Source organism: Paenibacillus hodogayensis (assembly GCF_039536325.1).
Lineage (GTDB): Bacteria > Bacillota > Bacilli > Paenibacillales > NBRC-103111 > Paenibacillus_AB > Paenibacillus_AB hodogayensis.
On the sequence record NZ_BAAAYO010000001.1, the window covers coordinates 1 to 230686 of the forward strand.

169 protein-coding genes, 2 pseudogenes and 1 riboswitch (1 of these 172 cut by a window edge) are annotated in these 230686 nt (G+C 58.0%); of the genes and pseudogenes, 43 read left to right on the forward strand and 128 right to left on the reverse strand.

Annotation, left to right across the window (positions count from 1 at the left end; genetic code table 11):
• Positions 1–737: 737 nt before the first annotated feature.
• On the forward strand, positions 738–2876 hold the full coding sequence (locus ABD796_RS00005; RefSeq protein WP_344900894.1) for an AMP-binding protein: 2139 nt from the start codon (positions 738–740) through the stop codon (positions 2874–2876).
• Between the two features lie 37 nt (positions 2877–2913).
• Here the strand turns inward: ABD796_RS00005 and ABD796_RS00010 are convergent, their stop codons facing one another.
• The 7 genes from ABD796_RS00010 to ABD796_RS00040 form a co-directional block, all read right to left on the reverse strand.
• A complete protein-coding gene (locus ABD796_RS00010; RefSeq protein WP_344900897.1) occupies positions 2914–3909 on the reverse strand; it encodes a hydroxyacid dehydrogenase in 996 nt (331 codons plus the stop codon).
• Between the two features lie 410 nt (positions 3910–4319).
• Positions 4320–5723 (reverse strand): extracellular solute-binding protein, encoded by a 1404-nt coding sequence (locus tag ABD796_RS00015; protein WP_344900900.1) that lies wholly within the window; start codon positions 5721–5723, stop codon positions 4320–4322.
• The gene (gene lplT / locus ABD796_RS00020; RefSeq protein WP_344900903.1) at positions 5713–6903 is read right to left on the reverse strand and encodes a lysophospholipid transporter LplT; all 1191 of its coding nucleotides are present in this window, start codon (positions 6901–6903) and stop codon (positions 5713–5715) included. Before lplT ends, ABD796_RS00015 begins: the two co-directional genes overlap by 11 nt.
• 145 nt (positions 6904–7048) lie before the next feature.
• Positions 7049–9052, reverse strand: a complete 2004-nt coding sequence (locus tag ABD796_RS00025) for an ABC transporter ATP-binding protein (RefSeq protein WP_344900906.1) — start codon at positions 9050–9052, stop codon at positions 7049–7051.
• Positions 9053–9065: 13 nt separating this feature from the next.
• A complete protein-coding gene (locus ABD796_RS00030; protein ID WP_344900909.1) occupies positions 9066–11072 on the reverse strand; it encodes an ATP-binding cassette domain-containing protein in 2007 nt (668 codons plus the stop codon).
• A gap of 220 nt (positions 11073–11292) precedes the next feature.
• On the reverse strand, positions 11293–12264 hold the full coding sequence (locus ABD796_RS00035; protein WP_344900912.1) for a Gfo/Idh/MocA family protein: 972 nt from the start codon (positions 12262–12264) through the stop codon (positions 11293–11295).
• Between the two features lie 73 nt (positions 12265–12337).
• Entirely contained in the window at positions 12338–13357 is a 1020-nt protein-coding gene (locus ABD796_RS00040) for a Gfo/Idh/MocA family protein (RefSeq protein ID WP_344900915.1), read from the reverse strand.
• A gap of 302 nt (positions 13358–13659) precedes the next feature.
• Between ABD796_RS00040 and ABD796_RS00045 the strand changes: the two genes are divergently transcribed.
• Together ABD796_RS00045 and ABD796_RS00050 are read left to right on the forward strand one after the other, a co-directional pair.
• Positions 13660–14592 carry a helix-turn-helix domain-containing protein gene (locus ABD796_RS00045; protein WP_344900918.1) on the forward strand — a complete coding sequence of 311 codons (933 nt, stop codon included), beginning with the start codon at positions 13660–13662 and terminating at the stop codon, positions 14590–14592.
• A gap of 17 nt (positions 14593–14609) precedes the next feature.
• Positions 14610–15677, forward strand: a complete 1068-nt coding sequence (locus ABD796_RS00050) for a LacI family DNA-binding transcriptional regulator (protein ID WP_344900921.1) — start codon at positions 14610–14612, stop codon at positions 15675–15677.
• Between the two features lie 309 nt (positions 15678–15986).
• On the opposite strand, the gene ABD796_RS00055 is transcribed toward ABD796_RS00050, so the two are convergent.
• Positions 15987–16559, reverse strand: a complete 573-nt coding sequence (locus ABD796_RS00055; protein WP_344900924.1) for an NUDIX domain-containing protein — start codon at positions 16557–16559, stop codon at positions 15987–15989.
• Between the two features lie 484 nt (positions 16560–17043).
• Between ABD796_RS00055 and ABD796_RS00060 the strand changes: the two genes are divergently transcribed.
• Positions 17044–17928 (forward strand): helix-turn-helix domain-containing protein, encoded by an 885-nt coding sequence (locus ABD796_RS00060; protein ID WP_344900927.1) that lies wholly within the window; start codon positions 17044–17046, stop codon positions 17926–17928.
• 879 nt (positions 17929–18807) lie between these two features.
• Here ABD796_RS00060 and ABD796_RS00065 read toward each other — a convergent pair.
• From ABD796_RS00065 to ABD796_RS00080, 4 genes are all read right to left on the reverse strand, one after another.
• Positions 18808–19890 (reverse strand): glycoside hydrolase family 172 protein, encoded by a 1083-nt coding sequence (locus ABD796_RS00065; protein ID WP_344900930.1) that lies wholly within the window; start codon positions 19888–19890, stop codon positions 18808–18810.
• 423 nt (positions 19891–20313) lie between these two features.
• The gene (locus ABD796_RS00070; RefSeq protein ID WP_344900933.1) at positions 20314–21552 is read right to left on the reverse strand and encodes a Gfo/Idh/MocA family protein; all 1239 of its coding nucleotides are present in this window, start codon (positions 21550–21552) and stop codon (positions 20314–20316) included.
• 332 nt (positions 21553–21884) lie between these two features.
• A complete protein-coding gene (locus tag ABD796_RS00075) occupies positions 21885–22703 on the reverse strand; it encodes a dienelactone hydrolase family protein (RefSeq protein WP_344900936.1) in 819 nt (272 codons plus the stop codon).
• 300 nt (positions 22704–23003) lie between these two features.
• Positions 23004–23963: a D-2-hydroxyacid dehydrogenase gene (locus tag ABD796_RS00080; protein WP_344900939.1), complete on the reverse strand. Its 960-nt coding sequence runs from the start codon at positions 23961–23963 to the stop codon at positions 23004–23006.
• Positions 23964–24322: 359 nt separating this feature from the next.
• On the opposite strand from ABD796_RS00080, the gene ABD796_RS00085 reads away from it, so the two are divergent.
• The 3 genes and pseudogenes from ABD796_RS00085 to ABD796_RS00095 form a co-directional block, all read left to right on the forward strand.
• Positions 24323–26080, forward strand: a complete 1758-nt coding sequence (locus ABD796_RS00085; RefSeq protein ID WP_344900942.1) for an ABC transporter ATP-binding protein — start codon at positions 24323–24325, stop codon at positions 26078–26080.
• Positions 26061–27887 (forward strand): ABC transporter ATP-binding protein, encoded by a 1827-nt coding sequence (locus tag ABD796_RS00090; protein WP_344900945.1) that lies wholly within the window; start codon positions 26061–26063, stop codon positions 27885–27887. Before ABD796_RS00085 ends, ABD796_RS00090 begins: the two co-directional genes overlap by 20 nt.
• 26 nt (positions 27888–27913) lie before the next feature.
• Positions 27914–28216 (forward strand): annotated as a pseudogene (locus ABD796_RS00095) (Rpn family recombination-promoting nuclease/putative transposase); the annotation flags it as partial.
• Positions 28217–28280: 64 nt separating this feature from the next.
• On the opposite strand, the gene ABD796_RS00100 reads toward ABD796_RS00095, so the two are convergent.
• From ABD796_RS00100 to ABD796_RS00130, 7 genes are all read right to left on the reverse strand, one after another.
• Entirely contained in the window at positions 28281–29603 is a 1323-nt protein-coding gene (locus ABD796_RS00100) for an ABC transporter substrate-binding protein (RefSeq protein WP_344900951.1), read from the reverse strand.
• A 638-nt stretch (positions 29604–30241) separates the two neighbouring features.
• Positions 30242–31156, reverse strand: a complete 915-nt coding sequence (locus ABD796_RS00105) for a DinB family protein (RefSeq protein ID WP_344900954.1) — start codon at positions 31154–31156, stop codon at positions 30242–30244.
• A 630-nt stretch (positions 31157–31786) separates the two neighbouring features.
• Entirely contained in the window at positions 31787–34819 is a 3033-nt protein-coding gene (locus tag ABD796_RS00110; RefSeq protein ID WP_344900957.1) for an OmpL47-type beta-barrel domain-containing protein, read from the reverse strand.
• A gap of 34 nt (positions 34820–34853) precedes the next feature.
• Positions 34854–35930, reverse strand: a complete 1077-nt coding sequence (locus tag ABD796_RS00115; RefSeq protein ID WP_344900960.1) for a peptidyl-prolyl cis-trans isomerase — start codon at positions 35928–35930, stop codon at positions 34854–34856.
• Between the two features lie 692 nt (positions 35931–36622).
• Complete coding sequence (locus tag ABD796_RS00120; protein WP_344900963.1) at positions 36623–38152, reverse strand: extracellular solute-binding protein; 1530 nt, start codon at positions 38150–38152, stop codon at positions 36623–36625.
• Between the two features lie 71 nt (positions 38153–38223).
• Positions 38224–39090, reverse strand: coding sequence for a carbohydrate ABC transporter permease (locus tag ABD796_RS00125; protein WP_344900966.1), 867 nt, complete (start codon positions 39088–39090; stop codon positions 38224–38226).
• 16 nt (positions 39091–39106) lie between these two features.
• Complete coding sequence (locus tag ABD796_RS00130; protein ID WP_344904113.1) at positions 39107–40036, reverse strand: ABC transporter permease; 930 nt, start codon at positions 40034–40036, stop codon at positions 39107–39109.
• 237 nt (positions 40037–40273) lie between these two features.
• Here ABD796_RS00130 and ABD796_RS00135 point away from each other — a divergent pair, with 237 nt between their 5' ends.
• A complete protein-coding gene (locus ABD796_RS00135) occupies positions 40274–42592 on the forward strand; it encodes a helix-turn-helix domain-containing protein (RefSeq protein WP_344900969.1) in 2319 nt (772 codons plus the stop codon).
• Between the two features lie 611 nt (positions 42593–43203).
• Here the strand turns inward: ABD796_RS00135 and ABD796_RS00140 are convergent.
• The 7 genes from ABD796_RS00140 to ABD796_RS00170 all read right to left on the reverse strand — a co-directional run bounded on the left by ABD796_RS00140 (position 43204) and on the right by ABD796_RS00170 (position 53126).
• Positions 43204–44358 (reverse strand): serine hydrolase domain-containing protein, encoded by a 1155-nt coding sequence (locus ABD796_RS00140; RefSeq protein ID WP_344900972.1) that lies wholly within the window; start codon positions 44356–44358, stop codon positions 43204–43206.
• Positions 44359–44414: 56 nt separating this feature from the next.
• Positions 44415–45407 carry an ABC transporter ATP-binding protein gene (locus ABD796_RS00145; protein ID WP_344900975.1) on the reverse strand — a complete coding sequence of 331 codons (993 nt, stop codon included), beginning with the start codon at positions 45405–45407 and terminating at the stop codon, positions 44415–44417.
• Between the two features lie 5 nt (positions 45408–45412).
• Positions 45413–46198 (reverse strand): ABC transporter permease, encoded by a 786-nt coding sequence (locus ABD796_RS00150; protein ID WP_344900978.1) that lies wholly within the window; start codon positions 46196–46198, stop codon positions 45413–45415.
• Positions 46195–47010 carry an ABC transporter permease gene (locus ABD796_RS00155; protein ID WP_344900981.1) on the reverse strand — a complete coding sequence of 272 codons (816 nt, stop codon included), beginning with the start codon at positions 47008–47010 and terminating at the stop codon, positions 46195–46197. The genes ABD796_RS00150 and ABD796_RS00155 overlap by 4 nt, the downstream gene beginning before the upstream one ends.
• 13 nt (positions 47011–47023) lie before the next feature.
• Positions 47024–48190: a serine hydrolase domain-containing protein gene (locus tag ABD796_RS00160; protein WP_344900984.1), complete on the reverse strand. Its 1167-nt coding sequence runs from the start codon at positions 48188–48190 to the stop codon at positions 47024–47026.
• 466 nt (positions 48191–48656) lie between these two features.
• Positions 48657–51764: a CBM96 family carbohydrate-binding protein gene (locus tag ABD796_RS00165; RefSeq protein WP_344900987.1), complete on the reverse strand. Its 3108-nt coding sequence runs from the start codon at positions 51762–51764 to the stop codon at positions 48657–48659.
• Positions 51765–51788: 24 nt separating this feature from the next.
• The gene (locus ABD796_RS00170; protein ID WP_344900990.1) at positions 51789–53126 is read right to left on the reverse strand and encodes an ABC transporter substrate-binding protein; all 1338 of its coding nucleotides are present in this window, start codon (positions 53124–53126) and stop codon (positions 51789–51791) included.
• 152 nt (positions 53127–53278) lie between these two features.
• Here ABD796_RS00170 and ABD796_RS00175 point away from each other — a divergent pair, with 152 nt between their 5' ends.
• On the forward strand, positions 53279–54100 hold the full coding sequence (locus ABD796_RS00175) for a helix-turn-helix transcriptional regulator (protein ID WP_344900993.1): 822 nt from the start codon (positions 53279–53281) through the stop codon (positions 54098–54100).
• A gap of 11 nt (positions 54101–54111) precedes the next feature.
• Here ABD796_RS00175 and ABD796_RS00180 read toward each other — a convergent pair whose 3' ends face one another.
• From ABD796_RS00180 to ABD796_RS00190, 3 genes are read right to left on the reverse strand one after another with little or no spacing between them, the layout of a single operon-like run.
• Positions 54112–55431 carry an ABC transporter substrate-binding protein gene (locus tag ABD796_RS00180; RefSeq protein WP_344900996.1) on the reverse strand — a complete coding sequence of 440 codons (1320 nt, stop codon included), beginning with the start codon at positions 55429–55431 and terminating at the stop codon, positions 54112–54114.
• Between the two features lie 60 nt (positions 55432–55491).
• Positions 55492–56445, reverse strand: coding sequence for a carbon-nitrogen hydrolase family protein (locus ABD796_RS00185; protein WP_344900999.1), 954 nt, complete (start codon positions 56443–56445; stop codon positions 55492–55494).
• A 25-nt stretch (positions 56446–56470) separates the two neighbouring features.
• Positions 56471–58150, reverse strand: coding sequence for an extracellular solute-binding protein (locus ABD796_RS00190; RefSeq protein ID WP_344901002.1), 1680 nt, complete (start codon positions 58148–58150; stop codon positions 56471–56473).
• A gap of 291 nt (positions 58151–58441) precedes the next feature.
• On the opposite strand from ABD796_RS00190, the gene ABD796_RS00195 reads away from it, so the two are divergent.
• Complete coding sequence (locus tag ABD796_RS00195; protein ID WP_344901005.1) at positions 58442–60691, forward strand: helix-turn-helix domain-containing protein; 2250 nt, start codon at positions 58442–58444, stop codon at positions 60689–60691.
• A 944-nt stretch (positions 60692–61635) separates the two neighbouring features.
• Here ABD796_RS00195 and ABD796_RS00200 read toward each other — a convergent pair.
• The 4 genes from ABD796_RS00200 to ABD796_RS00215 are packed head-to-tail and all read right to left on the reverse strand — an operon-like array spanning position 61636 to position 64424.
• Entirely contained in the window at positions 61636–62754 is a 1119-nt protein-coding gene (locus ABD796_RS00200; protein ID WP_344901008.1) for a YeeE/YedE family protein, read from the reverse strand.
• Positions 62755–62786: 32 nt separating this feature from the next.
• Positions 62787–63047 carry a sulfurtransferase TusA family protein gene (locus ABD796_RS00205; RefSeq protein ID WP_344901011.1) on the reverse strand — a complete coding sequence of 87 codons (261 nt, stop codon included), beginning with the start codon at positions 63045–63047 and terminating at the stop codon, positions 62787–62789.
• Positions 63044–63439: a rhodanese-like domain-containing protein gene (locus tag ABD796_RS00210; RefSeq protein ID WP_344901014.1), complete on the reverse strand. Its 396-nt coding sequence runs from the start codon at positions 63437–63439 to the stop codon at positions 63044–63046. Before ABD796_RS00210 ends, ABD796_RS00205 begins: the two co-directional genes overlap by 4 nt.
• A gap of 19 nt (positions 63440–63458) precedes the next feature.
• Entirely contained in the window at positions 63459–64424 is a 966-nt protein-coding gene (locus tag ABD796_RS00215; protein ID WP_344901018.1) for a sulfurtransferase, read from the reverse strand.
• 129 nt (positions 64425–64553) lie between these two features.
• On the opposite strand from ABD796_RS00215, the gene ABD796_RS00220 reads away from it, so the two are divergent.
• On the forward strand, positions 64554–65627 hold the full coding sequence (locus ABD796_RS00220; protein WP_344901021.1) for a beta-propeller fold lactonase family protein: 1074 nt from the start codon (positions 64554–64556) through the stop codon (positions 65625–65627).
• A gap of 4 nt (positions 65628–65631) precedes the next feature.
• Here the strand turns inward: ABD796_RS00220 and ABD796_RS00225 are convergent, their stop codons facing one another.
• Complete coding sequence (locus ABD796_RS00225; protein WP_344901024.1) at positions 65632–66081, reverse strand: hypothetical protein; 450 nt, start codon at positions 66079–66081, stop codon at positions 65632–65634.
• Between ABD796_RS00225 and ABD796_RS00230 the strand changes: the two genes are divergently transcribed.
• Entirely contained in the window at positions 65989–66744 is a 756-nt protein-coding gene (locus tag ABD796_RS00230) for a helix-turn-helix domain-containing protein (protein WP_425566838.1), read from the forward strand. The two genes, ABD796_RS00225 and ABD796_RS00230, sit on opposite strands and share 93 nt — an antisense overlap.
• Before the next feature lie 117 nt (positions 66745–66861).
• On the opposite strand, the gene ABD796_RS00235 is transcribed toward ABD796_RS00230, so the two are convergent.
• Together ABD796_RS00235 and ABD796_RS00240 are read right to left on the reverse strand one after the other, a co-directional pair.
• A complete protein-coding gene (locus tag ABD796_RS00235) occupies positions 66862–69702 on the reverse strand; it encodes a stalk domain-containing protein (RefSeq protein ID WP_344901043.1) in 2841 nt (946 codons plus the stop codon).
• 85 nt (positions 69703–69787) lie between these two features.
• On the reverse strand, positions 69788–71119 hold the full coding sequence (locus tag ABD796_RS00240; protein ID WP_344901046.1) for an ABC transporter substrate-binding protein: 1332 nt from the start codon (positions 71117–71119) through the stop codon (positions 69788–69790).
• Between the two features lie 368 nt (positions 71120–71487).
• Between ABD796_RS00240 and ABD796_RS00245 the strand changes: the two genes are divergently transcribed.
• The 6 genes from ABD796_RS00245 to ABD796_RS00270 all read left to right on the forward strand — a co-directional run bounded on the left by ABD796_RS00245 (position 71488) and on the right by ABD796_RS00270 (position 77927).
• Positions 71488–72594 (forward strand): GerAB/ArcD/ProY family transporter, encoded by a 1107-nt coding sequence (locus ABD796_RS00245; RefSeq protein WP_344901049.1) that lies wholly within the window; start codon positions 71488–71490, stop codon positions 72592–72594.
• Entirely contained in the window at positions 72591–74081 is a 1491-nt protein-coding gene (locus ABD796_RS00250) for a spore germination protein (protein WP_344901052.1), read from the forward strand. Before ABD796_RS00245 ends, ABD796_RS00250 begins: the two co-directional genes overlap by 4 nt.
• Positions 74078–75274, forward strand: a complete 1197-nt coding sequence (locus ABD796_RS00255) for a Ger(x)C family spore germination protein (protein ID WP_344901055.1) — start codon at positions 74078–74080, stop codon at positions 75272–75274. Before ABD796_RS00250 ends, ABD796_RS00255 begins: the two co-directional genes overlap by 4 nt.
• Positions 75275–75346: 72 nt before the next feature.
• Positions 75347–76324 carry an HD domain-containing phosphohydrolase gene (locus ABD796_RS00260; RefSeq protein WP_344901058.1) on the forward strand — a complete coding sequence of 326 codons (978 nt, stop codon included), beginning with the start codon at positions 75347–75349 and terminating at the stop codon, positions 76322–76324.
• A 92-nt stretch (positions 76325–76416) separates the two neighbouring features.
• A complete protein-coding gene (locus ABD796_RS00265; protein WP_344901061.1) occupies positions 76417–77181 on the forward strand; it encodes an HNH endonuclease in 765 nt (254 codons plus the stop codon).
• 32 nt (positions 77182–77213) lie between these two features.
• On the forward strand, positions 77214–77927 hold the full coding sequence (locus tag ABD796_RS00270; protein WP_344901064.1) for a 4'-phosphopantetheinyl transferase family protein: 714 nt from the start codon (positions 77214–77216) through the stop codon (positions 77925–77927).
• A 101-nt stretch (positions 77928–78028) separates the two neighbouring features.
• Here the strand turns inward: ABD796_RS00270 and ABD796_RS00275 are convergent, their stop codons facing one another.
• The 19 genes from ABD796_RS00275 to ABD796_RS00365 all read right to left on the reverse strand — a co-directional run bounded on the left by ABD796_RS00275 (position 78029) and on the right by ABD796_RS00365 (position 107290).
• Positions 78029–79480, reverse strand: coding sequence for an MDR family MFS transporter (locus ABD796_RS00275; protein WP_344901067.1), 1452 nt, complete (start codon positions 79478–79480; stop codon positions 78029–78031).
• Positions 79464–79712: an MbtH family protein gene (locus ABD796_RS00280; RefSeq protein WP_344901070.1), complete on the reverse strand. Its 249-nt coding sequence runs from the start codon at positions 79710–79712 to the stop codon at positions 79464–79466. Before ABD796_RS00280 ends, ABD796_RS00275 begins: the two co-directional genes overlap by 17 nt.
• Positions 79696–86952 (reverse strand): amino acid adenylation domain-containing protein, encoded by a 7257-nt coding sequence (locus ABD796_RS00285; RefSeq protein WP_344901074.1) that lies wholly within the window; start codon positions 86950–86952, stop codon positions 79696–79698. The genes ABD796_RS00280 and ABD796_RS00285 overlap by 17 nt, the downstream gene beginning before the upstream one ends.
• A 5-nt stretch (positions 86953–86957) precedes the next feature.
• Positions 86958–88100, reverse strand: coding sequence for an isochorismatase family protein (locus tag ABD796_RS00290; protein ID WP_344901077.1), 1143 nt, complete (start codon positions 88098–88100; stop codon positions 86958–86960).
• 48 nt (positions 88101–88148) lie between these two features.
• Positions 88149–89777: a (2,3-dihydroxybenzoyl)adenylate synthase gene (locus ABD796_RS00295; protein WP_344901080.1), complete on the reverse strand. Its 1629-nt coding sequence runs from the start codon at positions 89775–89777 to the stop codon at positions 88149–88151.
• Between the two features lie 28 nt (positions 89778–89805).
• Entirely contained in the window at positions 89806–91044 is a 1239-nt protein-coding gene (gene dhbC / locus ABD796_RS00300; protein WP_344901083.1) for an isochorismate synthase DhbC, read from the reverse strand.
• Between the two features lie 34 nt (positions 91045–91078).
• Complete coding sequence (locus ABD796_RS00305) at positions 91079–91867, reverse strand: 2,3-dihydro-2,3-dihydroxybenzoate dehydrogenase (RefSeq protein ID WP_344901086.1); 789 nt, start codon at positions 91865–91867, stop codon at positions 91079–91081.
• 55 nt (positions 91868–91922) lie between these two features.
• Positions 91923–92756: an alpha/beta hydrolase gene (locus ABD796_RS00310; protein ID WP_344904116.1), complete on the reverse strand. Its 834-nt coding sequence runs from the start codon at positions 92754–92756 to the stop codon at positions 91923–91925.
• Positions 92757–93197: 441 nt separating this feature from the next.
• Positions 93198–94343 carry a response regulator gene (locus tag ABD796_RS00315; protein ID WP_344901089.1) on the reverse strand — a complete coding sequence of 382 codons (1146 nt, stop codon included), beginning with the start codon at positions 94341–94343 and terminating at the stop codon, positions 93198–93200.
• Positions 94318–96147, reverse strand: coding sequence for a sensor histidine kinase (locus tag ABD796_RS00320; protein ID WP_344901092.1), 1830 nt, complete (start codon positions 96145–96147; stop codon positions 94318–94320). Before ABD796_RS00320 ends, ABD796_RS00315 begins: the two co-directional genes overlap by 26 nt.
• A gap of 265 nt (positions 96148–96412) precedes the next feature.
• Entirely contained in the window at positions 96413–97384 is a 972-nt protein-coding gene (locus tag ABD796_RS00325; RefSeq protein ID WP_344904119.1) for a FecCD family ABC transporter permease, read from the reverse strand.
• Positions 97385–97472: 88 nt separating this feature from the next.
• Entirely contained in the window at positions 97473–98480 is a 1008-nt protein-coding gene (locus ABD796_RS00330; protein WP_344901095.1) for a FecCD family ABC transporter permease, read from the reverse strand.
• Positions 98481–98491: 11 nt separating this feature from the next.
• Positions 98492–99520 (reverse strand): ABC transporter substrate-binding protein, encoded by a 1029-nt coding sequence (locus ABD796_RS00335; protein ID WP_344901098.1) that lies wholly within the window; start codon positions 99518–99520, stop codon positions 98492–98494.
• The gene (locus ABD796_RS00340) at positions 99517–100296 is read right to left on the reverse strand and encodes an alpha/beta hydrolase (protein ID WP_344901101.1); all 780 of its coding nucleotides are present in this window, start codon (positions 100294–100296) and stop codon (positions 99517–99519) included. Before ABD796_RS00340 ends, ABD796_RS00335 begins: the two co-directional genes overlap by 4 nt.
• 146 nt (positions 100297–100442) lie before the next feature.
• Positions 100443–102053, reverse strand: a complete 1611-nt coding sequence (locus ABD796_RS00345; protein ID WP_344901104.1) for an ABC transporter substrate-binding protein — start codon at positions 102051–102053, stop codon at positions 100443–100445.
• A gap of 163 nt (positions 102054–102216) precedes the next feature.
• The gene (locus ABD796_RS00350) at positions 102217–103974 is read right to left on the reverse strand and encodes a methyl-accepting chemotaxis protein (protein ID WP_344901107.1); all 1758 of its coding nucleotides are present in this window, start codon (positions 103972–103974) and stop codon (positions 102217–102219) included.
• A gap of 276 nt (positions 103975–104250) precedes the next feature.
• Entirely contained in the window at positions 104251–105399 is a 1149-nt protein-coding gene (locus ABD796_RS00355) for a mandelate racemase/muconate lactonizing enzyme family protein (protein ID WP_344901110.1), read from the reverse strand.
• 239 nt (positions 105400–105638) lie between these two features.
• On the reverse strand, positions 105639–106478 hold the full coding sequence (locus tag ABD796_RS00360) for a sugar phosphate isomerase/epimerase family protein (protein WP_344901113.1): 840 nt from the start codon (positions 106476–106478) through the stop codon (positions 105639–105641).
• A gap of 170 nt (positions 106479–106648) precedes the next feature.
• Positions 106649–107290: a GntR family transcriptional regulator gene (locus ABD796_RS00365; protein WP_344901116.1), complete on the reverse strand. Its 642-nt coding sequence runs from the start codon at positions 107288–107290 to the stop codon at positions 106649–106651.
• 103 nt (positions 107291–107393) lie between these two features.
• On the opposite strand from ABD796_RS00365, the gene ABD796_RS00370 reads away from it, so the two are divergent.
• Complete coding sequence (locus tag ABD796_RS00370) at positions 107394–108035, forward strand: GntR family transcriptional regulator (protein ID WP_344901119.1); 642 nt, start codon at positions 107394–107396, stop codon at positions 108033–108035.
• Between the two features lie 136 nt (positions 108036–108171).
• On the opposite strand, the gene ABD796_RS00375 is transcribed toward ABD796_RS00370, so the two are convergent.
• Positions 108172–108900, reverse strand: a complete 729-nt coding sequence (locus ABD796_RS00375; RefSeq protein ID WP_344901122.1) for a DUF6081 family protein — start codon at positions 108898–108900, stop codon at positions 108172–108174.
• A 26-nt stretch (positions 108901–108926) separates the two neighbouring features.
• On the reverse strand, positions 108927–109847 hold the full coding sequence (locus tag ABD796_RS00380) for a prenyltransferase (protein WP_344901125.1): 921 nt from the start codon (positions 109845–109847) through the stop codon (positions 108927–108929).
• 213 nt (positions 109848–110060) lie between these two features.
• On the opposite strand from ABD796_RS00380, the gene ABD796_RS00385 reads away from it, so the two are divergent.
• The 3 genes from ABD796_RS00385 to ABD796_RS00395 all read left to right on the forward strand — a co-directional run bounded on the left by ABD796_RS00385 (position 110061) and on the right by ABD796_RS00395 (position 113460).
• On the forward strand, positions 110061–110876 hold the full coding sequence (locus ABD796_RS00385; protein ID WP_344901129.1) for a hypothetical protein: 816 nt from the start codon (positions 110061–110063) through the stop codon (positions 110874–110876).
• A gap of 255 nt (positions 110877–111131) precedes the next feature.
• Entirely contained in the window at positions 111132–113069 is a 1938-nt protein-coding gene (locus ABD796_RS00390; protein WP_344901132.1) for a hypothetical protein, read from the forward strand.
• A 160-nt stretch (positions 113070–113229) separates the two neighbouring features.
• Positions 113230–113460: a hypothetical protein gene (locus ABD796_RS00395; RefSeq protein WP_344901136.1), complete on the forward strand. Its 231-nt coding sequence runs from the start codon at positions 113230–113232 to the stop codon at positions 113458–113460.
• A 266-nt stretch (positions 113461–113726) separates the two neighbouring features.
• On the opposite strand, the gene ABD796_RS00400 is transcribed toward ABD796_RS00395, so the two are convergent.
• The 8 genes from ABD796_RS00400 to ABD796_RS00435 form a co-directional block, all read right to left on the reverse strand.
• Complete coding sequence (locus ABD796_RS00400) at positions 113727–115316, reverse strand: extracellular solute-binding protein (RefSeq protein ID WP_344901139.1); 1590 nt, start codon at positions 115314–115316, stop codon at positions 113727–113729.
• A gap of 123 nt (positions 115317–115439) precedes the next feature.
• On the reverse strand, positions 115440–116309 hold the full coding sequence (locus ABD796_RS00405; RefSeq protein WP_344901142.1) for a carbohydrate ABC transporter permease: 870 nt from the start codon (positions 116307–116309) through the stop codon (positions 115440–115442).
• Between the two features lie 24 nt (positions 116310–116333).
• Positions 116334–117314 carry an ABC transporter permease gene (locus ABD796_RS00410; RefSeq protein WP_344901145.1) on the reverse strand — a complete coding sequence of 327 codons (981 nt, stop codon included), beginning with the start codon at positions 117312–117314 and terminating at the stop codon, positions 116334–116336.
• Between the two features lie 316 nt (positions 117315–117630).
• Positions 117631–119973 carry a helix-turn-helix domain-containing protein gene (locus ABD796_RS00415; RefSeq protein ID WP_344901148.1) on the reverse strand — a complete coding sequence of 781 codons (2343 nt, stop codon included), beginning with the start codon at positions 119971–119973 and terminating at the stop codon, positions 117631–117633.
• Positions 119974–120127: 154 nt separating this feature from the next.
• Positions 120128–121288, reverse strand: a complete 1161-nt coding sequence (locus ABD796_RS00420; protein WP_344901151.1) for a Gfo/Idh/MocA family protein — start codon at positions 121286–121288, stop codon at positions 120128–120130.
• Positions 121289–121312: 24 nt separating this feature from the next.
• A complete protein-coding gene (locus tag ABD796_RS00425) occupies positions 121313–122146 on the reverse strand; it encodes an amidohydrolase family protein (protein ID WP_344901154.1) in 834 nt (277 codons plus the stop codon).
• A 119-nt stretch (positions 122147–122265) separates the two neighbouring features.
• Positions 122266–123075, reverse strand: coding sequence for an IclR family transcriptional regulator (locus ABD796_RS00430; protein ID WP_344901157.1), 810 nt, complete (start codon positions 123073–123075; stop codon positions 122266–122268).
• A 160-nt stretch (positions 123076–123235) separates the two neighbouring features.
• Positions 123236–124000 (reverse strand): SDR family NAD(P)-dependent oxidoreductase, encoded by a 765-nt coding sequence (locus tag ABD796_RS00435; RefSeq protein WP_344901160.1) that lies wholly within the window; start codon positions 123998–124000, stop codon positions 123236–123238.
• 224 nt (positions 124001–124224) lie between these two features.
• On the opposite strand from ABD796_RS00435, the gene ABD796_RS00440 reads away from it, so the two are divergent.
• Complete coding sequence (locus ABD796_RS00440) at positions 124225–125514, forward strand: aspartate aminotransferase family protein (RefSeq protein ID WP_344901163.1); 1290 nt, start codon at positions 124225–124227, stop codon at positions 125512–125514.
• 96 nt (positions 125515–125610) lie between these two features.
• Here the strand turns inward: ABD796_RS00440 and ABD796_RS00445 are convergent, their stop codons facing one another.
• The 7 genes from ABD796_RS00445 to ABD796_RS00475 form a co-directional block, all read right to left on the reverse strand.
• Positions 125611–125904 (reverse strand): hypothetical protein, encoded by a 294-nt coding sequence (locus tag ABD796_RS00445; RefSeq protein ID WP_344901165.1) that lies wholly within the window; start codon positions 125902–125904, stop codon positions 125611–125613.
• 311 nt (positions 125905–126215) lie between these two features.
• Complete coding sequence (locus ABD796_RS00450) at positions 126216–126434, reverse strand: helix-hairpin-helix domain-containing protein (RefSeq protein ID WP_344901168.1); 219 nt, start codon at positions 126432–126434, stop codon at positions 126216–126218.
• A 146-nt stretch (positions 126435–126580) separates the two neighbouring features.
• A complete protein-coding gene (locus tag ABD796_RS00455; RefSeq protein WP_344901171.1) occupies positions 126581–127147 on the reverse strand; it encodes a DNA-3-methyladenine glycosylase I in 567 nt (188 codons plus the stop codon).
• Between the two features lie 117 nt (positions 127148–127264).
• A complete protein-coding gene (locus ABD796_RS00460; RefSeq protein ID WP_344901174.1) occupies positions 127265–129469 on the reverse strand; it encodes a family 78 glycoside hydrolase catalytic domain in 2205 nt (734 codons plus the stop codon).
• A 20-nt stretch (positions 129470–129489) separates the two neighbouring features.
• Positions 129490–130965 carry a hypothetical protein gene (locus ABD796_RS00465; RefSeq protein ID WP_344901177.1) on the reverse strand — a complete coding sequence of 492 codons (1476 nt, stop codon included), beginning with the start codon at positions 130963–130965 and terminating at the stop codon, positions 129490–129492.
• A gap of 339 nt (positions 130966–131304) precedes the next feature.
• Positions 131305–132117, reverse strand: a complete 813-nt coding sequence (locus tag ABD796_RS00470; protein WP_344901180.1) for an SDR family oxidoreductase — start codon at positions 132115–132117, stop codon at positions 131305–131307.
• A gap of 169 nt (positions 132118–132286) precedes the next feature.
• Positions 132287–135187 (reverse strand): family 78 glycoside hydrolase catalytic domain, encoded by a 2901-nt coding sequence (locus ABD796_RS00475; protein WP_344901183.1) that lies wholly within the window; start codon positions 135185–135187, stop codon positions 132287–132289.
• 242 nt (positions 135188–135429) lie between these two features.
• Here ABD796_RS00475 and ABD796_RS00480 point away from each other — a divergent pair, with 242 nt between their 5' ends.
• Together ABD796_RS00480 and ABD796_RS00485 are read left to right on the forward strand one after the other, a co-directional pair.
• Complete coding sequence (locus tag ABD796_RS00480; RefSeq protein ID WP_344901186.1) at positions 135430–135837, forward strand: MerR family transcriptional regulator; 408 nt, start codon at positions 135430–135432, stop codon at positions 135835–135837.
• 107 nt (positions 135838–135944) lie between these two features.
• Positions 135945–136904 (forward strand): alpha/beta hydrolase, encoded by a 960-nt coding sequence (locus tag ABD796_RS00485; RefSeq protein ID WP_344901189.1) that lies wholly within the window; start codon positions 135945–135947, stop codon positions 136902–136904.
• Here ABD796_RS00485 and ABD796_RS00490 read toward each other — a convergent pair.
• From ABD796_RS00490 to ABD796_RS00505, 4 genes are read right to left on the reverse strand one after another with little or no spacing between them, the layout of a single operon-like run.
• Positions 136859–140590: a cobaltochelatase subunit CobN gene (locus tag ABD796_RS00490; protein WP_344901192.1), complete on the reverse strand. Its 3732-nt coding sequence runs from the start codon at positions 140588–140590 to the stop codon at positions 136859–136861. The two genes, ABD796_RS00485 and ABD796_RS00490, sit on opposite strands and share 46 nt — an antisense overlap.
• Positions 140587–141396, reverse strand: a complete 810-nt coding sequence (locus ABD796_RS00495; RefSeq protein ID WP_344901195.1) for an ABC transporter ATP-binding protein — start codon at positions 141394–141396, stop codon at positions 140587–140589. Before ABD796_RS00495 ends, ABD796_RS00490 begins: the two co-directional genes overlap by 4 nt.
• Positions 141393–142397 carry a FecCD family ABC transporter permease gene (locus ABD796_RS00500; protein ID WP_344901198.1) on the reverse strand — a complete coding sequence of 335 codons (1005 nt, stop codon included), beginning with the start codon at positions 142395–142397 and terminating at the stop codon, positions 141393–141395. Before ABD796_RS00500 ends, ABD796_RS00495 begins: the two co-directional genes overlap by 4 nt.
• Complete coding sequence (locus ABD796_RS00505; RefSeq protein WP_344901201.1) at positions 142384–143670, reverse strand: ABC transporter substrate-binding protein; 1287 nt, start codon at positions 143668–143670, stop codon at positions 142384–142386. Before ABD796_RS00505 ends, ABD796_RS00500 begins: the two co-directional genes overlap by 14 nt.
• Before the next feature lie 307 nt (positions 143671–143977).
• On the opposite strand from ABD796_RS00505, the gene ABD796_RS00510 reads away from it, so the two are divergent.
• Entirely contained in the window at positions 143978–144499 is a 522-nt protein-coding gene (locus ABD796_RS00510; protein WP_344901204.1) for a DnaJ family domain-containing protein, read from the forward strand.
• Between the two features lie 616 nt (positions 144500–145115).
• On the opposite strand, the gene ABD796_RS00515 is transcribed toward ABD796_RS00510, so the two are convergent.
• Both ABD796_RS00515 and ABD796_RS00520 read right to left on the reverse strand, forming a co-directional pair.
• The gene (locus ABD796_RS00515) at positions 145116–146522 is read right to left on the reverse strand and encodes an MFS transporter (RefSeq protein ID WP_344901207.1); all 1407 of its coding nucleotides are present in this window, start codon (positions 146520–146522) and stop codon (positions 145116–145118) included.
• 182 nt (positions 146523–146704) lie between these two features.
• Positions 146705–148336 (reverse strand): glycoside hydrolase family 26 protein, encoded by a 1632-nt coding sequence (locus ABD796_RS00520; RefSeq protein ID WP_344901210.1) that lies wholly within the window; start codon positions 148334–148336, stop codon positions 146705–146707.
• A 253-nt stretch (positions 148337–148589) separates the two neighbouring features.
• Here ABD796_RS00520 and ABD796_RS00525 point away from each other — a divergent pair, with 253 nt between their 5' ends.
• Positions 148590–150080: an MHYT domain-containing protein gene (locus ABD796_RS00525; RefSeq protein WP_344901213.1), complete on the forward strand. Its 1491-nt coding sequence runs from the start codon at positions 148590–148592 to the stop codon at positions 150078–150080.
• Positions 150081–150427: 347 nt separating this feature from the next.
• Here ABD796_RS00525 and ABD796_RS00530 read toward each other — a convergent pair whose 3' ends face one another.
• The 9 genes from ABD796_RS00530 to ABD796_RS00570 form a co-directional block, all read right to left on the reverse strand.
• Positions 150428–151852: a right-handed parallel beta-helix repeat-containing protein gene (locus ABD796_RS00530; protein ID WP_344901216.1), complete on the reverse strand. Its 1425-nt coding sequence runs from the start codon at positions 151850–151852 to the stop codon at positions 150428–150430.
• A gap of 46 nt (positions 151853–151898) precedes the next feature.
• A complete protein-coding gene (locus ABD796_RS00535) occupies positions 151899–152975 on the reverse strand; it encodes a sialidase family protein (RefSeq protein WP_344901219.1) in 1077 nt (358 codons plus the stop codon).
• Between the two features lie 23 nt (positions 152976–152998).
• Entirely contained in the window at positions 152999–154669 is a 1671-nt protein-coding gene (locus ABD796_RS00540; RefSeq protein ID WP_344901222.1) for an extracellular solute-binding protein, read from the reverse strand.
• Positions 154670–154725: 56 nt separating this feature from the next.
• A complete protein-coding gene (locus tag ABD796_RS00545; RefSeq protein ID WP_344901225.1) occupies positions 154726–156039 on the reverse strand; it encodes an ABC transporter substrate-binding protein in 1314 nt (437 codons plus the stop codon).
• A gap of 101 nt (positions 156040–156140) precedes the next feature.
• On the reverse strand, positions 156141–157808 hold the full coding sequence (locus tag ABD796_RS00550; protein ID WP_344901228.1) for a response regulator: 1668 nt from the start codon (positions 157806–157808) through the stop codon (positions 156141–156143).
• The gene (locus ABD796_RS00555; RefSeq protein WP_344901231.1) at positions 157809–159548 is read right to left on the reverse strand and encodes a sensor histidine kinase; all 1740 of its coding nucleotides are present in this window, start codon (positions 159546–159548) and stop codon (positions 157809–157811) included.
• Between the two features lie 54 nt (positions 159549–159602).
• Positions 159603–159845: a hypothetical protein gene (locus ABD796_RS00560; RefSeq protein WP_344901234.1), complete on the reverse strand. Its 243-nt coding sequence runs from the start codon at positions 159843–159845 to the stop codon at positions 159603–159605.
• Positions 159846–159911: 66 nt separating this feature from the next.
• Positions 159912–160142 (reverse strand): hypothetical protein, encoded by a 231-nt coding sequence (locus ABD796_RS00565; RefSeq protein WP_344901237.1) that lies wholly within the window; start codon positions 160140–160142, stop codon positions 159912–159914.
• A gap of 57 nt (positions 160143–160199) precedes the next feature.
• Positions 160200–160394: an SDR family oxidoreductase gene (locus ABD796_RS00570; protein ID WP_344901240.1), complete on the reverse strand. Its 195-nt coding sequence runs from the start codon at positions 160392–160394 to the stop codon at positions 160200–160202.
• 880 nt (positions 160395–161274) lie between these two features.
• On the opposite strand from ABD796_RS00570, the gene ABD796_RS00575 reads away from it, so the two are divergent.
• Positions 161275–161787 (forward strand): EAL domain-containing protein, encoded by a 513-nt coding sequence (locus ABD796_RS00575; RefSeq protein WP_344901243.1) that lies wholly within the window; start codon positions 161275–161277, stop codon positions 161785–161787.
• 152 nt (positions 161788–161939) lie between these two features.
• On the forward strand, positions 161940–162848 hold the full coding sequence (gene gltC / locus ABD796_RS00580) for a glutamate biosynthesis transcriptional regulator GltC (protein WP_344901246.1): 909 nt from the start codon (positions 161940–161942) through the stop codon (positions 162846–162848).
• A gap of 48 nt (positions 162849–162896) precedes the next feature.
• Here gltC and gdhA read toward each other — a convergent pair whose 3' ends face one another.
• The 4 genes from gdhA to ABD796_RS00600 form a co-directional block, all read right to left on the reverse strand.
• On the reverse strand, positions 162897–164273 hold the full coding sequence (gene gdhA, locus ABD796_RS00585; protein WP_344901249.1) for an NADP-specific glutamate dehydrogenase: 1377 nt from the start codon (positions 164271–164273) through the stop codon (positions 162897–162899).
• Positions 164274–164438: 165 nt separating this feature from the next.
• Positions 164439–164621 (reverse strand): hypothetical protein, encoded by a 183-nt coding sequence (locus ABD796_RS00590; protein WP_344901252.1) that lies wholly within the window; start codon positions 164619–164621, stop codon positions 164439–164441.
• Positions 164622–164773: 152 nt separating this feature from the next.
• A riboswitch (cyclic di-AMP (ydaO/yuaA leader) is annotated at positions 164774–164948 on the reverse strand.
• A 168-nt stretch (positions 164949–165116) separates the two neighbouring features.
• Entirely contained in the window at positions 165117–166256 is a 1140-nt protein-coding gene (locus ABD796_RS00595) for a response regulator (RefSeq protein WP_344901256.1), read from the reverse strand.
• Positions 166253–169375 carry a hybrid sensor histidine kinase/response regulator gene (locus ABD796_RS00600; RefSeq protein WP_344901259.1) on the reverse strand — a complete coding sequence of 1041 codons (3123 nt, stop codon included), beginning with the start codon at positions 169373–169375 and terminating at the stop codon, positions 166253–166255. Before ABD796_RS00600 ends, ABD796_RS00595 begins: the two co-directional genes overlap by 4 nt.
• A gap of 287 nt (positions 169376–169662) precedes the next feature.
• Here ABD796_RS00600 and ABD796_RS00605 point away from each other — a divergent pair, with 287 nt between their 5' ends.
• A complete protein-coding gene (locus tag ABD796_RS00605; RefSeq protein WP_344901262.1) occupies positions 169663–170409 on the forward strand; it encodes a DsbA family oxidoreductase in 747 nt (248 codons plus the stop codon).
• 137 nt (positions 170410–170546) lie between these two features.
• Here ABD796_RS00605 and ABD796_RS00610 read toward each other — a convergent pair whose 3' ends face one another.
• Positions 170547–171332 (reverse strand): hypothetical protein, encoded by a 786-nt coding sequence (locus ABD796_RS00610; protein ID WP_344901265.1) that lies wholly within the window; start codon positions 171330–171332, stop codon positions 170547–170549.
• A 152-nt stretch (positions 171333–171484) separates the two neighbouring features.
• Between ABD796_RS00610 and ABD796_RS00615 the strand changes: the two genes are divergently transcribed.
• From ABD796_RS00615 to ABD796_RS00625, 3 genes are all read left to right on the forward strand, one after another.
• Positions 171485–172120: a histidine phosphatase family protein gene (locus ABD796_RS00615; protein ID WP_344901268.1), complete on the forward strand. Its 636-nt coding sequence runs from the start codon at positions 171485–171487 to the stop codon at positions 172118–172120.
• A 117-nt stretch (positions 172121–172237) separates the two neighbouring features.
• Positions 172238–172687, forward strand: coding sequence for a MarR family winged helix-turn-helix transcriptional regulator (locus tag ABD796_RS00620; protein WP_344901271.1), 450 nt, complete (start codon positions 172238–172240; stop codon positions 172685–172687).
• A gap of 3 nt (positions 172688–172690) precedes the next feature.
• Positions 172691–173230 carry a glutathione peroxidase gene (locus ABD796_RS00625; RefSeq protein WP_344901274.1) on the forward strand — a complete coding sequence of 180 codons (540 nt, stop codon included), beginning with the start codon at positions 172691–172693 and terminating at the stop codon, positions 173228–173230.
• Positions 173231–173331: 101 nt separating this feature from the next.
• Here the strand turns inward: ABD796_RS00625 and ABD796_RS00630 are convergent, their stop codons facing one another.
• From ABD796_RS00630 to ilvD, 6 genes are all read right to left on the reverse strand, one after another.
• Positions 173332–173880, reverse strand: coding sequence for an SGNH/GDSL hydrolase family protein (locus tag ABD796_RS00630; RefSeq protein WP_344901277.1), 549 nt, complete (start codon positions 173878–173880; stop codon positions 173332–173334).
• 52 nt (positions 173881–173932) lie between these two features.
• Positions 173933–174679: a type I methionyl aminopeptidase gene (map, locus tag ABD796_RS00635; RefSeq protein WP_344901280.1), complete on the reverse strand. Its 747-nt coding sequence runs from the start codon at positions 174677–174679 to the stop codon at positions 173933–173935.
• A 224-nt stretch (positions 174680–174903) separates the two neighbouring features.
• Positions 174904–177102: a PAS domain S-box protein gene (locus ABD796_RS00640; RefSeq protein WP_344901283.1), complete on the reverse strand. Its 2199-nt coding sequence runs from the start codon at positions 177100–177102 to the stop codon at positions 174904–174906.
• A 177-nt stretch (positions 177103–177279) separates the two neighbouring features.
• Positions 177280–178044: an SDR family NAD(P)-dependent oxidoreductase gene (locus tag ABD796_RS00645; protein WP_344901286.1), complete on the reverse strand. Its 765-nt coding sequence runs from the start codon at positions 178042–178044 to the stop codon at positions 177280–177282.
• A 36-nt stretch (positions 178045–178080) separates the two neighbouring features.
• Complete coding sequence (locus tag ABD796_RS00650) at positions 178081–179574, reverse strand: M81 family metallopeptidase (RefSeq protein ID WP_344901289.1); 1494 nt, start codon at positions 179572–179574, stop codon at positions 178081–178083.
• Positions 179575–179587: 13 nt separating this feature from the next.
• The gene (ilvD, locus tag ABD796_RS00655; RefSeq protein ID WP_344901292.1) at positions 179588–181324 is read right to left on the reverse strand and encodes a dihydroxy-acid dehydratase; all 1737 of its coding nucleotides are present in this window, start codon (positions 181322–181324) and stop codon (positions 179588–179590) included.
• 235 nt (positions 181325–181559) lie between these two features.
• Here ilvD and ABD796_RS00660 point away from each other — a divergent pair, with 235 nt between their 5' ends.
• Together ABD796_RS00660 and ABD796_RS00665 are read left to right on the forward strand one after the other, a co-directional pair.
• Complete coding sequence (locus tag ABD796_RS00660) at positions 181560–182219, forward strand: GntR family transcriptional regulator (protein WP_344901295.1); 660 nt, start codon at positions 181560–181562, stop codon at positions 182217–182219.
• An 88-nt stretch (positions 182220–182307) separates the two neighbouring features.
• Complete coding sequence (locus tag ABD796_RS00665; protein ID WP_344901298.1) at positions 182308–183480, forward strand: MalY/PatB family protein; 1173 nt, start codon at positions 182308–182310, stop codon at positions 183478–183480.
• 109 nt (positions 183481–183589) lie between these two features.
• On the opposite strand, the gene ABD796_RS00670 is transcribed toward ABD796_RS00665, so the two are convergent.
• Positions 183590–184414: a DUF6597 domain-containing transcriptional factor gene (locus tag ABD796_RS00670; protein ID WP_344901301.1), complete on the reverse strand. Its 825-nt coding sequence runs from the start codon at positions 184412–184414 to the stop codon at positions 183590–183592.
• Between the two features lie 185 nt (positions 184415–184599).
• Here ABD796_RS00670 and ABD796_RS00675 point away from each other — a divergent pair, with 185 nt between their 5' ends.
• A complete protein-coding gene (locus tag ABD796_RS00675; protein WP_344901304.1) occupies positions 184600–185013 on the forward strand; it encodes a VOC family protein in 414 nt (137 codons plus the stop codon).
• 226 nt (positions 185014–185239) lie between these two features.
• Here the strand turns inward: ABD796_RS00675 and ABD796_RS00680 are convergent, their stop codons facing one another.
• Positions 185240–186568: an FAD-dependent oxidoreductase gene (locus ABD796_RS00680; protein ID WP_344901306.1), complete on the reverse strand. Its 1329-nt coding sequence runs from the start codon at positions 186566–186568 to the stop codon at positions 185240–185242.
• 115 nt (positions 186569–186683) lie between these two features.
• Here ABD796_RS00680 and ABD796_RS00685 point away from each other — a divergent pair, with 115 nt between their 5' ends.
• Positions 186684–187568 (forward strand): helix-turn-helix domain-containing protein, encoded by an 885-nt coding sequence (locus ABD796_RS00685; protein ID WP_344901309.1) that lies wholly within the window; start codon positions 186684–186686, stop codon positions 187566–187568.
• Here the strand turns inward: ABD796_RS00685 and ABD796_RS00690 are convergent.
• The 4 genes from ABD796_RS00690 to ABD796_RS00705 all read right to left on the reverse strand — a co-directional run bounded on the left by ABD796_RS00690 (position 187525) and on the right by ABD796_RS00705 (position 193944).
• Positions 187525–189270: an amylo-alpha-1,6-glucosidase gene (locus tag ABD796_RS00690; protein WP_344901312.1), complete on the reverse strand. Its 1746-nt coding sequence runs from the start codon at positions 189268–189270 to the stop codon at positions 187525–187527. The two genes, ABD796_RS00685 and ABD796_RS00690, sit on opposite strands and share 44 nt — an antisense overlap.
• Before the next feature lie 283 nt (positions 189271–189553).
• On the reverse strand, positions 189554–191215 hold the full coding sequence (locus ABD796_RS00695) for a putative ABC transporter permease subunit (protein WP_344901315.1): 1662 nt from the start codon (positions 191213–191215) through the stop codon (positions 189554–189556).
• Complete coding sequence (locus ABD796_RS00700) at positions 191208–191933, reverse strand: ABC transporter ATP-binding protein (protein ID WP_344901318.1); 726 nt, start codon at positions 191931–191933, stop codon at positions 191208–191210. Before ABD796_RS00700 ends, ABD796_RS00695 begins: the two co-directional genes overlap by 8 nt.
• Before the next feature lie 409 nt (positions 191934–192342).
• Complete coding sequence (locus ABD796_RS00705; RefSeq protein ID WP_344901321.1) at positions 192343–193944, reverse strand: extracellular solute-binding protein; 1602 nt, start codon at positions 193942–193944, stop codon at positions 192343–192345.
• Between the two features lie 146 nt (positions 193945–194090).
• On the opposite strand from ABD796_RS00705, the gene ABD796_RS00710 reads away from it, so the two are divergent.
• A complete protein-coding gene (locus ABD796_RS00710; RefSeq protein WP_344901324.1) occupies positions 194091–194969 on the forward strand; it encodes a helix-turn-helix domain-containing protein in 879 nt (292 codons plus the stop codon).
• Positions 194970–195055: 86 nt separating this feature from the next.
• Here the strand turns inward: ABD796_RS00710 and ABD796_RS00715 are convergent.
• From ABD796_RS00715 to ABD796_RS00755, 9 genes and pseudogenes are all read right to left on the reverse strand, one after another.
• Positions 195056–196939: pseudogene (locus tag ABD796_RS00715) on the reverse strand (ABC transporter ATP-binding protein).
• Complete coding sequence (locus tag ABD796_RS00720) at positions 196923–198671, reverse strand: ABC transporter ATP-binding protein (protein ID WP_344901327.1); 1749 nt, start codon at positions 198669–198671, stop codon at positions 196923–196925. Before ABD796_RS00720 ends, ABD796_RS00715 begins: the two are co-directional and overlap by 17 nt.
• Positions 198672–198922: 251 nt before the next feature.
• Positions 198923–199909 carry a siderophore ABC transporter substrate-binding protein gene (locus ABD796_RS00725; protein ID WP_344901330.1) on the reverse strand — a complete coding sequence of 329 codons (987 nt, stop codon included), beginning with the start codon at positions 199907–199909 and terminating at the stop codon, positions 198923–198925.
• 48 nt (positions 199910–199957) lie between these two features.
• A complete protein-coding gene (locus ABD796_RS00730; protein WP_344901333.1) occupies positions 199958–200716 on the reverse strand; it encodes an iron ABC transporter ATP-binding protein in 759 nt (252 codons plus the stop codon).
• The gene (locus ABD796_RS00735) at positions 200710–201660 is read right to left on the reverse strand and encodes an iron chelate uptake ABC transporter family permease subunit (protein ID WP_344901335.1); all 951 of its coding nucleotides are present in this window, start codon (positions 201658–201660) and stop codon (positions 200710–200712) included. The genes ABD796_RS00730 and ABD796_RS00735 overlap by 7 nt, the downstream gene beginning before the upstream one ends.
• Positions 201650–202603: an ABC transporter permease gene (locus tag ABD796_RS00740; RefSeq protein WP_344901337.1), complete on the reverse strand. Its 954-nt coding sequence runs from the start codon at positions 202601–202603 to the stop codon at positions 201650–201652. The genes ABD796_RS00735 and ABD796_RS00740 overlap by 11 nt, the downstream gene beginning before the upstream one ends.
• Before the next feature lie 150 nt (positions 202604–202753).
• Positions 202754–204304, reverse strand: coding sequence for a helix-turn-helix domain-containing protein (locus ABD796_RS00745; RefSeq protein ID WP_344901339.1), 1551 nt, complete (start codon positions 204302–204304; stop codon positions 202754–202756).
• A gap of 155 nt (positions 204305–204459) precedes the next feature.
• Complete coding sequence (locus tag ABD796_RS00750; RefSeq protein WP_344901341.1) at positions 204460–205503, reverse strand: zinc-binding dehydrogenase; 1044 nt, start codon at positions 205501–205503, stop codon at positions 204460–204462.
• Complete coding sequence (locus ABD796_RS00755) at positions 205482–206453, reverse strand: zinc-dependent alcohol dehydrogenase (RefSeq protein ID WP_344901344.1); 972 nt, start codon at positions 206451–206453, stop codon at positions 205482–205484. Before ABD796_RS00755 ends, ABD796_RS00750 begins: the two co-directional genes overlap by 22 nt.
• Positions 206454–206962: 509 nt before the next feature.
• Between ABD796_RS00755 and ABD796_RS00760 the strand changes: the two genes are divergently transcribed.
• Positions 206963–207688, forward strand: a complete 726-nt coding sequence (locus ABD796_RS00760) for an SGNH/GDSL hydrolase family protein (RefSeq protein WP_344901347.1) — start codon at positions 206963–206965, stop codon at positions 207686–207688.
• A 160-nt stretch (positions 207689–207848) separates the two neighbouring features.
• Here ABD796_RS00760 and ABD796_RS00765 read toward each other — a convergent pair whose 3' ends face one another.
• The 10 genes from ABD796_RS00765 to ABD796_RS00810 all read right to left on the reverse strand — a co-directional run bounded on the left by ABD796_RS00765 (position 207849) and on the right by ABD796_RS00810 (position 219857).
• Positions 207849–209606 carry a hypothetical protein gene (locus ABD796_RS00765; protein WP_344901351.1) on the reverse strand — a complete coding sequence of 586 codons (1758 nt, stop codon included), beginning with the start codon at positions 209604–209606 and terminating at the stop codon, positions 207849–207851.
• A gap of 49 nt (positions 209607–209655) precedes the next feature.
• Positions 209656–210945 (reverse strand): ABC transporter substrate-binding protein, encoded by a 1290-nt coding sequence (locus tag ABD796_RS00770; RefSeq protein WP_344901354.1) that lies wholly within the window; start codon positions 210943–210945, stop codon positions 209656–209658.
• Between the two features lie 296 nt (positions 210946–211241).
• Positions 211242–212063, reverse strand: a complete 822-nt coding sequence (locus tag ABD796_RS00775) for a helix-turn-helix domain-containing protein (RefSeq protein ID WP_344901357.1) — start codon at positions 212061–212063, stop codon at positions 211242–211244.
• Positions 212064–212218: 155 nt separating this feature from the next.
• Positions 212219–214237 (reverse strand): methyl-accepting chemotaxis protein, encoded by a 2019-nt coding sequence (locus ABD796_RS00780; protein WP_344901360.1) that lies wholly within the window; start codon positions 214235–214237, stop codon positions 212219–212221.
• Positions 214238–214542: 305 nt separating this feature from the next.
• A complete protein-coding gene (locus ABD796_RS00785) occupies positions 214543–214812 on the reverse strand; it encodes a DUF1294 domain-containing protein (RefSeq protein WP_344901363.1) in 270 nt (89 codons plus the stop codon).
• 1 nt (position 214813) lies between these two features.
• Positions 214814–215287 (reverse strand): RidA family protein, encoded by a 474-nt coding sequence (locus tag ABD796_RS00790; RefSeq protein WP_344901366.1) that lies wholly within the window; start codon positions 215285–215287, stop codon positions 214814–214816.
• Positions 215288–215319: 32 nt separating this feature from the next.
• Positions 215320–216912 carry an N-acyl-D-amino-acid deacylase family protein gene (locus ABD796_RS00795; protein WP_344901369.1) on the reverse strand — a complete coding sequence of 531 codons (1593 nt, stop codon included), beginning with the start codon at positions 216910–216912 and terminating at the stop codon, positions 215320–215322.
• A 26-nt stretch (positions 216913–216938) separates the two neighbouring features.
• A complete protein-coding gene (locus ABD796_RS00800; protein ID WP_344901372.1) occupies positions 216939–218036 on the reverse strand; it encodes an alanine racemase in 1098 nt (365 codons plus the stop codon).
• 33 nt (positions 218037–218069) lie between these two features.
• A complete protein-coding gene (locus tag ABD796_RS00805) occupies positions 218070–218825 on the reverse strand; it encodes an SDR family NAD(P)-dependent oxidoreductase (RefSeq protein ID WP_344901375.1) in 756 nt (251 codons plus the stop codon).
• Between the two features lie 33 nt (positions 218826–218858).
• Complete coding sequence (locus ABD796_RS00810; protein ID WP_344901378.1) at positions 218859–219857, reverse strand: helix-turn-helix domain-containing protein; 999 nt, start codon at positions 219855–219857, stop codon at positions 218859–218861.
• 345 nt (positions 219858–220202) lie between these two features.
• Between ABD796_RS00810 and ABD796_RS00815 the strand changes: the two genes are divergently transcribed.
• Positions 220203–221333: a Gfo/Idh/MocA family protein gene (locus ABD796_RS00815; RefSeq protein ID WP_344901381.1), complete on the forward strand. Its 1131-nt coding sequence runs from the start codon at positions 220203–220205 to the stop codon at positions 221331–221333.
• 7 nt (positions 221334–221340) lie between these two features.
• Here ABD796_RS00815 and ABD796_RS00820 read toward each other — a convergent pair whose 3' ends face one another.
• Together ABD796_RS00820 and ABD796_RS00825 are read right to left on the reverse strand one after the other, a co-directional pair.
• Positions 221341–222180 carry an SDR family oxidoreductase gene (locus tag ABD796_RS00820; protein ID WP_344901384.1) on the reverse strand — a complete coding sequence of 280 codons (840 nt, stop codon included), beginning with the start codon at positions 222178–222180 and terminating at the stop codon, positions 221341–221343.
• A 148-nt stretch (positions 222181–222328) separates the two neighbouring features.
• On the reverse strand, positions 222329–223204 hold the full coding sequence (locus tag ABD796_RS00825; protein ID WP_344901387.1) for an AraC family transcriptional regulator: 876 nt from the start codon (positions 223202–223204) through the stop codon (positions 222329–222331).
• A 208-nt stretch (positions 223205–223412) separates the two neighbouring features.
• On the opposite strand from ABD796_RS00825, the gene ABD796_RS00830 reads away from it, so the two are divergent.
• Positions 223413–225389, forward strand: a complete 1977-nt coding sequence (locus tag ABD796_RS00830) for a beta-galactosidase trimerization domain-containing protein (RefSeq protein ID WP_344901390.1) — start codon at positions 223413–223415, stop codon at positions 225387–225389.
• Between the two features lie 240 nt (positions 225390–225629).
• On the opposite strand, the gene ABD796_RS00835 is transcribed toward ABD796_RS00830, so the two are convergent.
• Together ABD796_RS00835 and ABD796_RS00840 are read right to left on the reverse strand one after the other, a co-directional pair.
• The gene (locus ABD796_RS00835) at positions 225630–226559 is read right to left on the reverse strand and encodes an SPFH domain-containing protein (RefSeq protein WP_344901393.1); all 930 of its coding nucleotides are present in this window, start codon (positions 226557–226559) and stop codon (positions 225630–225632) included.
• On the reverse strand, positions 226560–226994 hold the full coding sequence (locus tag ABD796_RS00840) for an NfeD family protein (protein WP_344904121.1): 435 nt from the start codon (positions 226992–226994) through the stop codon (positions 226560–226562).
• Between the two features lie 397 nt (positions 226995–227391).
• Between ABD796_RS00840 and ABD796_RS00845 the strand changes: the two genes are divergently transcribed.
• Entirely contained in the window at positions 227392–228396 is a 1005-nt protein-coding gene (locus ABD796_RS00845; protein WP_344901396.1) for an ABC transporter substrate-binding protein, read from the forward strand.
• A gap of 188 nt (positions 228397–228584) precedes the next feature.
• Positions 228585–230252: an AraC family transcriptional regulator gene (locus ABD796_RS00850; RefSeq protein ID WP_344901399.1), complete on the forward strand. Its 1668-nt coding sequence runs from the start codon at positions 228585–228587 to the stop codon at positions 230250–230252.
• 177 nt (positions 230253–230429) lie between these two features.
• Here the strand turns inward: ABD796_RS00850 and ABD796_RS00855 are convergent, their stop codons facing one another.
• Positions 230430–230686, reverse strand: partial view of an ABC transporter ATP-binding protein gene (locus tag ABD796_RS00855; RefSeq protein WP_344901402.1) — the 3' portion only. The gene runs 1459 nt beyond the window's last position; 257 of the gene's 1716 nt are visible here — the last part of the coding sequence; its start codon lies off the right edge, out of view; its stop codon occupies positions 230430–230432.

Consider the following 230686-nt stretch of genomic DNA (forward strand, 5'->3'; position numbering starts at 1 on the left):
CTTCGTTACGTTAATTATCTAACGTTCCTTATTCGGTGTCCACTTTCTATGCTAACCGCATTCTGGCACTATCTCACTCTCAACCTGCTAATCTGGTCGGTTTCCGACTCGTGACGCGTCCTTAATGCTCGAAGTAGCACTATCTCGTCAAAAGTGCTGGTTTTCTGCGCGGATAATGCTCTTTTTAGCACTACCGGCACTCCTTCCCCCGCCCGACTCCCGAATCCGGGCCGGTTTTCGGCATTGCTCCGATTGAGCCGCGTTATTTCTCGGTTAAATTCCATGTAGAGTACACATGGACACCCTAGCAAAAAAAGCAAGCTGGTCTCCCACACACTCCTTCACTGCCTCCTTCATAATTACTCAACCCCGCATCTTCACTAGCACATCCTTCACCTCCACTGCCTTCTTTACTGCCTTCTTTACTGCCTTCTTTACTGCCTTCTTTACTGCCTTCTTTACTGCCACCCTCACAGTTACCTCCACCCCGCATCTTCAACGTTACTTCTGGCCTGCCTCCTGCCCCGTTCCTGCCTATCATACCGCCAGATGGCCACCGACACCGTATCCGGAGCCGATCCGCTGCGTCAAGAAACATCCTTACCCAAATGTATGTTCCGGTACTAGAGAAAGATAGCACTGGCCGCACGCGGCTTTTTACATACAATAAGAATTAAGACCTGGTCTCAAAAGAAGAAGGCCGGTCACGCTGCTTTCACCCCAAGGAGATGAACGCCATGAAGGTGATGTTGGTTGTGCTAAGGTGGATAATCTTTCGGTTGTTCCGCACGCGAATTAGCGGTCTGGAGCGCGTCGACGTCTCGAAGCCGGCACTGCTGCTGCCCAATCACGTTTCGCTGCTGGACGGCTTGTTCCTGATGCTGGCGCTGCCCCGCGAAGTCGTCTTCGTCGTCAATACGGATATCGCCAAACGTTACGGCTTGTTCTTACGGTTCTGCAACATGGTTACGGTCGATCCCTTGAACCCGTATTCCGTTCGCCATATGATCAAAATCGTCCGCTCCGGCGCACCTCTCGTCATCTTCCCCGAAGGGCGGGTTACGACTACCGGAGGTTTGATGAAGATGTATGGTGGAGTCGGCTACATTGCGCTGAAAACCGGGGTTCCGATCCATCCGGTCGCGATCAACGGCCTGGAGCGCTCGACACTGTCCTACCTGCGCGATCTGCCCGACAGACGCTTCTTCCCGCAAGTCGATATCGCGATCGGCAAATCGTCCCGGCTCAGCTTCGATCCGGCTCTTCCGGTCAAAATTCAAAAAGACCAAGCCGCCGAGCAGATCGGCAAGCTGCTGCGCGAAGCTTTGCTGGCCAGCCGGTTAAAACCATCTGTCAACCTGTTCGCGGAATTGACGCTCGCCGCCAAACGGTATAGCCGCGGCCCCGTCTGCGAGGACATCGGCCAGCAAGCGACCCGCAAGCAGCTGTTGCTGGCCGCTCACGTCCTCGGACGCAAGTTGGCCGACCCGCTGCGGGAAGAGACGAACGTCGCGCTGCTTATGCCGAACTCGGTCGCTCATGTGATCGCCCTGTTCGCCCTGATCCGTATTGGCAAAACGCCGGCGATCCTGAACTTTTCTAGCGGAGAACAGCAGCAGATCGATGCCTGCGAGACCGCCTCGGTCCAAACTGTCGTCACGTCGCATCAATTCGTGGAGAAAGCGAAGCTGCACAAGCTCGTGGAGCGGATCGCGGAACGTTGTACGGTGCTCTATCTGGAGGACGTGAAAGCTTCTGTCAGCCTGTCCGACAAGCTGCGCGGGCTGCTCGACTGCCGCATCGGTCGCGCGCCTTTGCCCGGTGCGGACGAAGTAATCCTGTTTACCTCCGGCAGCGAAAGCAAACCGAAGGGCGTCGTGCTAAGCCACCGCAACGTGATGGCCAATATTCAACAGGCGCGGACGGTTATCGACTTTACGCCGCACGACAAAGTATTCAACGCCATGCCGATGTTTCACTCGTTCGGCCTGACCGCCGGGACTCTGCTGCCGCTGCTGAGCGGGATGAAGCTGTATTTGTACCCTTCCCCGCTTCATTACAAAGCGATACCAGAGCTGGTCTACGCGAGAAATGCGACCATTCTGTTCGGCACCTCGACGTTTCTTGCCGCTTACGGCCGGGTAGCCCATGCTTACGATTTTTACTCGCTGCGTTATGCGGTCGCCGGTGCAGAGAAGTTGAAGGAAGACGTGCGCCAGCTGTGGCACGACAAATTCGGCATTCGCATTCTGGAAGGCTATGGCACGACCGAGACGGCTCCCGTGCTCGCGCTTAACACGCCTCTGGCGTACAAAAAGGGAACCGTCGGCAGACTACTGCCCGGCATTGAATGCGTACTGGAGCAAATTCCCGGGATTGACGGCGGCAGTCTGTACGTCCGCGGGCCGAATGTTATGAAGGGGTATTTGCTGCACGGTCAAGGCTTCGTTCCTTGTCCCGACTGGTACGATTGCGGGGATATCGTCAGCATTGATGCGGACGGCTTCGTCACGGTGCTGTCGCGCCGCAAGCGTTTTGCCAAAATTGCCGGGGAGATGGTATCGCTGAATGCCGTCGAGGAAACGGTCGAGCGCTGCATTCCCGGCATGCTGGCCGCCGCGGTCAATGTGCCCGATGCCCGCAAAGGGGAACGGATTGTGCTTTTCCACACGTCACCCGAACTGACCGCCGTCCAGTTAAAAGATAGCGTCCGCTCGTTCGGCGTCTCGCCCCTGCTTGTCCCCTCGCAGCTTTATTATGTAGAAAAGCTGCCCGTGCTGGGCAGCGGCAAAACCGATTACGTGACTCTGAAGCAATGGGCTGACCGCGACCCGGGCACGGAAAAAGCGCCGCTTACTCCACAACCTGTCCGCTAACCCGCGGTTGCTCCATAATAAAATCTCATTGCGATCGTTACGCGAGTACGCTCAGCTGCTCTCGCTTGACCTCGCCCTCGAACGGTTGATCGGCCAGCAAACGCTTGATTTCGTCGATCGTAAACTGTCCGATGCGCTTGATGCCATTGCTGACCGCCCCGGCAATATGCGGGGTAAGGACGCAGTTGGGCAAGCTGCGCAGCGGGTGATCCGGTGCGGGCGGCTCCGGATCGGTGACGTCCAGACAGGCGAACAGCCGCCCCCGTTTCAACTCGTCGACCAAAGCCGCCTCGTCGATAAGCGCGCCCCGCGCCGTGTTGATCAGAATGGCGTCGTCTTTCATCAGTGCGAGCCGTTCCCGATTAAACATCTTATGGGTAGCCGGCAGCGAAGGCGCGTGGATCGATACCACGTCGCTTGCGGCGAGCAGTTCTTCGAGCGAAGCTTTTCGCGCGCCCAGAGCAGCCGCTTCTTCGGCCGTCAGCACCGGGTCGAAGACGAGCAGGTCCACCTGAAACTGACGCAGCAGACGAATATAATGGCTGCCGGCCTTGCCGGCCCCGACAACCCCGACCGTAATGCCGTACAGCTCGCGAACGGCGTTACGCCCTGCTCCCCATTCCCCGTCGCGGGTCGTCTGCGTCAGGCGCCACATGTTTTTGAGCGAGGCGATCGTCATGCCGAGCGCCGTCTCCGCCACGCCTATACCGAGCGGCCCGTTCCCGCTGGAAACGCGGATGCCGCGCTCCCATACGTCTGGCGTAACAATTCCTTTTACCGTGCCGGCCGCATGAATCACGCCGCGCAAATTCGGAGCGGCCTCCAGCAGCTCGGCGGTCAAAGCGGCGCAACCCCAGGACGTAACGACGACATCCGCCCCGCGTATAACCGGTATGACGACCTCCGGCTGCAGCGGCCCTTCCACGGTATTGCGCACGACCGTGCCGATCGCTTCCAACTGCTCCCAATGCGCAGGCCCGAAAATCCGCTTCTGCGTACTCGGCTTCGGCAAAACCGCTATTTGAACACCCATCTTCTAACTCCAGCTCCTTCTCCCGATGTATCTAACCCTATACTGACCCCAAATTGAACATAATGCTTTTTTCAAACTCAGTCAATACGCAATCGGACCAGCATCCAGTCTATAAAATGTCTTTATTTCCAATGAGAGGGGGCTCTATCGGCACTGGAATGGCGTCCATGGAAAAAAAGCCGGCTCGGGACCGTATGTCCCAAACCGGCTCTGACGCTCATCTTTCCCGCTGTTCCATCCTTCGTTCTTTCGTTCTTCCTATCCGTTTCGCACCGCGCGCAGTCCACGGTACACGGTGCTGCCGCTGCATGACGGCAGCAAGGCGGCCGCAACTTTTGCGCCAGCAGCCTCCGGAACCGTTTCTTCAGTGCCGTTATGCGTAATGTGCTGTGCTCCATCTCTTTCTTCCATCAATTGGGCTTGGCATTCGCTTCTTGAAGCGCCTGCTCGATCCGCCTGCACGTCGTCTCCCCGTCCTGTAAGCCCGTCCAGTACAGCTCCACTTCTTTTTGCATGGCCTGCAAGTCGCGGTTGCTGGCCGGCAAATGCTCCAGCAGCCGGTAGGACGGAATCAACTCGCGATAGACGTCGAACCGCGACGGACGCCGAAACGTCTCTTCACCCTCCCACGGCGCTTCGGCGGCGGCCCGGTTCGCCGGGATGCTGAGCGTATGGCGCCGGATGAGCGACTGGGCTTCCCGCGAGCCGAGGAAATCGACCAGCAGCCGGGCTGACTCCTTCACCTCGGACTGTCGGCTTACGACCGCCCCGATCATCGTCAGCAGCGTGCGGTCCTCCTTGACGGTAGGCAGCGGTGCGAGATCATAGGTGAAGTCCGCGTGCTTCAGCCGGTTCAGGGCGAAATAGGTCGTCATAATCATCGATACTTTGCCGTCGAGAAACCATTCCACCGTCGTTCCGTCGCGGCCTGACAGCATCGTCGGAAATACGTCCGGCCGGTTGATCAGCGTGCGGCATACGTCCAGGCATTCGATCAGACGGTCTTCGGGAAGCCTGTACACCCCGTCTCCGTCCGGAAGGAACCGGATTCCGCTCTGCAGCAGGAAGACGGGCCAGCGGTTACGCGACAGCAGATGAAAGCAGAAGCCGAACCGGCTGTTCTCCACCGCCAGCTTCGAAGCCACCTCCAGCAGCTTGTCCCACGACCAGCCCGCCGCAGGCTCGGGCAAGCCGAGCTCCTGCAGATGGTCCTTGTTATAGCACAGCACAAGCGGCGAGAACATGAGCGGGCGCACGAGCAGGCTGTCGTTATGGACGAACGGCCCGGATGCGAACGGGTAGCAGTCCTCCGACGGCTCCAGCGGCTCCAGCAGCCTTTCCTTCAGCTCGGCGGACAGGCCTCGGAACGTATTGTAGTTGATCGTCGCCGCGTCGAGCATGCCCGCGTCCATCTGCTCGCGAACGAAGCTGGCGTATTCGCTGGTCGGGATGAGCACCGTCTGCACACGGATCGCCGGATAGCGGCGGTGGAACAGCTCCAGCAGCGCCGACAGCTCCGTTTCGCTGTCCGTGGTCGTATAGACGCCAAGACGGACAGTCACGCATTCTTCGGCTGCGGAGCCGGTCACCTTATTGCCGACTTTGGGAATTTTCGTTATAAGCCCCTCCTCGACGAGCACCTCCAGCCCTTTGCGAACAGAGCCATTACCGAGGCGGAACCGTTTTTCCAGATCGCTTTCGGACGGCAAAAACTGCTCCAGCGCATAATGGCCGGATACGATCTCGCCGCGCAGCGTCCGCACCATTTCTTCGATGCGGGCCCGCGAATGTTTACGGACGATTTTATCGGACATCGGTCGCTTCGCCTCCTCCCGTTTTGCTCGCGCGTATTTTCCCGAGCTGGGTGGCCAGAAACATGATGAACATCAGCAAAACAAGCCCGATCCCGATCACCGAACCGTTAACCGATACGTGCAGCTCGGTCAGCGTCATATAGATTGCAAGCCCCGTGACCGTCAGTGCGTTCTCCACAAAGTTCTGGACGGCGATCGTCTTGCCGGAGCCGATCATCCGCTTCCCTTCCTCCTGCAGCATCGTGTTGAGCGGAATGACAAAGATGCCGCCGAACAGGCCGGTGAAAAATAGCAGCGTCACCGTCAGCCAAAGCGAGTGGATCAACGTCGCCACCATAACGGTAAGCACCATCGCGAGGCCGAAATAAAACGCGCGATGCAGCCGCCCCGCAGGCACCCATCTTGGCGTCACGAAAGAGCTGGCAACCACGCCGAGCGCCGTTACGCCGATGATCATCGACTGCTGATCGGTATCGGTAATGCCCAGATTGACCGGCAGCCAGGCAATAAGGGCGATGCGCAGCACCGAGGCCGTCAACCAGAACGAGCCGGTGCCGATCAACGAGAACCGGCTGCGCGGGTTGCGAAACAATCGCCCGCAGTCGCGGAAGAAGGCGCGAGCCTCGCTTCCGTAGCGCAAGCTGGCATTGCCGGCGCGCGACGGTACGAGCAATGTCATGAACAGAGAGACGAGATAAACGCCGAGACACGTCAGAATGGCCGGCAGATCGGAATTTTGCGCCAGAAAGCCGCCAGCCACGGTGCCGAGCAGAATGGCCAAAATCGTCGAGCCCTCCACCTTGGCGTTGGCTCGCAGCAATTCATCCTCCGTGCGGGTCAGCTCCGACAAAATCCCGTATTTGCCGGGCGAATATACGACCGCTCCCACGCCGACGAACAAGTAGCACAGCACCGGCGGCAGTCCGAACAGCAGCAGCGCGATGCCGATGGCTTTCAAAATATTGCCCAGCAGCAGAACGCGCGACTTCGCGTTCCGGTCGGCGAAAGCGCCGACGATTGGGGCGAGAAAGACGTATGCGCACAAAAACGCCATTTGGATAAAAGCGACCGTGCCGTCGGGATTGCTCACACCCTGGCGCTTGACGATGCCGACGATCAGGAAAAAATTCAAATTATCCGCGAATGCGCTCAAAAACTGCGTAAGCACGACTGCATTCAACGGCGACAGCCTCCCAGAACGAGCCGTCAATAGGACCCCATCCCTTCTGCGGGAACCGCACCCGGCCGGCGGCTCCCCTATCCATGCTTTCTATTGTAGCAGGAACTGGCCGAAGGGCCAAAGGCGAAAATAGTCCCGCCGGAAATCAGCCGCGATACCATTCGGCTTGCGTTCGAAACATGGCCGCATACTCCCCTCCGGCTTGCATCAGGGTATCGTGAGTTCCTTCTTCGACGATCCGGCCGTCCCGCAGCACGACGATCCGATCGGCAAAGCGGGCCCAGCCGAGCCGGTGGGAAACGAAAAGCACGGTCCGGCCGGAAGCCAGACGGCGGAACGAATGATAGAGCTCCGATTCGTGCTGCGGGTCGAGCGCGGCCGTCGGCTCGTCGAGCACGAGCAGCCGCGCTTCGCGTACCGCCGCGCGGGCCAGCGCCAACCGCTGCCATTGCCCGCCGCTCCAGCCGCGTCCGCCGGCCGCCACGAGCCCGACCCGGCCATCCAGCCCGCCTGCGTCAAGCAGCTCCCGCTCCAACTCTTCGGCACCGGCAGTCTGCAGCGCACGGCAGACCGCTTCATCTCGAAGCGTCTCCCCCGGAACTCCAAAGGCGACGTTATCGCGCAGTGTCGTTTCGAACCGCACGAAGTCCTGGAATACCGCTGAGGTCGACCGGCGGAACCGCGTGCGGTCGATCGTCCCGCAGTCCTCGCCGTCCCACGTCATGCGTCCTCCTGTCGGCTGGTATAATCCGAGCAGCAGCTTGGCGAGCGTGCTTTTCCCCGCCCCGTTCTCCCCGACGAGCGCCACCGTCTCGCCTAGCTTGACGGTCAAGCTGACGCCGTGCAGCGTGAGCTCGTCTGCGCCGGCGTACCGATAGGAAACGTCCTCCAACTCGACCCGGACGCCGGCGAACGAAGACCTGGCCTCGGCCCCATATGGGACGCTAAGCGTTTGGGTCCCGCCATACTCCGCCTGCCCATATTGGACGCCCAGTGCTTTGGGCCCGCCGTATTCCGCTCCCCAATACGGGACGCTAAGCGTTTTGGGCCCGCCATACTCCGCTTCCCCATCCGGGACGTCCAGCGCTTTAGTCCCGCCGCACTCCGTTCCCCCGAGGCGACGCCCCTCGTTCCCTTCCAAGTGCGCCGGCTCGCCGAGAAATGCCGCAAGATCGGCGATTTTGGCGCTTTGTATGTAGATTTTACCGACCGGAAACGCCGCTGTCCCGGATAGATGATAGGTCTGACGCATGGCTTGAAGCACGATCACGAGCATTCCCGCCGTCATGCCGCCGGACTTTAATTGGAGGATCAGCAGCAGTATAGTGCCAAACAGTCCGGCGATCTGCACGGTCGAGACGACGATCCCGCGCCGGATCTCCCTCCGATTCGCATTGCCGCGCTGCACCAGCGAATGATCCAGCAGGCCGGCCCAGCGGTCGATCAAATACTTCATCGACCCGCCGATCCGCATATCGCGAATCGTCTCCGGCTTAGCGATCGCCTCGCGCAAATCGTCGGCGTGCCTCCCCGACGCCGTCAAGTCCCGGTTCAAACGTCTCTTCACGACGTCAGACTCCAGCCGAATCCAGAACGATACAATAAATACGGCGGTAAGGGCGAGCGCCGCGTAAGGGCCGGCCATAGCGGTAACGGCCAGCAGTCCGCACAACTCGCAGACCAGCCGCAGCAGCGAAAAGACGTTCTGAAGTACGCCGAGCAGTTCCTCTCCGGCGACGCTTTCCGCTCGCCGCAGCCGGTCGTAGTAGCCGGAATCGTCCATCCGCTCCAGCGGAACGCCGACCGCCCGTTGAAACACCTCCAACCGGATCAGCCGTACGGCCCGGCTGCGGTAGGAGACATCCGCGGCTCGCTGGCAGGACGTCACCACGACGCGCAGCAGCTCCGCGACCGTGAACAAAATGAGCGGCGGCAGCGCAGTCACGAGCAGATCCCGCCAATTCCCGCCGATTCCACCGAGAAATAAGTCGATCAGCCGCTTCTGCGCGGCATACGACGGCACGACCAGCGCCCCGAGCAGCAGCGGCAGCGCCAGCCAGACGGCCGCCAGCACGGTCATCTCGCGCCCTATACGGACCAGCAGCGGCACGACGCCGCGCCTGATCGCCGCATACGAGTTTACGTTCAAACAACCGCTCCTTTCATTCATACCAGGAAGCCTGCATCCGGAACAATCGGTCGTATTCGCCGCCCTGGCTCATCAATTCGTCGTGGCTCCCCTGCTCGACAAGCCGGCCTTCCTTCAGCACGAAGATGGTGTCGGCGAGCTTCGCCGCCCCGAGCCGGTGCGTCACGAGCAGCGCAGACCGCCCTTCGGTCACGCGCATAAACAGCTCGAATGCATCTCTTTCGGCCTGTGGATCGAGCGCCGCCGTCGGTTCGTCGAAAAATACAAAATCCGCTTGACGCAGCAGCGCCCGCGCGGTGACGATCTTCTGCCATTCTCCTCCTGACGGCTCGAGCCCCCCGAACGGCGCGCCGATTTGCCGATCGAGCTCGCGCTGCCTGCTTCCCGCAGCGTTTAGGGCGGCCAGCAGGACCGGATCGTCGTCGATGGCCGACAGCCGGCCGAGCGCAACAAGCTCCCGCAGCGTCAGGTGCAGCTTGGCGAAGTCCTGGAATACGGCCGCGAGACTGCCTTCGGCGGGAACAACGCCCCCGTCCTCCGCGTCCGCATCGGTTCCGGGGAGACAATTGTCTGCGCTGCCGTCATACAGTCGCCCGCCTTCCCGCAACGCCTCTCCGCTGCCTCCATACTGCTCCTCAACTTCCCGCGACACCTTGCGGCTGCGCGCCTCCTTGCGTCGCCAGACGATCTCGCCCGACGACGGCGCGTACAGGCCGGCCAGCAGCTTGACGAGCGTCGACTTGCCCGAGCCGTTCTCGCCAACCAGCGCCACCCGACAGCCGGGCGGTATCGTCAGATCGATACCGCGAATCGTCTCGCTGCCCGCTTCGGCGTAACGGTAACGCAGCCCGCGCACCTCGAGCTGCAAGCCGCCGATTCCGTCTGCTGCGGCAGCCGCAAGTTCCTTTCCTACGGAAACGGTGTGCGGATCGCTTGTTGCTCCGGCACTCCGGACGATGCCATCCGCCCCGCAAGCCGTATGCCGCTCGCCGCCCGCCCCCCACGTCTGCGTCGCCTCCGTCCGCCTCTCATCTGTCCCGAAGCGGCCGTCCTCGTCCAGTTCGAGGTAAGCGCGAAAATCTTGCCAGCGCCGTCCTAGCCGGCGCAGCGCAATCAGACTGGCGTTCAGCCTAGGCAGCAGCGATACAAGCATCGTAACCGCCATGAACAGGATGGAAAAATCTCCGGCGGATAAGCCGCGCGAGACGGGCAGCAGCACGAGGAAAGCTGCCAGTAGACCGCCGACCAGAGCCGCAAGCAATTCCGGTCCGATACTGCGCAGCTCGGACGAGCGGATCGCCTTCGCGGTTTGCGCGGCCTGGGCATCGTACAGAACCCGCCACCTGTCTGCCAGCAAGCCGCCCAGTCCGAACAAGCGGATTTCTTTGGCTGCCTCGCGTCCGGTCATCAAGGAGGCGTAGTACGCAAGCAGTCTGCGTTCCGCCGCTTGGGCTTGACCAACTGCCTCCACGCGGTCTGCCGAGCGGCCGGATACGACAGCGAGCAGCAAGGCGGACATGATGACGGTCGCTGACGCAAGCCACTGGCCGTATGCAAGTAGAAGGCCGAATAGCATAATGGCGCGTAACCCCGTTTGCACCATTTCTACGCCGGTATTGAACGTGTCGTATACCGATGCCTGCATCGCCCGTTCGCGTCGGTCTTTGATGGCCGGGGATTCGGCTGCGGCAAGCGGGAGACGGGAGGTCTTGCGGAGGAGAAGCCGCTGACCTTCCAGCGTACCTAGCTCGTTCAAACGCGTCTGTGCCATCGGGATCGGCACGCCGAGCGCAATATTGCCGACGACGAGCAAGAAGGCAAACGATGCGGCGGCAGCGATGATCGGGGTGATCGGTTCACCCGGGCTCCACCGCTGGATGCGGTCGACGAGCATTTTCACGAGCCACAGCTCCGCAGGCAGAACAGGTACGGCAAGCAGCAGCGCCAGCGCCAGCACGAGAACCGGCTTCCGTTCCGCACGATACAGGACGGCGGCAGCCTCACGAAAACTTCGTATCATTTCGGTGATACGCATTCATCCTTTCTTTAACGGTTCTCCGTCCGGTTCCGGAACGCGTCGCGCTCCGAATTTGAAAACCTTTTCATTGTACAACGCGCCAAGCCACGAAGCCACGGAAAAAACGATTGAAACCGTTCTTTATCCGCGCATGCGAAAGAAGCCGGACATACAGCCCGACTCCTTGTTTGATCTTGGCGCGAACACATCCAAGCTCCGCTTTTTATATGGTAACCGTATCGCGCTCTTCGGCCGCCTTGTACGCCGCCAGCGTAAAAGCCAGCGTCCGCATGCCGTCGGCATAGCCGCACAAGATCGCCTCGCCCGAGCCTGCCGCTACCGCCTCGACGAACGCTTTGTCCTGCTCGTATACGGGGTCCTGCTTGGACGTTATCGTGATATTCTGCTGATCGTCGATAATCGTCAGCGTTTTGCCGTTGCCGGTCAATTGAAGGAAAAAGTTCGGGCCGATAATCTTGATTTCCGAGCCGCTGTGGTAAGTCGAGATGCACGATTCCGTAATCGTGCCGACCGCGCCCGATTCCATCGAGAACGTCACAGCGCCGGCGTCGGGGATCGTCGCTTCCGGATTTTGCGTCTTGATCGTATTGCGGCCGAATTGGGCCGTCACTTCCTTGTACTCTCCGACGAGGTAGCGGATCATATCGACCTGATGCGTCACCGCGTCGCCCAGGTTGCCGTTGGACATATGCTGCTGCTTCCACCAAGGCGCCGGATGCGAGCCGCCGATGCGGAACGCCTGAATCAGATGCACCGTCTTGTCCTGCAAATATTGCTTCGCCTGCTGCACCGTGTCATAGTAACGCAGCACGTAGCCGACCGAAGTCAGTATGCCTCCTTCGCGGATTGCCTGTTCCTTGCGCCCTACCGATTCCAGCTCCAGCCCGAGCGGCTTCTCGACAAATACGTGGATGCCCCGCTTGGCCGCGATTTCCTCAAGGTCGCCACGTGCGAACTGCGGCACGCAGATGAAGACCGCATCGATTTCTTCCGGATTCAGCAGCGCGTCGGCGCTTTCCGTTACGCGTGCTCCCAGTGCGGCTGCCGTCTTTTGGGCGCCCTCCGTATTCAAGTCGAACACGGTTACGATTTTCGCTTGCTCCACCTTTTTAAGAGCATTAATGTGGCTTTGGGCGATTCCGCCAGCGCCTATCAGTCCGATTTTTACCGTCATGTCCCTGTTTCATCCTCCCGGATTGTCTTTGCCTCGGTCAAGCCGAAGCTTGACGTTTTTGCCCGTTTTTATCTTATCGGTCAAGCGGAAGCTTGACGCTTTTGCCGGTTGCGATAGACTCGTCGATCGCAAAGCTGACTTCCATCGACTTGTACGCGTCAGAGAACTCGCAGCGGGTCGGCGTATTGTTCCGCACCGAGGCGATAAAGTCGTTGATCTCCTCGACGAACGGATGGTGGGATACGTCGCCGCTATCCGGCAGAATGGTAGGAATTGTAGCATAATCTTTCTGTCCCGGCAACTTATGGCTGAACAATTGGTTGTTCATGATCGCGCCCTTCTCGCCGAGCAGATGGATATTGAACTTGTACGGCGTCTTGCATTCGAGCGATGACGATACTTTGCCGATGCCCCCGTTCTTCAGCTTGAAGATAGCGACCGCGTTCGGATCGAACTCGTATTCCGAATCCGCCCACGTCCGACAGCTGTATGCGCTGACCTCGGTAATGTCCCCGGCAAAAAACCGGACCGCGTCCACCGCATGGCAGCCTGCGGACAGCATGCTGCTGCCGCCCAGCGCCTTGGTCCTGCTCCAGCGGTACTGTCCGTATTGCGGACCGACGTGATGCCAGTAATCGATCTGTGCCATGTAGACGCGCCCGATCGCGTCATCGTCGATAAGTGCTTTCGTATTGGAAAAGGACGGATTCCAGCGAAGGACGAAGCTGGCCACGGTTCGCACCGGATTCTTCTCCAGCGCGTCGGCCATCGCCCATAAGCCGGCGCGGTCCATGGACAGCGGCTTCTCGATGACAAGATGCTTGCCGTTTTGCGCCGCCAGCACCGTCTGCTCGGGCCGCAAGTCCGGCGTCGAGCACAATACGATGGCGTCCACATCCGGCGCCTGAACCGTCTCCTCATAGCTCGGGGAGATGCGTGCTTCGATGCCGAGCTCGGCCAGCCTGGCCTTCGCATTCTCCGTATGCTTGCTCACGATGGCGACAACCTCAGCGTCCGTCCTGGCCGAAATCGCTTTCAAATATTCCCCTGCTACCCATCCCGTGCCTACCACGGCAAAACGCAATGCTCCCATATAAACTCCTCCTCGAAAGTGGCTGTTGCGATCTAAACCCGGTGCGATCCTTGTCAAGCAGCTTTCTTCCATCTCCATTATAATCAGGAAGTTGTGAAGATGAAATGAATATTTGTTGTTAACTAACATAAATTTGTTTGTTTTAAACATTTTATCACGAAACCGCACCGTTCACCACAAAAATTCGGCCGTTGTGATCCGTTACCGTTCGGGCTATGATAGTGGTATCGCTTACGGCGGTTCGACGAGAACGGAATGCGCAATCGTTTCGGATCGCCCTGTCCCAAAGGAGTGGATTCGTGGTGAGCTACGAGAAATTCGAACTGCGTGAAGAGCTGGCGATTCGGAGAATGGTTACGTTTTTTTACAGGGAAATGCCGAAGGACTACTTCTTCGACGGGGAACGGCACGACTTCTGGGAAATCGTCTATGTGGACAAAGGCGAATGGGACGTGACGGTGGACGGCGATCCTTTCCATTTGGAGCAGGGCGACCTGGTCTTCTACGGGCCGAACGAGTTTCACCGCGGGGGCGCAGCGCAGAAATCGTCGCCCAACGTCATTATTCTTACCTTTGAATGCGATTCGCCGGCGATGGACTATTTCGGCGTTCATCGGGTATTCCGTCTGGACGAGAAGGAGCGCGCCGTTTTCGCCAGTCTGGTGAAGGCCGGCTTCGAGGCGTTCGATCCGCCCATCGACTCGCCGAAAATGCGCAGCCTGCACCGCCGGGAGGATGCGCCCTTCGGCAGCGAGCAGTTGATCCGCAACCATCTGGAAAACCTGCTGATTCACCTGATCCGGCGCAAAGCCATAACGACCGCTGCCGAGAAGCCCGCGGAAAAACCGGCCTCGGCGGTCAAGGAGAATATTGCGACGGGCATCGCCACGGAAGCAATCGAGTATTTGAAAGCGAACATCGCCGAGGATTTGACCGTGGACGAGCTATGCCGTCGCTTCCAGGTCAGCCGCACGCAGTTGAAGGCGGCCATCCGCCAGCAGACGGGCCTGGGCGTTATGGAAGCATTTAACCATATGAAAATCGAACGAGCCAAGCTGCTCATTCGAGAGGAAATGCTCAATTATACGGAAATCGCCGAATTGCTCGGCTACAGCAGCATCCATTATTTTTCCAGACAATTCAAGAAGCTGACGAACATGACCCCGACCGAATACGCGCGCTCCGTCAAGCTGCGGGCGATCGACGATCAGAGCGGATGCTGGGGCTTGTTCTGAGGATAGGGGGGATTGTCATGCCGCGAAAAAAAGCGGTGACGCTGAGCGACCTGTCCAGACAGCTCGGCTTGTCGGTGTATACCGTCTCGAAGGCGCTGCGCGGCCTTCCCGGCATGTCCGAGGAAACCCGCGCCGCCGTCGTCAAGGCCGCCGCCAAGCTCGGTTACCGTACCAAGGACCAGGAGCGCAGCCTCGCTGTGGAACGAATACCGATCATCCCTCACCAGCAGCGCCACTTCAAGTTTATCATTTCCGGACAAACCGGCAATTCGCGCATGTATCAGCTGCTGCTGGAAGGGCTTCAGGAGAAATTAAGCGAATACGGCCACTTGATCGAGACGCTGGTCCTGCCGTCCGGGCTGAATGCCCCGGCTTCGTTCGCGGCCTGGACCGAGAGGCATCATCTGCAGTTCGTCGACGGCGTCTTCCTCCCCCCGATGCTGCCTCCCCCGTATGAGAAGCTGCTGCTCGGGCTGGACATTCCGCGCGTGCTGCTCAACTTCCCTCCGCCGTCCGCGGAGACAGACAGCCTCGCCTGGGACGTCGGGACGGCGATTCACCAGTCCGTCCGCCACCTGCTGGACAACGGCCACAGGCGCATTCTGTACGTCGGCAGCATCCACGATCACCGCGGCCTCGCCCTGCGCTGGCACAGCTTCGTGAACGCGATGCGCGAGACGGGTCAGGAGCCTGTGGCCGCCGAGCACGTGACCGGGAGGTTCGCTCTGCGCGACTTGTGGCTGCGCGAGATAGCGGAGAAGCTGCCGGCTATGGGCGCCACCGCCATCCTGTGCGCGGTCGGGGATAATCTGGCGTGGATTTACCATGCCTGCAGCTCGCTTGGCCTGCGCATACCCGACGATTGCTCGCTGATCAGTCTGGAGCACGAAGCGCTCGAGACTATGCCGGAGCTGTCGCGCCCGATTCTGCTGATCCGCGAAACCGGCGTGAGGGCGGCGGAGCGCATGCTGTGGCGGCTCGCCAACCCGGGCTTGCCGTTCGAGCATATTTTGCTGCAGGGCGGCTTCTTCAAGGGCAAGACCGTCCTTCCGCGAAAGGAAGACGAAGCCCGCAGGCGGCGATAGCGACCGGACGAAGCAGCAACAAAAAATCCCCGGTTCGTCCGCTAATGGACGAGCCGGGGCAAGCGGTATTGGACGTCGGGAGCACCGGGCCAGCGATGGACCCGTTTTGCCCCAACTGGGCGGAACGGGTCATGCGCAGAGCATCGGGTTTGCGATGAGGGCGTTTGACCCGAGCTGGGCCGAACGGCTCTAGCGCAAAGCATCGGGTCTGCGATGGGTCCGTTTGACCAGAGCTGGGTGGAACGGTTTGTACGCAAGCATCGGGTTTGCGATGGCCCGTTTTGACGAGGACCGTTAGCGTCTTGCTTCTCAGGAACCGGTGGAGACTTTGAACAGGCCGGCCTGCTTCAAGGAAGGGACGTCGCTCTCGACTTGCTGCAAGCCCTCGCCTTGGCCGTTAAAGGCGATGTCGACCAGCCATCGGGTAAACGGAGCCACGTTCATCCCCTCCATCTCCTCCTGATCGAAAAATCCGGCCGCATCGACCTCGTAATTATCCGGAGTCGGCTCCCCGCTTACATATTCCATTTCGAAAGCCACATATACGTTATGGATATCCCGGGGCTGGTCGCGCAGCGCCAGAATGCCTACCGCTTTGCTGACAATGCCCGCTTCCTCGGACACTTCCCGCTCGATCGTCCGATGGATTTGCTCATGCTGCTCGATATAGCCGCCGGGGTTCGTCCAGTAGCCTTTGCCCGGCTCCTGGGCCCGCCGTACGAGGAGCACCTTGCCGTCCTTTTTCAACAACGCTCCTACGCCGATGCTGTAGGACCCCCAATGCACGAACGGGCAAGCCGGGCAAGCCAGACGATCGTGGTCGTCGATCTTGCGTATTTCGAGCTTCGTTCCGCAGCTTGAACAAAATTGTATGGTGGACATCGCCATTCTCCTCTACTCGTTTCGGATGCGATCCCATGGTCGCAAGCCGATCTGTCGCATCGCCGCGCCGTCTCGACCGTAGCAGTCCCGGCTCGCGACCGCGTATGCGATATCGAGTACTATTGTAAAAGATGCGGGCCGCTCGTGTAAACAACGATCTGCTTCAACCGATTGTGGCTTATGACGGTAGGTACGCACGCATCCAAAACCGGACACTCGAACCATAGTGCCCAGATACAATCCCGACTGGAGATGGGGATGGGGTTTGAGACCGAACCCGCCTGAATGACCGCCAACGAATGCGTTCGTCGCTGGAACTAATGAACGTTACGCGTCTCCGATTGGATAACCGCAGTATGCAGGAGTTTGCAACAGTATGCAGGAGTATGCAGCGGTATGCAACAGTACACAGCAGTATGCAGCGGCATGCAGGTCCCTGCCGGAAATTGGAACTGGATACGAGTTCCCACTGGAGTTGATGCGCATGAAGCCGGAATCGAACGGCATGGATCTTGACCGCCTGTCGCCCTACATCAGGGTTGCGCTCGATCATTACCTCTCTCCGGGATGGGTCATTCGCGAACGCGCCCTGCTCGATTACGAGCTGCTTTATGTGATGGAGGGCCGCCTGAACGTATCGCTTGCCGATGGCGAGCATGTAGGGAAGCCAGGCGATCTGTTTCTGTTCAAGCCGGGGCAGCACCATACTTTGACTGTCGTCGGCTCCGAGCCGGTCCGGCAGCCGCACGTCCATTTCGACCTTCATTTCAGGCCGGATAGCCCGTCCGTGAACGTCTCGTTCAAGCCGCTGGCGGAGATGACCGCCGAGGAACGGTCGCTGATCCGCGAGGACGTCTGCTCCGGACCGCCGTTCGATTTACCGACCCGTTTTCCGCTGCGCAACCCGACCGTATTCGAGCATATGCTGCTCGATCTCATTCGCGAATACCGGCTCGGCCTGCCTTTCGGCCAAACGGCGGCCAAGGGCGCTTTTTTGCGTCTATGGGTTTACTTGCTGCGCGAGCATACGTGGAGCCGCAACTCCCGCCTTCATGCGAATTGGGAGCGGCTTATGCGCGTGAAACAGTACATCGATCACAAGCCGGAGCAGGATATGTCCCTCGCCGCGCTCGCCGATATCGCCGACCTGAGTCCTTCCTATTTCCTGCGCGCGTTCTCGCAAGCATTCGGCTTGTCTCCGATCAAGTACCACCAAACGGTAAGGATCAGAAAGGCACGGGATATGATCCGTTTTACGTCGCTGCCTCTAACCGAAATTGCCGAGCAGGTCGGCTTTCGCAGCATTCACGCCTTCAGCCGGGCATTCAAACGGATCGATGGCATATCGCCTTCACAGCACCGGACCTAGCGCACTATAGATGAGCCATATCATATATGCCGCCCGATGATCGAGCCACCGGGTGCCAGGGTCAATGTCAGTGTCAACTCCAGTGCCAGATCTAGTTCCGGTGTCAGATCTAGTGCCGGCACCCGCAATCAACTAGCAGTCGGCAAATCGGGCTCCCCTGGCTCCACCAGCATCCGTTAGTGTGCGAAAGAACCTTATCTACTCCAAAGTCGGGCCTTTTCGCGGGGTTAATGTTCTTTGGAGCACTATGCCCCCTCCAAACTCCGCCAAATCGGGCTTCCCCTGGCTCCACCGGCATCCGTTAGTGTGCGAAAGAACCTTATCTACTCAAAAAGGCGGCCTTTTCGCGGGGTTAATGTTCTTTTGAGCACTATGCCCCCTCCTAACGCCGCCAAATCGGGCTTCCCCTGCTCCACCAGCATCCGTTAGTGTGCGAAAGAACCTTATCTACTACAAAGCCGGGCCTTTTCGCGGGGTTAATGTTCTTTGGAGCACTATGCCCCCTCCAAACTCCGCCAAATGGGGCTCCCCCGGCTCCACCGGCATCCGTTAGTGTGCGAAAGAACCTTATCTACTCAAAAAGGCGGCCTTTTCGCGGGGTTAATGTTCTTTGGAACACTATACCCCTCCAAACTCCGCCAAGTCGGGCTCCCCCAGCTCCACCGGCATCCGATAGTGTGCGAAAGATACGCGAAAGAGCCTTATCTACTCCAAAACCGGGCTTTTTCGCGAGCGTATTGCTCTTTTGAACACTATGCCCCTTCTAGCGCTGCCAACTCTGGGGTCTCCCCCAAAAACCGGCTTTCTCCCCTACAGCGCCAAGAGCCCCGGATCGGCCTTCCCCGATAGAGGCGGCGCTCACTGAGCGCGCTCCCCAGCTCAATTCACCTCCAGGTCGTCCTTACCGGGCAGCGGCGCAAAAGGCGCATGCGGCTCCGCCTGATACCAGAACGCCGTCGAGGCGATATCGTCCTGCAGCGGCAAATACCGTCCCCCGGAACGCCAGCCGAGTGCCTGAATCGTCACGCGCAGCTCGCTTTCAAAACGAATCGGGTCCATCACATGCCAGCGGTACATACCAAACCGCTGCTGACTGCGGTAAAGCCCGTCCGGCTTCAATACTTGATGCATGCCCAAATACGCCGTGGAGTAGGTTCCGTATTCGCCCTTAGGCTGCTCCCAATTCCACGCCCCGCCGAAGTAGTCCTCCGTCCCCGTACCGCAAATCGTCGGAAATTCCTCGTCCCCGTCCAAATAAAACTTGATCTCGCCTTCCCCAAACCAGCCGGAACTATTCGACTGCCATGCCAAATACGTCCCGACATAATGCCCGTGACCGCTCACCCCGTCCAGCACCGTATGCACCTGATTGTACGCAAGCGGATGGCTGCGGCGCCAGGATGCATGGAAATAAGCCGCGTCGTCCGGCACCTCGGTCAGCGTGTAATCGATTTGGTAATAAAGTACGGCATCTTTTTCATCGATATTTTCTATCGTTATTTTGGCCGATCGGCGAAACGGCATTTCCCAGTAGCAGTTCATCCCTCCCGCCGGATTAACGGCGACGGGCAACGACTGAACGTTGCTGCGCTCGCACCAGCCGTTGCAAAAAAAGTCGCCGATCGGCGCTTCGACGGACGGCTGCTCCTCCCCGTCCCAGTACATACGGATGATCAGCGTACGCCATGTCGTCGGAAAACAGGTCAGCCATATATGCTGAATCGCGCCAGGCTCCGTCACTTCCGCCAGCGTAAACGTCGATTTGGCCGGAACCAGCACGGAAGGAGACACCTTCCAGCCTTGCCCCAGATCGCGGGACGCCGTCAGTCCGGTCCCTTCCGTAGCCATCCCGCCTTGGCCTTTCTCGCCCTTCCAATTTTCCGGGCTGATCGACCGGGTCTTGGCCCGCGAAAGGCGCGACAATGTCCCCAGTCCCATTCCCAATCCGTTAAAAAGCTGCATCCCGATTCCTCCTGTAAGCGGCCGCCCGCAGCGGGCCGGCTTGAAGTATTGATCCGCTTTCATTGTACCGGGTTTGAAACGTCGCGGCTTTAGCGGAGATGGGTAACTTGTTAACCCGTATTGCTCTTTTTGTCGTGCCGCCTTTTATCCGATCAGGGGGTCGAGGCCGCGCCGCACCTTCACTACGCAGCAACAAAAGGCCAACCCGTACCTTGACCGGGCAAATCGGATATTTACCAGCTAGACAGGAATCGCACAGCTACCCATTTTCTACAGAGTCCGAGATTAACATTTTCATCGCTCAAGGTACCAGAACATGCTGGCTGACCTAATCATACGAAAGACGCCCCCTTTCCACCTGAAAACGGCAGTCGGGAAGCGTCTATTTTGAATTCCGCTATTCAAGCTATCGTCTGTTCAAGCTTATAACCGGTACAACGACTCGTCGATCGTGTCCAGCGAATATTTGCCTGCCGGAACCGGTTGACGGCTGATCCATTTACCCTTCGTAAAGTCCGGAATGGCGACGGGAGCGCTGCCGAGCGCCACCGATTCCTCGGACAATACGGTGATAGCCATCCAGACAGCGGTGTCGTAGACGTCGATCGGAGTCGGGGTGTTGTCTCTGACGCTTTCGGCAAACGCCCGCAGCACCAGATGATCCATACCGCCATGCCCGCTGCGGATGCCTTCCTTGATATATTCCTTCCACAACGGATGATCGTATTCGCCCAAGTAATTGTCGAACGATTCCCACTGATGCTCCGGACTTCTGCCTTCGATATGAATGGAGTTGTTGTCCTCCATCCACAGCCCTTTCGTTCCCTGCACCCGTCCGGCGCGCGAATACGGACGCGGCAGCGTCGTGTCGTGGACGAGCAGGATCGTTTCGCCGTGCGCGCATTTGATCATCGTCGTCACGATATCGCCTTGGGCGAATTCGGTTTTGGCCAAATCGCTCGTTTCGCCGAACTTGTCTGTCGCCCATTGGCGGATGCCGCGCGCCTTCGAAGACATCGAAGTGAGCGTGAGCATCCGGTTGCCGTTGTTAATATTCAAAATTTTCGAAATCGGTCCGAGTCCGTGAATCGGATACAGCTCCCCGTTGCGGTTCAAATAATTGCGATAGCGGTTGTGGCGGTTTTGCTCGCCCATCGCCACCTCATGGCGCAAATCGTGCTCATAGCCGCACTGGCAATGAATCAGCTCGCCCAGCAGCCCTTGCTTCACGATGTTCAGCACGGCCAGCTCGTTGCGGCCGTAGCAGCAGTTTTCGAGCAGCATACAGGGCATTCCGGTCTGCTCGGAGACGCGTACCAGCTCCCAGCACTCTTCCAGGGAGGCGGCTCCGCCGACTTCGATCGCCGCGTACTTGCCGGCGCGCATGGCTGCGATCGCGATCTCGGCATGCGTAATCCATGTCGTGGCGACGACGACGCCCTGCACGTCTTCCCGTTTGAGCAGTTCGTGGTAGTTCGCATAGCCTTCGGCTTGCGGCCGCCCCGCTTCCGTCACCATATTCAACCCCAGTTGGAGACGATCCTCGAACGCATCGCACACTGCGGAAATTTCCACATCCTCCATAGCAAGCAGGTTACCGAGCAGGCCTCTTCCCCGGCCGCCCAATCCGATAACGGCCAGCTTCACTTTGGAATTCCCCATGGTCCCATTCCTTCCTTCCGCCGCCTTGATCGCGGCACTTCTGGTTCGACAAGCATCGGCTTGTCAACGCTTCCACTTTTGTTCCGACAAGCTATCGCTTCCCGAGACGTTGGCAGTCTGTGCGTTCCCGGATGTTAAACTGACAAAAGAGTACATAATCAATCATACCCGAAACAATACGATCTATCAACGCACAAAAACAAACAAAACCGTTGTTTTTTTATTTCAGTAATCGATTGCTTCAAGTAACAAAAAACCTTCTCGGTCGCTTCATGACCGAAAAGGTTTTTGATGCTCGTCGCTTTTTTACGGCACCGCTTGAGGGTAGGCAGTCACTCCAACACGCTTTGCAGAAACGAGAGCGTCCGCACGAAAGCATCGCGCGCCGACCGGACGTGATACGCCGGACGGGAATCGTTAAAAAACGCATGGGGCGCCTCGGGGTAGACGTGGTACTCGAACGACTTTCCGGCCGCGGCCAGCTTCTGCGCGAATTCGGGTACGGCTTCCGTAATCCGTTTGTCCTGCTCGCCGTAGAAGCCGAGCAGCTTGGCGCGGATCGGTTCGACCGGAATAGTCGGCGGCAAGCTTCCGTAGAAAATGACCGCTCCGCGCAGCTGATCGTCTTTAGCCGCCAGTGCTGCCGACAAGCCCCCGCCGAGGCAGAAGCCGACGGAAGCGACTCCTTGCCCGCGCGAAGGAGCGTACGTATCGCGCAAAAACGCAGCGGCAGCGACGATCTGCTCGACGAAGGCGTCGTAGCTTCCGCCCAGGTTAAACAGCCGCTCCAACGTCTCCCCGATCTTTCTCCCGTCGTCTCCGGGCAGAAGCGCCAGCGCTGCGCCGCGCTCCTCCGGATTGCGCCAGGAAGACTGAGGAATCGTATTGAGAAACGACTTCGCCGCATCGACCCGGTCAAAATCAAGCTCCTCCGGGCGGGAACCGGCATGCGCGAACAAGTCGGGGGCAAACGCCGCATAACCGGCTTGGGCAATTCTACGGGTTACATCCTGAATGTGCCGGTCCACTCCCCATATTTCCTGCAATACGATTACGGCAGGCAAGGAAGACGTCACGTTTGCGGGACGAGCCGCGAAACCCGAATAACGCAAACGGTCCCCGTAAGGAATCCACTCTTCATATAAGCTCATGATGTACCTCCGTTTCTCTATGAATCGAAAGAGGCGGCACGCCGGCGGGAATGGTATCTCCGAACCGACGGATGCCGCCTCCGGTTAACCGGTGAGCCCGACCATTATTACCGACTATTCTTATCGGTTTATAATAGATCATAACATCCAATCGGGGCACCGTCAATAATTTCCCAACCTTCTGCTTAGGGCTATCGCATTTAGAAAAATCGGCGGCAAATCGAGGCTGCGGTGACCCTTGCTCCCCAATTCGCGCCTGAAATCGCATTCCCTATTCGGCTATATCGGGTGGAACAAGCTTCAATACATCCGTTCGGGCGGGATCAGGTTAATCGGCAACATGCGGCCGAGCCGGTACGCCTCCAGATTGGCGATGAACAGGTCGACGGCGCGCCGGTTATAGTGGCTCGTCCCGCCGGTATGGTGCGGCGTGATGATGACATTGTCGAAGCCCCACAGCGGGTGCTCCGCAGGCAGCGGCTCCTCTTCGAACACGTCAAGGCCCGCTCCGGCGATCCAGCCTTCCCGCAGCGCCTCCAGGAGAGCGCCGGTATCGGTCGTGCCCCCTCGGCCTATATTCATGTAGAACGCGTCCGGCTTCATCAGACGGAAGCGGTCGCGATCCATAATCCCTTTCGTCTCCGCGGTCAGCGGCAGGCAATTGACGATATAATCGCTCTCGGCAAGCACGTCCGACAAACCGGCAAAGGTCGTCATCCGATCCACAAACGGTTCCGCCTCCCCGGATCGCCGCACCCCGAGCACTTGCATCCGGAACGCTTTGGCCAGCCGCGCGACTTCGCGGCCGATCTCCCCGACTCCGAGAATTCCGATCGTCTGACCGTGCGCCTCTCCCTGGTCCCGCTGCGGCTCCCATCGACGCTCCGCCTGATTGCGGACGGCGCGGTGCAGCCGTCTTGTAAAAGCCAGCAGCATCGCAAACACCGACTCCGAGATCGGATAGGCGTGAACGCCGCTCGCGTTCGTGAGCCATATGCCCCGCTCCTTGATCGCGTCCAAAGGCAGCTTCTCGATGCCCGCCCCCCAGCCTTGCAGCCAGCGGAGCGCAGAGTCCGGGGCCAGCGACAGCTGCTTCGCCCTCGCATTCCAACCGCAGATGATTTCCGCCTCCCGGTAATGCCTATCCTCGAGCGGCTGCTCCGCGGTCCACACCTCCGACTCCGGGGCCGCCTGCCGAATCCGCTCCAGCTGCTCCGGCTCCAGCTTGGCCAATACCAAAATACTTGACGCTTTTGTCATCACTCATGCCCTCCCGTCAGGTTCATTCTCCCTTCTATCATACAGGATCGGAACGGGCAATGCCCGCTTATTCCGCTGCAACGAGGCAAGTTCGCCGCGACTAGCGGGTCCCCTCGTGTCGTACGTGCGCTCGCCCGGCCATTGTGCAGTAGAACGACTTGGTCGCCCGATCATTAGCCGACAAATCATTTAATGGCGTTATTCGGCAAATTAAGAAGAATGGTCCGCGCTATGTTCCCATACAGCGGAAATACGAGTGAATACGCCCCCAATCCCGGATTTCTCGCGGGTGAAAGTTTACGGAGGCCCACGTATAATGAACATTTGAGATGAAATTTGATAACGGGAAGTGGTGAACGTTGCAACCTCCGCGTCTGCTGCTCGGTTATTTGCGGTCCAACTGGTATAAATACGCCGCGGCCATCCTCGCCATAACCGTAGCAAACGTAGTTCAATCGATTTACCCGCGAGTGCTGGGAGACTTCACGGATACGCTGCACGCGGGCGGCATTACCCGCGAGGCGATCGTCGATTCCAGTCTGAAGCTGCTCGCCATCGGCCTGACGTTCGGCCTGCTCACCGCCGTCGGCCAATTCGTCATTATGAAACTCGGACGCCGCTTCGAGTTCGTGACGCGCCAGAAGCTGTTCGTTCATTTCACGAGACTCAGCGAAACCTACTACTCCAAACACGGCGTCGGACAGCTCCTCAGCTACGTCATGAACGACGTCACCTCCGTGCGCGAGTCCATCTCGATGGGCATCAACCAGACGACCAATGCGGTCATTCTGATCCTATCGGTCATGTTCATGATGTCGATCAGCTCGATTCCGTTGTACCTCATCGTCACGTGCATGGTGCCGCTGCTGGCCATACCGTTCGTTGTCGTCCTCTTCGGACGGCCGATCCGCCAACGCTCGTTGAAAGTGCAGGAGTCGCTGGCCAAAATGACGGAAACCGCCGAAGAGCAGTTCGGGGGCATCCGCGTCACGAAAAAGTTTGCCGTGGAACCGGTCATGCGGGAGCGGTTCGGGCGGACGGTCGACCGGGTTGCCGACAACCAGCTCCGGCTCGTACGCATGTCTTCGCTGTTTCAGGCGCTGCTGCCGTTTCTCGGCGGGCTGTCGCTGATCGTCGCTATCGCCTTCGGTGGCTTTCTGACGATTCAAGGCTCCATTACGATCGGACATTTCGTCTCGCTGACGCTGTATTTGCGCATGATCGTCAACCCCTTGCAGCAAATTGGCAACGTTATCAACACTATGCAGCGGTCTCGCGCCTCCCTGACGCGGCTTAGCGACCTGCTCGCCGTACAGCCGGACATCCGCGAAAGCGAACGGGCCGCTCCGCTCAAGCGGGGGGCCTCCGACATCCGCATCAGCGGCTTGTCGTTCACCTATCCGGGCAGCGCGCAGAAGGCGCTCGACAACATCGAGCTGACCGTTCCCGCCGGCAGGACGCTCGGGATCATCGGCAAGACCGGCAGCGGCAAAACAACACTCGTCAAGCTGCTGCTGCGCGTCTACGAGCCCCCCGAAGGAACGATCCGCATCGGCGGGCAAGATATCCGCCATGCCACGCTGGAAAGCTTGCGCACCCAGATCGGCTATGTGCCCCAGGACGGGTTTCTGTTCAGTACGACGATCCGCGACAATATCGCCTTCTCGAACAGAAGCTCCGCAGCGGAGCCGGCGTACAAAGCCGCCAAACAAGCGCAAATTTACGATAACATCATGCAGTTTCCCGAGCAGTTCGAGACGAAGCTCGGCGAGCGGGGCATTACGCTATCCGGCGGCCAGCGCCAGCGTACGAGCCTGGCGCGTGGCTTTCTGAAGGAAGCGCCGATTCTCGTGCTCGACGACAGCGTCAGTGCCGTCGACGCCGTTACCGAAACGGATATTATCGACAGTCTGCGCGCCGAGCGGAGCGACAAAACAACGATCATTATCGCCCACCGCATCAGCGCGATCAAGCATGCCGACGAGATCGTCGTGCTGGACAAGGGAGCGGTCGTGCAGCGGGGAACGCATGAGCAGCTGATCGCCCAGCAAGGGATTTACGCCTCCCTTTACGCCATTCAAGAGGAGGGGACGCGCCATGCCGCCGGAGAAGCCTGAACGCGCCAAAACGGACAGCAGCGAGATCAGCAGTTCGTATAACGTGAGCAAGGAGGAGCGCAGCGCCGCCTTCCGCTTTATTACCGCCTATGCCCGGCCGTTCCGCGGCCGATTTGCACTCATTTTCCTGTTCACGCTGCTGGCCATCGCCGCGGATCTGCTGCAGCCTTATTTGGTCAAGATCGCCATCGACGACAATCTGCTGGCCGGGCGCAACGATTACCGCATGCTGCTGGGCATTTGCGCGGTCTATCTGATCTTTGTCGTCCTTGGCCTCGTCTTCACTTATTTTCAAAACAACATGCTGCAATACGTCGGACAGCATATCGTCGCGCGCATCCGCAAAGATTTGTTCCGGCATATATCGAAGCTGTCGATGTCGTTTTTCGACCGCTTTCCGAACGGCAGCCTCGTCACGCACGTGTCGAGCGATACGGAGACGCTGAACCAGTTTTTCACCCAAGTGCTGCTCAGCTTGATGCGCGACGGCATGACGCTGCTGTTCATCGTCGCCCTGATGTTCCATCTGGACCCGGTGCTGGCCGGCTACAGCATGATTCTGCTGCCGATCATCGCCGGCATCGCCATCGGCTTCCGCTCGTATATGCGCAGAATTTACCAAATCACCCGGACGCAGCTGTCCCGGCTGATCGCCTTCACGGCGGAAAACCTAGCCGGCATGAACCTGATTCAAGCGTTCCATCAGCAAAAAGAGCAGCAGCGCTCGTTCGACGAGCAGAACCGGCGCTACTTCGGCGCCAACGTCCGCGAAGTCCGGACCAATGTGCTGTTCAACCGTTCGTTCGATATGCTCGGCAACCTGTCCATCGCATTTATCGTCTGGGTCGGCGGAATGGCCGTATTCGAACGGACGATGGAGTTCGGCGTGCTGTATGCGTTCATTACGTACATCCGGCAATTTTTCCAGCCGATCAACTCCATTACGCAGCAGTGGAACACGCTCCAATCCACGACCGTCTCGATGGACCGGCTGTGGCGGCTGTTCATGATCCCGGCGGAGGTACGCGACGCCGAGCCTCCCAAAGCGCTGCCAGCCGTTTCCGTGCAGGGCCGGGTCGACTACGACCACGTCCGCTTCAGCTATCAGGAAGGCATCCCGGTTCTGCACGATCTCGATCTGCACATCGCCGCAGGCGAAATGATCGGCATCGTCGGCGCGACCGGAGCGGGCAAAAGCTCGCTGATGAGCCTACTCTGCCGTTTCTACGACGTGCAGGAGGGCAGCGTCCGCATCGACGGCACGGACGTGCGCGACATCCCGCAGGCGAAGCTTCACCGGATCGTCGGACTCGTGCAGCAGGAGCCCTTCCTGTACTCGGGCAGCATTATCGACAACGTGCGGCTGTTCGACGAATCGATCTCGCGCGAGGACGTCATCAAGGCTTGCCGGTTCGTAGGAGCGGACAGCCTCATTACCCGGCTTCAGGACGGGTACGACACCCGGCTGTCCGAGCGGGGCAGCGGCTTGTCCGCCGGGGAGCGGCAGCTGATCTCGTTTGCACGGATCGTCGTCTTCCGCCCGAAAATTCTCATACTGGACGAGGCTACCGCCAATCTCGACTCGTACACCGAGCAGCTCGTCCAGTCGGCGCTGCAGATCGTCTCCAAAGGCCGCACGACACTCGTCATCGCGCATCGGCTGTCGACGATTATGCAGGCCGATCGCATCATCGTCATGAAGCGCGGCGAGATCGTCGAGCAGGGCACGCACCGCCAGCTGCTGGATCGCAAAGGCTACTACGAGCAGCTGTACAGCCATTCGCAAGGCACCCATGCGGTCGGTTAAAAGCCTTGGAGCTTCCAGCTTAGGATAGCAGCCAATCAAGTTGGGAGGCGTTAACGTTGAACGAGCCGATGTTGAAAAAAGCGATGGATACGTTGGAATTTTTAAGTCAGGATGCGGAAACACGGCTTGGGTACGAATCTCGCTTGAAATTTCTACGTGATGAAGCGTCGCGTATTCAAGGGGCTAAGGAAGAAGGAAAAACAGAAGGAGAAAAGCGGAAGGCGGAACAAATTGCGCTCAACATGCTTTCCATGGGATATTCCGTCTCCGACATCGCCAAAATCACGGAGCTATCCGAGGCGGACATTCAAGCTTTGAAAAAGCAGTAAAACGGACTGAAGAGCCGGGAAGCGAACAATTCGCTTCCTGGCTCTTTTTCATTTGACCATCCATTTATTTCTTCGACTTCAGCTCGGCAATCTTCTTGTTGAACTCCTCTTCCGCCTCTTTAAGAAGCGTATTCACATCGGACTTTCCGTTCATATAGTCCAGCAGCTTCGGGCCGGCCACTCCCAGCCCCGTAGAGTTGTAAGGCGAGGACAAGATCGGATCGGGGTATTTTTGCGTGAACACGGCTTTCAGATTTTTGCCTTTGGCGGCCGGATTGTTCTCGAAAGCATGCTCCAGTATCTTGGCGTTGTCCTTCAACGCGGTAATCCGTCCGTTTTTGGTGGCCTCCATCTGAACGTCCGGATCGGCGCTCAAATACGCCATAATCTGGAAAGACAAGTCGGCATGCTTGCTTCCTTTCGGAATGACGAAGCCGTCGGAGAATACGCCGACCCCGACTCCGGGCTTATCCTTGAATTCCGGGAACGTGACGATATCCCATTTCAATCCTGCTTTCTCCGCTGCGGCCATATCGTAGTTTTGCAGCTGTAAAATTTCCGGCATCATCGCTACCGTCCGGTTGCTCAGAAAATTGTTGCGCACGTCGCCAAACGATTTCATTTGAGGAGCGTTGGGATAATCGTTTATGCTTTTCATCGTCTCGAACATCCGCTTCCACCCTTCGGTCGCCAGAAGGGCTTTCTGTCCGGTACTGTCCACGTAGGAAAGACTCAATTGGCTCTGTACGCGGTTAAGACCCGTCGGCGGAAGGAGACCGATATATTGCGTATCCCCGTCTTTGCGCGAAATTCGTTTGCCGAGCTCGATGACTTCTTCCCAGGTCATATTGTCCTTCGGGTATGCGACGCCGAATTTGTCGAAAATATCCTTGTTGTAATGCAGGGCGAACACAAGAACATTGTACGGCAGGTACAGTATTTCCCCTTTCGGGGAATAGGACTTGATGCTGTCTAACATCTTCGCATCGTACTTATTGAAATCGAACCCGTGCTTTTTGGCGAGCGCCGTCAAATCCATCGGCACGTCATAATCGGCGAGCGGTCCTCCCATATTCGTGAGGCCTTGCCAGATGATGTCGGGAGTGTCATTCGTGGCGATCAAATCCTGGATTTCGCTTCCCTTTTTGTTCTCGACAACCTGGAGCGTTACGTACGGGAACTTTTTCTTCACGAACTGGTTGATATATTTTTCGAAATCGTCGATAGGCGTCATGGTGTAAAATTTTAATGTGACCGGGTCTTGCTTTTCAGGCGGCTTCACGGCATCTGCGCCGGTATTGGTTTGGGTAGTGCCTTGCGAGCTGCAGCCGGATAAAATAGCGAATACTATCGCCGCGCTCATAACCGCTTTTGCTTGTTTGAACATCGTATCACCCCATAGCAGAATAATGGACCCTTTTTCATCGCGCACGTATGATTACAAGCTTCGTTCCGGTTAACCTGATTCGGCGCCGATCTCCAATTGACACCGATTGGCGGGTCACCCCCTCATTCGACCTCTTTTTTGTAAGCGATTGCAGTTTGCCGTATTTGAACACATGCGGGTAAGTTTTTGTTTAAGCGTCATAACTAAAGATCTCGTTCCTCATAGAAGAACATCGTTCCTATAATATTGCAAAAATAAAACGAGACCAGCAAGTTTGGATTTAACCTCCATTCTATCGGATCCTCTTCAATCGGAGGGAGGAGGAAGAAAGCGCTTTTTCATTGCTATTCAGTTCCGCATTAAAGAACGATATTCTTTATTTAATAGTACCATGAGCTACTTTTCGTTTCAATACCATTTTTGTCATTTCGCTTGCGGGATCTATATTTTTTATTCCGGCGTCTTTCTGCCCCGTTTTTGTTTTTTTGACGACGGCCTATTCAGGAAGGCAGCTGCACAGCTAGCTTGTTATCGATTCCTGGTACAAAGTCAGAGCTAATCCTGTGTATTCGGGAAGACTCGATCCCTTGAGGTGCAAGGGATTCGTCCATTCCACGAATACGGTTTAAGGTATTCGTCTACCGAGAGTCGACTGCCTGCTCCCGAATCTCCCCGATCCGCCGAATATGTCCGTTCGCGTGACCGGCCATCGCTTTCATCAGCTTGCCGGCCGTCTCCGTCTGGCCGCTCGCCAGCGTTACGCTGCGCGCCAGCCCGTCCGGAATGTGCCGGCAGACGGTGCGTACATGCTCCCGCAGCAGCCGGAACAAGGCGACCTCGGTCGCGATCGGGCGCTCCGCATAGCGCATGCCCTCCGCCCAAGCATCCTGTTCGAACCGGCTGGAGGTATAGAGCCGCCCAGGCTCGGCGCTGGCGAGGATGAACTTCAGCTTGTGCGCCGCAGCCAGCTCCAGATCGACCAGATGCAGCGTCTGCTGGCGGATCGTCCATTTGCCGGGCGCGATCGCCCGGTCCAGGTCCGGCTCCGTCAGACCGGCTAGCGCCGCCTCCAGCTTGTCCGGTCCGGAGGCGTATAAAGCCAAGATGTGCTCGTCGGTCGCCGCAAATTCCTGCCAATAGACGGCAAGCTGTCCGTCCGGCAGCCGTATAGTCAGCGAACGCCAGCACAGCGGCTCCAGCTCGTCCTTCACGACGGCACCGGCGGCGGACGCCCGCTCCTTGATCGGGTCCAACGAACCGAACGTTTCGGCTATGCGGATATAGAATCGCTCCCCCGAAGCAGGCCGCTTCGCATCCGGGTCCGCCAGTTGCCGCTCCGTCTCTCCCTCCAGATCGCCTTCTCCTCCGACAAGCAGTGCCAACTCTCCACCCGGCAACCCAAACAAACGGCCCACGTTCTCTCCGTAGGCGTCTCCGCCGAGCGGCTCCCAGCCGAGCACGCTTGCGCAGAAAGCGGCGGCCGCGGCCGGCTCCTCCGCGCGCAAGACCAGCTTCGCCTTACACGGAACCCCGTTATCATTTGTATCGCTCATTCTGCCCCTCGCTTTCCTTTTATTGTATTACCCGATCGGAACGTTCCGATAGGCGCTAGACGCGGAACCGGTCATTTTTTTTAACAGCCTATCTATTCGGCAGTAGAGAATTATAATTGCACACAAAGCCTATCAACAGTGACTTCGGGTATTTTTTTGATCTCATGGATGATGCATGTAATTAAATATAATCAAGAAAAGCTGCCAATAAAGGCATATGTCTTTTCATAATCATACAACTCCTAACTAATTTAATACAACTATACTTCCTTCTAACCATTTTATGGTTATATTATCTGCATTTACACTATAATCAACTAAAGGCCATTTGGCGTGGCCTTTTTACGTTGCCCTGCACCGGATCGTACCGAAGCAGCCGTCACGATTCCCGGGGACTACTTAATTGGCTTGTCCCAACAGGGCTTCCCGGTCAAGGAGATAGCTGAACGGCAGTTTTATTTCTCGATGACGCTTGCGCTTTGTTCACGAAGCTTTCGGTTGATTCCACAACGGTTGTGTCCGTGCGGAATTCCTTCTTCACTTGTTCGTCGGCTAAAAAGACGAAAGACGTGACCGGATTGATCGTTCGTAACGATCAACCCGATCCCGATAGCAAGCATCGTTAAGCTGTTATCTTTTATTTTGAGATAGCAAGAAACGGGCATCTCGCAACAAATAGTTTGCCGCTTCGCTTGAAATGTGCTTCCCGCTCTGCGCTTGCAATTCATTTACAAAACTAGTTAAGTCGTTTGCCGCCAATTTGGACCGCAAACTGTTCGCAATTCCGGCATTGTCGATCCAATTGTGTTCGGTAAATCGTATCACCAGTGCCTGTAATGAACCGATGCTGGACACCGTCTGGAAATGAATGGTACTGCTTACCTGATTGCCGGCCTTATCGCTGGAAGTCACCATGAATGTATGCGAACCAAGCGACAATGTATAGAGCGGGATCGTCGTTCCGACCGTGTAGGAATAGGTATCTAGCGTTACCGACGTCTTGTTGTTGTCAACACCAGATAAGTTATCGGTTACAATGAAACTCGGCAGCAATTCTCCGGAAGCTTCATAAGTGCCGTCTTCCTCCGGTACGGACACTGCGATCACCGGCGCAGTCGAATCCAGGCTGAAGCTGACCGATTTTACCGCTTCTGCATTCCCGGCATTGTCCGTTGATCGGTAACTCAACGTATACTGGCCATCCTGAAAAATGGTCAGAGCACCTGTATATGTTTGCCACGTGGTCCCGCTGTCCAGACTGAATTCCGTTTTCGCCACACCTGACATCGTATCGGCGGCATCCATCGTAATCGTTACCGGATGTACGTACCAGCCATTCTGTCCATCCGGTTGCGAAGGCGCCAAGGCTATGGTTGTAGTCGGCGGAGTCTCATCTGCCGTTTTTATGATAGCCGTCAAACGTTTTGCGCTCCAATTTCCGGCGTTATCCTCTGCAATCACTTTAAATGCATAATTCGTAAATTCCTCGAGTCCCGTTACATTGTATTGATATACGCTGCCTGATACTGTATCGAGCAAGCGCCCCTCCTTATAGATACGATACTGTGCCACGCCCACATTATCCGCTGCTGGCGGCCATGCTAGCATAAGCGATCCCGCTTGGACATTCGTTGCCGAAAGCGTACTTCCATCAGGCCATGTCGGAGCTGTAGAATCCGAAGGAGCTGCGCTGAAGTCATCAAAGTAACCGGAGATTCCTCCGTCCTGCAATATAATCCTTAACGTCGTCAGGCTGCCGCTGTTCACATGGATGGTGAACTGATTCCAGTCGATAGTGTTGCCGATAATCGTTTGCCCGATCGTTCTCTCCGACGTATCCAGTACTTTGAAAAGGGCTATTTTGCTGGAATCCCCGTTATTATCGGTTTTAGCATAAAGCGAGAAAACATAATCCGTATTGGGCTTGACTCTGACGTCCTGCCTCAATCCTCTATAGTCTCTCTTGCCTGTCATTTTCATAGATCGGGTGCCGCCGTCGGTATGGTTTTGCTCTGTCGTAAAAGCGAACGGTGAGGCTGGATCTCCATAATAGTAAGACCATGGCTCCGACCCTGTAGTCACAATTTCAAAGTCGGGATCCAGCACTAGGTTTACCGGTCTCTGATTGTAGTCTGAGCTTGGCGGTTTATTATCGATGGCCTGATACTCGAAGGCGCCTATATCCGGATTTCCAAAGTATAACGGATTGCCCCAGTAGTCTTTCCCGCCGTTACCCGAGATGACCTTCCCGGCATTTAGCGCCGGCGATTCCGGTTCTAATCGATAGCCGTCGATTCCGGTCTTAAAGTCTCCGCCATTGCCCGGGTCGACAAATAACGGATCGGCCGTGATTTGATTGGGATCGTCAGGAATAGCGCCGTTGCCCGTATATACATTGGAATCATACAAGAAATCCTGCTGGTAAATGCCGCCTGCGGCATAAAAAATATTATTCCAGATTTTCGCCCCTTCGCTGTAGCCTGAATATCCGTCGCTGCTTACTTTCACGATGCAATTCGGACAGTAAATATTGTTGTTGTATATGTACGTTTTATCTGTATACCTTATTTTCATTTCGCCGCTCGCATCGTTCTGGCTAATATTGTACCTTATGATAATGTTTTCGAGCGGCCTATTGTCACGGTATGGCGTCTGATCCTCCATCACCAGTAAAAATCCGCCCTGATTGTCGTGGCTGTAGTTGTACTGAAAAATAATAGTGCCGCCATTGAAAAGATCCGCGTCAAGGCCTTGCCCGTCCGAAATTTCTTTCATAGTTCTGGCCACTTCGTTATACTGAAAGGTCGCATTTTCCACGCGATGTGGAAACATGCCCGCAATCCATCTGAACCCTTGACCATTGATTCCCGCATCCAACACAGTGTTGTATTCAACCAGCACATTTTTGGCTTGCGCTACGATGATCCCGTCTCGTCCCGTTTTGTTGACGATATTGTTGCTGATGACAATTCCGTCGGAATTTCCTGGGGAGAAATGGAATATGCCCCCGTTGGTCACGTCATGCACATTGTTTCCGGATACCAGCACATCGTTGAAATTTCCATGTAATTGTATGGCGGCTGAACGCCAAACATCGCCATCTGTGCTCTTATGAATGCCTTTTACGTTGTGGACGTCCATATTCAAGATTCGAATCCCATGCAGAGGCGGGGCGGTCGAGCTCGACTCATTACCACGGATAAAGATGCCGTTTCTCATAGCGACCTGTAAAGCATCGTTGGTAATCTCCAGGTTCTGTATTGTCCAATATTCCTGCATGTGTAGCTCTATGGCCGCACGTGCGCCATTGCCCATAATCAGCGGTTTGTTGCCGCTCCCGTAGCCGTCGATCGTAATAGGAGCGCCCGCTGAACCGGAACCAAGCGGATGAAGCGTACCGGTCCACGCTCCGCCTGCTTTGAACAAAATCCGGTCTCCTGGCATAAATGTGGTACTGTTCACTTTGTCTAATGTTTGCCATGCAGCACCCGCGCTTGTTCCAGCATTGCTATCGCTGCCACTTGACGCATCCACATAATAGGACGTTCCCGTAGTCAATGGTTGATCGGCCGACGCGGAAGCGGGAACAATTGCCGGAATCGTTATGCTCAACATCAAGAAGATAAGGAAATTCGTAATCATCGCCTTCATTTTTTTTACCATATGAACACTCCTCCTTCTTACAATTCCTACCCATTTACAAGTTGATGCTATTATAGACACTGTTGTTGATGTGAATGACCGCGTCCTTCATCAATTGTGCGACTAGCTCGTTATATTGTTGATCGATCACGTCCGATTTTACCTGATCTTTTACTTCAAGAAACGGACGATACCCTTGTGGAGTTTTCTCCAGGCATACTATCATCGTGAAGGCGCCGTTTTCTTCAAAAACTTGGCTTATGCCGCCGACGGACAACTGTTCCGCAGTATCCGTAAGAATGGGGCTGTTCCTGGCGTTGTCTTTGATCGATGCATCATCCAAGATTTGTTCTTCCTTTGCGATAAGTCTTGAATTTTTTGGTTCATAAGCCTCCAACAGCTTGTCCAAATCCTCCCCGGCTGCCCATCTGTCATGAATGTCGTCGATTAGCGCACGGGCATCTCCTTTTTGCAATGATCCATGATCGGCTAAAGCAACGCTCAGTTTTTTGATACGAATCGTATCGGATTTGACAAACAAAACATCCTTGTTTAGCTCATAATACCGCTGAAGCGCTTGATCCGACACCGCAGATTCCTGCCCAATCTTCTTCTTTAGTTCCGCAGCCAGATTACCGTTTACAATTCCATAATAGGCCTTCTCATCGAAGCTTACAGGTCCGTAAATCGCCTGTTTCTTTCTTACAGCTTCTTTTCTCCTTTCATTCTCGGCTTGAAGCTGTTGCACAAAAGCCGGATAACTGATATCTTTCACGATGCCTTTCTGTTTGGCTAATAGCTGCTGGATTTTAATGATAGCGCCTTCATTTAACGATTCATTTCTGAGCTTTTCTATTGGCACCTCCCCTCCATAGTTGTCGTCCCAGAATCGGGGGCTGTCGTCAACATTGTATTTACCTTTAAAATAGGTGTAAGTCGAAGCCCTGTTTTTGGCGAGCAGCAATTTGAATTCTTCCGTTGTCAGAGGTTCGCCGTTAATGGTCGCAACGACTGAATTGCTTTCGGCTCTGCTTAAAGTCTCTTTTATGAAAAGCATGCAAGCGGTACCCGCTAAAGCCGAAGCAAGGAATAACGTTATAATCATCAATGCTTTTCTGCTGATTCTCAACATCTCCTCACTCCCGCCGATGAGTCTGGGCGTTATGAACTTCCAAAGGATCCGTCAGAAACTTCTATGTTACGCCTCCGTCAGCCGAACGGAAAATCATGCTCAGATTTTGTTCGGCTTCCGTCCTGAACACATCGTGAGATAGGACGAGCCGTCCGCTTCTTCCTTCACATTCGAACGCCAGCTGATCTGTGCCTCTCTATCTCCCGGCGCTATCCGGTCGGTATGTAACTCGACCGCGGGTCCGTCGTCCGGTCACCGCTATTCCTTGCCCGCAATGTCAAATTGCCGTTCACCCTCTCTCTCCCTTCTTCGTTGATCGCTTCCATGTTTTAATCATAGCAATCCGTGCAAGGCGGGTCTTTAGAGAAAATCTCTTAATATGCGTGCCGTCTTCCGCGGAGAAACCGCTTTCTTACGCTTCCTTCCCGTTCCACGTTTGCACATTATCGTTATGCTCTACATAAGAAAACAAGCCTCCATCCCACTCCCTATATATGGATTTGGAGAGCCCGTGAGGTACGACAAGTGAAACGGCTACAACTTGTCTAAGAAGATCGAAAATGGATTGAGCGAGACTTTCTGTTTCCAGTCGCAGCAACTTTCGCAAACAGAAACGCTCACGTCCTTGACGGTGATTTTTCCACCGGCAACGTTCGTGAGCGTTAACAATTCCGTGCAATCGATTTCGCGCCCTATTTCGCCTGAAGCTGGCGGTCGTACGCTTCCTTGTACACCTTCACCAGTTGGTCCAGACCGAGCTTCTTCACGTCAGCGACATAAGCGTCCCATTGATCCATCCCCTTCTCGCCGAGAATGAACCGGGTGATGTTCTCCTCGCGGTGCTTCTGGATCGCCTGCCCGACGGTGGTAAGCACGTCGTTCTCCTTCTCGTTGAACGCCGGCTTCGGCTGCAGCTTGGAGTCGTATTGGCCGACGACGGCATAGGCGTCTCTGGTCTCTTTGCTCGTCGTGGTCAGCAGGGCGTTGTAATCGATCCACGTATAGGTGCCGTAGTTTAACAGTCCGGGCTTCTCGCGCAGGTCGGACAGCGTTTTGAATTCGTCGAGATATTTTTTTGTGCCGTTCGTTTCCTCGTACGTCACTCCCTTGATCCCCCAGCTCGACAGTTCCTTGCCGGCCTCGCTATAGAAGAAATCTATATATTTCATCGCGTCCTTGATCTTCGACGAGGTGGACGCCACGGTCATGCCCGAATCGACCGTATTGATATTGAGATTTTGCCGCTTCGCTCCGGCAAATCCGACGGGCGGCGGCATGAACAGCATCGCGAATTGCGGATTGTCCTTGCGCAGCGGCACGTTGTAGTAGTCCATGACCATATAATCCAGGAACACGAACGCCTTGTTGTTGGCGATGAAGTCGTCGAACTGCTTGCCCTTGACCGTCAGCCAGTCGGGCGGCATCAGCCCTTCCTTGTACAGTTTGTTCAGAAACAGCACGAGCTTTTTGTAGTTGTCCTCGGCAGGACCGTACCGCCATTCCTTTTTATCGAAATCGTAATAAACGTCGTTGTACGTATCGAATTGCGGAGCCATGCGGGTAATCGTCCCGAACGCTCCGCGGGTGACGAACGGATAGCTGTCCGGATACTGCTGCTTCAGCTTCTTGAGCGTCTCGTACAGCTCGTCGTAAGTCGTCGGCAGCGGCAAATTGTGTTTCTTGAACACATCGTCCCGGTACATCCAGCCGATCCGCTCCCCTTGACCGAACCCTTCGTTCGGGAACATGTACATTTTGCCCTCGGCGGATGTGTAACGCTGCTTCAGCTCCGGATATTTTGCCAGCCAGCTGCGAAAATTCGGCATCAGATCGAGGTAATCCAAAATGTTGGCGAGTGCGCCCTGCTGCCCGTATTTGTTGGCGACGGTAAAGCTGCTCATATACATCAGGTCCGGCATATTGCCTGTCGCCACCGTCAGGTTGACCGCCTCGACGTAGTTGTCCCCCGGCGGCACCTGTCCGACGATATCGACGTTCGTCTTCTCCTTGATCGTCTTCCAGATCGGCTTATCCTTGTTATACGTCCAGTTCCCTTGGGCGCCCACTAACATCGTCAGCGTCGTCGGCCCCCCCTGCTTGCCCGCCGGCGCCGTCTCCTTGCCCGGGTCCGTTCCCGTGCTGCTCCCGCTTCCGCCTCCGCTGCATCCGGCCGACACGCCGGCCAGCAATACCGCCATTGCCGCTGCAATCCCCTTTTTCATCGTTGCGCGGCGTCCTCCCGCTCCTTGTAGCGGACTGTCGGAAGAACGCCTTCCTCCCCTCGTTATGGTGTTTATCCTTTCAGCGAGCCGACCGTGACGCCCTTGATGAAATATTTTTGCAAAAACGGATACGCCACCAGAATCGGCAGCGTGCCGACGAGAATCGTCGCGTATTTCAGCGACTCCTCGACGATTTGCTGGTCTTTGCCGAGCGTAAAAGAGCCGTCCAGATTCGTCTGCCCGGCCAGCACGAGATTGCGCAGAATGACCTGCAGCGGCACCAGCTCCGGGTTGCGCAAATAAAGCAGCGCCGAATAAAAGTTGTTCCAGATGCCGACCGCGTAGAACAGCCCGATGGTGGCGAGCACCGCTTGGGACAAGGGCAGCGCGATGCGCACGAACAAGCCGATATCGTTCAGCCCGTCCATCTTCCCAGCCTCCTCCAGCTCCGGAGGCAAACCGGCGAAAAACGTTCGCATCATGATCAGATACCACGCGCTGATCGCCCCCGGGATCATCATCGCCCCGATCGTATCGACGAGCCCGAGGCTTTTGACGACCAGGAACGTCGGAATCATTCCGCCGCTGAAAAACATCGTCACCACGACCAGGATCGTGATCGGCTTATGGAACAGCATTCTCGGCTTGGACAGCGCATAGGCCGCCATCGACGTCAGCACGAGCGACAGCGCCGTGCCGCCTACGGTGTACAGCACCGTATTGCGGTAGCCGCTCCAGATGCGCGGATCGGTCAGCACGATCCGGTACATGTCGGTATTGAATCCTTTTGGCCAAAGGAATACGCTTCCTTTCATGACCGACACGCTGTCGCTGAAGGAGACGGCAATCATGTACACGAACGGGTATACGGTGACGACAAGCAGCAGCAGCATAATGACAATATTGACGATGTCGAACAGGCCTGCCTTTTTGGCCATGCGTAGCCAGCCTCCTTTACCATAAACTGTTCTCGCCGAGCTTGCGGCTGATCGTATTGGCGCCTAGCAGAAAAGCCAGATTGACGACACCGGTGAACAGATCGATCGCCGCCGCGTAGCTGTAATTGCCCTGTACGAGCCCGACGCGGTAGACGTAGGTGCTAATAATATCCGCCGTCTCGTAAATCGCCGGGTTGTACAGCAGGAACACCTTCTCGAAGCCGACCCCCAGCACATGTCCGATTTCCAAAATAAGCAGCACCACGACGGTTTGCATGATGCCGGGCAGCGAGACGTACGCCATTTTGCGGAACCTCCCAGCCCCGTCCATCTCGGCCGCCTCGTACAGATGCGGATCGATGGCAGTAAGCGCTGCCAAATAAATGATCGACGACCAGCCGATCCCTTGCCATATTCCCGAAGCGACATAAATGGAACGGAACCATTCCGGCAGCATCAGCCAGTTGACCGGATCGAAGCCGACCGCCGCTATGAGCCGGTTGACGAGGCCGCCGGACGGAGACAGGAAGACGACGATCATGCCGGCCACAACGACGTTGGAGATGAAGTGCGGCAAGTAGCTGACCGATTGTACCACCCGCTTGAAGACGGCGCTGCGCAGCTCGTTGAACAGCAGGGCGAGCGCGATCGGCGCAGGAAAGCCGAACACGATCTGGTAAGCTCCGAGCAGGAACGTGTTGCGCAGCAGCTTGAAAAAATCCGGGTTGCCAAAAAACATCCGGTAATAGTGGAAACCGACCCACTCGCTGTGCCAAATGCCTTTGAACAAATTGTACTTCTGGAACGAGATCGCGATACCAAACATCGGCACATAATGGAACACGAGAAAATAAACGACGCAGGGCAATACGAGCAGCAACAGATAGCGGCTGTCGCGAAATCGTTTGCCGAACGAACGGCGCGCTTGCGCCTCCGGGCGCTCCATGCGGCGCGGAAGACTCTCCGTAATCCGGTTCGCCTCCAAAGGCCCCCCCTCCTTCTTGGTCGCCCGTTTTTTTTGTGCTTGCCGAATAAACATCGGCGTTCTACAATGGGCATAGATTGAGCATAGCCGAGGCCGGCCTTTACCGCCATCGACAATGCGTCCGTTTGTAAGCGCTCTTACGACACCTGACAAAAAGTGTATGATCGGAAGAAATGCATACCGGAAAGGGGAGAACCGATGAATACGATCAGACATCCGGCATCTTCAAGACGAAATTCGTTGTTCGTCCGGCTGCTTGGCGGCTTTATGCTCGTCATCGCGCTGCTGCTTTCCTTCAATATGTTGTCGTTCGCCTTCTTCCAGACGAATATCGAGCGGGAAATTATCGACCACAATACGCTCAATATGAACAATACGGTCAACGGCTACGAGCAGCAGCTTCAGCTCGTGGAGAGCGACCTGCTGCGCTTTTATTTCAACGAACGGTTCAGCGCGCTCGTCGCGGCCAACGGTCAGCCGAACTACACGGCGGTCAATGCGGTAAAGCCCGAGCTGAACTCGCTTCTTTCCAATAAAATGCTCTTTCTGGAAAACGTCTTTATTTTGTTTCGCGACAATCCGCTCGTTATCGAGCGGGATACGACGACGAATGCGGTTAATATGTTCACCAAATTTTACGTCAGCGAGCCGTACGGTCCCGTCTTCTGGCAAAATCAGTTTGCCGAAGGCTATACGTTCCGCGTCTTCCCCGCGGCGGACTTCCGCCAGTACAAATACGACCGTACTGTGGAGGATAAAGGCGGGCTGCTGCCTGTCGTCATCAAAAACAAGTTCAGCAGCCAATACCTGGTCGCCGCCTTGCTCGATGCGGACAGTATGTTCCGCTCGCTGCACTATAACGGCGCGGATCATTTTTACATTCTCGACGCGGGCGGTGCCGTCCTGTTTCATTCGGACCCCGGCGCGAAGGACGCGAGCGCAATGGCCGGCATCGGCTCCGCCCTCCCGGCCGACCTGCCGGCTGCGGGTGACGGCTACTTCATCCGCGACGACCGCTACTACTTTTACAAAAACGGGCCAACTTCCGGGCTGCGATACGTCAATGTGATCCCGAACGACCGGATCGCCTCCCAGGTGGAGCGGCTCGGCATGCTGCTGCTCGGCATGCTGGCCGTCGCCGTGGCGGCGAGCCTGCTCATCTCCGTCTGGCTGAGCATCCGGTTTAACAGCCCGGTGCAGGGGATGATTCGTCTGCTCCAGCGCCCGGGACAGCCCGGCCGGATGACGAGCGGCATCCGCGAGTTCGATTGGCTTGGACGCAGCATCTCGGATATGCTGCACGCCAACCGCGGCTTCGATCAGGATCTGCGGCGCAAAAATAAGCTGCTGCAAAACTACGGCTATATGAGCAAGCTGAAAAGTATTCGCCACTGGAACGAGCTGCACGATCTGATCGAAACGAGCAAGCCGTTCTTTCTGGTCGCCTTCCAGCTGTCGTTCACTGCCCGCTTCGGACAGCTGGCGCAGGACGATCAGGAAAAAACCGCCTATTACATTCAAGAATATATCAACCTGCAAATGAGCGGGCGCTTTCCCGGGGCGGTCACGCTGCAGATGGAGAAGGAGCAAATCTTGTCGCTGCTGTTCACCGACGAGGACGCCTCCGCGGTGATCGACACGCTGGAACGGCTGAAGCAGGTGCTCGACCGCGACAAGGAGTACGGGTTCGCCACGATGGCGTTCCTGCCGGTGAAACGGAGCCCGAACGAGCTATCCCGCGCCTACGAGGAGGCGCAGGCGATGCTCGGCTCCCGGCTGCTGAACCGCGATACGCAGACGATCACCCGGCTGCCCGCCGTGGAGCTCCCGGCTCTCCCGCCGATGTCCACGGCGCAGGAGCAGGAGCTGCTGGCCGCTCTGCTGGCGGGCCAGGACGAACGGGCGGCAGAACTCGTCGACGCGCTGCTGCGGCATATGGAGCTAAGCGGAGCGAACGCCCGCCAATTCGCCGAGCTCGGCAAGGAGCTCGTCTCGCACATATGGAAGCTGCTGCTCGAGCATCATTACGATATCAGCCGGCTGTTGGACGGCGAATCGCCGTTTCTGCTGCTCAAGGATTGCTGGAGCGTCGACGAATACGGGCGATTTTTCCGCCGTTTTGCGGGCGAAGCCGCGGCGCTCGTCCGCGAGCGCAAAGCCGAGCAGGACCCGATCCGCGATTTTGCGCTGGACTATGTCGCCAAGCATTACGGCGAGGACATCTCGCTCGAGCTGGTGGCCGAGAAGCTCGGCTTGTCGCGCGGCTATTTGTCCACCTACTTTCACGAGAAGACGGGCCAGACGTTCAGCGAATACGTCAACGGGCTGCGCATGCAGCGGGCCAAGGAAATGCTGAGCGGTACGGACAGCCGTATTCAGGACATCGCCGCCGAGGTCGGCTACCAGAACGTCAACTCGTTCATCCGCATGTTCAAACGGATTTGCGGCCTGACGCCGGGCGAATTCCGGCGCGTCGCGCTGCAGCAGAGCGGTTCGGAGACGGTTGTGGAGGGGTGACATGGCTCTGCCGTTTTCCCTGATGGCATAGTGCGCGAAAGAGCGTTAATTTCGCAAAAGGAGCCAGTTTGGCGCGCCATAATGCTAAAAGGAGCATTAACTCCCGGCCACGAGCCCCAAAACTCCCCGTTTCGGCCGGTTTGCCGGATACGTAGTGTGCGAAAGAGCGCTATTTTCGTAAAAAATGCCAGTTTGGCGCTCTATAATGCTAAAAGGAGCACTAACTCCGCGCCACGAGCCCCAAAAATTACTTTAGTTCTTTTATTGTTGGACAAGAGGTGTTTCGTCAGTCCGTAAATTTTTGCTCAACTTCACACTTGTTCAATCCTGTGTCCAATATTACCTTCACCTGCAAATAAGGTCATGTAAGCTCTAAAGCTTCTAAATTAATGATCAACATAACATCTAACATAGCCAAAAATAAAAGAGTCTCTCCCCCACTTTGATAGTGGAGACAGAGACTCTTTGTTTGCATTCGGGGGTTCGCGCCGCCCTCGGGACAGCCTCCCTAGGAAGCCGCGTTCCTTCAAGCCGTCACGTCCGGGCGGCGGGCGCGGAATCAGCGGTCCGCGGAGGCATGCGTTCTTCCGTCTGGGCGGAGCGCCCTACCGTCACTCTTCAATCCCGCTCATTACCATGTTATGAAACAAATTGCGCGTGTACAGCTTATCCGTCACGATCGGAAAGTACGCCCACAGCACATCGTAATCCGGTTCGATCAGCAGCCTGACGCCTCCTGCACCGCCGTGATCAAATGCGCGCTGCGAACGCAAAGAGCCGCTGTCGTCCTGCTTCATGCTGCGCACATTCCAGCCATAGCCCCAAGACCCTTCCCGAAACGTGAGGTCGTTGGAGGTGGCGGGGACGCCGGGGATCTGGTTTTTGGTCATTTCGCGCACCGTAATCGGACTTAAGATCCGCGTCTGACCGTAGCGGCCGCCGTTCATAAACATTTGCCCGAATATCGCCATATCCCGCACGGTCGAGTAAGCCCCGCCCGAAGGCGACGGATAACGCAGCGCGTCCGGCGTCCCGAACCACCCGCCGCCAGCCAGGCTCTCCGAGCGTCTGACCGCTCTGTCGAACAGCGCGTCCGGCACAACATAAAACGTATCGTTCATGCCGAGAGGCGCAAAAATCCGCTCCGTGGCAAACTGATGCAGCGAGTGGCCGCTGACGCGTTGGACAATCTCGCCCAGCAGCCGGTAACCGTAATCCAGGTAGCGCATTTCCGTTCCCGGCGGCTTCCATAGCGGCGTTCCGCAGCCGAGAAGCAAATATTTATGGATATGCGGGTGCGCCGTCGGTTCCGGCTCCGGCACAGTGATGCCCGCCGCCTCCTGGCGGGTCGTATGATCGCGCACATCGTCCGGGCGCAGGCCCGACGTATGCGTCAGCAGATGGTGAAGGTTGACCGCTTCCTTCCCCTCCCCGACAAATTCCGGGATAAACCGGCTGACGGGATCGAACAGATCCAGCTTCCCATCCTCGACCAAAATCAGGATACAAGTCGCGGTAAGCGGCTTCGTCAAGGACGCTAGCGGAAACAACGAATCTTTTGCGAGCGACGGCGCCCCTTCCATCGGCGTCAGCGGACCGTAGGCCTTGTGGGACACGATCACCCCTTTTCGCGCTACCAGCATGGCGGCCGCGGGCGTCACTCCCGCTCCTACCCACTGCTGTACGCTGTTCTCCAGATAATGGATACGATCCGCCCTCATCCCCGCTTGTTCCGGCGCTCCCTCGCGCAAAATCCAATTATTCATCAGACAACCGCCTCTCCCCCGTATTTCAGCCAATGGCTCCTGTCGTTTGCCCAGCGTTATGTCCCGCCGCCTCCAGCCTGCGCTACATATAACTCTTTGATAACATGCTCGATGGCCGGGTCCTCGAGCGACATGTCTTTAATGCCGAACGATTCGCTCAACTGTTGAATGACTTGGCCTAGCTCAACAGTGGCCGTGTCGACTGCAAGCTCCGCCTCATAATCGGATAGCCGCTTGACAAGCCGCGTACCCGCTGGAAACGATTGCCCGAACGGACGCTTGGCGGTAAGACGCAACATTTTACTGCTGCCCGTCATCGTACGCAGCCGCTGAATCGCGTCGTCAAATACGATCGCGCCGTGGTTGATCACGATAACGCGCTGCGCCAACTGTTCGACGTCGTCCAGGTCATGGGTCGTCAAAATAAAGGTGACGCCCTGCTTGTTCATTTCTGCGATAAACCCACGAATCTTCTCCTTCGCAATCACGTCGAGCCCGATCGTCGGTTCATCGAGAAACACAATTTGCGGCCGGTGCAGCATTGCCATCGCGAACTCGCACTTCATCCGCTCCCCGAGCGACAGCTGCCGCGTCGGCTTCCGCACAACGTCAGCCACATCGAGCAGCGCGATCATCCGGCCCAACGTTTCTTCGAATTCCGCATCCGGAATATCGTAAATCGCCTTATTCATATAGAACGCGTCGATCGGGGGGATGTCCCACAGCAGCTGAGACTTTTGCCCGAACACAACGCCGATATGCCTCACATAGTGCTTGCGCTGCCGCCACGGCGTATACCCCATCACGCTGACCGCCCCCGATGTCGGATGGAGCACGCCGGTCAATATTTTCAGCGTGGTCGATTTGCCCGCGCCGTTCGGACCGAGAAAACCGACGATTTCCCCCGCTTCGATTCCGAAGGAGATTCCAGTGACAGCCGGAATTTGTTTCTGTTTGCGCACAAAGAGGCTGGCGACCGTTTCCTTGAACGTATGGCCGCGTTCGTACGTGACATACGTTTTGCGCAAATTCTCCACTTGAATTAACATCGCCTTCAACCACCTGCACTTGTATAGGATCTCAGCATCCGATGCCAGAACAGCCATCCTGCCGCGCAAAACAACAGGCAGACGACCGAGGAAAGGGCGACGCCGTCGAGCGGCCTCCCGAGCAAGGCTTCGGCCGGCATGCTGCCGATCATCAGCACCGGGATGACGAACGTCACGACCGGCAGAAACGATTTGGAAAAAATCGAACGCGGGTACATACCGAACGAAGTGACCGCATCAAAAATTTCAAACACCCGGCTGCTGCCGACCCACACGAACACAATGCCCGACAAAAACAAGGCAAACCCAAATAACACGACAAGCCCCATGCCGAACAGCCACACAAAGGCTTCCCAATGAAGACTGGCCGCACCCAATTGTGTGCAGGCAAAGATAAGCAACACGATCCCGCCGAACAATCGGCCGATGTTATCGGTCTGAAAGCTGGTCACGACCGTCATATACAGGGCGGAACGCGGCTTCAGCAGCAAAATATCGAAAGTGCCGTCACGGACGCGCCCGAGCGTATTGGACACGATGCCAAAAAAACACGGAAACGCAATCCCTTTGGCCAGCATGAACGTCGCCTGAATGAGCAGCGCCTCGTACAGGCTCCAGCCGGGAAACGAGGCCCCCGATCGGTACAGGATCAACGTGACGAGCGGCACGATCAGATCGCCGATCACGATCATCAGGGCGCTGATAAAAAAATCTCCGCGATAAGTCATCCGCGCTGCAAAGGTCGTTTGGAGAATAGACAAATACGTGCGGATTTCACACCACACCCTCATGCCCCCACCCCCGTAAACTTGCGGATGCCCAGACACCAAAGGAAGCTCGACACCAGCCACATGACCATAACGACCACGCCTTGCAGCATAACGATTTGCGGAATGGACAGCGAACGGCCCGCCAGCTCATACGAGCCGATAAAGACGCGCGCCGGAACGTAAACGATATACTGGAACGGCAGAAAAAACATCAGCTTTTGCAGCGCTTCCGGGAAAAAGCCGAGCGGGATAAATACGCCGGCGCACACATCGCGCACGATCATAAACATGCGCCGAATGCCGTCCGTGTTGGTCAGCCAGAAGGCTGTCATCCCGATGCAATAATTGATCAAGAACAGGAGCAGAAAGCTGAAGACGACGGAAAGAGCGGCCCATAACGGATATGCCGGCGCCAGATCGATCCGGAACACGAATATAAAAAGGATCAGGACAGGTGTCAGCTCCAGCCACAGCCCCAGCGTGCGGTGCCCTATTTTTTGCGACAAGGCAAAATAGCGGTGAGAAACCGGTCGCAGCAAAAACGTCAGCAGCTTTCCGGTTCGAATCAGCATTTGCAAATTCCAGTCGGCGAAATCGAAAATGAAGTAATTGATGACTGCCACAATCGCGTAATATGCGATCAACTGCTCGAGCGTAAATCCGTTTACCATTTCCCGAACGGAAAATACCGCTTGCCAAATAAACAACTGCACCAAAAACAGCACCGGGCCGACAAACAAGGACACTACCATATGCGAACGATAAGCCGCCCATTCCTTATAGGTGACATAGGCTATGGCGTGCAGCGTCCTCCAGGCGGATCGTAGTATCATGCTCGCAGTCCCCTCAGTCTTCATCCTCAATTGCCGCAATCCCGGCGTTGTGGAACAAATTCATCGTGGGGCACCAGACGCCGTAGCCGTCATTCCGACGGTTGTCGATGGAGAAATAAATATGTACCGTTTCGTAATGCGGATCGATCGTAATGTTGACTCCGCCCGCGCCGCCGCAGACGAGCGCCTTGGCCGAAAACAAGTCGCCGCTGTCCTTTTTGTTGCCGTTTACCGGCCAGCAGTAGCCGTAGGAAGCATGGACAAAAAACTGCGCGCCATACGTAGCGGATACATGAGGAACCTGATCGCGGGTCATTTCGCCGACTGCGGCGGCGCTCAAAATGCGGTGTTCGCCATAAGTGCCGCGGTTCAGAAACATTTGGCCGAACTTGGCCATATCGAGCGCGGTTGAATAAGCGCCTCCGGCAGCGGAGGGTCTGGACAGCGCCTCAGGGGAGTGGTACCAGCCGCCTCCAGGGACATCGGAAGATCGGCGAATGACGCGGCCATACTCCGTTTCCGGCACGGTAAAATACGTATCGTGCATGCCGATCGGTTCGAAAATATGCTTACGACAAAACTGCTCCAGCGATTGCCCGCTCACACGGCGGACAATTTCACCCAGCAGCTCCACCCCGTAGCCGCAATACGACATCTCGGTGCCGGGCGGCTTCCAGAGCGGCGCGTCGTAGCCGAGATACAATCGTCTGTGCAGCTCCGGGTCCTGGTTGGGTTCAGGCGGCGGCACCTGTACCGTCCCTTCCATTTTGCGGATATGTTCGCTGACATCGCTGTTCCGCAAGCCCGACGTATGGGTCATCAGCTGGTGCACAAGCACCCTTTCCTTTCCCTCGCCCACGAATTCAGGAATGTAATAGGACACCGGGAAGCTCACGCACAATAAGCCGCGATCGGCCAAAATCATTGCCGCCGTCGCTGTAATCGGTTTCGTAATCGAAGCCAACGGAAACAACGTATTCTTCGACACCGTGGGAGCGTCCGGTCCCGGCCCCGCCCTTCCTAACGCCTGATAACTGACGATACAGCCCCGTCGCACCAATACCGTGACGAATGCCTGAGATACACCGTCGCTTGCCCAACCTTCGACAAGCCGCTCCAAGTGCTGAACGCGGCTTGCCGACATATCAACCTCTTCCGGCGTTCCTTCGCGTAATATCACGGAAATCCCCCTATACCTTTCAAGATCAAATGTATGACCAGCCCTAGATTAGAAAATCTATCCGAGTCGCAGGGACATTGTACCATTCCTTGATTTGGGTAATAAAGGATTATTTTGTTATACAAAAACAAGCCCCAAAACCACAAAGAAACGGTCACAAAAATACCGATCCTGCCTCATCGCGCGGGCTGCTTGTCGTAAGTCTCCCGTCGTGAGCGAGAAACTCGGCATTCTCCGTTCGATCCAAACCGAACTTCCTTCGGGTATTCCGGTTCGAGTCGTGTTTGTTCATCATCGCTCGTTCCTGGTTTTCGTCAATCAATTCAATTATCAACATTCATAGCCAAAAACAATAGAGTCTCTCCCCCACTTCGCTAGTGGAGAAAGAGACTCTTTGTCTGCATGCGGGGAACACGCGTCCCTCGGGACAGCCTACTTGGAGGCTGCCCACCCTCAAAGCCGACCTTTACGGCGCCGGGTCGGAGTTAACGGTTAGCGAAACCGTCGGATTGTTGGCGCCGTTGGACGGATTGACGATCAAGTACGGCTCGAAGCCGGCGTACGTCCTGCCCCGGATGGTCACTAGCGTATTTTTCGTATTCGGATCCATGATCCGAAACGTTGCCGTCCTGTCTCCGCCGAAGCGCGACTGGATGAAGCCCGTCACGTCAACCGAATACCAGCCGGCGCTGCTCACCGTCACGGTTCCGAGCGGCACGTAGCCCGCTTTAGGCCGGTTGTTCCAGTTTACGGTCGATTCGCTCCAAGCGGCCTGTGCGTAGCCGTCGACGGAGAGCGCCACGGATTTGGCCGTATTCGCATCGACATAAAAATTCAGCTTCGCTTCGCTCACTGACGGGTCCGCCGACCCGGAGAAATCCGCCTTCATGTAGATGATCCGGTCGCCACCTACGGCTGCGGACGGAACATCGATCACCTCCAGTATCGGGAGGCTGCCGATGGCCTCCTGCGGCCGATTCTCGTGGACGTAAGCGGTGTCCGTCATCGGGAATACGTTAGTTACCGCGCCGGGGCGAACGACCGTAACGGTGTAGGACGCAATCGCCCCGTTGCGCTCCTGCACTTCAACCTCAATCGAGTTGCGTCCGACGGCAAGGGAGATTTCGCTTGACGCCACTCCGCTCGGGACCGGGTGGCCATTCACCCGGATCGTCGCATCAGCCGCGGCCGCAGTCGGGGTGACGAATATTGCGGACGTTTCGTTACCCACGTTTACCGTATAGGACAACCGAAGCGGAGCAAAGCCGGGGCTCAGCGTCCCTTCGCTCACGGCAAGCGCGGCCAGACCGGCTCCCGCTTGCGGATACAAGGCCCCCTCCGAAGGCTTGTCGTACGCTTTCGCCCAATAATAGCCCGGGACGTCGATCGTGCGCACCATAAACCCGATCTGCCGATCGGCCGGCACCGCTTCCGAGCTTGCCGTCATCGTTCCGTCCGGTGCTGTCGCCGCCGTTACATAGCTGCCGCCCGAATAAGTGAAGCGGCCACCCACGCTGCCGGCGACCGGTAGGCCGGTAGCATAATCCGCCACTCGCAGCGTAACGACGGCGGCGCTGCCGTTATACGTTACCCTCATGCCGTCTACGATAAGCGGCTTTAGCGAGGACGCTGCCGTCTTGGCCGAACCTTCCGCCGAAGCCGGTCCGACATTGCCTCTGACGTCCACGGCCGCGACTTTGTAATAATACGTCGTGTCCGGCAGCAGGCCGGCGTCCTGGAACGTCAGGCTTCGCGACGTCCCTGCCAGATTAGCGGGACCGGGCGTAAAGCCGCTGGTCGTGCTTCGAAAAATCCGGTATTGGTCCACTTCCGTGTTGTCGTACGCCCTGCCGTAGCTCACTGTAATTTGCTTGTAGTTAACTGCGGTCGCAGTCGGGCTCGCGCTTACGGCGGTAGGCGGCTCCGTATCCGGAGGAGGACTCCAATACGTTTCTCCCGGTCCCCAGTAGGAAGGAAGCGCCCGCAGCGAATCGTACTGGTGAACCGCGACTCCCCCGAAGCCCGGCTCGCCGCCGAAAGCCGCATACACTTTGTTCAGTTCCTTTTCCATGGCCGTACGCCCTTTTTGCCGGAAGGTGACGGTGTACGGATCAGAGGTGTTCGCCACATCGATCGTCTCTACGCCGACGACGACGGAATTCGGTTTGCCGATAGCCGCCGCGTACGCGATCTCGCCTTGAACGCTGGCAATCAGGCCGTTGGAGCCGTCCGCCGAATCCCTGTAGTCCATAATCGAGATATAGTCGGCGATGTCCTGAACATGCTCGGATAACCATTTCACGGAGCCGTTCCAGTCGATGGCGCTTGCGGTCGGCGAGCTGTCGTACCATCTCGGTATCGCCGGTCCGATGGCGAGGCCGACTCCCGAGACGTTTCTTCTTTCGATTATTTTGCGTAAACCGTCCAAATACTGCTTTTGCAAAAAGCGATCCGGGCTTTTGAAGTCCGGGGAAATGTAGGGCTCGATATCGACGTTGACGCCGTCGAACCGGGCTGCGGCCGGCGAGGCCAGATTGTAGTTGATCACTTTCTCTACCTGCCGCGTCGCTTTGTCATGGTATTTGGCATACGCCCCGAAGAAAGGAGGGGACGTTCCTCCGGCAACCAAAGCGTGGACCTGATATCCGCGATCATGGGCCCATGCGATGAAGTTCCGCATTTTGTCCGGCTGGTCTTCCAGGATATCGACACCGCTGAAGCCCCCCGACGCCACATACAAGGTAGTAATCGGATTGGAGCCAAAGGTGGCGGTGTCTTTGGCAAACGCGTCCAAAACGTCTCTCGAACCGGGGTTCAAAAACAGATTGTACGCCGCAGGCTCCCATATCCACATCGCCCGGTCCTGGTTTCGGAGCGAAACCGGCTCGTGCGTGCCGGCTCCCGTTCTGGCATACGTCGTCATGCTGAAGCCGGTTTTTCCCGTCGTATCGGTCGCTTTCGCTTCGATGGCGGTCGTCTTGTCGCCAAGTCCGCCGGTGTCCCACGGCAGCTCGTAGTAGGAACCATTCTGCACAGCCGTCTGCCACGGTCCTCCTCCGATCCGCACCAGAACTTCGGCGAGCGGATGGCTTCCGTATACTTCCACCTGGTTGGTAACCGTACCGCTCACGACTGTCCCGTCAACCGGACTTGCAATGACGACCTTCGGGGGCAGTACCGGATTTGGTTGAACCCGGGCCGTAACGGAAGCCGACCAGACGCTTGATCGGTCCGCGACATCCGCCCCTTTTGCCCACAGCTCGATCTCGTCGCCATATTCGGCGGCATTCAGGTCATAGTACCACGTGCCCGTATGGCCGCCGTTCGGAGCGACGGTCACCACGTCCGCCTGCCTCGCTGCATTGATGATCAGTTTGATGTCCGTGACGCCGGCAAACGTTCCGGATATCCGGACAGTATCGGCGGGTACGCTGCCGCCGTCGGCAGGGGAGTCGATCGTAAGGGCGGATGCGGCATGAACCGGTGCCGGCGCGAACCATAGGCCCGACACAGCAAGCAGCGCGAACAACAATCCATGCACGGTGCGGGCAAATAAGCTCCGAGCTTTTCGCATGAGCGATCTCTCCTTTCCCTGCCTCTATTTGGCCAACTGAGCTTCGATATCTTTGTTCGTCTTCTCCTCCTGCTCCCGCAGCGCCGTATTGACGTCCTTCTCCTTCAATAGCACGGCGTTATACGCATTGTTCAAATTGTTGAATGCGATGCTTTGGTATTTGCTGACCGGCGCGGCCGGCGCGAACTGCTTGGGCAAGAACGACTGCGTATTTTTATTTTTCATGAACGGGAGCTCCTGCCCGTACGCCTTCATGGCGTCGCGGTTTTTCAGGACCGGGAACATGCCGTTCATGGCCAGATGCTTCTGGAACTCGTCGGTAGTCAAATACGAGATAACCTCGAACGCGGCATCTTTGTTTTTGCTCGCATTGTTGATATAGAAATAGGTCGGATAGGACTGCGGCCCGACGTTCGGCTGATCCTTATCCACCGGATACGAGACGACGTCCCAATTCAGCCCTTCCTTGAACCGAACCGCGCCGAGCGTGCTGAGCGCAAGAAACATCGCGGTCGTCTGGTCCTTATCGAACGACTGGATCTGCTTCGTATAGCTGACCGTGTCTTTCGTAACGCCATTGTTCTGGATATTGTAAATGTTCGTAAGCGTCTCAAACACGTTTTTGAAGCTGTCGTTCGCGAAAGCCGCCTTGTTCGTCTTCACGTCCACGTAAGGGACCGATTTGGAATTGAGCAGCGATGTATGCGAGAACGAAACCGACAGCCCTTTGTATTGCACAGATCCGTCCATCCGCGACATTTTGCGCGCCAGCTCGTACGTATCTTCCCACGTCATGCCGTCCTTCGGATAGGCTACGCCAAATTTGTCGAATAAGTCCTTGTTGTAATATAATGCCAGTGTCGTCGTAAATACCGGAAGCCCGTAAATGCCCCCGTTGGCGATTTGTTTCTGAATATCCACCGTTACCGGCTCCAGGCGGGACAAATCGTAATTATTTTTTTTGATCAGGTCCGAGATATCGGCTTCCATCTTGTAATTCAACAGTGTCTCCGACGTTTGACCGATCGAATTGAACAGGATATCGATCGGCTGGCCGACCGTAATGAGCTTCTCGAGTGCCGTGTCTTTGGTCAAGGCAATGAACTTGGGCGTTACATGCGGGAATTTTTCTTTTATTTTGTCGCCAAACGTTTTAACGAAACCGCTTTCATCAAAGTCGCCAGAAGTTGAGTAAAAGACCAGTTCGACCGGGTCGCGCTTCTTCTCCGCCTGCACGGCCCCGGTTCCCGGCGCCGCTCCCGCAGAATCGCCGCCTGCGTTCTGCTGCGGCTTGCTTCCGCACCCGGTTGCCACAGCCCCCGCCAGCATGACGGCAACGAGTACCGCGTTCTTCTTGTTCATGTCGATTCTCCCCTTTAATGTAAGTTGCATGCTTTCTCAGCAATGAATTCCTTCGTTATCGTATCAAAATTGTTTTATACTGGGGATGAACCACATGCTGACCAAGATGAACAATCTGATGATGGAAGCGGAAGTGAGCGGAAGTGAGCGGAATGATGCCAAACAAGCCCCATACGACGTCGGCGGAAGTCCTTCATGCGGACTACGCCTATCATTACAAGCCATATCAGACGGCTAAACGGGTACTGAACTATTACTACTTCCGGCTGCAGGTGGAAGGCCAATGCACGGCGCTGATCGGCGACCGGACCGTTCCGATCGGGCCCGGGGACGTTCTGCTGTACCGGCCGGGAGACGTCGCCTTTTTTCAATTTATCCGGCCAGCGGAGCAGCCCGTCCATAAATCGCTGATCAGCGGCAATTATTACATGTCCTGCCGCGGAGAATGGCTCGATCAATGGTGTGTCCGCTCCGATATTCCCAGACACATCAAAGTTCCGCTGGGCGATAGCATGATGACGATATTTAAAGAAATCGTGCAGGAGCACCGCAGAGCGAAGCCTCATAAATCGGACATTTCCGACTACTTGCTGCGCGTCCTCTGCTTGATGATCGAGAGAACGATCCCGGAGGCAGATCGGAACGTGAATAATCCGTCACAATTGGTTGGACGGATGAAGCAATATATTATGGAAAACGCCACGTCCTCCTTCCGGCTCGAGGACGTGGCGAGAGACGCGGGCATCAGCGTTCCGCATGCGGTGGCGCTGTTCAAATCGGCTTTCGGTCAGACAATCATGCAATACGCTATGGAAGTTCGGCTGTCCATCGCCTGCAACCGGATCAAATTTACGATGACCAACCTGGATCGAATCGCGGAATCGACCGGCTTCGGCAGCTACACGTATTTTCACCGCGTATTTCGCGCCAAATTCGGCATTTCGCCGAAGCAATACCGCGAACAGCATATATAACGCAAATCGTCTTATCGGCTCAGCACCTTCTGGATTTCCTGGTTCATCTTCTCGTCGGCTTCCCGCAAAGCGGTGTTGACATCTTTGCCGTCATAAAGCATCGACTCGAACGCTTGGATGGCGATCGTGGCGGCCGGCAAGTTTTTGAACGTCTGCAGGACCGCCAGCTTCGGCTTCGTGAAAGCGATTACGTTTTTGGATTGGAATCCGGTTACATTTTGACCGAACTCGTTCTGTATTTTCGTATCCTTCAGTACCGACAAGCGCGCGTTGCGCGACATGAGCGACTGCACCTCGTCGGACAGCACGACGGAAATCACCTGGAACGCCGCTTCCTTCTGCTTGCTTTGGGACGTCACCGCCAGCACGAACGAATCGACCCGCTGGCCGACGCCGGGCGCTTTCGGATTTTGCGGATACGTCACGACGTCCCAATTCAGGTCTTTGACGTCCAGCATGTTTTTCAGCGTAGAGGTCGAGCCGCTCATCATCGCGAGCCTGCCTTCGTTGAATTCCTTCGTGTAGTTCGTGCCTTTGGGCGCATAACCCGGGATTTTGTACAGGTCATACCACATTGTAAATAAGTCTTTCCAGCTGTCGCTCTGAAAAACGGCTTTGTTTGCCTTGAAGTCCGCCCAAGGCAGGCCGATCTGATAGGCGCCGCGGTAAACGCCGTCCGGCCACAGACCCCAATACTGCACGCCGCCCTCGCTGCGCGTCAGTTTGACGGCCAGATCGCGCGTCTGCTCCCAGGTCATACCGTCCTTCGGAAACGGCACGGCTAGCTTGCCGAACAAATCCTTATTGTAAAACAAGGCAAAGGACTGATTGAACATCGGCAAGCCGGCCAAATAATCGAGACTGCTGCCGATCTTGATCGACTCGATGAACTCCGGCTGAATCCGGTTCAGGTCGAATTTGTACGTTTTGATCAATTCCTCCATATTAAAGGCCAGCTTCAGGTCGACCAGCTCGTTCATATTGAGCGGGAAATTGGCGTAAATGTCCGGAATGTCTTTGGCGGCCACAAGGTCGGTCAGCGTCTTGCCTTTCTCTGCGGTATCGATCATTTCGATGCGAATGTGCGGATACAGCTTGGCGACCGGATCAGCGATGTACATCTTGATCTCCTCCGGGGTCAAGGCCGCCTTGTTCGCGGCAATGCGCACCGTAACCGGATCCGGCTTGGCCGAAGCGTTCGGTGCCGTGCTCTCCTGCTTCGCAGCCGGCACGTCCGCCGGCTTCGCTGCGCCGCCTCCCGTGCAGCCGGCGGTAAGGGCGGCGAGCATCAACATAATGGTAGCGCTTTCATAATTAATGAAATTCCGCACATGCATTCCCCCTATGGTTTTGTTGCTGAAATGGTTCTTTGTACGACGTTTTCCGACGCCCTACTCCTCCAGATTGCCGGAGGCGCAGCGGTGCTCTAGCGCCCTTTGCCAATAATCGTCGAGCTGCTCGAGGCCGAATTCGCGGATCAGCTCGTTAACGGTGAACTCGTCGGTTTCGCTGGAAAGCAGAACGGAACCGAGCAGTCCGGGATCGTGTATGCGGATTTTGTCCCCGTACTTGTTCTTCATGCGCCGGAAGTGGGCGCCGTTGTAATCGATATGAATGACCGCGCAATCCAGATTGACCGTGGACGTGACATAGTGATAGTAATTCGTGCTTGTAGCGATAATCTCGCCCACCGGCGACAGGATCGAGCTCGGCGCATGGGTATACACCGAGCCGGCGAAATGGGCGCGGCAGCTGTACGCCCAATATTGCTGCATCAGCCCTCCGTGATACGCGGACGAGAACAGAATCAGATCGGGCCGCTGCCGCACGTATTGTTCCCGCAGCCGGTCGAAGTTCAAGTCGAAGCAGATGGCACAGGCGACCGTGCCGAAGTCGGTTTGAAAGACGGACGCGTCTTTGCCATAAAGCATATCCGCCTTCGTCCTTTCGCTTTCGACCAGATGGTTCTTGTTATACACCCCGGCTACGTTGCCTTGACGGTCCAGAAGCTGCGTCGAGTTGCGAAACGAGCCGTCCGGCAGCTCCCGTATGGCGGAATAAGCGATATAGCAGCTATGGCTGGCGGCCACTCCGGCGAAATAATCGCGAATCCGGTCGCCCCGGTGCCGGTAATAGGCCGTTCTTCGCTCCAGCGGGTAGCCGGAGCTCTCCGGCCGGTCGCAGCATTCCGGCAAGACGATGAGATCGGGCTGGTCCGGCAGTACCTGCTCCAGCTGCGTCTCCCAGTAGCGAATCATGCGCTCGACCGTCTCTTCCAAATCGGTTTGCGGATCGACTCTCAATTGCGGAGCCGACAAACAACTGATTTTCACATATCGGGCCATCCTATTCTTCCTCCTATCGCCATCCTCAACCTCCGGCGTTATTCGTATTCGCCCACTCGTTGACTTCCTTCGTTATCTCGTCGCCGCCGAGACGTTTCCAGTCTTCGACGAACCGGTCGAAGTCGTCCAAGGGGGCGCCCATAATGATTTTCGTGAATGCGTCTTCTTCCAGCTTGGACAAGTTGATCTGCCTCTGCGCCATCGTTTTGGTGGGCGAACCGTAGAAGCGGTTCGGCAGCATTTGTCCGTTCCGGACATAGTCCATGATGACGGTACCTCCGCCGGCAAGGCCGTTGCGGGCGATGACGGTCCAGTCCGTCGACCTGCCGGTCAAATAATCTTGGATTTGCCCGTATTTTTCCCGCTCCTCGGGCGTCAGAGCGGCTCGTTCCGTCTCCGTGGGCGGGGTGCCGCGAGTCAGGAACGGCTCGAGATGGGCGGAAATCTCGGCGTTTTTATACGATTTGTACAGCTTCACTGGCGCCTGCATCCATACCGACGTCCGTGTGTCGATATCGTAGTTGAACCGTTTGTACACTTCGTCCTTCGTATTCGTATAAAACTTGTCGACGAATTCGTCCGCCATGCGCAAAATCGCCTCAGGATGCGGGTTGCCCTTTTTTACGACCCAAAATCCCGTAACGACGTTCAGTCCGTGCTGAACCATCGTCTTCTCCGAGCCGTAGGACGGCACCGCGTAGGCGAACCAGCGGCTGTCCGGCGTCTGCTGGTAGAAGCTCGTCGCCGAAATCGTGCCGAAAGCCATTCCGAGCCGGCCGCTCCCCATCGTGTCGTATACTTTGGCCGTTTCCTTGATTCCGAACTCTTCGTCGATCTGACCGGCGAGATACATGTCCCGCAGCCGGCCGAGGGCGAATTTCATTTCCGGCTGGATGCTGCCGTAGGCTAACCGGCCGGCCGCCCGGCTGATCCAAGTGCCTTTGTACGCATGAAAGCCGTTGAAAAAGCCTATAGCCATGCCCAAGTTTTTGTCCAGACCGAGTCCGTAGGTGTCCCGCCGACCGTTTCCGTCCGGATCTCCGGCGGCGAACCTTTCGGCGATCCGCAGCAGGTCGTCCATCGTCTCCGGCTTCGGCAGCCCCAGCTTCAGCCGCCAATCCTCGCGCAGCCACAGGACGGGAACCGACTCTTTGGCTACGCCGGTGAACGGAATGCCCATCAGTTCGCCATGGATGCGGGCCGCCTCCAACACCTCCGGGCCGGCCTGTTCGATCACGGCGCGCACGGCTGGCGAGGCGTGTTGCGCATACACGGCGGTCAACGGCTCGATCAGGTCCGCACGCTGCAGCTGCGCAAGCTGAGTCAGGTTCACAATGAAGAAGTCCGGGATGTCGCCGGAGGCGATCATCTGGTTCGTCTTCTGCTCCACTTGATCTCCGGGTGCTTCCCACCGTTTTCGAACGATAATGCCCAGATTGTCGCGCAAATACCGCGTCCACTCATTGTCGTTCATATCGTCGCCTTCTCCATATACCGGCACCCCCTGCGACGTCCCGACCGTCGTCAGCTCGATTGGCGGGTTGTACTTCGCTTGTCCGTGCGGCCCGGCGCGATCGACAATAGGCGCTTCCGGCTTGATCCCGGCTTCGTCCGCGCAGCCAGCAAGCCCCAAGCAGACAATCGCCGCCATCGCCCCGTGCGCCAGAAGACGCCTTCCCGATCCGCAACCTTTCGCTCCTCTCATGACCCTCTCTCCTTTTCCCACGCCCGGAAAACGGCACCCGCAGACCGAACACGTTGAAGGCGGCGGCTTCCCGGCATAATCCCGGGAAGCCCTGCCTCCACCATAAATCGCCGCGGGATGTCGCGCCAGTAACGTATTTTGTATTCCTTAGCTATTGTTGTCGCAAGTGAAAAATGGTGAACTTGTGCATCAAATGTAAATCGGGAATGACTTGACGCCGTATCTCCCGCGTAATACGATTGTTTAGATGGGCAGTAAACGTTTTCAAAAATAGCGCAAGGAGGAACGGCTTTGAGAGCGAATTCGCTGTTTACGAAGCTGCTGGCCGGTTTTCTGGCCGTTATCGTTCTGTTGCTTTCCTTCAATGTGCTATCGTACACCTTTTTTTATCGCAACCTCCGTCAAGAAATCACGACCAACAGCACTCAAAACCTGAACCATATCGTCGAACAATACGAGAAGCAGTTCCAGACGGTGCAGTTGATGCTAGTCGGGCTTTTTTTTCACAACCAGCTGACGTATTGGCAGGACCCCGACCGTTCCTTGGCGAACGATGCGGTCAACCAGCTTGTCAGGCGTATTAGAGATATTCGCGAGAACGAGATGCTGTACCTTCAAGATTTGATCATTCAATACAAACAGGGCCATTTTCTGATCCATCAGGGAGGTCCCGACCGGCTCGATTCGCTTTATGTCCAATCGTATCGCAGCGAGGCGTACGGTCCGGAGTTTTGGCGGAAGCAGTTCGATCTGCGCTACCAGATGCGGGTATATGCCGCAGCCGACTTCTACAATTCGCAGAACAGCCCGATCGGCCGCTTGATCCCGTTTGTCCTCAAATCGACGACCAACGAAGATATTTATATTACCGCGCTGCTCGATGCGGATAAAATGTTCGGAGCGTTCAGCAGCATCGGCCAAGCGCAGCTCCATCTCATCGGTTCCGACAGGAGTCCAGTATTCCGCTCCGCCGCCGCTTCGGCTCTGCCCGCGACGCTGCCCGCCGGACTAGACGGAACCCGCGACTACGTCAAGGCCGACCAGTCTTATTATTTTTACCGCAAAGGTGCCGTCACCGGCTTGTCGTATATCCTTGTCATCCCGAACGCCGATATATCCGGCCAGATGTCCCGGATCAATGTCATGCTGTCTGTGCTGCTCGTGTTGGCGCTCGTTGTCAGCATCACGCTGTCCGTCTTCGTCAGCATCCGCTTCTATACGCCGATCCAGAACATCATCCAGACGATTCAGCGGGCCAGTCCCGAGCCGCTGCTGCCGGCCCGCGGTAAAGGCGACGAACTGCATTTCATCGACCAGAATATCAAGCAGTTTCTGCGCGCCAACCGGACTTCCGGCCGTGATCCGCAGCTGCCGCCCGCAGAAGGATACATACGTAAGCTGAACAGCGTTTACGCGCAGCCGAACGATTTATCCGCCGAGCATCCTTACTATATGATCGTATTCCGTCTGTCGATGACGCGGCAGTTCCGCGAGCTGCATGCCGCCGAGCAGGACAAAGCGGCGCGCTTCATTAAGGAGTTCATCAGCGTGTCCATGGCCGAGACGTTTCCCGAATCGGTTACGCTCTTGGTGGAGAAAGACCGGCTGTTGTCCCTCCTGTTCACGGACAAGGACGTGCAGGACGTATGGAAAGTGTTGGAGAGACTGAGGCTAACGTTCGACCGGGACAAGGAATACTGCTACCTGACGCTGGCATTCCGTCCGCAACTGCACAGTGCGGGACCGATCGGAGATACTTACGGGGAAATGGCGGAAATGGTCGGACGCCGCAAGCTGCTTGGCGAGACGCAGATCTTGACGTCGCTCGGGCCGGAGCCGCTGCATGCCGGATTTCCCCCGGCGCAGGAGCAGGAGCTGTATGCCAACCTGCAAGCCGGGCAAGGCGAGCGGGCCACGATGCTGCTGAATCGCATGCTGCAGCGAATGAGCAAGGAAGGGGCAACCGGCGAGCAGATGCTTGCCTGCGCCAAGGAGGTCGTGGCCAAGACGGTCAAGCTGATGGCCGCCGCCAACGTGGAAATCGGCGCCGTCCTCGACCGGCTCTCTCCGTACCCGGAGCTGAAGGAATGCGCCACCCTCGAAGAGCTTCAGCAGCTCCTCGACCGTTTCGTCCGTTACGCCGCGGGCAAGCTGGCCGACAAGAAGGAAGAGAAGGACACGATCGTGGAGTTCGTCACAGACACGATCCGGCAGCGGTACAACGAGGACTTGTCGCTGGATAGGATCGCCGACCGGCTCGGGCTTACCCCCAGCTACGTATCGCGTTACATCAAGGAAAAAACCGGCAGCAATTTCTCCGACCTTCTGAACGAGGTGCGCATCAAAAAGGCCAAGGAGCTGCTGGGCAGATCGAACGTTCAGGTGCGCGATATTGCGACGCGGGTCGGGTACGTCAATGTCACCTCGTTCATCCGCATGTTCAAAAAAGTGACCGGTTTGACGCCTAGCGATTACCGCAAGGCGGAAATTGCCGCAGAGCCGGAGAGCGGCGGACAGCCGGGCGGCCGTACGCACGCCTAAAGCTGCAAAAGCAACCCCCGTAGCACGTAATAGGCCCGCTTTACGTAACAGGCCCGTGTTTCGTAGCAGGTCCGTGCGTTAGCCAAAGCAAAAGCTGCTGCGCCGAGGGTCATCCATACGCCAAGCGGCCTCTCCCGGGGCGCCGAATGCGTAGTGTGCGAAAGAGCGTTATTCCCCCTAAAAATGCCAGTTTGCCGCGTCCTAATGCTCAAAAGAGCACTAACTCCGGGCCACGGGCCCCCATACCCCCCGTTTCGGCCGGGGTCCTGACTCCGTAGTGTGCGAAAGAGCGTTATTCCCGCTAAAAATGCCAGTTTGCCGCGTCCTAATGCTCAAAAGAGCACTAACTCCGGGCCACGGGCCCCCATACCCCCCGTTTCGGCCGGGGTCCCGACTCCGTAGTGTTCGAAAGAGAGTTATTCCCGCTAAAAATGCCAGTTTGCCGCGTCCTAATGCTCAAAAGAGCACTAACTCCGGGCCACGGGCCCCCATACCCCCCGTTTCGGCCGTGGTCCCGACTCCGTAGTGTTCGAAAGAGAGTTATTTCCGTAAAACATGCCAGTTTGCCGCTCCCTAATGCTCAAAAGAGCACTAACTCCGGCCCACCGGCCTCCAACCCCCCGGTTTCGGGCGGGGTGCCGACTCCTATTCCCCCGGTTTCGGCCGGGTTGCCGCCCCCCAAACCTACCGGCCGGCCCTTATGGTTTGTTCCTGGATTTCGGCAGTAGCACGAATAGGAGTGCCGCCATCGTTCACGCGAGACTGCAACGCAGAACGTAATCCATCATTAGCATTCATAACAAAAAATAAAAAAGTCTCTCCCCCGCTTCACTAGCAGAGACAGAGACTCTTTGTAACAAAAAAAACGCCTCCAGGAGCCGGCCGGCGCAAGAGGGTTGCTGCGGGCCGTGTCTCCGTCAGAAGCGGGAATTGCCGCCGCGTTATCAAGCTCCGAAGGAATCGTCCTTCCGGAACAGCATAAGCGGCATTTTGAACACATAAGCCACGACGATAAAAATACCGATGATCATACCGACCAGCACGAGCACGCTGCTGATCGAAAGCGCGCCGATGCCGGTAATGACGTTCGCGATGTTGCAGCCCGGCGCGATCCGCGACGAGACGCCCATCAGCAAACCGCCGAAAATGGCGGCAGGCAGACGCGACTTGCGCGGCAGACGCAGCTTGAAGCTGCCGCTCAGCAGCGCGGCGCTCATCGAGCCGATGACGAGAAAAATAACGAGCGTTTCTTCCGGCCCGAGGCCTACCTTCGGAAAATCGGCGAACAACGCGTTCAGGTACGTATTGTTGAAGACGAAATCGTCGCCGAATACTTGAGCCACCGCTACCGCGCCAATGCGCGTCTCCGGTCCGGTAATGCCGACATTGGACATGACCGCGAACTGAACCGTCGCCACGACGCCGATCAGAAAGGCGACCAGACGAATATCCCAATGCGATTGCTTGAACGGATTGCCTTCCCAATCCGTCAAAGCGCTCTTGATCCCCTGTCCGAAGCCGCGAATGCCGAAACGGGCGATCGAGATGGCAACCATGACCAGTACGATCAACACCGGTATCGCGTACACCGGCAGCGGCAGGTTATACAGCGTATAGCCGGAATCTGCGATGGTCAGCGGATTGAGCACGTTCCGTCCCCACGGATCGTAGACGAGAGCGAACAGCAGATTGCCGGCGATCGCGCACAGAAGCACGATCCAGAACTGCACGTAGCCCATGCCGCACCGGTACAGCGTGCCGGATCCGCAGCCGCCGGCCACCGTCATGCCGATGCCGAACAGGATGCCGCCTAGCAGGTTCCCTCCGCTGACCGGAACGGTCCACAAGTCGGCGATGCCTTTCGCGCCGGTCGTCAGCACGAGCGCCCAGCCAAGGAGCGCCGTGCCGATGAGCACGAGCACGCCGTTCAGAATGCGCGTGTCGCGGACGCTGATCCAGTCGCGAATTGAAGCGACGAAGCAGAAGTCCGCCTTTTGCAGCAAGAAGCCGTATGCAAAGCCGAAGAAGGCGGCAAGCAGGAAGACGTCCCACGTATAAGCCATGAATGCCAACCACCCTTAATTGTTTATGTGCGTTATGCCTTCTTGACGAAAATGTGGTATTGGCCTTTTTTCTTGGCGACCCCTAAAAATTCGCCGATTTTGTTCATCTTGACGGCAGCCGGTATCGTCTTCGTGGCGATGCTGTGATCGGTAATCTCAACCACGATCTCCCCGGACTTCGCTTTCTTCAAGCCTTCCAGCGCCAAATTCAGCGTATGCGGGCATACCTCGCCCACCGCATCCACGATATGATCCGGTTTCAGTTCCAGCAGTTCTTGTTCGCTCAAGCTCATTTCCCGCTCTCCCCCTTCTTGTCCTCCAAGCCGAAGCTGTCGATATCCTCCGCAGGTCCGGTCGCGATCGTGTTGCCTTCCGCAGCCCAGCTCAGCATGCCTCCGGCGAAATTGTGCACGCGGCCGAAGCCGTTGTTCTGGAAATATTTCGCCACTTCAAGACTGCGGCGTCCGCTGCGGCATACGAAGACGTATTCCCGCTCGGGATCGAGCTTCTCGGTCCAATCGATAATATCGCCCATCGGAATAAGCGGAAGGCCGCCGATGTGCGCCTCCTCGTACTCCTCCGGCTCACGGACGTCGATTACGATCGCTGCCCGCTCTCCATCCTCCAATACATCCTTCAGCTCCCGCCAATCCAGGTGGGATACATTTTCAATACGTTCAGCCATGTACGGGGTTGACCTCCTTTTACTTGACTAACGGCGCGTCGTCGGCATTGGCCCATTCAGCCATCGAGCCTTCATACGGACGAACGTCTTTGAATCCGAGCAGTCTTAGTGTAAAATAAGTGTGCGCTCCGCGAATGTTCGTCTGGCAGTAAGGAATGACGGTCTTGTCCTTGTCCGTAATCCCCGCTGCAGTGTACAACGCGGTTAAATCCTTGTAGTTCTTGAATTTCGGGATGCCGTCCGTCGGCGTAGCATCGACCGCTTGGCTCCACTCGGTATTGATCGCGCCGTTCACGTGGCCGCCGTTCTTGTTGCCGCGCAAATCTTCGCCGGTGAATTCCTTGGACGAACGCGTATCCACGACGGTGCACTGGGCCAGGTTGGCGTTCAGAAGCTGTTCCTTCGTCGTAATGAGCTTATCGTTAGGCTGGGCCGTAAAGCTCCCCTTTGCCACCGTAGGCGCTTCGGTCGATATTTCCTTGCTGGCTGTCGTCCAGGCCAGATAGCCGCCGTTCAGCACTTTCACCTTGTCCTTCAGGCCGTAATATTCCAGACCGTAGAAGATCCGGGTCGCGGAATTCCCGGCGCCGCCCTCGTCATAGACGAGAATGGTAGAGTCGCTGTTGACGCCCGCCTTCTGGAACAACTCGGTAACGGCTTCCTTCGAGGCGATCGTCGGGTTCTTGGCATCCTTCAGCAGTCCAGCGTTAACCGACACGGCCCCCGGAATATGTCCTTGCTCGTAGCCCTTGGAACGGGCGTCGATAATTTTCACGTTGGCGTCTTTCAGATGCTCCTCGACCCACTTGACGTCCGCCAGCAATTGCGCGTTCGGATACGTGTCCGAAGCCTTGGCTTCCTGCACCGCCGGCTTGGTTCCGGACGGCGTCCCGGCATTTACAGGGCTGCTCTCGGGCTTGCTGCTGCAAGCGGCCGCGATTCCCGTCAATACGATTAATGATAACAGTGCCAGCTTACTTTTCATAGAAGTTTCTCCCCTTTATCCTCTGCTTCTTGCCACAAATGGTAGTTCCCCTGTATAATACATCTATCCCTAGCGTTTTACAAGGTTTAATTTACTGGACAATCCAACAGAGTGGGGTAGAGAAATCCGATGAGAAACCGAAAGAACATCGTGGCGGCAGTCAGCTTGGCTATTGCTTTGCTGGTCGGCGGCTGCGCGATGGAGACGAAAGAACAGGCCCGAGCTCGCCTGCAGGCCGGAGGCGGCCAGACGGGCGGCGACACTTCCACCGTTCAGACGGAGGCGGGCAAGCTGACTGCCGTGCAATTTTATGTGCCTAGCGAGAAAGAAAATAATTTGTCGGTTATCGATGTACCGACAGGGAAAGTGGTCGGCTCCGTCAAGCTGTCCGAATCGCCGACGACCGTCGTCTTCTCCAGCACGATGCGGGAGGCGTACGCGGCCAATATGAACAGCAGCACCGTCTCGATTATCAATACGCAGACGCTGAAGGTGGAGAAAGAAGTTCCGGTCGGGCCGATGCCGCACGGCATGGTGCTGTCGCCGGACAACAAGACGCTGTATGTGGCCGCGGTGGCCGATCAATTCGTCTACCTCGTCGATACGAAGGAGCGCAAGGAAGCCGGAACGATCGATCTCGGAACAGGAGCGAAGACCAACTATATGAGCCTGTTCGGCGACAAGCTGTATGTGAGCGATCATGAGAACAATAAAGTGTATGTCGTGAATGTGAAAACGAAGCAGACGACGCTCACGATCCCGACCGGCAAAACGCCGCGCGCCGTCAAAGTCAGCGACGACGGCAAGAAGCTGTTCGTGCCGGCCGCCGGAGACGGCACGCTGGAAATCTACAGCACGGACACCGGCAAGCTGGAGTCGAAAATCGCCGTCGCTCCGGGCGCGACCGATGTGGTCGTCGCGGAGGACGGGCAAAGCGCGATCGTGACTTCCATGGAAGGAAATGCCGTAACGTTCGTCGATCTGGCGGGCGGCAAGCCGCTGCAAACGTTAACCGATCTGCCCGGAGCGCGGCACATCGCGTACAACCGCCAGCAGACCAAGGCTTATGTCACCTTGAGCGGCTCGAACGAGGTGGCCGTCATCGATACGCAAGCCCGCAAGCCTTTGGAACGCATCAAGGTCGGCGGAACGCCGCACGGCATCACGATCAAGGCGCTGCCCGGCATCGGCGGAAGCTGCTAAACCGTTAATCAGCCCCAAGACGCCGCCGGCGGACGGCAGACGCTCTCCATCCATTCGATTTACAAGCTGCATGAGCCGAATGCCAGTCCCGTCCATACGTCGTAGCGTGACGGCGCAAAACCTTCGAACCCGCTTCTCGGCGGTTTCGAAGGTTTTTTAATACGGCTGAAGCGGTTCGTGATATAATCAGAGAATGCTGCCCGTTTTTCACAAGTGCGAGGAGGTCTTGCCCATGCTTGTTGCGGCAAACAAGAAAATCGAAACGTTTGAAGGAAAGCGCTTTCCATTTAAAATGAGCATCCAGCGGGATCGCAATGTTCTTGTGGCTTCCCATTGGCATGAGCATTTTGAGCTTATCAAAATTGTACATGGTCCGGTTCAGATTCAAATCGATCAACATAACTTTACCGCCGAAACCGGCGAAATTTATTTTATCAACAGCTGCCAAATTCATTCCGTCACTTGTGCTCCGGGAGTCAACGGGATTATTCAAGGGATGGTGTTCGATAAAGCGCTGTTGAATTTCTTGGAAAACTCGGAAAACTTGGAAACGAGACACTTGCTCTCCCTCTTTCTTCGTTCGAACACCGTCGCCAACCGGTATGCGCACACCCATCCGCTGTGGGCGGAACTGAATACCGAGATGGAGAACGCCTACCAGGAATTCACAACGGCGCAAGTGGGGCATGAATACACCATTCTCTCCTGTCTGTTCCGAATTATTGTTCCTATGCTGCGGTTATATCAGCAAGATTTCAACAGTAACCCTCCCCGTCAGTATGCCAACCAATACATGCGGCTGAAGCCGGCCATCGACTATATGGAAGAACATCTTGCCGACAAAGTGTATATGGAATCGGTTTGCCAAAAAGTGAACATGAGTCTTTACTATTTTTCGAGCCTGTTCAAAAAAGTATTCGGCTTGCCGCCCGTTCAATATTTGATTCAGCTGCGGATCGACCGCGCCAAGCGCCTGCTGCTCGACGAGGAAAGGTCCATTTCCGAGATTGCCGAGCTTTGCGGGTTTTGCAACATTAATTATTTTGACAAAATGTTTAAGGAAAAGAGCGGGTTTACGCCCAGAGATTTTCGCAAGCGTTATGTCCGTCAGGAGTAGCTCCGGGGAATACGGTTGACCGACCTCCGTCATACAGCGCAAAAAAACGCGCGCCGGAAACGGCGCGCGGTGCGAAAAATAGCGTCCTGCCCTTCCGGGCAGGCGTGCCAAGCGATACTACTCGACGAACGTTGTCACGCTTTTCGGCGGAAGCGTGTAGGCGAAGCTGCCGCCGCCTGTCGCGTAAAGGCCGATAGGCGCAATATTTTCCGTGTCGCTCGTCCGGTATACCGAGACGGCCGATCCGGTCATCCCGTTAATCGTCACCGTTACCGGTTCGGAAGAGCTATTGGCCGCGACGAGCACCGATTTGCCGGTTGTCGTGTTTTTGGCCGCCGTCACGGTGACCTGACTATTGCCGCTTTCCGCCTTCACCTTGCGGTCCCCCGGACGAATGAAACGACTGAACTGCCCCATCGTATACAGCCTCTTGTTCACGACATAGCTGCCGTCGAACGTCAGATTGACCAGCGCTTCCCGGCGGGTGGATGACGTCTCCGCCGTCGGCTTCGTAACGAACAACCAATACAGGTACGAGCTGTACCCCTGCTCCAGCGCGGCGCTGATTTGATCGGCGACCTCGAGCGCCCCGTTCATCAAGGGATCGTTCGGAGGCGACACACTGTATTCCATCATAAACAACGGCTTGCCGAATGAGCGCAAATCGTAATTATAAACATCGTACGAATTCCACGTATAGAAGTGGGTTCCGATATAATCAAGCTTCTGGATTGCCGCCGGGTCCATCTGATTCAATAATTTCAACGTCGAGCCCAGATGACCGCCTTCGGGGGCGCCCAACCCCACGTCGATGCCATCCGTCTGGAAGGCGTCGTATACGGCCGACACTACACCGCTCATTTCCTGACCCGTATAAATCGCCGAGGCGTAGTCCATCTGCGCTTCGGGCTCGTTTTGGATACTGAGCCAACGTACATCGTATCCGTAATCTTCCTTGTAGGTTTTGGCCCAGGTCAATAAGTACTCGGCAAAATCGTCGTAATACTCCGGTTTCAGATGTCCTCCACGAATCTCGGAACCGTTGTCCTTCATCCAAGCAGGCGGGCTCCATACCGAACCCGCGAACCGCATGGCCGGATTGCGGCTAACGGCCTGATCGGCGAACCATCTCTGATGGATATCCGTATCAAAGTCCCATACTCCGGGCTCGGGCAGTATCGTAGACTGCACCGCATTTCCCGGATCGGGATCGTCCTTCCTGAACGGGTTCACCTCCAGTCTGACGATCGAGAGACCGGCTTGATCCTCCTCCATACCGAACAACCGGTCAAGGATCTGCTGTCGGGGTGTCGTGCCGATTTTCATTAAATCGTCGACCGGGCCATTGGCCGTTGCGCCGAATCCCCATATTTCTTGCTCAACCTCGCTCGTGTCCACCTCGATGACATTGACCTTCTTGGATCCGATCGTCACGATTTTGTCTTCGGCATTCCAGGAGACCGTCGCTTCCAGCGCATCCGCGACATAGGACGCCGGAATCATCGGCACCCCGTCTTTCATATATGCCGGAGCAGCTAGGGCAACATTCGCACCGTTGACTTGGGCAAAGGATTCGCCGACGGCAATCGCGCTCGTTCTTCCATTTTTCACTGCGGTCGCCGTTTGCGTCAACTCATCCCAGGTCACATCGGCTCTCAAAGCAGCGAACGTTTTGGGCAGTTGCAGGAACGGGACGCCGTTCTGGACTTCGGGCTTGGCGTTCAAGTATACGACCGGCTTGCCGTCCAAGACGATCTGCATTCCTTTGGGAGGCAGTCTCGATGGCGGGATGTCCGTCGTAACTCCGGTTTTCACGAGCTCTACATCATCGAAGTACAGATCGCCGACAACGTCGTTATATCCGGGAAGCGGCATCTGCTCGACGGTAATGCCGTAGAGGGGGTCCACCCCGACCGTATAAGGCAGCGTAATTTTTACCCAGTCCTGATCGGTGACCAAAGTCCGGTAGTTGGCTCTGTCGTTGTAGTAGGCCAGATTGCCGGTTACCGCGCCGTCGATATCGATGACGGAAATAAAGAAATATCCAGCTTTCACGGTACTCGCGGCGTTTACTTTGGCGTAGACGGATACGTCGTATTGGGTTCCCGGGGTAACATCGAGCCCTGTGAACGCATCGTTGATTTTGATCCGGTTGAAGTGCTCGGTACGCTTGCCCACTTGAAGGCTCTTGCCCCCATACACGCCGTGTACGACCGTATTGCTCAAAGACAAGCCCCACGCGGGCTGTCCGCCTCCGATCCCGATATTCGCCTGCTGCACGCTGGCGGCGTTGTCGAAGGTAATCCGCTTCGATGTCGGCGGCGGAACCTCCGCCACCTCCACATCATCGATGTTAAAGACCGGCACCGTCGCGGTCCAGCTTCCGGAGCCGATCTGCTCGACGGCAATTCCGTACAGCGTACTTCCGGTAGCCATGTACGGGAGCGTAAGCTTCGTCCATCCGTCCTGGCCGACCAAAAATTTATAATTGGCCGGATCGGAATAATAAGGCGGGTCCGAAGGCCCTCTCGTGCCCGGATACGTGACGACGGACAGGTAGAAATATCCGTTCGTCACGCTGCTGCTCGCGCCAACCTTGGCCCACATGGAGATGTTGTAATGCTTGCCTGCCTGCATATCCAGGCCGTCGAAGGCTTGCGGTATTTTCAAGCGGTTATACGGCTGCGTTCGTCCGCTGATTTTAACGCTTTTCCCGGAATCGCCCCGGTAAACGTCGGAATCCAGACTGATCGTGGACGCTCCCCCGCCGATAGCCAGGTTTGCTTCGGAAATATTCGAGTAGACGTCGAAGGAGATGCTGACGGCCGGTGGAGAAACACCCGAACCGCCCTCCTCCGCCCCCGCCGCAGAGACGAAACCGAACGTTTGCAGCAGCAGACTGAATACCAAGCTTATACGCAAATAGTGTGCATATTGCTTCTTCCATGCCTGATTCATTCGCGGAAACCCCTTTCTCTCGCCCCGAGAGATCGCTTTCAATAATGGTAGATTCAGCTTGAACATGCATACTGCGCAATTGCGTTTACTTCATCTTATTGGTTTCGATCCATTGATTGATTTTTTCTTCCGCTTCTCTCAATGCTGTGTTCAGATCTTTGCCTTTCATATAATCCTCAAAGCTCTTGAACGAGATCGTTCGTACATCCGTCGAATCATAGGGCGAGAACGGGGGTGCGGCCGGTGCGGTGCTTTTGAAAATCGACTTCAAGTTTTTCCCTTTCAGAAACGCCATATCCGCCCCAAGCGCTTCCCTCATCGCCGGGTTTTTCAACGAGGAGAACCGCGCCGTCGTGCGCGCGCTCTTCAGCTGCACCTCGTCCGAGGTCACCACGCTCAGCAATTGCGCCGCCTGTTCCTTATACTTGCTCGTCTGGGAAATCGTAAATATTTGCGCATCGACGAACGCGTAAAGGTTCGGCTTGTCCTTGTAGCTCGGGTACTGAACCAGGTCCCAATTCAATCCGTTTTTAGTCGCTTCCTCCAGACCGATATTCAGCAAATTGTTGTAAGGCAGCATCGCGATGTTCTGATCCTTCATGAACCAGTTTCGGGCCTGAAAACTGTTCAGCTTTTCCGGCATATTGTTCGGAAGGGTCCATATTTCTTTGGCTAGCGTAAAGACGGTCCGCCAGCCGTCCGTGTTGACCGACGCCCGGTTCGTCTTGGCATCGACGAGCGTAATCGCCAGCGGCATCGCCAGTCGAGCGATCGTATCCGGATCAAGCCCTTTGTAAGTGACTCCGCTTTCCACGCGAGACACTTTCTTGGCCAGGTCGATAACATCTTCCCACGTCATGCCGTCCTGCGGATAAGGAACGCCGAATTTGTCGAAAATCCCTTTATTGTAATAGTTGGCATTGAAGTGCGCAAAAAAAGGCAGCCCGTATACTTCTCCTTGCTCCGAAGAGGAGCCGGCCAGCATCTGCGGATCGAATCGGCTGAAGTCGACCCCGTACGTTTTCAGCAGTGGGGTGATGTCGCCCAGCAAGCCCAGTCTCTTGTACTTGCCGAGATCGGCGATGTTCGTGTAGAAAATATCCGGTGTCTGGCCCGAAGCGAGCAGTTCTTCGATCGTCGCCCCTTTCGCGTTTTTGACCGTCTCGATGCTGATATGGGGATACAGCTTTTTGACCGGCTCCTCGATCAGGTTGATTACGTCCTGATCGCTCAGCGAGCTGTTGGACAGGTACAGCTTCAGCGTCGCCGGAGTCGTATTGACGACCGGTTTTTTGGGAGCATCCGCAGATGCGCCATTTTTTTCGCCGCCGGCTCCCGTCGGGTTCCCCCCGCATCCGCTCACTACCGCAATTGCAGCCAGCATGGACAATGCCATTAACGACTTATTCATTCTCATCCGACTCTCCTCCTGGAAGTACATGGTTGTGATCTTCCCCTAATTAAGCGCTTTCTTTTTAAAAATCAAGATCTGCGGGCATAAGGCATTTCCGGAAGCAGCGGGCCCGCATTTAAGTAAATCCGCTACACTTTCAACATGGACGCCCTCCTTACAATAACTTACAAACCGTATTCACATTTACACTATAACAGATAGGACATTTTCGACTCTACGTAACTTTATTGAAATTATTTATGTTTTTTTGTGATCATACGAATATGGGAGTGTGCGGACTTTCCATGCATATCCCTGCATAATAAAGGAAATCATACAAAATGATGCTTGTCGTGCCGCCATTACTTTATTGCTGCAGATGGGAAACCAACATGGGACAATCGAACGGGAATTCTATAGGCAAGATCAGCTTTCTCCAAGTGTTTATGGTCATGATGCTCGTCAACGGCCTGACCAGTCACGTCATCGTCAATCCGCTGCTGCTCGACGCCTCCGGCAGGGACGCCTGGATCTCCGTGATTATGACCGGCTTCGTTTATGTACCTTGGTGCGGATTACTCGTGTATATCATGAAAAAATCCGGCAGACGGAAGCTGCAGGAATGGCTGGCCGAGCGGACGAGCCCGCTCGTCTCGTGGCTTTTTATGATTCCCGTCTTCCTCCAGCTGTATTTGATCGGCTCGATGACGGTAACCCATACGGCGATTTGGACGGTGACCAACTATTTGCCGGCTACCCCGCAATATGTGCTGATTATCATGCTCGTGCTGGTGTGCCATTATGCGGCGATGAACGGTTTGCGCACGATTGCCATCGGCGCCGGCATCTTGCTGCCGACCGTCGTCGGCCTTGGCATCTTCGTGGCGATTTCCAACACCTCCGAGAAAGATTACAACCTGCTGCGCCCCTTTTTGGAAAACGGCTTGCAGCCGCCTGTTCACGGCATGATTTTCGCCGGCGGGGCTTTCGTGGAAATCATCCTTTTGCTATTCGTCCAGCATAGGCTGAAAAACCGGGTGCGGGCTTGGCAGATTATGCTGCTCGGCGTCGTGCTCGTCTATATTACGCTCGGTCCGATTATTGGCGCGATTACCGAATTCGGACCAAAGGAAGCGGCCAAGCAAATGGTATCGCCGTATGAGCAATGGCGGCTCGTCAAGCTTGGCAACTACATCGAGCATGTCGATTTCTTGTCCGTCTACCAATGGCTGGCGGGCGCATCCCTGCGAATCAGCTTTGCCTTGTTCCTGATCTCCGACATGCTGCCGATCCGCAAGGAAAAGGCGCGGCGATGGGTCGTGCTGGGGATTTCGGTCAGCCTGATCGTCGTGGCGCTCTTGACCAGCGACCAGAGCACCTTTTACTTATGGCTGTTCAAAATTTATTTTCCGCTTTCCCTGCTAAACGCGCTAGTGTTGACCGCGGCCTGGGCGATCATCGCCTTGTTCGACAAAACCGCCAAGGAGCAACCGACATGAATACAAACGATCTGGAACGCGCTACATCATGGTCGGAGCAGCAGCTGGAGCAATTGTTCGCCGGATCAGCCGACGTGCAGATTCAGACGTACCGGTTCGGAGAGCGCGATTCCTCCTCCGGAACGATGCTGATCTACTCCGAGGGGCTTTGCGACAGTGGGGAAATCGTCAAAACGGTCCTCCCCGCGCTGAACCGTGCTTATCATGAGAACGGCTTGCAGCATTTGCAGAACGGACGCTCCTTCAGCTCCCTGCCGCTGATCGCCTTGTCCGAGAACGGCCAAGCCAATGCGAAGGATCTGATGGATGCCGTCTACCAAGGAGATCTCGTGATCTCCTTTCTGGAAACCGGCATGCTGTACAAGCTCAATATTTGCCATCGTCCGGAACGGAGTCCTGGGGAATCGAGCACGGAAATTTCCATCAAAGGCCCCAAGGACGGTTTCGTGGAAGATGCGACGATTAATATCGCCCTCATCCGCAAACGGATCCGCAGCAATACGCTTTGCACCGAGACGACTATTCTCGGCCGAAGAACGAGAACGAAGATCGGGCTGCTTTACATAAGCGACATTATTTCCTCCGACATCCTGAAGGAAGTACGCAAACGGTTAAAAAAAATCGATGTGGACGGCATTTACAGCATCAGTCAGCTCGAAGACGCGCTCTCCGACGTCAAATATTCGCTGTTTCCGCTGCTGGACTTTACCGGCCGGCCCGATTATGCAGTAGCCAGCCTGCTGGCGGGCCGCTTCATTATTGTGATCGACGGGAACCCGATGGTACTGATCGGGCCGGCCACGTTCGATCTTCTGCTGAAATCGCCGGAGGACATGCATTTCAATTTCTGGTACGTATCGTTGACCCGGCTCATCCGGGTAATCAGCTTCTGGCTCGCCGTGCTGCTGCCCGGCTTCTGGGTCGCGCTGTCGGCGTTCCACCAGGACCAGTTCCCGTTCCGGTTCATGGCGACCATATCGGTAGCGCGCATCGGCCTGCCCTTGTCGGCGCAGATGGAAATGTTCCTGCTGCTCATGCTGCTGGAAATATTCCGCGAGGCGGGCGTCCGTCTGCCGAGCTCGATCGGCCAGACGCTGACCGTCGTCGGCGGCTTTATTGTAGGCGATGCGGCCATCCGGGCCGGGCTCGTCTCCCCTGCGGTCGTCGTCGTCGGCTCGATTACCGCCGTATCCGGGGCAACGTTGGTGAATCAGTCGCTCGGCACCGTCGTCAGTGTCATGCGGCTCGCCGTGTTTCTCGTCTCCTGCGTGGTCGGCATGTTCGGTTTCATCCTAAGCCTCATCCTGCTTCTGTTCTATATGTCCAAGCTCAGGTCGTTCGGTATTCCGTATCTGGCTCCGATATCCCCGCCGGTATTCAAAGATTTTCTCAAGGCAAACTTTCGTCTTCCCTGGAGCAAAATGACCAGCCGTCCGCAAACGCTCCACACATCCGATCCGGATCACCAGGGAGACGATTCGCCATGAGCGCGGCCGGACACGGGGCAGACGCCCGGGCGGCTTGCGGGACCGCTCGCTTCGTCAAGCTCGTCTGCGCCCTCATGCTGCTCCCTTTGCTAGGCGGCTGCTGGAACTCCAAAGATATTCAGACAATCGCCTACGTCACCGCCATCGGACTCGATTACGCCGACGGCAAATACATCGCGTATGTCCAGGTGCTCAACTTTTCCAATTTAGCGAAAAGCGAAACAACCGAGCTCGGCAAAAACATACCGGTCTGGATCGGCAAAGGAGAAGGGGTCACGGTAACCGAATCGTTCAACAAAATATACTCCACCTCTCAGCTGAGGCTGTTCTGGGGGCATGTGAAGGCGATCGTCTGCAGCGAGAACTACTTGAAGCAAGGCGCTCTCGTCAAAGAAGCGTACGACATGCTCAACCGGTATCGCGAAATCCGCTACAACATTTTGATGTACGGGACGCGCGAGCCGATCCGCGATATTTTCGTGCAAAAATCGCTGTTGAACTTGTCGCCTCTCGATACCCTAATGGATACGCCGACGCAAGCTTATTCGCAGCGTTCGTTCATTTTGCCGGAATACGGATTTAAAGTCATTGCCGAATATAACGAGCCGGCGGAAGCCGCCATGCTCCCCTCTCTCTCGCTCGACCACAATGGATGGACCGAGGACTATAAAGCAAAGCAGATGTTCCGGATCGACGGGGCTTACTTCTTCAGGGGCCAATCGATGAACGGCTGGCTGTCCGAGAAAGACCTTCAGGGCACCCGCTGGCTCCAAAAGAAGCTGCAGCGCTCGCCGATCAACGTTCCGGACGACAAAAATCCCGCTGCGGCGCTTGTCATGATCAAGCCCAAACCGGTCATCACCACCGAATTTAGCAACAACAAGACTTACTACAATATCAGCGTCAGTATTGAATCTTATCTGGACGAGATGGCGCGCAACGTATCGAAAGAGGAACTGGAGCGGATGGCCGCCGAAGTGATCGAAAAACAAATTCGCGACACGTATGCCAAAGGTCTGGAAATCAAAATCGACGTATACAAGCTCGGCGAACAGTTGTACCGGAAAGACCCGGCCAAATGGAAGGAACAACACGGGGACGGCGAGTTCACGCTTACGGAGGATTCCTTGAAGGATGTCCGGGTGAACGTCCGCATGCTGCATTCCGGCAAGTATAAAACAAGATTCGACTGATCCCGGGAAAAGTATGGTAAACTATGGGGGTGGAGGTTTACCTTATACGATACTGCGGGAGAGAGAGAAAAGATGACCGAGTCGCTCAGTTTGTTTCTTAGTTTATCGGATGCCGTCATCATAACGGACGATCGGCATCATATTGTGGACGTAAACCCCGCTTATGAAGCCGTCACCGGCTTCAAAAGGGATACGATCCTTGGGGCGAAGGCGAGCATCGTCAAAAGCCAGTATACGAGCAGGACCACCTATGTCAGCATGTACGATGCGCTGGAGCGGGGCGAAAGCTGGTCCGGCATATTCATTAACAAAAAACGCAATGGCAAACTGTGGCATTCGTCCATCTCGATCAATCCGTACCGGATTGACGATCAAAACTATTACGTCGGCATATTCCGCGAGCTGGAGCATCTGGAGGAAGGCGTCTACATCGGCGAGGAGCGGAGAAGCAGCATTCAAGGCGTTCTGTTGAAGGTGCTGGCCATTTCCTGCGAAATCCGCGACCCCGCGATCGAAGATCATCTGCTCCGCGTGCAGCGCTACACCGAAAGCTTGATAAACCGCCACAACGAAAGGCAATCGCTCTCCAGGTCGGAAGACTACGTGCAAAGCGTTATCCATTCGAGTATTTTGCACGATATCGGCAAGTCGGGCATTCCGGAGGGCATTTTGTACAAGCCCGGCCCGTTGACCGGCTATGAAAGACTGATCGTCGAGATGCATCCGCTGATCGGCGTCGATATTTTGGAGAAGATCGACCGGGAGCTGAGCGACAGCTTCTTCAAAACGCGGCTTTCCGTCGCCCGCAACATCATTCTCCATCATCACGAGAAATGGGACGGCTCCGGATATCCGTCCAAGCTTGCGGGTACGGATATTCCGTTGGAGGCGAGGATCGTCAGCGTCGTCGACGTGTTCGACGCGCTGACCTCCAGAAGACCTTACAAAGATACATGGACGAAAGAGCAGGCTATCGCTTATTTGCTGCAAAACCGCGGCATCGCGTTCGACCCGGACGTAGTCGACTCATTCGTCTCCGTCCATGGCTGACGCGGCTTGCGGGACATGCCACGGATCCGTGCATGCTATTTACTACCGCCCCTACGCGGGCCGATGATGTTAACAGTTCGAGGTGCTGCCTGATGAGTACGGACGCGCGCAATATCGTGCAAGACCGAACAGACGAAGAGCAACAAGACCCCTCCGGTACGAAGCTTTGCACGCATTGCGGCCAGCTTCGGCCGGTGACCGATTTTTTGCGGCGAACGGGCAAACGCTCCGGAAAAGCGTCCCGCCGCGGGACATGCAAGCATTGCCGCAAAAAGCAAAACAACGGCGCGTCCGGCGATCCCGCAGCAGCTCCGCGACAGGAAACGAAGGCGGGCCGGAACGAAGCCGCCTCATTGCAACCGCTGCCGGCATACGCCGCCGACCCGCTTGCCGAAGCGCTTACGCCCGATGCTGCGGAGCCGCCGAAGCGGAGAACGAAACGGCCGCTTCCGGAGCTGCCGCCGCGCCCCGAAGGACCCGACGCCTCCGTGCTGCGGCCTACGCGCGAAGGGATTGTCCGGATGCGCGGTAAAACCGACAAAGGGCGGCGCTGGCATCAGGAAACCGATCTGGACACGGCGGTGACGCTCGTCCGCGAGCATGCGGCAGTCGTCGTCAACCGTCATACGATACGGCGCATTTACAACAACAAATCCTTTCGGCGCTTCATTCTGGCGCGGGACCGGAATATTTGCCATTTCTGCGGAGAGTATGGCGATACGATCGATCATCTGCTACCGCGCGCAAAAGGCGGGCATACGACGCCGGCCAACTGCGTGTGCGCCTGCAATCTGTGCAATCAGACGAAGGCCGCTCTCAGCCTGGACGAGTTTATGGAAAGCTTCGAGGACGATTGAGCGGTCCGAACCGCACAAGCCGGGAGGTGAACATGCTGATTACGATAGACGCCGTCTACGTTCCGGAATCGCTTCCCGAGGCATCCATACGCGAATGGACAAGCCGGATTGCGCCGGACAAGCGGCGTAAAATCGCCAAATTCGTGCGCCAGGAAGACCGGTACCGCGCCCTGCTCGGAGAGCTGCTTATCCGCTCGACCGTAATCGGCCATACGCCGCTTAGAAATGCGGATATCCGCTATGCGTATAACGAGTACGGCAAGCCGTCTCTCGAGAACGGAACGAATTTTTCGTTCAATCTGTCCCACTCCGGACGCTGGGTCGTCCTGGCCTGGAGCGCAAGCCGACTGCCGCTCGGCGTCGATGTCGAACAGATCGCGCCCGTCGACTTCCGTATCGCGGAAAGCTTCTTTTCGCCGAAGGAGAGTGCGGCCTTGTTCGCCCGGCCAGACGAGGAGCGGCTGCATTACTTTTACCGGCTGTGGACGTTGAAGGAAAGCTACATCAAAGCATTGGGCAAAGGACTTTCGATGCCTCTCGACCGGTTTACAGTCATGCCGACGGGCTCGGACGGGTGGCATTCTCCGGAAGCTCCGGACTATCGCTTCGTCAGCTTCCCGCTCGACGCCGGTCATCTGGCGGCAGCCTGCTCCTCGTCGGATGCGCTGCCCGGCGAAGCGCGCATCCTTTCGTGGGACGAGCTGCAGGAGCGATTGTTGCGGGAGCCGCCTCTCGCGGAAAGCTGATTTCATTCCTTAACCGACAAAACCTCCGGGTACCGTGGCGCAATTGCGCCATTGGGTACCCGGAGGTTTTGTGTTTTGTACTCCGTAACGTAAAAACCGCGCTACTTTCCTGCCGCCGGCACGGCGTCATCAGCCGGCCGGGACGGTGCGCGCTTGCGCATCGTGGCGGCGGCATCCGCATCGCGGATCGTCAGCGCGAACGACAGCCCGATCAGCAGGAAGGCCGCGGCGCCGAAGAGGGCGATCCGGTAAGCGGTCAGATCGGCCGGTCCTGCTTCGGCCGCACCACTTGCTGCCGGGCCGAGCGCGCTCAGCACGGCGGCCAGAACGGCTACGCCGAGAGCGGAGCCGAGCCGGTTTTGAACGGTAAACAAGGTCGACGCCCGTCCCATCGAAGGCGGGGGAACATTCGCGAACGAGGCGACCTGCACCGCCCCGACGGCATGGCCGAGCGTAACGCCGATGCCGAACATCAGCGCGCGCAGCCCCCATGGATTGCTATCCTGACCGCTCAGCGCGAGCGCCGCGAAGACGACGATAGCCCCAAGCAGCGCCGCGCACACCAGCCGACGCGGACCGAACCGCTGGTAAGACCAAGGAACGAGCTGGGAGGCCAGCATCAAGCCGAGCGCCTCTGGGAACGTCGTCAGGCCGGTTTCGAGCGCAGACGCCTGACGCGCTTCCTGGTACATGAGCGGAAAGACGTACAGCATGCCGAGCAGACCCGCGGCCGAGCAGACCGATACGAGACCCATCGTCCGGAACAATCGATCGCCAAGCAGCCGCAGGTTGAGCATCGGCTGGGCGACGCGCAGCTCGACGAAGACGAGCGCCGCGAGCAGAAGCAGTCCCGCGGCGACTGCGCCGACAATGACGGGCGAGCCCCACCCGTGCGCCGCGCCTTCGCTCAAGGCGTAGACGGCCAGAGCGAAGCCTGGGGCGGACAGCAGGAAGCCGGCCCAATCGAGCCTCCCCGCGCCGGGCTCGGCATGCTCGCGCAAGTAAAGCAGCCCAAACAGCAGAGCGAATGCGCCAATCGGCAGATTGATGTAAAAGATCCACCGCCATGACAAAGCGTCCACGAGCAGGCCGCTGACGATCGGCCCCAGCGCCGGGGCGACGGCAATCGGCAGCACGAGCGTTCGCGATACCTTCGCCCGCTCCTGCGGCGGGAACGTCCGGAACAGCATAGCCATTCCGACCGGCGTGAGCAGCCCGCCGCCGGCGCCCTGAAGCACGCGGTACAAAGTCAGCTCGCTGATGCTCCCCGCCGTTCCGCAGAGCGCGGAAGCCGCCGTAAACGCGCCGAGCGCGAGCAGGAATACCCGCTTCGTCCCCCAACGGTCGCCCAGCCATCCGGCAACGGGAATGACGACCGCCAGACTGACCAAGTACCCGATATTGATCGAGCCGGCCGCCGCCGGGGCGACCCCGAGATCGCCCGAGATCGTCCGCAGCGCCACGTTGACGATCGTCGCATCCATGGCGGCCATGAACATCGCGGCCACGTACACGATGCTGACGACGGCTTTCGGATCAAGCCTCCGGCTCATCGCCGTTCACCCCGTCCGCGCCCGGCAGCGCGGCCGCTTGCCGCAGGCTGAGCGGACGCATGTCGGTCCATTGCGCCCCGATATAGTCGAGGCAGGCGTGCCGGCTTTGCCGCTCATAGACGACCTGCCAACCGCTCGGCACGTCCACGAAGGCCGGCCACAGCGAATATTGGCCTTCCTCGTTGATCAGCACCTGATAGACGCCGTCGGCTTGCTCAAACGGATTGTTCATGGATCATTTCCCTCCCCTTCGTTCCCATTGCTTCGCCGTTCAAGGCGTTCAGCTTCGCCGCAAGCACCCGCCCGATCTCGGCAAGCGGTCCCGGCTGACATAGATCCTTATGCCGGCATGCGATATCCAACTGCTCGATGCGGCCGGCGATATACGGCGCCCACGTTTCCGGAGCGATCGGTTCGAACCAGTCCGGTATGATAGTGGAGCGGAAAAACAGCAGATCGCCTTCATATTTGCGGGGGACATAGGTGCCCAGCAGCCGCACCGAGTTGACGTACGTTTCCTTCAAATTCACGATCGTCTGCTCTTCCAAGCTGGCCAGCGCGCTTCCGTCGCGGCGGAGAATGTCCATTGCGGCGGCCTGCGTCAACGGCTCGTTCCCCATGGTGTCCGGATCGTAGCCGCCCAGCGCAAGCAGAGCGATCAGCGCTTCCTCCTCGTCCGGTCCCCCTTTGAGCGGCAAATAATGGCTCGGGTAGGCGTCGAGCATCGCCAGCAGCTCGACACGCTCGCCTTCGTCCTGAAGCCGGGCGGCAATCGCTTGAACGACGTTGCCTCCGAGCGACCAGCCGAGCAGTCGGTACGGTCCGGCAGGCTGTACGGAACGGATATGGGCGATATAATCCGCGGCCATCTCCTCCAGCGTGCCGGGCAGCTCCTCCCGTCTGCCGATGCCCCTCGCCTGCAGGCCGTAGATCGGAACGTCCGAGCCGAGCGCTTTGATCAAGCCGGCATAGCACCAGCTCAAACCTCCGGCCGGGTGGACGCAGAACAGAGGCAGGCTCGCCCCGTTCGTCCGAAGCGGCAGCAGCACGCCCAGAGCCCCTTCGCTGCCCCCGGTTTCCAGCCGTTCGGCCAGCCCCGCCACCGTCGGCGCCTCGAACAACAGGCCGATGCCCGGCTCGACGCCAAGCGCTTCGCGGATTCCGCTCATGAGACGGACCGCCAGCAGCGAATGCCCGCCAAGATCGAAGAAACCGTCGTCGATGCCGACCTTGGGCAAGCCGAGCACCTCGGCGAACAAATCGCACAATACTTCCTCGCGCGGCGTGCGGGGTCCTCGGCCGGCGGCAGGCGCCCCCGTCTCCGGCGCGGGCAGCGCCTTGCGGTCCAGCTTGCCGTTGGACGTCAACGGCAGAGCCGCCATCATGGAGAACGAGGACGGCACCATATAGTCCGGCAAGCTGACTGCGGCATGCCGGCGCAATTGTGCCGGCTCCGGCACCATCCCCGGAGAAGGCACGATATAAGCGGTCAGCCGTTTATCGCCGGGGTTGTCCTCGCGCACGACGACCGCAGTCTGGGCGACCGCCGGATGACGGGACAGCACGGCCTCGATCTCGCCCAGCTCGATGCGGAAGCCGCGGATTTTCACCTGATGATCGGCGCGGCCGATATAGTCGAGCGAGCCGTCCGCCAGCCGGCGGGCCAGATCGCCCGTCCGATACATCCGGGAGCCCGGAGGCCCGAACGGATCGGCTACGAAGCGCTCGGCCGTCAAGCCGGGGCGTCCCGCATAACCGCGCGCCAGACCTTCCCCGGCCACGTACATCTCTCCGGCCACGCCAGGTGGCAGCGGCTGCAAGCGGCCGTCCAGCACATAGACGCGCAGATCGGGGATCGGCACTCCGATCAGACTGCTTGCTCCGCCACCGGCGGTTTGCCGGTCCAGCGCCTTGTAGCTGACGTGCACCGTCGTCTCCGTAATGCCGTACATGTTCACAAGCGTCGGCGCGTCGTCCGCATGCCGCGAATACCAATCCTCCAGACGGCCGAGTTCCAACGCTTCCCCGCCGAAGATGACATACCGCAGCGCCAGCTCCCGGCCAACATCGGGATGCTCGGCATCGGCCTGCATCAGCTGATAAAACGCCGAGGGCGTCTGGTTCAGCACCGTAACGCGCTCATCCGCCAGCAGCCGCAAAAATTCCGCCGGCGAGCGGCTCACCGTATGCGGCACGACGACGAGACGGCCCCCGTACAGCAGAGCTCCCCACAGCTCCCACACGGAAAAATCGAACGCATACGAATGGAACAGCGTCCATGCGTCATCGGAGCCGAAGCCGTACCAATGCTCCGTTGCGGCGAACAGCCGGACGACGTTGGCATGCGGGATGACGACGCCCTTCGGGACGCCCGTCGAGCCCGACGTATAGATGATGTAAGCCGGACTGAACGGCGACAGCGGTTCCGTGCGATCGTCGTCCGCGGGGTCGCGGTCCGGGCAGCGGCCGAGCGCGGCCTTCGTCTCCGGCTTGTCCAGCGTCAACAGCGGCGTCGTCATGCCGGCGGGCAGCTTGGCGGCGGACTGCGCATCGGCGATCGCGAACGCCGGCTTCGCATCCTCGAGCATGAAGGCCAGCCGGTCCTGCGGATAATCCGGGTCGAGCGGCAAATATGCCGCCCCGGCCTTCAGCACGGCCAACAGTCCGACGACCAGATCCGCCTTTCTCGGCAAAGCCAGCGCGACGACCTGCTCCGGACCTACGCCCTGTCCGATCAGCCAATGGGCCAACCGGTTGGCGCTGCGATTCAGCTCGCCGTAGGTGAGAGCCTCGTCCCCGCACACGACGGCGACCGCGTCGGGACGAAGCGCCGCCTGTTTCCCGAACAGCTCCGGCAAGCACGCTTCGGGGCGGATTGCGGCGCTCCCGCTCCATTCGTCAAGCAGATGCGCGCGTTCCTCGGGCGCCAAAATGTCCAGGCCTCCGATCCGCTGATCAGGGGCGGCCGCGGCAGCCTCCAGCAGACGGACGAGCCGTTCGGCCATCGACCGGACGGATGCCGGCTCGAACAGATCGGCGCTGTACTCGACCAGGCCGTCCAGGCCGTCCGCGGAGCCGTCCGCCGCTCGCCGCTCGCAAAGCTCCACCGTCAAATCGAATTTGGCCGAGCCAACGCCGCTAATGTACAGATCGGCTTGCACGTCCGGCAGCTCCAGGACGGCATCCGGCGTATTTTGCAGCACGAGCATGATCTGGAACAGCGGGTGTCGGGAACGGGAACGGGCCGGATTCAGCACCTCTACCAGACGCTCGAACGGCACGTCCTGATGCTCGTATGCGGCCAGATCGGCTTCGCGCACTTTGGTGAGCAGTTCGCGAAAGCTCGGATCGCCGGATGTGTCCGTCCGCAGCACGAGCGTATTGACGAACAGTCCGACCAGCTCGTCCAACGCGTCGTCGCTGCGCCCGGCGACCGGGCTGCCGATCGGAATATCCGTACCGGCGCCAAGCCGGGTAAGCAGCGCGGCCAAGCCCGCTTGCAGCACCATGAACAGGCTGGCCCGCCCTTCCCGGGCAAGCCCGAGCAGACGCCCGTGCAGCTCGCGTTCGATGCGGAAAGCGACCGTCCCGCCGAGATAGCTGGCCTCGGCCGGACGCGAACGGTCGGCCGGCAGCTCCAATTGGTCCGGCAAATCGCGCAGCGCGCCTTTCCAATACGCCAGCTGCGAAGCGATCAGACTGCCGGGGTCGCTCTCGCTGCCAAGCAGCCGCTGCTGCCAGAGGGCGTAGTCGGCGTACTGGACGGGCAGCGGAAGCCATACAGGGGGCTCGCCTTGACGGCGAGCCGCATAGGCGGCCGCCAGATCGCGGGCAAGCGGGGTCAACGACCAGCCGTCTCCGACGATATGATGCACCAGCAGCAGCAGCACGTGCTCCTGCGGGGACATTGCAAACAACTCCGCGCGGAAGGCAGGCTCCCGGGACAGCTCGAAGCTGTACCGTACCGCGGCTTCAATCGACCCGACGAGCTCCTCATCACCGAGCTCCGTCACGTGAAGCGGCGGCCGCGCCTCATCGGCAGGCAGCACCAGTTGACGAGCCGTTCCGCCTGTTTGCGGAAAGATCGTGCGCAGCGGCTCATGCCGTCCGGCGACGTCGCCGAGCGCCGCTGTGAGCGCTTCGCGGTCCAGCGATCCGTTCAGACGAATGACTAGCGGAATATTGTAGGTCGGACTCGGTCCTTCCATACAATACAGAAACCACAGTCGCCGTTGAGCGAATGAAAGCGGGATTTGCTCCGGCCTGGCGGCAGGCCGTACCGCCGGACGCGCCGATTGCGCCTGGTCGAGCCGCTTCGCTACGCCGCTCACGGTCGGCGCGTCGAACAGCTGGCCGATCCCGAGCTCCACGCCGAAAGCGTCGCGAATGCGCGCCGTCAGCCGTCCGGCCAGCAGCGAATGGCCGCCGAGATCGAAAAAACCGTCGTCGATGCCGACCTTCGGCAAGCCGAGCACCTCGGCAAACAAGCCGCACAGCATCTCCTCTTGCGGCGTTCGCGGCGCCCGACCGGCGGACGCTGCGGACAGATCGGGCGCCGGCAGCGCCTTGCGGTCGATTTTGCCGTTGGGCGTCAAGGGAAGTTCGTCCATCGTCACGAATGCGGAAGGCACCATGTAGTCCGGCAGGCTTGCGGTTGCATGACGGCGCAGCTCGGCCGGATCGGCCGCCGTCCCTGCTGCGGGAACGATGTACGCGACGAGACGCTTGTCGCCAGGCTGGTCCTCGCGCGCCACGACCGTCGTCTGGGCGACCGCCGGATGCCGCGCCAGCAGCGCCTCGATCTCGCCGAGCTCGATGCGGAAGCCGCGGATTTTGACCTGATGGTCCGCCCGGCCGGCGTAATCCAACGAGCCGTCCGGCAGCCAGCGGGCCAAGTCGCCCGTCCGGTACATCCGCGAGCCCGGTGGGCCGAACGGGTCGGCCACGAACCGTTCGGCGGTCAAGTCCGGACGCCCCAGATAGCCGCGGGCCAAGCCGGAGCCGGCTATGTACAGATCGCCGACCACGCCCTGCGGAAGCGGCTGCAGCCCGACGTCGAGCACATACACTCGCGTATTGAGTATCGGGCGGCCGATCGGCGGCGTCCCCGCCCGCTCCTCATGCAGCGGAGCGGCTGTCGACCATACGGTCGTCTCGGTCGGCCCGTACAGGTTCGTCACCCGGCAATCGACCGCCTGCAGCGCCAGCTTCAGCCCGACCGGCAGCGCTTCTCCTCCGACGAGCACGCGCAGGCCGCGAACGCATTCAGGGTCGTGCGCGACGAGCGCGTGCCAAAGCGTCGGCGTCGCCTGCATGATCGTCGCTCCGCTGGCGGCGATCCGCTCCGCCAAGGCGGGCGTATCCTGGATCGTCTCCTTGCGGATTAGCACAATGCGAGCGCCGCGAACGAGCGGCAGCAGCAGCTCGAGAACGGCGATATCGAACGCGATCGTCGTTACCGCCAGCAGCCGGTCGGCGGCATCGAGATAAAACTGCCGCTGCATCGCTTCCATGAAGTTGAGCAGGTTGCCGAACGTCACGACGACTCCCTTCGGCCTGCCGGTGGAGCCCGACGTATAGATGACGTAGGCCGGGTCGTGCGGCGAAGGCGTCCGTTCCGGCAGAGCGGCCTCCAGATCGGCCGCCGGATACGTTTCCAGCTCGGCGGCCGTGACCGGGTCGTCCAGCACGATACGCACGGCCGGTGCGACGAGAGCGTCGCACGCTGCCGAAGCCGCGGCTTCGGCAAGACGCCCGCCGGTTTGCGCGGTCGTCAGGAGACAGGCCGCACGCGCGTCGGCCAGCACATAAGCGATCCGATCGGCCGGATAGTCGGGGTCGAGCGGCACATACGCCGCGCCCGTCTTCTGGACGGCCAGCAGCGCCGCGACCATATCCGCGGAACGCGGCAGCGCCAGGGCGACGATCCGCTCCGGCCCGATTCCCCGGGCGAGCAGCAGCCGGGCGAGCCGGTTAGCCCGGCCGTTCAGCTCCGCATACGTAAGCGACGATCCGTCGCATTCGAGGGCAATCGCGTGCGGCGTTTTGGCCGCCTGCGCCTCGAACAGCTGCGCCGGGTACGGGGAACGAAGCGGATGCGCCGTCGCGTTCCAAGCCGTCACGACGTCGCGTCTCTCCTCAGGCAGCAGCAAACCGAAGCTCCCTACGGGCTGGGCCGGATTGCTTGCCGCAACGGTCGTCACACTTTCGAGCAGCAGGAGCAGCCGCTTTCGGTGCGCCTCCGCTTCGTCCCGGCTGTACGCCGCCGGATTGGCATCCACGTCGATCCGCAAGCCCCCGCCGTCGCCGCGGTCGTATACGTTAATGGACAAGTCGTCGACGGGTCCGGCCGACACGTTGTGAGTCGTTCCCTTGCATTCGGCAAAGCGGAGCGCGTAGTCGAATGGCATGACGTTAATCAGCGGGCCGAACAGCCGCCGGTTGTCGCCGAGCAGCTTCAGATCGCGGCGCAGCTGCTCGTGACGGTAGCCCTGGCGAGTGCGAATCGCGCGGATTTCCCCGGCGACCTGGCGCACCAGCTCCGACAGCGCCATATCCGGACGCACCGTAAGCCGCAGCGGGAGCAGGTTGACGACCATGCCAGGAATGCGCAGCGACACCGAGCCGAGCCGCCCCATCATTGGCAGCCCCAAAATCACGTCGGGCGCCCCAGTCAGCCGGTGCACGTAAAGCGCCGTGGCGGCGATGACCAGCTCGGACCAGCTTGCCGAAATCCGCGCAGCTGCTTGGCGAAGCCGTTCCGCCGTATCCGGGGGAAGCGCCGCGGTCGACCGCAGGAAGCTTCGGGACGTGCGCGGCGCCCGATCGGCCAGGCTGACCGCTGCCGGCTCGTCGGCGAACCGGTCCAGCCAGAAGCGCCGGTCCTCCTCCAGCTTCCCGGAGTCGCGGTACGCCGCGTCCTCCTCAACGATTTGCCGGAGATGACCGAAGCTTCGCCCGCCGTCGGGCTTCACGCCGAGGAAAGCCGTGTACAGCTCGGCCACCCTGCGGGCGATCAGGGAGAAGCCGAAGCCGTCAAGCGCGATATGATGCGCGCGCTGATACCATAGATGACGGTCGGGGGCCAGCCTCAGCAGCGCCTCTGCGAACAGCGGGCCGCAGCCCAAGTCGACGGGGCGGGCCAAATCCGCCTTCATCCAAGCCTCCGCCGCTTGCAGTGGTTCGGGCTCTCCGCTAAAGTCGGCGAAATGAAGCGTCCAGTCGTCGGCGGCTTCCTCTGCGAGCGCCTGCCACGGACCGTCCTCGTTTTCCCCATAGCGGACATGCAGCGTATCCGCCTCGGCTACCGTTTGCCGCAGCGCTTCTTCGAACCGTTTCGCATCGAGCGGGCCTTCGATCTCTACGTACTCCGCGGTATTGAATATCGGGCTCTCCGGATCGAGCCGCTGGGCGAACCAGATGCCGGCTTGGGCGCCGGTTAAAGGCCAGCGGGCCTCATGACGTTCCGACACAAGCGCTACCTCCTTCCTATCGCAAAATAGTCGCCATTCGGCAAAACCGCCTGCGCCCGCGACGACAGCAGCCCCCACCAGGCGTCAAGCGTTGGCCGCTCGGCCAGCTCGACGAAGGAGATTTCCGCGCCGGCACGGCGCCAGCGCTCCACGAGACTCATCATGCGAACCGAATCGAGTCCCAAGTCGATCAGGTTATCCGCCTCTCCGATCGTCGACGGCGCCTCGCCGACAAGCTCGGCCACCTGCTCGCGGACGAGCCGGAGCGACAGCGCCTGCCCCGGCGAACCCTCGACCGCCGAAGAAAGCCCAGACTCTGCCGCAGCCTCGATGTCGGACGCCGACTCCGCGACGACGGGTACACCGCCCGATGCCGCCCGAGACGATTCGCGGCCGAACGCCGCCGCTTCGCTTATTGCCGTGACCGTACCGTGCGATGGCTTATGGGCGGCAAGTCGTTCCGCAACCCCCGCCGGAGCCGACGCTTCCGCCCTATGCGAGCCATCCCCGTCCGGCTGCAGCTCGTCCAACAGCCGCTGCGCGGACAGCACGACGGCGCAGCGCTCGGCGGCATACGTAAGCGCCATGCGATGGTGATCGGCGCTGAAGTCCGCCACGGCGTCGGCGACGAAGAAAGGCTGAACGTCCTGCATGAAGGCGTCGCACGCCGTCATCAGGCAGCCGATGTGCGCGTAGATGCCGCAGACGATCAACTGGTCGCGACCGGCCTTGTGCAGCAGCTCCAGCAAATTCGTTTTGCAGAAGGCGCTGTACCGCCATTTGGTCAGCACGGTATCTCCTTCTACCGGCGCCAGCTCCTCGACAATCCGCTTCTGGTAAGGGCCGTCGTCGATGCCCGGACCCCAAAAGTCGAGCAGCAGAGCCCGCTGCTCGGGCGTCTGCCCGCCGGGCTGCGCCGTGTAAATGACTGGAATGCCCAGGCCGGAGCATACGCTGCGCAGCCGTTTAATGTTCGCCAGCAGCTCCGAAGCCGGAGATTGGCCGGCCGTAAACGCATCTAGGAAATATTGCTGCATGTCATGGATCAGCAAAACCGAACGTCCGGCTTCCGGCTTCCAAGACACTTTATTGTTCGGCAAATCGGATGCCGTCGGCATCGTATATGGCAATATGGCAGGAAGCGCCACGATGATCCCTCATTTCTTCGTATGGTTTCCGTTCCGTATTCCGTCCGCTCACGCTTCGATTCCCGACAACGGCCGCAGCTTGGCCGTTATCGTCTCGCGCAGCGCCTTCTTGCTTACTTTGCCGACCGGCGTTTGCGGAAATGCGTCCGTAATCTCCACCCGGTCCGGCAGCTTGTAGCCGGCCAGCCCCCGCTCGCGCAAAAACGCGCGCAGCTCGCCCGCGGAAGGGGCGGCGCCGCGGGGAATGATGAACGCGCACGTCCGCTCGCCGAGAAAATCGTCGGGCATCGCCACGACAGCGGCGTCGTGAACGGCCGGATGGGCGAGCAGATGGTTCTCGACTTCTTCCGCCGCGACCTTTTCCCCGCCGCGGTTGATCTGGTCCTTGGCCCGCCCCTCGACGACCAGATTGCCTTCCGGCGTCAGCCGTACGAGATCGCCGGTCCGGTAAAACCCGTCGCTCGTAAACGCCTTGGCGTTATGCTCGGCAGCGTTATAGTAGCCCCGTATCGTATAAGGGCCCCGGGTTAGCAGCTGCCCGGTTCCGCCCGCTTCGACCTCCCGGTCCTCCTCGTCCACGATGCGGATTTCGTCGTAGGGAGACATCGGCCGGCCCTGGGTATGAACGATGACGTCCTCCGGGTCGTCGAGACGGGTGTAGTTGACCAATCCTTCGGCCATGCCATACACCTGCTGCAAGGTGCAGCCGAGCACGGAGCGCACGCGGCGCGCGGCCTCGGGGCTGAATTTGGCGCCGCCGACCTGCAGCACCCGCAGGCTGGACAAGTCGCAGCGGCGGCCCGCAGCCGCCTCGAGCCAGATCAGGGCGAGCGGCGGGACAAGCGCCGTCATGGTCACGCCCTCGCGGGCGATAAGCGGGAACGCTACGTCCGGACTCGGCGAAGAGGCGAGCACGATTTTGCCGCCGGCGTACAGCGTCCCCAGAATGCCCGGCGAGCTGAGCGGAAAGTTGTGGGCCGCCGGAAGAGCCGCCATATATACGGTAGAGTCGTCCAATCGGCATACGTCGGCGCTCGCCCGCAGGCTGTATATATAATCGTCGTGCGTGCGCGGAATCAGCTTCGGCAGCCCGGTGCTTCCCCCGGACAGCTGCATAAAGGCGACATCGGCCGAACCCGGTTCAGGCAGATCGACCGGATCGGCGTACAAGCCGGCAAGCGCCGTAAACTCCCCGGGGTCGCCGGCCACGATAATATGGCGCAGCGCTGCCGGGTTCCGGTCCCGCACCTGACGCGCCAGACTACGGTAATCGAAGCCGTCGTGAACGTCCGGGACGATGTAGGCCACGGCTTCGGCAAATTCGCAGAAATAACCGATCTCGCTGCTCCGGTGCGTCGGCAGCGCAAACACGGGCAAGGCTCCGAGCCGGAACAGCGCGAAGCAGACCTCGACAAACGCGGCGCTGTTGGGCAGCTGCAGCACGACCCTGTCGCCCGTCCGGATGCCGAGCGCGTGCAGGCCGGCGGCCAAACGGTCGGCTCTGACGTCAAGCTCCGCATACGTCAGTCGGATGTCCCCGGCGACGACAGCCGGACGGTCTCCATGCGCGCTCGCCCGTTCCCGCAGCATGGCTCCGAACGTTTCTCCTCTCCAGCAGCCCGTCTCGCGGTACAGGTCGGCAAAAGCTTTCGGCCACGCGGGGCATGTCGGCATCATTAATATCCCTCCTGAATGATCATCTCGGTTATTCCCCGGCAAAGCCCATGGCGGACAGCATCGTGCGGAACTTGGCGGATGTCTCCGCCAGCTCGGCCGCGGCGCTCGACTCGGCGACGACGCCCGCTCCCGCGAACAAGCGAAGCGAACGGTCCGCAACCTCCGCGCAGCGGATCGTGACGATCCATTCGCCGTCCCCCGCCGCATCGCACCAGCCGACCATGCCCGTATAATAACCGCGGTCGAACGGCTCGATCTCGCGGATGGCCTCCCTCGCCCGATCAGTCGGCGCGCCGCATACGGCAGGCGTCGGATGAAGCGCGATGGCCAGCGCCAACGAAGAGGTCGCGGCATCGGCGAGCTCGCCGCGTATTTCGCTCGACAAGTGCCACATCGCAGCGGTCCGGGTCAGCGAAGGCTTAGCTGGAACGTCCAGCTGCCGGCAATAGGGGCGCAGCGCCGCCGCTACGGCATCCACGACGACGGCGTGCTCGTGCAGGTCTTTGGGCGACTCGAGCAAAGCGGCGGCCCTGCGGCGATCCTCGGCCGGATCTTCGCTGCGCGGCGCGGACCCGGCCAGCGGATTGGCCGTCACCTGCAGGCCGACTCGCGAGACGAGCAGCTCCGGGCTCGCTCCGATCAGCGTACGGCTCCCCGCCAGCCGGTTCAACCGATCCGCACGGGCTTGGCCCTGCTCCGTTTCCCGGTCGGGCAAATGGACGGCGAACGTATAACCGGAAGCATTGTTCCCGGCTAGCCGGCGCAGCAGCTGTCCGATATTCACCGATGTCGGCGAAGTCAGATGCAGCGAGCGAGACAGCACGATTTTATCTAGCTCGCCGGAACGGAGCCTCTCCAGTCCCCGTTCGACCCCGCGCTCGTACAGCTCAGGTTCCGGAACCGGAAGTACCGTGTAAGCCGCTGCCGGCGGCTGCCCGGCCTGATCGGCCAAGCCCGTTCCAAGCGGTCCGGCGCGGCGCAGCGATGCCGGTACGACCAGCTGCGCGGGGGCCGTATGGTCGAACGGAATGGCGCCGACGACGACCGGCATGCCGTAACCCGGCGGGCGGATCGCGCTGAGCAGCGCGGTTACGCGGCCCGGCAGCCTTTCCAGCGCCCCCGGGCCGCTCTCTTCCGGCACGGCCGCTATCGCGCCCTCGGCCAGCAGCGTATAGCGCGAAGTAGACAAGAAGAACGGCGAGCCCGCCCGATAGTCGTCGAGCAGTCGGATGGCAAGCTCTTCTGTAGCAACAGCTTGTTCAATCATTTCCGCAATCCCCTTTCAAATCGGAATGGTATATTCAAAGGGTGGCGCCGCCGTCGACGCGCAAGTTTTGCAGCGTAATATGCTTGGCCCGATCCGAAACCAAAAATACGACGGCGTCGGCGATATCCGCAGGCGTCGCGATTTTGCCGAGCGGAATGCCCAGCTTGTACGTCTCCGGCGAGCCGGCCACGGCAGCCTGCTCCCCGGTCGCCTCGTCCTGCCAGAGCGCCCGCTGCATCGCCGTATCCGTCGAGCCGGGTGACACCACATTGCAGCGGATGCGCGATTCGGCGTATTCGAGCCCCAAGCATTTCGTAAACATCGTCGCCGCCGCCTTTGATGCCGCATAAGCGGCCATATGCATGCGCGGCACGTCGGAGGCGTTGGAGCCGACCGTGACGATCGCGCCGCTCCGGCGCGCCGCCATGCGGCGGACGACGGAACGGGACACGCAGAACACGCCGGTCGCATTGACAGCGAACGTGGCCGCCCAATCTTCGTCGCTCGTCGACGCGATCGGACCGGGACGAAGAATGCCCGCCACATTGACCAGGATGCCGATCGGTCCGAGCTCCTCCTCGATCCGCCCGACAGTCTGCTCCACGACGGCACTGTCGGCCACGTCCGCCGGATAAGCCCGCGCGGACAATCCGTCCGCACTGCCGCGCCAATCGGCAACAGCCGCCTCCAGCTTCGCCGCGTCGCGGTCCATCGCTGCCACCCGGGCGCCGTATTCGGCAAGTGCGCGCGCCACCGCTGCCCCGATGCCTTGCGCAGCCCCCGTGACGAGGGCCGTCTTGCCTTTGATTCCCCAATCGTCCATCTGCCCGGCTCCTTTCTTCGAGTTATAGCATCTTGTTGCGCGTCCAAAGGGGCTTTTAACCGAACCGGATCGCCCGACTGACGAGAACGGGCAGCACGGAGATGTGCCCCTCTCCTTCGAACTCCTTGTATTCCACGCGCAGCCCGCGGCCGTTCCAGGCCGAAAGCCGCTCAGTCAGCTCCTTGGCGTTATGGTTCATGCCGCTCTTGTGGCCTTGCTCCAGCTCGCCGACCGCAATCAACAGCGCGGCATCCGGAGACTCCCGCTCCAGACGGGAAACGAAATGCGCCTCCTGCTCCTGCAGAAGCCGATTGCCCCAATGGATGGACGGGCTTCCCGCGATATAAGTGCGGAACGCCGTGGGCTTCGTGAACAGCGTGTGGAGCACGAACAGCCCCCCGAGCGAATGGCCGAACAGCGTGCGGCGGCGGCTGTCGATCGGATATTCGCTCTCGATCGCCGGCTTCAAGTCGTCTTCGATAAACGAAAAAAACGACTCCGCCCCTCCATGCTCAGGCCAAGGACCGCCTCCGCCCGGCCGGACCGGAAGCTCGGAGGCCGGCACGGGAAGCGTAAAATCGTAATAGCGCGAAGGCGCGAACGGCGCCTCCGTGCGGTATCCGATGCCGACGATAACGGCCGGAGCGACTCCGGTTTTCTCCGGCCGCCCTCCCTGCACGCGAATCGCTTCTACCATCGTCCCGAATACCGAATTCGCATCAAGCAAATAAATGACTGGAAACCCCTCGGGCGGAGGGCCGGCAGCGGGCATCGCCACCGTTATGCGGTATTCCCGTCCGCTTGCGCTAGCGCGCATATGGCGCTGCTCCGTCCTCGGCAGAACAACCTCCCCTTCGCTTGGCGGAAGCTTGCTTGCGGTCTGCTGCATTGGATTGTCCGTCAATCTGTCCCTTCCTTTCCGCATCAAATGATTGAATGGCTTATTGTCAATCAAATGATAATGATTATCGTTAACAATTATAAAGCAGCGGTTATTTCCAGACCATGGACAATATCCGGAACTGCTGTTTCACAATTTCCGGAAATCCCCAGTTATCCTTTTTCACCCCATGCCAAATAAGCGGAAACGAAAGATCAGTAAGTCCGTTACATTCCGAAAGGGATAGCCTTGCCGCTCAGACATCTTGTTTTCAACTCCCGGATTGAAAAGGATTCAGCGGAATGGAGTCGAAAGCCAAAACTCGCTGCGCCCGTTCCATGAAGTGATCGTTCAACTCAACTATCCGTTGAATGAAGGGTTTCAACGTCCTTTAACAATAGAAAAAACCGCGCAGCATCAAGGCTTCGCGGTTCGTTCAAGGTTCGGCTATTATTTTTTATCGGAAAACCGGCTGAGCAGCATGTCGTATTGACGGATCAGTTCCCCTGGCGGACGAATGCCGAGTTCCCGGCTGAGCAGCCGCACATAATCGGTATACAGGGCGGTCAACCCTTTTTTGTCCCCGGTCATCTCGCGGATCGTCAGCAGATGGCGCAACACCGTCTCATCCAGCGGATTTCGCTCGTTCAGCTTGAGCAGCAGCTTCGACGCGGTGGCCGTATCGTTCAGCGCGATCAGCACCGCAGCCAGACGCTTGACGAACGAGGCGTACAAGTCCGCATAACGTTCCGTTTCGTAAATCGCCCATACATACGCTTTGTCCCCGAACAGATCGCCCGTATACAGCCGTTCGATATGCAGCGCCCGCTCCACATTCCCGGCGTCGATGACTTGCAGCTGCTCCGCTCGCCTTTCGAATTCCGCATAGTCGATAACGGGATCTATCAATTCGAGCGCGTAGCCGTCGTTCTCCGAGCGTACGACCTCGCGCAAGCCGAGCGGCTCCAGCGACTTGCGCAATTGATACACCGTCGTATTCAGGTAGCCCTCCGCATTGGTCTGCATGCCTCCGAAAATATCCGTGACGAGCCTGGATCGGGGAATCCGCTTGCCGAGGTGAAGAAGCAAATAAGCGAACAGCTCCGCGCACTTTCGCGAAATCCACTTGACCCGTCCTATCGCATTGCTCACCGCAACGTCGCCAAGCATCGTCAGGACCGTCGGTCCGGCAAGGGCGGGAGTCGGAGCCGACTGAGAAGGCGCGTGAACGGTCCGCTGGTTCGCTAGCGCGCGATTGACCGTACGCTGCAGCCGTTCCTGGGAAACGGGCTTCACCAAATAATCCAGCACGGAAAGCTCGTAAGCTTTCAAGGCGAACTCCTTGTGCGAGGTGACGAAGACGATCTGCACCGGAGAACCCGCGTCCTCCATTTTAGCGGCAAACTCCATCCCGCTCTCTCCCGGCATCGAGAGGTCTACGAAAGCCAGACCGATATCGGCGTTTTCCCGCAAAAAAGCGGATGCCGACCGCGTATCGGTAAAAGCGCCCGCCACGTCAATGTCGGGCAGCTTGACCAGCATTTTGCGCAGGATCAAATGCATCGTCGGCTCATCGTCCACCAAAATTACTTTCATAATCATCCTCCTTCCTACCGCCGTTGTCGAACGCATCCCGCGCGCCTGCCGAGCCCGGCAAGGTGAAGGAGAAGGTTGTTCCCACTCCCCGCTCGCTCTCGAACCACAGGCTGCCGCCATGAATGCGGACGAATTCGCGAGTCAGCGCCAGTCCGAACCGCGTATCCCCCGAATCTTCCCCTGCCGCGAACACCTTGAGAAAAGGCTCCTCCCGGCGCAGCAGCTCCGCCGTCTGGTCGTCGATGCCCGCCCCGTTGTCGCGCACAGACACGACGATCATGTCGCCGTCCAGAACGGCTCCGACCTCGATCTCCCCGCCGATTTCGGTAAATTTGATGGCATTGGACAACAAATTCCGCAGAATGAGATCCAGCATCTCTTTATCCGCACGGACCGTCAGCTTCTCGTCGATCCGCTCCGCCAACAGGATCTGCTTCATACCCGCCTTCGGCCCGGCCAGCAGCAATGCTTGCCGGACGACCTGCTGCACATTCCAGCCCAACGGGCGAAACACGACCTTCCCTTTCTGGCTGCGGTACCAGTCCAACAAATTGTCGACGAGGTGAAACGTGCTCTGCACCTGGCCCTTCAGTTCCCGCACCAGTTCGGCATGCTCGAAGTCGGCGGCGGTCAGTTCGTCGTTCAGCAGCTCGGTCAAGCTGACAAGCAGCGCGATCGGGTCGCGGATGTCATGCATGACGACCGTAAACAACTTGTCCTTGAAGGCGTTCAGCTCGGACAGCTGCCGGGCGTTCTCGCGCAGTCGGGCCTCGCTCTCCTTCAGCTCGGTAATATCGCTGAACACCAAAATTTTGCCGATCGGGATGCGGCCGGAATCGTAAATGGGCGACAAGCTGCACTTGTAGTGCATAGTCCGGTCCGCGTGAAGCCGCTGAAAGGGAAAGCGCTCGTCGCCGTCGCTTGCGGCTTGGATACGTTCAAGCAAAACCGGGCTATCTGCCAGCACCTTCCCCATCTCGGCGGGATACCGTTTGGTCCATCCGAGCTCGGGCAGCACCTCCTGGGCGGCGCTGTTGTAGCTGACGATCCGGTCCTCGTAGTCGAACAGAACGACCCCGTCGCGGATCGTTTCGAACACTTTGGCCATTGCGAGCGGCGTTAAGCGCAGCAAATTAAAGCGCAAAATTCCCCATACGTACGCGATCCCCGATACGGCAAAGCCGAACGGCGTCAAATCGACCGTCACACCGAACCAGAAAAACATATTGAAAACCATCGGCACGACTGCGCCCATCAGAAGGACGAGAATTTGCTTGCGCACGATCGGCAAAGCCCGCCAATACATCGGGATAATCAACAGAAACCCGCACAAGAGCACGGAGTAGTTATAGACGGAGTGTACTGTATACCACGGTCCTTTAACCGTCATATACAAAGGAATGAAACCATCTTCATTCGGGATATAGCGCTCATAGACCAGATGGTGCCAGTCGTTGGTCAGATGGAGGAAAAAAACCGCAAATGGGATAAGGAACAGCATCAGCGCAAGACGCTTGCGGTAACGCGCCGCCGTCCCGGTAAACTGGATGACTTGAAACAGCCAAAGCGTGGTAACGAACGGAATGCCCAAATATTCGATCTGAAGCGACAGCTTCATCTCGTTCAAGTCGCGGCTTAGCACCTCAAATGCGTAGCCGAGCGCATAAAACGCCGCGGACAGCATGATGAGAATCATCGTCTTGGCGACGGGCAGATGCCGTTTAAGGTAGGACAAGTACGCGACAAGCAGCATGAGCGCCGTTGCGAGAAAAAGCGTTACCGCCATCCATAATTTTAGGTCCACGGCCGCATCTCCCCCTGTATCCCAGTACCTGCCTAAAATAGGATATCAGCTTCTTTACCCGGTGTCCACGGCTTGTATCGTTCTGAATCCCGGAAGCGCCGGTCCGGATGAGTCATTCACCGGCAGGCGGCAGTCCGAGCTCGGCAGCTTTGTGCGAACCGCCGGTCAGCCGACAGCGGATGACGGATAGCCGGGGAAAACGAAAAAAAACGCCAAGACGGCCGGGCCCCGAACGAGGAGGAACCGGATCTTGGCGGGCTTTGCTTCACCCGCGCATTCGGCTGCGGTAAAGCAGGAAGATGAAATAAGGTACGCCGATAATCGCAATCACGATGCCGACCGGCAGCTCGGCCGGAGCGAACAGCATCCTTCCGATATAATCGGATACCATGACCATCAGCGCCCCGATCACCCCGCATACCGGCACGACGCGCCGATGCGCGCCTCCGACCAGACGTTTGGCGATGTGGGGGGCCATGAGGCCGATAAAGCCGATGCCTCCGGATACGGACACGCATGCGCTGACAATGCCGATGCCGGCGAGCAGCAGAACCGCTTTTTCTTTCTCCGACGCCACCCCCACGCTGCGCAGACTGTCCTCGTCAAGCTGGAACAGGTCGAGAATATACGTCTTGCGCATAATGACCGGAAGGAGCAGCGCCAGCCACGGCACGATGGAGAGGATATATTTCCAATTGGCGTTATAGATGCTGCCCGATGTCCATACCGCGACCATTTCGAAGTCTTTGGCGTTCATCTTTAAGGTCAGGAACAGCGAGATCGCTCCCATGCCCGAGGCGATGGCGATCCCGGTCAGGAGCAGCCGCTGCGGTTCGAGCCTGCCGTTTTTCCACGAGAAGGCATAGATGAGCAGAGCCGCTGCGAGCCCCCCGACCAGCCCGAACAGCGGCATCGCCATAATGGCGCCCAAGCCGGTCCCTTTGATTTTGCCCTGGTAAAAAAACAAAAAAAGAACGATCGCCGTTCCGGCTCCGGCGTTAATGCCCAGGATGCCGGGATCGGCAAGCCCATTGCGCGTAATGCCCTGTATGACCGCCCCGGCAATGCCGAGCCCCGTCCCGACGAGAGCGGCGATGACGATGCGCGGCAGCCGGAATTCGAAGATAACCAGATCGTAATCCGGCTTCGGATGAATGCGCAGCAACGTACTGATCACGTCTTTGACCGTAATGTCGAACGCCCCGTTGGTCAGACCGGCATACAACGTAACGAGCATAAGGCCGATACCCGCGATCAGCACGATCGGCAAGCGGCTGCGTTCCGCAAGCCCCGTCCGTCCGCGCGCGTGCGCCTGCTTATTGAGGTTACGCATGTTTGCCGTCCCCCCTCGTCCGTGTCAAATAGAGGAAGAACGGAACGCCGAGCATCGCGGTCACGACGCCGATCGGCATCTCGAACGGGTAGTTGAGAAACCGGCTCAACACGTCGCACAGCGCCAAAAATACCCCGCCCAGCACGGCGGCGCACGGAATAATCCGTTTGTAATCGAGACCGACGAGGAAACGCGCGACATGCGGAACGATCAAGCCGACGAAGCCGATTTTCCCGGCCAGCGCTACCGATATGCCGGTCAGGATAACGACGCACAGCGTCGCGGCCAGCTTGATCCAGATCGTCTTCTGTCCCAGACCGACCGCAACGTCCTCCCCGAGCGCGAGCACGGAGATCGACTTGGACAGCCAAACCGCGCCGACGATGCCGACGATTGCGAACGGAATCGCCAGCTTGATCAGCGTCGGGTCCATCTGATGCAGACGCGCGTTGTACCAGAAGCTGATGTTTTGCGACACTTGAAAATAAGTGGAGAGCGCCGCCGAGACGCTGCTCAGAAACGTGCCGATAATCGTGCCCAGTATCGCCATCCGCACCGGCGACAATCCCCCCGGCAGCAGGGAGGCGAGCCCGAAGACAAGCACGATGCTGAACGCCGAGCCGATAAACGAATAGACGATCATCTCCATCGAGCCGCTGTTCGGCATGAACACCATGCACAGCGTAATCGCAAAAGCCGAGCCGTCGGTCACGCCCATAATGGAAGGGGATGCAAGATAATTCCTTGTCATCCCCTGCATAAGCGCCCCGGATACGGCCAGGAACGCCCCGACCAGCAGCGCCCCGATGACCCGCGGCAGCCGGGAGTGCATAATAATCTGATGATTCACATTGCCCTCGTCGAAGCGGAACAGCGCGTCGCGGATCGTGCCGAGGTCGATATGCTTCGCTCCGTACAGGATCGACAGCACCATCGTCAGCGCGATCAGCACCGGAGCGCTCCACAAGATAAGGGCGGTGGCCGGAAGCTTGGGTCGCATATCGCCGGTTCTCACTTAAACAGCTTGCTCTTCTTGACCGCGTCCAGGAAAGCGATCTTGCTGTAGGCCGTGCCGCCTTGGGCGACCGGGTCGACGAGATTGACGAACACGTTCTCGTTTTTCACCGCATTGATGCTTTTCCAGATCGGATTTTTTTGCAAGTCCTCCAGCGCCTTCGGCGTATCCGAATTCTCTTCCTCGGCAAATTGCACGAATACGTAATCCGGATTCAGCTCGGATAGCTTCTCCAGCGACAGCTGCTGCTGCGCTTTCGCCTGTTTCACTTCCTCCGGGACGCTCGCCCCCAGTTCTGCGTAAATCGACGGATTGAAGAACACATCCTGCGGATAAATGAAAATATTTCCGGTCCGTATGCGAACCGCGATCACTTTCTTATCCTTGAATACCGGAGCGAGCTTCTCCTTCGCCGCCTTTACGTCGTCCTTATACGTTTGCAGCGCCTTCTTCGCCTCCGCCTGCTTGCCGGACAGCTCGGCCAGCAGATTCAGGTTCGCTTCCCAATCGGTCGAGATGTGCGATACCGGGATCGTCGTGCCCACCTTGCCCAGCTTTTCCAGCGTCTCGGCCGGGAACTTCGTGCTGGCCAAGATGACGTCGGGCTTCAGTTTGAGAATCGTCTCCAGATTCGGCTGCGTCTTTTCGCCGATGCCGGGGACGCCTTCGGTTACTTTGGCGAACAACGGCGGGTATTTGCCCCCGACCGTCAAAGAACCGATCGGCTTGACGCCCAGCACCAGCGCATCCTCGAGCGATTCTACCGCGCCGGTAATGACGATTTTGTCCGTCTTCGTCGGAACGGTGTATTCCTTGCCCCCGTAGGTCAGCTTGCGCGGCGCAGCCGGATCGGCTGCCGCGGCTGGAGCTGTCGTATTCGTGCCGGAACCGCCGCCTCCCGCATTCGTCGTCGAGGACGCCGCAGGCGGCGTCGCGCCGGCCGGTTTCGCTTCCTCTTTGGCCCCGCAAGCGGTCAAGCCCAACATCATGACGGCTAACCCCGTTATCCATACGCTCTTCTTCATGGTCTGCTGTTCTCCTCTACATCGTCTTTGTGCGCAAACATCCATCGCAGCGCTTCCGGAAACCGCTTGATAAAACAGCTCCATTCATGCCCTGCGCCGTCCTCGATCGTCAGCGGCGCCAACCGGCGACCCAGCCCTTGCTCCAGAAGCAGCCCGTGCGCTTCCTTCGTTCTTGCAATCATGTCCTTTTGCAGCGTAGTCTTGTTCGCGCCTTCCGCTCCCCCAACATACATGTAAATCCGCAAATCCTGCCGTCCCAAGGGATTATGCCGCATATAACCGACAAAGCCTTCATACCAGTAGGAGCCGGACAACGAGCCGATCCCGCCGAACAGATCCGGACGCGTGTACGCGGCGTACATCGAAACCAGTCCGCCGAGCGACGCCCCGATGATCCCCGTGTCGGCCCGGCAAGGCTTCGTACGGTAATGCTTGTCGACGAACGGCTTCAGTTCGTCCTCCAGAAAGTCGATATACCCGGCGCCTTGACCGCCAAAGTCGGCGAATTCCTCCACAAGCGCCCGGGCCGGCCAAGGCGTGTACTCATTCAGCCTCTCCTTCGGCTCCACGCCTACGAGCAGCAAAGGTTCCAGCTCCCCGCTGCCGAACATCGCTTCCAGCACAGTCAGGCTGTCGCCTTTTCCCGGAGCGAACAGTTCGTCCCCGTCCTGAACGTAGGCAACCGGGTACGTGTCGGAACCGGCATCGTAATCCGGCGGAACATAGATCGAGACAGCTCTGTCGCGAACCCTATGTACGTGAATGGTCCCGTCCATGGTGATCCCCCCTGCTGACAATTGCTTCGGACAATAACGCTGCAAACGCCTGTCTGCTATTGAGAATGTTTATCATTTTATTGAAAACAATTCTCATTCAGATTATAAACGACATTGCATACTCGGAACATGGACAATTTCCTGAATCAATCTGGACGATCTCCATATAGCAGCCTTACGGCATCGTTCAGCATCCGCTCGATCGCGGAGGCCGAATATTCCCGCCACGGATCGCTTCTGATGGTATACACGCGGTGGCGGCGGACGGCCTTCAGATCGAGCCACAACGGCGAAGATTGCAGCGATTGCCAGTGAGCCAGCGATTCCGGCTCCTGGCATACGTTGACCAGAATCCGGTCGGCGTCAAACTCCGCCAGCTGCTCCTGCGTAATCCGGCGATTGCAGTGGGCGGGGTCGAAGCCGCGTGCCGGATGGAGCTGCAAATCGCCATACAGCACGTCGCGCATCCCCCGCACCGGGCATACGTAATAGTTTTGCTTGAACACGCTTATGGCCAGCACGGTCTCGTCCTTCAGCTCGCGGTGCAGCAGCTCGCGGGCCGCCGCCGCTTTGCGCTCGTAACCGTCCAGCCAGCAGTCGGCCTCCTGCGAAGCCTCCAGCAGCTGAGCGGTCAGTTGAAGCTGCTCGCGCCAGTTGTGTTCCTGCAGCGGGATGCAGTATACCGGCGCAATCTTCTCCAACTGCTCGCGTTCGTCGGGGTGCAGGTTGTCCGAATGACTGATAATCATGTCGGGATGCGCCTGCCGGAGCGCTTCGATATTGGCTTCCCAGTCTTCGTTGAACCGGTAGGCGCTCAGATGAACGGGGATGTCTGTCCGGTACATTTTATGGTAATAAGCCGTCCACTTCGGATGAAGCGGGGCGGCGTACGGAATCATCTTGAGCGCCAGCAGCTGACCGAGAATCGGGGACGTGTAGGCGACGATTTTGCGGCGGCGCTTCTTCATGTAGGCGGTCGGGGACATGCCGACGGCTTGCTTGAATTTGCGGCTGAAATAAAACTCGTCGCTGTAGCCGACCTGGTGAGCGATATCGCGCAGCCGGGCATCGGAATGCATCATCAATTGCTTGGCGCCGTTGACCCTTGCTTCGGTTACGTAGTCGATGGCGCTTTTGCCGTACGTTTTTTTGAACAGATCGACGTAATATTTCGGACTGATCTCGGCCATGCGGGCCAATTGCTCGATGGTCAAACTTTCGTGATAATGACTTTCGATATAAGCGCGGGTTCTTTCCAGAGCGGTCTTCGAGTCGCTGTCCGGCAGCAGCCTGATCCGTTTCATCGTCCAATACAGCAGCTCCTGGAACGCAGACTGCCCGCGAAACCGCTCCAGCGCATCGTCGCTGCGGCTGCAATGATACAGAAGCTCGCTAAGGACGCCGGTTTGGGTCTCCGGGTAGACCGGGATTTCCCCTTGGAACGGAAACGGTTCGTCCGGCTCCCCTTCCCGGCGCGCATCGAATGGAAAAACGTAAAAATCAAGCCCCTCCTGAACGGCGGTCACGCCGATCGTCTGTCCGGGCCGGGCGATATATACCGTATCCGGCCTCAGCCGATGCTCATCCAGATCGACGGTCAATCGGCCTTCGCCGCTGCGGGCGATCAGCAGCACGTACGATCGGATCAGCTGCAGCTCCATTCCCCGACCATGGTGCCAGGAGACGCTGCGAAGCTTTATCCATAAACCGTCAAGTGCAGCAGGTATCGACTCGTCATGAAGAAGTGTATGCGACAACTGGGATACTCCCCTCCTTTATGAAAATGAGAATCATTATCACATACAAACGTAGCATAGGGGCGTTTCGCGGTCAAGTCGAAAAATGGACACCGGAACCGAACAAAAAAAAGGAGCGCCCCTCCTTTTGGATAGGCACTCGGATGATGATCGATCCCAATTTTTACACGTTCACCTGCTTGATCGCCTTACGCATCTCCTGCGTACGGTCGCTCATGACGGCGGACGCATGGCTCACCTGCTTCATCAGCTCGAGCTGGCTGCCGCTGAGCGTGCGGATTTGGCGGCTTTGCTCGGAGACGCGGCTGGCGATGTCGGCAATACTCCCCACTGTCGCGGCGACTTGCTCGGAACCGGCCGAAAGCTGCTCTGTCGTAGCGGAGATGTCGATAATCTGCTCGCTGACAAGTCGGAAAGCCGACACCGTATGCCCGAACGATTCCAGCGCCACGCCGGAAAGCCGGACGCCCTCGGCGATATCGCGCGCCGTCTCCTCCATCTCGAAGCTAATGGCCCCCGACTCCTTGCCGATATTGCCGAGCAGAGCCGTAATGCGCTGAACAGCCGAGGCGGACGCGTCGGCGAGCTTGCGTACTTCTTTGGCCACTACGGTGAACCCTTGCCCATGCTCGCCGGCTCGGGCCGCCTCGATCGAGGCGTTCAGCGCAAGCAGCTTCGTCTGTTCGGCGAATTCGCGGACCGAGTGGAGCACTTCGTCGATCTCGTCCGTATAAGCCTTCAGCCTTTTGGCATTGCCGAGCGTCTGCGAGGCGGTCGAGGCGATCTCGCGAATTTGGATGTTCATCGAGCCCATCGCTTGTTTGCCGTCGTGCGCAATGTCCAGCGCGCGGACAGCCGCATCCGATACGGTTGAGGACGACTCCGCTATGCGGACGATGCCTTGGGCGATCTCTTCCATCGCAAGCGCGCTGTCGTCGGCGCTTTGCTTCTGGGACGCGGCGCCCGCATCGATATGGCGCACGGACTCGTTCATCGTCTCGCCCAGCGCCAGCATCCGGTCGGCGTGGTCGGCGAACGTTTCGGAGGACGCGACGAGTTGGTCCGACGTTTGATCCATATTGACCACAAGGCCGCGTACCCGCTCGTGCAAATTGCCGGACATCGCCAGCATCGACCGGTAGGCCGTTCCGATCTCGTCCTCCGAACGGTGCGGCGTGGCGCGCAGAACCGCGCTCGCTTGGGCGAGATCGCCCCCGGCCATCAGCTCCGCGCTGGCCGTAAGCGTGTGCAGCGGCTTGAGCGCGCGCCGGACGAACCAGATCACGATCGCGATGCCTGCTAGCGTTACCGCCGCAATGAGCGCATACAACGGCAAGCTGTTCTTAATAATATTCGCGGAAAGCCGGTCGAACACGGCGGCGTCGGTATCGATGCCGAGCGCTCCGACCAGCGTGCCGTCCGCCAGCCTGACGGGAGCGTATGCCGACAAATACGTCCCGTACTCCGGGTTCGCGATGATCGGGGTGCTGGCCGATCTGCCGGCTTTTACCGCCTGAACCGCAGCCGGGGGCATGTCGGAAAGCTCGTTGATCGGAGACGCGCTGCTGTTTCCCTGTGGAAGGCCGTCTATCATAATCCGCGGCGTCTCGCTATCGTCGAGCCTGACGAAATATACGTAGAGCGCTCCGATCTGCTTGCGGAACCGGTCTAGCTCCTGGCGCAACGACCAATACAGGTCTCCCTCAACCGGATTGCGCAAAAACTCGGCGTACCGTTCCGGCTGCAGCTGGCCGGCGTAGCTCTCGGCGATTCGCATATTGTAGCTGTTGACCGCCTCTTCGACGGCGGACTTGGTTTGCGCGGTTTGCGTGACGACGTTCCCTGCAGCGATCGCGACCATAACCGCCGTGACGACGACGAGGATACGAACAACCAGATGCTTCTTTATGAACTGTACCATGACCCCATACCCCTCCATGCCGTTTCTCTATGCGTTCCCGCACGGGCCGAACCCGGATGCAATTAGTCCTATTCTTCTTTAGTTCAATGGGCCTATATTCGACTTTCTCTATTATATCAGATCAGTTTAAATATTTTTCAAAAATGTGCGAATACGATCTGGGTTTCATGCGATAAAAACAAAACCCTCCGTACGGAGGGCATGTCCATTTTCTATGTAAAAAAATATGCGGTCCCAATAGACCGGAGCGTTCCTTGCACTCTGCGCGCTCCCGCGCTACTTGCTCGACTCTCGCTTCTCCCAGCCCTGCTTGAAAAGCGGCAGCCAGTTTCCTACATGGTAAGGATGCTTCCCGACTTCTTCCAAATTCAACTCGACGCCAAGCCCCGGGCCTTCCGGCGGCTGCAAATAGCCGTTGTGCACCTTTAGGGCAGGCATCAGAACTTGCTCCTCCCAAGGCTCGTTGAACTCGTCAAAAATTTCATGCAAATAGAAATTCGGCGTCGCCATGTTCAAATGGCTGCACACGACCGAGCAGACCGGCCCTTGCGCGCTATGCGGCGCCGTTACGCCATTATGGGCGTGGACCATGCCGCAAATTTGCTTCGAGGCGGAAATACCGAGAAACTGCGGCTCCAGCTGTACGATGTGCACCGCATCATGCTTCAGCAATTCGGCGAATTGCTCGCGTGCATAATAGTCCTCTCCGCAGGCAACGGGAACCGGGCTGCGTCTCGCCACCTCGACCATGGCGGCAATCGGCTGGGGAGGAACCGGGGCTTCGAACCAGGTCGGCTGGTACGGAAGCATGGCATCGGCAAATTGCAAAGCGGTGTGGACCGAAAACCGGTTATGTCCTTCGATCAGTATATCGACATCGGGACCGACGGCTTCTCGGACTGCAGCGATATTTTCCAGCGCCAACGAAAAATCGCTCCTCTCCACCGTCCGCCAGGCGGCGCCGAACGGATCGAACTTCAAAGCCGTATACCCTTTGGCCGCGACAGCCTGCGCCTTTTCGTAGAAATGTTCCGGCGTGCGCGGACCGCGGTACCAGCCGTTTGCGTAGCATCTGAGCCGGTCATGGCATCTCCCGCCCAGCAGCTTATAGAGCGGCTGATTCGCCGCCTTCCCCATAATGTCCCAGCAAGCGGTTTCAATGGCAGCCAGCGCCGATCCTTGGATTTGTCCGCCGTTCGAGTAGACGTCGCGAAACAGCCTCAGCCCGATCGCCTCCACGTCAAACGGGCTCATGCCGACGACCAGATGCTTCAGCTCGTGAATCGCCGCCTCCACGGTTTTGGCGAAGCCGTTCAGGGTGCCTTCCCCGAGACCGGTAATCCCTTCATCCGTATCCACCTGGACGAACAACCAATTTTTCCACGGGTTGCCGAGAATATAAGTCCGTATGTTCGTAATCTGCATGCTGTTCCTTCATCCTTTCCAAATTTTTATAATTGTACCGTAGCACGCCTCTAATAGATGCACAAGATGTCTAACTTGTATACATCAAACACCATAAATTGTAAAATAGTGAGACATGGCGCGCTCCGAGTCGGATCATAGCAGAGGCCCTAACCTTTACTGAAGGTTAGGGCCTCTGAAAAACTGCGATTGAATTGGAGTGCGTGTCGATTGCCTGAATGATTCGATGGTTGAGAGATTCAATCTTTCATCTTGATAAAGGGTTGAACCACTTCCCGAACCCGCTCGATCCCCTCCCACATATCTCCCGGCCCGTCGTAGATCATGACGATAGGTCCCTCATAACCCGCTTCTTGAACAAGACGAAGACAGCGCTCCAATTCCGTCCGGTCCAGGTTCCCGTCGGCATCATACTGGGCTTTGGCATGAACGGATACGCTGAAGGGCAATATCATCGATAAAAAGTCGCTCTTATGCGGCTCCTTAAAATTCCCGAAATCGGCAATGATGTTGATGCGGCGGCCCGTCTGTTCCAGAAGCTGCAAACAGCTTGTTCCCGTGGAGGTTAACGACTTAAAGTTCTCGGTTATGAGTTCCACACCCGAATCGGCTGCAAATCTCTCTAATTCCAACAGCCGTGATGCGGATAGCCGGATCGCCTCTTCATCCGTCGGCGCCGCTTCCCCCGCAATGACCCTTATTCGTCTGGCGCCGCATGCAGACGCAATCGATATCCACTGTCGGATAAACAGCATATCCGACTCCGCTCTTGTCGCGGAGGGATTTGTGAGATCGCCGTAATCCAGAAGCAACGTATCCAAGGCGATTTTGGAGGCCGAGAAAGCCTGCTTCAGCGCAAGCAGATAGTCCGGAGCCGTCGACGGAAAATGAAAATGACAAATTTCTACCGCTTGAAACCCTCTTCTTGCCGCTTCCGCAGGCAGGTCAAGCAAGTCAAGAAGATGCGGCTGCGGCTGTTCGACGGTTTTCTGCTTCTGTTCCTCCTCGTCCCAGACCGTCCAATACATCGTTCCCAGTAAACGGTGCAGACTCCATGTACTCAAAGATAAATAAGGCATCCATCCCACGCTCCTCATCCGCCTGTTGAAAGACTGTATTTATCGTAACAGACGTCTCGCCGGGCCGATATCCGCAATGTAGCGAAAAGCTGCCGAATCTTGCTGTCTTTTCCTATTGTCCGTCAGTCCCTTCGCCCCCAAGGGGACTTGCAGCTCACGGATGGACTTCATTAAAGCATGATTGTTTTGACGAATTCGATATGTTTCGCGAGCAGCTCCTCGGTCAGCCCGCCGTCCTGCCCCGCAAGGGCATGACGAATGCGCAGATGCTCCTCGTAGCTTCCCCACAGCCTCTGCTTATTTTTGACGAACGTCGTCCGCACGGCGATCAGAAACTTGTCCTGGAGGCGCGACATCGCTTCCGTATATTCTTCATTGTCCAGGCCGGCGACGATCCTTTCATGAAACTGGCGATCCAGCTCCACGTAATCGGCGATGTTCTCTTCCTCGATGGCCCCCGCCTGCCGCTGCAAAATATCATCCAGCCGTTCGAAAAAAGCCGCATCCAGCCGTCCGGTCAGCTGCCTGGCCGCGAACGTTTCCAAAGCAAGACGCAGCTCGTAGATTTCCAATATTTTTTTCAAAGAGATTTCCTGCACGATGACGCCTTGATTCGGAGACAGCTTGACCAGTCCCATCATCTCCAGACGATCCAGCGCGGACCGGATCGGCGTCTTGCTCATATGCAGCAGATCGCTCAACGATTTCTCGGTAAGAAACGTTCCTCCCGACCAGACGCCGTTCACAATATTCGCTTTGATAACCTCGTACGCTTGTTCCTTCATCGTCTTCGATACCGGCAAATTGAGCATGCTGCCTCCTTCAAATTCGTTGTATGTAACGCAGCACCATCCTTCGGAGCAACTGTGCTATAATACACGCATGTCCATAATTAGGGAAATCGGGTGAACCGGATTGGAACACAAATCGCTGCGACAGCAAGCCTATGAAGCGATCCGCGAATGGTTGTCCACCAGCCGGCTGCCGCGGGGCTTCGTCACATCCGAACTGCAATTGTGCCGAATGCTCGATATGAGCCGAACCCCGGTACGCTCAGCCTTGCAGCAGTTGGAGACGGAAGGCTTCGTGACCATCGCGCCCAAGCACGGCGTACTTATCCTCGATTCCTCGGCGCAGCGCGTCGGCGATCTGCTGGACGTCGTCGCTTCGCTGGCGCTGTTCGCTTTCGAACGGCAAAAAAGCGCGGATGCCGGGGCACTGACTCCTTTCGCCGACGCCCATTGCACCAAACTGCAATCGCTTGTTGGAAATACGGACGACCCCCGCGATATCGACGCAGGAGCCGTATGCGAATGGGAATTCGAGCTGCTCCGTCATCTCATCCGACTGAACCGCAACGCCGAGATGGACCATTTGTTCCGCATAACGTCCGAACGATTGTACTGGCCGCTTAACGCTCGCAGATGGAGCTCTCCCTTTTACCCGGAAACGAAGGCGGTCCTGGAGAGCTTGCTTCGGGACTTACGCGCTGCCAAGGAGACGTTTCCGCAGCGGTTGTTTGCGTATGTCCAGCTTTTGAAGAAAACGTGGACTTGACAGTGAAAAAAGGCCCGCGACCTGCCGTTCCCGCATGGAACAAGCAAAGTCGCAGGCCAAGTCCCGAGTCAGACCGCCCCAAGGATTCACTATGACTTGGGACAATCTGATTTGCCGGTGTCGTCCGCTGTTCGGACTACTCCTTGATCGTCACCGTGACCGGCGACCATTCCCCGATTACCGTCTGACCGTGTACGGACACGCTGCCTTCCGGCGTCAAATCCTTCTCCGTCATGATGCCGAGCGCGATCGTGAAGCGGTTAAACTTGAGCGGCACGCCGCTTTCCCGCCGTACTTCCTCGCCGTTAACATGGAAGACGACTTCATCGTTGGCCCGGTTGTACGTAATGCGGTACGTGTTGAACTCGCGCGGCTTGAAATTCGTCTCCTCTTTGAAAATGCAAAAATAGCGCGTCTTGTCCGATTCGGGCACCTGCACGCCGGGAAACGGCAGGACGGCATACACGCTGGCGTACTTATCGTTTCCCGCGAAGAAATCGAGCGCCGCGCCGGTCGAGAAGTCCAGCAGGTTGAGCGACACGTAGCCGTCGTACAGATCGCCGGGCTCGGTATTCTGCGAACGGGCGCGAATTTGCAGCTCGAAGCTGACTTCCCCCGCCTCGGGCACTTCGACCTGCTCGGCGGAATAATACATATGCTTGGCATTGTCGAGAATTTGCACTTTATCGTGCTTCCGGCTGAGCGGCGCTCTTACGTAAAGAATACCGTTGCGAACAATGACGACGGCGTCGGGTTCGCGGTACGACCAGAATGTGCCGTCCGGCAGCGGAAAGCCGCCGATTTTCCACGGCCCCGTCTCTGCCAGTATCGTATGAAACTCTCCGAACGTTTTTTGCGTTTCCATAGTATGCACCTCTTCGGTCTGGTTGTTTAATTGAGCAAGCCTTGCACCAGCAAAGCGAGTGCGATCAGCCCGCCGGAGCGGACGGACGCTTGGAGTGACGCGCCCATTAACGGCAAGTACGCGCGAGAATCATTCTCATCCTTTAGCGTGCCGTATACGCGAAACAGCTTGGGCGCCGTAATCAAAGCCAGCAGGGCGTACCAGTGCAGCGCCTGGACGGCGATGCAGGCTATCAGCGACGCATAAGCGAGCAAGGCGAGAAAGCGCGAGAAGGCGATCGCTTTCTTCTCGCCCCATACGACGACAAGCGTCCGTTTGCCGGCTTGAAGATCCGCGCGCCAATGGAGGAAGTGGTGATTGAACAAAATCAGCGTCGTCCACAGTCCGACCGGCAGCGACAGCAGCAGCGGCTTGTAGTCGAACTGTTGAAGCTGTACATAATAAGTGCCCATAACCGGCAAAATACCGAAGGAGAGCAGTATCGCTATTTCGCTGTACCCTTTGCCCCGGTAACCGAATTTGAGCGGAGGCGCTACATAAAAATACGCGATCAGCCCGCCGAGAGCTCCGATCGCGAGCGGCCACCAGCCGCTATACAGACTGACCGTTATCCCGCAGGCGACGGCTATGGCGAACAAAGACCAGGTCGCCGCGCCGAACTTCCTCTCCGTCATGACCCCATTGGCCAAAAAGCCCGAGTTCGTCGAGATCGCGGCCGCCGTTTCCTTCGCGGCGACGTCCACCCCGTTGCGGTAGTCCCATAGATCGTTGATCATATTGGAAAACAGGTGGGTGCAAGCCGCCCCGAGCAGCGTGACGAGAAACAACACGGGATGAAACACGCCTTCCCAGGCGTAAGCGCCCAAGCCGCCCAGAATAACCGGAATGACCATAACCGGCAGCACGCGGGCTCGCGTTGCCTTCATCCATAACTTGAGCTTGTCCATATGCGCGACCCTTTCCGATTCTATGATAGATAAATGAAGCTTGAGTCCCAGACTCTATTATAAAACATATCGGCATCGGCCAGCATCTTTTTTTGCTGGCGCGGCTGCCAGCGGATCGGCGGCCCTCTTGCGCAAGCCTATCCGTCATATTTTCTGAAATTGCTAGTATAATAGATTATGGACAATATTCCCATCGGCAAAGGAGAATCCCGTGTGCGCGTAATCGTCGTTCGTCTCCGTTCCCTCCCCCGCCCGGGCAAGCCCGCGACCATCGCACTGCTGCTGTCGGGACTGCTGCTCGGCCTGCTTCTGACGTTCGCGCTCGCCTATCCGCGGAGCGCCACGGATATTTCCGGCGAATACCGCTACGATCGCCGCACCGCTCCGAACGGCATCGTGCTGCATACGATCGAGACGACCCCGGAGCATATCCGGCTGCAAGCGATCGACACGAATGTGACGGGTACTCCGTATTACGGCATCAATGGAGGCTTTTTCTGGGAAGGCTCTCTCCTCAGCATTGCGGTCGTCAACGACAAGCCGTTGAAAGGACTAGCCGGCGATTACGGGTCGGGCTGGTACAATACAGGGGTAAACGGGCATTTGAGGCGGGGAACGCTCGTCTGGGACGAAGCGGCCGGACGTTTCTCGGTCCAGATCGTTCAGGAGGCGGACGAGCTGGTCGTGACCGACAAAGCCCGCTACTGGGCGCAGGGCGGCGTCAGCATGAAACTGGACAACGAAGCGATGCGGCAGCCGACGATGATCGCCGAGGAGATGCCGGCCTATGACGAGGCGCGCATGCGCAGCGGACTCGTCTACGATCGCGCGAATCGGCTGTATATGGTCGTGACGCCGACGCGCTGCACAGTGGAGCAGTTCCGCTCGGCCATTGTCGCGCTGCTCGGCGACCGCCAACTGGTGGACGGCATTCTGCTCGACGGGGACGGCTCGTCCCAGCTGCAGACGAAGCGGGCCCATCTGGCCGGGGACAACCGGCAAGTATACCAGATGCTGACGATCCGTTGACGCCCCGATTCGGTTAAAACTCAACCTTTCGTCGATAGCTTACCGGGGTCTTTTTACCATCGCTTCTGCAATTAACCGAAACTTTCCAGCCAGCAGCTGCGTATGTACAGAATAGCCTAGTACAAAGTCAGAGCTCATTCTCTGTATTCGGAAAGGCCCTACCCCTTGCCTAGCAAGGGGATTGGGTCATTTCACGTTTACGGTTGAGGTCTGACTTTGTGCCAGATCATTCTCAACCCGCCAAGGAGGACCTGAATGTATCCGCAGCTCATGGTTATAGCGATGCTGGCCGACGTAGCGCTGACCGCGTTGATCGGGATCGGCGTCTACTTCGGCTATTCCGTCTACCCCGCGTCACTGCTGGCCGCAGGCGCGCAAATCCCGGCTCCCCCAGGCTTTCACGCTTCCATTCCGCTGTGGATGCCGTCCATTCAGGATATCAAATCCCCCTTGTCGTTTCTGCCCGCGGCGGTTAACCCTTCAGTGCCGTTGACGCTGCTCCTGTCGGTTCTGGTTTTGATCGGACAAAGCTATATGCGCGCGATTTACCTGGGAGGCTTGGGGGCCGTCGTCCGGCGCCAAAGACCCGAGCCTTTGCTCCAGTACGGACGGCGCTATTTTAAACGCATGCTCGGCTGGTCGGCAATCCATACGGCCGTCATGCTCGGGACGATGGGCTTGGGACTGCTGCTCGCGCCTATCGGGGTTCTCGCCATGCTGCTCTGGTTTTTTTACAGTCTAACGCCTTATCTGATCGTGCTTGGCGACCGGTCTTTGTCCGCTGCATTCAGTATGTCTCCTTCGACCATGCGCCGCTATTTTTGGGTATTTTTCCCTTTTTCGTTATTAGCGCTTATGACGTCCGGTTTCATCAGTTTGTTTAACCAGGCTTCCCCGCCGTACGGCTATTATGGAGCTATGCTCGTCTACGCGGTCGTCGGCACGCTGCTGATCGGCGAGTTTATGCGTCGGCTCCAGTTGGCGCTTCACCCGACTGACGGCGAGGAGCCATTCGCAGGTCTGGCGGAGCTTATCCCAGCGGTCCAGCCGGTCAAGCGCTCGCGGTCGTTGCTTGCAACGGCGTTGCTGTTTGTCGTTCCGGCTTGCGGCGCATGGCTCGCAGCCGGCTACCACGTCGAGGGAATCGGCCGGCTGTTATCCAAGCCCGCGCAGGAGAAGAGCGGCATCTCTTACTCGGCCGGCTTTTCCGAGGCGCTGTACGCCTCCAAGCAATTGTATGACACCTACGATTGGAACGACGGCCCTTACCGGCTGCAGATCTCGCTGCCCGATCTGTCCGGCGGACGCATCCACAACGAGCTGCGCGGGATCGCCACCGTCATCTGGGCGATCAAACGAGAGCATATCGACAGGACAGGAAGCGGCCGGATAGTCCGGTTCGAGGAAGAAATGACCGAGCAGAAGATCGCGTATCGTCTTGTGCGGACGGTCGCCCGGGACGGGACAGCCTATTATTCCAGCGCGGGCGGATATGTTTCCCTATTGGGGCTGGACAACGAAAGCCAGGAGCCGCAAGCGCTGCTGATGAACATAAGCGGCGACGGGAGCAGCGTGTTTATCGAACGCCATCCTTCCCGTTTCGGGCAGCCGTCATATCGCACTTCGGACGATGGCCGCTTTTTCATTCCGAAAACGAGCCGGGTCAATCCCGACGACTTCCGCACGTATTGGTTCGCCAAGGAGCTGCGTCAGGAGGATGTCCTCGACTTGCTGGCCGCCAAAAACAAACAATCCGGCATCGGACCGGACCGGCAGCCGCTGCAGCTTGCGGTCGCTCTCCAAGAGGCGGACGGTCATATGGTCAAGGCCGCGTTGGCGGCGATCGCGGCTACAGGAGCCAAGGTCACGGCTCCGGACTGGAGCGAGGGGCAATGGTCGGCCTATTTGCGGGACAGCTATAAGCAAGCCGATCTGCCGACCACCTTGTCTTATTTGGCCAAAACCGGGGTGAAGTACTCGTATGAGCAGCAGGAACTGACTGTTCCGACCGACGCCTCTCTACCGGCACCCGGCGATTCCCGCCAAGACGGAGCGCCGTCGGGTGACATCGAACAGCAGCCGAAGCGTTATAGGCTGCAAGTCCCATTTCCCGGGAAATTAGTCGCAATCGAATACACGATGAAACCGGACGGCCAAGTGACCGATTTGGAGCTGTTTCCGGAAGAAAAGTAGTAAGCGTTTTGGAAACAAGCGGGAAGTATATTTAAGCGAGCGACGATGTCTTCAATAAGGCCGGTCCGATTCATGCAGCAGCTGCAATTTACATTGGACGCGCCCGCCCTCACAATCTACTACGGTTTGCATAAGGTAGTAGACGGGGAGGTGTTTCGCTATGATGGTCCTTTACTCTACCGCTCGCAACATGTTGAACCGCCGGGTGAAGATCCACACGAAGTCGGGCAAAACGCACATCGGCAAAATCGTCAAAGTGACCAAAACCCACGTCTATCTGCAAAAAACGCGCCGCAAAACCAAAGGCAAGGCGAGCACGAAGTTTTTCTTCGCGCCGTTCATCCTGCCGCTCGTGCTGTTCGATCTGCTTGCGATCGTCCTGCTTATCTGACAGCTCTTCAAGTGATAAAAGAACCTTCAATTCCTGCTCTCACAGCGGGAGTTGAAGGTTCTTTTTTATGATTCCAGACTGAACAGTCTACTTGCAGGCACTTGCAAATCCGGAAAGACGACAGACCGGATCGTTTCCTGCTCGGCGTAGAGACTCCGTATCTGATAAGCGCCATCCTGCAGCGAGTAGACATGGACCGTCCGGTTCCCCGGATCCGGCAGACCCCGGATTACCGAGGTCGCCGAACCAACATGAGGAGACGCCGCTTACTTTTTCAGGTTGGAGAACCAGTCGTTCGCTTCCTTCGCCATTTGCTCGCCGCCGCCGCTTCTCCATTTTTTCACGAACTCGTCGAATTCGCCGATCGACTTGTCGCCGGTAATGATGGAGATAAATGTTTGATCCTGAAGCTTTTGCAGCTCGGCTTGGTATTTCGCCTGCGCCGGAAGCGCTGTCAGCAGCTGGTTGCGGATGCCGCCCTTCTCGTAGCCGTTATCCGACGCCCACTTGTTGCGCTTGGCCATCGAGATCGAGGAAAACTCCGGCAGCTCGAGCGATTCCATTACGTTATTGGCGCCCATTTTCTCTAAATCTTGGGTCGATGCATTGTTCTTGAGCAGCGGAACCTTATCCGCATCGAACGTCCAGTCCTCGCCTTGGACGCCGAACATGGCCGTCACATAGTTTTCATAGGAGGAGGCGCTGATCGTATCAATCATTTGCAGCACTTTGGCCAGCTTGTCCGGATCTTTTTGCAGCTGCTTGCCGAAGGAGATAAAATTGCCGTTCAACAAGCTTCCTTGAGGGGCGCCCATCTTCCCGGTCGGCCCTACCGGAGGGAGTCCTTGCATCAAGGCGTCCGCCGCGGCCGGATTGACTTTCTTCATCTCCACATAGTCGTGGGATGCGGTGTCGCCCTCGAACAGCAGCGGCTTCCAGTGATAGAAGGAGCCGAGGCTGGACAAGCCGATCCGTCCGTTAATGAAGGCGTGCGACAGCGCCCAATACCCGCCGGTGTTCTCGCCGGTAATGAATTCCGGATCGATGACGCCGTCCTTGTACCATTTGTTCAGCAATTGAAGCGCTTGCTTGATTTCCGGCTGGACCGCCCCGTACACGAGCTTGCCGTCTTTCTCGCTCCAACGGTCGGGCAGGTAGCCGAATGCGCCGTAGATAAGCGGAAGCGATGACGCGGACAAGCCGTACGTATCCTTTTTGCCGTTTTTATCCGGGTCTTCGTTGGCGATCTTGTAGACGGCTTTCTCGAATTCGTCCAGCGTTTCCGGCGGCTTGGACAAGCCGATGTTTTTCAGCCAGTCGCCTCTCCAGACGATCGGGGCGCGGAAGCGGTCGTACATGATCAGCTTCGGAATCCCGTATATTTTGCCGTTCACCTTGGCGTATTCGAAGGCGTTTGGCATTTCCTTCTCGGTTTTTGCGTATACGTTCGGCGCGTATTTCTTCAGCATATCGAGCGGAATTTCCGCCAGCAGATCCTGATTGACATACTGCTGCAGCGTGGCGAAGCCGTTGACGACCATCCGGTCGGGAATTTCGCCGGAGGCGAATTTGAGGTTCATCATTTCGGTAAAATTTTTCGATTCGACATTCCAAATGTCCAGCTTCACGCCGAGCTTCTCATTCCAGTATTTGATCATTTTGGCGTTGGCATCGACCGGAGTCGATTGACCGGATACCCACGATACCGTATAGATTTTGTCGGCCGGCTTCGCGGCGTCCCCGTCTGCCGCGTTTCCCTGCTCTTTGTCCTTCGCGCCGCAGCCTACCGCCACCAAGGCAAGCAGCAAGGAAGCGGACATGGTGACCGCGAACCGTTGGTTGAATGGTTTGTTCATTCGGTTGACCTCCCGTATACATAAGTTCTGGTTGAATCTATGGCTTGCTCGCGGAAGCCGGCCGGAGCCGGGCTTCGCACGCTTACGCCCGCATTTGCGGCCAAAAACGGCGCCGTGCCGCCCTCAGCCTTTCAGGGAGCCGACGAGAACGCCTTTGACGAAATACTTTTGCAGGAACGGATAGAACATGACGATCGGGATAATGGTTACCATCAGCGTTGCCGCCTTGATCGTCTCCGGATTGACAGCGAGATTCGGATCCTCATAGGAGTTCAGATCCATCATATCCTTCGTGCCGAGCAGCACGATTCTTCGCATGACGACCTGCAGCACCTGCTTGTGCGAATCGGTCATGTAGATCAGGCTGTCGAACCAGGCGTTCCAATGGGAGACGGCCGTCCACAGCGCCAGCGTGGCGATGATCGGCATCGAAATCGGCACGACGATGCGGAACAGGATGACGATGTCGTTCGCCCCGTCGATTTTGGCCGACTCCTCCAGACTTTCCGGGATCGCCATGAAGAAGTTGCGGGCGATAACGAGCGAGAAGGCGCTGACGAGCGACGGGAGCACAAGCGCCCATACGCTGTTCATCAGACCGAGGTTTTTGATCAGCAAATAGTTCGGAATGAGCCCGCCGCTGAAAAACATCGTGAACACGATGAATCCGGTCCAGAACGTCCGGTGCGGAAAAAATCGTTTCGCCAGCGGATAAGCCGCGAATATCGTAGCCGCCAGCGACAGCGCCGTGCCGAGCACCGTGCGCAGCAGCGTGTTCATAAACCCGCTCAGCACGAACTCGTTGGTGAACACTTTTTTATAGTTGGCCAGCGTCATTTCCGGCGGAATGAGATGAATCGTCGTCAGCGGCACGTTGCCGGTGCTGAGCGACAGCGACAGCAGATGCACGAACGGAAACAACGTGGTGGCGCAAAACGCGATCATAAACGCCGCATTGACGACATCGAACAGATGCCCCTTGTGCAGTTTCATCGCGGAATCCCCCTTTGCAACAGGCTACCATAGGCCGTATTCGTTATATTTTTTGGCTGCCGCATTGGCGGTCAGCACGAGCGCGAAGGCGATCAGGTTTTTGAACAAGCCGACCGCGGTGGAGAAGCTGTACTGCATATTGACGAGCCCCATCCTGTACGTGTACGTGCTGAGCACGTCGCCGACTTCCATAACGGCGCTGTTGTACAGGTTGAACACCTGATCGAAGTCGTCGTTGACGAGCCGGCCTACGGCGAAGATAAGCATGATCGTAATGACCGGAGCCATCGCGGGAAGCGTAATGTACCGCATCCGGTGAAACCGGTTCGCCCCGTCCACCGTGGCCGCCTCGTGCAGCTCCGGATTGACGCCGGCTATGGCCGCCAAATAGACGATCGTTCCCCAGCCGAGCTCCTTCCATATATCCGTGGCGACCAGTACGGAACGGAACCATTCGGTGCTCCCGAGGAAATAGATCGGCTTCATCCCGAACGCCTGCATAATGAGATTGACCGGGCCAATCGAAGGCGACAAAAACTGGATCGCCAAACCGCCGAGTACGACCCAGGACAGGAAATGCGGGAAGTAGCTGATCGTCTGCACGAATTTTTTGAACACCGACAAGCGGATTTCATTAAGCAGCAGCGCGAACGCAATCGGCGCGGGGAAGCCGAACATCAGCTTGTAGCAGCTGATCAGGATCGTATTGCGGAACACTTGCCAGAAGCTGCCGAGACCGAACAGCTCGCGGAAGTGCTCGAAGCCGACCCACGGGCTGCCCATTATGCCCAGACTGAATTTGTAATCCTTGAATGCAATCAGAACACCGTATATCGGGACGTAATGAAAGATGAAGTAATAAACCGCAGCCGGTATAAACAGCATCGTCAAATATTTGTATTTCCAGTAGTCGCGGAACGGCTTCGCGAAACGGGCGGTTCGTCCTCCAGCTTCGGCGGCTTTGCGGCCGGCGGCCGGCGCTTTTGGATCGAGGGTGTGCTGCATGTGCCGGTAGCTCCTTTCTGTCTGATGGGGTATGACTTGCCATGCCCCTACCATAGCCGAAGCGCCCAGAAAGCCTCAATACCAAATAGCGCAGATCATGGAACAGGTTCAAGATTTGCCGGTATTTGGCCCGAAACGATATGCAGAACATACAACAAGCTGCTTGCGGAGCCTGGGGACAATAGAGGCATGGCGAAAAACCCCTTCCGCCAATGCAAAAAAACGTGCCGGCAGCACGCTTCGCTGCTGGGCGATCGGCATGCCGGACACGTTATCGTTTCTCCCGCCGGAGCCTCGGCGATGTCGCTTTCGCTTCCTACGGCTGGCTGGACGTGTAATTGACCTTGTAGGTTTTCGGTGTGACCCCGTACGCTTCCTTGAACTTCTTGATAAAGTAAGCGGGCGTGTTGAAGCCAACGCTTGCGGCAATCCGCTCGACGGTCAAATCGGTCGTCTTGATCAGCTGCGCGGCCGCCTCCAGTCTCCGTTTGTTGACGTAATCGACGAAGTTGATCCCCGTCTCTTCCTTGAACAGCTGGCTGAAATAGCGCGGATGCAGATGAACCCGCTCGGAGACGATCTGAAGGCTCAGATCGTGAGCCAGATTGGCCTCCACGAACGTCTTCACCCGCTCGACCGACTCGCTGCCCCGATTCTTTCCGCGCTCCTCCACGAAAAGGAACGTCTGCTCGACCGCGTCCAGCAGCCATACGCGGAATTGCCGGATATCGGCGATGCGCTGAAACCGTTCCAACGATTCGCCCGCGATCACATCCGACGACTTGAGATTCATCTCCTTCACGTACATACGGTACGCGTTCATCCACTGCTTCCACACTTCGTGGCAATACTCGGCGGACAAGCCGTCCTTTTCCATGCGTCCGACGAGCTCGGACACCGAGGCAGCGACGGCGTCAGCGTTGCGCGCGCGCAGCGCTTCGGCGAACGATTCGGTCAGCTGCTCAGGCAGCTCCTCGCGGCTTCGTTCCCTCGCCGAGCTGAGCGAGAACGGAAAAAAACGGCGCTCCGGCATGAAATACCGGTACTTCAAGCCCGCCTGCGCTTCGGCGTACGATTCGTGAAGCCGCAGCGGATCTTCCACCCAGTCCCCCCACGCCGCCTCGAGGCTGATGCGAAAATGTCCGGCGGCATAGGCGAATAGCTTCTCCACGAGAGTGCCAAGCAAACGCTCGTCGCGGTCGTCGGCGTGCGCGATCGCAGTGATTTCCCGCGAGGAGGACGTAACGGCCGTGCATTGCAGCGGAATATTGCCGGTCTGCTCCAGCTCGCGCACCAGATTGTACAAAATAATCTGCTCGTCCTCGACGCTCAGCCCTTCCATGCCGGTCTCGTCGAGACGGACGATCACTGCGCACGCCCAGCGCTCGGGCCAGCTCATGCCGAGCAGGCGCAGTCGCTCTTCCAGCTCGCCGGCGCTGGCGATATTGCGGTTCAACAGCCCGGATACGAGATGATGGCGGATGATCGGCACGTTTTCCTGCACCGTCATCTCCAGCTCGCCCATCTTCAACGAGACGCCCGCGACGATCCGGTCCAGCAGCTTGTACTCGTTCTCGTGGCGGCTGCTCTGCTGATCGTTCGTCTCCGCCGGCTCGAACATCCCTCTCACCTTGCGGAGCAGCGTCTTGAGCGGGCTGTACATGTTGAAGGTAAGCACCTGGGACAGCAGCAGGCCAATCACGACGGCCGCCAGGCATATGAGCAGCAGCGTCCGCTGAATCGCCGTCGCATTTTTGTTGTATTCGTTGACCGGGGTCGCCTGGATCAGCCGCCAGCCGTTATCCGGCAGCGTCGTGTACGTCAGCAAATACTCCGTTCCGCCGAGCATCCGGTTCAAGCTTCCCCGGCCCGGCCCGGCTGCGCCGATCTCCTGCAGCAGAGCGACGTCCCCGCCCCCCGCTATACCGTCCGTCCGCTCGTTACCGTAGGCGATGACTTGCCCGGCGCCGTCGATAATCCACTGCCGTCCCCGGTCCGTCTCGTCGTTCGAACGGATGGTGCCGCTGAATGCCTCCGCCTTCAGATTGACGGCGAAGTATCCTTTGGCCGTATCGGCCGTCGAATTGTACGGGTAAGTCCCGACGAACGTAACGAGCCGCGTTCCCCCGTCTGTCGAACGGACGTTGACCGGGACGCTGCGCGTCTCGATCCAGAGCGCCGGAGAACCGGCCCGGTCCATTCGCTCGATCCAGTCGGTGCTGGCCGCGATTTTGTCCGGAACGCTGTTCAGAAACGCTACGCCCTGTAGCGAAGAGAGGATCGTCTTGTCGTCGCGGAAGTAGACCGCTACCGAATCGACGGTATCCGGATACATCGCCACGATGCCTTTCAGATCGTCGGCGATGGTTTTCATTTTGGCGTAATTGCCGGCGATCGGATTGTTGTAGAAATACAAAATGTCCGGTCTCGTCGCCATTTCCAAATATATTTTTTGCGCCCGCCCAAGCAGATTGCCCGATAGCTGGTCGGCCGTATGGCTCAGCATACGGGCGTGCACCTTCTCGACCTCGGCGTTCAGGCTCGACGTAAAGAAGACGTAAGAGGTCGCTCCTATAACGATCGTGGTGACAAGCAGCAGAACGGCGTAGGACAAAAACAGCCGGTAAAACACGCTATTCATCTTGGTCAACAGCTTCACAGGCTTCACTCCCCGGCCGTCGGAGCAACCGACGATAGTTATGGGCACTTCTCGAATGTAAGCGATTTCCACAACGCCGAAAGACGCGAAGGCACATGGAGCCCATGTGCCTCTGGCAAAAGCCGCTTGACGATTCGGGTGTTGCGCTTACCGGCTACAGGCGGATAAACTGCTCCTTGTACGTGCTGGAGCGGCGGAAATCCGGCACATCCATCGCCCTGCCGCCGTTCGTGACGGAAAGCTCGGACAAGAGACCGACCGCCGTCCATTCACAAGCATCATAAACGTCGATCGGCGGCTTCGTTCCGTTGCGGATGGAGTCGACGAAATCCTGCACGATAAAATAGTCTCCGCCCCAATGGCCGGCGCTGCGCTGCTCTTCGGTCACGTTGCGGTACCTTTCCGGCAGCAGGTCGTAAAAGTCCGACAAAGGACGCCACTCTGCCTTACTCGGATCTTCGCCTTCGGTTTGGAAATAAATTTTATGATCGTCGCCAAGACCCCGAGGCGCTTCGTAGCAGCCCTTCGTCCCTTGCAGCGTGTAGTAGGCGCCGTTATGCGGACGGTTGGATACGCAGTCCACGCGGATTCTAATCAGCTTGCCGCTTTCCAGCTGGCACATCGTGACCGACGTATCCTCCTGGCGGAATTGCGGAGCGGTGTGCCAGCCGGTGGCAAAGGTCGAGATCGACTTGATACGGTCGCCCTTGAACCATTGCATGACCGGACCGAGACTGTGCGTCGGATAAAACGTGCCGCGTTTGCCGAACTGCCAGTAGTTGCGCCACGACGTTTTGCCGCCGGTCGGCTGTTCTCCGGGCATGCGGCGGTTATAACCGTAAGCCAAATGTTTAATATCGTGCAAATATTCGCCCTCGCCGAAGTACACGTCGCCGAGAAGCCCCTGCCCCACCATGTTGGCGATGAGCTGATTGGTCGGAATGTAGCAGTAGTTCTCGGCAAACATATAGACTTTGTCGCTGTGCTTCTCGACCGCTTCCTTCAGCCACCACAGCTCCTCCATCGTGACGCCTGCGGTGACCTCGCTCAGCACATGCTTGCCCGCCTCGAGCGCCTGAATCGTCTGCTGCACATGCAGCTGCATCGGCGTGGAAATGACGACCGCATCGATATCCGATTCCAGCATATCTTCATATACGCGGTACGTATGCGGAATACCGTACAAAGCCGCCTGTTCCTGCAGCAGTCCTTCATGCAGGTCGCACAGGGCGGTTACTTCGACGTCGGGGACAGCCCGGAAGCCGAGCAGGTTGCTCAGCCCCCTGGCTCCGACGATCCCAATTTTCAGCGTCATCGGGTTCAGCTCCTATTTTATAAATTACACGAGTCCGAGAATATCCGGCGTATTGCGATGAATGATCTCCTCGATCAACCGGTCGGGAATTTGCGGCAGCATCGTGCCTTGTGCAAACTGATTCACATTGCGCAGCAGCTCGATCGTCTTCTGTGTCGAGAAGAAAGGAAAATCCGAGCCGAACAAAATTTTATGCGTTACGCCGTATTCCATCGCGGAGACAAGGGCATTGTAAAACTGCCACGGACGCGAGCCGAGCGCCGACATATCCATATACACATTCGGATTTTTGCGCACCACGGAGATGCACTCGTCGATCCACGGGTGGCCCATATGCGCAATAATCATTTTGAGCTGTGGAAACGCTCTCGCAATCGGGTCCAGTTCGACCGGACGGGAGGCGTCCAAATAGCCTTCGGGAATGAAGGACGTCCCCTGATGCCACAAAATCGGCAGCTTCAGTTCATTTGCCTTGGCGTACAAAGCGTAATGTCTCGAATCGTTCGGGTAAAAGTTTTGGTAGATCGGTGCGATCTTCAGACCGCTCAGCTTGTATTCGGCGATCGCCTCGTGCAGCAGCCGGGGGGCGTCCGGACGGTTCGGATCGATGCTGGCGAAGCCGAACAGCCTGCCAGGATCGGTGGCGACGTAGCGCGCGACATCCTCGTTCGGCACGATGCAGCCTGTAGCCGGCGCGTCGAAGGCAAGCACGATCGCTCCGTCGAAGCCGCGAACGTTATCCCGGTGCTCCTCCTCGGTCGCGACAATCTCGATGTCCCAAGCCCGCTTGGCCGCGGCGGCGAAAGCCCCGCCGACTTGGCCGGGAAGAAACAGATGCGTATGACAATCGAATATCATAGACATGACCCGCCTTTATTCGGCTCTGGGCGAGGCCGGCGAAAGCATGTAACGAGCTTGCGCCGGTAACCGCCGCGGGCCGTAATTTGGTACGATAGCGGCCCCGGGCTTCTATACCCTTAGTGGCCGCTCTCTTGGCGGGGCAAAGCTCCGCCTTCATTGTCCTGCTGCAAGTACCCGAGTTCGGCCGAGATCCGGTCCGCCGTAGCCTTGACCGCTTCGCCGATTTGCTGGAACTTCGTGGCAGGCAAATCCTTGTTCAGCGAAGTGAGGCTGATCGAAGCAAACACGTGGCCGGTTTCGTTGCGGATTGGAGCGCCGATGCAGCGGATGCCTTCCTCGAATTCCTCGTCCTCGATCGAATAGCCATACTTTCGCACATAGCGGACATCGTCCATCAGTTTTTCCAGCGTACGGGCTTTTTTATCCGACGATCCTTCCAGTTCGGCTTCCATCAGCTCGGCAATGTACGCGTCGGTCATGCCGGAAGCGATCGCCTTGCCGACCCCGGACATATGCAAAGGCTGAACTTGCCCGATGTTGGTAGCGAAACGGACGAACCCGCCGCCCTCGATCTTGTCGACGTAGACCGGCTTATCTTTCTCCACGACAGCCAGATGAACCGTATACGGCGTGTCGGCGACGAGCTTCTCCAGATGCGGACGGGCTACGGTTACCAGATCCATCGACTTCATATAGCCGATTCCCCAACGCAGCACGCCGTGTCCGAGCCGGTATTTGCCTTCGGCGTTTTTCTGGATCAGCGAGTATTGCTCCAGCGTGTTCAGAATGACGAAGGCGGTCGATTTGGGCACATTCAGCGAGCTATGGATTTCCTGGATTGTCAATTGTCGGTCGGACAACGCATTCAGGATAGCTACCGTTTTATCGATCGCCGGAACGGAATATTCTTTCGGCTGCTTTTTCAAGTGCGGTTCCTCCTTTCCTTCATGCGTTTCATGCCATAAACGGTGAAACGACCCATACGGCCGCGCTTTCGGTAACCAGCGGCGGGAGGGCCGGCTGGCATATTCCATGACAAACGGAGCGACACGATTCCGCGGGATAGTCCGATACGGGCAGCGTGGCTTACAGCTCGCCCGCGTTGGCCAGATGTCCCCCGTCTACCGGCAGCGTGACGCCGGTAATATAGGAAGCGTCTTCGGAAGCCAGGAACAGGAACGCATTGGCCACTTCTTCGACTGTGCCGGTACGGCCCATCGGCGTACGGGCGGTCAAATTCAACGAGCTGTCCTGCTGCTTCAGCTTCCGGTCGAGCGGCGTATCGATGAAGCCCGGAGCGACCGCATTGACGCGAATGCCGTGCGGCGCCAGCTCCACGGCCATCGATTGCGTAAGCAGTACGACCGCGCCCTTGGAGGCGTTGTAATGCGCCAGCATCGAGCTACCCGCCAGCCCATTCTTGGAGGTCATGTTGACGATCGATCCGCCCTGGCCGCGTTCCGTCATCCGGTTCACAATCGCTTGGCTGAGCACGAACATCGCATTAACATTGACATCCATCACCTTCGTCCAGCGGTCCAGCGATATGCCCGAGAACGGCTCGCGGAATGCGATGCCTGCATTGTTGATGAGCACGTCGATCGCCCCCATCGTCGACCAGGCCTGCTCGGCCGCGGCAAGAGCGGCGTCCAGATCGCTCAGGTCGCATACCGCATGCTCGACGCGCGCAGCGCCCCGGTCGAGCAGCGCTTCCGCGGTTTCCTGCAGCTCGGCGGCGCGTACGTCGAGCAGGTAAAGCTCGGCGCCCTCGGCGGCGAACTTCTCGGCGATACCTTGACCGATCCCCTGCGCGGCGCCCGTAATCAGTACCTTTTTCCCGTGAAGCTTCATCAGATATGGCTCCTTTGTAGGCGAACATCTCGAAATTGACAACTCAATATAATGAACAATAATCAATATAATAATAGTAGAATCCTTTTTTCATTGTCAATCGGTTGTTTCATCCGGTGAAAAAGTTTTTGGACCGATAAATATTCGGTTGACTTCCGGATTGTCGTCACCATATAATCAACTTATTGAATTTAATTTAATATACTGAATTTCGGAGGAACGACATGACCAACAACGCCAGACTTCGCGAGGAATCCAATAAGTACGCCCCTGGCGGCGTTCATTCGGCAACCAGAAACGTAGAGCCGTTCCACGTTTTTACGAAAGGCGAGGGCGCGTACATTTACGACGCCGACGGCAATAAATTTATCGATTATCAGGCCGCTTTCGGGCCTTACATTCTTGGGCATAATTATCCGTACGTCAACAATAAAGTCATTCAGGCGCTTTCCACCACCGATATGTTCGGGGTAGGAACAACCGATCTCGAAATCGAAGCGTCGCGCAAAATCGTCACGCACGTTCCGTCCGCCGAGCAGGTGCTGTTCTGCAACTCCGGCTCCGAGGCAACGTACCACGCCATCCGTCTTTCCCGCGGCATTACCGGCCGCTCGAAGCTGATCAAGTTCCAGGGCTGCTATCACGGCTGGCACGATTACGTCGCCCGCAACATGCTGAGCGCCTGGGACAAGATCGGCACACGCGATCCGGGTTCGGCCGGCATGCTGGACGAAGCGATCGACAATACGCTCGTCTGCACGTACAACGATCTCGACGATGTCGAGCGCACCTTTAACGAAAACAAAGGCGAGATCGCCGCGATCATCCTGGAGCCGATCCCGCACAACATCGGCATTATCATGCCGCAGCCGGGCTTCCTGGAAGGCTTGCGCGAGCTGTGTACGGCCAACGGCGCTCTGCTGATCTTCGACGAAGTCATCACCGGCTTCCGCCACGACATCGGCGGCTATCAGAAAGTTGCCGGCGTGACGCCTGACTTGACGACGATGGGCAAAGCGATGGCCAACGGCTTCCCGATCGCCGCCGTCGCCGGCAAGAAGGAATACATGCAGCGCTTCAACACCCAGCCGGGCGGGGACGTATGGTTCGCCGGCACGTACAACGGACATGCCGTCGGTACGGCCGCATGTATCGCCACGCTGGAAATGATGGAGAACGAGCCGGTGCACGAGCATATTTTCCGCCTCGGCGAGCGGATGCGTTCGGAAATCCGTGGCATCGTCGACCGTCTCGGCATCAAGGCATACGTCGCCGGCTTCGGTTCGACATGGACGACCTACTTCATGGACTTCGAGCCGAAAAACTATACCGACCTGCAGCATAACGATGCGGAGTTCTATGTCACCTACCGCAAAAAAATGATCGAAAAAGGCATCTATAAAATGCCGATGAACCTGAAGCGCAACCATCTGAGCTACAGCCATACCGACAAGGAAGTGGACATTACGCTCGAGGCGATCGAAAGCGTGCTGAAGGAAATGACCGGCAAGTAAGCGGCATAATAAAGACGGGCTATTCGACCGTGAAGGTTGAACAGCCCGTTTTTTCATGTTTCGACAACCTCATGGAAAGCCCGGTCCGCCGCACCGTCAGACGCCAAACAGGACGTAGCCAAGCGACATGTAGAGAAAGACAAAAACGATCAGCGCAAGGTGCCCCGTCAGCGCAGCCATCCGGACCCCGGACGATTTCCCCGCCCGCTTGCCGAATAAAGCCATCAGGATGCCGAACGGGCTGACGAGCAAAATCAGACCGAACCATCCCCCTTGCAGCCAGTCGCCGGCCTCGAAAGGAAATACGAAGCTGTATACCGTAAATAGCCCGATCAGCACAAACAACAGCAAAGAAAACGCGGCTATCGCTTGCTTCAACGTCAATTTCATCCCCTCTCCCGGAATCGTTGCGACGAATCGACTACTCTTTCGTGTATACCTCCCTTTTACCGACGCCATGGCTCACCCTCATTCCGTATGCTTACCGATGCCTGCTGTTCCACGATTCCTCGACTCCGGCTATACGAATGTTAGCTTACGCGGGCCACTGCGTACTAGTACTATCTTTTTGTAATCCCTTCCCGACATGCCTTCGCTTTGGGCGGAAAACGCCGGGCGGTCAGGTGATCCGGCTCGTCCGCTTGGGCTTGGGCTTGGGCTCGCGCTCTCGGCACAAACGCCGCATCGCGGACCGCGCTTGGTCACTCAGGGCCGCCGGCGAAAGCCATCCCTTTTTCGGCAAGCGCGCGGCGAAGCGCATCCATCGCCTTCGGCCCCATACCGTGAAGCCGCAAAAGGTCGGCCTCGGCGACGCCGTTCAACTGCTCGAGCAAACGATAGCCGGCACCGGCCAGCGCCCGGCGCGCCGGCTGGCTGACTCCGCGCGGGAAATCCGATTCGGTTCGATTCTCTCCCGTCATGGATCACACTCCTCTTGTCCTTTCCGTTCTTATCGTCAGTTTACCGCATGTCGCACCAAACATCCATCGGACAACAATGCCGGACAACAAAAAAAAGCGGCCGACAAAAACCGACCGCCGTTCCTTGGCAATATCCCGTCTGCACGCTACTGCAGTCTGCGCTGACGGCAAAAACAGCTCTCCACGTGATCGTCGACCATCCCGGTCGCCTGCATATAGGCGTAGCATATCGTGCTGCCGACGAATTTGAAGCCGCGCTTCAGCAAATCCTTGCTCATCGCATCCGAAATGTCGGTGCGCGCCGGCACCTCGAAGAGCTCTCGCCATGCATTGACGATCGGTTCGCCGCCCGTAAAGCTCCATATGTAACGGTCGAAGCTGCCGAATTCCTCCCGGACGCGAATGAACGCTTGGGCGTTGCCGATCGTCGAGGCGATCTTCAACCGGTTGCGGATAATGCCTTCGTTCTGGAGCAGCTCCGCCGTCTTCGCTTCGCCGTATGCCGCAATCTTCTCGAAGTCGAAGCCGTCGAACGCCTGTCTGTACGACTCGCGCTTCTTCAGCACGGTGTACCAGCTCAAGCCCGCCTGCGCCCCTTCCAGCGTCAGCATCTCGAACAGCTTCCGGTCGTCGTGAACGGGCACCCCCCATTCGCGATCGTGGTAGTCCATATATAACGGATCTTCATTGACCCAGCCGCATCGTTCCGTCATGTGCCCCGCTCCTGTCTTTCCGTGAATAGATCATAGGAACATACGTTCCGTATTTACTATATCATGAAAGGAGCTTGTTTGCCAGTCAGTACGAAGCAGGGCGGCCAGAGACTTCGGTTACAAAGACGAAACGACGGACACGCCGTCGGGAACCGTGAGCCTCGTCTCCCCGTCGCGCCGTTCGAAGACGATCGTTCCGGTCGGAACGCGGAACGATAGGCGAACCTCCCGCAGCGAATCCGGGATATGCGGGGCAAACGATACCTTTGTCCAGCCCGGCTCCGCCGGCTTCAAGCCGACGATATGCTCGATCAGCACCGGGATCGGCGAGCTGCCCCACGGATGACAAAGACTGGCGTTCGGCTTCAGCTCCTTGGACCACGTTTCGAAGCAGGCGGTCGCCCCCTCCCTCGCCATCGTCGCCCAGGAGTGCAGGTCGTCGGAGACGATCAGCTCGTAAACGAGCTCTTGCTCCCCCGCCTCGGCCAGCGCCTGCAGGACGAAATACGCCATATATACCCCGCAGCTCAGCCGTTTCACGCGCATCAAGGCAACCACCGAAGCCCGTGCCTCCTGCGGAACGAGGCCGAACAGAAGCGGCAGCGCATTGGCATGAAGGGAGGAATGCTTCGATCGTTCGGCGTCGACGAACAGCCCGGTTTCCGGGTTATAAAACGCCGAGACGTACGCCGTGCGGAAAGCGGCCAGCTCTCCCTTGCTTTCTTCCGAATCGTCTCCCCGCATAACGGCCCGCAGTTCGCCGACGGCCTGCATCGCCCCATAATAGAACGCGTTGATCACGTTGTGGCAGACGCCGCCGATCGGGTAGTCCAGGCGGCAGTCGTAGCCGTCGCGCATCGCCTCCGGCCAGTCGACCAAATTCCACTTGTCGTCGACGTTCACCAAGAGACCGTCCTCCCGGCGGTAAGACCGGAAGTGTTCCAGCAGACTTTCCGCCGCGGGAAGCATCTCCTCCACAAAACCCCGATCGCCGCTTTGCCTGTAATATTGCTGCAGCTGCAGCGGCCATTGCAGCGAGTAGTCGGCGATTTCTTGCATGAAGCTGCCCGAGGCGACGGCCATGAAACCCGGACAGACGCGGGCGGCGAGCAGCGCGAAATCGCGGAGCGATTTGCGGAACAGGCGCAGATCGCCGGACACATAAGCATGGGCATGCGCAATAATCGTATTGTCGCCCAAATACTGCCCTTTCTCGCGGGACGGACAGTCCACATACGTTTCCTGCGAGCCGTACCGGACGCTGTTCCGGCACAAGGACCAGACCGTATCTAACAGCGTGCTGGACGATTCGAATACGCAAGCCTCCTCGTCGAGCGGATAATGCCGGACGACGGCTCCGAACGAACCGGTATCGAAGACGACGCCCGGACCGGCCAGCACCTCGGCATAGCGGAACGCTTTGTAGTCGTACAGCTCCAGCTCGTCCTCGTCCCATCCCGACAAGGTCCAGAACTCCTGGTACCGGCAGTTGCATCTCATCTCGTAGCGGACCCGGCCGTTGTCGAGCAGTTCCTCTCCGCAGCGGATTTCTACGACTTGACCGGCTGCGCCCCGCGCTTTCAGCCGAAGCTGCCCGGTCAGTTCCCGGCCGAAATCGAGCCAATAGCCCTCTCCGTCGAGAACGAGCGTCTTTGCCGGCAGGACATCGTATACGGAAAGCGGAGGCGTCGGCTGCCTGACCAGGATATGGTCGTCGTTCCTGCGCTCCCTGGCCTTGCTCCAGCGGGAGTCGTCGAAGCCGTTCTCCCGCCAGCCGCGGTCTTTCAGCCGGTTATCGATATGCTCCAGAAACTGCGTATCGTAGCCGACCGTCGCACCGTTCCCGTACTCCGGCGTATTCCGGTAAGTCCACGTTTCGTCGGTAACCGCCACTGTCCGCCCGTCCACGGTCAGCTCGGCGATCAGACCTTGTCGGCTATCTCCGCTAAAGTAGGCGTGACTGACGCAGCCGTGGTAGTATACGTGCGCCGCTATCGTATTGACGCCCTGGCGCAGGAAATCGGCAATCGCAAACCGGTTATAGAAGTAGTGGAACGGGTTGCCCTGCGCCGGCCCTTGTCCGACAAAACGGCCGTTGATGTGCACTTTGTAATAGTCGTCCCCCGTAATATCCAGCCAGGCGTCGTTCCATCCGCCGTCCAGCTCGAATTCCTTGCGGACGAGCATGTGACGGTTACGCAGCCCCTCCGGATGAGCCGGACGCTCCCCGCCCGCCAGCTCCTTCCGGTACAGATCGAGCGGGGACAGCTCCGCGAAGTCGCGGTCGGCAATCCATCGCGCGGTCCATCGCTTCTTCTCCAAGCGTCGCCCTCCCTTTGCGCTCAGCGCTCTCCGGCACCCGCAGCCGGCCGATCCAGCCGGTCGAGCAGCTCGAACGCCTTCTGCTCGTAGGCTTGCTGCCATTCCGGGGCGAGCAAGCATTCGGTAACTTCATAGCCGCCTTTGTCGTAATGCTCGGCCGGCGGAGCGTAGTGCATATAGCCGTTGGAAAAAGCGGCGATAAGCGTATGCTCGAAGGGCGACGCCTGTTTGAGCTTCAGCCCCACCTCGACGAGCAGCTCCGCCGGCGCGGTAAGCAGCGCGCAGTCCCCGATGCGGATCGCCTGCACCTCGGCGGGGATGAACGGCTCGCCCGCTTCGCGGTTCAACTGCAGATGCACCTGTAGCGTCGCGATATCTTCCTGGATGCGAATCAACCGTTCCATCGTATGGATGTTGCGGACGTAGGCGTCCAGGTTGCTCCGGTTATGCGCATCCATCGTCGTCAGCTCGTTGGCGCCGATCGCCGCCTCCTGCATATAGCGGTACGAATAGTCCGCCGGGTGTTCCGGGTTAAGCGCGTATTTCAGGTACAATGGCAGGAACGACTTGAAATTGAGGCATGTGCTGCGCATCGAGGCAAGCAGTTCCTGCTGCTCGCGCAGCCTTTCCGCGATCCGTTCGGCGATATCCGTCCTGCGCGGGAGCCGGATCGTCTCCGAGCAGACGCTCAGGGCGGCGGCGCCGGTCCGGATGTTTCGCACCGCCTCCAGCGCACTCAAACCGAGCATCGTGCCGAGCGGCTCGCAGTTCCGGGAACGGTTTACATCCTTGAAGTGCAGCTCCAGCAAATCCCCGCCCGCGCCTTGCACAAACAATGCCATCGCTCCGTGGCCCAGTTGATCCTCGATTACTTTGGAAGCAAAGCCCGCAAAATTCGCCGTAACGCCTCTGTCCGGCACGCCGATCAGCAAATGACAGGCGAAATTATACACGACGGCCAGCGGCCGGCCGTCCATCCGGTCGATACGCAGCACCCCGATGTCGGGATCGATCGGCCCGATGCCGGCCACCTCCCCGTCGGGCGGGCACGGATGCGCGTAACGGACCGTCCAGTGACGGCCGTCTTGCATACGCAGGTTCCGGTTAAACGTAATCCTCGCCTCGCGGCCGAATCCGGAGCCCGCCGTTACCTCCGTCATCCGTTCCAGCGCCTGCCGCACTGCATCGAAGGTCCGCTCGACCTGCTCGTCATCCTCGCAAAGCAGCCTCCCTTGCGGATGCGTGTGGGAAGCGTTGACCATGACGTTGCCGCCGGGGATATGAAGCTCCTCCTCGATCCGGTCGCGCAGCTTCGGCAGGAAATCGTCCTTGATGTCGCCGATTCCGCCGATCGCCAGAGCGTCCATTGCAATCAGAGCTACTCGGGTATTCCCGTCGTCCAGCACGAGCGCTTTCGCATACAGACGGTCGCTGACGAAGACTCCTTCCCGGTTTGTCGTTATATCGCTTTTGCCTACGCCTGCGCGCAATTGCATATGACAGCATCCTTCCCGGTTCCGCGTTGTCGCCCCGGTCGTTCCGCCCAACCTCGGCGGCCCCCTTTCCGGGGACGCTGCCACCCATTATATAAAGGAATGCGGGTCAATTCTTTAGTAAAACTGAGATTTTTTTTGTACGCCGTTGATGTGGGCGGTATTCATGAACGCCTCTCTGCCCTTGTCCGGCACTTGTTCCGCATGCGGCAAAGGCAGCTATTCGCATGCCGCAATATCGCAGGCGAAGCTTCCCGTATTTGGCCGGAATAGGAAAAAGACCCGCATCACCGATGCGGATCACTGACGCAATTTGAGTACCTGACGATAGGTCGCCGCCTTCTACAGCAGCGACTCCACCCCGTCGATGAACAGCTCCGTGCCCGAGATGTGGCTGGATTCGCCTGAGGCCAGGAACAGCACCAGATCGGCGACCTGCTCCGGCTTGCCCGCTTTGTGCTCCAGCGGCTGGCTGCCCTCCGGATACTTCACCGGAATTTCAATCTTCTCCAGCTCCGGCGTTTTCTCCGTGTTCTCGCCGATATTCGTTTGAATCGCTCCCGGGCAAATGACGTTCACGCGGATTTTATAGCGGGCAAGCTCGAGCGCGGCCATTTTGGCGAACGCCACCTGCCCGGCCTTGGAGGCGCTGTAGGCGGAAGCTCCGAAGTTGGAAAACTTGCGGCTGCCGTTAATCGAGCTTGTGATGATGATGCTTCCGCCGTTTTGCTTCATATGCGGAATGGCGTATTTGACGGCCAGGAACGTCCCTTTCAAGTTCGTGGTCAACGTGTTGTCCCATTCTTCCTCGGCCATGTCCTCGATCGGCGTCCACGTGCCGTTAATGCCGGCATTGGCGAACACGATATCGAGCCGTCCCCAGCGGTCGAACGTTTGGCGAATGCCTTCGCTGACGCGGGCCGGATCGGATACGTCGATATCGGCGACGATCGCTTCGCCGCCCGCCTGCTCGATTATCCGCTTGACCTCGTCGGCGCGGCTGTCCTTCAGATCGGCCAGGCACACTTTGGCGCCTTGTTCGGCGAGACGAATGGCGGCGGCCCTGCCGATGCCTGAGCCCGCCCCGGTGACGAAAGCGACTTGATCCTTCACGCGCTGCGTGCCCGTTTGGGGCTTCGTTTCCGTTTGCGGCATGATTTTACACTCCTTCGCTTGACCGTTTTTTCCGTTCGCCTTTATATTACCCAAAAAGAGGAATATGCCTCACCACAGACGCCAAAACGGCGCCGTCTCCTCAAAAAAGAGCGGCGCCGCTTGCCCATTTGCCTCAACCGGTTGTAGACGGATAGACCAGAACGCTTGATTACAAGACGTTCAACACCGAAGTTTTCGTCGTAAGCCGCAGCCCTTCCGGCCCGCGGATATCCAGCTCTACGCCTTCCGGCGCGGATACTTGCAGATTCATGACGTCGCCGTCCACCCGCCACTCGACTTCAATATGGCCGCCGGCCGGCAACGGCACCCCGCCCCGCGCCCACTTCAGGCCGCATGGGTTGGGCTCGACGACGGCTCGGCTCCAGCCCGGGGCGGCGCGTTTGACGCCCAGCACGCTTTCCCCGAGAAAATAGCCGGGAGCCGCCGACCACGCATGACAATGGCTGCGCGTAAGCTGATCGGGATTGGCCCGGTTTTCCTTGAAATTCGGGTACATCTCCCAGCAGGTTGTTGCACCGTGCTCGATCATTTGACCGAAACGGGCGCGAATGTCGTCCAGCATCCGGTCGTAGCGGCCGGACAGCGCAAGCGCCTCGTAATAGAAAAACGACATGAACGGGCTGCCGATCTGCACGAAACCCGTAGGAGGTTCGATTAAATACGATTCGATTCGCTCTTTTCTGCCTTCGTGCGCTATGCCGCACAAGTAAGCAACAACCTGTGTCTGCATGCTGAATATCGCCGACCGGCGGCCGTCCGCATGGATGCAATCCAAATATGCCTGCTGCTCCTCGCTCCACAAATGGGCGTTGATCGCTTCCTCCAGCGAGGCCGCCGCCGCTGCCAGACCGGCGCTCTCTTCGGAAGACGCTCCCGCCGCCGCTGCCAGCTCGACCGCCTTGCGCAGCGCCTGGACCAGGAACATGTTCTGGTGCGTCACAATCCCTTCTCGCGGCTGGTCGATCGGGGCCCAGTCTAGCAGATTCCACCCTTTGATGTTCATCAGCCCGCTCTCGTCACGCTTGGCCAAGTAATGCTCCAGCGTGTAGCGCGCCGCCGGCCAGATGTGTTTGGCAAATGCGGCGTCGGCCGTATGCTCGGCGTACTCGGCGCAAGCGATGACCCAGAAGAACGTCCAGTTCGGAATGACGCTGTGCCAGCCGCTCGGCACCTGATTCACATAGAGCGGCGTCATCTCCTTGGAGCCCGGCACCAGATTGAGGCAGCGCTTCACGATATCCAGCGAGCCGAATACGTAATAGTTGACCAGCGCTTCGTTCCGGCTGTCGCCGACCCAGAAAACTTGCTCATAGGCAGGGCAGTCGACGAACGTATCCTCCATGCACAGCCGCGTCGTATGGCGGCTAATGTTCCATATTTCATTCAACAGCGGCTCCGAACATTCGAACCGCCCGGCATCGGTTACCGGATACGTGCTGCGGTTGATATACGTCTCGTACAGCTTGACCGGCTGCGTCGCGCCGCGCGCCGTTACGATCAAATAGCGGAAGCCGCGCCTCACCGGGGACAAGAAACGCTGCCTGCCGCCGCGGCTGACGTAGCGGATCGTGTTGTCCAGCCCGTACGTATGCTGGCGGTAGTCGCCTTTCAAATATTCGATGCCGTACAGATCGAGGACGACGCCCGCCTCCGCCTCCACTTCGAAGCCGATATACCCGGATTCCTCCTGGCCGAAATCGATGACCAGCTCACAGTCGCCGTGCTCGAACAGCGGCAGTACGGCCGGCTCCGGCGTTGCCGACAAGGCTCGCTCCAGCTGCTGCGGAATCGCGTATTTGTCCGCCTCCGGCTGCCAGACGGACGCCCCGAATGCGTCCTGCTCGGTATATAGTGCCGCCTCGAGCGGCCGGGTCCATTCAGCGAACGACGTCAATTCCCCGACCGAGGCGATTCCCCTCGCACGGACGAAATCCGGCTGCTGGCGGTCGATCGGCACGATGCCCAACTCGTCGATATTGACCGCGGAGGCGAAAGGGCCGACGACGAGGAACGGTGTAGCGGACGCTCCCGCTCCGTCAAGCGGCGAACGGAATTCGAATTTGGCGCTTCCGTCGGCGGCGAAATGCCAGGCGGCTCCGTGGTCGGTCGCGGACACGTCGATCTGCAGCACATAATCACCGCGTTCCAGCTCCACATCGTAATAGCGCTCCGGAGCGACTCCGTACGGGTCGGTCAGCGGCTTGCCGTCCAGCCATACGTTTTGCATGCGCCCGCCGGACGGGGTGCCGAGCGTCAGCTTGCCCGGCTCGCGGACGACGAGCAGCGAAACGAGATAACCGGCGTATTGCACGTGATTGGCGTGGTTGACGCTGTCCGGCAGCATCGCCGTGCGGATATCGATCGCGGCGGTCCATGCCGGGGCTTTGACCCGGCGCAGCGATTCGATCCGCTTCGGATACAGCTTCTCCTCGGTCAGAAACGGAATGTCGCGCTCCACAAGCGTCTTCCACGGTCCTTCGCCGACGGCGCCGACCCGGATCGCCGCGTCCCAGCCGTTGTCGTCGAAACCCGGGCTCGTCCACGCCTCGTCCCAGCGGCGTGCATCGTAAATTTCGGCAAATCCTTGCTGGCACGACATGCGCGGAGCGTTCGGCTGCCAAGCGCCGTGCACGATCGTACGCCAATGCGCGCCGGTGGCCGCCGCTACGGCCGTCCCGCCGGCCGTCTCCAGCTCCAGCTCGGCCAGCAGGCCGCCTTGCCCGCGGATATAATAAAAATTGGACAAACCAAAATGAAGCACGAGTACGGCGATCGTATTGTCGGCGCCTTTATGCAAGTAAGGTCCGACCTCATGCGTATCGTAAAATTGCTCCGCCGGCCACGAACGGACCGGTCCCCGACCGACTTGCCGGCCGTTGACGAACAGTACGTAGCGCGAATCGGCGCTGATATGCAGCTTGGCTGACGCCTCTCCGCCATCGCCGTTGTACGGCAACGCAAACGTATGCCGGAAGCAGCGCCACGCGTTGCGCGGGCTCGCCTCGCCGTCCCCCCATACCCACTCGGCCGACCATTTTTTCGGATTCATCGATATCCCCGCCTTTTGTTCTCGTTACGTTACACCTTCATTGTAAAGGTTCCGGCTTTGCAAAAAACGGTTGTTATTGCCATTTTATAGGTCGATTGGGACACCATTCTCCCCTCGCCCCGTTCTCCTTCAGCTTGCGGTCATTCCCGACTGTTCTATGGCGCCTCCCGATTCCGTGCTAAGATGGAGCCGACGGGTTTCAACGACCCGCTTCAAGTCCATTCCCCGAAAGGAGCGGCTCGATGGCCGGTTACTTGCGCGGACAGCTCGCCAAGCTGGCGGATGTCCATAACGAAACGCTGATTTACTACGAAAAGCAAGGATTGCTTCCGCCTCCGGAGCGTACGGATGCCGGATACCGGATGTACCCCGTGGAAACGCTGGCCCTGCTTGTGTTTATCAAAAACGCCAAAGCGTGCGGCTTTACGCTGAAGGAAATCAAGAAGTCGCTGGACAAGTCGGCACAGGGCCTGATCGGCATTGGCGATTTCGTCGCGGTCATCGAGCGGAAAATGGCCGACCTGGACGAAGAAATCGCCATACGGGAGCGGACAAAAGCAAGGCTGTCCGATTTGAAGGAAGGCCTGCTGGCCGCCGACAAGCATCCCGGCGTGCGGGAAACGCTGCGTATGCTGCAAATGGACTCTTGAAAATCGCGCTTGACCTTGTACCCGGCTACAGGCGTTATCCTCTTCGTATCCGGGTCAATGCCGTTCCGGCTTGCCTGGAAACATATCGCCTGTAGGAGGTAATCGGGATGGAATATACGAGTCGGGAACAATTGGCGGGCATCAGGGACTATTTGCGGCAGACGGCCGACCATACGGGGAAAACGGCAGAGCGAATTCGCCGGGAAATGGCGGAGGCAGCCGCAGCCGCGCCCCTTTTGCCTAGTATTGCCGTGGAGCGCGTCGCGGTAGGACCGATGAACGGAGAATGGCTAAGCCCGATCTCCGCTTTGGCGGAGGAGAACGTGAAGCAGGCGGTATTGTACGTCCATGGCGGGGGCTTTGTAGCGGGAAGCTGCGACATATACCGCGATTTGGCGGGAAGGGTGGCGGAGGCGAGCGGGGTCAAGGTACTCACGTTCGAATATCGTCTGGCCCCGGAGCATCCGTATCCCGCCGCAGAAGAGGACGTCCTGACCGCCTACCGCTGGCTGCTCGCCAACGGCTATTCGGCCCGACGCATCGTGCTCGGCGGCGATTCGGTCGGCGCCAGTCTGGCGCTTATGCTGCTGCTTGCGTTGCGCGACACCGGCGAAGAGTTCCCCGCCGGAGCATTCCTGCTGTCGCCGCATACCGACCTGGTGCATTTGGACGGCGACTCGTACCGGACCCATGCCGGGCTTGACCCGACCGGAAGTTTGGAGGGCAACCGGGCGATGTTCGAGACGTACTGGGGCGGTCGTCCCGGGGAAAAGCCCGCCCTGCTGTCTCCGCTGCGGTCGGATTTGCGCGGCTTGCCGGATTTACTGATTCAGGTCGGCGATCACGAGGTGCTGCTGAGCGATGCGACGCGGTTCGCCGAGCGCGCCGAAGCGGTCGGCGTAAACGTAAAACTGGAAATTTGGGAGCAGATGTGGTGCTCCTTTCAACTGCTCGCTCCCATGCTGCCGGAAGCCCGTCGAGCGATCGCCGGCATCGGCCGCTATGTGCAGGCGACGCTTTCCTACTCGGCGGCCGCCTCCTCAAGCTCCCCTTCCAGCTCGACGTAATGATGGCGCAGTCGCTCCAGCTCTTCCGCGCTCGGCTGCCAGTACCCCCGCTGGTGGCTTTCGAGCAGAGTTTCGATCAATGCATGATAAGCCCAGCGGTTGTTTTCCGCCATTTGCCGGCTTCGTTCGCGATCCTCCACGTAGACGTCGTGCAGGCTTTCGAATACCCATGGCTCGACCTTTCCCGTTGTGGCCGCGAGGCCGAGCACGTACTCGAAGCGGCGGGCAATCTGCTGCGCTCCGTGAAAAGGGTGGCGAAGCAGCGCATCGATCCACTTCGGATTGGTCAGCCGGGTACGTACGCCGCGCGCAATCGCATGCTCCGCCGGCTCGGTCAAAACCCGCTCGCCGGTCGTATCCGTAATGTGGATGTCCGCCGCGCGGCCTCTCGCCAGCTCGACCGACTTCGCCAGCCCGCCAAAATATTCGTAATAGTGATCGGAGTCGGTCACTTCCCGCTCGTGGCTGCTGCGGATTTGCGAGACGATATCGACCGCCCGCAAATGCATCGCGAACAGCTCCGGCTCCTCCCGGCCGCGCTCCTTCATGCTGTATACATGCTGCTGGCTGTCCGCATAAGCGCGCCCGAGCTCGGCTTCCTCCGTCCATTGCTTCGTCTCGATGAGCCGGGTAACCGTCGTCCCGTAGACGCCTTCCGGCGGACCGAACAGGCGCGCGCAAGCGAGATCGGCCGCGCGCTCCGGGGCGTAGCCGGCCTCCAGGAGCTCCGTCTCCGTTTGGCGCGTATGGGCTTTGAAGACGTTCAGTTCGTCAGACTCCTCCAGCCGGGATACTTGCCGGAACAGACGGTTCAAGTCGTCCAGCACGTTCGGGAACAGGTCGCGGAACAAGCCGGTCATGTGGACAACCACATTCAGCCGCGGCCGACCCAACTCCTCCAGCGGAACGATATCGTATTCCAGACGGAGCCCGCCGCCACGCTTGGCGCGAACCCCGAGATAGTGCAAAATTTGCCCGATCGTCTCGCCTTGGGTACGCGACGTTTCCAGCCCCCAAAGAACGACCGCCGTCGTCCTCGGGTATTCGCCGTGGGCTTCCGCATACTGCCTGATCGACTGTTCGGCAACGACCGCCCCGCGTTCGGCCGCCGTCGGACTCGGAACGGACCGGGGATCGGACTGGTACAGGTTGCGCCCGGAAGGCAGCACTTCGGGGCTGCGCAATACGTCGCCCGCGAGTTGCGCAGGCACATAACGTCCCTCCAGCGCCCTCAAAAATCCTTCCAGCTCCTCGTTGACGAGCGTGCTGTCGTAAGCCCGCCGTCCATATTCCAGCGAGCGGAGCAATGCCGCCTGCCAGGCGGGTGAATCATCCGCGTACTTCGCCGGAAGCTGCCGCATGGCCATGTAGTTGTCCACGAGCGCATCCGCTTCCGCATCGAGGTCGCGCAGTACAGCCGTTTGCCCGCTATCCGCCAGCTCGGCGGCATCCAATCCGCGCCGTTCGGCCAGCAGGCCGCGCAAGGAACGGGCCTCGCCACGCTCATGGCGCAGCACGAAGCGCATATGCGCGATCGCGGCTTCGCAGGAGTAGCCGTCCCCGAGCACGTGGAGACCGCTCGGCATGACCGACCGTTTCATCCGGTACAGCTCCTCCTCCAGCCGGTCCAGGTCCGTGGCGGTCACATGCAGTGACGCCGCGCGATCCAGCGCCATGCCAAGGATGCTTTCGCAACGGTCCGGATCGAGCTGCTCCGCTTCGCGGTATTCGTGCAGCAGCGCCTCGAGGGCCAGCCAATCCCCGTACAGCTCGGCCTCCGTCATCGGCGGCGCCTGGTAGCCGATCAGCGTCGCATGGCTGCGCCGCTTGGCGATCATCGCCTCCGAAGGATTGCCGACATAGTAATAATACAGATGCGGCAGGTCGCCGATCAGGTGATCCGGGACGCAATCGCCCGACATGCCAGCCTCCTTGCCGCGTTGAAACTCCAGCGTGCCGTGCGTGCCGATATGCACGACCGCATCCGCCGCCAGCTTTTCCCGAATCCACTGGTAGAAGGCGGTATATGGATGCGTCGGCAAAATCGAACGGTCGTGAAGCGACTTTTCCGGCTGCTCGTGAATACCGCGCGTTGGCTGCAGGCCGATAAATACATTGCCGTTTACGATGCCCGGAATGAGAAACGAGCCGTCTTCGGTCATTACTTCGCCAGGCGGCTCGCCCCAGCGGGATAGCGCTTCGCCGCCCCATGCTTGGGCTGCCAGCTTCGAGGCAAAGTCCGGATCGGCGTAACGGATCAGCGCATCGGCGGCCGTCTCTGTCGTCCATTTGCCGGAGTTGACGAGTCCCCCTTCCAGAAAACGGGCATGCAGCTCCCCCGCCGTCATCGGCTCCGTATCGTAGCCTCTGTCTCGAAGCGCCCCGAGCAGCCGGGAAACCGATTCGAACGTATCCAGAAAAGCGCCGCCGAACACGTTGGCCTCGCCGGGCGGGTAGTTGTAGCATACGAGCGCCAGCTTCTTGTCACGGTTCGGCTTGCTTTGCAGCTCCAGCCAGCGCCGGATGCGGTTCGAAAGCCGCTCCATCCGTTCGGGAATGGGGATGAGCCGACTTGCCGCCACTCCCAGCCCAGCGTCCTCCCCTTCACGCCGCAGAGCCGCGATCGGATATGTCTCGATACTGCCGTCCAGCTCTGGCAGCATCACCTGCACGAGCAGCTGCGATGCCGCGAGCCCCCGCGCCGAATCCTTCCATTCGTCGACCGTCGCGCCAGACAGCAGGAACGGGTGCAGCATCGGCACGGCCAGCTCTTCCAGCAGCTCCGTCATACGGGCGCCGACTTCGCCGGTAGGACCGGCTCCGAGACGGAAAGGCAGGGCGTTGACGATCAGCCGGACGCGGCTGTCCCCGTCGAGCAACAGCTCGCGCAGTCGCTCCGCCGGGATATGCATCACCGAAGGAAACGCGATCGGCAGCACGTCGGCGAACGTCCCGATCCGTTCCGCCAGCTGCGCCATGCAATCGGCCACGTCGGTCGGGTTGCCGTTGCCGAGGAACAACAGCGCCACCGTCGGCCGGCCGGGTGCATGACGGTCCGCTATTCTTTTGTCTCCTTTAACGCGGGCGACCGATCTGTTGCGAAAGGCGGAGACGGAATCGTACACCCGTTTCTCTACGGGATCGAACACGCAAAGCTCCCGAATATAGACCGGCTCGGACGGCTCCGGAAGCGCCAGACATCCCCCGTACTCGCGGCCGACCAGACCGAGCAGCCCCTTCATGTTGTCGGCGCCGCCGCCGCGCCAGTATTCGGTCAAACGCATATAGCGCGCATAGTCGGCCCGCGCGTCCTCCGGAAGCGCGCTTTCCGCGCGGAGGCCCGCTTGTGGTGGCGGCAAATCGCTGGCGGAAAGCTTGCCTAGCCGCAGCAGCGAGCGGATATCCGCCGAATCGCTGCCGATCGGGACAAGCTGTGCCGAATGAGCGCAAAGCAGTCCGCTCAGAGCTTGGACGGTTTCCTTGCGCACCCCGTGCGCCTCAAACAGAGCCAGCTCCACGCCCTCCAGCCTCCGGCCAATTTCACCGATCCATTCGTCGGTATATTCCCGTCCCAGATCGATCACGACGAGTCGCAGTTGTTCCCGTTCCTTGTCGCCAAACGACCGGTACGCCTCGGCTACATGCGCCAGCGCCGTTTCGCCGCTTGTCAGTATCGCCATCTTCATTGTACGTTCCTCCTTTTCTCCCGGCCGAGCCGTCCCGTGATCAGACATACCGGACGCCCGCTGAGCGGGTCCTTCTCGATGCGCGCCTCGACGCCGAACACGTCGCTGAGCGTCGCTCGGGTAATCGTCTGTTCCGGCGTTCCGCTTGCATACAAAGCGCCTGCACGCATAACGGCGATTTCGTCGGAAAAGGCGGCGGCATGGTTAATATCGTGGAGCACCATTACGACGGTAACCCCGTGCAGACGGTTAATGTCCGTGACAAGCTCCATAATTTCCAGCTGATGACTGACGTCCAAATACGTCGTCGGCTCGTCAAGCAGCAGAACGCGCGGTTTCTGCGCCAGCGCCATCGCGATCCATACCCGCTGCCGCTCCCCGCCGGACAAGGCGGACAGCTTGCGCCCGGCAAACGGCTGCGTGCCCGTCACATCCAAAGCCCAGTCGACGATCGCCTCATCCTCCCTGCGCATCGCGCCCCATACCGGCTTGTGCGGAAACCGCCCGTAGCCGATCAGCCGGCGCACGGTCATATCCGGCACTTTATCCTGGCTTTGCAGCAGCATCGCCAGCTCGCGGGCCTGCTCGCGCGGCGTAAAGCCGGCGATCTGCTTGCCCTCCAGCAGCACCGTGCCCCGTTCGGGCTTCAGCTGCCGGGCGATCGCCTTGAGCAAGGTGCTTTTGCCGCAGCCGTTGGGACCGATGATGCTGTAAACTTTTCCGGAGTCCACCTGCCAGTGCAAGCCGTCAATAACCGGTCGGCCGTTATAGCTTAACGAAAGATCGTCCAGTTGCAGAGCCTTCATTCCGTCTCCCTCCTTAGCAAATACAGAAAAAACGGCGCCCCCAGCACGCCCATAAAAATACCGACGGGAAGCTCGATCGGCGCAAACATGAGACGGGCTATCGTATCGCATAGCGTCACGACCGTAATGCCGAGCAAGGCCGAGGCGGGCAGCAAATAGCGGTAATCGCTGCCGATCAGCAGCCGCGCCGAATGCGGTACGATCAAGCCGACGAAGCCGAGCAGACCGACGACGCTGACCGCGCTCGCCGCCAGCAGAGTGGCGACTGCCGCCATGACGAGGCGGGTCGCTTCGACCCGGAGACCGAGCCCTTTCGCTTTCGTATCCCCAAGCGCCAAAATGTTCATATGCGCCGAACCGATCAGGGCGAGTGCAACCCCTCCTATGGAATACGGCAGCATCGTGCGAAGCTGGGGCCAGCTTTTCGCAGCGAGCCCTCCGACGAGAAAGACCAGCGCCCCGTTGACCCGATCGCTGTAAAAAGTCAGTAGGGCGGATATGCCGGAACCGAGAAAAGCCGACACGGCCACGCCGGCCAAAATGATCCGCACCGGATGGATGCCCTGCTTCCAGGCGAGTACGTAAATAATGACTGCCGCAAGCGAAGCGCCCAGAAAAGCGACCGGGGTCAGCAGCCCCGACATATGCGGGAACAAAATGAGGATGATGATCCCGAACAGCCCCGCCCCCGACGAAACCCCGATAATATGCGGATCGGCCAGCGGGTTGCGCATGACCCCTTGGAGCAGCGCGCCGGCGAGCGCCAGATTGACGCCGACTAGGGCGGCCACCAGCGTGCGCGGCAGCCGGATGTTCCAGATGATCTCCTTCATCGGTCCCTGGTAGCCGTGGAACACATATTGCCAAATATCCGAGAGCGGGATCGATACGGCCCCGGAGCCGATGCTGAACGCTATCGTCAGGCACGCCGCGGCCAACAGGACGACGAGTGCGGTTATTCCGCGGAAGTAGGGTGTCCGCTCCGGGTTATTGGCCGCCATTGCCGTACGTCTCCGGATAAACCAGCTTCGCCAAATAGTCTACCGATTCGTTTAGCCGAAAGCCCGGGTTGGACAGCAGCAGGTCGGAGGGCAGAATCGCCATGCGGTTTTCCTTCACCGCGCGGAGCGACGCCCAGGCCGGTTGCCCGGCCAGGTCGGATTGGATTTTTTTCTCTCCGTCCGCGCGGGCTCCGTGAATCAGAATAAAGACGTAATCCGGATTCAGCTCGACCAGCTTTTCCATGCTGTAAGGGGCCGTCGATTGACTGCTCTGCGAAGCTTGCAGCGTTTCCGCGACGTTTTTCATGTTCAGCATGCTTGCCACTTCCAAGCCGACCGTATTCGACCTTTGCACGGATACGCTGTTCGGCGTCACGTTCAGCATAATGAAGCTGGGCGACCGATCCGGCAGCTTGGCGGTCAGGGCGGCGATCCTGTCGTCCAGCTTGGCCAGTTCCTCGCTCGCTTTGCTCTCTGTACCGGCGATTTTACCGAACAGAGGCGTCTTTTCCTTCAGGTCTTTGTATGTACTCAGGCCTAACAGGGCGAACGGGATTTTGCTGGCGTCCATCATGCCGGCCAGCTCGCGGTGGAACGACGTCGAGCCGATAACGAGATCGGGCTGCAGCGCCAACAGCTTCTCCGCGTTGACCGTCGTAATGCCGCCGACGTCCGCCAGCTCCTTGGCCTTCTCCGGTACGGTTCCACCTCCCGAGGTGGTCGTCTTGGCAATGGCGGTCCCGTCCACGGCGTAGAGCAGGTCGAGCAGCTGCGGCGACAGCACGACGATTTTGCGCGGCTTCGCTGCCAGCGTTACGGCACGGCCGGCGTCGTCCTGAAACGACAAGAACGGCTTGGCTTGATCGGCGGTGGCGGCTTGTGCGGCCTGGGCCGTCTTGGCATCAGCGGACAGCTTGCTTCCCCCCTCTGCTTCGGCTTCTCCCGGTTTCTTGACTTCTGCTGGTGCTTTAGCTTCTACGGGTGATTTTCCGGGAGCTTTGGCTCCTCCGGGGGCTTTGCCTTCTCCCAGTGCTTCTCCAGGGGCTTTGGCCTCTCCAGGTGTTTGGCCTTCTCCCAGCGCTCCCCCGGGTGCCTTGGCCTCTCCAGAGGTTTTGCCTTCTCCCAGTCCCAGTGCTTCTCCGGGGGCTTTGGCGTCTCGGCTTGCGTTTGTAGCGGCCGCCTCGCCGTTCTTCCCCGACTGGGCGCAGCCCACCGTCAATACAATCAGCAAGAAGCCGATGAATGCGCGCGAATAAAGTTTGGATGCAGTCATGAATAACGTCCCTCCGGTTTATTCGTAAATTTTACTAATGTAATAATTACGAATAAATCATAATACAGTTGGTTGGTTCCGTCAAATATTTTATGCTTGATGCCGGTTCGTGCATAACGATGCCGGAAGCGAGTCATTCTTTTTTGTAAGATTGCTTTCGGTGGGGTCGAGGGGGAAAGGTTGGGAATGGGAAAAGCAGGGGATTTGTCAAAAAATTCTCACAATATATAAGGGCGATCAGTCGTATTTTGAACTACACTGATTTTGTACGGGTATCATTCCGATAACGAAGGGATGGATGGACCTTATGCGCGATTGGTTTCGTCGTACGAAATTCGGAAAGGGAACAAACGATTCTCCTTCTCCCTCTGTTGCGGGCAACCAGACTGTTGCCGGCAGCGCCACCGTTCCAGATTCGCCGCAAGTGCCTGGAGATGTATACGAGAACGCCGCCAGTACCGTCATTCAGGAGCGGCACATGCAGCACTGGCTTGATGAAGCGGTCCGCGATTGTGCGCGCAATGGCGGTCTGGAGCAGTTGAACGGCACAGGGAAACCGGTCGATGTACCGACCGGCGATGGACTGAACAGTATTTTAAAAAATGCCAACGTGCTTCCGCCTTGGCTCGAACTGCAGCACGAAATTCGCGACAGCATTCGGGCGCTTCTGCGCAAACATGACCCGGATCGTCTTCCCTCTTTTTCAACGGAGCTCGATGCGCTCAACCAAAAAATAGTCAAATACAATATGTCCGTGCCGACGCCCATTTTGCAAAAAATGCGGCTCCGTCCGGATTCCATCGCCCAGCAGTTGGCCCAGTGGGAGTAGCGCTTACAAAGTGCTCAGTCCTCTCATGATCCGTTCGCCGGAGTTAATGAAAGAGGGCTCGGCAGTAGTAGCGTTAGCAGCAAACACAGCAGAATTTTTAAACACTTGCACTGACGTACGCCGCGCGCACTACCGCAAAAAAGTTCGCCGGGCTCCCAGCCCCTTTTCGGTGCACACCGCCACCCTTAATGCTCGAAAGAACACTTTCTCCGCGAATCGGGCCGGTTTTTGGACAAATAAGGTTCTTTCGAGCACTACCGCAAGCGCAAACCCGGCTCCCAGCCCCTTTTCGGAGCATACCAGCCACCCTTAATGCTAGAAAGAGCACTATCTCCGCGAATCCGGCCGGGTTTGGGACAAATAAGGTTCTTTCGAGCACTACCGCAAGCGCAAACCCGGCTCCCAGCCCCCTTTCGGAGCACACCAGCCACCCTTAACGCTAGAAAGAGCACTATCTCCGCGAATCCGGCCGGTTTTGAGACAAATAAGGTTCTTTCGAGCGCTACCCGGCGCAGGACATGAGAAGCGCCAAGTGTTCGACCTCCCGCACGCAATCAATCTTGCTTCCTCCTACCAAGCGCCTCGCCGCCCTAGCCGGCAGCACGCGCCGGCCCGATCAGACGGAAGCGCCTTCTGCCGTCTGGCTCTTTTCCTGCGGCAGCAGCCTTCCCGCCAGCGTCACCGCCAGGCAGAGCAGGAAGCAAATCCCGAACAGGAGGCGGATCGGCACGCCGAACGATTGCTCCGCTGCGCCAACCGCACCGGCTGCGCCCATGGAGCCGACCAGCAGCGTAGCCAGCCCGATCCCGGCCACCTGCCCGAGATAGCGCACCAGCGCGAGCAAGCTCCCCGCGAGACTGCTCTTCGACGCCGGGGCCGCGCTCATAATTTCCGCGTTGTTGGTGGCGTGGAATAGACCGATGCCGACGCCGAACACGGCCAACTGCAGGCCAACGCTGACAGCCGTCACGGCAGGCAGCAGGGCGACGAACAGCATCGATACGGCGCAAAACAGCGAGCCGATGGCGATCGGAGCCGAGCCGCCGTATTTATCGCGGAACCAGCCTGCGAACGGGGCGATCACGCCCATGCACAACGGCTGGAGCATGAGCAGGGCGCCTGTCGCCCAAGCGGAATAGCCCAGCTGGCTTTGCAAATAAAACGTCACCGGAATGAGCGTAGCGGTCTGCGCCAAATTGATCGCGAACGAGCTCGCGTTGCCGAGCCATACTTTCCGCCGGCCGAACAGCTCGCGGTCCACAATGCCGTAATCGATGCGCCGGCCGTGCACATAAAGCGCTACCAGCAGCAGAATCCCGATCAGACCCTCGATCCAAGCTTCGCTCGAGAAGGCGGATTGCTTTTTGACCGACTCAGCCGCCATCATGAGCAGACACGCTCCGGCGGCAAGCAGCACCGAGCCGACGAAATCGATCGGCGTCTTCGCCGTATCACTCTTGCCCTGCGGAAACCAGCGAAAGCCTAAAGCGCAGGCGACCAAAGCGATCGGCACATTGATCCAGAACAACCAAGGCCATTCCGCGAATTCCAGCAAAAGCCCGCCGAGCGCCGGTCCCGACAGCGTGCCTATGGAGATGACGACGGCATTAATGCCAAGCGCCCTTCCCCGCTCGTGATCAGGAAATACCTGTCGGACCATCGCCTGGCTGTTGGCCATAATCATCGTGGCTCCGATGCCTTGCAGACAGCGTGACAGCAGAAGCGCGACAAAGCCGTGAGAGACGGCGATGCACAACGAACCGATGCCGAAAACGAGAAAGCCGTAGCTGTATACCTTCCGCCGCTCCATCCGGTCGGACAGCTTGCCGAGAAACGGCAGCAGCACGATCATCGTCAGCAAGTACACGGTCGCCACCCATTGAATTTGCGCAAGCGAGACGGAAAATTGCTTGGCCATGATCGGCAGCGATACGTTGACGATGCCCACATCCAGCGTCGAGATCAGCGTGCCCATGTTGACAATTTGCAAAATGCCCCATCTGTTTCGGGTCGCAGTCGGCATTTGCGGTTCCCCCTCTGTACTCCCCGGCTCCGCATTCGTTCCGCACCGGGGGCAGCGTATGTGTTACGTTCCTCTCGACCGATTGTACATCCGTTCGCCGCGCTTGAAAAGACAATTAAGCTCGTTTTACGAAATAAACGCCCATCGAGGTGCCGCGGAAGGGTCTACACTTCATCTTCTTTTTACCGACTGCCCCCGTTCGCCAGCGTGACCGTTTTCCGTGCCAGCTCCTCCCGCTTACCGTTGTAAGCGACAAACTCCAAAGGCAGGAGCGGATCGAGCGCCGAGAAATCCAGCTCGACCTCCCACGGCATTTCGAACGTCTCCGCCAGCTTCCGACCGCCCTGGAGCACCGCTACGGAGCGGGGCTGGGCATCCCCCGGCAGCCGCACATAAGCGAACAGCTTTCGTTTGCCTGCCAGTCCGGCGGCGGATTCCAGCGGAACGTAGCGGACATTTTCCGCCGTACGGCTTCCCTGCTCCACCTTGGACAAAAAATAATCGCTGCCGATCAAGCGGCGGTACAAATCGAACATAAGCGGGTTTTCCTTGAGGTCGTACAGATGATCGCCCTTTAACGTTTCCGTGCGCGCCTTGGTCATATTAAAATAAGTCATCGCCTTCACCTGGGGAAACAGGCGAGGCAGGAAGCCATACATATTGCCGAGCTGTCCTTCAGCCCATTTCGCGTAATTCTTCTCGGCAGGTCGGTAATAATGGGAAACGGCGCCTTCGGATATCATGATCGGCTTGTGCGCGTACCGGTTGTAGAGCGGAATGAAGTAATCGATCAAATTTTTGCTAAAATCCTCCTTGCCGTCAAACAAAGGAGTCGCATATAACGAGAAACCGACCCAATCGACATATTCGTCGCCTGGGTAATAATCGCCTACATTGTCCGGCGGCCAGAAGTTGGGGGACCATACCATCGCGACATTCGGCGCCTCTTCCTTCATAATCCGCGAGATCAGCCGGAATTTCTCCACATATTTAGCCGGCTCGTCATACCATGGCACCCAGGCCCCGTTCATTTCCGAGGCGTAGCGCAGGAAGATCGGGATGCCGGCCTCCTTCGCCTGCCGCGCGAACGAACGCACGTAATCGTCATCCTTGACGCTATCCAGGCCGTATTGCGGTTCCCAGCCGATTTGCACCGCACCCCCGCCCGCCGCCTTTACGCTGTCGACGAGCCGTGTCGGAAAATAATTGCGCGTATCGTTCTCATCCTTGCGCCAGCCGGAGTAGGTCAGACCGATCGGATGATAGCGTCCGAACGTCTTCTCCACGGACGGCCAATCGAAAATGCCGAACATGCCCAGATACACCCCAGACCGCGGCTCGAACTTGGCCAGCTCCCTGCCTTCTTCCACGGCTACGGACACGTACGGAGAGATGGCGGACGCGTTCGCCGCATTCGTCTCGGACGGCACGCCGTCGTAAAACCGCTTGTCCTTAACCTCGTCCCGCGCCCAGTAAGCGTCGCTGGCCGCATCCCACTCCGCCGCCTCCTTCTCCATCCCCTCGCTGCGGTAAAAAGCCGCTTTGCGGTAGGCATAGTCGGCGGCAACGCTCCACTGGCCGGCTCGCTCCGCATCTCGCAGCCGATCGTCCCACCATTGCAGCGGCTCCCTTCCCGACGGGCCGCCGACTTGCCCCCGGACGGCCGGCGCTTTGCCGCCGTTCCCGTCGGTCGCTTGCAGCTCCTCCGCCGGCTTCAGCTTCTCCTTGCCGCTTTCGGCCAGCAGCCAACCGGCCACGCAACCGACCGCCGCGAGGCCTGCGATCAACAAAGTCCGTTTGTACGCTTTCCGCATATCGGTCCCCCAGTCCTTATCGGAATCGTTCCTACTAGTATAAAGCCAGAGCGGATCTTGCGTATACGTGAAGGTTCCGTCCTTTGCGGCGCAAAGAAACGGTCCGCATCATCCCTATATGGCTTGTACGACATAGTTCCATTCTACTATATTATTCGGCAATAGGAAGACGGTTGTCCGTTTCCGGTTTATTCCTTCGCGCATTTACTAGAATAATAACACGGCCGAAAGACCGCAACGGGAGGGCTGACCAATGGAACAAACCGTGCACGGGACTCACGACCTGTTTCTGGTCGCCGTCTCTTTTCTCATCGCATTAATGGCTTCCTATACTGCGGTGGATTTCGCCAGAAGGACCGCACTGTCCAAAGGCTGGGAACGCCGCATCTGGCGGCTGGGGAGCGCCTCGGCAATGGGGATCGGCATGTGGGTGCTGCATTTTATCGCCATGCTCGCCTACCGGCTGCCTCTCGTTGTCGACTACGATCTACGCACCGTCTGGCTTTCCCTGCTTGTCGCCACAGTCGGCTCGCTTTGCGCCCTGCTGGTCGCCGGCACCCGCTCCGCTTCCCTGCTCCGGATGCTCTCGGGCGGCATCGTCGCCGGAACCTCCTTTCTGGCCATGCATCTGCTCGGTCTGAGCGCTATGTCGGGCGTTGCATTTACGCACGCCCCGGAAGCTTTGCAGGCGTCGGCGCTGGTCGCCATGGCCGGCTTGACGAGTTCGCTCTTGCTCACGTTCGGCAGCATCCGCCGCGTGACGCGCTTCCGCCGAGGGCTGCGCAGCTTCCTCAGCGCTTTCGTCATGACGCTCAGCGTATCCGGCATGCACTACGGAGCCATGGCCGGCTCTCATATTTCCCCGTTGGACCCGGGACTCGTCGACGAAGCGCTCGCCCGTTCCGCCGGGCTGCCGACCGGGATGGCCGTCTCGATCGCGCTCGGCACGATCGGTGTGCTCGGGATGGCCCAGCTCGGGGCGTCCCATGCCGACCGCCGTCTGGCCCGACAAGTCGCAACCAATGGCTCCATTCTGGAGTCGGCGATCGATTGCATTCTCATGTTCGACCACCGCGAAACGATTATCGAATTCAACCCGGCCGCTGAGCGAACGTTCGGCTACAAGAGACCGGATATGCTGGGTAAGCCGCTAGCCCGAGTCATCGACCTGCAAACGCTCCGAAGCCGTCAGCGCGACCCGAAGGCTGCCGGACAGCCGCCCGGGGAACCGTACGCGGATATCGTCGGCTCTCGCCTGACCGCGACCGCCCGGCACGCCGAAGGCCATCCGATTCCGGTCGAGCTTGCGATCACCCGCATCCGCACGGACGGCGCTTCCCTGTATACCGCCTACTTGCGAGATATTACGGAACGAGAGCGGGCCGAACGGCTGATCTGGCGGATGGCTTACACCGATATGCTGACCGATTTGCCGAACCGCAACGGCTTCAACGAAACGGGAGCCAAAGCGCTCGTCGAGGCAAGGACGAACGGCAAGCCGCTGGCCATCCTGTTCGTCGACCTCGACCGGTTCAAGCTCGTCAACGACACGCTCGGCCACCGGGTCGGCGACCTGCTTCTGCAAGCGGTGGCCGAACGGCTGAAGGCGCAGTTGGCGGAGGCGGACATGCTGTCCCGGCTAGGGGGCGACGAATTCGTGCTGCTGCGCGGCGCCGGACCCGACGAAGCCGCCGCGACCGCCGGGCGGATGCTTGAATTTAAAGCGCCCCGCGAACTTTTTTAATAGACAGGATTTTCTGTAAATGCTTCTCGTTCTAATAAGTATATGTTTGTCATCAGAAGTGTTTAAGGGGACGTTTGTGTCACTGGCTAGTGACACAAACGCCCCCTATCAACTAAAAAGGATCCTTGATTTTATTGAATTTCAATTATGGCATGCTTGTGTCATTAGACACTTATAGCGTGTCGTGTTCCGTATTTCGGCACTTGCGTCCGTTGACACAGCCGAAAGCCTGATGATTTGGGTTGAATTGATCAGTATCGCCGCTTAGATGAGGTTTAAAACCGTAAGCCGATTTCCTCAACCAATTCTTTCTCGGTAAAAATGGTCATGCTGCATGTACGCTCCTTCTACCAACCCGTCGAATCGTATGTCGAGGGTACGTTCAACGAAAACTTTAAATTCGCCGGCGAGCCGAGCAGCCGGATTTGCGACGTCGCGTTATCATGGATATTGTTCAGGGCAAAAGCGTGGCCGCTCCCTCCGGAGACGGAAACGCCGTAGCCTTGCGTCTTCACCGCCTGGTCATCGTATATTTCCGCTCCTATGATCTGACTGTCCCTGGAGTTCTCGAGCACGATCCCTGATACGGTCGAATTCAACTGACCATTGTTATAGATCTTAACTCCGTACCCGACGGTAAGCGATACCGGGTCTGTAACGGAAGACGGCTTCTGCACGTAAATGCCGGAATATGCGTTGCCGTAAACTTCCGCAGCGACCAAGCTGTGGCCTGTCCCGGATTTGTACACGATCCCTTGCCCGCCGGCGCTGTTCCGGGAGACGATGTTGGTAAGTTTGCTCGCGGTTGAGCCTCCGTACACTTGAATATTGTTTCTGCGGTTGCCGTAGACGACCAGATTCACGACCTGAACGCGTGCGCTGCCCGTAATTGTGAGGCCCTCGTAGTTGTTATTGTAGGAATGAACATTGGTCACGACCGTATCGTCCGCACGGCCCTCAGCGATCTCATGACCGATATTCAGACCCGAGAAAGCGGACTCATAGCTGAGCACGTTGGATACTTTCGAACGCTCCCCGTTAACCGATAAATTCGAGTACCCATTATGATGGGTAACAATATCGTGGTATTCCGCTTCATCGGCATCGTAGCTCGAAATGCCGCTCCCCAAGTTGCCGCACGTCAAAGAACCGAATATCCGAATGTTTTGGCTGCGGTCGAGCAAAATAGCGGTCCGGTCGTTGTCGTAGCCCGTCAGCTCATATGCGTCTATTCGCTTGCTGTTCTTCACGTATATGCCGGCGGCGCCGTTCCCGCCTATTTCGGCGTTGACCGTCCCGGTAACGACGATGCCTCGCAAATAGCTGTCGTCGACCTTTTCCAATCGCAAGCCCGAGAAGCGATGAGTCGGCTGGGTCGCAACGAGTTGATCCGCGCCTTTGTTGCCGTCGATAATCAGATTGGAAAGCCTGATCCGGTTGTTTCCGTTTACCGGGTCTGCATTGCGGATCATATCGAACACGCCACTGCCCGCTTTCCGGCGAATCGTCGAGAAGTTGAAGTCGATCTCCGCGCCGGTCGGGATCGTAACAGTTCCGCCGATCTCGTATACTTTGCGGCTCGGGAGCACCAGCTTCTCGCCCGCCGTCTGCGCCGCGTCGATGGCCGCATTCAAATCGTTATGGTCGCCAACGGAGGCTGAACCGCCCGGCAAGACCGGTACATCGCAAGAAGGGGGAGTGTCCGCATATACAGGCATAGAGGCAACGACACATGCAAGCAGCAGGGAAATAATCAGGCTGCGCTTTTTCATCCATTCATCCCCTATAATATGGATTTTACGAACGTGGTTATATCTTTTATTCGAGCTCGCAAATCGTGCTAGCGATGTAGCGATTCGTTTCACCCTTCTTGGAATAATAGTAGGCGATAAGCACCCGGCCATCCTTAAGCTGAACGGCGCTCGTGTATCCGATATCCCAACCGTGGCCGTCGTCGCGGATCACGATCTCTCTGGCGTCGTGCCAGTTCTCGCATTCCGGGTCCAGCATAACGGCTCTTATCCCGTATGGCTTCGACCGGTAACCGTAGGTGAGCAGCATATGGCCGCTGCGCAGACGAAGCGCATGAAACGGGTTCGGCGAAAAAAAGTTGCGTTTGACCGGCCGGCTCCATGTCACTCCCCCATCGGTCGACTCCGCCGTCACGAGCGGGTATATCTGTTCTCCGTCCCCAGGCTCTGGTTTCGTTTTGTGACAACGAATCAACAGGACGAGTTTGCCCGCCGGGGTCAGGTACAAATTCGGCTCGAATAGTCCGTATCCGGCCTCGGGTTCAAGATTGGCGATTCGTTCCCATGAACCTCCCCGATCCTTCGTTCTCGCCACGACTACATGCCACCCGCCGCTTATTTGGAAATAGAATGGAGCCAATATGGCGCCATCGTTCATCTCCACGCAGTTGCCGCGAATGTAAAGACGACCGAGATCGACGGCGATCGGCTGGTCCCACGTCTTTCCCCCGTCCGCGGAACGTAGCGTATAGGAACCGACGGGGTTGCCCGCCCATCGGCCAAACGCCTTATGCGTATAGTCTGGATGATCCGGCACGTCGGCAATTTCCGCCACTTTCCACATGAAGCATGTAGCGAACACGGTGCCGTCCCCGAGCACATTCAGGCACGGGTCTTGGACTCCGTAGAAGAAATCGTCGTACAAGATTGTCGTCCGCTCGCTCCAAATCACCCCATCTTCCGAAGTAACCGTCACGGCTTTGGACGAAGGGTCCAAATGGTCAAGACCGTACCCAGCCTGACGATCGGGAGCTTGGCGGAAGGCTGCGACCAATTTCCCTTCATCATTCCATACGACGCTCGGAAACGCATTGTAATGCGAATCCTGATAGACGATCATGTGATCGACCGGTTTAATTCCCATGTGTACCCTCCTCGTAAATAATCTCAGTCCGGTGCTTTCGCTTCATTGATTTCCGCAGTTATTTGCTCTCCCCCCGATCTCCGCCATGCGTCGACAAATGCATCGAACTCGTCGAGCGAAGCTGCACCATAAATGATTTTGGTGAACATCTCGGTTTCTAACGAGCCGAGCAGCGATCTTTTGGCCGCAAGCGTCGGCGTATTGAGCCCGGTAAAGCCGTCGTTCATGAACAAGTCTTGTTCGACATAGCTGCCGCTTATAACGCTGAAGGAGCCGGTTTCATTGAATACAGTCGCTAGGCCGAACGCCCGACGGTCGCCGTTCCGGTAAGCGATCACCTGATCGAAAGCGTTGCGTTGATCCTGATTCAAGCTCGTCATATCGCCGGTCCGCAGCACTTCCCGGACGGCCGTGTACACGTCCATGTTTTTACGGAGCGGTTCGATATTCGTAAACGAATAACTGTATTTCTGCAGTTGGCCTTCCTGAGAGTAAGCCCTCCAATCCGCGTCGGGGCCGTACAAGTTGTCCAAATGCGCGTTCATCAGATGGATCAGCGCCTCGGGATGGGCAGCGCCTTTGCGGACGGCAAATATTTCGGAAATGTAAAATTTCCGGTTGACCTTGGCCGGCTTCTCGTCGGTAGACGGAATCGGAAACGGACGCCACCTGGCCGCCGGGTCCGCGTTGACGGCATCCTGCAGCGGATATAAGGGCGCTCCCATCGTGCCGAACATGAGGCCGAGTTTTCCCGAGACGAGCAGCTCCGACTCTTTGGCGAACGTCTTCACGCCAAACTCGGGATCGAGCCTGCCCGACGCGTACAGCTCCCGAAGCTTGGCAAGAGCGGGCTTCATCTCGGGCTGGATGCTACCGTATACGAGCCGTCCCGTTCCATCGTCCACCCATAACCCCGGATAAGCATGATAACCGTTAAAAAAACCTTCCAGTCCCATAGACCCGTATAAATCTTTATGAACGGCAAGTCCGTAAGTGTCTGCCGCTCCATTGCCATCGGGATCTCTAACGGTAAACGCTTCCATAATCTCGAACATATCCTGCATCGTCTTCGGTTCGGGAAGAGCGAGCCGATCCAGCCAGTCCATGCGAACAAACAGCAGGGGAGAGCCGTCGCCCATCGAAGAGATCGGGCGGGGGATGCCGTACTGAATCTGGTTTATGCGGCCGGCCCGATACAGCTTCCCTCCATCGGAGGCGTACAGCTCCTTCAGTGCGGGGAAAGCGTATTTGTCGAAATAAGGCTGCATATTTTCCAATCGTCCTTCTCGTGCCAATTGCTCAAACTGGCTTGGAGGAAGCACCATCAGATCGGCCAAGTCATCGGACGCGATGGCGACGTTCCATTTATGGACATAGGAAACTCCGCTGCCCGTCCATTTATAGTTCAGCTTGATGCCAAGCCGGTTCTCGTAGTATCGGGACCAATCATTATGCTCCAGCGACTCTCCTTCCTTGAACAGCATATTGTTGTTCGTTTGCCGTATGGCCGTAATTTCAATAGGAGGATCGTACAAGCGATGCTTTATCGCGTTTTGCGAAGCGCTTCGCTCGCCATGAAGGTCTGGCAATCGGCCGCCCAACTTCTGGTCGGCTTCCTTATCCTGAAACATTGTGATCCCAGGCAACGCGAATACCGACAGGAGCAATACTATCCATCCTAATCGCTTGGTCATGTCATACGCTTCTCCTCTTAGGTCCGGTCCGGGCGAGGAGCCGCCTTCCAAGGACGCTACTTGTTCTTATCCTTTGCGAGCTCCTGCTTCAGCTTCTCGTCCAACTGGCTGAGCGCCGTATTCATATCCGTCTTCTCCATCGCTACATCATGGAACGTCACGGCCATATTGTTTTGTTGTAAGACGGTGGCGACGGTGGCGGCTCCGCTTATCCGTTTGGGCGAGTAAGGCGCCCATTCCTTGTAATAAAACAACGCACCGATATTTTTGTTTTTCAAATCCGGCCGTTCTTGTCCGAAGGCGTCTTTGATCTGTTTATTGATGACCGTTGGAAGGATGCCTTTCTTCGAATCGGCCAATTGGACTTCATCCGATACCATCGCCATGATGACTTGAAACGCGTCGTCCTTATGCTTGCTGAGCGCGGAGACAGACCAGTAGGCGGGGCCTCGCCAGGCCATTATTTTCGCTTCGCCCGGAAACGTCGGGTACGATACGATATCCCAGTCGATTGTTTCTGGTATTGGCGCATAGGTGCTGTATTGGTATGCATGAATAGCGACTTTCCCTTTATTGAACGCTTCGCCGTTCAGTTCTGCACCGACGACCGGATCGATTTTGTTGTTCGGAATCTTGTAGAGGCGTATGAAGTTGGAAAATATCGTTTTCCATTTCTCCGGGTTGTACAACTGGTCCGCATTCGGATCAAGAATCGGGTAGCCGTACGTGTTATCTCGCAGCATCGCCATCACGTTGCCGCTGAATCCGCGATAGGCGCTGCCGCCTTCCGTTCTGCTCATTTTCTTGGCGATCTCGTACACCTCATCCCAATTCATACCGTCCTTCGGATAAGGGACCCCGAACTGGTCGAACAAAGACTTGTTAAAGCTCAGCACCATCGGAATATAAGGCGGATACGGAATTCCGTATAAGGCCCCGTTCTGACCGGCATCAATCATTTCCTGAACGAACGGGGGGTTGAAGCGGTTCAGATCGTAGCTGTGCGATTTGACGAACGGGTTCAGATCGGTGCCGATTTTGAGATCGAGGTAATTGTTCTTCAAATTCGGAATGTCCGTCCGAATCAGATCGGGCGTTTCCCCGCGCGCCACAAGCTCCGGCAGCGAGTTGCCCGTGTCCGGTGAGATGTATTTGAAGGTGATGTACGGAAACCTCTTCGATAGCTCTCCCCTGAACCGGTCGTTGAATTCTTCCTCCTTGACCCCGAGTCCGAATACGGACAGTGTAATCGGATCTTTCTTCCTCTCCGGCGTGTTCGCCGCTCCGGGCTGCTCCTTGTCTGAGCCGCAAGCGGACAACGCCGCCATCGACAAGCCGAACAGCAGCGACAAGGCATAAGTTCTTCTCATACTGGATATCTCCCCCTCATAAATGTCTTACACCGGTGATCATATCCAATTATAAAGGGGGGTGCTTCGCCGGACTACTTACGGTTCTTTACGTTGTCCTCTTATTTATTTACTTCGCGGTATTCCTGCGGCGTCAGCCGGATCGCTTTCTTGAAGCACCGGTAAAAGGTCGCATCCGTCAAAAAGCCGGCTTCGGCCGATATTTCGTGGATTTTGAGCCGGCTGCCCGTCAGCAGACGCTTGGCCGTGCTCAATCTGGCTTCCATAATATATTCCGAAACGCCCTTTCCGGTAGTCTGTTTATAGTGGCGCGACAAGTAAGAAGGATTCAGCTTCATCGCTTCCCCGAGACGGGTAAGGGACAAATCCCCGTTAATGTGCCGATCGATATATTGGTTGATCCGGCTTACCAATTCGTCGCTATCTTTGCGGTATCCGTCCTCGCGCAGATCGAACAGGCTGCCCGACAAGCGGAACATGCGGCCGAACCGCTCTTCCCACCCTTCCGCATCGTCCCATACGCCGAGCTTACGGAAGTCTTCCGCCGTTTGCACCGTTTCGTACAAATCCCATTCATTGACGGCGGTCATAAGCAAGGCAACGAAATGGTAATAAAGCTCCATCCACCGCAAATCTTCGTTCCCGGGCTTTCCCCGCTCCGAATCCGGCCCTGGCATCATTTGTCGGATCAATTCCTGAAACTCTTCTTTCCTTCCCTGCTCCAAGTAACGCTTCAAACGGTCATAATTGCCTGAGGATGCCCCCGACGGAGTAGCCGCCTCTCTCTCCTCTGTGCGATCTTCCTGAATACAAGGACCGGCAAGCATTGTCTCCGGTCCGATACCGAGTCCGAAATGAAAATAACATTTCAGCTTGTTCAACATGTCGGACAACCGCTCCCATCGGACAAACTCATTCGCTACCGCAAAGGACAGCCGCACGTTCCAAGCGTGCTTGCTCTCCTGTTGGACATGTTCCAGCATGCCGTGAATGAAACGCTGCGTCCTAGCAGCCTTCTCGAACTCGCTTTCATGGCGCTCCTCCCGGGATAAGTCCAAGGACTGAATCAACAAGACGAACCGCGTTTTGTCGTAATCGACAAAACAGATGGCGGTCGTCGGCGACAAATAGCCCTCGATCCTATTTTGCAGCGCACATACGTACAGAGCCCGATCTTTGGGCGAACGGGGCAGATCGTCCAGCCGCCCGACAACGGGCAGCACTGGCTGGACGATCGTCAGTCCCGTCCCGAGCTCTCGAAGCAGTTCTTCTGCCTGCTCATCCGCCGCGCTGTCTCCATCGAGAAGCTCTTTCAGGCAAGTCTGTCTGAGTAAAGGCAAAGCTTTTTCCATTTGGCGTTGTGCCTGCTTGAGCCTGTGCCGGGTTTCCGTCTGCTCCCGAAGCTTCGCTTTCGCTTTTTCCACCGCCTCGATAATTTTGCCGTCTCCTTCGGTTTTCAGCACGAAATCGATACCTTCATAGCGCAGCGCGCTCTGCGCATATTCGAACCGGTTGAAGCCGGTCAGAAAAATGACTTTGCACCACGGCCATTGTCGGACTATAACCTGCTGCAGCTGCAACCCGCTCATTCCCGGCATATGAATGTCCGTCAGGACGATATCGATTTTTGTCCGCTCCAGCAGCAGGATCGCTTCGTCCGCCGAGTAGGCCCCGTATACTTCCAGCTCCAGCTCGGGCATCTCCGTGAACAGCTCCACCAAACCTTCGACGATAATCTCCTCGTTATCGATAATCAATAACCGGTACATCTATTCAACCTCCTTGGGCAGCGGGATACGCATACAAACAAGCAAACCTCCCAGTTCTCCGACTGCGAATCGAAGTCCGGCGTTCTCCCCGAACTTGATCCACAGCCGTCGATGCACATTAAATACTCCGGTCGTCAATTCCATATCGGCGCCCGATCGGCGGAGCAATCCGTTCAATCGCTCGATTTGTACAGGATCGATCTGGCTGCCGTTATCTTCCACTTCGATAAGCAGCCCGCCCGTCTCCTCCCGAAACCGGACGCTCAGCAATCCCCCCTTTTGTTTATGCTCGAGCGCATGATGGAACGAATTCTCCACCAACGGCTGCAGGATCAGCCGTGGCACCGCCACGTTCTTTGCCCGATCGGGCAATGGCATAATGTCCGTCTGGACCGAACGGGAGAAACGGGTTCTTTGAATTTCTGTATACGCTTTCATATGGTCGTATTCTTCCTCAAACGTTACCTCGTCGGCTTCGGACCGGGTAATAAACCGGAAATAGTGACCGAGATGCTCGGTAAATCGAGCGACGTTATCGTGATCGTGCCTTTGCGCCATCCGGTACAAAACAAAGAAGCTGTTATACAAAAAATGGGGATTGATTTGCGACTGCAGCTGCTTCAACTCCGACCGTTGGGACCTGATTTTCTGCTCGTACACCTCGGATATCAACGTATTCAGCCGAGCTGTAGTCGCATTAAATTGATCATACAAGTAGCGGAACTCGTCCTCGTGGCGGTGCTCCAGCCGCACTTGCAGATCTCCCTTCTCCATCTTGCGGAATGCGTGCACCAGACGGATCAACGGCTTATGAATCAAGCGGTAATTCCAGTACGAGAACAAGCCCGCGAACAGAAGCGAGACAGCCGTAACAAGCCATAAAATAAGCCGATATTTCCGTTTCCAGTCCATAAACTGCTCTTCGGGAACATATACGGCAAGAAAGGCGCCAAGAAACTCCGAATAGTCGTAAGTCAGCCAATAAGCTTCGCCCGCGATAGCAATGGTTTTCTGACCGCCTGCGCTCGCGAGCTCACGGACCCATTGTTCGTACCGGTCGTCGTCGCCGTCGGACGACAGCATCCACCGGCGCTCCCGATCGATCAGCATGGCCCCTCCTTTCGGTTCGTTCGTAATATGGACGAGCGTTTGCCGCAGCTTTTGTTCGGACAGCTTGATTTCGGCCAAATACGCCGTCGTCCCGTTCCTTTGCCGGGGGGCGCTTTGGACGATCAGCAGGTCGTGATTCCAGACGACGAACGGCGAACTTCTCGATTCGGAGTCGCGAGCGAGCGCCTCTATTTTGTTTAAGGCGACATCCTCGTCATAATACACGTTGGAAATGGTGCGGTCGATGAGCGGAATATGGACCGTCGCCTCTTCCACATACAAGCTGGAGTCTACGACGTTTTGCAGCTTCTGCTGAATTCTTAGAATGGCGCCGCGTTTGTCGTAATTGGACATTTGAAGAGCGAGCGCGCTCAATCTTTGTAAATCGTCATCTGTAATAAATTGCTGCTTCAACCGATTGACCCGGCCGATTTCTTCCTCGAGCGAGTTCAAATAAAAATGGACGCGCGATTGCATGGAGCCGAATATTTGTTCCTTCACATGCTCGGAGTTGGAATGGTTGATGAGCAGGCTGATACCGTACATCGGTACCGCAAACAACATAAACAACACGATATTTTTGACGAAAATGGAGCTGCCGCTGAACATGCGAACCATACTTCCGTTCATCGCCTCCTTCCAAGCGTCAGACGCCCTAGTGAAGAAAAAATTGGGCTGCCCCGGTCACATATGCCCGATGGACAACCTGTATAGTTCCCTTATTCCACCATCCGCCCGCGCAGCATGCTCGTGGACGTCCCGGAACAAAGCGGCAATTTCTTCCGGCAGCCGCTCGGATATCGGCGGTCCTTCGATCTGGAATTCCGCCGCTGTATTTTGCGACACGGAAATGCCAGCCCAGCCAATCAAGCCTTCATGCCGCATCTTGCGGAACGAAGCGGTGATCGGCTCCCCGAAATGCTCCATCACATCCGCGCTCGATCTGTTCGCGACCGTCGCCGGGCCCCGGTCTCAGATGAATTTTGGTTGTAATCAAAGGCTGCCGGCCACTGAAAAATTTACCCAGAAGCATTCGGAAGTGCCGTATGCCGCCGCCGTGTCGTATGACGTGATTCCGCCTGAAGATGCCTGACGTAATAGCTCGAAGCTGCTTTCTTCCGACGGCACCCCGTCGCGGTTATGGATGCCGTAAGGCATTCCGAACTGAGCCGTACTCAGTGTCAACTTGGATGGGGCCGATCCGGCGCCGTTGTGCTTCTGCATGTTCATTCTCCTTTTACCAGGCGGTCCATCCGCCGTCAACGACGATATTGGAGCCGGTCAATAACTCGACGCTCCGGATGCGAGAAAGACGACCGCGCCTGCGACCTCTTCCGCCGTGCCCTCCCGGCCGAGCATCGTCTTCTTGCCGAGCTGCTGCGGGAAGGCGACATTTTGCTGCAAGTGCGGATTCGGGAAAGGTCCCGGGGTTTCGCTGTTGACACGGACTCCTTTGCCGCCAAGTGCGCCGCGCAATAGCGGGTGAACTGGATAACAGCCGCTTTGCCCACCCCGTAGTTGGACGGATTGTTCGCGCCGCTGTCCCCATAAATCGACGGATCGGGCGTCCCTTTAAAAATTAAAATGACTATTTGTATCATAATGTGAGACAATGTATCATTTTTTGCTTTTATTATATCCCACATTCTAAGACCTGTAAATCTTCAATAATTGCCGATTTGACGGTCGCTTCTTCTTTTTTTTGTTGAAAAGAAGCGGTACGAAAACGGTGAGCGAGGCAGCCAGGTCGGATACTGCGATTAAAAAACCGCTCGCGAGCGGTGGCGCTATGCCAAACCCGGAGCGGTTCGTAATTTGCCGGTTTACATATTTACCTCTCCCACCACGAAAAACTGACCAGCGACCGCAGCTCCATCATCGCGGCGGCGGCTTCGTTCAGTTGGAACCGCGAGCGGTTCAGCACGATCTCCCCGAATCGGATCGGGCCAGCTGCAGCAGCCCTGCCCCATGGGATTTATCAGGTTTAAATACATATGTACAATTTCTAGAAGTAACGCATTAAAACATTAAAGTATAATCATATAAAAAACCAGCAAGTCGCTCTTAGTCCGAACAACATTCGCTATTTGCTCAAGAAAGCAGCAGTGGACACCAAAAACGAAAGATCTAAGCTGAGGACAGACCGCTTACCTCCTTTGTTTTTCCAAGTTCCATCCTATTTTGTTTGTTACTGAGGGTGTCCCTGAATTACCGTTAGGGACATCCTCAACTTTGGAGGAGCACGAGTCCCTACAACTCAGTTCCTCCAGTGTGCGACGTATCCTGCTGGACAAAGGATCCAGGCCAGGCCGCGACCTCGAAGCAAGGCGAAGCAGCGTAAACGGAAACCGCAGGCATGCTCCGGCAGATCGACGCGGGAGTGGCTCCCTTCGTCAAGGCAAGTGTTGCCCGATTCTGCTTCCGTTTTTTCGAGCCGCTCATGAACGAAGCGGCCATGCGCCGGATGGAGCTGGAGCAAGGGCTGCACCGGGCGATCGAGCAAGAAGAATTCGTCCTGTTTTACCAGCCGAAATACAATGTGCAAAGCGGGCGAATGATCGGAGTCGAGGCGCTGATCCGCTGGAATCATCCGTCGTTCGGCATCGTGCCCCCGTCCGAATTTATCCCGCTGGCCGAAGAAACCAGACTTATCCTGCCGCTCGGGGAATGGATTTTGCGCACAGCCTGCGCGCAAAACAAAGCGTGGCAGCAAGCCGGCTACCCGCCGATTAAGGTCGCGGTCAATCTGTCCATGCTGCAAATCCGCGAGGACTATCTGGTGCCTCTGCTGGCCCGCACTCTTGAAGAGACCGGGCTCGATTCCCGCTTTCTGGAGCTGGAGATACGAGGCGCAAGGGTTTTATTTTGACAAGCCGCTGCCTTTGGAGGAGTTCGCCCGTCTGCTGAAACGGTTATAAAGCCCTGGAAAGGGTGTTTCATTGTGTTCCGGTTTAGTGTACAATAGGGGAAGCGCTAAACCTCACATAGCGTGTGATAACTAGTGGCGGTGATATTTCCAACGTGGAACTACGGCAAATCCAATATTTTATCGAAGTCGCGAAGCTGGAGCATGTTACCGAGGCATCGTATGTGCTGCACGTGGCGCAATCTGCGGTCAGCCGGCAAATTTTCAAGCTTGAGGCCGAGCTCGGCGTTGACCTGTTCATTCGGGACGGGCGCAAGGTAAGGCTTACCCCTATCGGTAAAATGTTCCTTGGCCATATGCAGCAAGCGTTGCAGGTGATCGAGAAGGCGCAGCAGGAAATCGAGGATTTCCTCGATCCGCAGCGGGGAACCGTACGAATCGGTTTTCCAAGCAGTCTCGCCTCCCATATGCTTCCCATGGTCATTTCCGCTTTTCGGGACAAATACCCGAAAGTCCAGTTTCAACTCCAACATGGGTCGTATAGAGAACTGATCGATCTGGTTTCCAAAGGCATGCTGAATCTGTCCCTGATCGGTCCGGTGCCGAAGGGAAGCAAGCAGATTAACGGCGACACCTTATTCCTGGAACGAATCGTAGCGTTGCTGCCCGCGCATCATCCATTGGCCGGACAAACATCGCTGAAGCTGAGCCAACTGCGCAACGACAACTTCGTATTGTTCCCCGAAGGGTTTGTGCTGCGCGATCTTGTGATCGATGCCTGTGCCTCGCAGGGCTTCGAACCGATCATTTCGTTCGAGGGAGACGATATCGACGCCATCCGTGGGCTGGTCGCGGCCGGTCTTGGCATTACGCTTTTGCCGGAAATCGCGCTTAACGACAGCATTCCCCGCTCGACGGTAAAAATTCATTTCGAAGACCCGCAGGTGACGCGAAGCGTCGGTATTATTACGCCGGCCAGCCGGGAGCTGCCTCCTACCGAAAAGCTTTTTTACGACTTTATCAAAACCTTCTTTGCCAACGTCGGACGGTTCAACAACGAATAGAAAAAGGAAATGAACGCCTAGCGTCCATTTCCTTTTTTAATTGGCTTATTATACAACGCCTTGCAAAATCATCGCGTCGGCGACTTTCAGGAAGCCGGCGATGTTCGCGCCAACGACCAGGTTGCCGGAGTAGCCGTACTCTTCGGCTGCCTTGACGCTGTTGCGGTAAATGTCTTTCATGATGTGGTGCAGCTTGTCGTCCACTTCGTGGAACGTCCACGAATAACGCATGCTGTTTTGGGCCATTTCCAAAGCCGATACGGCTACGCCGCCGGCGTTGGCCGCTTTCGCCGGGCCGAATTGAACGCCGTTTTGCAGGAACACGTCGATCGCTTCAAGCGTGGAAGGCATGTTCGCGCCTTCGCCGATCGCTTTGACGCCGTTGGCCACGAGCAGCTTGGCCGACTCATCGTCGATTTCGTTTTGGGTTGCGCATGGCAGGGCGATATCGCAAGGAATCGACCAGATACCGGTACAGCCTTCAGTGTAAACCGAACCCGGATGCTCATTGACGTATTCGCTGATCCGTTTGCGCTCGATTTCTTTCAGCCGTTTGACCGTTTCGAGCTTGATGCCGTTCGGATCGTATATATATCCGTTGGAATCGCTGCATGCTACGACTTTCGCGCCGAATTGTTGAGCTTTCTCGATGGCATAGATCGATACGTTGCCGGAACCGGACACGACGACGGTGCTCTCAGCGAAGCTCCAGCCGATCGATTTGAGCATTTCGGCGACGAAGTAGACACAGCCGTAACCGGTCGCTTCCGTTCTGGTCAAGCTGCCGCCGTATACGATGCTCTTGCCGGTCAGAACGCCCGCTTCATTGCCGCTGCGAATCCGTTTGTACTGTCCGAACATATAGCCGATCTCGCGCGCGCCTACGCCGATATCCCCGGCAGGTACGTCGACGTCCGGACCGATATAACGGTACAGCTCGGTCATAAAGCTTTGGGTAAAGCGCATAACCTCGCCATCGGATTTGCCTTTCGGATCGAAGTCCGAGCCGCCCTTGCCTCCGCCGATCGGTTGGCCAGTCAGCGAGTTTTTGAAAATTTGCTCGAAGCCCAAGAACTTGATGATGCTTGCGCTAACCGACGGATGGAAACGCAGTCCGCCTTTGTAAGGTCCGATCGCGCTGTTGAATTGTACGCGGAAGCCGCGGTTCACTTGCACTTTGCCTTGGTCGTCCACCCACGGCACGCGGAATGTGATGACGCGCTCCGGCTCTACGATTCTTTCCAGAATGCCGTGCTTCATGTAGTGCGGGTGCTTGGCGAATACCGGAACAAGCGACTCGACGATTTCTTTGACCGCTTGATGAAATTCGCTTTCGTGAGGATTGCGTCTTACTACCGTTTCATATACTTCGCGAACGTATTCGCGTGCCGCTGACGTTTCCAGCTCTGATTGTACAATGGCCATTATATGTTTCCCCTTTCGTTCTATCAAAATTGCTTGTTCGCGAAAACCCATTCGCTCGGTCGAATGACGGTTTCCATCCAATACATGTATCTTATTATGCGAGGGCAGGCATAAACAATGCGCGATTTAGATCAAGTTCATGCCGTAACGAGATAACGACCCGGATTAATGAATCCAAACCGTCACGACGGATGCCAGTACTAGCGCCTGAGCCATCGAAAAAGCCACCGTCATCCTCCAGTCGTTTTTGACAAACGGCCCTCCCCGCGATAACCGCAAGCCGACAAAAGGCACGAGGAGCAAGCCGAGCACAAACAGCAGAATGAACGTGACGCAAAATACATACATGACCTAAACCCTCCGTTAGATAGTTCCCGAAAATCTTTACATTTTCAACCGACTTTCATTAGCGGCCAGCACAAAAAAGCCGCAGGGAAAGAAGACCTTTCCCGCAGCTTCCAACTCCACGGCAAACAAGCCATGGCGAAAATAGCGGCAGATGCTTCTCCCGGAACGCTTGCGAGGTTAGCTGACGGATTCGGGCGTTGGAGTCGCCCTACGCTTTCGTTCTCAGGAACAAAGCGATTCACCCCGTGAAATCGTACATCCGTAAAAGGTGACGGTTTCGGTTGGTTCCCCCGTTTCTGCCAAAGCAGAATTCAGCGATTCAAACGATACAATATGCTATGAATCATACCCCTTCCCCCGGCTGCCTGTAAAGCGCGAAGGAACGCGGAATCGACGAGCTATCCGGGAACCCTGCGGAAGGCAGCGGTTACAATAGCCGCTATCTGTCCTTTGCTGCCTGTAGCTCCGGGATGCTGGCCTAGACGCACGTTCTCCCTATCCGCGCGAAGAAAGGAGCTTCTCTACCAGCCGTTTCGTCTTCTCGTCAGGCTCTCCGCCCAGCTCCGTTCTCAGCAGGTGGGTAAAATTCTCATAGCAGCTGCGTAGAGCCCCGTAATCCTCGAGCCGGGCATAAATACTCATCATCAGACGGTACAGCTCTTCCATGTAGGGCTCCTTCTCCTGCAAGCCGCGCAGCTTGTTCAACGCTTCCCGCTCATGGCCCGCATTCATGTCGAACTCGGCCATCCCCATCACGATGGCGGCGTACCGATGCTGGAGCTCCAGCTTCTTGGGCTGAGCCCATATGTAATCGTGCTCCTCCAAATAATCGCCGCGGTACAGCGACACGGCGCTTTCGCAGCGGTTGTAATTGGAGAAGGAGATATCGTCGACGGAGGCGAGCTTGCGCTCGAATAGCTCCACATCCGTTAAGATGTACTCGCCGGACAGCCGATAACTTTCATGAGAGTATTCAATAGCCGCCGGACCTCCCCAGTCTTTTAACACCTTGCGCACCTGGTAGATCGTCGTATGCAAATGGGTGATCCCTTTACTCGCCTCCATATCGGGCCACAGCGTATGCAGCAAATGATCCTTGTCCACCCACTGACCTTTCTGATGCATCATATAGGCGAACAGCTCCTGCGCTTTGAGCGTTCTCCACTTCACCTTCCGGCCGCTATCTCCTCCGTCGGCCAGTCCCAGCCGTCTGAAGGCGAACACGTTAGGCGTATCGGGTTGTTGCGGTCGGTCTTTCCGGGGAAGGGAAGATCCGATCGGCTGGAACCGCTCGATCGTCTTGGCCAGCCGTGCCGGCTGAATGGGCTTCAGCACATAGTCGATCGCGTTCAGCTCGAACGCCTCTATCGCATATTCGGAATAGGCGGTCGTAAAGACGATACGGATTTCCCGGTTGATCTCAGCTATGTATTCCGCGGCTTGCAGCCCGTTCATGCCGGGCATATCGATATCGAGGAATACGAGGTCAACATCGGCTTCGTCCGCCCTCAGATGTTCCAGTCCAGCCCGGGCGTTCGTGTAGGCCCCGTCCACCCGTATGCGTCCGTCCGCACTCAGCAGCCGTTCCAGCTGCAGCAGCGCAGGCTTCTCGTCATCGATCAGTATCGCTTTCATCGTTCCCTCTCCCTTCCTCTTTCGTCCGTCTCGCCCGCAAGCACTTCGAAGCTGACGGTCGTTCCGCTCTGCCATTCGCTCCTGATTTGCAAGCCTTTGCCATACAGCGTCAGCAGCCTTCCGTGAATGTTGCGAAGCCCTACGCTGGCACCTTCCCTGCCGGTGAAAATTTGCTCCAGACGTTCTGGCTTCATTCCGACGCCGTCATCCGTGACGGTTACGACCGTCCGGTCTGTGTCGATTGTCACGGCTATGCGGATCGTACCGCCCTCGTCCTTGCGCATCACGCCGTGCCGCACCGCATTTTCCACGATCGGCTGGATCGTAAGCGGCGGGATCAGGCTCCTCCGGTTGCCCTGAATCGCGTATTCGACAACGAGCCGTTCCCCGAACCGGGCCTGCTCCAGCGTCAAGTATGCATGAACCAGTTCCAGCTCCTGCTCCACCGTCGTAAGCCGGTCGCGGTTGCGAAAATCGAAGCTGGCCCGCAAGTACAAGCTCAGTTCGCCGAGCAGCCGCATCGCCATAGCCGGGTCCGAAGGACACAGTGCGATAATCGTATTCAGCGCATTGTATAAAAAATGCGGCTTTATTTGCGCCTGCAGAAACGCCATCTCGCTGCGCACCGCGGCCTGCAGCGATTTGCGCAGCTCGAGCAGCGTGCGGACACGCGCTCGCAGCTCGACGGCTTCGACCGGCTTGCTCAGGAAGTCGTTGACTCCCGCCCCAAAACCGGTCTGTACGTCCTCGGGACGACTTCTTGCCGTCAGCATCAGAACGGGAAGCTCGGACAGCGAATACCGTTCGCGGATTTTCCGGCACAGCTCCAACCCCGACATGCCGGGCATCATCCAGTCGACGATCACGAGGTCGGGCCGGCGCCCCTTTTCCAGCAGGCTAAGCGCTTCTTCCCCGTTCTGGGCGGCGGTTACGGCGCACCGCTCGACGGACAGCAAATTGTGCAGCACCTGCAGATTGATCAGATCGTCGTCGACGATAAGCACCGCGTAATCGGCGCCTTCCTGACCGGCGGGAATGGCCGGAACGATACCAGCAGCGGCCGTCTTATCCACAGTCCGGCTTTCCGCCGCGTACTTCTTGGCCGGCGAGACCGCTTCCGACTGGGAAGCGTCCTCCGCGATCGGAAGCGTAAAGCTGAATACGGAACCCCGGCCCGGCTCCGACCGTACCGCAACCTCCCCGCCGTTCAGCTCGACAAGCTTCTTCGTAATGCTTAAACCGAGCCCCGTGCCGCCGTTATAATCCAGGTCCGCGGAGGCCGCCGCCTCGTCGAATGCTTGGAACAGGTGCTCGATCCGTTCCTTCGGGATGCCAATCCCGGTATCCTCTACCGATACGTTGACATATCGGCCCCGAACGTCGGCGTAAAGGCGGATTTCGCCTTTGTGGGTGAATTTGACCGCATTGCCGAGCAGGTTGAACAAAACTTGCTGCAGCCGGTTCTCGTCGGTATCGAGCAAGGGCATCGGGTCCGGCCATTTCTGCACGAAGTGGATCGGCTTGCCGCCGGTCATATGCGACATGACCTCCAGCACGGAGGAAGCGACGGCTTGCAGGTCGACCGCCTGCCGCTTCAAAGCGATATCGCCGTTTTTCAGCCTGGAGAAATCCAAAATATCGTTCAGCAGTAGCGACAGCCGCTTCCCGGTCGATACGACCATCGATAAATCGTTCTGCTGTTTGCGGTTTAACGCGCCTCCCGCCCCGGCGAGCAGCGATTCCGCTATGTTGATCATCCCGTGCAAAGGCGTGCGCAGCTCGTGCGACGTATTGGCCATGAATTCATCCTTCAGACCGTCCAGCGTCAACAGCTTCTGGGACAGTTGCTCGACCTCGCGGAACGATTCGGCGAACCGTCTGGCCAGCAGCAGCGCTTGGGCAATGACGAAAATCAGCATCTCGTAAGGGACGAGCACCTGGCTTTCGAGCAGTCCGGTTACGTTCAAAATGCTGACCAGGATAATCACGGCAATGCTCTGCACGCTCATCAGCACAAGGACCATTTCTTTCGAACGGCGCCGCAATTGACGCAGCAGCGCGTACGCCACATAGGAAACGATCAGGAACGAATATAAAAAGTAGGGCGAGTCCAGTTGCGATAAGAAGAGCGTGGGCGATCCGACAGCCAGCAGCAGCAGCAATCCGGTAGGCACGACAAAAAGTAGAATGATGGTGCGCGATACTTTATCGGCTACGAGGGCGTGCACGTAACGCAGCAGATAGTAATGGACAAGCATGGAAGATACGAGCTGAATGCGCAAAAACTTCTCAAAGTCCAAGTCCGGCACCAGGTCAGCCAACAGCTTCTCGCCATGCGTCAGCACGTAGACGAGCGCGAACAGGCAGAATAAGCTCAGGTAGCGCAAGGAAACGTCCTCTCTGCGCATCCGGTATAAAATCAGAAAAAAAATACCGGGAATTATGAAGGCGGCCGAAGTCATCAAATCGACGGAAACGTTCCACTCCCGGCTGTTCATGATCGAATGCTGATCGCCGAACAGGATCGGATAGATGATGCCGCCCGACGAATAATTGAAGTTGGACACCTGGACGATAATTTCCGCCACGGACCCCTTCACGACCGCAAAGCCGACATAGGGGGTATTCGCCGAACGGCTGGACTCGTCGGACACACCCGGAAAGCCGCTCGCGCCCACCTCCCGACCGTTTATGTAAATCCGGTTGGCCGTTCGAATATTGGTCGTTTGCAGCCCGTACAGCGCCTCGGTCTGCGCGTTCAGACGGACTTGCAGACGGAAGGTCGCATAGCCGGTCGCAGCCTCCCGGCCGTCCTCCGACATATACCGGTTCCACTTGCCCGGAACGGGGATCAAACCGGACAGTTGCGGTCGGACGCCGTCTCCGGCGCCGGAAGGCTGAAAATGCTGCGGCGTGAGCAGCTGATTGCGGTAAAACTCCCATTCTCCGGAGAGCGGGACCGACCCGTTCGCCGCGAAATCCCACCTGCTCAGATCGATGATGCCTTCCCGGGCCTTTTCGGAAAACGAGTCTGCCTTTATGGATTGGAACAGGCTGTAAAAGGGAACGATGAGTACGATAATAAAGAACAAAATAGGCAAACTACGCTGTTTGAGCATGAAAACAGGGACTCCTGATCTCAATTGTAGATTTGTATACTTTCGAGCATTAGGCCGTTGGTATCACCTCCTTATTGTATCTGTTTACACGCCATTTTTCATTTAAAAAATTTGTCCGCCCTCCCGGGGCGCTTCGTCTGCCGTCTGTACGGAACAAAAAAGCCGCGGCGATTGACTTGGCTTTCGCTTTCAACCTATACTGGTAACACGGAGCAATCATGTAACCGAATCGGTTACGATATACGGCATTTTATTTGCCAACATCATGTTCAGGAGGTCTGATCGTTATGAAGGTTGAAATATGGTCCGATTTTATTTGTCCGTTCTGCTATATCGGCAAACGGCGTTTCGAGCAAGCGCTGGAACGCTTTCCCCACCGCAGCGAGCTGCAGATCGAGTATCGCAGCTTCGAGCTGGACCCCCGCTCCAAGCGCGACCTGCAAGGCGATATTCACGACATGCTGTCGGCCAAATACGGCATGAGCCGGGAACAGGCCAAAGCCGCGAACGCCAACGTAGGCGAGCAGGCCAAGTCGGTCGGGCTTGCCTTTCATTTTGACACCATGAAGCCGACCAATACGTTCGATGCCCACCGTCTGGCTCATCTGGCGGGACGTTACGGCAAATCGGCGGAAATGACCGAGCGGCTGCTGTACGCTTACTTTACCGAATCCGCCCATCTCGGGGACCGCGAGGTGCTGACCGCACTAGCCGCCGAGGTCGGACTCGACCGGGAGGAAGCGGCCCGTTACTTGAGCACGGAGGAAGGCTCCGACGAAGTTCGCGCGGACGAACAGGAAGCGGCCGCCCTCGGCGTACGCGGCGTACCCTTCTTCGTTATTAACCGCAAATACGCCATATCCGGCGCGCAGCCGGCTGACGTTTTTGTGGATACGCTGCTTAAAGCTTGGCAGGAGGAGCATCCGCTCGTATTCGTAAACGGGGCCGAAGGCGCAGGGTCGGACGGTTTTTGCGAGGACGGGGTATGCGCCGTTCCTCCAACGCCGGAAATCGACAAAGGCAGCAGCAACTGATGCATAGTCGGTTGCACGCATAGTCATACAGGATCGCCAAAAAACCGTCGGCTCCGCAAGAGCGACGGTTTTTTTGGCGAGCTGATCCGCGTACGGATTCGGATTTCGTTCTTCTCGATGCTTGATCGATACCGCGGTCAATCGTCTGTACCCGCTGAATGGACGTCCGCCGCCACGGTTGGCGCTTCCGCAAGAAACGCTCCATCCTTCCAGCGACGGATCGTTTCCATGTAGGTCCCCTTTTGCTGATCATAGTATGTATTAATAAACCCGTCGTTCCCCGCTTTACGGTAGCGGATCGATTCGCGGCTATCGACCGAGTACACGTTTTGTTCCAGAAGGCGAAAACCTTCCTCCCGGAGCGTGATAATGGCATACAAGCTGCCGTTGCTGCCGGCCCGTTGCCCGATCGCAAAGTCGGGCGCGCCGTCGCCGTTGTAGTCGTCAAAGAGCAGCTTGAACGGCTCGCCTTTGCGGAAGCTCATGGCCTGGCCGTCAAACGCCCCGTTTAGCTCGAGGCGGGCTTTTTCTTCCCCGTTATTCCCATACGCAACCGCCTCGAACTTTCCGTCCAGAAACGTTCCCATGTAAGGTCCCGGCGATAAATCCGTCGTTTCTTGCCCTTCGGTCCACCATACGCGGATCGTTTCGTATGCTCCCCCTCCAGCCGCTTCAACCGTTCCTTCCGCCACGACAATAGGTTGAAACGAAGGCGCGGCCGCGGATTCCCGATCGGCTCCCGCGTTGCCTTGAAGGGCAAGGCTGCTTATGCCGGGCAACTGCGAAGCCGGCCCGACCGATTTCGGCTCTGCCGCCGCCGGATCGCTTTCGCCCCCGTTCCCGCAGCCGCTGCCCAGCATGAGCAGAAGCGCGGGGACCCCTGCGAGCAGCCGTCTGTTTCTTCCTTTTCCGAGCAGGCTCATCGTTCCTCCCCCTTCTCTTTCAAAATAGTAGACGGATGTTCAAAAGCAAAGGTTTCTTATACCTGTTCTCGGTTAAGACGGACGAAGCGGAAACTGGTAAACTGTAGGGAAGAAGAAAGCAGTCTGCTTTGCACAAGGAAGGAGGGAGCCGAATGAACACGAGACCGAAAACGACCGTCTATATGATCCGTCACGCCGAATCAATCTATATCGAAGGCGCCGAGCGGGAGAGAGGTTTGACGGACAAAGGCTCGGAAGACGCCCGACTTATTCGGGAGCTGCTCCTAGGGGCGCGAATCGACGCATTCGTATCCAGCCCGTACCGGAGGGCGATCGATACGATAAGTCCGCTTGCGGAAGCGGCGGGCAAGGAGATTGCGATCGAAGAGGATTTGCGCGAACGGCAGGCGTCCGCAACCGGCTTCGGCAAGGACGCTTTTATGGAGGCGAAGCGGAAGCTGTTCGACAACCCCGGTTTCGCCTATCCGGGCGGGGAATCGAGTATCGAAGCGCAGGAACGGGCTTGCCGGTCGTTAAGCCGGCTCATCGGACAATACCGCGGTCAGTCGCTGGCCGTAGGCACGCATGGAGATATTATGACGCTTATGCTGAACCGGTACGACAGCCGCTTTGACTATACGTTTTGGACCGGGACGACGATGCCGGACGTCTACAGACTTCAATTTGTCGACGCCGGGACGCTTGCCGACGTAACCCGGCTATGGCCGCAGGGGCCTTCCTGCCATCTGCCGAAACCGCTTAGGGAAGCGGATAACGCAGACGGATGACAGGCGCTCCGAACGAAACCGCTAACCGGACACGCGTTCGTTTTGACTCGCCCGCTCCGGCGTGCTAGAATTACATTGTATTCAATTTAATTTAGCACAATCGATATGGAGGCTGGCATGAACCGGGACGATTCGCTTACGCTGGACAACCAGCTCTGCTTCGCCTTGTACGCCTGTTCCCGCGAGATGACGAAGCTGTACCGGCCGTTTCTGGACGAGCTGGAGCTGACGTACACGCAGTACGTCGCGCTGCTGGCGTTATGGGAGCAGGACGACGTGACGGTCAAGCAGCTTGGCTCCCGACTGTACCTGGACTCGGGTACGCTGACTCCGCTGCTGAAGAAGATGGAGCAGGCGCAGCTGATTGTCCGGGCGCGGGATGCGGCGGACGAGCGCAATGTCCGAATACGCTTGACCGAAAGAGGCGGCACGCTTAAGCAGAAGGTATGCGACGCGCAGCAGAAGGCGTTCTCGCGGGCCAACATTCCGGCGGAAGAAACGAAAGAGCTGCGCGATCGGCTTACCCGCCTGCTGCAGCAAATCCATCAAACGACGACGGAGGAATGAGCAATGGGAGTTTACGACTACACCGCCCGCAACATTCGCGGGGAAGAAATCGGTCTCAACCAGTACGAGGGCAAAGTGCTGCTGATCGTCAATACGGCCAGCAAATGCGGATTTACGCCGCAGTACACGGAACTGCAGAAGCTGTACGAGCAGTATAAAGACCGCGACGTCGTGGTGCTCGGCTTCCCGTGCAACCAGTTCGGCGCGCAGGAACCGGGCTCGGAAGACGAAATCCATACGTTTTGCCAATTGAACTATGGCGTCACGTTCCCGCTTTTCGAGAAAGTCGACGTAAACGGATCGGACCGTCACCCGCTGTTCGGTTACTTGACCGAGCAGGCTCCCTTCGAAGGATTCGATCCGGAAAACCCGCGCGGCAAACGGCTGACGTCGATGCTGGAGCGCGAAGGATTGCTCGAAAGCAACGATGTGAAATGGAATTTCACGAAATTCCTCGTCGACCGCAGCGGCAACGTCGTCGGACGCTACGAATCTCCCGTCGAGCCGGCGGAGATCGCCCCGGCAATCGAAGCGCTGTTGTAATTCCGCAGCGGCTTCTGCATCTTCATCGATTTTTCGTTATAGCCAAAATAGCCCTCGCGGTCGTCTGACGACGTCTGCGAGGGCTATTTGCCCGATGCCGCTTATAAATAGCGGCGAATGACGGAGGTCACGCGCTCCGCCAGCTTGGCATTGCCCGTGTCGCTCATATGCAGCCGGTCGGGGCATAAGCAGCCGGCCAAGTCCTGCTTGACGATCCGGTTCAGGTCGTTCACTTCGACCCCGTGCCGGTTCATCAGTTCGACCGCAGCCGCGTTGTACATATCGATTTCGGCGTTGCTCCGGTTCGTTTCGTCATATGGCACCGCAGTCGTTGTAGCGAAGATGATCGACGCTCCGGTTCTTTGCAGCTCGTTCAGAATGCGTCCGATCGTATGCACGTATTCGTCCAGCGACGTCAACGCTTCGATCATCGGCGCTTCATGGTGCAAATCCCACAATCCGTTGTTCCAATGCACGATGTCGGGTTTGCCCAGCTCCTTGATCCACAAATTGACGCCCCACAGCGTATGCTTGGCGAACCTGCCGTTCTCCGCCGGCGCGACAACCTCGGCCTCTCCCGCAAGCTGTGCGCGAACGAGCGGCTCATAGCCCATCCGGATCGAATCCCCTAGCAGCAATACTTTTTTCATCCTCAATCTCTCCCCAATGTCATGATGTCTGTAAACCGGAACAGTTCGTTCGTTACTGCTTCGTCAAAATAAGCGGCCCTTCCGCCGTAATCGCCACCGTGTGCTCGTACTGCGCGGACAGCTTGCCGTCCACCGTCCTCGCCGTCCAGCCGTCGGCGTCGATCTTGCTATGGTACGTTCCGGCATTGATCATCGGTTCGATCGTAATGACCATGCCTTCCTTCAGCCTTACGCCCAGTCCGGGCGGTCCATAGTGCGGCACCTGGGGCTCCTCGTGCATCTCCTCGCCGATGGCATGGCCGACGAAGTCGCGAACGACCGAGAAGCCCTGCGCTTCCGCATACTTCTGGATCGCGTGAGACACATCGCCGAGCCGATTGCCCGCGATCGCTTGCTCGATCCCTTTGTACATCGAGGTCTCGGTAACCTCCAACAGCTTCTTGGCCTCCGGGCCGACCGTTCCGACCGCGTAGGACCACGCGGAGTCGGCCAGCCAGCCGTCCAGCCGTACCACCATATCGATGCATACGATATCTCCGTCGGCCAACGCCCGCTCCCCGGGAAAGCCGTGGCAAATGACATCGTTGATCGAAGCGCAGGTTGCATATGGATAGCCGTGGTACCCCTTCTGCTCCATCGTCCCGCCTCCGGCGATGACGAACGCTTCGGCAAATTCGTCGATTTCCCGAGTCGTAACGCCCGGCCGAATCCGCTTGGCGATTTCCCGGTGGCAGGCGGCCAGCAGCTGTCCGGCCCGGTGCATCTTGGCGATTTGTTCTTTGGTTTTGATCACGATCATGGCGCGCCCTCCCGACGGCGGAATAGCCGGAAATGCATCGGGCTTCCCGGCTCCCTGAAGTTGCATCCATTTGCGATTGCAGCAGGATGATGTTGCTCGTTGTTTCCTTCCCGAAAACGGCGTTTCCAGGCTTTTTGCGGCTTTCTCTTGCTTGGTCTAGCTTTGACGAATGATCGCCAGCCGATACTATCCGTCTCGTCGTTCGTTTTCTCCCAAGCAGCACCTCAGCCCGGCTGTTCAAAAGGCAGCCGGACCTCCACGCTCGTCCCTTCGCCCTCCCGGCTGCTGACGCCAAGCGTACCGCCATGGTTCTCGATAATGCGCTTGCTGACCATGAAGCCGAGACCGTTTCCCTTCTCTTTCGTCGTGTAAAACGGCTCGCCCAGTCTCGCGAGCTGCGATCCGGGAATACCGCAGCCTTCGTCGGAGATCGTCACGACGGCGAAATCGTCCCGCTGCCGGAGTTGGATGACGATCAGGCCGCCGCCCGGCATTGCTTCGATGCCGTTCTTGATTACATTGATCCACACCTGCTTTAACTGGTTCTCGTCGCAGGATATCACGACCGAGTCCGGCTCGAAATCGGTGACAAGCTGCACATTGTTCATAATCGCTTGCGAGTCGAGCAGCGTTTTGACCTGATGCAGCAGCAAGCCGATATCTTTGGGCCTGAACAGAACGCTTTGCGGCTTGGCCAGCACGAGCAGCTCGTTCAGGATCATCTCGATACGGGCGATTTCCGAGGCGATAATGTCAAAGTACTCGCGCTTCTGGGAAAAGCCGCCGCCGTTCATCAGCTGAATGAACCCTTTGATCGCCGTAATCGGATTGCGGATTTCGTGGGCGATGCCAGCGGCCAGCTGTCCGGCGATCGACAGCTTCTCTGCGTTAACCATCCGCTCCTCCGACTGCTTGCGGTCGGTCATATCCCGGAACGAAACCGAGCAGCCGGATACGTTGCCTTGTCCGTCTCGCAGAGGAAAAGCCGTCAGACTGACAGGGAGCGAACGACCGTCCTTGCGCTGCCGCTGCGTTTCGTACGTCAGCACCGGCTGTCCGCCGTTCAACTGGATCAAATTCCGCTCGAGCTCCCCGTTAAGTTCCGGCGGCACGAATGCGATATCGTAGATGGATCGCGTGAGAAGCTCATCCGCCTTCCATCCGAACGCCTGCTCGAACGCCTCATTGACCTGGATAATGCGGTTGTCTGAATCATACACCATGATCGGATCGATATTATGGGCAATGGACGACTCCAGCCGTTCCTTCGCGGCCTTCAACTCGTCCTCCGCCCGTTTGCGGTCGGAAATGTCCCGGCTGACGGCCAATATTTTGTCCGGCCGCCCGGCGGCATCGGAAATCAATTTCGCCATCGTTTCGATCCAGACGTAGTGGCCGGCCTTGTGCTTGACCCGATACGTGTACTTGTGGGAATCCGTTCCGGGAAGAAGCTGACATGAAGCCGCCTCCAGATCCACAGGGTGCCACAGCGCGGCGAACGATTTGCCCAGCATCTCCTCCGGAGCGAAGCCGAGCAGCTTGTGCGAGGCGGGAGACATATATAGAATCGTACCGTCCAAAGCGCTGTAGGAAATGATGTCCTGGGAGTTTAACGAAATCAGCTCGTACATGGACTGGCTTTGCTCCAGTCGGTCCCATAGCTTCTTCAGCTTCGTAATATCCCGGGCTACGCCATGTACCCCGATCACTCGGCCATCCACTTCAATCGGACTGTTGGCTACGTCGAATACGATCCGCCTGCCCCGAGAATCGATACCGACAAACTCATGGCGTTGGGATTCCCCCCCTTTCACTTGCCGAAACCGTTCTTCTGCGGCAGCCAGTTGGTCCGGGGCGACCAGCATCCGTAAGTGCAGGGAACCGCTCTCGATTTGCTCCGCCTCCAAAGCGAACGTATCGAGAAACGTCCGGTTTGCATACGTATACGTTCCGTCAAGGTTCAACGAATAAATCAGATCCGGGTGATTGTGGAACAGAGCCTCATACCGTTTGAGGATCAGCCTCATCTCCCGTTCGGCACCCTTATGCGCGGTCCTGTCGATCAGGTGCGCCATGAGGTACATCGGTTCCCCGCTCTCGTCACGCACCAGCGACACGCGGGTGCTTGCCCATACGGTATGCCCCTGCTTATGGATGTACCGCTTCTCGAACTCGCCCCCGTATCGATCGCCGGCCAGCATGCCGGCCAGCGCCTTCTCCAGAGCGACAGCGTCCTCCGGATGTGCAAACCGGAAACATGATGCTCCCGTCAGCTCTTCGGCCGCATACCCAAGAAACGAGCAGGCGAAATCGTTCGCGTGCAGCACCGTACCGTCCACGCCGACGATCGCCATGGCGGTCGGAGCCTGGGCAAAAGCCAGCTGAAAGAAGATACTGTCACTAGGCCCACGCTCTAAAGACATCTCTGGTCTCCTCCGCATTGTGAACTCGAATAGTGAACTCGTTCCCTAGTTTGTTCGTGATGCACGGCGGTTTTTCCTTTCTTCCTTCGACAAAGGGCCTTGAAATTTTTAAACACAAACGGGGAAAAGACCGTCCGCAAATCGCGGAACGGCCGGCAAACTATTTATTCAGGGACGCTAATGCATCATCCAGCCGCCGTCGACGTTGACGGTTTGGCCGGTCGTAAAGTCGCTGTCGGGCGAAGCCAGAAACAAAAACGCGCCGGCCATATCCGCAGGCAGCTGACGCCGCGGTATCGCCTGCTCCTCCGCGAAGTAGCGCCCGACCGATTCCCGCTCCGCCGGATCGGGCATATCGAGCAGTTCCTGCTCTGTCATGACCGCCCCGGGCGATATGGCGTTTACCGTAATGCCGTGCTGGCCGACTTCCCGGCTCAACGCGCGGGTAAAGCCGATGACGCCGCCCTTGGAGGCGACGTAATGAGCGAACCCTTTCTGCCCCCGCCAAAAGGTGACGGACGATACGTTGATGATTTTGCCGTAGCCTTTCGCCCGCATATGCGGAAATACCGCCTTGCTGGTCAAAAAGCACGCCTTCAGGTTGACGGCCTGAACGCGGTCCCATTCGTCCCCGGTAATCTCGTACCAAGCCTTGCGGGGATAAATGCCGGCGTTATTGACCAGGATATCCACTCCGCCCCAAGCCCGGCCGATCGTCTCGACCATGGCATTCACCTGCGCCTCGTCGCTCACATCGGCATGAACCGCCATCGCTTCTCCGCCGGCGGACCGGATCGCGGCTACAGCCGCTTCAGCCCGGTCCGATGGACCGATGTAGTTGACAACCACCTTGGCCCCTTGCTCCGCGAACGCCTGGCATACGGCCAAGCCGATGCCGGTCGATCCGCCAGTCACGAGAGCGACCTTATGCTGCAATCTCATGCGCGAACAGTCCTTTCCTCATGAAATGCCAAACGTTTACTCGTACCGGAAGCCGGTGTCGAACGGATACATCGGACGGGGGATTTGCCGGTACGTTAAGCTGGCCAGGTTCGCCGTGCTGGCTCCGGGCGTATCCAATATGTAAATATGGCTGCTCAGCTTCTCGTATTCGGCGCGGAATTGGGCAGCCGATTTCACTAAGACCAGGTCAGCTTCTGTCGGTTCCAGGCCGAAGGTGCGATACATCGCCGGGTCACCGGTAAAGGTCGCATGTTCCATCAGCAGCACGGAAAGACCGCCGATCCGCACCACCGCGCAGAGGCCCATGTCCGCTTCCATGTTGGATGCCGTGCCGCCGCCGAAGCGGAACTTGCCGTGACCGACACGGCCGACGACGCCTTCCACCGTGAGCGGCTGCCCGAACGCACGGCTGACGGAGTGGCCGAGACTTAGCCGGACCTTGCGGCCCTCCCCCGCTTCCGTGGCGGCCCTTACAGCTTGCGGATCGACCATCGAGAGCAGGCAGCGAATTCGCTCGCCGGCATTCAGCCGCAGCAGCTCGCCGAGCACGTAATTGCTGTCGCCGGGCGAGCCGGCGCCGGGACTGTCGGCGGAGTCGGAGACGACGACCGGGCCGGTGCGCCCGTCCAAGCCGGCATCGAGCAGAGCGACAACCTCCTCCACCGTATGCAGGCGGATGCGGAACCGCTCGCGCTTGCTCCACATGAGCGCGGCCAGCCGCGCGGCCTCCGCTTCGGCTCTGTCCGCATCCTCGTCCATCACCACGACCGAGCAGCCCATCTCGGTGATATCCAGCCAGGGCTGGACGAGAAACAAGGAAGCGACGGATGCGGAGGAAGCCCGTTCGCCGGTGAGCGCCGCTTCCCACAGCTCCTGCATCGGACCGCGATACGTTTCGTGCGCCTCCGCCGGCACGATCATTGGCACTTTGCGCAGCTGGATGTGCGGCTTCGTTTCCCCCCGGACGATACGAAACAGCAGTCGGGCCGCCCGCTCTCCGGTTTCCACGAAGTCCATATGCGGGAACGTGCGGTATCCGACCAGCCCGTCGACATGGTCGACCAGCTTGCGGGTGACGTTGGCGTGCGAATCGAGTGTGATCACGATCGGCACATCGGGCCCGACATAGCGCCGGAGCGCTTCGACGATTTCCCCGTCCGCATCGTCGTTGTCTTCCGCGGTCCAGGCGCCATGCAGGGCGAACAGCACGCCGTCGCAGGAGGAGATTCGTTCGAGCTGCCCGAACAGGATCCGCTTCAACTCGTCCAGCGTCGCCCGCGGGATTTTGCCCGACGAGACCGCGTGTGCGAACACCGTCGGAAGCAGCGTCACTTGCGCGCCTTCGCGGGCGGCGGCTTGGCGGAATCCGGCCAGCTCGTTCTCCGCTCCACCGTCCTCCAGCAATTGCTCGCCGATCTTGAAATAATACCGCTGGAAGTCGCCCAGCGCGCTGCCTCCCGAGCTGAACGTATTGCTTTCCTGAATTAGTCCGCCGATCACAATCTTCATCCCGAATCTCCCCTTATTCCTGAGTAGAAGCGCCTTCCAGCGCGGGTCTGGCCAGCCTCGTATACTGCCCGAGCGCGCCCTTGTGCCGGATCGGCGGACGTTTCCATTCCGCTTTACGTTTCTCCAGCGCAAGCGCGATCTCCTGCTCGTCGCCCGCCTTTCCGTCTATGCCGACGATATCCAGCCGGCGGGCGGGAATATCGATCCGGATCGTATCGCCGGTCCGCAGGAAAGCGATCGGGCCGCCGTCCAGCGCCTCCGGCCCCATATAGCCGATGCACGGACCGCGCGTTGCGCCGGAGAACCGGCCGTCGGTCACAAGCGCCGTCGTCTTCGACAGCACCGGATCGGAGGCGATCAACTCCGACATGTAGAACATCTCCGGCATCCCGGTTGCCCGAGGTCCCTGGTAGCGGATAACGATGACGTCGCCCGGGCTGAATTCGCCGTTCAGGAAAGCGTCCACGGCCGTCCGCTCGCTGTCGTACACCTTGGCCGGACCTTCGTGCACCCGCATATCCGCCACGACCGCGGACTGCTTGATCGTTGCCCCTTGCGGAGCGAGATTCCCTTTCAGCAGCGCCATCGATCCTTCCGTCTTGAGCGGCTTATGCAGCGGATAGATGACATCGCGCTTGTTGAGCTTGTAATTGGCCAGAAACATCTCGGCATAATTGGGCATTTCGCTGCGCCCGAACTGCTCCAGGTTGTCGCCGACCGTACGGCCGGTGACCGTCAGGCAGTCGAGGTGCAGCTTATCCTTCAGCTCCTTCATGACCGTCGGCACGCCGCCCGCATACCAAAACAGCTCGGTCGGGTATTTGCCGGCGGTTTTCGTGTCGACGAGCACAGGAACGGTACGGTGAATCTCGTCGAACCTATCCGCGCTGAGGGCGATCCCGGCTTCGCGCGCAATGGCGATCAGATGCATAACCGCATTCAGCGATCCGCCGATTGCCGAATGGATCATAATCGCATTCTCGAACGCCTCGCGGGTCAGAATGCGCGAAGGGGTTACCCCGGCGCTGTGCAGCTCCATCACCTGCTGCCCGGCCGCTCGGGCCATCCGCCGAATCTCGGCGTTCGTCGCCGGAATCAGCGCCGACCAGGGCAGCGCCAGACCGAGCGCCTCCGCCATAACCTGCATCGTTGCCGCCGTCCCCATATATTGACAGGCGCCGCAGGTCGGACAGCACGCCCGCTGGAACGCCAGAAACTGCTCCTTGGTCATGTTCTGTTCCTTCACTTCGACGCTCATATGCCACAGCTCTTCGTTCGATTTCATGCACGGGCCCGCTCCCATGGCGCCGCCCGGTATGTGAATCGCCGGAATGTCGAGCCGCGCGATGGCCATCAGGTGGGCCGGCACCGCCTTGTCCCCGGCGGAGCTGAGCACCATCGCGTCGAAGGGCGTCGCCTTGGCGTGAATCTCCACCATCGAGGCGATAAAATCCCGCGAAGCGAGCGAGTAATTCATTCCTTCGTGCGCCTGGGCAATGCCGTCGCATATATCGGTCGTCGTATAGGCCGCCGGCTTGCCTCCCTGCTGGAGAACGCCTTTCTCCGCCTCTGCGGCAAGCTCGTGCAGATGATACGAGCTGGGGTGGCTGGAGCCGGCCGTAGTCTCGACCAGCACCTGAACTTTATCCAAATCCGCAACCGTCCAATCCATCGACATGCGGAGCGCGTCGCCTTCAAAACTCATGCTTCGCACCTGTTGGCTGCGAATTCCGTTGTTCGTTGTACTCACTCTCGTTCCCCTCTCCCGTCGTGACCGAACCGTTTGACACCTTTAGTATAATTCATAATGTAACAATGTCAACAATATTTCATTCAAACTAAACGAGAGCTTCTGAACGGTGTTGCACCGCAATTGCCTCAGACGTGGCGGGGCCGTGTACACCCCTGTCCGAATGTTTACAATGCTTCTTTTTTCCTTTAAACTGGAGTAATACGAACTTATGATTGAAGGAAGTGCGCCACGCATGTCCCAGTTTCGTTTCGACGAGCAAAAAGCGACTTCCCTGCGGCATAAAATTACTGACGAGATACGCAGGGCGATTTTCCAAGGCAAACTGAATCCGGGTGACCGGCTCCGCGAGGTGGAGATTGCCAATCAGATGGGCGTCAGCCGCGGTCCGGTCCGCGAAGCGATCCGCATGCTCGAGCAGGAAGGACTGCTCGTCTCGCTTCCCTATAAAGAAACGACGGTTGCCGACATTACGGGCGAAGAGGTGCGCGACGTACTGAACCCGATCCGGCTCATTATCGAGACGTTCGCCATCCGCAAGGCGCTGCCGAATATCGGGGAGCACGAGCTGGAGCGCTTGTCCTCGTTCGTGCTGGACATGAGGAACGGAGCCGCGCAAGGCAATCTGAACCAGATCGTCGAGAGCGATCTGGCGTTTCATGAATATGTGATCGGCTTGGCGGATATGCCCGGGCTGCTCGGTACGTGGACGTCGATCTACAACCGGATTCATTTGCATTTTACGGTTCAGGGGCGAGCCTACGAAGACTTGAACGACCTGTGGAAAGAGCACGACAAACTGCTCGACGTCATCCGCGAGGGGGACCCGGAGCGAATTGCCTCCGCCTGGTCGGAGCATGTGGGAACGTACCGAAACCGGGGAGAAGGAGCCTGACTCAACTCCGGAGCCTTCCTGCACCAATATCGTTTTTAAAAGATGCTGCAGTCTCTAACCTCACATACGAACAGACGGAGGGATTCACGTGTCATTCGATTTCGACCGCCGCATCGACCGGCGGCAAACGCATTCCTACAAATGGGATCAGAGCGAGAAGCTGTTCGGAGATAAAGACCTTTTGCCTTTATGGGTAGCCGATATGGATTTCCAGGCCCCCTCCGCCGTGCGCGAAGCTATCGAGAAAAGGGCCGCTCTCGGCGTATACGGGTATTCCTTCCGCGAGGACAGCTATACGGAAGCGATCGTGCAATGGTTCCGGCAAAGACACGACTGGACGATCGATCCGAAATGGATCACGGACCTGCCGAGCGTCGTCACCTCGCTCAGTCTCGCCGTCGAGCAGTTCAGCGAGCCGGGCGGCGAAGTCGTGCTGCAATCGCCGGTCTACTATCCGTTCTACCATGTCATACGCAACAACGACCGGAAAGTCGCCGATAATCCGCTTGTCTTCCGCAACGGCAGGCTCGAAATGGACTACGAGCAATTGGAATCGCTGTTCAAGGGCGGCGCGAAGCTGCTTCTGCTGTGCAGTCCGCACAACCCCGGCGGACGGGTATGGAGCCGCGAGGAGCTGCTGCGGCTGGGCGAGCTGTGTCTGGCCTACGGCGTAACGGTCGTTTCCGACGAAATTCACGCCGATCTGGTGCTGCCCGGACACAAGCACGTGCCGTTTGCCTCGCTTTCCCCGGAGATCGCAGACATTACCGTCACATGCCTGGCCGCGACCAAGACGTTTAACTTGCCGGGGCTGCATACGTCGTTTACCGTCGTCTCCAATCCGGAGCTGAAGCGCAAGCTGGACAACCGGATTAACACGCTCAGCCTGCATATGGCGCAGCATTTTGCCCAGGATGCAGTGGAAGCGGCATACCGCGAGGGCGGAGAATGGCTCGATGCGCTGCTCGCCTACGTGTCGGCCAATATCGATTACGCCATCGACTATTTGGCCGAGCATTTGCCCGAGGCGAAGCCGCTCCGGCCGGAAGGCACGTACCTGTTGTGGGTCGACTGCCGCGGCCTGGGGCTCGACGTCGAAGGGCTGAAGGACCTGATGTACCGCAAAGCAAAGGTCGTTTTCAATGAAGGCTCGACGTTCGGCAGCGCCGGCGCCGGTTGGCTCCGCATCAATCTGGCGTGCCCGCGCTCCATCGTGGAAGAAGCGCTGGAATCGTTTTGCCGGGCGGCCCGGGAGCGTTAAGCCGGACGAAGAAAACGAATTTCACGCAAAAAAACCTCCAACACCCACTTTTGCGGCCCGTTTGGAGGTTTTTTCCTTCCCGTTTGCATGGCTTGAAGCCGGCATTGCTTTAATCGTCGCCTAAACCGTGCGGTACTTTTTGAAGTCGGTGCTCCTCCGGCGTCTTTCCGATGATCGCCTTGAAATCTTTGATGAAATGAGCCTGGTCGTAATACCCCATATCCATGGACAGCTTGACCCAGTCGGGTTGTTCGCCGCGTTCGGCTTGCTCGGCCGCCTCATGCAGGCGATAACGCTGGATGACCCATTTGGGACTTATCCCCACGTACCGGCTGAACAGACGCTGGAGCGTCCGCTTGCCGATACTGAAACGATCCGCGAGATCGTCGACTTTCGCAATATGACGGTCGTTCTCGATCGTCCGCACAATTCGGCTCGCCTCTTCGACCCCTTCGTCCCGTTCCGGCATGCGGGCGCGAAAAAACTGTTCGGCCAGCCGAATCATCCCCTCGTCGTCCGGCTGCGCGAGAACGGCCGTCTCCAGCGCATTCGCCTCCTGGCCGAACGCCTCTTCCAAGCTGACGGATTTTCCAGCGAGTCCAGCGATGTCCTGCTTCCAGAACGGATAAAAGCCGCCCGGCTGGAATTTGATCCCGAGCACCCGGCCCTCGCCCTGCACGATACGGGTTTCGCTCGTTCGGTTCACTCCGTATATCCGCGTATTGCCGCACTCGAACACCATATTGACGTTCGGGTGGGAAAGCACGATTTGTCTGTAGGGCGGTTTCCCCCGCAAGTCCCAGCGGACGACCCAGAAGCGCTTAATCAGCCAATCGAGGTCCGGCGAAGGCATGTACCGGGCAAGCGAAAATTGCCCTGCCGTCCGATCGCTGTTCAAAATGCCTTTGCCGCCCGCTCCCTCAGACGTTCTCATTATGATTCCTCCCTTGGCGCCTGTCGCATTTTCCCGATACTTCTTGCTGTTTGTCCTATTATAAGGGTAGCAATACCGCAATCCCATTGCAATGGAAAATGATTCGACAAAAGCTTTATTGAGCATTCCCCCGGATGCGACTATACTTGTGATGACAGACAAGCCATCATTAGGGAGTGATTCGATTGGATAACAATGAAAAGCTTGGAGGCGGCGGGTTTCATCATGTCGCCATTCGCGTATTCGATTTTGAAGCGACGCTTCGCTTCTATACGGAATTGCTCGGGTTTCGCGTGAAAACCCGTTGGGGCGAAGGCAACGGCCGGGCAGCGCTGCTTGACACCGGCGACGGCAACTACTTGGAGGTGTTTGCCGGCGGCCTGGAAGGACCGAAGCCGGAAGGCGCCTTTCTGCATGTGGCGCTGCGTTCCGATCGCGTCGATGAGGTGACCGAGCAGGTTCGGGCGGCTGGCTTCGAAGTGACGGTCGAGCCGAAAACCGCCCAGCTCGGCGACTACACGGTCCGGCTTTCCTTCTTCAAAGGGCCGGATGGCGAACTGATCGAATTGTTCCAGACGATCGGCGAAAACCAGCTGTAAAGCATACGCCATACAGCTTCATGCCGCTATCTGGCCGCAGCCTATTAGCAACAAGAAAAAAGCCGTCCTCGGCTTGCAAAAAGACCGTTAAAGGCCGTTTTCACCGGCCAATAACGGTCTTTTTCCTTTCGACTATCGCCAGTCGCTGGCGAAGTCCGGGCTCTTTTGTTCGTGCGCTCTACCGACACGGTACGGAGAAATGACGGCTTCCTAACACGATGATGTACTAGCGAAGCGTCGCCTTCTCCACGTCTCCTTCGACAAACTGGCCGCCGGCTTGCAGCACATAGCGGATTTGCGCGGCGGGAACGTCGCGGACGTCGTCGGCCTTCGCCCATACCGCCAAAGCCGCCGCCGTTCCGGCCGCCTCGCCGATCGCGCTGACGCCGGACATGACGCGGTACGAGCTGTGCGCTTCATGCGTCCCGCTGATACAGCGCGAGCTGAGCAGCAGGTTGCTCCAGCCTTTGGCGATCAGCGAGCGGTACGGAATATGGTAATAGCCGGATCCGCCGATCTTCACCAGCATTGCCCCGCCTCCCAGCGGATCGTGAATGTCGATGCTGTAGGCGCAGGCGGCGACCATATCGTCGAAGGCGCGGCCCGAGAGGCAATCGTCGGCGGTCAGCACGTAGTCGCCGACGATCCGCCGTCCTTCGCGCACGCCCAGCTTCGGCGCGATGTATTCGACCTCCGCCGCCGCGAAGGCCGGATGGCGCTTGATCGCCGAAGCCAGCTGCTGCGCCTGCTCGACGCCCTCTTTCATGCCGGCGGCTACCGAAGCCGCGTTCGTCGGGTCCACATCGGTCACCGCCGTAGAGTTGAACAAGATGCCTTTCCCGTCCGGGTAAGGGAAGCACAGCACGCTCGGCCGGGAATTTCGCGTTCCTCCCTCTTCCTTCAGTTGCTTGTAATAGGTCGTAAGCTCCTCGCGCAGCGAACGGATTCCGCTCCACGTCGTCACGTCCGGCTTATGCAGCAGGGCCGGATCGAAGCCGATCATTTTGAACGTCACGGTGGCCGTCTGCATTTTGCCGTCCCCTTCGCGGCCCAGCTCAAACTCCGCGCCGGCCAAAGCGCTCAGGTTGCCGTCGGCGGTCGCATCCAGAAACACGCTTCCGTCCGCCTCATACGTTTCTCCACCGTTCGTCTCCACCCGCACCGATACGATCCGCCCAGACTCGGCAGCGACACCCGTCACGCGGCTCCCGGTCCGCACCGCAATGCGCGGCTCCTTGCGGAGCAAGTCGGCATAAGCGTCCTTCAACTGCTTCTCGTCGTAAGTCGGCACCGTTTCGTCCGCCTCGAACAGCCCTTTGCTTTCCGTATAAGCTTGCGGAAACAATTCGCGGTGAATGCCGTTGTTGATCGGCCGGCCGTTCTTGTCCCGGAATGAACAAATGAGTGACACCGCCGAATGAACGCCCGTCCCGCCGATTTCCTCCATTTCCTCGAGCAGCAGCACGCTGCGTCGCAGCCGGGCCGCGGCGAGAGCGGCGCATATCCCGCCGACCCCCGCCCCGACGATGACGATATCGTACGATTGCTTATGCATAGCCACGATCCTCTCTAATTCCGCTTCTATATATTTTTACAGTTTTTCGCAAGCGCTTTCCTTCTGTATAATGACTATAATACTACAAGAAGCAAGCCAAGGGAGGCTTCGGTCGATGGAGCCGATGAAGAAAAAAGAAGATTTTGAAGGAACGCCGTTTCCTTTTAAAATGTCGATTCAGCAGCGCATACCGAACTTGGTAAACGCCCATTGGCACGAGCACCCCGAATTTATCCGGGTACTGAAAGGCCCGGTCACGGTGCAGATCGACAGCGATACGTTTATCGGCTCGGAGGGCGATCTGTTTTTTATTAACAGCAACCGGATTCATTCGGTTATGACACAAGCCGGCCCGGATGGCCGGGGCGGGGAAATTCAGGGCATGGTGTTCGACAAGTCGCTGCTGCTGCGCATCGCGGACAGCCCGAACATTCGCCATGCGCTCACGCAGCTCGCCGCATCCGACGCGGTCCGCAGCCGCTATGACGGAACGCATCCACTAACGGCCGGACTGCTCGCGGACATGGAGGCTGCCTACCGGGAATTTACGGCGCGCGACCTCGGCTTCGAGTTGGGCATTGCGGCATGCATCTACCGGATGATGACCGCGCTGCTGCGTCTGCACCGCCCGCACCCTTCCGCCGCTGCCGCCGCGGACGCGTACGCCGCCTATTCGAGCCGCCTCAAGCCAGCCGTCGATTACATGGAAAGCCGCTTCGCGGAGAAGGTGTACATGGAGGCCGTCTGCCAAACCGTCAACATGAGCCTGTACCACTTCTCCAGCATGTTTAAAAAAGCTTTCGGCATTCCGCCGATCCAATATTTGACCCGCATCCGCATCGGACAGGCCAAGCGAATGCTCGTCGACCTGGAGCTGCCGATTACGGAAATCGCCGAGCGCTGCGGCTTTTGCAACATCAATTATTTCGATAAAGTATTCAAGCGGCAAAGCGGCTTTACGCCGTTGGAGTACCGCAAGCGCTTCGCTGCGATTTCCTGAGTCCGTATTTGTCGAGCAGCAGGCAGGCGGTCAAGGCGGCGCTCCAATGGTAGTCGCGGATCGCATCGACTTTATTGCGGATGTTGTACGGCTTTCTCGGCGGCCCCTTGCGGTCGCATTCGGTCGGAGGGAGCTCGTCCTTGGCATCGTAATATTCGAAGATCACCCCATACCGTTCGTAATAGCGATTCACCATGGCGATCGTCGCATCGGCCAGCTTCGCGGCCTCGTCGGTACGGCCGTGACGCTTCAAGCCTTGCACGATCATATAGTTCAAGTTGATCCACGTCGGCCCTCTCCACATATCGGTCCCCCACGTCGGCTCGGATACGGCCAGACTCGGTACCGGACAAGCCGTGCCGAAATGGGCAGGATCGCGCAGCAGCGCCAGAAGCCGGTCGGCATAGCCCGTAGGTAGCTCCTCCAGCAGGAGCGGCAGAAACCCGCTGACCGCCTTCACTTTCGTCAACCGTCCGTCCATCCGTTTATCGTAAAAGAAGCCGTCCTCCTCGTCCCACAGCTCGGCAATCAGCTTCCCAGCCATACCGGAGGCCCGCGCGTTCCACTCCGCCGCCTTGTCTCTCTTGCCCAGCTCCGCGGCGATGCGGGCCACATACTTCATATCCTGCGCGACGAACACGGAGAAATCGACCGCATCCAGCTCGATGGCTTCGTCGAAGCGCGGGGAGTTGTCCATCCCGGATTCGCCGGAGCGGCAGTTGACGTTGCCTTCAATCGCCCATTCCGGCAAGCCGTTGCCGTTCGCGTCCCGGTTGGCCAAATCCCACTCCAGATATCGCTCCAGAATCGGCAGCGCGAAGCTCAGCTTGGCAAGGTCGGGCTCGGCCACGTAGTTTTCCCATACGCCCCAAGCCAAAATCGGCGGCTGCGTAATGACGCTGAGCTTGCCGGACACCGATATCTGATGGACGATCATGCCGTCCGGCCGCGCCGTCTCCAGCATCGTCCGCAAACATTGCCACGATATGTCGGCGTTCACTTCGTTCATCGCCAGCGAATGGAACACCGTATCCCACAGCCACATATCCTTGTGCGGCACGCGGTCCGGCGTCGACCACATGTACCGGAACGCCCCTTCCGGCGATAATGTGTTCACCTTCATGACGCTGACGCATTTATTCAGCAGGCGGGAGTGCCCGTCATCCGGAAGCTGCGCCAGCTCCCCGTATAGGAGCAGTCTCCGTTCGATCTCCCGGCCGGCATCGGCCTTCGCGCCTGCCGTCGCCCGGTCCGCGGCTTCTTCTGCAGTTTTCCCGTAGCTCAGACCGAACCGGGAGCCGGACACCGCCAAGGCGATATAATCGCCGTTGTCCTCGTCTAGGGTGGTGCTCACCCCGTCGGACTGCGGCTCAGCGGCGACGCCGTCCTCCCAGACGAGCGTCGGCTCCGTCCCGACCGGAACGGAGCCGGTCAGCGTATGCCACGATGCATAAACGAGATCGCATTCGCCGGACGCCGTGACAAGCTTGCAGACATCTCCCGTCACAACGACGGTTTCCGTTACCGGAGGCAGATTCAGATGCAAAACCCGTCTTTTTTTCGTGTGAAACAACAAGGAATACGGATCCGCTCCCCAAGTCGAAGTAAACCCCGGCAGCGTATTCGTTTCCCCATCCATACCCGAGAAAGCGAACAGCCCTCCTTCTCCAAGCCGATTCGGCCAAACCGCATTTTGTTTCAATTGTATCTCCCCATTCCGTGTGCATCTCATTTTTTCTATGCGCCTCAAGCCGTGCGCGATGGTGGCCATGCCGACCGATGTCCATTGCAGGCTTTCTTTTATGGTAAAAAAGAAGACGCTCCGGTTCTATACAGTTTTCAGGGAAGAATTTATACTTTTCGGGTATGAGCGCAAATAGAAAACAGCCATCAAAACCGCTGAAATACAACGGATTCGATGGCTGGGTTTTGCTATGCGGACTTCTTCGCCGGTTTAACCTCTTCGCTGCGCCGGTTCTTTATCGTCAGACCTCGATTTTGCCGAACCAGGCTTCTCCCTTCGCCTTCAACAGACGGACGAGCAGCAGGTCCGCCACAGCCAGCACGCCAAGCAGCGCAAAGGCGCTTCCCCACAGGCCGGCGCCCATCCGGCTCAACCCGTAGAACAGTGCGGCAGCGACGGCAACGTTAAGCAGCATGTTGAACAGCCCGTTCATGTTTTGCTTGACCGCCTTCTGCTCGTTGTCCCATACCAGCTTCGGCAGCCACAGGTCGATCATGACGCCCGTCAGACTGGCGAACAGCGTGGCCAGAACGGCGATCGCCAGCATCACGGCCAGGAACGCGGCCGGAAGCTTCAGCACGAACAGTGCGACCAGCAGAACCAAGAACGCTCCGCACATCGTAATGAGCCAGCCGGTCGCGACTTTAGCGACAATCATGCTGCCATACCGCACGGGCAAATATTTGGATACGAAAAAACCGGCCCCTTCGCGGGATATCGAAGTGGGCGCCGTCGCATTCGCTCCGGATATGAACAGCAGCAGAGCGAGCCCGATCGCGGGCACCAGCCACGTGGCCGAGCCCGTATCAAACAGCGTTCTCGCCGACCCGAGCATATCCTTGAAGCCCGGCTGCGTCAGAATCGGGATCAGCATTAGCACCGGCCATAGAAGCGACATCAGCACGCAATTGAGGAAGTAGGGCGGCGTGCGCAGCAGAACGCGAATCTCCTTCGTCATCAGCGCCTTCAGCGCCGACTGCTGCGATGTCCGCTTGTCAAGCTGGCTGCCGCTCAGCCGAATGCGGCGTGCCCCCGATTCCGAAAGCCCGATTACGCCTTTAAAGTAAAACTTCTGGGCCAGCGCCACAAACACGAGGTAGCCTAACACCGACAATCCTACGAACAGCCCCAGCCAAGCCAGCCCGGACAGCTGCGCTTCCTGCAGCAGCGCATTCGCCGCCAGCTTGACGCTTGGAAACGAGCGGGTCGCCATGTCGACGAACGAATTGTTGCCGCCCGTGAGCATCTCCTGTAATTGCTCAGGCTTCATCGCCTTGCTGAGCGTCCGTTGAATGAACATATTCAAGCCGAACGAGAGCAGCACCGCGGCGATACCGCCGAACATCCGGAACCGGTCCTTGTTGCGGGAAATCCCGGCAAAGCTCATGACCGCCATCGCGATGATCGAAGCAAGGATAAGCGGCACGATCGGCAGCGCCAGGAAAATCAAGACGGCATATACCCAGTACAGCACCCCGACGCCATCCTTGTAGCCGTATACGCCGAGCAGCGGAACGAGCAGCAGCAGCAGGGTCAAATATTCGTAGCCGAGCACGGTCAAAAACTTGGCCGTCACGATTTGCCCCGGCTTCAGAGGCAGCGGCAGCAGATGTTCTACATCCTGCGCGAAATAAAACACGGTAATCACATAAAAAATACCGAACATGAACACGACCAGACTGGCTATCGCGAGCCCGAGTCCGAGCAGAACGCCTGCTTGGCCGATCATGTTCAGCGCGTCGTAAAACATGGATACCATGCTCCCGATGGCCGAGGCCAGCGGAATCAGCACCACCACCAATAGGACGCCAAGCAGCACCTTCTGGAGCGGCTTTCCCTGCTTGGTTAGTTGACCGGACCCATTCTTCAGCAAAATGCGCGTCAGCGCTATCGTCTTATTCATCGCCGGTCAGCTCCAGGAACAGCTTCTCCAGGGAGAGATCGGACTGGAACCGCTCCTGCATCTCCTTGAACGTTCCGCAAAACAAAATGTCCCCCTTGTTAATAATCGCCACCCGGTCGCAAAGCTTCTCGGCCACCTCCAGCACGTGGGTGGAAAAAAACACCGTCTTGCCGGCGGCGGCATGCTCGCGCATCATTTCCTTCAGCGTATAGGAAGATTTCGGATCAAGCCCCGTAAGCGGTTCGTCCAAAATCCACACCTCGGGGTCGTGGATAAGCACGCCCATGATGACGATTTTTTGCCGCATGCCGTGCGAATAGCTCTGGATCGGGTCGGACAGCGCCTGCTCCATGTCGAACCGGCGGCCGAGCGTCTCGATGCGCTCCTTGCGAAGCGGCTTCGGCACCTCGTACATGTCCGCCATAAAATTCAAGTATTCGAGTCCTTTCAACCGCAGAAATAAATCCGGGCTGTCCGGCACGTAACCGAACTGTTTTTTCGCCTGAATCGGATCGGCGGCCACGTCGTACCCGTTCATGCGGATCGTGCCTTTGTCGGGTTTGGCTATGCCGGTCATCATTTTGATCGTAGTCGTCTTGCCGGCGCCGTTCGGCCCAAGAAAGCCGAATATTTCGCCGCCGTTAACGGTCAGCGTCACATTGTCGACCGCTTTCCCTTTGCCGTTGTAGCTTTTCGTGATGTAGGATAGTTCGATCATCGGGTTTGCTCCTCTCAAGCCGTATTTCAGGGCTATCGCCCTTTATTATAGCACAAATGCTTCCTTCCATTTCCAGTCGGGCTCTCCCCCGTTTGCGGACTGTCGCATCGAGGTTCAGTAAGCCCTTTGCGAGTTTTCAAGCCGGACGCCAGCACCAGTTCGATCAAATTCTCAATTTAGACCCTTCGATTGATTACAGTGAAGTCTACGATGACGTGATTAGTATGGGGACTGTCGTTCGGCTTCTTTTGGGAAGCAGCAAAACGAGAGAGATCGGAGGAATCCCCCGATCTCTCTTTTGCTTGTATCTAGTACAAAGTCAGAGCTAATCCCGTGTATTCCGGGAGCCTGGATCCCTTGAGGTACAAGGGATTCGGTCCATTCCAAGGATACCGTTTAAGGTCTGACTTTATTCCCCCATCACTCGCAAAACATCAAAGTTCACAAAATAATTGGTCGAGCTTTGCCTTTTCCTACCGGTTACGACGAACCGGATCTGATGAACCCCCTCCTGCAAGGGACCGCTATCGTATGTCGGATGCTGGTATCGAACGCTCGGATAATAAGTATCCAATTCCCCTATCCGTTGACCATCCACGTACACGTCCGCGATGCCGCGAGCCGAGCCTACAAGGCTGTAGACCGTCGCACGGCTGCCGTAAAAAGCGATTTCGACATAAGCGTCTTTGTCCCGCGCCTGCATCGAGCTGCCGCCGTAATTTTGCGCATTCACGTAGTTCATCCAGCTGCCCGAATACCGGACCAGCGGACTGCCACTATCGATGATGTCCGGCGGCGCCAACGGATCGATCACCGCTAGCGGTTCGGACCCGTCCGAAACGACGCCTTCGAAATCGATGGCATACAACGTGTACAGGCCGTCGGGCAGTCCCTCCGTGTCCATCGTTGCCGGAATACTGCCCGTGACCGGCGTGCTTCTGCCGCTCGCCGCGGCTCCGGCCACTTCGATCGCCGCCCGAGTCGCGGCCGTTCCGCTCGGAACCAGATAAAGCATTCCGTCGGCCGAGCTCGTCGCGCCGGCTGCTTCGCCCGTCCTCACCCCAATGCGCGTTGCATCTGTTAGCACGAGCGGAGAGCGATGTTTCAGGGTGATAGCCGCGGTCATCTCTTGACCTGCGGGCACATACACCGCATCGGAAACAGCAAATTCGTAACCCGGTTTGAACGCCTTGATCCAGCGCTTGCCTGCCGGCACCTGAGTCAAGACGAAGTTTCCGCCACTGTCCGTATGAGTGCCGATCGCCGGATATCCGGCCGGACTAACGATCGCCCCGGCCAGCGGACTAATCGTCGTTGCGGGATCGACCACACTTGCCGCATAACGGTTCTGGCCGAGAATCGAGTTCAAGTCTCCCGCAAACCCCCTATACGTCGTTCCCCCTTCCGTTCGGGTCATTTTCCGGGCAATTTCCAGCGTCTCCTCATAGGTCATATTGTCCTTCGGATACGGCGCACCAAATTTGTCAAACAAATCCTTGTTGTAGAACATCACCTGATGATTGGCATAATACGGCAGGCCGAACAGCTTTCCGCCGTCCGCCTCCCGAATCGATTTCAGCAGATTCGGTTCGAACCGATCGAGATTTGCGCCGTATTTTTGGAGCACAACCTCCATATCTGTCGTGATGCCAAGATCGACCAAAGTTCCGATCGTCGTAAACGAACCACCGGTGAAATCGAAGTTCGTCTTGGTCGCGATCGCGTCCTGCGGCAGCATTTCCAAAGGCTTTATCGTAAAATTCGGATATTTTTTGCGGACTTGCTGGTTGATGTTTTTTTCGAAATCCGCCTGGTTCAGCCCTCCCGGATTGACCAAATAAGTAAGTTCCACCGGCTCCTTCGTCACCTCGGTGACCGGTGATTTGCCTGCCTCCGGGCTTTCGCTGTTAAGCTGCGTTTCGGTTGCGTTTTTGCCGCACGCCCCCGCGAGCATGCCGATCGCAGGCAGTAAAACCGCTGCGGCCAGTCCCGACTTCCATCCTCTTCTCATGTTCCGATCACCTTGATCTTCGCACAAATTCCCATATTCCCCCGCCTTTCTCAGAAATGGTATACTGATAGCGAACATGCCTTATCTTGTCCCAGGCTGTTCTGGCCTCATCATAACAAGGGCGGCGACTAGGGGGAATGTACAGGATGAGAACATACTTGGACTATTCGATTGGACCGTTGCCATTTCGAATCAACAGCCTGCTGGTTTCTCCTTCCTTATTGCGATTAAGCGGCCTGCGCGTATGGCGCGTCGGGTACTTGCCGGGCAGAACAGGAAGAAGGCGCAATCATGTTTGTCAAACTTGGGCGCTTGCCTACATCGTCGGCGGACGCGGCTTTTACCAGTTGCATGGATTTTCTGCGCAGACAGTGCTTGCCGGAAGCTTGATCCTGATTCCTCCGAGCCAAATATACGACTACGGCCCCGATTCGGGGCATTACTGGGATGAATACTATGTGCGCTTCGACGGACCTCGCGTAGGCGAATGGATGAATTCGGGGTATTTCGAGGCCGGTACCGTTGTCCGAGTGGGGATTCATCATGGATGGAAATTCAAGTTCGAGGCGATCGCGGAATGCTTGGCCAGCGGATTGCCGAATAAAGCAGACCGGGCCGCACTGCTGCTGGAGTCTCTCTTGTACGAGATAACCGAGGCGCTCGAGGGCGAGAGTCCGAAGCCAGGACAGTTGAACGGGCGGACAGCCGCCATATTGGACGACATTTCCAATCGGGTGTTCCGGCGGTTCGACGCAAACGCCCTCGCCCTCAGTCATCATATGGCTGTATCCACACTGCGGGCGCTGGTAAAGCAGCAGACAGGCTTTTCGCTCGGAGAGTATGTAAATTTGGTCAAAATAACGGAGGCCAAGCGGCTGCTCCGAGGCACGGACATACCCGTGAATGAAATCGCATTCAAACTCGGCTTTGACGATCCCGCCTATTTCTCCCGATTATTCCGCAAGCAAACCGGGGTCTCCGCTACAACGTTTCGAAAATCAGTTCAAGCACTTTCTTATCTTTAAAAAAAGCGGGCCTTTTGCTTGACGCAAAAAGCCCGCTCGCCCAGAAGCACTTTTCCTCTGTCTTCGGAAAAGAATCCCTTGGCCTGTCATATTTTCTCTGGAGTCATATGAAACATTCGGGAGTATGCGCCCTTCTCGGCGATCAGCGCGTCGTGGCTGCCCTTCTCGACGATCTCGCCGCGGTCTACGACCATGATCGTATCGGCGTCGCGAATCGTGTTCAGCCTATGCGCGATAATGAAGCTGGTGCGCCCCTTCATCAGCTGGAGCAGCGCGTCCTGAATGTGAAGCTCGGTCCGGGTGTCGATGCTGCTCGTCGCCTCGTCGAGAATGAGGATCGACGGATCGGCGAGAATGACCCGGGCGATCGCCAGCAGCTGGCGCTGGCCCTGACTCAGGTTGCCGCCGTTCTCGGTCAGCGGCGTATCGTATTTGAGCGGCAGCCGCTGGATGAAGGCGTCGGCGTTAGCCATTCTGGCCGCGTTGCGCATCTCCTCGTCGGTCGCCTGCGGCTTGCCGTATTTGATATTGTCGCGAATCGTACCCGAGAACAAGTATGTGTCCTGCAGCACGATGCCGAACGCTCTCCGCAGGCTGTCTCTCGTATAGTCCCTTATATCGCGCCCGTCCAAGTAAATGCTCCCGGCCGTCACGTCGTAAAACCGGGTAACCAGATTGACGACTGTCGTCTTGCCCGATCCGGTCGGTCCGACAATCGCCGTGCTGCTTCCTTCGGGCGCTTCGAAATCGATCCGTTTCAGTATCGGAACGTCAGGACGATAGCCGAAGCTGACGCCGTCGAACATGACATGCCCCCGCGGATTTTGCAATGCGACGGTACCCGGCCGGTCCTCGGGCTCTTCCTGTTCCTCCAGCACTTCAAACGCCCGCTCCGCCCCGGCCACGCCGGATTGCAGCACGTTGTAAATATTCGCCAGATCGTTCAGCGGCCGCACAAACTGCCGGGAATAGCTGATAAAGCTGGCGATGATGCCGACGGTTATATGGCCCTTGACGGCCAGTACCCCGCCGACGATGGCCACGGCGGCAAAGCCGATATTGCTGATGACGCTGAGCAGAGGCATCATGAACCCGGACCAAATCTGCGCCTTCAGGCCGACCTCGTACAGCCGGTCGTTCACGGAATCGAATTCCTCGATCGACTTGTCCTCGCGGTTGAACGCCTTGACGACCTAGATGCCGGAGATCGTTTCCTCGATATGCCCGTTCAGTTGGCCGAGCTGCGCCTGCTGCTCCTTAAACATCACGCTCGTCTTGCGCGTAATCGTCCGGGCGAGCACGTATACGAGCGGCACGGTTATAAGACTGGCGAGCGTAAGCAGCGGGCTCAGTACGAGCATCATGACGAGCGAACCGACGATGGCGATCACGCCGGACATAAGCTGTACGGTTGACTGCGAGATCGTCGTGCTGACGTTGTCGATATCGTTGGACATCCGGCTCATCACTTCGCCGTGCGGTCGCGCGTCGAAAAACGATAAGGGCAGCTTCTGCAGCTTCTCGAACATTGCCCGGCGCAAATTCATCACAACTCGCTGCGAGACTCCGGCCATCAGCCAGCCTTGCAGCAGCGTCAGCGCGCCGTCCGCTATGTAGGCCGCAGTCAGCGCGAACAGCGTCGCTTCAAGCAGGTGGAAATCGACTTTGCCGCTGGAAGCGGTCATCGTATCGATCGCCACCCCGATCAGGTAAGGACCGGTCAGCATAATCGCCGCATCGACGAGCAGGAAGGCGAATATGAACGCCAGCAGCCTGCGCTCGTTGCCGATATAGCTCCACAGCTTCGCCATCGTGCGGCGAAAATTTTTCGGTTTGACGACCGGACCTCCCCGGCCGCGCGCACCGAAGCCTCCTCCACCCGGAGGCTTTCCCGGCCCTCCGGGGCCGATGATCGGCGGCGCTTCCGCCGCGTTCCGCGCGCTGTCCGTTTGCTCATTCGGCTTTGGCATGGCCGCTCTTCCCCTTTCCGAACTGGGACTGGTAAATTTCCTGATACACGACGCAGCTTTCCATCAGCGAGTCGTGATCGCCGATGCCGACGACCTCGCCCTGATCGAGCACGACGATCCGGTCGGCGTCCATGACCGACGTAATGCGCTGAGCGATCAGCAGGCAGGTCAGCCCGCGGGCGTACGTCTTCAACGACTGCTTGATTCTAGCCTCGGTGGCGACGTCGACGGCGCTCGTGCAGTCGTCCAATATTAAAATCTGCGGTTGGCGGACTAGCGCCCGGGCGATGGACAGCCGCTGCTTCTGGCCGCCGGACAGGTTGACCCCGCGCTGGCCTAGCCGCGTCTCGTAACGCTCCGGCAAGCCCGTTACAAATTCGTGCGCCTCGGCGAGCCGGGCCGCGTGCTCGATATCCTCCTGGGTGGCCTCTTCCTTGCCCCAGCGAATATTGCCGGCGATCGGGCCGGTGAACAGCACGGACTTCTGCGGGACGACGGCGATGATCTCGCGCAGCGCATGCGGGTCGATGCGGCGCACATCTTCCCCGTTCACTTTAACCGTACCCGAATCGGCGTCGTAGAAGCGCGGCAGCAGGCCGACGAGACTGCTCTTGCCGGAACCGGTCGAGCCGATAATGCCGACAGTCTCTCCGGGCAGGCAACTGAACGTCACGCCCTTCACGGCCGGCTCCCCCGCCGGTCCGTCGTAGGAGAACGAGACGTTCTCGAAATCGACGCGTCCTTGATCGCCGTCCCGGCCGGACAGCTTCGATTCGCTCCACGTCATCGTGCTGGACTCGTCGAACACTTCACCGATCCGTACGGTTGAAGCCCGAGCGCGCACAAGCATGTTAAACACCATCGAGATGGTCATGAGCGAGAACAAAATTTGCGTCATGTAGTTGATGAAGGCGACGATGTGACCGATCTGCATCTGTCCGCTGTCGACCCGGATGCCGCCGAGCCAGATTACCGCCACGATGCCGAAATTGACCGTCAGCATAATCGCCGGATTGAACAACGACATCAGACGCATTACGTTGACCGAGCGATGCTGGTACTCCTCGTTGGCCCGGGCGAACTTGCCCGATTCGTAATCGAACCGGTTGAACGCCTTGACGACCCGGACGCCGGACAAATATTCGCGGATCACGCCGTTCACCCGGTCGAGCGCTTTCTGTACCGACATGAACCGAGTGAAGCCGATCTTCATGTTAAGCGCCACCAGTAGCACGACGACCGGCACGACGACGGCGAGAACGACCGCCAGATGCGGATTGAGCCGGATCGCCATAATGAGGCTGCCGATGCACAGCAAGGGCGCCTTGACGAAGATGCGCATCAGGCCGTTGACGAAGTTTTGCACCTGGGTGACGTCGTTGGTCAGCCGGGTGACGAGGGAAGCCCTTTCAAACTTGTCGATATTCGCGAACGAGAGCGTCTGGATTTTGCGGAACAGATCGCTCCGCAGTTCCGTTCCGAACTTTTGCGACACGCGGCTGGAAATAATGTTGCGGGACGTGGCGCCAAGAGCGCCCACCGCCGTGATGAGCAGCATCAGGCCGCCCATGCGCAGCACGTAGTTCATGTCTTGTCCGGCAATGCCGACATCGATGATCTTCGCCATGATCGTCGGCTGCAGCAGGTCGCAAGCCGCCTCGATCGTCAGAAACGACACCGCCACGCAGAACAGCTTCCAATGCTTTCGGACATAAGGGAGTAAAAAGTGCATCGTCTCTCTCTCCTTCTACCTGTACAGCGGCAAAATGTACAGTTATTCCGTGGCGTCGTCACGGATAAACGCTTTTGGGGATATATACATACCTGTTATTATACATCCGGTCCATGGAAAACTGAATGCTTTGCGGCATGTAATCTAGAAGCCGATTCCGCGCCAATTCGCCCTGCTGAGGAAACCAAGAGAGCTGTAACAGAAAAGACCGCCTCTGGCATGTTCCGGCTGCGGCCTCTTCTGTGCTATTTTTATTTCACGCTTTTCTCGATTTCCTTGACCATTTCGGAGACGGAAATCAGGCCGCCGCCCGACAAGTACCAATAGTTTTGATCGAGGTAGACGATATGGCCGTCCTTGAACGCCTTCGTTTTCTTGACCAGCTCGTTCTCGATCGTTTTCTTCGCGCCCGCTTCTCCTCCGACAGCGGCACTGCGGTCGATGACGAACAAATAATCCGGATTTTTCTCGGCAATGTATTCGAACGTGACGCTCTGGCCGTGCGTGGATACTTCAATCTTCGGATCGACCGGTGTAAAGCCGAGCACGTCGTGGATGATGCCGAAGCGCGAGCCTGCGCCGTATGCGCTGATCGAGCCATCGTTGGCAAGAACGATAAGCGCGTTTTTACCGCTCGCCTTGACCTTTTCGGCAACCGACTTGATCGTGCCGTTCACTTGGGCAAGCTCCGTCTCCACTTGCGCTTCCTTGCCGAAAATTTGGCCTAGCGTCTTCGCGTTTTCGGTGTAGGTTGGAATATAATTCGCGTTGTCTACGCCCAGAAAGATCGTCGGAGCGATTTTGCTCAGCTCCTCGTAAGCCGTCGTCAGCCGTCCGGAAATAATGATCAGGTCCGGCTTGATCGCGTTCACTTTCTCGAAATCCGCTTCCACCAGACTGCCGACATTTTTGTATTTCGCATCCTTGTACTTGGCCAAGTAAGGCGGAATGTTCGCCTGCGGCACGCCCGTCACCTCTACGCCGAGCTTGTCCAGCGAGTCGAGCACGCCGTAGTCGAACACGACGACCTTTTGCGGATTTTTCTTCACTTTCGTCTCGCCCAGCTTGTGCTTGATCGTCAATTCCGTCGGCGGTGCAGGCGTGGAAGCGGCAGGCGTCGTGCTGCCGGTTTCCGGTGCCGAGGAACCGTTCTTTGTATCGCTCGAGCTATTGCCGCAAGCGGATGCGATCATGACGAATACGAAAAGCATGGCCAACATAATGGAATTTTTCTTCATTTTAACCATTCACCCCTGTTTAGTAATGATAAGGCGGAAGCTTAGCTCCTAAGAAAAGTAGACGGCGATCTTATTGCCGTTGATCGTCTCGATCGGAATGTGCATATCGTAAATGTCGCGAAGCACGGGCGTTTGAATCATGTCCGCGGTCGGCCCCTCCCTCACCACCTTTCCGTTTTTGAGCGCCACGATGCAGTCGGAATAGCAGGAAGCGAAGTTGATATCGTGAAGCACGAGCACGATCGTTTTGCCAAGATCGGCCACCATATTTTTCAGCACTTTCATGATTTGCACCGAATGCTTCATATCCAGGTTGTTGAGCGGCTCGTCCAGCAAAATATAATCAGTATTCTGGGCGATGACCATGGAGATGAAGGCGCGCTGCCGCTGACCTCCGCTCAACTGGTCCAAATAGCTGTCTCGCATGTCGCCAAGCTCCATATAATCGATCGCTTCGTCGATGAACCGCCTGTCTTCCTTCGTCAGCCTGCCCTGCGAGTACGGAAACCGGCCGAAGCCGACCAGGTCCTTCACCGTCAGACGGATGTTGATATGGTTCGATTGCTTCAAAATCGATATCGTTTTGGCCAGCTCGTTATTGTCCCATTTGCCGAGCTCGCGGCCTTCGATCCATATTTCCCCGCTATCCTTCTTGATCAACCGGCTGACCATGGACAGCAGCGTGCTTTTGCCCGCGCCGTTCGGACCGATGAAGGAGGTGACGGTGCCTTTGGCGATCCGCACGGACACATTCTCGACTACCGCTTTGCCCCCGTAAGCTTTGGATACGTTCTTGACCTCTACCACGATTTACTCTCCTTTAACAGCAAATACAAGAAGTACACGCCGCCGATAAAATTGATAATAACGCTGATCGTGGTCGAGAAAGTGAACACCCGCTCCACCACGAGCTGTCCCCCTGTCAGCGCGATGACGCCGATCAGGATCGAAGCCCACAGCAAGAAACTGTGACGGTACGTCTTCATAAATGGATAGGCGATGTTGGCGACGAGCAAGCCCAGAAACGTAATCGGTCCGACCAGCGCTGTCGAGATCGAAGTCAGGATCGCTACGACGACAAGCAGCCGTTTGACCAGCCCGTTGTACGGCAAGCCGAGGTTGAGCGCGTGCTCCCGGCCGAGCGCCAGCACGTCCAAATATTTGATCAGCCTGATGCAATAAATCGCCACGACGGCCATCGAGACAACCGCCACCGCCAGTATGCCCGTATTGATCCGGTTGAAGCTGGCAAACATGCGGCTTTGCAGCACGAGAAACTCGTTCGGATCGATCAGCACCTGCATGAACGTCGTCATGCTGCCGAACAGCGAGCCGAGCACGATTCCGACCAGCAGCAGGAAGTAAATGTTCCGTCCTTCCTTCTTGAACATGAACCGGTACAGCAGCAGCGCGAAACCGATCATCAGGCCGACCGACAGGAGAAAGTTCCAGTTCGGATTGATCAAGGCGACGTGCATCGACCCGAATACGAAAATGATGAACGTCTGCGTAAGCATGTACAGCGAGTCGAGTCCGATAATGCTCGGTGTCAAAATCCGGTTGTTCGTCACGGTCTGGAAGACGACCGTCGAGAACGCGATCGCCGCCGCCGTCAAGGCGATTGCTCCTATTTTCAATCCCCTGCGGGGAAGCACGTAGTCCCAGTTGCCTCCGGACTGGATGGTCATAAAGACGACGATGAGCGCCACGGATATAAGCGCCAATATCCCGATCTTGGTTTTAGGATTCATATGCCTTTCTCCTCAATAGCAAGTACAGAAAAATACCGCTTCCTATAACGCCGACGGTAAGACCGATCGGGATTTCGTAAGGATATATGATGACGCGGCCCAGTATGTCGCACCCGAGTACGAAGACGGCTCCAAGCAAAGCCGTATGGGACAGGTTATCCTTTAGATTGTCTCCCCTGTACATCGTTACGATGTTCGGCACAACGAGACCGAGAAATGGAATGACGCCGACGGTCAAGATGTTGGCGGCCGATACCATCGCCACGATGACGAGACCGAGATTGACCACCTGCTTGTACTTCAGCCCCAAGTTAACCGAGAACTCCTCCCCCATTCCGGCAATCGTAAAGCGGTGCGCGTACACATAGGAGACGACAACCAGCGGAAGGCTGATGTACAGCAGCTCGTACCGGCCTTTCAGCACCAACGAAAAATTACCTTGCAGCCACGAGGAAATGTTCTGGATCAAATCCTGCTTGTAGGCGAAAAAGGTCGTAATCGATCCGATAATGTTGCCGAACATCAAGCCTACGAGCGGGATGAAGATCGTATCCTTGAATTTCACTTTGTCCAATATTTTCATGAACAGCAGTGTTCCGGCCAAGGCGAACGCGAACGCGACGGCCATTTTCAATAACGGAGACGCGGCACCGAACAGCATCATGGCCACAAGCACGCCCAGTCTCGCGGAATCCATCGTCCCGGCCGTCGTCGGCGATACGAACTTATTGCGGGTCAATTGCTGCATGATGAGCCCGACGATGCTCATGCTTACACCCGCTATGACGATGCTGATCAGTCGCGGAATACGGCTGATCCACAGCACCTGAACCTGATCGTCGCTCAGTCGGAACAGATCGAGCGGCGTAATGTTCTTCGCCCCGATAAACACGGACGCGAAGGCAAGCGCGAGGAGAAGCGCAACCAAATAGCTTTTTTTCATGTCCGGCTAATCTTCCTTCATAACAAAGATAATCATTCTCAATAAGAAGCAAAAAAATAACTGATAATCATTATCAACTTCACCCTATTTTACACGATTCCCCGGCCATTTTAATGGATAATCCTTTCTCGCTGCATGGATTTTTCTAGACTATGTATCCTTTAGCAGCAAGTTGACGGTCTGGTCGATCAGGCTCTCGTTCGTCGAGGCGTTATACATGAGCGGCTCCTCGTAGCGGATTAGGAGAAAGCGCGGTCGAGCTTGGCCGGCAGCAAGCTCCCTCCACTGCCGCTCGTACCCGGCAAGCTCCTCGTCGGAGCGCGACTGCGGCATGAGCAGCAACAAGTGCTCGCCGCCCAATTCGGCGACCTCGCGCAGCGACTCGACCTCCAGCAGACCGAAGCGCTCGGCTTGCACCGGAGGCTTGACCTGCAAATCATCGTAAAACAGATCCTTGATCTTGTTCATCCGCATGCCGTATACGCGAAAGCCGCTGCCGTACGCGCTTGCCAGCAAAAAGGGCGTGTCCCCCAAATGCCGGCGGACGAGTTGGCGGGCATTGCTCACTTTCTGGTCGTAGAAGGCTAGCCAACGCTCGGCGACGCTGGCAATGCCGAGAATGCTGCTAATTTGCAGCAGCCTCTCCTTCCACGGATACCCTTTCCACTGCAAGCTGATAACCGGAGCAATCCCGGCAACCGTGCGCAGCAGCTCGCCGGGAATTGGCGACGTCAGCACGAGTTCCGGCTTTGTGTCGGCCATACGCCGCACATACGGCTCGGGGTCGTCCGACCAGCCTCGATCGAGCACCCATTCGGGCATGATGCCTAGCACCGATAAGTCGCCCTTGAATACCGGCTGCATGACGATTTTTTTGTTGGCGCACGCCGCATATTCGGTAGGCGTCATGCCCATGTGCTTCTTGAACAGCCGGCTGAAATACAATTCGTCCGTATAGCCGGCGCAATGCGCCACTTCCGTTACGGAGGCGCGCGAATGCGCCAGCATATGCAGCGAGGCGTTCAGCCGGATTGCGGTCATATATTTGTGCGGGCTTAATCCCGTATGTTTGCGGAACGCCTGATAAAATCTACCCGCACTGACGCCGGATTGACGCGCCAGCTGTTCGACGTCGATCGCATCGGCGTAATGGTCGGTCATATACCGCTTCGTTCGCTCCACGTAATCGATGAAATCGTCGTCGGCGATCTTGGGCTCGCCAATATGGCGGAGGAAGGCGGAAGCAATAGAGTAAAGGTGCGACTGCAATTGGAAATAGGCATCCGGCTTAAGCTCCCTCCCCGCCTCCACAAAGTCGGCGATCCAGCCGCGTACTTGCGGAACGCGAAAGCTGAACAGCCCGAAATCGACAATCGGCTCATCCCCGGCCGACCGGAGCTTCTCTTCTGCTTGCCCTTTCCAGACGAAGCGGATCCATATGGCTTGAAAAGAGCTTTGCTCTTCGTTTTGTATCGTACAATGCGTATTCGATGGCAAATAAAACAGCTCTCCGGAGACGATTTTGCCAGAGCGGCTGTTGCCTTCCCGAGTCAGCGTGACTTTGGCGCCGCCCTTTTCGGCAAAGCCGAAAGTCGGATAGCGGCAGTCCAGTATGGCGATGGCGCCCTGGCCCTCCAGTTTAAGCTCCTCGGTCCCCGCATAGTGAAGCGTCATTTCCCGAAACCGGTCGTAGACGGACATGATTCATTCAGCTCCCTGCTGGCTAGAAAAAGACAACCCTTCAAACATTACATGATAATCGTTCTCATTGTCAAATTGAAGAAACCTCCAATTCGCCCGGCAGGCGTCATGGAGGTTTGGTTCATGGTACGTTCCCGTTTCTTGCAGCTTCCGCGTCAGGTCCAGTCCAGCACGACACCCAGGCAGGATGCTTTGCCGCTCTGGATCACCTTCCAGGCTTCGGCGGCCTGCTCCGCGCGAAAGCGGTGCGTGATGAGAGGAGACGTTTTCAGCCAGCCTTGCGAAATGGCCGCGATCGTGGCTTCCATGCGCTCGGCCGTCCAGCCCGACGGCGTATGCAGCGTAATCTCCTGCCCCCGCAGCGTCTGAATGTCGACCGTCCCTTCCTCTCCCAGGAAGCCGGCCGAGACGAAGTGGCTGTTGTGCTTCATATACGGTTGAATGGCGCGAAACGCCCCCATATCGCCGACCGTATCGACAACGACAGCCAGCCTGCGGCCGGCGAGCGCGTCGGACAACCCCGTCGTCCGCGTATTTACCCCCCGTATCGGCGAGGGGAGGTAGGCAAGCCGGCCGTCGTGCCGGCCAAGGACGGTAACCTGCGCCCCGCGGTGCAGCAGCGTCTGCGCCGCCCATTGCCCGACGAGCCCGTCCCCGATGACGACCGCCTCGTCCCCTTCGGCCAGCGAAGGCCGCATGCCGCAGTTGTAGCCGACCTGAGTCAGCACAAGACCGCAATAATCTTCGGGTGAAGCGCCGGCAGGCAGTTTCCAAATATGATTGACTGGCGTAACCGCCGGATCGACATGTCCGCCGAACGCGTCGAACATGCCGGATACCTTGCTGATCGCCGCAAATACGCGCTCCCCGACCTCGAAGCCGCGCACGGCGGAGCCGATAGCCCGAACGATGCCCGTCTTCTGGTAACCGGCCACGATCGGGAACGGCCGGCTGTCGCCGAGCCGGTACGGCACTTCGCCGCGTATCCGCTCTCCCCTCAAGTAAGACGATTCGGTGCCGATGCTGATCCACGAATAGTCCAGCTCGATCAAGACATCGTTGTCTCCGGGCTCCGGCACTTGCACTTCCTTGTATTCGACCTCATTGTTATTCGTAAACACAACAGCGTGAGCTTTCATCGCATCCTCCGTATCGCCGGGACAGACGGCCGAACCGTCTATTGCTCCGGTATGAAACAAATTTTTATCGCTTCCTGCATCTTCAGCAATTGCACGCCCTTGCTGTATTCGGCCAGCGGCAGCTCGCAGCTGATCAGCGGCTCGAAGTCCAGCTTGCCGGCGACAACCAGCTCCAGAGCATATTCCGCCGCCTCGCGGAAATGACCCGGGTACCCGATCACGCTTAATCCCTGATGATGAATCACGTAGTCGTCGCGTTGAACTGCAAACAGGGCTACCGCTTCGTTCGTCCGGTCCATAATGTTGCGCACCGCCTGGGGATAGCCGACGCAATCGATCGCGATCTCGAGCGCGCCGGGCTTGCCGCGTTTGGCGATCTCCGCCGAATCCGGCTCGACGCACAAGGAAGCGCCAAGCCGCAACGCCAGCTCTCTGCGCTGCGGGTTCGGATCGAGACCGATTACCTCCGCCGCGCCTTCGGCCAGCAGCATCTGCACGGCGATCAATCCCGCCGGTCCGAGACCGTTCACGCCGCAACGGCGTCCGCGAATGCCTGCGGACTGCTTCAGCTTCAGGATGCTCGCGGCAACGCACATGCCGAGCTCGAGCGAAACGGCTTTGCGGAACGGCAATTCATCCGGAAGCGCCAGCAAATTGTCCTGCTTCATGACGACATATTGGGCATAGCAGCCCGCCCGATGATGGCCGGCATCGCGCCAAGCGGCCACCTTCTGTCCTTCCTGCAGCGTGCAGTCCGGCCCCGCCTTCGCCACAATGCCTGCCATTTCGTGTCCGGGCTGGCCGGGGGAGTACGGAAACGGGACGGCCTGTTCGTACGCGAACATCGGCTTGCCATAATAAATGTGCAAATCCCATTGCGGACATGTGGCGACTTCCATGACGCGTACCAGCGCCTCGCCGGGACCCGGCTCCGGAATCGGGACGTCGACCAGTTCGGCGTGCTCGGCACGGATAATTTGCAAAGTTTTCATCGTTTGATTGCTATTCATTACGTTCACCGCCGTTTTCGATAGTTATCGCGTTCCAACTAATCATAGTGAAAGACGGAGCCGAGGTCTTTAGCGGTTTTATCCCAATCCGTCGTTTGCCTCCCGCCGAAAATGCGGTCGTTCTTTGCCGTTTCCCCGGTGCGTTTGCACATTATTGACATACCGGGAAAGGAATTGACCGAGCTTGTCCACACGGCGCGCAGCTCTGGGACTGCCGGGGGCCCCCGTTCGGCCTTTCGACAGTCACCGCATGCCGGTCGGTCCGACATGACAAGGCGCGTAAGCTTTCCCTGGGAGGTTGCTTCTGCCGCTAAACCTTCGGAAACGCGCCGATGAACGCGGCTAACGTCAATTGCGCGTCGTTCGCACTCCCGGCGCGTTGGACCCTTCCTTCCCGGTAAGCCGTAATCGCGCCCATTCGGTCAATAGCGTGCAACGACACGGACTGTCTGATAGGATAAGATGACTATAGGCAATTCCATATGACGAAGGAGAGGTCGGCTTACTCTATGTACAAATTTACTAGACTCTACGACCGGCTGCAGGAAAAGGCGGATAATCCCGCCGCCCGCCCGGTTATTTATGTGGCGATCGGAGACAGCGTCACGCAAGGGTGTATGGAAGACGGCGCAGTCGAGCACGAACTGGTATACCACCAGCTGCTGAGGCTTCGCGTGGCCAAGCGGTATCCCTCCAGCATCTTCAACGTGATCAACTCGGGCGTATCCGGGGACAGCGTCGCCCGTTCCCGAGAAAGGTGGCAGCGGGACGTCCTGTGCTACAACCCCGATCTGGTGACGATCAAGTTCGGCTTGAACGATGCCCATGGCGGGGTAAACGGAGTCGAAGCGTATATCGGCGCGATCCGTGACCTCGTCCGGCTCATCAAGGAAGAGACGGACGCCGATATTCTGCTTATTACGCCAAGTATGATGATGAAGCGGGAGAACGGGCTCATTTCGCCCGGACACGCGCGCCACATTCCGACATTCAAGGCTTTGTACGAAGCCGGCCATCTGTTCCGGTATGTCGATGCGCTGCGGGCATTCGCTGCGGCGAACGACCTGCCGCTGCTGGACGTCTACGCCATGTGGGAGAAGATGGAGGCGGACGGCGTGGACATACATACCCGTCTGTCCAACGGCATCAACCATCCCGACCGGCAGTTTCACGAGCAGTTCGCCGAGGCGCTGGAGGAAGCGCTATTCGCGGGATCTGCACGATCCGACTCCTAAATGCGGGCCAAAAGAGCGACCGAGCCGGATAAACCGGTCCGGCCGCTCTTTATCGTTCGCTTGTCAAGATTCGTGCCGTTCGCCAACGCCCTCGCAAGCGTTGATATGCAGCGTAGAACGAAGCGACGTCTAGGGAACGGCCGTACACGCAAGCTGCCGGCTACAACTTCACCTTCGCGTCGCCCGCTGACGTCTTGTAAAGTCTTCCTTCGCCCAAGCCTCCCGCTGTCGCCGCAGCGTCGTCCGAATAAGCCGGTACATGAACCGTCAGGCCGTAATGGACGGACGCCCCGGAGTAATCGGAGAGCAGCGCGGCGGAGCCGATCTCGCTCGCGAACCCTTCGATTCGCGTACGATGCTGCCGGTTTTGGATGCTGCAATAGACGGTCGTCTTCGCCGCCATAGCCGGCGTCAGCACGAGACCGGAGGTAACCGTGTCCGTGGCCAGCCCCAGCTCCGTATCGCGAACCTTCAGATCGTCGGCCTTGCTCGTCGTCACCGCATTCGCGCACGTTCCTATATGCTTGATTCCTTTGAATTCACAATTCGACGTGGCGAAGACGTCGTCGGCGATCGTGTCGGCTTCGAAGAAGCGGGTAAACGAGAGCAGGCTGCCGCAATCTCCGATAAACGTCGCACCGTCGACTGTGACGTTGGACCAGTCGCCCATGAACAGGGAACCGATCGTCCCGTATGCCGGGTCATTATGCAGCGACAGGCTGCCGATCCGCACATTCGAGCCGCGATCGGAAACGAACGCGCCATGCGGACGGGCGTACGTAACCGACTTGCCGCAATTGCGGGCAGCCACTCCGCCGACCACATGCTGCATGTTCACCCCCGAATGGGGGTAGCCGGCGGAGTTGCCGAACAGCCCGATGACCGTCTCGCAGCGCTCGGCCACGAGGCTGTTTACGACGACTCCCGTATCCTCCTGATTCGTTCCTCCGGCGAGACAGAGCGCCATATAGCAATCGATGGCGACGATGCTCCCGATAACCGCTTTCCTTGCCCCGTACAGGCCCGGATTGACGCCGGCCTCGCACGTTACGGCTCTGCCCCCTTTGCGCGATTTGCTATGCGCCGCATTTTTGACCGTAATGCTGCCCGCATGCCATTCCGTATGGTTTCTGCGCAAATAGAGTCCGCCCTGCGCCGGGATGAGTCCGCCGTCCACCTTCAGCTCGGTAATATGCACGTTTTTGGCTCCCGGTACGCCGGTAACCGCGCAATCATAGGTCGTTTGCGCGATGATTTTCAGCCAATTGGGTCCTCCGAAGGTCGTATTGTTCCACAGCGTAATCGTCTCCCCGATGCCGTATGCGCCGCCGGCCCAATCCAGCACCGCCGTTCCTCCGCCCTGCTTCTTCAGTTGAAGCGCCATCGCCTGCAGTTGGGGATACGAGTCGGTCGCTCCGTCGTCGCCTTTCGCTCCATAGCGGGTAGCGAGTAGTCCCCCCGTCTTGCGAATGACAGCGATGTTGCCGTTGACCAGCGCATGATCGCCGAAACCGTCCGGCGTACCGGCAAAATCCGCCGGAGCGACGATATCATACATCGCGCCGCCTAGCGGACCGAGCGGCGAGCCCGCCCAGCCGGCATAATAGGAGACGGTGCTGGCCAGCTTTCCGGCCGGAAGGTCCGCGAGCTTCATCTCCGCCACGTGGTCGAAGCCGACGAGCGGCGAACAGCAGTCCTCCGGATTTTGGCCATATACGGCGTTCATGACGGAATGGACGAGCGGACCCGAGTCCGCAGCTGCCGCAAATCCGCTCCGTCCCCCGAGCATGACGCCCGTCGCGGCCGCAGCTCCCGCGAGCGAGAGGGCCGTCAGCAGGTCCCTCCGGCTCATCGTGCGGCTGTCCCCATCATGTCCGGCATGTTGCGGCAATAGATCGTTTTCCGAGTTTGTCTTCATGCTACGCGTCACGCTCCTTAGTATATACGGGTCGGGGGCATCCCCTCGTTCATCTTTTCTTCTGCTGCTCCAGCAGCTTGTCCGCCCTGTCGTTCGCGTCCCTCAATGCCGAATTGATGTCCTTGCCGGTCAATACTTCATTAAGCGCTTTGGCCAGCTCGGCCCTGACGATCGAATCGTAGGCATGCACCTTGTACAACGGCGCCGACTGCAGCTTGAAGATCGCTTCCGTGTTTTTGCCCTTGAGCGACTGGAGGTTCTCTCCGAACACTTTCTGGGGCTCGGGATCGACGAGGCTGGACACGTAGCCGCTGCGGCTGATGTCCATTTGGATCTCCTTGGAGGTCATGTAGGCGATGACCTGGAAAGCTGCCTCTTTATGCTTGCTGAGCGAAGAAATGCTCAAATTGTGCGAGTCGACCTGGAACGACTTGCCCGGCACTTGCTCGTAAGTCGGCATCGTCACCATGTCCCAGTTTTGATTGACGCCTTTCTTGTAATAATCCTCGAAATTGCCGAGAACATTCCAGAAAGCCGACATCGCCACCGTTCCTTTGTAGAAATCCGTCATGTTGTTGCCCCGGCTGTTGCCCGGTATACCGTAGATCGTCCTCAGGTTGTCCAGCGCCAGCGCGAATCGCTCCGCCTCCAAATTCGCTTTGCCGTCGGCTTTCACGAACGGGGTCGTCAATTGCGAGACGGCCGAGTACGAATCGCTCGCGTCCAGACCTTTGTACGAAACGCCGCCATCCGTCCGCGTTACTTTGACCGCCAGCTCCGCCGCCTGCTTCCAGGTCATGCCGTCCTTCGGGTAAGCGACGCCAAACTTGTCGAACAAGTCCTTGTTGTAATACAGAACGGCGAAGTTGCGATAGATCGGCAATGCATACAGCTCGCCCTTGTCTCCCCACATCTTGATCGCCTCGATGGCAAGCGGGTCGAGCTTCGATACGTCAAAGCCGTTTTTCTTTACAAGCTCGGTCAAGTCCTGGAGCACGTTCAGGTTGATATATTCCGCATACCACGGCGTACTGTTGTAGATCAAGTCCGGGAACGTGCCCGCCGCCACGAGATCTTCCGGCAGTTGCCCCTTCTGCCTGAGCAGCGGCTGCAGCGTAATGTGCGGATATTTTTTGCGTACCGCCTCGACGATCATATCCTGGATCGGAAACGCGTTCTGCATGTACAGCGTCAGCGTGACCGGTTCCGGAGCGGTCTGTACGTCTTTGGCGCCGTTCGCCGCTTCCTGTTCTTTCGACTTTCCCTCGCCTCCCTGGCCGCAGCCCGTCGTCGCGGCCAGCGCCGCCGCGAGCGCCGCTAACGTCCATAAACGTTTCATTGTGATTCCCCCTTGGTTAATCGCTACACCACAATCATAATGAAACGCCGCGGCGCGGTCTTTAGATGAACCGCACTTATCGCAGGCTGCGGAGATTTCTGGAAACCGCTTTCTGCATATCGTCAAGCAATCCCGTTTGTACAAAACTGACATGGGAAAAAAAGGAGCCTCCCGAACGCGACCCCGGCCAAAGCAATCAGGTCTCGTCTTTACTCGCTCCGACTAAAAAAAGCCGCCATGGCGAACTTCGCCTATGACAGCTGCTTGAGTCTTAGTTTCATTGTACCCCGCCGGCTCTACTTCCTGTTCGCGAGCCGCCATTGCTGGGGACTGCTCCCGTACTTGCGCTTGAACAGCCGGGAAAAATAGTGGATGCTGTTAAAGCCGGTCGCCTCCGCGATCTGCTGCACGCCCATATCGGTGTTGACCAAATAGCTGATCGCCGCGCTCAGCCGCAGCTTGTTCAAATATTGCATGGGCGTTACCCCGGTCTCGTGCTTGAAGGCCCGCACGAGATAGGAGGAGTTAAGATGCACCCGTTTCGACAACCGGGCCAAGTCGATCGGTTCGTAGTAGCTCGTTTCCATATGTCTCATCAGTGTCTGGATAAAATCCCGGCTCGACTTGTCGTTCGCTTCGGAAACGGCCTGAAGCCGATACCGGAGATCGTTTTGAATAAGGCGTACCGTCTTCCTGATATCAAGCATAACGATCTCCTCGTCGTAACGGTTGTCGTCCCGATGTTTGAGCTCCAGCGCCATGCTCAAGGCGTCTAGCGTCTGCTTGATCGGGCGCAGCTCGTCAGAGTCGTAATCCGCCACTTTTTGTAAACGATTCCAATGGATCGCCTGCTCGATTGTCGGAAAAGCATCCCCCTCCCCGATATCCAGCTCGATATACCAGAAGCTGAACGGCGTCTGAAACTGGACGATTTGATGGGGCGTATTCGGGGTCAAGATGCACAGGCTCGGGGACGGGATTTCGTACTGGTTTCCCATCCATTCCAATAATGCCTTTCCTTGAGTCACATACAAAATTTCGAAGTACGGGTGAATGCCCCCGCTTTTCCCTTTGTACCCGGAATGAAACGTATGGTGGTTGAACATTCTGATCTGCATGGCGGTCCCTCCGAAACGATGGTCCTTATCCATTCGCCCGGTGCTGCGGGCTTCTTACAAGCATTATAGATTCGCTGCCGCAACCGGTCAATGCGCAGCAAAAAGCAAAACGGCAAGGAGTCGTAACCCTTGCCGTTTCAACGTCTTATAGCAGTCTACAGTTTGAACACTCTGATCAAATCGTTCAGCTCGCCCATGAGCCGGTTGAGCGATTGGGCCGAGACGGCGATATTTTCCATGATGGCCGTCTGCTCCTCCGCCGAGGCGGCCACCGATTGCGAATTGTCCGCCGATTGCTTGGAGATGCCGACCATTTCGGCGAACGAAGCGGTAATCTGCTCGGTTCCGGCCGATATTTGCTCCGTCGTGGCGGACACCTCCTGAATTTGCGAAGATACGTCGCGGATCGAGGAACGGATCGTCGTAAACGATTCGCCGATCTCCCGCATTTTCCCGATGCCTCCGTTAATTTCCGCCACATTCCGGTTCATCGATTTCACGGCAGAGTCCGCCGACTGCTGAATCAGGCGCACCAGTTGGACGATGCTCGACACCGAGCTGGTCGTCTGCTCCGCCAGCTTCTTCACCTCATTGGCAACGACCGCGAAGCCTCTCCCCTGCTCGCCCGCTCGGGCCGCCTCGATGGAAGCGTTCAACGAAAGCAAAGCCGTCTGGCTGGAAATGGTCGAGATGACGTCCACGATTTGGCCGATCTCATCGGAATGCCGGTACAGCTCGGCGATAACCGTGGACGAATCGTTCGCCGTCGAGGCGATGACATTCATTTGCTCGATGGCCTCCTGAATATCCGTAAAGCCCGAATCTACCTCGTTCGAGACGACGCCGGTCTGATCGGCCACGATACCCGACGATTCGGCGATCCGCTGGACGCCCGTCGCGGTCTCCTCCATCGCCCGGGCCGACTGCTCCGCCCCCTGCAGTTGGCTGTCCGTCCCGACCGCCACTTCCCCGATCGCCTCGGCAATCTGCGACGCTGCCTGGGACGACTGCTCCGCCGATTGCAGCAGCTCCGTGGAGGCTGCGGCGACCTGGGAGACGGTATCGTTGATTTTGCCGACGATGCCCGCGATCGAATCGACCATCGTATTGATGCTCTGGCTCATTTGCCCGATCTCGTCATCGGACTTCACCGCGAGCCTTTCGTTCAACTCGTTATTCGCCACCTTTTTCATAAAATCGGATATGGCTACGATCGGACGCGCAATCGAACGGGTTGCCACAATCGCCAGAACCGATACGAGCACGATGACCGCAAGCAGGAAAACAAACGCGATCAGTTGTACCTCCCCTACTTTGGCGTACACTTCTGCGGTCGGCACGGTTACAAGCAGCCTCCATGACGTGTTCGGGATCGTATCGTAGTATGTAATCCGTTCTTGGCCGTCTGCGCCCTTATATGTCACGTTCCCGCTGCTCGTAGAAACAATCGTCTCGAACGCCGCCTTGGCGCTGGCCGACGTCTCGAATTCCGCGACAGGCTTGCCGATGCGTGACGGATCGGGGTGCGTGTAATATTCTCCTGCGCCCGACAGAATGTAGCCGTAGCCGGTATCCGACACGTGGATCGTGGAGGTTAGCTTGCCGAGCATGTCCGGCGACACGGTGGCGGACAATAGTCCGGTGAAAGCGCCGGAATCGTTCAAAATCGGCACGTCGATCGGCAGCACATACTTGCCCGTTTTTTTGCTGACGACCATGTCGGCGATGACCGTCCGCTTCGTTTCCTTCGTCTGCTTGAAATGCTCGCGGTCGGCGATGTTCAGGGCAACATTGTCCGTATCCTTGCCTTCTCCGCTGACATCGACGTAATTCAGCGCGGTTACCTGCTCGTCGCTTTCCTTGAGCACCTTGAGCACGGGCAAAATCGCGGACGGATTGCCCGAGCCAAACTCCTTGTGCTGTTTGATCAGCGATTGCAGCGCACTCGCCTTGCTTTCCATCCATTGGTCCAGCCGATCCACGTTCGAATTGAGCACCTCGTGGACGACTTTGGCGTTTTCCGTGCGGGTCACGTTTGCAAAATAGAGAACGAAAAACACGGTGGAGACGACCAAAGGAACGATGGCGATGGCAAGCATGAGGATCGAATACTTTTTGCGGATCGAGATGCTGCGGACGTTCCATTTGCGTACTGGCGATGGGGCTACTGACATTCAATTCCCTCCTTAACGGAAAGTGTGAGGCTATGAAGAATAATATCATATTTTGTCGAAATATGTAGTAAAAATCAATAAAAATTTGATTAAAAAGAACTAGTACAAAGTCAGACCTTAAACCGTATTCGTGGAATAGACGAATACACAGGATTAGCTCTGACTTTGTACTAGATAAGTTGAAAGAGTTAATTGAAGCCCCTTGCACTCCGAAAAGGATGGAGAACGGCGGATCGACCGGAACAGCAAAAAGGAGCCGCGCCTCCGCACGACTCCTCCTACTTCCGCCAACCGGTCCTTCTTCTCTACCCGAACGCTTTGATCAGCAAGCCCACGCATACGATATTGAGCAGCAGTAAGGCGGGAACGCCGAACGTGAACGACGCATGCTTCGTCTTGTGGCGGAACGACCTCATTCCGATCCAAGCGCCCGCCGCGCCGCCGAGAGCGGCCACGAGAAAGAGGCGCTTCTCGGGTATTCGCCGCTCCTTGCGCACAGCCTTCAGTTTGTCGTAACCGAAGATAAAAAAGCCCACGACGTTGACGGCAAGCCAATAGAGCAAAATAGCAGCCATGTTACGCCTTAAGCGAAACGACCATATCCACTTCGGTCGAAGCGCCGAGCGGCAGCGTGTGAATGCCTACGGCCGCACGCGCATGCTTGCCGGCATCGCCGAAAATTTCGACCAGCACCTCGCTGGCGCCGTGCATGATTTCCGGCTGCTCGGTCACGTCCTCGGTGCAGCTTAAATAGCCGGTCACCTTCAGCACCTTATCCACCTTTTCCAGACCGACTTCGCGGTCGAGCGCCGTCAGGCAGTTCAGCACCGAATGCGCGGCGGAAAGCTTGCCTTCCGCGATCGTCACGTTGGCGCCGATACGCCCCTTGTACAACAGCTCGCCCGCCGCGAACGCGACGTTGCCGGACACGTAGGCGACGTTTCCGTCCACCCTTACCGGAAGGACAAGCTTCGGGTCCTTCACGGGCGGCGTTTCCTTGAAACCGAGCGATTGCTTCACTTTATCGAATTGTTCGCGAACGTTAGACATAGTAAAATTCCTCCTTCAGTTGAATAACCAAATTATTGCACGATCCGCCCCGGGTTGCCCGGTACGACGCGGCCGTCCCGAAGCACGAAGCGGCCGTTGACCACGACATGATCGATCCCTTCCGGCTCGAGGCGCGGCTCGGCGAATGTCGCGCGGTCGCGAATGCGGAGCGGATCGAACACGACGATATCGGCGTGCCAGCCTTGCTCCAGCCGGCCGCGCCGGTCGAGGCCGAACCGTTCGGCCGGGAACGCGGTCATTTTGCGCACCGCCTGCTCGATCGTCAGCCAGCCCCGCTCGTTGACGATCGAATGGAATATTTTCGGATAAGAGCCGAAGCCGCGCGGGTGCGGGCTGACGCCGGCATAAATGCCGTCCGTGCTGACCATGTGCAGTGGATGCTTAAACGTCTCCTCCAGGTAGCGGTGCCGCTCCTCCGGCCAATGGAAAATCATCAGCGACGGGTATTCCGTATGGACGATTAGGTCGCAGACGAGATCGGTCAGACCGATGCCCAGCTCCTCGCGCACATCTCCGAGCATGCGGCCTTCCCAGCCGCGAATCTCGCCGATCCATTCGGGAGCGGCCGGCATGCCGGACTCGTATGAGCCGGCCGGCCGCTGCTGGCCGACGGAAGCGAAGCGCACGAGCTCGGGCGGGAACGCCTGTCCGATATGCGCGTCCAGCCCCCGCCGGAACGAAGGATCGGCCAGCCGCCGGCGCACCTCGAGCGGGCTTCCCTCCTGAGCGAACGGAGGCAGGTTCAGCAGCAGATGCGTGCTCCCAGCCGTATACGGGTACATATCGAAGGTGACATCGGCTCCGAGCGCTTTCCCCCGCTCCAGCTCTTCCGCAGCGTCGGGATCGACCGTAAAATGGGATATATGCACCGGAATGCCGGCTTGCACGCCGATGGCGAACGTCTCCTCACAGCCTGTCCGGACGTTGCGCGCGTAACCCCGCTGATGAGCGACATAGATACCGCCGTATTCGGCGACCGTGCGCGACAGTGCAACCAGTTCGCGCAGATCGGCCCGCCTCATCGGCTCGTATTCGAGACCGGTCGCGAACGCTTTCGCTCCGCGCTCTATCCAGTCCCGAACGATCCTGCTCATCTCGGCGATCTCCGCATCGTCCGCCGGGCGAGTCGTCCAATCGAGCACCGCCTGGCGGATCGAGCCGTGCGGTACCTGCAGCACGAGATTGGACGGAAGATTGCCTGTGAATAGATCGAGCAGCTTGTCGATCGGCATCGCCGCCGTCGGATCGATGCAGTCGTCCTCGTAAAAAGTCGCCAAATAATCTTTCATCTCGCGCAATTGTTCGGCCCCAAGCGGCGCCCACGAGAACCCGTCCGGCGACGCCAGCTGAGTCGTCACGCCCATGCGGATCGGAGCGTACTGGTCTGGGCCGCCTAGCAGCGCCAGCTCGGAATGGACGTGCACGTCGATAAAGCCCGGGCATACGATCAGCCCGTCCGCTTCGACAACATGTTCCGCCTCCGCCCCTTCCAGATTGCCGATCGCGACAATCTTGTCTCCGGCAATGCCGATATCCCCCTTGAATCGCGCCGCTCCCGTGCCATCTACGATCCAGCCCTTGCGGATGAGCAGGTCAAATGCCATATCGGTCAAGCTCCCTTCGCTCTCGTTTACCGGTTCTTTCCTCGGCCCAGCACCGGAACAATCGTCTCCAGCTCCCCGTTGCGGAAGCCGTACAGCTCGTCGGCCAGATTGATGGCCGGACAAATATGATTCGGTATGATGCGCAGCACGTCGCCGATCTGCAGGTCCGACGAGCCGGCCACCTCAATCGTGCCATGCTCCTCCGAGAGCGCCTTCAAGGTCAAGTTCGGATGCCCGATCACATGGCCGTGTCCGCCGTGTTTGAACGCGTCCGCGGCGAACGTCTTGCTGCCGGCGTCGATAATAATCCGCTCCGGCGTCGGCCGGGCGACGACGGTCGCGTACACCGTAACGGCGCAATCCCTCTCCTCTGCCCCGCCCGCCGCCATGACGAACCGGTCGTTAAACGCATACATGCCCGGGCGCATTTCCGTCGCGTGCGGGATCTCTCCGATAAACCTGGCGGTCGCGCTGGCGCCTACGCTGATCTCCGGGACGTGAAGCCCCAGACGGTCCAATTGCAGGCGCGTCTCGTTCATCAGCTCGGCGTCCTCGATCGCCACAGCCCGAATCTCCTCTTCGGTCGGTCTGGCATAAGCATGGCCGGTATGGCTCATCAAACCCCGTATTTCCAAATACGGCAGTTTGGCGATGTCCAGGATCGACTGTACGCTCGCGAGGGGATCCCGGCCCATCCGGTGCAGTCCTGTATCGACGTCCGCATAGACGGGGATGCGCTGCTTGCGCGCTTCACCGACCTCGTTGATGCCCCGGGCGACGGCGATGTCGTCCAGGCCGACGGTTAGTCTGGCCCGGTCCAGTAGGGCGTCGAAGCGCTTCAGCTTGTTCCGCCCTACGAGCGGGAACGCGATCAGGATGTCGTCGATGCCGTGATCGGCCATTACTTCGGCCTCGCCCAGCTTCGCCACCGTAATGCCGGACGCCCCGTATTCCAGCTGCTTTCTGGCGATGTATGGGCTTTTGTGCGTCTTCGTATGGGGCCGCAGCTTGACGCCGGCTTGCTTTGCCAGCGCGGCCATCGTGCGCAAATTGCGCTCCATCACCTCGAGATCGAGGGCCAGGAAGGGGGTATCGGTCAACAGTTCGAAATCGTCTTTGATCATCAAATGCCGCTCCTTCTCTATTATGTTCGAAAGCTAGACGATTGACCAGCCTGAATCGACCAGCATCGCCGTCCCCGTAACGAAGCCGGACTCGTCGCCGGCCAGGTAAACCGCCGCGGAGGCAATATCGTCGGGCGTCCCGTAACGTCCCGCCAACGTCTTCGACAACCGCAGCTTTCTTAGCTCCGCCGTTTCGTCCGCACGGGTCGACGGCGTATCGACGATGCCCGGGCATATCGCGTTGCAGCGTATGCCGTCCGCGGCGAAATCGACCGCGATCGATTTGCATAGCTGAATGACCCCGGCTTTGGCGGCCATGTACGAAGCGTTGTTGCGGAAAGCGACGACCGCCCCGACGGAGGACGTATGCACGATCGAGCCGCCGCCCGCCCGCCGCATCAGCGGCACCGCCAGCTTGCTGCACAGAAACGGAGCGGTCAGCGTGACGGCCATGCACCGGCTCCACTCGGCGAGCGACGTGTCCTCGGCGCTTTTGGCCGCAGCCCAGTAAGCGTTCGTACTGACGATATGCAGGCTTCCGTACCGCTCGCCGATATGGCCGAACAACGCCTCGATGTCGCGCTCGCTGGACATGTCGGCCACGACGGCCTCGCTGCGGCCGCCTTCCTCCGCAATCGTCCGCGCCACATCGCGCGCGGCGTCGCCATCGATGTCGGCCAGCACGACCTGAGCGCCTTCGGCGGCAAACCTTCTGGCGATGCCGGCCCCGATGCCCGAGCCGGCACCCGTGACGACAGCTATTTTATGGGCTAACCGGGTTCCTCTCATTTACCGTACCACCGCTTTCCTCTCTAGTAAGTTTTACCTCTGCCCGAATACGTCCGACGGCGCGAATACGAGCGGATCGATCCGCTCAGCCCGCTCCTCCGGCCGCTCCTGGCGCTCCCCGTCCTCGCCCGCCGGTTCGGCCGAACGGGCCGGAATCGATTTGGCGTATTCCGACGGGGTCATGCCGCCGTACTTTTTGAACGCCTTGGAGAAATGGTGAATGCTGCCATAGCCCATCAGTCTGGCGATTTCCGTAAAATTATGCCGTTCTTCCCGAACGAGCGCCTTCGCCTGCTCGATCTTCAGCCTTTTGAAATATTCCATCAGCGGGTAGCCGGTCCGCCTTTTAAACAATCGGGTGATATGCGTCTTGCCGACGTTGAACGACTCGCACACGGCGTCGAGCGATACGTCCTGATCCAGCCGGTCGCGCAGAAAAGCCGTCACGCTGCGGACCAGATCGCGGTCGCGCCTTTCCTTGGACACGAACGGCGGCTTTTCCCCCGGCTCCTGACCGCTCCTGGAACGGCGGATCAGCCGGATCAGCAAAATTTCCAGATAGCTTTGCAGCAGCTGCTCGCACCCTTCCGGGGCGTCGCTGCGGCGCTCGATCGTATGCACGGCGGGATCGTGGAACGGCGGGGCAAACGCCCGGTAGCCTTCCTTGACGATTTGCGCCAGCAGTCCCCGCTCGCTTTCGTTCAACCGGAAATGCCGGTTGGCCAGCCCGTCCAGCGCCGGAGAGCCGCAGGCAAAAGCGATTCCGAACAAATTGGAAGCGGTTACCCGATTGGCCGACAGCCGATGGTAGGCATTCGGCTTGTACAGCATCACATCCCCTTGCTTCAGCCGGTAAGGCGTTTCCTCGACATGGACGGTCACCTCGCCCATATCCACGTAGAACAGCTCCCAGAAATCGTGCTTTTCGCCGGGAAACTTATAATCCTTGGTGAACTCCAAATAATGGAACGCATACAGTTGGTCGACGGTAATGTAGCTGCGCAGCCGAATTCCCGGGTAGTCGATGTCCATGTGCGTCTCCTTTCCGGCGGCGGCCGCCGCTTGTGCGCGTATGGCACTTTGACGCTCCTTGCGCCGGACTGCCGCTGGCGGAGACCGTTTGCTGGGAGAGTGCTGCAATCAAGGCCGTTGCTAGTATTATATATCGCCGCTCCCCCTCTCTGTCTCCCTTTTGGCGAAAAAGAACCAAAAAAATGCGATTTCAGACAAAGCCGCCGCGCATCCGCTCGTCTATAATGCAAGTGAAAGCCTGACGGCCGGCATCGCGGCCCACGAACAAGGCCGCCGGCGGCTTGCCGCGAAACGGCGGGCTAGGCCAATCTGCGCGCCGGAAAGCGCGACAAGGAGCGGAAAAGTATGGATCGAAATGGACGGTTAAGGGTGGGCATCGCCGGAGCGGCGGGGCGTCCGCGCATTTTTCGGGAGGCGCTGAGTGCCCATCCCCGTGCCGAGCTGGCGGCATTGTGCGACGTAACGGAGGAGCGGCTGGACAAAGCAAGGGAGCATATGGGCGCGGTGCCCGGCTACTTGTCCTATGAAAGCATGCTGGCGGAGGCGGAGCTGGACGCGGTTATTATCGGGACCCCGATGGCCCTGCACGTCGAGCAGGCGATTTTGGCTCTCGATCAAGGGCTGCACGTGATCAGCGAAGTGCCCGCCGGCATATCGCTGGAGGAATGCCGGCGGCTTGCCGAAGCGGCGGAACGGTCGCGCGGCCGCTACATCATGGCCGAGAACTGCAATTACATGAAGCCTCATATGACGATTACCAATATGGTACGCGACGGGTTGTTCGGCGAGCTCTATTTTGCCGAGGGGGAATATTTGCACGATGCGAAAGCGTTATGCGAGGCGACGCCGTGGCGGCGCGTCTGGCAAACCGGCGTGAATGGCATCACCTACGGCACGCACAGCCTCGGACCGATTCTCGATTGGATGGAAGGCGACCGGATTGTCAAGATCAGCTGTATCGGGAGCGGACGCCATTATACGGACAGCGGGAACCGTCCGTTCGAGCAGGAGGATACGTGCATCATGACGGCCCGGACGGAAAAAGGACGATTGGTCAAAATACGCCTCGACCTGCTTTCCGAGCGCCCGACCGCCCTCAACTATACGCTGCAAGGGACGCGCGGCTGCTACGAAAGCGTCCGGCATGAGCTGCTTGGCGCCGGCAAGCTGTTCCTGCAAAGCGGCGGCGGAGACGACGACAAACGCGAATGGACCGACCTAATGAAGGTCGGCCGGGACTATGTGCCGGACGTATGGAGAACCGTTCCCGAGGCGATGCTCGGACCGAGCGGGCACGGCGGCAGCGACTACGTCATGATGACCGACTTTCTGAACGCCCTGACCGAAGGCAAGCCGTCCCCGCTCGGCATTCACCGCGCGCTCGATATGACGCTGCCCGGCCTGATCAGCCGCGAATCGGCCGAACGCGACGGGGCATGGCTGGACGTCCCCGATTCGCGCGGCTGGTTCGAATAAGCGCCCGTTATTTGAGCGCCATGCGGATAATCCGCTCGAACCATTTCCACGGCAGCAGCGCCTTGGCCCACAGCATCGGCTTGGCCCCCTGCCCGAGCGCGTAGCGCAGCCGGGGGGCGCGGACCCGGACCAGCCGCCCGACAAGGTCCGCTACCTGCTGCGGGTCGGGGGCCGTCCTGGCCGCTCTCTCGGAGTAATTCAACACGTTTTGCAAAGTGTTGGCGTACGGGGAGTCGGCGGACGTGCGGATATGGGCGAGTCCTTTGCTCCAAATCGGCGTTTTGTACGCGCCCGGCTCGACGAGCACGACGTTCACCCCGTACGGCGCCATTTCATGGCGCAGGCTTTCGCTGAACCCTTCGACGGCAAACTTGGACGCGGCGTACGGCGCGTAGCCGGGAAAGCCGGCCCGGCCGCTGACGCTGCCGATATTGACGATCGTCCCGCTGCCGCGCACGCGCATATGCGGCAGGACCGCCTTCGTCATCGCCACGAGGCCGAAAAAATTCGTCTCCATCTGCCGCCGCCAATCGTCCATGGACAGCTCCTCGATGAATCCGCCGAGCGCAAATCCGGCATTGTTCACCAGCACGTCAAGCTCCCCGTAGCGGGTCAGCGCGTCCGCAACGACGCGCTCTACCGTCTCTTCGTCGGTCACGTCGAGCCTGACGACCTCGATCGACGCTTCGACTCCGACCCGTCTGGCTCTCTCCAGCAGCATTCCTTTATCGTTAATATTGCGCATCCCCGCGACAACCCGGTATCCGAGCTGCGCAAGCTTCACCGCCGTCAGCATGCCAAAGCCGCTGGACGTGCCGGTAATGAGCGCTACAGGTTCCCTGTCCATCTTTCTCTTTCCTCCGGCTTTATTCAGAGTTCAAACTCGCTGCAAGGCCATTGCCTTTCTAACGGAAAAACGCGCTCTTCGCCGACCGCGAAATCTGGGCTTCGGGATCTTTGGCACCGGAAAGGCCGCTCGTCTGCTCCGCTGCGTCTCAACTGTAGCCAAGCCGTTTTTTCCGGTAAACGGCCGGGGACAACCCCGTTTCCTTGCGGAACATCCGGGCAAAATAGTTGGCGTCCGGGATGCCGACCCGCTCGGCTACCTGCTTCACGGTCAGTTCCTCCGGCTGCTCGAGCAGCCGCTTGGCGCTTTCGATCCGCATATGGCGCACATATTCCATCGGACTCATGCCCGTATGCTGCTTCAAACAGCGGGAGATATAATCGAGATTGTAATGAAACTCCTTCTCCAACTGCGCCGTCGAGAAAGGCTGCCGCTCCTGCTTCCGCAAATAAGCGGATACCGCCGCCGCCAGCCGCCCGGAGCGGGTCTCCGACCTGGACGTGCGCAGAAGCTCCTGCAGCTTAGCCAATAGCAATACGTATTGCGCTTGCAGCTTCAACACGTTTTCCACGGTCAGCCCATTATGCAGCCGCACCATTTCCTCCAGTATTCCCCATAAGGCGGACAGCTCCAGGCTGCCGAACTTGGGCATGTACATCGGCCGGACGAGCGGTCCCTTATCGGTGTCGCTGCCCTTGCGCAGCACGAGCGACCACGGAATCTGCTCCGACGGCACTACCGTTCGGACGGAATCGTGCTTCATATGAATCCAGAACAGCTCGGTCGCTTCTTCCGTATCGCGATACCCGACGTGCTTCATTCCGGGCTCGAGCGTCAGCATCTGCCCGGCGCGCACTTCGAACTCCCGTCCGTTCTCGGCCATATAGATGCACCCCGTCTTGACGAACAGAACGTCGTATAACCCGAATTTGCGGGAAAAATGCCGCATGCCCGGCTTCCAGACGGCGTGTCCGACCGTGACGAGCTGCGGAAGCGACGAGACGGGCCATTCCAGGCATTCCATTCGCTTGTTCTCCTTTATCCCCGGCTTGCTCGGCCCTTGCTTGGCGGTGCGCTTTACGTTCTCGCAAGGTCTCGTTTTCCTTTCTATCGTAACCGATTTTGCATATTTGCGGTAGTCGGAATTGTGCTAGCTTGTGTCGGGAACGGTACTAGTCCGGGTTTCTTGAAAAGGCTACACTGGGGGTAACCACATACAAGGAGGGCATTCCATGAGGTTCCGTCAGGTCCATCTGGATTTCCATACGTCCGAAGCCATCTCCGGCATCGGCTCGAATTTTTCCAAGAAGCAGTTCCAAGATATGCTCAAGCTCGGGCACGTCGATTCGATCACCGTCTTCTCCAAATGCCATCACGGTTGGGCGTACCATCCGTCGGAGGCGAACGACATTCATCCGCATCTGTCCTTCGACCTGCTGCAAGCGCAGATTGAAGCCGCGCATGAAATCGGCGTCAAAACGCCGGTCTATTTGTCCGCCGGCCTCGACGAGAAGCTGGCCTGGAAGCATCCGGAATGGCTCATGCGCCGGAGCAACCAGCAGACGACATGGGTGGCGGATTTCCAGACGGCGGGCTACCACCAGTTTTGCATGAACACCCCGTACTTGGATATTCTGGTCAGCCAGATCGAGGAGGTCGTCACCCGCTACGACGCGGACGGCATCTTCCTGGACATTGTCGGCATTCGCGAATGCTACTGTCACCACTGTCTCCGCTCGGCCAAAGAGCGTGGCATCGATCCGAATGACAAAGCGGCGATGCGGCCGTTGTGGGAAGACACGTACGCCATCTATACGAGCCGGACGAACGAAGCGGTGCATAAGCATAAGCCGGGACTTCCGGTATTCCATAACGGCGGCCACATCCCTCAGGGCCGACGCGACCTGGCCGCCCGCAATACGCATCTGGAGCTGGAATCGCTGCCGACCGGCGGCTGGGGCTACGATCATTTTCCGTTGTCCGCCCGCTACGCGCAAGGTTTGGGAATGCCGCTTTTGGGTATGACCGGCAAATTTCACACCTCGTGGGGAGAATTCGGCGGGTTCAAGCATCCGAACGCGCTCCGCTACGAAACGGCGCTCAGCTTGGCCAACGGCGCGCGCTGCTCGATCGGCGATCAGCTTCATCCCGACGGCATCGCCGACGAAACGACTTACCGGCTGATCGGCGAGGCGTACCGCGAGGTGGAAGCCAAGGAGAGCTGGTGCAAAGATACGGACAATATCGCCGATGTTGCCTTGCTTACCGTGGAAGCTGCCGGTTTCGTCAAAGAAGGCGAGACCCGTTGTCCGAAGCCGGACCAGGGAGCGGTCCGCATGCTGCTGGAAGGGCATTTTCTGTTCGACGTGGTCGATCTGGAATCGGATTGGAGCGGCTACAAGGTGCTGATCCTGCCGGACCGTATTCGCATCGGCGGCGCGCTGGAGAGCAAACTAACGGCTTTCCTCGGCCAAGGCGGGCGGCTGCTTGCGACGGGAACGTCCGGCCTGCGGACGGACGGCGACGGTTTCGCGCTCGATTTCGGAGCACGCTGGATCGGCACGAATCCGTTCCGCCCCGATTACTGGGTGCCGGACCACGCTTCGTCGGGAAGCTCGTTGTCGCCGGGTACCGCTTATGTCATGTATGAGGAGGGGCAGCAGATCGAGGCGGAAGGAGGAACCGTGCTCGGCCGGCGGGAAAACTCGTATTTTAACCGCGACGTGCTGCATTTCTGTTCGCATAAGCATGCGCCGAACGCCAAGCAGCCCGGAGGACCGGGCATGATCGAAGGTCCGGACGGAATTTACATCGCTTGGGACGTCTTCGAGGATTATGCTGAAAAAGGCAGCTTATTCCTGCGTGAAACGGTCGCCTACGCGCTCGACCGGCTGCTTGAGGGACGCAAATCGCTGTCCACGTCGCTGCCCGCCCAGGGCATCACGACGATCCAGGCGCAGCCGGACGATAATCGCTGGGTGAATCACCTGCTCTATGCCTCGCCGGTTCGCCGCGGCCAGTCGGTCGAGATTATCGAGGATATCGTGCCGCTGTACGACGTAAACGTGTCGGTGCGAACCGCCGGGGACGTGCGCCGCGTCTATCTCGCTCCGCAGATGACCGAGCTAGATTTTACGGTCAGGGAAGGCGTCGTCCGCTATACGGTGCCGAAGCTGGAGTGCCACCAGATGATCGTGCTGGAATATTAATCGAATTCGGCATGTCCTAAAAAACGGGACCGCGCCTATGAGGCGGGTCCCGTTTTTGGTATTGGATTAAAATTTATAATCGTCGAGATTCATTCTTTCAGACCGGCTACGATCATGTCGGTGTCATTTTGCCAAAACCCCTGCTGGAAGGGGCCACAATTAAAAGCGGCAGCCCCGGACCCTTTTCTCGTCCAAGACTGCCGCCGTTGTTTGGGTCAAGCTCCGCTGCGCCGTACCGGATCAGTCCGGCTTGCGGCCCTTCAGCATTTCGCCGAGCGCGCCGATACTGCCAAGCGTCTCGACCGCCTTCGTCGGGATGAATATCTTGTTGGCCGGCCCGTTCGAAATATCGGTCAGCGCCTCCAGCGACTTGTACGTCAGCACGTTCTCGTCCAGGCCGGCTTCGCGAATCAGCTCGATCCGCCGTTTCTCCGCCTCGGCGACCGCTTGGATCGCCTTCGCCTGTCCAAGCGCTTCCAGCTCCTGCGCCTGGCGCAAGCCTTCGGCCTCGCGAATACGCGCTTCCTTGTCGCCCTCGGCTTTCAGGATCTTGCTTTGCTTGTCGCCCTCGGCCCGCAGAATCATATCCTGTTTGGCCGCTTCGGCTTCCAGTACGATAGCGCGCTTGCTCCGCTCCGCCTTCATCTGCTTATCCATCGACTCCTGGATATCGAGCGGCGGCTGAATGTCGATGACTTCGACGCGCTCGATCCGCACGCCCCATTTTTCCGTCGCTTCGTCCAGCGCGACGCGAATGTCGGTCGATATTTTCTCGCGGCCGGACAGCGTTTCGTCCAGCTCCATTTTACCGATAATTTGCCGCATGGTCGCCGTCGAGATGTTGCGCACCCCGTAGACGTAATCGGAAATGCCGTAAGTGGCCTGCTCCGGACCCGTCACCTGGTAGAAAATGATCGTGTCGATCTGCACCTGCACGTTGTCCTTCGTAATAACGGTCTGCGGCGGCACGTTCGCCTGCTGGATGCGCAAATCGTGGTACGTCCGTACGTGATCGATGATCGGGACGAGAATGTTCACGCCCGGCGTCAGCAGCCGGTGGAATTTGCCAAGCCGTTCCACGACGCCGACTCGCTGCTGAGGTACGATTTTGATCGATAATGCAGCGGCAACAATAACAAGTATTAAAATAATGATGGCAACGTAACCCATCTAAACATCCCCTCTCCATTTGGTTACTTTCAGCAAAGCGCTTCCCCTCTCCAACACTTCCACCGTCTCGCCTTTGCCGAGCGACTCTTCGGCTACCGCGCTCCACGTTTCGCTGCCGACCTTCACGATGCCGGGCTTGCCGTCGATAATCGGCTCGACGACGATGCCCTGCTTGCCCTGCAGCTCGTCGACCGCATCCTTAAAGCCCTTGGACGTCTTGAAGTAGCGGGTGATCCGTTTCGTGAACAGCGTCAGCACGAGAACGACCACGCTGCCTGCCAGCACCTGCCATATGAACGATTCCGAGACGAACAAGGCAACGGCCGAGGCAACGACCGCCCCGATGGCGACCCACAACAAGTAGAACGTCAGAGTCAACATCTCGACGACCAGCAAAACCCCGGCGATAATGAGCCATATCGCCCAAAGCTCCATGCCCATCACACCCCTTCCTCTTTTTTCGGTCAAACCCTGATACGGCCAAGCATGTTTTCCGCCGTCATGCCCCGGCCGAATTGCAATTTCGAATACCGGAAGCCCATGGTGCGCTATCCTTGTCTACTATATTCGGCGGTTCCGTATCCTTTTCCTCCTTTTTTTCGCGCCCGTTCGACATCGTTCCGACAATGCTTCCCCGTTCGGCCCCATGCTGCCCGACAGTCCCGAATGCTCGCCGCGTCCCATATAAAAATAAAATTCGTTGTACAAAAAATAACGAATCGATTGCGGTTTGTCCATTGAGTTGTACCGCAGCATCGCTTATGATGGGGCTTGTCGATAATGAGAATCATTATCTTTGATGAAGAAAACCGAAATCGGGAGGCACGTCCAGATGAACCAAGCGGGAAAATGGTATAAAACGATTGGCATTGTGGCAGCGATCGGGGCGGTCTTAACGGCATGCGGCACTTCAAACGGCACATCGGGCGGAACTCCCCAGCAAACCGCTCAGACGGGCAAGGCGGCGACAGGCGCGGGCATAGAGAATAAAGAAGCGGCCGCCCCGAAGACGCGCATGTTCGAGGACTGGAAAAAACGCCAGGTGGAGATTCCCGCCGATCCGAAGCGCATCGTGTTCAGCGGAGAAACGTACGGGGACTTGCTGGCCTTGGGCGTCAATGCGGTCGGCACCTATTTGCAGCCGCTGAAGGGGACCATACTGGAGAGCCGGGTGAACCAAGTTGCGGATATCGGGTTCCCGATTAATTTGGAGAAGACGCTCGAGCTGAAGCCCGACCTGATCATTATCGCCACATCGGACGAGAAAACGGTGGATGCGCTGAACAAAATCGCCCCGACCGTTACGTTCGACACGTTCGCCACCATCGAGCAGCGGATGACCACACTCGGCCAAATGCTCGGCAAGCAGCAGGAAGCCGCCAAGTGGCTTGATGCGTACAAGCTCAAGTCCGATGCTATGTGGAAAAAGCTGCGCGACGCCGGCATGAAGCAAGACGAGACGGCGTCCGTGTTCACGTACTATCCCGGCAATAAGCTGTATGTAATGGCCGGCGCCGGATTGCCGCAATTTTTGTACCAGCAGAACGGCTTTAAGCCGATGGACAAAACCCGTGAGCTGATCAGCCAAAACAAAGGATTTTCGCTCATTTCCCAGGAAGTGCTTCAGGAATACGCCGGCGACCGTATCTTTATTCTGACCCCGGCCACCGAGGAAGCGCGCAAGTCCACCGACGATCTGATGAAAACCCGGATTTGGAACGAATTGCCGGCCGTCAAAAACGGACACGTCTATGTCATCCCGATCGAACGCAGCTCGAGCGACGCTACGACTCGGGAATGGATGATCGACGAGCTTCCGAAGTTGCTGGCGAAGTAAGAACAGCTTCTGACCGGCGAAACGCAGCCCGGGCCTATACACGTCCAAACGTTCGCTCCCCCTTGCGGCTCAGCCTGCATCAGGGGGAGTTTGCCGTTTTCGGCTTCGCCTGTTGAAAAATGACGGGTTTTTGCGTACAATAATATGAAATGATAATCATTCTCAACAATTGCAAGGAGGGCTTGCGAATGCATTCGCACCATCCGGGCTTGGTCGTTCCCTTTCGATCCCTGCTATTCACGCTCACGGACATCAAGCGTTTAGATTGCCCCGTCGGCTGGAGCTCCGGCAGCGACACATCTTCGACGCACGCCCTGATCGCCTGCGCGACAGGCGAAGGTACGGCCACCGTGAACGGCAGCAGCTCGCGACTAGCACCCGGCAAATGCATGCTCGTCTCTCCCGGCGCGACGTTCGCCATCGACAACGGGCATAGCGGACCGCTGCAGCTGCACGTCTTGTTCTACAACGTCTTCAACAACTCCGATGGGCCTGCCGTTCCGTACGACGGCGCCTTGCTGGCCGACAACGTCGCCATTACGGTATATCCCGCAGCCAAGCTGCTGCGTCTGCTGGACGAGCTGCGGGAAGACGGGCCGACTGCCGACGATCTTGTCTGGTTCCGCCGGCAGCTGCGGTTCCAGGAAGTGCTCTACTTGCTGCTGGAGCATCTCTTGCAGGCCGATCCGTGGTACGACTCCACGCGGGCGGTCGAACGGACGATCGACTATATGCGCAGCCATTATGACGACAATGTCACGGTCAAGCAATTGGCCGAAGCCGCCAGCATTGCCCAATGGCAGTACAGCTCGATTTTTCATACGCTCACCGGGCAGAAGCCGCTCGATTATTTGACGGAGCTGCGCATCAACCGCGCCAAGGAACTGCTGCTGCAAGACGGAGGACCGCTGCGGGAGATCGCCCGCAAGGTCGGCTTCCGCGACGAGTATTACTTCAACCGCCGCTTTCGGCAAACGACGGGAACGACGCCGAAGCAGTTCGCGAAGACGGCCCGCCGGTTCGTGCGGATTACCGACTGTACCGGTCACGAGGTGGATATCCCGCTTCAGCCGAAGCGGATCGTCTACCTCGGAGAAACGTTCGGCGATATGCTCGCTCTCGACGTGGAGCCGGTCGGCGGCGGCAGACGTTTCGCGCAAGGGTCCGTATACGAGCGAAGGCTGCGCAACGTCGAAGATGTGGGCTGGCCGCTCGATGCGGACAAGCTGCGGGCGCTGGAGCCCGATCTCGTCATATTCGCCACGTCCAACGAGAAGCGGTATCGCGAAATAGCCGCTATCGCGCCGACGGTATCCTTCAATACGTTCGCCCCGCTCGAACAACGGCTGCGCAAGGCCGGGGAGCTGCTCGGCCGGCGCGAGCTGGCCGAGCTCTGGCTGAGCCGGTATGAGACGCGCGCCGAGACGATGTGGCGACGGCTCGCCTCCTTGATCCGGCCTGGCGAAACCGCTACGGCGCTCATCTTCGATCACGGCGACCGGTTATTCGTGATGGGCACGGCCGGCTTTTCCTCGGGCATTTATCATCCGCACGGCTTTCGGCCCGTCGAACGGGTACGGGAAATGCTCGAGGCCGGCCATGGATTCGCGGAAATCGACTTGGCTTGTTTGCCGGAATACGCCGGCGACCGCATCTTCATGCTCCAGCCGTGCCGGGAAGACTCGCGGAAAGCGGCCGAAGCACTTATGGCAAGTCCGCTCTGGAACAGCCTGGAAGCCGTCCGCAGCGGTCGCGTCCATCTCGTCGATGCGCTAAAATGGAACAACGGGGACGCGATTACCCGCGAGAAGCTGCTTCGCGTCTTACCCGGACTGCTCGGCCGCCGAACTTCTTGATTGAAGGTTTGGGCGAATTCACGACTAAAGAAGCCTCCAACTCCCGCCGGTCAAGGCGGAGCTGGAGGCTTCCGTTATAGGTTCTCGTTTGCTCCGGCGGCCGCAAGCGGTGCCGCGCTTCCGGACCGAATCGTTCCGCCATCGGCAAAGGCCGAAGCCTTATGGGCGGCTCGGCCGTCACGCCCCGAACTGCGCCTGGTGCAGGCGGCTGTAGATGCCGCCGGCGGCGATCAGCTCCTCGTGCGCGCCCTGCTCGGAAATGCCCTGCCCCGCAACGACGATAATGCGGTCGGCGTTTTTGATCGTCGCCAGCCGGTGCGCGATCACAAGCGTCGTCCGTCCCTGCGACAATTCGCCCAGCGCCTGCTGGATAGCCGCCTCGGTCTCGGTATCGAGCGCCGACGTCGCTTCGTCGAGGATCAGAATCGGCGGAT

Coding starts and splice junctions, on each gene's coding strand:
- ABD796_RS00310 (WP_344904116.1), bottom strand. CDS start 92,756: ATGCAGCAGACCGCAAGCAAGCTTCCGCCAAGCGAAGGGGAGGTTGTT.
- ABD796_RS00390 (WP_344901132.1), top strand. CDS start 111,132: ATGTATCCGCAGCTCATGGTTATAGCGATGCTGGCCGACGTAGCGCTG.
- ABD796_RS00480 (WP_344901186.1), top strand. CDS start 135,430: ATGGCCGGTTACTTGCGCGGACAGCTCGCCAAGCTGGCGGATGTCCAT.
- ABD796_RS00235 (WP_344901043.1), bottom strand. CDS start 69,702: ATGAATCAGGCATGGAAGAAGCAATATGCACACTATTTGCGTATAAGC.
- ABD796_RS00720 (WP_344901327.1), bottom strand. CDS start 198,671: ATGCACTTTTTACTCCCTTATGTCCGAAAGCATTGGAAGCTGTTCTGC.
- ABD796_RS00705 (WP_344901321.1), bottom strand. CDS start 193,944: ATGAGAAGAGGATGGAAGTCGGGACTGGCCGCAGCGGTTTTACTGCCT.
- ABD796_RS00035 (WP_344900912.1), bottom strand. CDS start 12,264: ATGACGGTAAAAATCGGACTGATAGGCGCTGGCGGAATCGCCCAAAGC.
- ABD796_RS00365 (WP_344901116.1), bottom strand. CDS start 107,290: ATGCTCAATTTGCCGGTATCGAAGACGATGAAGGAACAAGCGTACGAG.
- ABD796_RS00495 (WP_344901195.1), bottom strand. CDS start 141,396: ATGAAGGCTCTGCAACTGGACGATCTTTCGTTAAGCTATAACGGCCGA.
- ABD796_RS00540 (WP_344901222.1), bottom strand. CDS start 154,669: ATGACCAAGCGATTAGGATGGATAGTATTGCTCCTGTCGGTATTCGCG.
- ABD796_RS00605 (WP_344901262.1), top strand. CDS start 169,663: ATGAAGGTTGAAATATGGTCCGATTTTATTTGTCCGTTCTGCTATATC.
- ABD796_RS00140 (WP_344900972.1), bottom strand. CDS start 44,358: ATGAATAATTGGATTTTGCGCGAGGGAGCGCCGGAACAAGCGGGGATG.
- ABD796_RS00435 (WP_344901160.1), bottom strand. CDS start 124,000: ATGAAGCTTCACGGGAAAAAGGTACTGATTACGGGCGCCGCGCAGGGG.
- ABD796_RS00375 (WP_344901122.1), bottom strand. CDS start 108,900: ATGGAAACGCAAAAAACGTTCGGAGAGTTTCATACGATACTGGCAGAG.
- ABD796_RS00710 (WP_344901324.1), top strand. CDS start 194,091: ATGAGAACATACTTGGACTATTCGATTGGACCGTTGCCATTTCGAATC.
- ABD796_RS00795 (WP_344901369.1), bottom strand. CDS start 216,912: ATGGCATTTGACCTGCTCATCCGCAAGGGCTGGATCGTAGATGGCACG.
- ABD796_RS00190 (WP_344901002.1), bottom strand. CDS start 58,150: ATGAGAGGAGCGAAAGGTTGCGGATCGGGAAGGCGTCTTCTGGCGCAC.
- ABD796_RS00805 (WP_344901375.1), bottom strand. CDS start 218,825: ATGAGAGGAACCCGGTTAGCCCATAAAATAGCTGTCGTCACGGGTGCC.
- ABD796_RS00225 (WP_344901024.1), bottom strand. CDS start 66,081: ATGAATTTGGCAGCTGTTGATAAAATAAATTTCGCCGGTTTCGGCGGT.
- ABD796_RS00500 (WP_344901198.1), bottom strand. CDS start 142,397: ATGGCGGCCAATAACCCGGAGCGGACACCCTACTTCCGCGGAATAACC.
- ABD796_RS00530 (WP_344901216.1), bottom strand. CDS start 151,852: ATGAAAAAGCGCAGCCTGATTATTTCCCTGCTGCTTGCATGTGTCGTT.
- ABD796_RS00785 (WP_344901363.1), bottom strand. CDS start 214,812: ATGGCTGCTATTTTGCTCTATTGGCTTGCCGTCAACGTCGTGGGCTTT.
- ABD796_RS00830 (WP_344901390.1), top strand. CDS start 223,413: ATGAGGTTCCGTCAGGTCCATCTGGATTTCCATACGTCCGAAGCCATC.
- ABD796_RS00250 (WP_344901052.1), top strand. CDS start 72,591: ATGAATACAAACGATCTGGAACGCGCTACATCATGGTCGGAGCAGCAG.
- ABD796_RS00060 (WP_344900927.1), top strand. CDS start 17,044: ATGAAGCCGGAATCGAACGGCATGGATCTTGACCGCCTGTCGCCCTAC.
- ABD796_RS00120 (WP_344900963.1), bottom strand. CDS start 38,152: ATGAAAAAGGGGATTGCAGCGGCAATGGCGGTATTGCTGGCCGGCGTG.
- ABD796_RS00090 (WP_344900945.1), top strand. CDS start 26,061: ATGCCGCCGGAGAAGCCTGAACGCGCCAAAACGGACAGCAGCGAGATC.
- ABD796_RS00420 (WP_344901151.1), bottom strand. CDS start 121,288: ATGACGCTGAAAATTGGGATCGTCGGAGCCAGGGGGCTGAGCAACCTG.
- ABD796_RS00490 (WP_344901192.1), bottom strand. CDS start 140,590: ATGAAGATGGCGATACTGACAAGCGGCGAAACGGCGCTGGCGCATGTA.
- ABD796_RS00070 (WP_344900933.1), bottom strand. CDS start 21,552: ATGGGGAATTCCAAAGTGAAGCTGGCCGTTATCGGATTGGGCGGCCGG.
- ABD796_RS00505 (WP_344901201.1), bottom strand. CDS start 143,670: ATGACTGCATCCAAACTTTATTCGCGCGCATTCATCGGCTTCTTGCTG.
- ABD796_RS00850 (WP_344901399.1), top strand. CDS start 228,585: ATGCATTCGCACCATCCGGGCTTGGTCGTTCCCTTTCGATCCCTGCTA.
- ABD796_RS00610 (WP_344901265.1), bottom strand. CDS start 171,332: ATGAGCCTGCTCGGAAAAGGAAGAAACAGACGGCTGCTCGCAGGGGTC.
- ABD796_RS00445 (WP_344901165.1), bottom strand. CDS start 125,904: ATGAAATTGACGTTGAAGCAAGCGATAGCCGCGTTTTCTTTGCTGTTG.
- ABD796_RS00220 (WP_344901021.1), top strand. CDS start 64,554: ATGAGAAACCGAAAGAACATCGTGGCGGCAGTCAGCTTGGCTATTGCT.
- ABD796_RS00145 (WP_344900975.1), bottom strand. CDS start 45,407: ATGTTAATTCAAGTGGAGAATTTGCGCAAAACGTATGTCACGTACGAA.
- ABD796_RS00590 (WP_344901252.1), bottom strand. CDS start 164,621: ATGTATGTATTTTGCGTCACGTTCATTCTGCTGTTTGTGCTCGGCTTG.
- ABD796_RS00510 (WP_344901204.1), top strand. CDS start 143,978: ATGCGCGATTGGTTTCGTCGTACGAAATTCGGAAAGGGAACAAACGAT.
- ABD796_RS00780 (WP_344901360.1), bottom strand. CDS start 214,237: ATGTCAGTAGCCCCATCGCCAGTACGCAAATGGAACGTCCGCAGCATC.
- ABD796_RS00425 (WP_344901154.1), bottom strand. CDS start 122,146: ATGATATTCGATTGTCATACGCATCTGTTTCTTCCCGGCCAAGTCGGC.
- ABD796_RS00560 (WP_344901234.1), bottom strand. CDS start 159,845: ATGGAGCATTTCGGGGAGCCGATCACCGCTTCGTTCCGCAAGATGCGG.
- ABD796_RS00815 (WP_344901381.1), top strand. CDS start 220,203: ATGGATCGAAATGGACGGTTAAGGGTGGGCATCGCCGGAGCGGCGGGG.
- ABD796_RS00550 (WP_344901228.1), bottom strand. CDS start 157,808: ATGTACCGGTTATTGATTATCGATAACGAGGAGATTATCGTCGAAGGT.
- ABD796_RS00790 (WP_344901366.1), bottom strand. CDS start 215,287: ATGTCTAACGTTCGCGAACAATTCGATAAAGTGAAGCAATCGCTCGGT.
- ABD796_RS00125 (WP_344900966.1), bottom strand. CDS start 39,090: ATGGCCAAAAAGGCAGGCCTGTTCGACATCGTCAATATTGTCATTATG.
- ABD796_RS00555 (WP_344901231.1), bottom strand. CDS start 159,548: ATGAACGGAAGTATGGTTCGCATGTTCAGCGGCAGCTCCATTTTCGTC.
- ABD796_RS00440 (WP_344901163.1), top strand. CDS start 124,225: ATGACCAACAACGCCAGACTTCGCGAGGAATCCAATAAGTACGCCCCT.
- ABD796_RS00465 (WP_344901177.1), bottom strand. CDS start 130,965: ATGCAATTGCGCGCAGGCGTAGGCAAAAGCGATATAACGACAAACCGG.
- ABD796_RS00475 (WP_344901183.1), bottom strand. CDS start 135,187: ATGAATCCGAAAAAATGGTCGGCCGAGTGGGTATGGGGGGACGGCGAG.
- ABD796_RS00840 (WP_344904121.1), bottom strand. CDS start 226,994: ATGGAGCTTTGGGCGATATGGCTCATTATCGCCGGGGTTTTGCTGGTC.
- ABD796_RS00135 (WP_344900969.1), top strand. CDS start 40,274: ATGAATACGATCAGACATCCGGCATCTTCAAGACGAAATTCGTTGTTC.
- ABD796_RS00040 (WP_344900915.1), bottom strand. CDS start 13,357: ATGGGAGCATTGCGTTTTGCCGTGGTAGGCACGGGATGGGTAGCAGGG.
- ABD796_RS00165 (WP_344900987.1), bottom strand. CDS start 51,764: ATGCGAAAAGCTCGGAGCTTATTTGCCCGCACCGTGCATGGATTGTTG.
- ABD796_RS00615 (WP_344901268.1), top strand. CDS start 171,485: ATGAACACGAGACCGAAAACGACCGTCTATATGATCCGTCACGCCGAA.
- ABD796_RS00360 (WP_344901113.1), bottom strand. CDS start 106,478: ATGCCTTATTTATCTTTGAGTACATGGAGTCTGCACCGTTTACTGGGA.
- ABD796_RS00660 (WP_344901295.1), top strand. CDS start 181,560: ATGTCCCAGTTTCGTTTCGACGAGCAAAAAGCGACTTCCCTGCGGCAT.
- ABD796_RS00280 (WP_344901070.1), bottom strand. CDS start 79,712: ATGAACAATCCGTTTGAGCAAGCCGACGGCGTCTATCAGGTGCTGATC.
- ABD796_RS00210 (WP_344901014.1), bottom strand. CDS start 63,439: ATGGCTGAACGTATTGAAAATGTATCCCACCTGGATTGGCGGGAGCTG.
- ABD796_RS00685 (WP_344901309.1), top strand. CDS start 186,684: ATGGAGCCGATGAAGAAAAAAGAAGATTTTGAAGGAACGCCGTTTCCT.
- ABD796_RS00620 (WP_344901271.1), top strand. CDS start 172,238: ATGAACCGGGACGATTCGCTTACGCTGGACAACCAGCTCTGCTTCGCC.
- ABD796_RS00745 (WP_344901339.1), bottom strand. CDS start 204,304: ATGTCCGTCTACGACCGGTTTCGGGAAATGACGCTTCACTATGCGGGG.
- ABD796_RS00695 (WP_344901315.1), bottom strand. CDS start 191,215: ATGAATAAGACGATAGCGCTGACGCGCATTTTGCTGAAGAATGGGTCC.
- ABD796_RS00535 (WP_344901219.1), bottom strand. CDS start 152,975: ATGGGAATTAAACCGGTCGATCACATGATCGTCTATCAGGATTCGCAT.
- ABD796_RS00670 (WP_344901301.1), bottom strand. CDS start 184,414: ATGAGAACGTCTGAGGGAGCGGGCGGCAAAGGCATTTTGAACAGCGAT.
- ABD796_RS00700 (WP_344901318.1), bottom strand. CDS start 191,933: ATGATCGAACTATCCTACATCACGAAAAGCTACAACGGCAAAGGGAAA.
- ABD796_RS00520 (WP_344901210.1), bottom strand. CDS start 148,336: ATGCGGAAAGCGTACAAACGGACTTTGTTGATCGCAGGCCTCGCGGCG.
- ABD796_RS00100 (WP_344900951.1), bottom strand. CDS start 29,603: ATGTTCAAACAAGCAAAAGCGGTTATGAGCGCGGCGATAGTATTCGCT.
- ABD796_RS00260 (WP_344901058.1), top strand. CDS start 75,347: ATGACCGAGTCGCTCAGTTTGTTTCTTAGTTTATCGGATGCCGTCATC.
- ABD796_RS00325 (WP_344904119.1), bottom strand. CDS start 97,384: ATGCTCGTTACGTTGTATGCCGGTCTGACCAACGGGGCGTTCGACATT.
- ABD796_RS00640 (WP_344901283.1), bottom strand. CDS start 177,102: ATGTCTTTAGAGCGTGGGCCTAGTGACAGTATCTTCTTTCAGCTGGCT.
- ABD796_RS00845 (WP_344901396.1), top strand. CDS start 227,392: ATGAACCAAGCGGGAAAATGGTATAAAACGATTGGCATTGTGGCAGCG.
- map (WP_344901280.1), bottom strand. CDS start 174,679: ATGATCGTGATCAAAACCAAAGAACAAATCGCCAAGATGCACCGGGCC.
- ABD796_RS00150 (WP_344900978.1), bottom strand. CDS start 46,198: ATGAGGGTGTGGTGTGAAATCCGCACGTATTTGTCTATTCTCCAAACG.
- ABD796_RS00755 (WP_344901344.1), bottom strand. CDS start 206,453: ATGAATAGCAATCAAACGATGAAAACTTTGCAAATTATCCGTGCCGAG.
- ABD796_RS00680 (WP_344901306.1), bottom strand. CDS start 186,568: ATGCATAAGCAATCGTACGATATCGTCATCGTCGGGGCGGGGGTCGGC.
- ABD796_RS00340 (WP_344901101.1), bottom strand. CDS start 100,296: ATGGACGGGACCATTCACGTACATAGGGTTCGCGACAGAGCTGTCTCG.
- ABD796_RS00240 (WP_344901046.1), bottom strand. CDS start 71,119: ATGAGAATGAATAAGTCGTTAATGGCATTGTCCATGCTGGCTGCAATT.
- ABD796_RS00650 (WP_344901289.1), bottom strand. CDS start 179,574: ATGAAGATTGTGATCGGCGGACTAATTCAGGAAAGCAATACGTTCAGC.
- ABD796_RS00055 (WP_344900924.1), bottom strand. CDS start 16,559: ATGTCCACCATACAATTTTGTTCAAGCTGCGGAACGAAGCTCGAAATA.
- ABD796_RS00515 (WP_344901207.1), bottom strand. CDS start 146,522: ATGCCGACTGCGACCCGAAACAGATGGGGCATTTTGCAAATTGTCAAC.
- ABD796_RS00525 (WP_344901213.1), top strand. CDS start 148,590: ATGGAACAAACCGTGCACGGGACTCACGACCTGTTTCTGGTCGCCGTC.
- ABD796_RS00835 (WP_344901393.1), bottom strand. CDS start 226,559: ATGGGTTACGTTGCCATCATTATTTTAATACTTGTTATTGTTGCCGCT.
- dhbC (WP_344901083.1), bottom strand. CDS start 91,044: ATGATTGAACAAGCTGTTGCTACAGAAGAGCTTGCCATCCGACTGCTC.
- ABD796_RS00740 (WP_344901337.1), bottom strand. CDS start 202,603: ATGAAAAAAAGCTATTTGGTTGCGCTTCTCCTCGCGCTTGCCTTCGCG.
- ABD796_RS00005 (WP_344900894.1), top strand. CDS start 738: ATGAAGGTGATGTTGGTTGTGCTAAGGTGGATAATCTTTCGGTTGTTC.
- ABD796_RS00625 (WP_344901274.1), top strand. CDS start 172,691: ATGGGAGTTTACGACTACACCGCCCGCAACATTCGCGGGGAAGAAATC.
- ABD796_RS00015 (WP_344900900.1), bottom strand. CDS start 5,723: ATGTCCGATAAAATCGTCCGTAAACATTCGCGGGCCCGCATCGAAGAA.
- ABD796_RS00050 (WP_344900921.1), top strand. CDS start 14,610: ATGCCGCGAAAAAAAGCGGTGACGCTGAGCGACCTGTCCAGACAGCTC.
- ABD796_RS00410 (WP_344901145.1), bottom strand. CDS start 117,314: ATGCAGCACACCCTCGATCCAAAAGCGCCGGCCGCCGGCCGCAAAGCC.
- ABD796_RS00245 (WP_344901049.1), top strand. CDS start 71,488: ATGGGACAATCGAACGGGAATTCTATAGGCAAGATCAGCTTTCTCCAA.
- ABD796_RS00600 (WP_344901259.1), bottom strand. CDS start 169,375: ATGCTCAAACAGCGTAGTTTGCCTATTTTGTTCTTTATTATCGTACTC.
- ABD796_RS00110 (WP_344900957.1), bottom strand. CDS start 34,819: ATGGTAAAAAAAATGAAGGCGATGATTACGAATTTCCTTATCTTCTTG.
- ABD796_RS00030 (WP_344900909.1), bottom strand. CDS start 11,072: ATGATACGAAGTTTTCGTGAGGCTGCCGCCGTCCTGTATCGTGCGGAA.
- ABD796_RS00170 (WP_344900990.1), bottom strand. CDS start 53,126: ATGAACAAGAAGAACGCGGTACTCGTTGCCGTCATGCTGGCGGGGGCT.
- ABD796_RS00270 (WP_344901064.1), top strand. CDS start 77,214: ATGCTGATTACGATAGACGCCGTCTACGTTCCGGAATCGCTTCCCGAG.
- ABD796_RS00800 (WP_344901372.1), bottom strand. CDS start 218,036: ATGATCAAAGACGATTTCGAACTGTTGACCGATACCCCCTTCCTGGCC.
- ABD796_RS00485 (WP_344901189.1), top strand. CDS start 135,945: ATGGAATATACGAGTCGGGAACAATTGGCGGGCATCAGGGACTATTTG.
- ABD796_RS00735 (WP_344901335.1), bottom strand. CDS start 201,660: ATGAATCCTAAAACCAAGATCGGGATATTGGCGCTTATATCCGTGGCG.
- ABD796_RS00335 (WP_344901098.1), bottom strand. CDS start 99,520: ATGAAGAAGAGCGTATGGATAACGGGGTTAGCCGTCATGATGTTGGGC.
- ABD796_RS00350 (WP_344901107.1), bottom strand. CDS start 103,974: ATGGTACAGTTCATAAAGAAGCATCTGGTTGTTCGTATCCTCGTCGTC.
- ABD796_RS00405 (WP_344901142.1), bottom strand. CDS start 116,309: ATGAAACTGCACAAGGGGCATCTGTTCGATGTCGTCAATGCGGCGTTT.
- ABD796_RS00380 (WP_344901125.1), bottom strand. CDS start 109,847: ATGGACAAGCTCAAGTTATGGATGAAGGCAACGCGAGCCCGCGTGCTG.
- ABD796_RS00820 (WP_344901384.1), bottom strand. CDS start 222,180: ATGGACAGGGAACCTGTAGCGCTCATTACCGGCACGTCCAGCGGCTTT.
- ABD796_RS00545 (WP_344901225.1), bottom strand. CDS start 156,039: ATGAGAAGAACTTATGCCTTGTCGCTGCTGTTCGGCTTGTCGATGGCG.
- ABD796_RS00075 (WP_344900936.1), bottom strand. CDS start 22,703: ATGAGCTTATATGAAGAGTGGATTCCTTACGGGGACCGTTTGCGTTAT.
- ABD796_RS00065 (WP_344900930.1), bottom strand. CDS start 19,890: ATGCAGCTTTTTAACGGATTGGGAATGGGACTGGGGACATTGTCGCGC.
- ABD796_RS00770 (WP_344901354.1), bottom strand. CDS start 210,945: ATGAAACGTTTATGGACGTTAGCGGCGCTCGCGGCGGCGCTGGCCGCG.
- ABD796_RS00275 (WP_344901067.1), bottom strand. CDS start 79,480: ATGAGCCGGAGGCTTGATCCGAAAGCCGTCGTCAGCATCGTGTACGTG.
- ABD796_RS00400 (WP_344901139.1), bottom strand. CDS start 115,316: ATGAACAAACCATTCAACCAACGGTTCGCGGTCACCATGTCCGCTTCC.
- ABD796_RS00565 (WP_344901237.1), bottom strand. CDS start 160,142: ATGCAGAAGCACAACGGCGCCGGATCGGCCCCATCCAAGTTGACACTG.
- ABD796_RS00175 (WP_344900993.1), top strand. CDS start 53,279: ATGATGCCAAACAAGCCCCATACGACGTCGGCGGAAGTCCTTCATGCG.
- ABD796_RS00115 (WP_344900960.1), bottom strand. CDS start 35,930: ATGTTGAGAATCAGCAGAAAAGCATTGATGATTATAACGTTATTCCTT.
- ABD796_RS00315 (WP_344901089.1), bottom strand. CDS start 94,343: ATGAAAGTAATTTTGGTGGACGATGAGCCGACGATGCATTTGATCCTG.
- ABD796_RS00595 (WP_344901256.1), bottom strand. CDS start 166,256: ATGAAAGCGATACTGATCGATGACGAGAAGCCTGCGCTGCTGCAGCTG.
- ABD796_RS00330 (WP_344901095.1), bottom strand. CDS start 98,480: ATGCGACCCAAGCTTCCGGCCACCGCCCTTATCTTGTGGAGCGCTCCG.
- ABD796_RS00825 (WP_344901387.1), bottom strand. CDS start 223,204: ATGGAATGCCTGGAATGGCCCGTCTCGTCGCTTCCGCAGCTCGTCACG.
- ABD796_RS00010 (WP_344900897.1), bottom strand. CDS start 3,909: ATGGGTGTTCAAATAGCGGTTTTGCCGAAGCCGAGTACGCAGAAGCGG.
- ABD796_RS00725 (WP_344901330.1), bottom strand. CDS start 199,909: ATGAAGAAAAATTCCATTATGTTGGCCATGCTTTTCGTATTCGTCATG.
- ABD796_RS00305 (WP_344901086.1), bottom strand. CDS start 91,867: ATGGACGATTGGGGAATCAAAGGCAAGACGGCCCTCGTCACGGGGGCT.
- ABD796_RS00155 (WP_344900981.1), bottom strand. CDS start 47,010: ATGATACTACGATCCGCCTGGAGGACGCTGCACGCCATAGCCTATGTC.
- ABD796_RS00630 (WP_344901277.1), bottom strand. CDS start 173,880: ATGAAAAAAGTATTGCTGCTAGGGGATTCGATCCGGATGGGCTATGAG.
- ABD796_RS00810 (WP_344901378.1), bottom strand. CDS start 219,857: ATGGACATCGACTACCCGGGAATTCGGCTGCGCAGCTACATTACCGTC.
- ABD796_RS00760 (WP_344901347.1), top strand. CDS start 206,963: ATGTACAAATTTACTAGACTCTACGACCGGCTGCAGGAAAAGGCGGAT.
- ABD796_RS00450 (WP_344901168.1), bottom strand. CDS start 126,434: ATGACGGGAGAGAATCGAACCGAATCGGATTTCCCGCGCGGAGTCAGC.
- ABD796_RS00355 (WP_344901110.1), bottom strand. CDS start 105,399: ATGCAGATTACGAACATACGGACTTATATTCTCGGCAACCCGTGGAAA.
- ABD796_RS00080 (WP_344900939.1), bottom strand. CDS start 23,963: ATGACAAAAGCGTCAAGTATTTTGGTATTGGCCAAGCTGGAGCCGGAG.
- ABD796_RS00765 (WP_344901351.1), bottom strand. CDS start 209,606: ATGAAGACAAACTCGGAAAACGATCTATTGCCGCAACATGCCGGACAT.
- ABD796_RS00255 (WP_344901055.1), top strand. CDS start 74,078: ATGAGCGCGGCCGGACACGGGGCAGACGCCCGGGCGGCTTGCGGGACC.
- ABD796_RS00470 (WP_344901180.1), bottom strand. CDS start 132,117: ATGCCGCAAACGGAAACGAAGCCCCAAACGGGCACGCAGCGCGTGAAG.
- ABD796_RS00775 (WP_344901357.1), bottom strand. CDS start 212,063: ATGCAGATCAGAATGTTCAACCACCATACGTTTCATTCCGGGTACAAA.
- ABD796_RS00645 (WP_344901286.1), bottom strand. CDS start 178,044: ATGAGATTGCAGCATAAGGTCGCTCTCGTGACTGGCGGATCGACCGGC.
- ABD796_RS00215 (WP_344901018.1), bottom strand. CDS start 64,424: ATGAAAAGTAAGCTGGCACTGTTATCATTAATCGTATTGACGGGAATC.
- ABD796_RS00295 (WP_344901080.1), bottom strand. CDS start 89,777: ATGATGCCGACATGCCCCGCGTGGCCGAAAGCTTTTGCCGACCTGTAC.
- ABD796_RS00395 (WP_344901136.1), top strand. CDS start 113,230: ATGATGGTCCTTTACTCTACCGCTCGCAACATGTTGAACCGCCGGGTG.
- ABD796_RS00575 (WP_344901243.1), top strand. CDS start 161,275: ATGCTCCGGCAGATCGACGCGGGAGTGGCTCCCTTCGTCAAGGCAAGT.
- ABD796_RS00265 (WP_344901061.1), top strand. CDS start 76,417: ATGAGTACGGACGCGCGCAATATCGTGCAAGACCGAACAGACGAAGAG.
- ABD796_RS00455 (WP_344901171.1), bottom strand. CDS start 127,147: ATGACGGAACGATGCGGCTGGGTCAATGAAGATCCGTTATATATGGAC.
- ABD796_RS00185 (WP_344900999.1), bottom strand. CDS start 56,445: ATGGCCCGATATGTGAAAATCAGTTGTTTGTCGGCTCCGCAATTGAGA.
- ABD796_RS00130 (WP_344904113.1), bottom strand. CDS start 40,036: ATGGAGCGCCCGGAGGCGCAAGCGCGCCGTTCGTTCGGCAAACGATTT.
- ABD796_RS00105 (WP_344900954.1), bottom strand. CDS start 31,156: ATGAGCGATACAAATGATAACGGGGTTCCGTGTAAGGCGAAGCTGGTC.
- ABD796_RS00200 (WP_344901008.1), bottom strand. CDS start 62,754: ATGGCTTATACGTGGGACGTCTTCCTGCTTGCCGCCTTCTTCGGCTTT.
- ABD796_RS00205 (WP_344901011.1), bottom strand. CDS start 63,047: ATGAGCTTGAGCGAACAAGAACTGCTGGAACTGAAACCGGATCATATC.
- gdhA (WP_344901249.1), bottom strand. CDS start 164,273: ATGGCCATTGTACAATCAGAGCTGGAAACGTCAGCGGCACGCGAATAC.